General features: G+C 74.4%; 74 protein-coding genes (1 of these 74 only partly in view). 54 read left to right on the forward strand and 20 right to left on the reverse strand.

Features of this window, described 5'->3' with window-relative positions; all coding sequences use genetic code 11:
• Window positions 1–10: 10 nt before the first annotated feature.
• Window positions 11–709 carry a TetR/AcrR family transcriptional regulator gene (locus tag AC067U_RS18805; RefSeq protein WP_478830840.1) on the reverse strand — a complete coding sequence of 233 codons (699 nt, stop codon included), beginning with the start codon at window positions 707–709 and terminating at the stop codon, window positions 11–13.
• A gap of 236 nt (window positions 710–945) precedes the next feature.
• On the opposite strand from AC067U_RS18805, the gene AC067U_RS18810 reads away from it, so the two are divergent.
• Both AC067U_RS18810 and AC067U_RS18815 read left to right on the forward strand, forming a co-directional pair.
• Complete coding sequence (locus AC067U_RS18810; RefSeq protein ID WP_478830841.1) at window positions 946–2,454, forward strand: MFS transporter; 1,509 nt, start codon at window positions 946–948, stop codon at window positions 2,452–2,454.
• A gap of 116 nt (window positions 2,455–2,570) precedes the next feature.
• Window positions 2,571–4,022 (forward strand): cation:proton antiporter, encoded by a 1,452-nt coding sequence (locus AC067U_RS18815; protein ID WP_478830842.1) that lies wholly within the window; start codon window positions 2,571–2,573, stop codon window positions 4,020–4,022.
• Window positions 4,023–4,084: 62 nt separating this feature from the next.
• On the opposite strand, the gene AC067U_RS18820 is transcribed toward AC067U_RS18815, so the two are convergent.
• Together AC067U_RS18820 and AC067U_RS18825 are read right to left on the reverse strand one after the other, a co-directional pair.
• Window positions 4,085–5,251: an agmatine deiminase family protein gene (locus AC067U_RS18820; protein WP_478830843.1), complete on the reverse strand. Its 1,167-nt coding sequence runs from the start codon at window positions 5,249–5,251 to the stop codon at window positions 4,085–4,087.
• A 231-nt stretch (window positions 5,252–5,482) separates the two neighbouring features.
• On the reverse strand, window positions 5,483–6,076 hold the full coding sequence (locus AC067U_RS18825; protein ID WP_478830844.1) for a TetR/AcrR family transcriptional regulator: 594 nt from the start codon (window positions 6,074–6,076) through the stop codon (window positions 5,483–5,485).
• A 124-nt stretch (window positions 6,077–6,200) separates the two neighbouring features.
• Between AC067U_RS18825 and AC067U_RS18830 the strand changes: the two genes are divergently transcribed.
• From AC067U_RS18830 to lpdA, 21 genes are all read left to right on the forward strand, one after another.
• Complete coding sequence (locus AC067U_RS18830) at window positions 6,201–7,856, forward strand: serine/threonine-protein kinase (protein WP_478830845.1); 1,656 nt, start codon at window positions 6,201–6,203, stop codon at window positions 7,854–7,856.
• A gap of 142 nt (window positions 7,857–7,998) precedes the next feature.
• The gene (locus AC067U_RS18835; RefSeq protein WP_478830846.1) at window positions 7,999–8,571 is read left to right on the forward strand and encodes an agmatine deiminase family protein; all 573 of its coding nucleotides are present in this window, start codon (window positions 7,999–8,001) and stop codon (window positions 8,569–8,571) included.
• A 119-nt stretch (window positions 8,572–8,690) separates the two neighbouring features.
• Window positions 8,691–9,272 carry a TetR/AcrR family transcriptional regulator gene (locus AC067U_RS18840; protein WP_478830847.1) on the forward strand — a complete coding sequence of 194 codons (582 nt, stop codon included), beginning with the start codon at window positions 8,691–8,693 and terminating at the stop codon, window positions 9,270–9,272.
• A gap of 248 nt (window positions 9,273–9,520) precedes the next feature.
• A complete protein-coding gene (ureA, locus tag AC067U_RS18845; RefSeq protein ID WP_478830848.1) occupies window positions 9,521–10,225 on the forward strand; it encodes an urease subunit gamma in 705 nt (234 codons plus the stop codon).
• A complete protein-coding gene (locus AC067U_RS18850; protein WP_478830849.1) occupies window positions 10,222–11,988 on the forward strand; it encodes an urease subunit alpha in 1,767 nt (588 codons plus the stop codon). Before ureA ends, AC067U_RS18850 begins: the two co-directional genes overlap by 4 nt.
• A 101-nt stretch (window positions 11,989–12,089) precedes the next feature.
• Window positions 12,090–13,148, forward strand: coding sequence for an agmatine deiminase family protein (locus AC067U_RS18855; RefSeq protein ID WP_478830850.1), 1,059 nt, complete (start codon window positions 12,090–12,092; stop codon window positions 13,146–13,148).
• Window positions 13,149–13,233: 85 nt separating this feature from the next.
• Complete coding sequence (locus tag AC067U_RS18860) at window positions 13,234–14,952, forward strand: ABC transporter substrate-binding protein (RefSeq protein WP_478830851.1); 1,719 nt, start codon at window positions 13,234–13,236, stop codon at window positions 14,950–14,952.
• A complete protein-coding gene (locus AC067U_RS18865) occupies window positions 14,949–15,908 on the forward strand; it encodes an ABC transporter permease (protein ID WP_478830852.1) in 960 nt (319 codons plus the stop codon). The genes AC067U_RS18860 and AC067U_RS18865 overlap by 4 nt, the downstream gene beginning before the upstream one ends.
• A complete protein-coding gene (locus AC067U_RS18870; protein ID WP_478830853.1) occupies window positions 15,905–16,759 on the forward strand; it encodes an ABC transporter permease in 855 nt (284 codons plus the stop codon). The genes AC067U_RS18865 and AC067U_RS18870 overlap by 4 nt, the downstream gene beginning before the upstream one ends.
• Complete coding sequence (locus AC067U_RS18875) at window positions 16,756–17,760, forward strand: ABC transporter ATP-binding protein (protein ID WP_478830854.1); 1,005 nt, start codon at window positions 16,756–16,758, stop codon at window positions 17,758–17,760. The genes AC067U_RS18870 and AC067U_RS18875 overlap by 4 nt, the downstream gene beginning before the upstream one ends.
• Window positions 17,744–18,571, forward strand: coding sequence for an ABC transporter ATP-binding protein (locus AC067U_RS18880; RefSeq protein ID WP_478830855.1), 828 nt, complete (start codon window positions 17,744–17,746; stop codon window positions 18,569–18,571). Before AC067U_RS18875 ends, AC067U_RS18880 begins: the two co-directional genes overlap by 17 nt.
• A 109-nt stretch (window positions 18,572–18,680) precedes the next feature.
• Entirely contained in the window at window positions 18,681–19,838 is a 1,158-nt protein-coding gene (locus tag AC067U_RS18885; RefSeq protein WP_478830856.1) for an agmatine deiminase family protein, read from the forward strand.
• A gap of 388 nt (window positions 19,839–20,226) precedes the next feature.
• Entirely contained in the window at window positions 20,227–20,751 is a 525-nt protein-coding gene (locus AC067U_RS18890; RefSeq protein WP_478830857.1) for a hypothetical protein, read from the forward strand.
• A gap of 418 nt (window positions 20,752–21,169) precedes the next feature.
• Window positions 21,170–23,317: a hypothetical protein gene (locus tag AC067U_RS18895; protein WP_478830858.1), complete on the forward strand. Its 2,148-nt coding sequence runs from the start codon at window positions 21,170–21,172 to the stop codon at window positions 23,315–23,317.
• Window positions 23,318–23,402: 85 nt separating this feature from the next.
• Window positions 23,403–25,277: a GT4 family glycosyltransferase PelF gene (gene pelF / locus AC067U_RS18900; RefSeq protein WP_478830859.1), complete on the forward strand. Its 1,875-nt coding sequence runs from the start codon at window positions 23,403–23,405 to the stop codon at window positions 25,275–25,277.
• Entirely contained in the window at window positions 25,274–26,731 is a 1,458-nt protein-coding gene (locus AC067U_RS18905; protein WP_478830860.1) for a hypothetical protein, read from the forward strand. Before pelF ends, AC067U_RS18905 begins: the two co-directional genes overlap by 4 nt.
• A 100-nt stretch (window positions 26,732–26,831) precedes the next feature.
• Window positions 26,832–27,833 (forward strand): GDP-mannose 4,6-dehydratase, encoded by a 1,002-nt coding sequence (locus tag AC067U_RS18910; RefSeq protein ID WP_478830861.1) that lies wholly within the window; start codon window positions 26,832–26,834, stop codon window positions 27,831–27,833.
• Between the two features lie 31 nt (window positions 27,834–27,864).
• Window positions 27,865–28,578, forward strand: coding sequence for a nucleotidyltransferase family protein (locus tag AC067U_RS18915; RefSeq protein ID WP_478830862.1), 714 nt, complete (start codon window positions 27,865–27,867; stop codon window positions 28,576–28,578).
• 7 nt (window positions 28,579–28,585) lie between these two features.
• Window positions 28,586–29,503 (forward strand): NAD-dependent epimerase/dehydratase family protein, encoded by a 918-nt coding sequence (locus AC067U_RS18920; RefSeq protein WP_478830863.1) that lies wholly within the window; start codon window positions 28,586–28,588, stop codon window positions 29,501–29,503.
• The gene (locus AC067U_RS18925; RefSeq protein ID WP_478830864.1) at window positions 29,500–30,189 is read left to right on the forward strand and encodes a spherulation-specific family 4 protein; all 690 of its coding nucleotides are present in this window, start codon (window positions 29,500–29,502) and stop codon (window positions 30,187–30,189) included. The genes AC067U_RS18920 and AC067U_RS18925 overlap by 4 nt, the downstream gene beginning before the upstream one ends.
• Before the next feature lie 171 nt (window positions 30,190–30,360).
• Window positions 30,361–31,764, forward strand: coding sequence for a dihydrolipoyl dehydrogenase (lpdA, locus tag AC067U_RS18930; RefSeq protein ID WP_478830865.1), 1,404 nt, complete (start codon window positions 30,361–30,363; stop codon window positions 31,762–31,764).
• 143 nt (window positions 31,765–31,907) lie between these two features.
• Here lpdA and AC067U_RS18935 read toward each other — a convergent pair whose 3' ends face one another.
• Window positions 31,908–34,112, reverse strand: a complete 2,205-nt coding sequence (locus AC067U_RS18935; protein WP_478830866.1) for a LamG domain-containing protein — start codon at window positions 34,110–34,112, stop codon at window positions 31,908–31,910.
• Window positions 34,113–34,570: 458 nt separating this feature from the next.
• On the reverse strand, window positions 34,571–35,353 hold the full coding sequence (locus AC067U_RS18940) for a YqjF family protein (RefSeq protein WP_478830867.1): 783 nt from the start codon (window positions 35,351–35,353) through the stop codon (window positions 34,571–34,573).
• Between the two features lie 259 nt (window positions 35,354–35,612).
• Between AC067U_RS18940 and AC067U_RS18945 the strand changes: the two genes are divergently transcribed.
• The 7 genes from AC067U_RS18945 to AC067U_RS18975 all read left to right on the forward strand — a co-directional run bounded on the left by AC067U_RS18945 (window position 35,613) and on the right by AC067U_RS18975 (window position 46,021).
• The gene (locus tag AC067U_RS18945) at window positions 35,613–37,664 is read left to right on the forward strand and encodes an MMPL family transporter (RefSeq protein WP_478830868.1); all 2,052 of its coding nucleotides are present in this window, start codon (window positions 35,613–35,615) and stop codon (window positions 37,662–37,664) included.
• A gap of 63 nt (window positions 37,665–37,727) precedes the next feature.
• Complete coding sequence (locus AC067U_RS18950) at window positions 37,728–38,870, forward strand: sensor histidine kinase (RefSeq protein ID WP_478830869.1); 1,143 nt, start codon at window positions 37,728–37,730, stop codon at window positions 38,868–38,870.
• Window positions 38,867–39,523, forward strand: a complete 657-nt coding sequence (locus AC067U_RS18955; protein WP_478830870.1) for a response regulator — start codon at window positions 38,867–38,869, stop codon at window positions 39,521–39,523. Before AC067U_RS18950 ends, AC067U_RS18955 begins: the two co-directional genes overlap by 4 nt.
• A 351-nt stretch (window positions 39,524–39,874) precedes the next feature.
• Window positions 39,875–40,705, forward strand: coding sequence for a PP2C family protein-serine/threonine phosphatase (locus tag AC067U_RS18960; protein WP_478830871.1), 831 nt, complete (start codon window positions 39,875–39,877; stop codon window positions 40,703–40,705).
• A gap of 54 nt (window positions 40,706–40,759) precedes the next feature.
• Complete coding sequence (locus AC067U_RS18965) at window positions 40,760–41,743, forward strand: MASE1 domain-containing protein (protein ID WP_478830872.1); 984 nt, start codon at window positions 40,760–40,762, stop codon at window positions 41,741–41,743.
• A gap of 244 nt (window positions 41,744–41,987) precedes the next feature.
• Complete coding sequence (locus tag AC067U_RS18970) at window positions 41,988–42,752, forward strand: thioesterase II family protein (RefSeq protein WP_478830873.1); 765 nt, start codon at window positions 41,988–41,990, stop codon at window positions 42,750–42,752.
• A 215-nt stretch (window positions 42,753–42,967) separates the two neighbouring features.
• Window positions 42,968–46,021 (forward strand): helix-turn-helix transcriptional regulator, encoded by a 3,054-nt coding sequence (locus tag AC067U_RS18975; protein WP_478830874.1) that lies wholly within the window; start codon window positions 42,968–42,970, stop codon window positions 46,019–46,021.
• A gap of 157 nt (window positions 46,022–46,178) precedes the next feature.
• On the opposite strand, the gene AC067U_RS18980 is transcribed toward AC067U_RS18975, so the two are convergent.
• Both AC067U_RS18980 and AC067U_RS18985 read right to left on the reverse strand, forming a co-directional pair.
• Window positions 46,179–46,811 (reverse strand): response regulator, encoded by a 633-nt coding sequence (locus AC067U_RS18980; RefSeq protein WP_478830875.1) that lies wholly within the window; start codon window positions 46,809–46,811, stop codon window positions 46,179–46,181.
• Window positions 46,804–48,066 carry a sensor histidine kinase gene (locus tag AC067U_RS18985; RefSeq protein ID WP_478830876.1) on the reverse strand — a complete coding sequence of 421 codons (1,263 nt, stop codon included), beginning with the start codon at window positions 48,064–48,066 and terminating at the stop codon, window positions 46,804–46,806. The genes AC067U_RS18980 and AC067U_RS18985 overlap by 8 nt, the downstream gene beginning before the upstream one ends.
• A gap of 176 nt (window positions 48,067–48,242) precedes the next feature.
• Between AC067U_RS18985 and AC067U_RS18990 the strand changes: the two genes are divergently transcribed.
• From AC067U_RS18990 to AC067U_RS19050, 13 genes are all read left to right on the forward strand, one after another.
• On the forward strand, window positions 48,243–48,827 hold the full coding sequence (locus AC067U_RS18990; protein WP_478830877.1) for a hypothetical protein: 585 nt from the start codon (window positions 48,243–48,245) through the stop codon (window positions 48,825–48,827).
• Window positions 48,828–48,884: 57 nt separating this feature from the next.
• Complete coding sequence (locus AC067U_RS18995) at window positions 48,885–49,385, forward strand: PH domain-containing protein (protein ID WP_478830878.1); 501 nt, start codon at window positions 48,885–48,887, stop codon at window positions 49,383–49,385.
• Entirely contained in the window at window positions 49,382–50,944 is a 1,563-nt protein-coding gene (locus tag AC067U_RS19000) for a PH domain-containing protein (protein ID WP_478830879.1), read from the forward strand. Before AC067U_RS18995 ends, AC067U_RS19000 begins: the two co-directional genes overlap by 4 nt.
• Window positions 50,945–51,289: 345 nt before the next feature.
• Complete coding sequence (locus tag AC067U_RS19005; RefSeq protein WP_478830880.1) at window positions 51,290–51,607, forward strand: asparagine synthase-related protein; 318 nt, start codon at window positions 51,290–51,292, stop codon at window positions 51,605–51,607.
• Between the two features lie 330 nt (window positions 51,608–51,937).
• Complete coding sequence (locus AC067U_RS19010; RefSeq protein WP_478830881.1) at window positions 51,938–86,569, forward strand: type I polyketide synthase; 34,632 nt, start codon at window positions 51,938–51,940, stop codon at window positions 86,567–86,569.
• A 73-nt stretch (window positions 86,570–86,642) separates the two neighbouring features.
• Window positions 86,643–97,037, forward strand: a complete 10,395-nt coding sequence (locus tag AC067U_RS19015; protein WP_478830882.1) for a type I polyketide synthase — start codon at window positions 86,643–86,645, stop codon at window positions 97,035–97,037.
• Between the two features lie 21 nt (window positions 97,038–97,058).
• Window positions 97,059–117,404, forward strand: a complete 20,346-nt coding sequence (locus AC067U_RS19020; RefSeq protein ID WP_478830883.1) for a type I polyketide synthase — start codon at window positions 97,059–97,061, stop codon at window positions 117,402–117,404.
• A 167-nt stretch (window positions 117,405–117,571) separates the two neighbouring features.
• Window positions 117,572–122,578: a type I polyketide synthase gene (locus tag AC067U_RS19025; RefSeq protein WP_478830884.1), complete on the forward strand. Its 5,007-nt coding sequence runs from the start codon at window positions 117,572–117,574 to the stop codon at window positions 122,576–122,578.
• A gap of 295 nt (window positions 122,579–122,873) precedes the next feature.
• The gene (locus AC067U_RS19030; RefSeq protein WP_478830885.1) at window positions 122,874–138,545 is read left to right on the forward strand and encodes a type I polyketide synthase; all 15,672 of its coding nucleotides are present in this window, start codon (window positions 122,874–122,876) and stop codon (window positions 138,543–138,545) included.
• 94 nt (window positions 138,546–138,639) lie between these two features.
• Window positions 138,640–154,938 carry a type I polyketide synthase gene (locus tag AC067U_RS19035; RefSeq protein ID WP_478830886.1) on the forward strand — a complete coding sequence of 5,433 codons (16,299 nt, stop codon included), beginning with the start codon at window positions 138,640–138,642 and terminating at the stop codon, window positions 154,936–154,938.
• Window positions 154,939–155,054: 116 nt separating this feature from the next.
• Entirely contained in the window at window positions 155,055–164,768 is a 9,714-nt protein-coding gene (locus AC067U_RS19040) for a type I polyketide synthase (RefSeq protein WP_478830920.1), read from the forward strand.
• Between the two features lie 36 nt (window positions 164,769–164,804).
• Window positions 164,805–187,424: an SDR family NAD(P)-dependent oxidoreductase gene (locus AC067U_RS19045; RefSeq protein WP_478830887.1), complete on the forward strand. Its 22,620-nt coding sequence runs from the start codon at window positions 164,805–164,807 to the stop codon at window positions 187,422–187,424.
• A 76-nt stretch (window positions 187,425–187,500) separates the two neighbouring features.
• Complete coding sequence (locus AC067U_RS19050; RefSeq protein ID WP_478830888.1) at window positions 187,501–204,639, forward strand: SDR family NAD(P)-dependent oxidoreductase; 17,139 nt, start codon at window positions 187,501–187,503, stop codon at window positions 204,637–204,639.
• Window positions 204,640–204,779: 140 nt separating this feature from the next.
• Here the strand turns inward: AC067U_RS19050 and AC067U_RS19055 are convergent, their stop codons facing one another.
• The 3 genes from AC067U_RS19055 to AC067U_RS19065 all read right to left on the reverse strand — a co-directional run bounded on the left by AC067U_RS19055 (window position 204,780) and on the right by AC067U_RS19065 (window position 207,930).
• A complete protein-coding gene (locus AC067U_RS19055; RefSeq protein ID WP_478830889.1) occupies window positions 204,780–205,841 on the reverse strand; it encodes an ACP S-malonyltransferase in 1,062 nt (353 codons plus the stop codon).
• A 191-nt stretch (window positions 205,842–206,032) separates the two neighbouring features.
• Window positions 206,033–206,884: an ABC transporter permease gene (locus AC067U_RS19060; protein ID WP_478830890.1), complete on the reverse strand. Its 852-nt coding sequence runs from the start codon at window positions 206,882–206,884 to the stop codon at window positions 206,033–206,035.
• The gene (locus AC067U_RS19065) at window positions 206,881–207,930 is read right to left on the reverse strand and encodes an ABC transporter ATP-binding protein (protein ID WP_478830891.1); all 1,050 of its coding nucleotides are present in this window, start codon (window positions 207,928–207,930) and stop codon (window positions 206,881–206,883) included. Before AC067U_RS19065 ends, AC067U_RS19060 begins: the two co-directional genes overlap by 4 nt.
• Before the next feature lie 530 nt (window positions 207,931–208,460).
• Between AC067U_RS19065 and AC067U_RS19070 the strand changes: the two genes are divergently transcribed.
• The gene (locus AC067U_RS19070; protein ID WP_478830892.1) at window positions 208,461–209,105 is read left to right on the forward strand and encodes a thioesterase II family protein; all 645 of its coding nucleotides are present in this window, start codon (window positions 208,461–208,463) and stop codon (window positions 209,103–209,105) included.
• Window positions 209,106–209,186: 81 nt separating this feature from the next.
• Window positions 209,187–210,596: a class I adenylate-forming enzyme family protein gene (locus AC067U_RS19075; protein ID WP_478830893.1), complete on the forward strand. Its 1,410-nt coding sequence runs from the start codon at window positions 209,187–209,189 to the stop codon at window positions 210,594–210,596.
• 138 nt (window positions 210,597–210,734) lie between these two features.
• Here the strand turns inward: AC067U_RS19075 and AC067U_RS19080 are convergent, their stop codons facing one another.
• The 4 genes from AC067U_RS19080 to AC067U_RS19095 all read right to left on the reverse strand — a co-directional run bounded on the left by AC067U_RS19080 (window position 210,735) and on the right by AC067U_RS19095 (window position 217,228).
• A complete protein-coding gene (locus AC067U_RS19080; protein WP_478830894.1) occupies window positions 210,735–212,396 on the reverse strand; it encodes a flavin monoamine oxidase family protein in 1,662 nt (553 codons plus the stop codon).
• A 302-nt stretch (window positions 212,397–212,698) separates the two neighbouring features.
• Window positions 212,699–213,463, reverse strand: coding sequence for a 4'-phosphopantetheinyl transferase family protein (locus tag AC067U_RS19085; protein ID WP_478830895.1), 765 nt, complete (start codon window positions 213,461–213,463; stop codon window positions 212,699–212,701).
• Window positions 213,460–214,422, reverse strand: coding sequence for a metallophosphoesterase family protein (locus AC067U_RS19090; protein WP_478830896.1), 963 nt, complete (start codon window positions 214,420–214,422; stop codon window positions 213,460–213,462). Before AC067U_RS19090 ends, AC067U_RS19085 begins: the two co-directional genes overlap by 4 nt.
• Window positions 214,403–217,228 (reverse strand): helix-turn-helix transcriptional regulator, encoded by a 2,826-nt coding sequence (locus AC067U_RS19095; RefSeq protein WP_478830897.1) that lies wholly within the window; start codon window positions 217,226–217,228, stop codon window positions 214,403–214,405. Before AC067U_RS19095 ends, AC067U_RS19090 begins: the two co-directional genes overlap by 20 nt.
• Before the next feature lie 415 nt (window positions 217,229–217,643).
• Here AC067U_RS19095 and AC067U_RS19100 point away from each other — a divergent pair, with 415 nt between their 5' ends.
• Complete coding sequence (locus tag AC067U_RS19100) at window positions 217,644–219,200, forward strand: acyl-CoA carboxylase subunit beta (RefSeq protein ID WP_478830898.1); 1,557 nt, start codon at window positions 217,644–217,646, stop codon at window positions 219,198–219,200.
• A gap of 25 nt (window positions 219,201–219,225) precedes the next feature.
• Window positions 219,226–220,215, forward strand: a complete 990-nt coding sequence (gene speB, locus AC067U_RS19105; protein ID WP_478830899.1) for an agmatinase — start codon at window positions 219,226–219,228, stop codon at window positions 220,213–220,215.
• An 896-nt stretch (window positions 220,216–221,111) separates the two neighbouring features.
• On the opposite strand, the gene AC067U_RS19110 is transcribed toward speB, so the two are convergent.
• Entirely contained in the window at window positions 221,112–221,516 is a 405-nt protein-coding gene (locus AC067U_RS19110; RefSeq protein WP_478830900.1) for a hypothetical protein, read from the reverse strand.
• Between the two features lie 143 nt (window positions 221,517–221,659).
• Window positions 221,660–222,217 carry an SDR family NAD(P)-dependent oxidoreductase gene (locus AC067U_RS19115; protein WP_478830901.1) on the reverse strand — a complete coding sequence of 186 codons (558 nt, stop codon included), beginning with the start codon at window positions 222,215–222,217 and terminating at the stop codon, window positions 221,660–221,662.
• Window positions 222,218–222,303: 86 nt separating this feature from the next.
• On the opposite strand from AC067U_RS19115, the gene AC067U_RS19120 reads away from it, so the two are divergent.
• The gene (locus AC067U_RS19120; protein ID WP_478830921.1) at window positions 222,304–222,468 is read left to right on the forward strand and encodes a helix-turn-helix domain-containing protein; all 165 of its coding nucleotides are present in this window, start codon (window positions 222,304–222,306) and stop codon (window positions 222,466–222,468) included.
• An 89-nt stretch (window positions 222,469–222,557) separates the two neighbouring features.
• Here the strand turns inward: AC067U_RS19120 and AC067U_RS19125 are convergent, their stop codons facing one another.
• Window positions 222,558–223,019, reverse strand: coding sequence for a MarR family winged helix-turn-helix transcriptional regulator (locus tag AC067U_RS19125; RefSeq protein ID WP_478830902.1), 462 nt, complete (start codon window positions 223,017–223,019; stop codon window positions 222,558–222,560).
• A 63-nt stretch (window positions 223,020–223,082) separates the two neighbouring features.
• Between AC067U_RS19125 and AC067U_RS19130 the strand changes: the two genes are divergently transcribed.
• Window positions 223,083–223,619, forward strand: coding sequence for a carbonic anhydrase (locus tag AC067U_RS19130; protein WP_478830903.1), 537 nt, complete (start codon window positions 223,083–223,085; stop codon window positions 223,617–223,619).
• 103 nt (window positions 223,620–223,722) lie between these two features.
• Here AC067U_RS19130 and AC067U_RS19135 read toward each other — a convergent pair whose 3' ends face one another.
• Complete coding sequence (locus AC067U_RS19135; protein WP_478830904.1) at window positions 223,723–224,574, reverse strand: alpha/beta fold hydrolase; 852 nt, start codon at window positions 224,572–224,574, stop codon at window positions 223,723–223,725.
• Between the two features lie 404 nt (window positions 224,575–224,978).
• Window positions 224,979–225,704 (reverse strand): alpha/beta hydrolase, encoded by a 726-nt coding sequence (locus AC067U_RS19140; protein WP_478830905.1) that lies wholly within the window; start codon window positions 225,702–225,704, stop codon window positions 224,979–224,981.
• A gap of 318 nt (window positions 225,705–226,022) precedes the next feature.
• Between AC067U_RS19140 and AC067U_RS19145 the strand changes: the two genes are divergently transcribed.
• The 4 genes from AC067U_RS19145 to AC067U_RS19160 all read left to right on the forward strand — a co-directional run bounded on the left by AC067U_RS19145 (window position 226,023) and on the right by AC067U_RS19160 (window position 228,941).
• On the forward strand, window positions 226,023–226,910 hold the full coding sequence (locus AC067U_RS19145; protein ID WP_478830906.1) for an MBL fold metallo-hydrolase: 888 nt from the start codon (window positions 226,023–226,025) through the stop codon (window positions 226,908–226,910).
• A 224-nt stretch (window positions 226,911–227,134) separates the two neighbouring features.
• Entirely contained in the window at window positions 227,135–227,662 is a 528-nt protein-coding gene (locus AC067U_RS19150; RefSeq protein WP_478830907.1) for a cupin domain-containing protein, read from the forward strand.
• Window positions 227,659–228,021, forward strand: coding sequence for a DoxX family protein (locus AC067U_RS19155; RefSeq protein ID WP_478830908.1), 363 nt, complete (start codon window positions 227,659–227,661; stop codon window positions 228,019–228,021). Before AC067U_RS19150 ends, AC067U_RS19155 begins: the two co-directional genes overlap by 4 nt.
• Before the next feature lie 68 nt (window positions 228,022–228,089).
• Complete coding sequence (locus tag AC067U_RS19160; RefSeq protein WP_478830909.1) at window positions 228,090–228,941, forward strand: LysR family transcriptional regulator; 852 nt, start codon at window positions 228,090–228,092, stop codon at window positions 228,939–228,941.
• A gap of 463 nt (window positions 228,942–229,404) precedes the next feature.
• Here AC067U_RS19160 and AC067U_RS19165 read toward each other — a convergent pair whose 3' ends face one another.
• A complete protein-coding gene (locus tag AC067U_RS19165) occupies window positions 229,405–230,031 on the reverse strand; it encodes a TetR/AcrR family transcriptional regulator (protein ID WP_478830910.1) in 627 nt (208 codons plus the stop codon).
• 194 nt (window positions 230,032–230,225) lie between these two features.
• Here AC067U_RS19165 and AC067U_RS19170 point away from each other — a divergent pair, with 194 nt between their 5' ends.
• Window positions 230,226–230,686: the beginning of an FAD-dependent oxidoreductase gene (locus AC067U_RS19170; protein ID WP_478830911.1), read on the forward strand. 673 nt of this gene lie beyond the right edge of the window; only the first 461 of its 1,134 coding nucleotides appear in the window; its start codon is at window positions 230,226–230,228; its stop codon lies beyond the right edge, outside the window.

A 230,686-nucleotide genomic window follows, 5' to 3' on the forward strand; every position in this document is an offset into this window, starting at 1 on the left:
GTCCGGCGTGTCAGCCGGCCTGCGGCTGCGGCGCGGCCGACCGGGACTGGGCCAGGAGGCCGTCCACGAAGGCGCGCAGGGCCGGGGCGTAGGTGTCCTGTGCGGCCAGTTCGATCCACCGGTCGCTGACAGCGGCCAGGTGCGGCAGCCGTGACGTGTCGCCGAGGTGCGCGAAGTCCGCGGCGGTGGGCAGTTCGGCGGCCGCCCGCGCACGGGCGGAGTGCGCGCGGACGAGGATCTCGCCGACCGTGTAGTACCAGATGCTGCGGAACACGTAGACGGACTGTGCGGGCGTACAGCCGTGCTCGACGGCTCCGGACAGGATCGCTTCGACCAGCCACAGGGACGGGTCGCCGAGGCGGGCGATGAACCCGTCGGTGGTGAGGACCTCCGCCGCCCACGGCCAGGCCGTGAGGGAGTCGTGGATCACCGTGGCGGCCGCGACGATGCGCTCCCGCGGCTCCTCGGGCAGCTCGGGCCGCGGGATCTGCTCGGCGTATTCGCGCATCAGCAGGAGGAGCAGGTCCTCCTTGTCGCGGACGTGGTGGTACAGCGTCGTCGCCCCGATGCCGATCTCGGCCGCCAGCCGCCGGATCGTCAGTTTGTCCCAGCCGTCACGGTCGATGAGCCGCCGGGCCGCCGCCAGGATCTGCGCCCGGGATGTGACGGGGGGTCGGCCGACGCGGCCGTGGGGGGTGTTCGCAGGCATCGTCCCATCATGCCCCAGCCGAACGGGACGGTCGGCCCCCGCCCGAACCGCCGGAACCGCTCGTGCCGCCCGAACCCGCTCGGACTCCCGGCCGGCGGTCGGCCGCTCGACACCGTGACGTCCCGGTGTTAATTTCAGAACTCGTTCCGAAATTGCCGTTCGAGGCCTCCGTTCGGGGACTCCCGTTCGAGAACTCCGTTCTGGGACTGCGTTCGGACAGGCCACGGAGCACGAGAGTGCAGACGACCGGAGAGGACTGGCTCGTTGTGAAGAAGAACACGGACTTAACCGGGGGATCGGCCGTCACCGGCAGGGACGCCCGCCCAGGGCTCACCCTCGCCGCGGTGGCCGTCGTCCAGTTCATGGTGTCCCTCGACCTTTCGGTGGTGAACGTCGCACTGCCGGAGATCAGGACCAGCCTCGGTTTCGGCGAAGTCGGCCTGACCTGGGTGATCCACGCCTACGCCCTCACCTTCGGCGGACTGCTGCTGCTCGGCGGCAAGATCGCCGACCTCTTCGGCCGCAAACGCCTGGTGATGCTCGGGCTCCCGCTGTTCGGCCTCGCCTCCCTGGCCGGCGGCTTCGCCACCGAACCCGGCCACCTGGTGGCCGCCCGCGCCGTGCAGGGGATCGGCGCGGCGGCCCTGGCGCCGGCCGCGCTGGCCCTGCTGACCGCGGCGTTCCCCGCCGGGCGGGAACGCGTCAAGGCGTTCGGCGTGTGGAGCGCGATGAACGCCGCCGGAGGTGCCTTCGGGGTCCTCGTCGGAGGCCTGCTCACCGAGTACGCCGGCTGGGAATGGGTCATGTTCGTCAACGTCCCGATGGCCGTCGTCGCCCTGGCCCTGGCCTGGCGCGTCGCCCCCGACGGCCCCTCCGTACGCCGCGGACGCCCGGACGTGGCGGGCGCCGTCCTCGCCACCGCCGGCACGGGCCTGCTCGTGTTCGGTGTGATCCGCACCGACCGGCACCCGTGGACCTCCGTGCAGACCCTGACCACCCTGACCGTCGCCGTCCTGCTGCTGGCTGCGTTCGTCCGCGTGGAGAGGACCACCTCCCGCGATCCGCTGATCCGGCTCGGGCTGTTCGCCAACCGCTCGGTCGCCGGCGCCAACGCCTTCGTCCTGTTCCTCGGCGGCGGCATGGCCTCCGCCTTCTACTTCGTCTCCCTCTACCTGCAGCGCGTGCTGGGGACGGGCCCGGCCAAGTCCGGTGTGGAGTTCCTGCCGTTCGCGATCGGGGTGGTCGTCGGCTCGGTCCTCGCCGTCAAGTTCGGCCTCAAGGTCGCCCCCCGGACCATCCTGGTCGCCGGCGGCCTGCTGACCGCGGCCGGGTTCGCCTGGTTCGGACTGATCAGCGCCGACGGCTCGTTCACCGCAGACGTCCTGGGCCCGTCGGTCCTCGCGAGCACCGGGATCGGTCTCTGCCTCGCACCGGCCGTCTCCCTCGCGACCGCCGGTGTCGAGCCGCACGAGTCGGGTGCTGCATCGGGCCTGCTCAACAGCACGCGCCAGATCGGCGCCGCACTCGGACTGGCCGCCCTCGGCACGGCCGCGAACGAGCGCACCGGCGACCGTGCCACGCTCGCCGCCCTGAACGACGGGTACGCGCTCGCCATGACCATCGGTGCCGTGATCGTGCTCGGCGCCGTCCTCGTCGCCCTCGTCGTCCTGCCCCGTTCCGTACCGGCGGCCACGGAGGAAGGGGAAGCCCGCGACGACAGAACACCGGAACCCTCGATCAACTGAGTGACGCACAGGGTCAGGGCCCCCGAAGGCTGCGACCATGTACGGCAGTTGACGGCAGTCGACGGCAGGGACTGGGCAGTCCCACCCCCGCTCCCCGGGCTGAGGAGACACGCGTCATGGCCGAGGACCTGAAGCCGGCGTACGACGAGGACACGGAGCCGGCCCCCGGGACGCGCTCCCGCCCCCGGCACGTCTACGTGCTCCTGGCACTGCTCCCGGCCGTCCTCGTGCCGGTCGTGCTGCAGTACGGCAGCAGGATCACCGGCACCGGCACCGGCACGGGCACGGGTTCGGCCATGGGCACGGGAGCGGGGGCGGGCGGTGGAGCCGAGGGGGCGTCCGCCGCCTCCGGAAGCTTCGCCGCGCTGCTGCTCGCCCTGCCGGTGCTCCTCCTCGTCTGCCGGCTGATGGCGGGCCTCTTCCGGCGGATGGGCCAGCCCGCCGTCATCGGCGAGATCTTCGCCGGGGTCGTCCTCGGCCCCTCGCTGCTGGGGCTGTTCTGGCCCGGCGGGTACCACCGGCTGTTCCCCGCCGAACTGTCGGGGACCGTCAACGTCCTCGCCCAACTCGGCCTGGTCTGCTTCATGTTCGTCGTGGGCTACGAGCTCGACCTCGGCGCGGTCCGCGGCCGCGGGCAGGCCGTCCTGGCCATCAGCCACGTCGGCGTGGCCGTGCCCGCGCTCGCCGGCTCGCTCCTGGCCCTCGGCATGTACGACACGTACGCCCCGGACGGCCCGGGCTTCACCGCCTTCGGGCTGTTCATCGCGGTCGCCATGAGCATCACGGCCTTCCCGGTCCTGGCCCGCATCATCGCCGAACGCCGCCCCGGCGAGCTGCGCGTCGGATCCGTCGCGCTCTCCTGCGCCGCCGTGGGCGACGTCACCGCCTGGTGCCTCCTCGCCGTGGTCGTCGCCACGGCCGCGGGCTCCTCACTGACCGGCGTGGGCTGGATCCTGCTCCTCACCGTCCTGTTCGGCGCGCTGCTGCACTTCGTCGTCCGCCCCCTGCTGCGGCACCTGCTCAGCGGCCCCGCCGAGGCCCGGGAGTCCTCCGTGCTGCCGGTCCTCTTCTCGGGCATCCTGCTGTGCGCCCTGGCCACCGAGGAGATCGGCATCCACGCCATCTTCGGGCCCTTCCTGCTCGGCGTGGTCACGCCCCGGGGCTCGGCCCCCCTGGAACGGGCTCTGGACCGGCTGCGGACGGTCACCGAGACCCTGCTGCTGCCGCTGTTCTTCGTCTTCTCCGGGATGCGGACCTCGCTGGGGCTGCTCGGCGACCGGCAGGCCTGGCTCTGGTGCCTGGCCGTCGTGGCGGTCGCGACGGCCGCGAAATGGGGCAGCACCACCCTCGCCGCCCGGGGCTGCGGCATGGGGCGGGAGGACGCCATGGCCATGGGTGCCCTGATGAACTGCCGCGGACTGACCGAGTTGGTCGTCCTCAACGTCGGCCTGGACCTCGGGGTCATCACCCCAACGGTGTTCACGATGTTCGTCCTCATGGCCCTGGTCTCGACCGCCCTCACCGCCCCCGCCCTGACACTGGTCAAGCGGCGCTACGCCGGGAGGTGAGCCGCCCGGCCCCGCCCGGCCTCGCCCGGCCCCGCCGGGGCGCGCCCCCGCATGGGGCGTGGTCAGGCGGCCGGCTTGCCGGGCTGGTCGTGGGTCGAGCAGTGGATGCCGCCGCCGCCCGAGGCGATCGTGTCGATCGTGACCGGGACGACGTCCCGCTCGGGGAAGTGCTCCTGCAGGATGCCGCGGGCGCGGTCGTCTGCCTTGCGGTCGCCGAACCGGGGCATGAACACGGCGTCGTTGGCGATGTAGAAGTTGGCGTAGGTGGAGACGAACTCCTCGCCCTCACCCGTGATCCGGTTCAGGTCGGGCTGCGGCAGGTCGATGACCTCGAAACGCCGGCCGCGGGCGTCGGTCGCCTTCGACAGGACGGACTTCGCCTGGTCGGCGGAGCGGGACCAGGAGTCCGGCGGGGTGCTCGGGTGCGCCCGGTCCAGCAGGACCACGCCCGGTTCGGTGAACCGTACGAGGCTGTCCACGTGGGCGTCGGTGATGTCCTCGCCGCGGACACCGGCCAGCCAGATCACCTTCTCCACGCCCAGGGTCCGCTTGAGCTCGGCCTCGATCGTGTCCCGCGACTTCCCCCGGTTTCGGTTGTCGTTGACGATCGAGCTCTCGGTGATGAGCAGGGTGCCCTCGCCGTCGGGCTCGAAGGAACCGCCCTCCGCGACCAGCGGCGCCTGCACCCGGGGGATCCCGTACTTCTTGAGCAGCGTCCGCCCGACCAGGGCGTCGTTCCCGTGCTGCTGTTTGTTGCCCCAGCCGTTGAAGTTGAAGTCGACGCCGATGACCTTGCCGGCCTCCTCGACGAACACCGGGACGGTGTCCCGGGCCCAGAGGTCGTCCGCGGCCATCGGGATCACCTCCACCTGGTTGCCGCAGGCCCGCTGGGCGGCGGCCACCTGCTCGGGGCGGGCCATCATGACGACCGCCTCGTACTCGCCGATGGCCCGGGCGATGCGTGCGATGTCCTCGCGGACGTCGGGGAGGTCCTCCTCCCACACTCCCGCGGCCAGGGCCGGCCAGGACATGAACGTACGGGTGTGGCTCTCCCACTCGGCACCGAGGCGCCGCTTCGGGCCGGCCGAAGGTGACTGGGCGGAGCCGGCCGGAGTGCCGGACCGCAGCGCCGTCTCGGCGGGGCCACAGGCCGCGGCGCCGAAAGCGAGGGCACCGAGCCCGGCGAGGGCGCGGAGGGTGGTCCGGCGGGTGGGAGGCAGGTGCGACACGGGAGGACTCCGATCGTGGACCGGCGGGACGGGGCCGTCCGGCCGGGGCGGGCGCAGGGGCGCGACGAGGCGGCGTGACGAGGCGGCGTGACGAGGGGCGCGGGCCCCGGGCTCCTGTGACAAGGGTGCGCGTCGACCCCGCGATCGGCCGTCCAGCGGGAAAGCGGAACGGCCGCGTGTCGCCCACTGTGACACTGACTGGATTTTCAGTCAAACCCGCCGGCCGGGGTGTCAGGGGTCCGGCGTCAGCCGGCCGACCTCCACCCGAACGGCCTCCCGCAGCAGGTTCCGGGCGTGCTCCAGGGGGAGCAGCCCGCTGAGCCAGCGCGCGCTCAGCCCCTCCAGCAGGGCGGTCAACCGCTCGGCGGCGGCCGTCACCGAGCCGCCGGGTGCGGCCGGGTGGATCGCGCCCAGCAGTTCCGCCACCTCGGCCACCCAGGCGGCCCCGGCCGCGGCGAGTTCCTCCCGCAGCTCAGGGTCGAAGACCGAGTGGGCCCGCAGCTCCCCCCAGGCCGTGCTGTTCTCGCGGACCTCGTGCAGGTCCTGGAATTCGAGCAGCAGCATCCGCTCCAGCAGTTCCCGGGGGTCGGCCGGGCCGGAGACCGGGGGAGTGTCCTGGAGCGTCCGGGTGTAGCGGTCCGCCCGGTCCCCGATGAAGGCGAGGGCGTGCCGCAGGATGCCCGGCCGGTCCCGGAAGTGGTAGTAGACCAGGGCGGTGGACACGCCCGCCTCCGCCGCCAGCTCCGTCACCCGCAGCCCCCGGACGCCCCGCCGTGCGATGACCCGGGCGGCGCTTTCGAGGATGTCCCGCCTGCGGTCCGTCACTGTGTGATCCCTCCTGCCGATCCCTCCCGGTGAGGTCGCATCTCGCATTGTCACACATTGACTGAAAATCCAGTTAGGGCGACGATGCGATCAGGTCATTGCCGCGACGTCGAAAGAGCCACCCATGTCCGCCCACCACATGTCCCGCCGGCTGTCCGGTCCGCAGCCGGCCCCCGCGGCACTGTCCGCCGACGACCCGCACGAGATCGGCGGCTACCGCCTCCACGCCCGGCTCGGCTCCGGCGGCATGGGCGTGGTCTACCTGGCCTACACGCCCGGTGGCCGCCCGATCGCCCTGAAGGCCGTCCGCGGGGAGTTCGCGGCCGACCCCGTGTTCCGGGAGCGGTTCGCCCGGGAGGTGGCCGGCGCCCGCCGGATCCACGGCCTCTTCACGGCCCAGGTGGTCGACTTCGGGGTGGACGAACGCACGCCCTGGCTGGCCACCGCCTACGTGCCGGGCCCTTCGCTGCACGAGGTGGTGCGGCGGCACGGCCCGCTGCCGGCCCGCACGGTCCTGCTGCTGGTCGCGGGCATCGCCGAGGCGCTCCAGGCCATCCACGGCGCGGGCATCGTCCACCGCGACCTCAAACCGGCCAACGTGCTGCTCGCGGGCGACGGCCCGCGGGTGATCGACTTCGGCATCGCCCACGCGGCCGGCTCCTCCTCCCTGACCGGAACCGGACTGCGGATCGGTACCGCCGCCTTCATGGCCCCCGAGCAGGCACTGGGGCACCCGGTGACACCGGCCACCGACGTCTTCGCCCTCGGGGCGCTCGCCGCGTACGTGGCGGGCGGCGAGCCGCCGTTCGGCGGCGGGCCGGAGTCCACCGCCCTGTACCGGGTGGTCCACGAGCAGCCCGATCTCACGCGGCTCCCCGGCGACCTGGAGGCACTGGTCCGCTGGTGCCTGGCCAAGCAGCCGGCGGACCGCCCCACCACCGCCGAACTGATCGCGTACGTCCACGCCCACCCGGGCGTCGGACCGCGGCCGGAATTCACCGAAGGCTGGCTGCCCGGACCGGTCGGGGAGGAGGTCGGGGCGGAGCGCGACAGCGGGTGGCCCGCCCCGGCCGCGTCATCCCACGCGCCGACGGCCCTCGCCGCGCCGACGGCCCTCGCCGCGCCGACGGCCCTCGCCGCACCGGCGTCCTCGTCCGCCGTCCCCGGCCCCGTGTCCGCGCCCGTCGTCCCCCTGCCCGCCGTTCCCGGCGCCGGCCCCTCCCCGGGCGGGCCGCCGCCCGCCGCCGGGCCGGGCCCGGCGGCGCGGGACGGCCGCCGCCCGCAGCGGCGCGCCCGCCGGCGCCTGCCGGCTGTGGCCGTGGCGGTCGCCGCGACCCTGTCGGTCTGCGCCGCCGCCGTGTACTGGTTCGACGTCCCGGATGCGGGCGCGGACGGCGGGGAGGCCGCCTTCCGGCCCGGCTACACCCGGACGACGCTCACCGCCCCCGACTCCGGCTACGAGTTCGACCTGGAGGAGGGGAAGGTGGTGCCCGCCGACACCGCCGACTGGTACCTCGCCCGGGAAGGGGACGCGTTCGTGCCCTCCGAGGCCTCGGACGTGCACCTGGCCGACGCCGCGGAGGGCACGCCGACGGCCGCCGCGTGCGAGCGGGGCATCGGGACGAGGCCGACGACCGTCCTGCCCTTCTCCGCGCCGGCCGACCGGCGCCCGTTCTGCGTCCGAAGCCCCGACGGGAACCGGATCGCCGTCGTCCGGCTGGAGCGGGCGGCGGCCGACGGGTCCGTCACGGTCCTGGTCGACCAGTACATCCGCGGGTGAGTGCCGGAGGCGGGGACGGCCGGCGGCCCGGGCGGCGGCATTGCCGCGGCCTTTGCCCATCCGCACGCCCGACAGCTTGACTGAATTTTCAGTAAACGCAAAGATGCCGGTCATCCCCGCCCCTTCCGCATCAGGGAGCACCATGGATACGCCTCGCACCACCCGCCGCACCCTCCTCCGGTTCGGCGCCGCAGCCCTGCCGCTGACCGCCCTCGGGCCGGTCCTCCCGCCCTCCACCGCGCGGGCGGCCACCGGCCCGTACGCCGCCAAGTCCGCACTGACCGTCCCGGCGGAGACCGACCCGCACCTCCGTACGTACATGGCATGGCCCGCGCTCTCCTCGGTGTGGGGGAGCTCGCTCGACCGGGTGCGGAGCGACATCGCCGAGGTCGCGCACGCGATATCGCGGTTCGAGCCGGTGGTGGTACTGGCCCGCCCGGGCCAGGCCGCCGACGCCCGGTACCTCTGCGGGCGCGGTGCCCGGTACGCCGTCGACGTGATCGAGATCCCCGTGGACGACCTGTGGATCCGGGACTTCGGCCCCACCTTCGTGGTCGGTCCGGGCGCCGTCGCCGGTGTGGACACCAATTTCAACGGCTGGGGCAAGACGGGCACGAAGTACGCCCAGCCCTTCGCCATCGACGGCATCGCCGGCGGGGGCGGCGGCATCCACTGCGCCACGCAGTCGCATCCGGCAGCGCCCCCGGCGCTCTGATGCCGACCGCGGCTCCCCGGCGGCCGGGGAGCGTCCCGGCCGCCGGGCCGGCCCCCGCCCGGACTCCCGGTAACGGGCCGCTTACCGCTGCCCGCGAGCGCCCCGGTAAGGTTCGGACCATGGCGTCTCGCAGCACTCAGATCCTCGAAGCGGCCGCCCGGGTCATCGCCCGGCGCGGGGTGCGCGGGCTGCGCGTGGAGGAACTGGCGGCGGAGGCCGGGGTGTCCACCGCCCTGATCTACTACCACTTCAAGGACCGCACCGGGGTCCTTCGCCACACCCTCGAATTCATCAACGACCGCGCCGAGCGCTACACCACCGACCGCGATCCTTCCGACCCCCCGCTCAGCCCCCGTGAGGAGCTGGAGGAGACCCTCCTGCTGGAGCTGCAGGACACCGTGGAAGTGCGGGAGAACAGCTCGGCCTGGGGCGAACTGCGGGCGAGCGCCGTCTTCGACGAGGTGCTGCGCGAGGACCTGGCCCGGGCCACCCTGGTGTGGGTCCAGGAGGTCGCCGCCCTGCTGGGCCAGGTCCAGCCGATGGCGCCGGCTTCTTCCCTGGCCGCCGCCGCCGAACGGCTCACCGCCCTGTTGGAGGGGCTCAGCATGCGCTGGCTCAGCGGTGGCATCCGGATCGACCACGCCCGTGAGCTGATGCGCGGCGCGATCGACGCCGAGCTGGCCGGCCTCCGCCAGGGCTGATTCCCGCCCGCCCGCCCGGTCGGGTGGGCACTCCTTTCCCCTGCCCGTTTCCCGGGCTTCTCCTGTCCGTGCCGGGGCGGGGACCTTTCGCCGTCCTATCCATTGACTGAATTTTCAGTCAGTGCCAGAGTGGGGCTGAGAGCGGGTGCTCGGCCGCCGGAGAGCCCGTTCGGGCGTGCGCCGCACCCGGCTTCCTGAAGACAGAACGAAGGAACCACCTTGAAGATCCCCGACTCCAGGTGGGCGTCATGCCCCTGACCCCCACCGAACGCGACCGGCTCCTGCTGTTCAGCGCCGCCGAGCTGGCCCGGGCCCGGTACGCGCGCGGCCTGCGCCTCAACGTTCCGGAGGCGACCGCGCTGATCGCGGACACGGTCTGCGAGGCGGCCCGCGACGGCCTCCGCCTTGCCGAGGCCCTCGAACGAGGCCGGTCCGTCCTCGGCCCGGACGACCTGCTGCCGGGCGTGGCCGACATCGTCACCGAGGTCATGGTGGAGGCGGTGTTCGAGGACGGGACCCGGCTGGCGGCGATCAGCGATCCCTTCGGGACCCACTCCCGGGACGCCGAAGCGCCGGGAGCCGTCCTGCCCGGCTCGGACACCGTCGACGCGCCGGTCCCCGCGGTGCTCCTCACCGTCCGCAACACCGCGACCGTCCCGGTGAGCGTGACCTCGCACTTCCACTTCTTCGAGGCGAACCCGCGGCTGGACTTCGACCGGGCCGCCGCCTACGGCATGCGCCTGGCCGTCGCGGCCGGCTCGTCCACCCGGTTCGACGCCGGGGCCACCGTCGAGGTCGGTCTCCTCCCCATCGGGGGCGATCGCATCGCCATCGGCTTCGCCGGACTGGTCGACGGCCCCCTGGACGCGCCCGGCGCGAAGGAGGAAGCCCTGCGCAGGGCGGCCGCCTGCGGATACCTCGGCGCGGCAGTCCCGGAAGGGGTCCCCGCATGAGCAGGCCCACCAGGCACAGTGACCACTGCGCCCCCGGCAGCCGGCACATCGACCCGCACGAGTACGCCGCAGTGCACGGCCCGCGGGCCGGCGACCGGGTCCGGCTGGGCGACTCGGGGCTCGTCGTGCGGGTGGAGTCCGACGCCCAGAAGCCGGGGGAGGAGTTCCTGGCCGGCTTCGGCAAGACCGCCCGCGACGGACTGCACCTGAAGGCCGCGGCGGTCCGGGACACCTGCGACGTGGTGATCAGCAACGTGCTGGTGATCGACGCGGTGCTGGGCATCCGCAAGGTGTCCATCGGCATCCGTGAGGGCCGGATCCACGCCATCGGCCGGGCCGGGAACCCCGACACCCTCGACGGTGTCGACGTGGTCGTCGGCACCGGTACGACCATGATCTCGGGCGAGGGCCTGATCGCGACGGCCGGAGCCGTGGACACCCACGTGCACCTGCTCTCCCCGCGGATCATGGAAGCCTCGCTCGCGAGCGGCGTGACCACGGTCATCGGGCAGGAGATCGGGCCGAGCTGGGGCGTGGGCGTGAACTCGCCCTGGGCCCTCAGGCACGGGTTCTCCGCCTTCGACGCCTGGCCGGTCAACATCGGCTTCCTGGCCCGGGGTTCCTCCTCGGACCGGGCGCCCCTGGTGGAGGCGCTGGCCGAGGGCGGCGCCTGCGGCTTCAAGGTGCACGAGGACATGGGTGCCCACACCCGCGCCCTGGACACCGCGCTGCGGGTGGCCGAGGAGCACGACGTCCAGGTCGCCCTGCACAGCGACGGGTTGAACGAGTGCCTGTCGGTGGAGGACACGCTGCGCGTGCTGGAGGGCCGGACGATCCACGCCTTCCACATCGAGGGCTGCGGCGGCGGGCACGTCCCGAACGTGTTGAAGATGGCGGGCGTGCCGAACGTGATCGGCTCCTCCACCAACCCCACCCTGCCCTTCGGCCGGGACGCGGTCGCCGAGCACTACGGCATGATCGTCTCCGTCCACGCCCTGAAGACCGACCTGCCCGGCGACGCCGCCATGGCCCGCGACCGCATCCGTGCCGGGACGATGGGAGCCGAGGACGTCCTGCACGATCTGGGCGCCATCGCGATCACCTCATCCGATGCCCAGGGCATGGGCCGGGCGGGGGAGACGGTCCGTCGTACCTTCGCTATGGCGGGGAAGATGAAGGCCGAGCTCGGGCCCCTTCGTCCCGGTGACGGTCAGGCCGGTGACGGGGAGGGCGACGACAACGCCCGTGTGCTGCGGTACGTGGCCAAGTTGACCATCAACCCGGCCGTCGCCCACGGCCTGGCCCACGAGATCGGCTCCATCGAGGTCGGCAAGCTCGCCGACATCGTCCTGTGGCGCCCCCAGTTCTTCGGCGCCAAGCCCCAGCTGGTCCTCAAGTCCGGCTTCCCCGCCTACGGCGTCACCGGCGACCCCAACGCCGCCACCGACACCTGCGAACCCCTCGTCCTCGGCCCGCTCTTCGGCGCCCACGGGGCGGCCCCCGCGGACCTCTCCGTGGCGTTCGTCAGCCGCGCCGCCGCCGAGTCGGGCTCCGCCGGTGCCCCGTACGACGCCCTGACCACCCGGCGCCGCCGGGTCGCCGTCCGCAGCACCCGCGGGATCGGGCCGGCGGACATGGTCGGCAACGCCCGCCTGGGGGAGGTCCACGTGGACCCCCGGACCGGCCTGGTCAGGCTCGACGGGGAGCCCCTGCGCTCCGAACCCGCGCAGCAGGTCTCCCTCAACCGCCTCTACTTCCTCTGACCCTCTCCTCGCCGAGCTCTCCCGGCTTCCGTTCGCCCTCGCTCTTGACTGAATTTTCAGTCGAATGCGAGACTCCGCCCACCCGAGAAATGAGACACCTGATGGCCGAATACCGTATGCCCGCCGAATGGACCGAGCACGAGGGCTGCCTGATGGCCTGGCCCACCCGCCCGGACCTCTGGGGCAGCGTGCTGGCCGACGTCAAGCACGAGTACGCCGATGTCGCCCGTGCCATCGCCGCCTTCGAACCCGTCACGATGGTCGCCCCGCCCGGCCACGGCGAGGACGCCCGCGCCCACTGCGGCGACTCCGTCACCGTCATCGAGCTGCCGCTGGACGACTCCTGGTTCCGCGACTCCGCCCCCCTCTTCGTCCTCGACGGGGAGGGCCGGCGGGCCGGCGTGGACTTCCGCTTCAACGCCTGGGGCGGCAAGCACCACCCCTACGACGCCGACGACCGGGTCAGCGCCCTGCTGCTGGAACACCTCGGGACCGACCGCATCCCCTCCGGGATGATCCTCGAAGGCGGCGCGATCACCGTCGACGGCGAGGGCACGCTGATCACCACCGAGCAGTGCCTGCTGCACCCCAACCGCAACCCGGGCATGAGCCGTGACGAGATCGAGGCCGAGCTCAAGTCCAGGCTCGGGGTCACCAAGGTGATCTGGCTGCCGTACGGCGGCCTGCTCGACACCGAGACCGACGGCCATGTGGACGGCGTCTGCGCCTTCGCCGCACCCGGCACGGTCGTCGTCTCCCTCCCCTCCGACCCGGCCCACCCCGACCACGCCCGGATGCGCGCCAACCGGGCCGTACTGGAGGCCGTCACCGACGCCCGCGGCCGCCGCCTGGAGATCATCGAGGTGCCGCAGACGGCCTTCACCGACCTCGCCGACGGCATGGTCGAGGTGTCGTACCTCAACTACTACGTCGCCAACGGCGGCGTCGTCGTCCCGGTGGCCGGCGTGCCCCAGGACGAGCAGGCCCTGGCCGTCATCGCCTCCGCCCACCCCGGCCGCAAGGTCGTCGGCGTCCGGGCGCTCGCCATCGCCTTCGGCGGCGGCGGAGTCCACTGCATCACCCAGCAGATCCCCGTCGCGCGCACCACCGACACCGATGCCACCCCGGGCACCGCCCCCGTCCCCGCCGCCACTGGCTGACCCGGCCCGGCAGCTCACGGCGGACCGCCCCGGCGGTCCGCCCGCTCCTCCCCACCGCATCCGCCACGGAAAAGAGAGCGCGACGATGACCACCTCCCCACCGCGTACGAGCAGACGCCCCAGCCCCAGCCCCAGCCCCAGCCCCGACGCCGGTCCCGCCCGCGGCCGCCGCCCCGGCCGCATCCGCACCACCACCACCGCCGCCGTCACCGCGGTCCTGACCTCCTTCGCCCTGCTCGCGGCCTGCGCCGGACCACCGAAGGACGGCCCCGGCGGCGTCAGCGACGTCAAGCTGGCCGCCTCCACCCCGGAGGCCAAGGGCGAGATCGACTCCTTCAGCTGGGCGGTCTACGCCGAACCGCCCACCCTCGACTACACGGTGGCCTTCGACTACCCGCAGAACACCGTCCTGTCCAACGTGTGCGAGAGCCTGATGCGCTGGACCCCGGGCCTCACCACCGAGCCCGGCCTCGCCCGCCAGGCCACCAACCCCGACCCCACCACCTGGGTCTACGACCTCCGCCCCGGGGTGCGCTTCCACGACGGCGGGGAAATGACCGCCGACGACGTGGTCTTCAGCCTCGGCCGGCAGATGGACCCCGAGAACGCCGCCGCCTGGGCCCAGGTGTTCCAGAACGTCGCCTCCGTCGCCAAGACCGGCCCGCTCCAGGTCACCGTCAAACTCAAGAAGCCCGACTCCCAGTTCCCGCAGTACATGGCCACCGCCGCCGGGGTCGTCGCCTCCAAGGCCGGGATCGAGGCCGCGGGCAAGGACTACGGAACCGCCGGCGGCCTCTCCTGCACCGGCCCCTTCGCGCTCGGCACCTGGACCAAGGGCCAGTCCATCGAGCTCAACCGGTTCGACGGCTACTGGGGCACCAGGGCCAAGGCCAAGAAGGCCGTCTTCCGCGTCCTGACCGACCCCTCCGCCCGCACCAACGCCCTGCTCAGCGGGGAGGTCGACGGCGGATACCTGATCCCCACCGAGAGCTACGCCCGGCTGCGCGACAGCGGCACCGGAACCCTCTGGTTCGGCGAGGGCCTCAGCACCGTCAACGTCAACGTCACCAACATCAAGGGCCCGCTCGGCGACGTCCGCGTCCGCCGTGCCCTGTCCCTGGCCCTGGACCGCACCGGCTTCGTCAAGGCCGGACTCGGCGGCGCCGGAACCGTCACCCACTCCCTCACCACCCGCGCCGCCTGGGCCGCCGCACCCGAGCAGACCCTCAAGACCGCCTTCGACGGCCTGCCGCCCACCGGCCAGGACATCGAGAAGGCCAAGGCCCTGGTGAAGGAAGCCGGCGCCTCCGGCAAGACCCTGACCGTGGCCACCAGCTCGATCGGCCAGGACGTCTCCCTCCTCGCCACCGCCGTCCAGGCCGCCGGGACGCAGATCGGCCTGGACATCCGCCTGAAGACCATCGCGCCCAATGCCTTCACCGCGCTGTTCACCGATCCCCAGGCACGCGAGGGCATCGACATGTTCCCGCTCACGTACTACGACTCGATCACCGACCCGCTCGACCTGCTGACGAACTTCAGGACCGGCGCGTACATGAACTTCGCCGGTTACAGCGACCCCGCATACGACCGGCTCGTCGACCGGGCCACCGCCGCCTACCAGCCCGGGCCGCGGATGGAGATCACCGCCGAACTCCAGCGCCACGCCGCGGAACGGCTGCTGTGGATCCCCGTCGCCGAGTGGCCCACCTCGCTGTTCATGAACAAGCGGATCACCGGCGCCCCCACCACGATCTCGTACATGTACCACCCGTGGGCCGCCGCCGTGGGGGCCGCGCAGTGAGCTTCGTCCGATTCGCCGCACGACGCCTGGCGGAGATGGCCGCCACCCTCCTCGTCGCCTCGTTCGTCGTCTACGGAGCCATGGACCTGGCACCCGGCAACCCCGCGAGCTTCCTGCTCTCCGGCCGGTCCGCCTCACCCGAGGCGCTCGCCGCGATCAACGCGCAGTACCACCTCGACGACCCGTTCCTCGTCCGGTACGCCCACTGGCTCGGCGACGTGCTCCAGGGCGACTTCGGGCGGTCCCTCACCTACCGCACCGACGTGTCCCGGCTGCTGGCCGACCGACTCCCCACCACCCTGCTGCTCGTCACCATGGCGCTCGCCGTGGTGGTGGCCGTCGGCCTGTTCCTCGGCCGCCTCGCGGCGGTCCGCGGCGGGGCCGCCGACTCCGCCGTGCTCTTCACCACGACCCTCGCCGTCGGGACCCCGTCCTTCGTGGCGGCCGTCCTGCTCCAGGGCCTGTTCGCCGTGGAACTGGGCTGGTTCCCCAGCAGCGGCGCCGGCGAGGGCTTCCCGGACCGGCTGTGGCACCTCGCGCTCCCCGCCACCGCCCTCGCCCTCTACCTGATCGGCATGCTCGCCCGGGTCACCCGGTCCGCGATGCTCGAAGCGCTCGACAGCGAGCACGTCACCGTCGCCCGCAGCCGCGGAGTCCCCGAGCGACAGGTCATCCGCCGCCACGTCTTCCGCAACTCCCTGGGCACCGTGCTGACCACCGGCGGTCTGATCGTCTCCACCCTGCTGGTGTGCACCATCCTGGTGGAGACCGCGTTCAGCGTCGGCGGCATCGGCCAGCTCCTCGAACTGTCCACCACCACCAAGGACTTCCCGACGGTCCAGGCCATCTCGCTGATCATCGTCGCCCTCTTCATGGCCGTGAACCTGGTGGTGGACCTGCTGCTGCCCCTCGTCGACCCCCGGGTCACCCTCGGCACGAGAGGGGCCGCCGTATGACCGCCGTCCTCACCCGGCGTCCCGGCCTCGCCCGGATCCGCACCGCACGTTCCCCGCTCCACCTCCTCTGTCTGGCGGCCGTGGCCCTGGTCGTCCTGGCCGCGCTGCTCGCGCCCTGGCTCCTCCCCCACGACCCCAACGCCGTGGACCTGGGCAACGCCCTCGCCGGACCCTCCGCCGAACACCCCCTCGGCGTGGACGCCGCGGGCCGGGACACCTTCTCCCGGCTGCTGCTCGGCGCCCGGACCTCCCTGCTCGGCCCGCTCGGCGTGGTCGTCTTCTCCACCCTCGCCGGAGTGGCCGTCGGCACCGCCGCGGCCTGGCGGGGCGGCTGGCTCGACTCGGTCCTCTCCCGTGGCACCGAGCTGGTCTTCGCCTTCCCCGGCATGCTCCTCGCGATCCTGATCATCTCGGTGTACGGGGAGGGACTGCTCGCCCCGGTGGTCGCCCTCGCCGTCGCCTACCTGCCCTACGTCAGCCGCCTCACCCGCTCGCTGGTCCTCACCGAGCGGTCCCGCCCCTACGTCAGCGCCTACCGGGTCCAGGGCCACTCCGCCCTGCAGATCTGCCTGCGCCACGTCCTGCCCAACATCGCGCCCGTCGTCCTCGCCCAATCCACCATCAACTTCGGCTACGCCCTGATGGACCTCGCCGGACTGTCGTTCCTCGGGCTCGGCGTCCCCGCGCTCACCCCCGACTGGGGCCGCATGGTCTTCGACGGGCAGACCGCGATCCAGCACGGGTACCCCCTGTCCGCGGTCCTGCCCTGCGCCTCCATCGTGCTGACCGTGGTCGCCTTCAACGTGGCCGGCGAACGCTGGGCCGACCGGGTCGCCAGGAGGGACCGATGAGCACAGCCGCACTCGACATCCGGGGGCTGACGGTCACCCTGCCCCCCGGAACCGCCCGCCCCGTGCGCCCCGTCATCGACGGGGTCGACCTCACCGTCGCCGCCGGTGAGACCGTCGCCCTCGTCGGCGAGTCAGGTTCCGGCAAGAGCATCACCTCCCGCAGCGCGCTCGGCCTGCTGCCGCCCGGCGCGGCCGCCGAGGGCACGGTCCGGGTAGGCGGCGGAGACGTCCTGGCGATGGACGCCGCCGCCCTGCGCGCCGTACGGGCCGGCACCGCGGCCATGGTCTTCCAGGACCCGCGCGCCGCCGTCAACCCGCTCCGCCGCATCGGCGACTTCCTCACCGAGAGCGTCACCCTGACCGGGGCCATGAGGCCGGCCGACGCCCGCTCCCGGGCCCTGGACCTGCTCGGGGCCGTAGGCCTGGACGCCTCCGTCCTGGGCAAGTACCCCGGCCAGGTCTCCGGCGGAATGCTGCAACGGGTGGTGATCGCCGCCGCCCTCATGGGGGACCCCGCGCTGCTGCTGGCCGACGAGCCCACCACGGCCCTGGACGTCACCAGCCAGGCCGAGGTTATCGCCCTGCTGGCCGGACTCCGCCGGCGCTTCGGCACCGGCCTGCTGTTCGTCACCCACGACCTCGACCTCGCCGCCGCCATCGCCGACCGGGTCTACGTCATGTACGCCGGACGGATCGCCGAAACCGGCCCCGCCGAGGCCCTGTTCGCGCGCCCCCGGCACCCGTACACGGCTGCGCTCCTGGCCGCCACCCCGCGGATGGACGGTCCCCGCGGCAGGCTCGCCGCCATCGACGGGCAGCCGCCGGAGCTGCGGGAACCCCTCCCCGGCTGCGCCTTCGCCGTCCGCTGCCCCCTCGCCACGGAGGTCTGCGACCGCACCGCGCCGCTGCCGTCGGAGGTCCCGGAACGGCCCGGCCACGCGGCCGCCTGCCACCACAGCGACCGGCTCGAAGGGAGCCCCGCCGATGCCCGACAGCACTGACCGGACCGGGCGGGCCACGCCCCATGTCCTGGAGGTCCGGGGACTGCGCCGCGCCTACGGGGACGTCCGCGCGGTGGACCAGGTGTCCTTCGCCCTCCCCGAAGGCGGATCGCTGGGCATCGTCGGCGGGTCCGGCTCCGGCAAGACGACCACCGCCCGCATCGTCGTCGGCCTGGAACGGGCCGACGCGGGCGAGGTACTGGTCCGCGGCCGGCCCCGGGACGGGCGCAGCCGCGGGCGGGCCGCGCGGCTGGCCCGCGCCCGGGAGGTCCAGATGGTCTTCCAGGACCCCTACCTCTCCCTCGACCCGCGCACCGGGGTCGGGGCGGCCCTGCGCGAGACCCTCGGCCTGCACTTCCCGGGGCGCGACCACGCGCGGCGGGTACGGGAACTGCTCGACCAGGTGGGCCTGGGGACCCGGGCGGCCGAAGCCCTGCCCCGGCACCTCTCGGGCGGCCAGCGCCAGCGGGTCGCCATCGCACGGGCGCTGGCCGTCGAACCGGCCGTCCTCGTCCTGGACGAGGCGGTCGCCGCCCTCGACGTCTCCGTCCAGGCCCAGATCCTCAACCTGCTGGCCGACATCAGGGAGCAGACCGGGATCGGCTACCTGTTCATCACCCACGACCTCGGGGTCGTCCGGTGCGTCACCGACGAGATCGTGGTGATGCGCCACGGCGCCGTGGTCGAACAGGGCGCCACGGAGGAAGTGCTGGCGGCACCCCGGCACCCGTACACCCGGCTGCTGCTGGAATCCGTACCCCGCCCCGGATGGGACCCCGAGGCGATCGCCGCGGCCCGCCGGGCCCTGTGAGCCGGGCACCCCACGGCCCGGCCGGGCGGGACCGCCCCGCCCGTTCTCCCCTTCCAGCCAACTCCCCTTATGCGTGAGCGGAGTTGTACCAGATCGAAGGAGACCCCTCATGAACGACCACGACCACGCAGTGAACCCGCCGCGCGCGGGCATGGACAGACGCGGATTCCTGGCGGCGGCCGGGCTCACCGCCGTGGCCGCCGCCCTCGCCACGGCCGAAGGCCGGGCCGGGGCCGCGACCCGACCCGCCCCGGCCGCCGGTGCCTTCCGTGTCCCGATCGAGGACGTCCGCCACACCCGCACCTGGATGGCCTGGCCGGACAGCACCTCCATCTGGGGCGGCAAGCTCTCCGGCGTCCAGGCGGACATCGCCCTGATCGCCCGCACCATCGCCAGGTACGAGCCGGTCTACCTGTGCGCCAACTCCGGCAGCGCCGCCCGCGCCCGCTCCCTGTGCGGTCCGGCCGTCACCGTCCTCACCTCCATCCCCGTAGACGACTGCTGGATGCGGGACTCCGGTCCGGTCTTCCGCACCGACGGGGCGGGCGGCCTGGACGCGGTCGGCCTGAACTTCAACGGCTGGGGCAACCGCCAGACCCACACCAGGGACGCCCTGGTCGCCGGCCGCGTCGCCGCCTACGCGGGTGTCCCGTTCACCTCCGCCGCCCTCGTGGGCGAGGGCGGCGCCGTCGAACAGGACGGCGCGGGCACCCTCATGGCCACCCGCAGCAGCCTGGTCAACGGCAACCGCAACCCCGGCATGTCACAGGCGCAGATCGAGGCGGCCCTGCGCACCGCCTACGGCGCCTCCAAGGTCATCTGGTTCGACGGCGTCCGGGGCCATGACATCACCGACGACCACGTGGACGCCACCTCCCGGTTCCTCGCCCCCGGCCGGGCCCTCGTCCAGATGCCGTTGGCCACGGACAACGACGTCTACGCCAAGGACGCCCGGCAGCAGTACCAGATCCTGTCCTCCGCGACCGCCGCGAACGGCACCCGCATGACGGTCGACCAGCTCCAGGGCCCCGACTACTACCGGATCCGTTCCTCCAACCCGGACTTCCTCGCCTCCTACGCCAACTACTACGTCTGCAACGGCGCCGTGATCTCCGCCCACTTCGGCGACACCCGCGCGGACACCGCCGCCAAGGCCACCCTCACCCGTCTCTTCCCCGGCCGCGTCGTCGAACAGCTGAACATCGACCGCCTCGGCACCGGCGGCGGCGGAATCCACTGCGTCACCCAGCAGCAGCCGGTCCCGTAACGGGGCACGGCGCACCGGTGTCTGCGCACCGGTGCCTTCACCCGGCACCACCGCAGCGGCCGCCCGGCACGATCCGTGCCGGGCGGCCGTGCCCAGGGCGGAATGCGCCACGATGACCGGGAATCCACGGCGCGTGCCGGGGCGGGACGGCCCGTTCCCCCGGGTCGTACGTCGGGTGTGCGCCAAAGCGTCCCGAGGGGTGCGCGGGGCCGGACGTTCCGGCGGCGCACGGCCCGCACGCCCCGTATGCTGGCGCGTACGTTCCGTGATCTTCCTTCACACCTTCATCACGGGACCTTCACACGGGGACCACTTCCGGCCGATCCGCCGTCGCGCCCTTCCCGGCGGGGCAGACGGCGCGCTCGTGTTCTGCCTAGCCTCCCGGGCCATGAGATCACCTCTGACGGGCCGTCTCGGCCTCGCCGCCGCCCTCGCCTTCGTCCTCGCCCTCTTCGGCTTCGCCCCCGCCGCGAGCGCCGACCCCGCGCCGGCCGCGCTCTCATTTAGCACCAGCAGCGCCACCACCACCCCCGGTGGCACGGTGAACCTGTCGATGACGATCACCAACAACAAGACCTACGACATCTGGTTCGTCTACCAGACCATCGACCCGACGTGGCTCACCACCCAGCGCCCCGACCTGAAGTACAGCTTCACCGGGTGCAGTCTGGCCACCGCCTCCGGCAGCACCCCCTGTTCCGGCACCGGACCGGCCAACCTCGGGGGGAACTACGGCGCCACCATCCCGCCCGGCCAGAGTCGCACCGTCACGCTGACCCTCCAGGTGGCCGCCGACTCCGGCTGCAACGGAAACATCGGCTTCTACAGCTACTACTACGCAGAGTTCAGCGACTCCACCAGCACCACCGGTGGCCCGGTGTTCACTCCCGAAACGCGCGTCGCCTGCGCCTGACGTACCGTCAAGCCGCCACGCCGAGATGGCCGGAAATGGGCGAAGGCCCGGCGCCCCGCGTGGTCTCTACAACGGAATCCCGCCCCGGTGGACCGCTGCGGTCCACCGGGGCGCGTCGTGGGGCCCGGACCAGCGCGCACTGCCCCCCGCGCGCTCCCGGGTCCCCGCGGGCGAACCGGCCCCGGTTGTACGCAGCCGCCAACTATGCCTGGTGGCAGGCGAGTTGTGCGCCTCCTGTGCGCCTGCTCTTTTCCGCCGGTTTTCGCAACATCACCACAAAGGCTACACAGAGACACCACCATGTGACGCGACGGATGCGTCGACGACTGGCTTCTGAGGGGGTGCCGGCGTCGCGCAAGGGGGGACGTCCGCTCCGCGCGAGCTGTGCTCACCCCTGTCTGGGAGGGGACTACACCGCATGAAGCGGACCATACGCACCGCCATGCTCACGGCGGGCGCACTCATCGCCGCGCTGGGCCTGCCCGCCGGAACGGCGCAGGCCGACACCCCGGCACCCCGCACCGACCTGAGGGTGCTGGTCGTGAGCGACGGAGGGCCGGCCACCGCGGCCATCGCGGCCGAACTGGCCTCGACCGGCACCCCGTACACCGAGATCGACCTGACCGGATCGGGCCGCCCCACCATCGACGCGGCCTTCCTCGCCGACACCGTGGACGGCCGGCCGCGCGCCAAGTACCAGGCCGTCGTCCTGCCCAACGACAACCCCTTCCCGGCCGGCTCCGCCGAGATGGCGGCGCTCGCCGCCTACGAGCGGACCTACGGCATCCCGCAGGTCGACGCGTACACCTACTCCCGGCCCCAGGTCGGTCTCCAGTACTTCGCCGTCGGCGGCTACGCGGGCAGCCTCGACGGGGTGTCCGCCTCGGTCACCCAGGCAGGCCGCGGCGGCCCGTTCGGCTACCTCGACGGCTCCGTGCCCTTCGAGAACAATTCGCCGACGGTCAACGAGAGTTACGCCTATCTCGCGCAGCCGGCGCCGGGCGCCGACTTCACCACCTACGTCGACGCGCCCATCCCCGGTACGCCGCGACGGGGCTCGCTGGTGGGCGAGTACCGGCACGACGGCCGTCGCGAACTCGTCGTCACCTTCGTCTACAGCCAGTACCAGCAGCAGTTCCGGCTGCTGGCCCGCGGCATCGTCGAGTGGATGACCGGAGGGGTGCACCTGGGCGCCTCCCGCAACCACTTCTCCGTGCACGTCGACGACGTGTTCGCCGCCGACGCCCGCTGGAACACCGAACTCGACTGCACGCCGGGCGCCATGGACTGCGAGGACGGCGCGGGCAGCACCAGTGTGATCCGCATGACGGCCGCCGACGCCGAACACGCCGCGGACTGGCAGGCCCGCCGGGGCTTCACCCTCGACCTGGCCTACAACGCTGAGGGCACGCTCGACCACCGGGAGGGCGGCGACGGCGTCGACCACCTCGCCGCCAAGCTGGTCGCCGACCGAGACCGCTTCCGCTGGATCAACCACACCTACACGCACGCCTACCTCGGCTGCGAGCAGGAGACCAGCGTCGTGCCGTGGAAATGCGCCACGAACCCGGACGGCTCCACCAAGTGGGTCAGCCGGCAGGACATCAGCGACGAGATCGCCCTCAACCGCGTCTGGGGCCAGACCAACGGACTGCCCCTGCACAACGACGAACTGATCACCGGCGAGCACTCGGGAATGAAGATCCTGCCGCAGCAGCCCGAGGACAACCCGAACCTGGCGCCCGCCCTGGCCGACAACGGCGTCACCTGGCTGGGCTCGGACAACTCCCGCGACCCCGAGCAGCGCCGCATCGGCCAGGCCGCAACGGTCGCCCGCTACCCCATGAACATCTACTACAACGTGGGCCGCGCCGCCGAACTGGTCGACGAATACAACTGGATCTACACCAGCCGGTCCCAGGGCGGCAGCGGTATCTGTGAGGACCACCCCGACACCACCACCTGCCTGACCACGCCCCTGAACACGGCCACCGGGTACGCCGAGAAGATCGTGCCGCAGGAGATCGGCATGGCCCTCCGCCACGTCCTCGCGGGCGACCCGAAGCCGCACTACATCCACCAGGCCAACCTCGCCGAGGAACGCATCGCCTACCCGGTGCTCGACGGGGTCCTGGACACGTACGCCGGCCTCTTCGCGGACAACACCCCGCTGGAGAACCCGCGGATGAGCGATGTCGGAGCCGAACTCCGGCGCCGCGCCGCCTGGAAGAACGCCGTCCGGTCCGGTCAGGTCACCGCGTACCGGATCGGCGCCACCGTCACGGTCGAGGCTCCGGACGGCCTCGCGGTCCCCGCCACCCTGCAGCCCGGCAGCCGCCAGGGTGCCGCGGCCTTCGGCAGCCCTTACGCCGGCCGGGTCTCCGGCTGGGCGGACTCGACGGGGACACCGCTCGCCTTCACCCTTCCCGCGGATGCCCCGGCAGCGGCCGATGGCGTGGACGACGCGGCCATGCTCACCGGGCCGGCCCCGGCCACCGCTCCCGCCCCGCGCACCCACGTCCCCGCCGCCGTGCGCGAACGCAGCTCCGACGCTCCTCTGGGCTGACCGGCGTACGCGAGTCCCGGCCGCCCCTGCGGCCGGGACGGCCGACCGGCCCGACCACCCCACATCCCGGCTGTGGAGCCCACCCATGCACGTTCACCACGGCACGCGACGCCCTGCGGCCACGCGTGTCACCCTGCTCACCGAAGGCACCTACCCGCACAGTCACGGCGGGGTCAGCGTCTGGTGCGACCAGCTCGTCCAGGGCATGCCCGACCTCGACTTCGACGTCATCGCGGTCACCGGCACGGGCCGGGAAGCCGTGGCCTGGGACCTGCCCGGCCACGTCCAGAGCGTGCGTTCGGTGCCGATGTGGGGGGCCCCGCCCGAGGGGCGGCAGCCCCGCGGGCGCGCCCTGCGCCGGCTGACCGAGGCGTACGACCAGTTCCTCACCGCACTCCTCGACCCGTGCGCCGAGACCGGGTTCCCGCCCGCCCTCTACACGATGGCGCGCGCCGCGGCGGACGGAGCCCTGAGCCCCTACCTGCGCGGCGACCACGCGATCACCGTCCTCGCCTCGGTCTGGAACCGGCCCGGACTCGCCGTCCGGGAGGCCCGGCCGACCCTCCGCGACGCACTCACCGCCACCACCCTGCTGGAACACGCGCTGCGCCCGCTCGCCACACCGCCCCCGCAGCACGGTGTCGCGCACGCGGTCAGCGGCGGTGTCGCCGTCCTCCCGGGGCTCGCCGGACTCGAACGGCACGACGTCCCGCTGCTGCTCACTGAGCACGGGGTCTACCTGCGCGAGCGCTACATCGGCTACCGCACCGCGCCCTACCGGTGGCCGGTGAAGGCCCTCGTCCTGGGCTTCTTCCGGCTGCTGGCGGAGGAGAGCTACCGCCGGGCGGCCCTGATCACCCCCGGCAACCGCTACAACCGGCTGTGGGAGGAACAGGGCGGCGCCGACCCGGGAGCCATCCGCACCGTCTACAACGGCGTCGACCCGGCCGCGTTCCCGCCCGCCGGGCCCGAACCGGAGGTGCCCACGCTCAGCTGGGCCGGCCGGGTCGACCCCATCAAGGACCTGGAGACCCTCATACGCGCCTTCGACCTGGTCAGACGCGAGGTGCCGGAGGCCCGGCTACGCCTGTTCGGCGGCACCCCGCGGGGCGGCGAGGCCTACCGGGAACGCTGCGAGGCCCTGGCCGCGGAGCTCGGGCACGCGGACGCCGTCGCCTTCGAGGGCCGGGTCGAGGACATCAAGGACGCCTACGCGGCGGGCAACCTCGTGATGCTGTCCAGCATCAGCGAAGGCTTCCCGTTCACCCTCATCGAGGCCATGTCCTGCGGACGGGCCACCGTCTCCACCGACGTGGGCGGCGTACGCGAGGCCGTCGGCGAGGCGGGTCTCGTCGTACCGCCGCGGGACCCGGCCGCCATGGCCGCCGCCGCCGTGGAACTGCTGGGTGACGCCCCCCGCCGCGCCGCGATGGGCGAGGCGGCCCGGCTGCGCGTCATCGAGCAGTTCACCCTGCGCCAGACCATCGACACCTTCCGCTCCATCTACCTGGAACTGGGCTCGCCCGCCCGCGAGCGGGCCGACGGATCCCGCCCGGCCGCGCAGGCGGCGGCCGCACCGGCCGCAGCGGCGGCACCCGCCCTCATCCCCGGACCGGGCATGGCCGCGCGGCGCGCCGCCGCGGCGTCGACACCGCCCGCGGCGCGCGCCGCCGTACCGGCCGCCGGGCCCGCGGCACCGCCGGCCGTCGCCGTCGCCCTCGCCACGGCCGAGCGCCCGGCGGGCGACGCGTCCGGTAACGCCGGTTCGCGGAGCCGCCGGCACGTTCCCTCCTGGGCACTGCCGGACGACGGGGACGACCCGGTCGGCCCGGGCACCCCGCAGGACCGGAGCGGCCGGGGCACCGGCACCGCGGTCGCGCCCCTCGCCCCCGGGGAGCCGGACTCCCCGGCCGTGAGCGGGAGTTCCTCCTCCGTCGGCGCAGAGAGCCTGGCCGGATGAGCGGGCCCATGGACCTCGAACCGCGCGGCCGTCAGGAGGACACCCTGATGCTGCGGCTGGCCGTGCCCAAGCGTCCCGCCCACACCGCCGGGACGCACACCCGTGCCGGCGAGGGCGAGACCCTGGCGCTGCGGCTGCCCGACCCGGTGACCCTCGGGCTGCGGCTGCCCGGACCCGTCCGGGACGAGGAGGCCGTCGACCGGCTCGCCGCGGAGATGGCCGACCGGGTCGGCCCCGCCGTCCACCCCTACGAGGTGGCCGCCCTGCTGGAGGCGGACGGCCTGTCCGCCGACACCATCCGGCAGCGCTACGGGCACCCCGACATCTTCTCCCTCGCCGCCGCCCTCTACGCACGGGTGCCCCGGGTCTTCACCGAGCCCGACCCGGTCCCCGATCCCTGGAAGCCGGACACCCTGCGCTGCCTGCTGCGCGGCGTGCTGTTCGCCCTGCCCGCCCTCGCCTACCCGCTCACCGCCCCGCTGTGGCACCCCGGCGAGCACGCCGCCGCCCTCGTCGTCGCGGGGATCCTGTCCTGGGCCTGGGGACAGGCGCTCGGCCACCGGGCCTACGCCTGGATGGCGGTGGGCCGGCGCGAAGCGGGCCGCAGCCTGCTCCGCGGCGCCCCGCTCGGCGCCCTCCTCGCCACCGCGGCCGCCGCCGTACCCGCCCAGGGCTCGCCGGTGACCTGGGCGGCGGCCGCGCAGTCGCTGTACCTGGCCGCCGCGGGCGTGCTCCTCGTCCTCGGCAAGGAGTTCCTGCTGCTCGCCGCGCTGTCACCGCTCCTCGCGGGCGCCGCCGTGCTGCCCTGGTGGGAGCCCGGGCCGCTGTTCCGTGCCGGACTCCCCGCGCTCGCCCTGGCCGCCACGGTGGCCGTGGCGGGCCGGTCCCTGCGCGCCCGTCTCGGCCTCCCGGCCGCCGCCGGCGAGGCCGCCGGCCCGCCGCCGCTGCGCTCCCTGCCCTACGGGCTGTTCGGCCTGGCCGCCGGCGTACTGGTGCTGCTGGAGGGCGTACGGGAGCCGTACGCGGTGATCGTCCTGACGGTGAGCATGGGACCCGCCGAATGGCTGCTGTACCGCTACCGGAGCCTGTCGGGCGCCGCGCTCGCCGCCTCCGCGACCCCCCGTGGCTTCCTTTTGCGGTCGACCGGAGTGCTCGCCCTGTGCCTGCTCGCCTACACCGTTCCCCTGGTGCCCGCCGCCCTGCTCACCGGGGCCGCCCCCGCCACGCTGCCGCTGCTCGCGGCCACGCTGTGGACGGCCCTGCTGCTCCAGGCCTTCGGGGCGGCCTGGCCCCCGGCCCTCGTCTGCCTGGCGGCAGCGGGAACCGCCGGGGCGGTCACCCTGGCCGGGCCCGCCCCGCAGCCCTACGTCCTGGCGGTGTGCAGCGGCGCCGCCGCACTCTGCCTGACCGGGTGCGTGCTGTGGCTCCTCGGCCGCCCCGCCCCGCACGCCTGACCTCCCGGCCGGACCCGCCACCCCGCCGGTCCGGCCCGCCCTGCGGAACCCGCACTCCGCACCGCACGCGTCACCCACCGAAAAGGAAAGGAGAGGTCGGTTGACCTCCACCCCGCTCGCCGCCGTCACCGGAGCCGAAGGCTTCATCGGCTCGCACCTCACCGAGGCCCTGGTCGCCTCCGGCCACCGGGTCAGGGCCATGGCCCAGTACAACTCCTTCTCCTCGTACGGCTGGCTGGAGACACTGGCCCCCGAGGTCCTCGACCAGGTGGAGATCGTCCTGGGCGACGTCCGCGACCCCGGTTCCGTCCGGGGCCTGCTCGAAGGCGCCGACTGCGCCTACCACCTGGCCGCCCTCATCGCGATCCCGTACTCCTACCGGGCGCCGCACAGCTACGTGGACACCAACGTCACCGGCACCCTCAACGTGCTGGAGGCCGTCCGCGCCCTCGGCACCCCCCGCCTGGTGCACACCTCCACCAGCGAGACCTACGGCACCGCGCAGACGGTCCCCATCACCGAGGACCACCCGATCAACACCCAGTCCCCGTACGCCGCTTCGAAGGCGGGCGGCGATCGGCTCGCCGACAGCTACCACGCCAGCTTCGGCACCCCCGTGGTGACCCTGCGGCCCTTCAACACCTTCGGCCCCCGCCAGTCGATGCGCGCGGTGATCCCCACCGTCATCGGGCAGGTGGCGGCCGGGGAACGGACCATCACCCTCGGCGACCTGCGGCCCACCCGCGACTTCAGCTACGTCAAGGACACCGCCGCCGCCTTCCTGGCCGTCGGCACCGCGCCCGCCGAGCAGGTGGTCGGCCGCACCTTCAACTCCGGTACCGGCACCGAGATCTCCGTCGGCGACCTGGTCGCCCTCATCGGCAAGGTCATGGACGCCCCGCTCGACGTGCGCGAGGACACCCAACGGCTGCGGCCGGCCGCCTCCGAGGTCATGCGGCTCGTCGCGGACGCGGCCAGGCTCACCGCCGCCACCGGCTGGGAGCCCGCCCACACCCTGGAGCGGGGACTCGCGCACACCGCGGACTTCTTCCGCGACCCGGCCAACCTGGCCCGCTACAAGACCGGCATCTACAACGTCTGACCCCGGCCGCACGACATCAGGAGGAACCACCGTGTACGCAGTGATCCTGGCGGGCGGCAAGGGTGTGCGCCTGCGCCCCTACACCACCGCCCTGCCCAAGCCCCTCGTCCCGATCGGCGACCAGCACGCCATCCTGGAGATCGTGCTGCGCCAGCTGTCGGCGGCCGGCTTCACCCGCTGCACCATCGCCATCGGCCACCTGGGCGAGATCATCCGCGCCTACGTCGGCGACGGCTCCCAGTGGGGCATGCACATCGACTACGCCACCGAGGAGAGCCCGCTGGGCACCATGGGCCCCCTGCTCAACCTCAAGGACCGGCTCCCGGAAAGATTCCTGGTGATGAACGGCGACGTCCTCACCGACCTCGACTACGCGGACGTGCTGCACCGCCACGAGGCATCGGGAGCGCCGCTGACCATAGCCACGTACCCGCGCAAGGTGCACATCGACTTCGGCGTGCTCACCACCGACGCCAGCAGGGTCGTCGGCTTCACCGAGAAGCCCAGCATGGACTACCGGGTCTCCATGGGCGTGTACGGGCTGAGCCGGGCGACCCTGGAGGGCTACACCGCCGGGCTGCCGCTCGGTTTCGACGAGCTCGTCCTGGACCTGCTGAAGGACGGGAACCCGCCGCACGCCTACGAGTTCGACGGCTACTGGCTGGACATCGGCCGGCCCGACGACTACGACCGCGCCAACGCCGAGTTCACCAGCCGCAAGTCGCTGTTGCTGAAGGGGGCCTGAGCACGTCATGCGCATCCTCGTCCTGGGCAGCACCGGCTACCTGGGCGCCCACGTCGCGGACCGGCTCGGCGCCCTGCCCGGCGCCCGGATCCTCGACGGCGGCCGGTCGCCGGGCGCCGAGTTCGCCATCGACCTCGCCGCCGACCCCCCCGATCGGCTGGCGAAGACCCTGGCTGCGGCGGCGCCCGACGCCGTGGTGAACTGCGCGGGCGCGACCGGCGGCGACCCGGTCACGCTCGCCGAGGTCAACGCCCGCGGCCCCGCCGCCCTGTGCGCGGCACTGCGGGAGGCGGCCCCGGCGGCGCGGCTGGTCCACCTGGGCTCGGCCGCCGAGTACGGCCCGGGCGTCCCCGGAACCCGGGTGGCGGAGACGGACCCCGCCTGCCCGGTGACCCCGTACGGCGCGACGAAACTGGCCGGGACCGTCGCGGTCACGGCCTCCGGCCTGGACGCGGTGGTGCTGAGGGTGGGCAATCCGGTGGGGCCCGGTGCACCGGCCACCGGGCTGCCCGGCCGGCTCACCGCCCTGCTGCGCGGGACCGCCGCGGACCCGGCCGCGGTGCTGCGGCTGGGCGACCTGTCCGCGTACCGCGACTTCGTGGACGTCCGCGACCTGGCCCACGCGGCCGAGCTCGCCGTCACCGCCCGGGGGCCGCTGCCGCCGGTGCTGAACGTCTCCTCCGGCGAGGCCGTGCCGGTCCGGGAGCTGGTGCGCGCCCTGGTCCTCCGGGCCGGCTTCCGGGGCGGGATCGAGGAGAACGCCGGCGGCGGGGCCGGTTCGGCCCGCTCGGCCGACGTGTCGTGGCAGTGCTCCGACGTCACCGCCGCGGCACGGGCGCTGGGCTGGCGTCCGGAACACCGGCTGGACGACATGGCCGGCTCACTGTGGGAGGCGTCGGCCCGCGACGACGGCGCGGCCGCGTGAGCCTCCTGGTGCCGTTGTACGTGCACCCGGCCGAGGATCCCGGAGCCTGGGCCCGGCTGATCGGGGCCGCGGCCCGGACCCACGCGGTGGTGCTCAACCCCGCGAACGGTCCGGGCCCGCGGCCCGATCCCGCGTACCGGGCGGCGGCCGAGGCCCTGCACGCGGCCGGCGCCCGGCTGCTGGGCTACGTCGACAGTGCCTACGGTGCCAGGTCGGCGGCGGAGAACACCGCCGAGTTCCTCCGGCACCGCGACTGGTACGGCGTCGACGGCTGCTTCCTGGACCGGACTTCGCCGACGGGGGAGGGGCTGCGGTCCTGCCGCCGGCTGGTCCGCTCGATGCGGCGCCTGGGTGCGGGGACCGTGGTCCTCAACCCGGGCGTCCACCCGGCGCCCGGCTATCTCAAGATCGCCGACCTGGTCGTCACCTTCGAGGGCCACTGGTCCACGTACGTCTCCTCGTTCAGCAGACCCGAGTGGACCCGTCGGCACCCGCCCGAGCGGTTCTGCCACCTGGTCTACGGCGTCCCCGAACCCCTCGCCAGCCTCGCCGTACGGACCGCCCGCGACCGCGGCGCGGCCGTCGCGGGCCCGGTCACCGGCGACCTCCCCAACCCCTGGACCGCGCCGACCCCGGCCCTCCGGCTGCCGGCCGACGCCTCCGGCCCGGACCGGAAGGAGGCGTGAGGCGGCTGCCGGAGAGCGGCTACCGGCCGGTGACACGCGCATGTCCGCAGGTGCGGCCTCGTCACACTTTCACGTCCCGGGGTCCCCGCCGGTCCAAGAGGACGTACGGTACGGCCACGGCCCACAACGGACCTTTTTGCTCACACTCGTTCACCGGATTGAGGAACTCGCGTGTCCAAGCATTTCGACGTCGTCGTACTCGGAGCCGGCCCCGGCGGCTATGTCGCCGCCATCCGCGCGGCCCAGCTGGGCAAGCAGGTCGCGGTCGTCGAGGAGAAGTACTGGGGCGGCGTCTGTCTGAACGTCGGCTGCATCCCGACCAAGGCCCTGCTGCGCAACGCCGAGCTCGCCCACATCTTCCACCACGAGGCGAAGACCTTCGGCATCCAGGTCGACGGCACCGTCACCTTCGACTACGGCCAGGCCTTCCGCCGCAGCCGCACGGTCGCGGACGGCCGCGTCAAGGGCGTCCACTACCTGATGAAGAAGAACGGGATCACCGAGTTCGACGGCCGGGGCACCTTCCTCGACGCGCACACCCTCCAGGTCGCCCACGCCGACGGCACCGCGCAGACGGTCACCTTCGACCACTGCATCATCGCCACCGGCGCCACGCCCCGGCTGCTGCCCGGCACCGCCCGCAGCGAGCGCGTCGTGACGTTCGAGGAGCAGATCCTCGCCGAGGACCTCCCGGGGTCGGTCGTCATCGCCGGCGCCGGCGCGATCGGCATCGAGTTCGCGTACGTGCTGCACAACTACGGCGTGAAGGTCACCATCGTCGAGTTCCTGGACCGCATCGCCCCGCTGGAGGACGAGGAGGTCTCCAAGGAGCTGGCCAAGCAGTACCGCCGGCTCGGCATCGACGTGCTCACCTCGACCCGCGTCGAGTCCATCGACGAGTCCGGCCCGCAGGTCCGGGTGACCGTCACCGGCAAGGACGGCGGCCCGCGGGTGCTGGAGGCGGACAAGGTCCTGCAGGCCATCGGCTTCGCGCCGAACGTCGCCGGCTACGGTCTGGAGAAAACCGGCGTCGCCCTCACCGAGCGCGGCGCGATCGAGGTCGACGGCCGCTGCCGCACCTCCGTTCCGCACATCCACGCCATCGGCGACGTCACGGCGAAGCTGATGCTCGCGCACACCGCCGAGGCCATGGGCGTCGTCGCCGCCGAGACCATCGCGAACGCGGAGACGATGGAGCTCGACTACCCGATGATCCCGCGCGCCACCTACTGCCAGCCGCAGATCGCCAGCTTCGGCTGGACCGAGAGCCAGGCCCGCGAGAAGGGCTACGACGTCAAGGTCGCCAAGTTCCCGTTCACCGCGAACGGCAAGGCGCACGGCCTCGGCGACTCCACCGGCTTCGTGAAGATCATCGCCGACGCCGAGCACGGCGAGATCATCGGCGCCCACCTGATCGGCCCGGACGTCACCGAGCTGCTGCCCGAGCTGACCCTGGCCCAGCAGTGGGACCTCACGGTCCACGAGGTGGCGCGCAACATCCACGCGCACCCGACGCTGGGGGAGGCCGTGAAGGAAGCGGTCCACGGCATCGCCGGACACATGATCAATTTCTGACGATCCTCGACCGCGCCGGACACCTCCACGCATCCGTCCGCGCCGTCACGCCCGCCGGCACCGTCGCGCACCCGGTACGGGAGTCTCCCGTACCGGGTGTACGGGAGACTCCCGCCAGCGGGTGTCCGCGAGGGACGCCCGGATCACTGCGAGGGTGTCGTCGCCGCCTCGAAGTGGTTCTTGACCTGGGCGGGGGTGAGCACCTTCGGGTAGACGGCCGTCTCGTCCACCTGACCCGCGAACCGGTCACTCGTCGGACGGCCCGGCCACCCGGCGAGGTTGTCGCCGCCGACGTGCCAGTAGCCCGTGTAGTCCCCGTGACCGGCGACGTTCAGCGTGCCCTTGCTCTGCCCGTCGACGTAGAGCGTCATTCCGGCCGGTCCCTGGGTCGCGACCACGTGGTGCCACCGGTTGTCGTTGTACGTGTCGAACCACTGCGTGGCGAGGGTGTAGGGCGATCCGGCGTACACGCCGAACACCAGGCGACCGGTGTCGGTCATGTAGAGCTGTGCGTCGTACTGGCTGCTGAGCCATGTGGTGTGGCTGCCGAACCCGATCAGCTTGCCGCCGCGCGTGGTGCCGGTCCTGAACCACGTCTCGAGGGTGTAGGAGCTGCCCACGGTCTGGCGGTGGTCGCTGTGGACCTGCTGGCTCGTGCCGTTGAAGCCCATGGCCGTGCTGCTGCCGGTGACCGCGCCGGGGGTCTGCCGCAGGGCGGGCGCGCCCACCTGGACGCCGCTGGTGTTGCCGCCGCTGGAGGAGTCCGCCACGTACGGGCTGACGGTGTCGTCGTAGCGCCAGTACAGGGTGGCGCCGTCCGCTCGGACCTGGTTCGGGTACGTCTGCACCGAGGACGGGACCGTCACGGAGACGGTGGCCGACCGGGCGCTCGTGTTGCCCGCGGCGTCGGTGGCCGTGAGCCGGTAGGTGTAGGTCTGGCCCGCCGTGACCGCGGTGTCGGTCCAGGAAGCCTGCCGCCGCTCGAACTCCACGGAGTCGGCGGTCACCGTGCGGACGGGCGTGGCCGCGCCGTTGCGGTAGATCCGGTAGGTCAGCCTGCTGTCGTCGGCGTCGAAGCTGGTGCGCCAGCGGACCTGCACCTCGCCGGGTTTGACGCTGCTCGCGCTCGCGACCGGGGTGGTCGGCACGCCGACGTCGCCGGTGGACGCGAAACGGGTCAGGCCCTGCTGGGGCCCGCTGTTGACGGTGGTGAACTCACCGCCGACCCACATGTACGCCGTGTCGCCCTTCGTCGCGACGGCCATGACGCGCGGGCCGACACCCTCGCCGATACCGCCGTTGACAGCGGGGAACCAGCCGAGCTTGCGGGTGCCGGGGACGAACCCGTCCACCGGAGCCGGCGTGACCTTGTGGTGGGTGGGCTGCGCCATCAGGTAGCGGCGCTTCCCGTCGTCCGGGAACTCGCCTTCGGTGGCGCAGTTGTGCGCGTGGGACGAGATGTAGAGCACCCCGTCGTACGGCAGCACGTTCTGGGTCGCCCCCAGGCAGCGGTCGCGCCACCGCTCGCTGAAGTCGCCCAGGTCGAAGGCGGTGCGCCCGTCGAACACGCCTCCGGCGTTCCCCTGGTTGCCCGTGTAGAAGCTGGTCCCGTCGGTGGCGATGTCCATGACGACCGAGAGGGGGTGGAAGGTGTTGTACGTCTTCTTCACCGCACCGGACGCCGCGTCCGCCACCGCGAGCGCATGGCTGTTCGAACCGTTGACCGTGAAGAAGTCGCCGCCGAGCAGCACGCTCTTGCCGTCCGGGGTGAGCTCGATGGCCCGGCCCGACTCGTCGGCGTTCGCGGTGAAGGGCCGCAGGGCCCCCGTGGAGGCGTCGACCGCGGCGAACTTCTGGCGGGACTGGCCCTGGACGGTGCCGAAGTCGCCTGCCGCGTACAGCGTGTTGTCCGATACGGCCAGGGCCCGCACGGTGGCGGAGAAGCCCGGGTGGAAGGCCGCCTTCGGGGTGCAGCCCGCTATGTCGATCGCGGCGACGTTGGAGACCTTGACGCCGTTGACGGCGCCGAACCGTCCACCCGCGTAGAGGGTCTTCTTGTCCTTCGAGACGACGAGGGAGCGCACGGTCGCGGTACTGCTGGTGGCGGTGAAGGACAGCTTGCACGAGGTGGGGTTCCCCGTGGCGGCGTCCAGCGCGGCGAAGTTCACGGCCTGCTGCGGAGTGCCGGCCGCGCCGGCGGGCGGCCGGAGCTCGGAGAAGGTTCCGCCGGTGAACACGGTTCCGTTCGCCTGGGCCATCGCCCATACGATCCCGTTGGTCTGCCAGGTGGGCAGGTTGTCGGCGGTGAAGGACACCGGCGGCGTGACGGCCGAGGCGTGCGGCGTCACGACCACGGCGATCCCGGCGCCGGCACCCGCCAGCGACAGGACGAGGGCAGCCGTCAGCCCCCTGGATCTGCGCCGGGTGCGCCCTGCGGAATCACCCGGCCGGCGGCGCTGTGCACGCCTCTCGCGACGTCTTTCGGTCACCATCAGCACCTCGGGATCAAGGGTTGGAGGAGGGGATGGCGAAAGGGTGCCAGAGGGAACCGCAGGAAAATTCGGGCAAATGGAAACCGGCGCGGCGATATCTGACTGTTACATCCTGACTACACTTGATGATCAGTCAACTTGCTTGTAGACCAAGCGAGTTGCCCGGCCGGGCGGGCGGCGGGCCGGGCTTCGCCGCAGGGTCTGTTATCGAATCGAAATGAAATCTCGGCGCGTGATGGTGTATTGACGAAAAGTCAGCCGGGCGGCCCTTTCCGTTCATTGCGGTGATCATCAGGCCGCCGAGTGACCCCTCCTCACCCGAGAGCATCCTCGGCGGACCCGCCGGGCGGACGGGGCGGGCGCCCGAACCGGACGGGGACTCCCGGGGAGTACAGCACGCTGACAGGCGCCCCGACCGGGGCCGGCAGGCCCGCCGCGGCGATGAGGTTCTCCTCGCAGTGGAGCAGCTCGGCACGGTGCAGGGGCCAGCGGGGGTGGGAGTTCGGGAGGTAGAGCGGGCGCTCCCGGAGCGCGGTGTGCATGCCCCAACGGGCGGTCAGGAAGTGCTCGAGCTCCGACGGCTCCGCAGCCTGCTCGCCGACCCTTATCGCGATCCTGCTGTACGCGCCGCGCGGTCCGGGCCCGCGTCGGCTGCTCGTGTAGGCGACCGTGTCGCCCTCCCTGCGGACCTCCATCCGGGACCAGACGTACGGGAGGCGGAAGGCCGCTCGTCCGACGGCCACGGGAATCAGGCGGGACGCGTCGAGGGAACGGAAGACCACACCGCGCCGGCCATGGGCGTCCACGGAGTACAGGCGGACGTTGGTCTCGGGGAAGGAGCCGAGATAGGGCACGCCCGGGAGACGGAACCATCCCACGCGGTGCATCCGGAAGGCGACGAGACCTATGTACGTCACCCCGTCCAGCGTGTCCGGCCGGGTGCCGGCCGGCAGCAGCGGGGCTACGGCGTCGGGTTCCGCAGCCCAGTGCAGGAAGGCCAGATCCAGCCAGGACTGTGTGAGCAGGGGGCGGTCCGGGGTGTGGGGCGGGTCGGCCGTTATGGGTTCGGGATTCCGGGCGAGCGGTGGCTGCGGCATCGCGCCAGTATTCCGGAGCGCCCCCGAGCGGCTCGCGCCGACCGCGCCGACCGGCCGCTGCCGGCGACGTACGCCGCAGCGGCACCCACAGCCCTGCTCCCCTCGCCCGCAGGGTCCGCTCCCGTACTCCCCCGGGAGTAGTCCCCGCGGTCCGCCGCCCCCGGCAGTAGCTCCCGACTCGGCCGCCAGAGCGACGAACCGGCCTCCCGGTGGGGAGAGTCTGGAACCGACCCGATCAGGACCGACGAAGGGAAGGCCGATGGAGGGCCGTAAGAGGATCTTCGGCTGGGGGGTGCTGGCCCTGTGGGTGATCGTGATCGCCCTCGCCGCGCCCCTCGCCGGAAAGCTCGGCGACGTACAGCGTGACCGCGCGGTCGACTACCTGCCCGCGAGCGCCGACTCGACCCGGGTCGCGAAGATCACCGAGCAGATGCCGGGCGGCGACTCGACCGACCTCGTGCTGGTCTACCACCGCGAGGGCGGCCTGACCCCGCAGGACAGGGCGACCGCCGCCCGGGAGGTGGGCCGGGTCGCCGCCGACCACCCGCTCACCTCGCCGCCGCAGGCCGTGCCCTCCGAGGACGGCACCACGCTCCTGTACGCCGTGTCCAGCACGGAGCCCGGTACGGACGAGGAGGCCAGGGACGCCTTCGTCCACGACATCCGCGAGACCGTGAGCGGCGAGGTGGGCGGCCCCGGCGCGCTCGCCACGGACGCGAGCGAGGTCTACGAGTCCCTCGACGGGCCGCTCCTCTACACCACCGTCGCCGTGGTCGCCGTCCTGCTGATCGTCATCTACCGCAGCCCCTTCCTCTGGCTCGTCCCGCTGGCCGTCGCCGGCATCGCCGACTACCTCTCCATGGCCGTGACCTACGCCCTCCACCAGGGCTTCGACATCAGCGTCTCCGGCCAGAGCACAGGCGTCATGACCATCCTGGTCTTCGGTGCGGGCACCGACTACGCACTCCTCCTCGTCTCCCGCTACCGCGAGGAACTGCGCCGCACCCCGCGCCCCCACGACGCGATGGCGGCCGCCCTGCGCGGCTGCGGTCCCGCCGTCCTCGCCTCCTCCGGGACCGTCGCCCTCGGCATGCTCTGCCTGCTCGCCGCCGACATGAACAGCAGCCGGGGGATGGGGCCCACGGCCGCCGTCGGTGTGCTGTGCGCACTCCTCGCGATGATGACCCTCCTCCCCGCTCTGCTCGTCGTCCTCGGCCGGCGGGTGTTCTGGCCCCTGATCCCGGCGTACGGAAGCGAGCCGAAGACCGCGCGCCGTTCCCTCTTCGCCGCCATGGGCTCCTCGGCCGGCCGACGGCCCCTCGCCGTCCTCGTCGCCGGCGCCGCCGCCCTGGCCGCCCTCGCCCTCGGCGTGCTGAACCTGCCCGGCGCCCTCAAGCAGGAGGATTCCTTCAGCTCCACCCCGGAGGCGGTCGCCGCGATGAAGACCCTGGCCGCCGCGTACCCGGAGATGGGGACCCAGCCCATCACCGTCGTCGCCCCGACAGCCACCTCCTCCCGCGCGCTGGAGACGGCGCGCGCCACGGACGGGGTCGCGAAGGCCGAGCCGGGCCGCAGCGGGGACGGGTGGACGGAGATCTCGGTCACCGCGGCGCACCCGCCGCAGTCACCGGCCGAGACCGCGACCATCGACGGGCTGCGCTCCGCGCTCGGTGACGGCGTGTACGTCGGCGGGCCCAGCGCCGAGCAGCTCGACCTGACGGACACCAACGCCCGCGACCGGAACATCGTCGTCCCGCTCGTCATCGCCGTCGTCCTGCTCGTCCTGATCGTGCTGCTGCGGAGCCTCGTCGCCCCCCTGATCCTGGTCGCCGCGGTCGTCGCCGTCTGGGGCGCGGCCCTCGGTATCGGCGGTCTCGTCTTCGAGTCCCTCTTCGGCTTCGAGGGAACCGACCCGGGTCTGGCTCTGCTCTCGTTCGTCTTCCTCGTCGCCCTCGGCGTCGACTACGGCATCTTCCTGATGCACCGGATGCGCGAGGAGTGCCTGGACGGTGCGGAGCCGGCCGCCGCCGCCCTGACCGCCCTGCGCACGACCGGCGCGGTGATCGCCTCGGCGGGGCTCGTCCTCGCCGCCACCTTCGCCGTCCTGGTCAACATGCCCATGGTGCAGCTGGCCGAACTCGGCTTCGTGATCGCGGTCGGCGTCCTGCTCGACACCTTCCTGGTCCGCACGTACCTCGTCACCAGCGCGAGCGTGCTGCTCGGCCGGAAGGTGTGGTGGCCGGGCCCGTTGGCCAAGAAGCCCGTACCGAGGGCCGGTTCGGGCGCCGAGCGCGAGCCCGTACGGATCTGAACGGGGCCGGACGGGGGCTCCCCGGACTGTCAGGAGCCCCCGCCCTCAGGGAGGATGGACACCATGGACTTCGCCGCGGCCTTCACCCGCGACCCGCAGGCCGCACCGTACCCGGTGCGCTGTGACGCCTCGGTCGCGGCCGTCTTCGCGGTCCTCGCGGCGGTGCTCGCGCTGACCGTCGACGACGGCCGTCGTCCGGACGCCCTCGGCTGGGCGCTGCTGTTCGCCGCGCACGTCCCGCTGGCATGGCGGCGCAAGGCGCCCATGCCGGTGCTGCTCGCCGTGGTGGCCTGTGTCGCCCCGTACCACGCGCTCGACTACATGCACCTGGCGCCGATCCCGGCCTCGATGACCGCGCTGTACACCGTCGCGTCCACCGGCCGGCCGAGGCGCACGATGATCGTGGGGCTCTCGGTCACGTCCGTCACCCTCACCATCCAGCTCCTCGTCAACCCCCACGAGACGGTGGAGCTGCTGAGGGTCTCCGGCTGGGTGATCGCCATGCTCGTCTTCGGCGCCAGCATCCGGCTCTACCGGCAGCTGGTCGCGGGAGTGCTGGAGCGCGCGGAGCGCGAGGCGGAGCGCAAGGTCGCCGAAGAGCGGCTGCGGATAGCCAGGGACCTGCACGACCTCCTCGCGCACTCGATCACCCTCATCGGTGTGCAGACCTCGGTCGCCGCGCACGTCCTGGTCGCCGACCCCGACCGGCTCGACCGGGAGGCCCTCGCCCGGGCGCTCGACGGCATCGCCGAGACCTGCCGCGAAGCCCGCTCCGAGGTGCGCACGACGTTGGACGTACTGCGGGCCTCACCGGAGGGCCCGCTGCCGGACCTGGCCTCGCTGCCCGATCTCGTACGGCCCTCGGGCGCGGACCTGACGGTACGGACGGGAGCGGCGAAGGTCCCGGCGGCGGTGGGCGCGGCGGCGTACCGGATCGTGCAGGAGTCCCTGACCAACGCCGTGCGGCACGGGGCACCCGGTGCGGAGGTGCGGGTCGACGTCGGGCTGGAGGAGGAGGTGCTGACGGTACGGGTGACCAACGGCGGTACCACGCCCGGCGGAACGGCCGGCTCCGGGTACGGGATCCTCGGGATGCGGGAGCGGGCCAGGAGCGTGGGCGGCACACTGAGCGCGGGGCCGCGCGACGGCGGGGGTTTCGAGGTCACGGCGGCGCTGCCGCTCGTGGCGGGAGAGGTGACGGTGTGATCCGGGTTCTGCTCGCGGACGACCAGACGCTCGTCCGGGCGTCGTTCGCCATGCTCGTCGAATCGGCGCCGGACATGGAGGTCGTGGGTCAGGCGGCCAACGGCAGGGAGGCCGTGGAGCTGGCCCGTTCGGCCAGGGCGGACCTGGTGGTCATGGACGTCCGGATGCCCGAGCTCGACGGCATCGGAGCCACCCGGCTGATCGCCGCCGACGAGGACCTGGCCGGGGTGAAGGTGCTGGTCCTCACCACCTACGACACCGACGAACACGTGATGCAGGCGCTACGGGCGGGTGCGTCGGGCTTCGTCGTCAAGGACATCCATCCGGCGGAACTCCTCGCCGCGATCCGCACGGTCGCGGCCGGGGAGGCCCTGCTGTCGCCCGGTCCGACGTCCCGGCTGATAGCCCGTGCCCTGGCGCTCCCCGAAGCCCCGGCGACGGGCGGCCCGGACGGTCTCTCGGACCGCGAACGCGAGGTCCTCGTCCTGGTGGGCCGGGGGCTGAACAACAGCGAGATCGCGGAGGCACTGGGCCTCTCGCCCCTCACGGCGAAGACTCACGTCAGCCGGATCATGGGAAAGCTGGCCGCCCGGGACCGGGCCCAACTGGTCATCATCGCCTACGAGTCGGGACTGGTCCGACCGGGCGGCTGACCGCCTTCCCGCCGCGCCGGCCGAGTCCGGCGGGCAGCGGCAGCCCCGCCGGGCCGCCGACGACCGGGTGGACCGGCCCGTGGCGCGTCGCCCCGTGGCCGACACTCCTCGGGTGCGCTCGGCCGGATCAGCCTCCCGCCCGTGGCGCTTCCGCCGTCCACGGTGATCGACGAACGGCGCCCTGCGGCCGTACCGCGCGCCCCGGACCGGGTCGGTCCCGACCCCGGCGCCCTGATCACGCCCGGGGCCGCTTCCGGCAGCGGCCCCGGCCCCGTTCGACCTCTGTGGAGGCGTGCGGCAGCGGAGCGGCTAGGGTGAGGTGAGGAGGCTGCGGGAGAGCCAGGAGCCGTCATGCCCGGACCCCGTCCTGAGCCGCCCGACAGTGTCGAGGAACTCCTGGGCGCACTCGGACAGCTCGTCGACCAGGCCCTGGAACGGATCGAGTACCAGCGGGCCAGGGTCGAGCTGGCCGTGGCCCTGCAGCGGCACATGCTGCCGCCCCGGCTGCCGAGGCTGCCCGGGCTGCATCTGGCAGCCAGGTACGCGCCGTCCCGGGGCGGTCTGGACGTGGGCGGCGACTGGTACGACGCCTTCGTCATGCACGACGGGTCACTGGGGCTCACCGTCGGCGATGTGCAGGGCCACGATGTGGAGGCGATCGCCTTCATGGGGCAGGTGCGTACCAGCCTGCGCGCCCTCGCACAGGCGACGAGCGACACCCGTCAGGTGCTGGGCCGCGCCAACGATCTGCTGATCGCCATGGGGTGCGGCCGCTTCGCGACGTGCTCCTTCCTGCGCTTCGACCTGGTCAGTCGCGATCTGACGGACTCCAGGGCCGGCCATGTCCCGATGGTCTGGGCCACCGCCGGAGGCCGCTACGGCATAGCACTCGACCGCGGCGGGCCGCCGCTCGGCATCGTGCCGGGTGAGCGGTATCCGGTGACCCACCGGCGGCTGACGGAGGCAGGGGTTCTCGTGCTGCTCACCGACGGAGTGGTGGAAGGCCCGCAGTACCCGATGGATTCGGGTCTGGCCGAGGTGGTCAAACTGGTGCGCGCCGGCTTCGACGCCGATCCCGACGTACTGGCCTCCGCCGTCGTCAAAGTGGCCGACCTGACGGGACACCGCGACGATGCCGCAGTCCTCGTCCTCCGTTGGGACGGCCCGCAGGAGCCGGCCTGACCGGTGAGCCCCGCTGCGGTCGCCGGTGGCCGGATCCGAGCGCACACTGCTGTCGTGCGCAGCACGGAAGCGGGTCGTTACGGGTCCACCGTTCTGTGCCTTCTCGCCCTCGCAGCCGCCTACTACGGGGCCGCCCGGATCGGCCTTCAGCTGCAGCTGGTGCGTGACCAGGTCACCCCCCTGTGGCCGCCGACCGGCGTTGCGCTGGCCGGTCTGCTCGTGCTGGGGCTGCGCGTCTGGCCGGGCATCGCGCTGGGTGCGTTCCTGGTCAACGTGTTCCTCGGGCCGTCGTTGATCTCCGTACTGGCCATCACCGCGAGCAACACCCTGGCGCCGGTCTGCGCCTGTCTGATGCTGCGCGGAGCCGCCTTCAGAACCGAGCTGGACCGCCTGCGGGACGTCCTGGCACTGGTCTTCCTCGGCGCGCTCGCCGGGATGTTGATCAGTTCAACCATCGGAAGCGGCGTACTGGTCCTCTCCGGAGCACTGGATACCAGCGACTTCTGGCCGACCTGGTCGGTGTGGTGGACCGGTGACGCGATGGGAATCCTCGTCGTCACCCCCTTCCTGCTCGTGCTGCGCAAGGCCCGGTGGCCGTCGTCGGCCGGACCCGGCCGATGGTTCGAGGCGGCGGTGCTGGCGCTCGGTACGGTTCTCGTCACGCTCTGGGTGACGCGCACGCCCGATTCGAACCTGCTCTTCCTCGTCTCGCCGTTCTTGATCTGGGCGGCCTTCCGTTTCCGGCTGCCCGGCGCTGCGCCGTGCGCGCTCGCGGTGTCGACGCTGGCGATCCTGGCGGCCGCCGGCGACAGGGGCCCGTTCGTCGGCGAGGACGTCTTCGCCACCATGGTCACGCTCCAGGCCTTCAACGGCACGACGGCGCTGACGGCCCTCCTCCTCGCGGCCGTCATCACCGAACGCGACAGAACGTACGAGGAGATCAAACTGGTCTGTGCGCGGCTCGCGGAGATGGTGGCCCGGATGGAGCCGCGGCCCGAGTCCTACGACGACCCGCCCGAGGACCGTCCCCCGCCCTGACACCCCGGTGGGGCACTTCCGGCGGTCGCGGAAACGAGCCGGGTGCATCCGGCCGTCATCCAGTGATTTCCGGCCGTCAAGAGGTGGTCAAGGGTTTGTCATAGGGGTTCAACGTAGGGGTACTGGCCGCCTGATCACTCTGCTAGACATGGGGCAACGGAACGCGCGTGCGGAAGCAGCGAATGGGTCCGGATTCCCGAACCCGTCGGCTGCGTCCGGACCGGAACACGGAGTTTTCATCCCCTTGATCGACAAGCAGAATGCCGATGGCTGGATCCGCCGCTATCACGCCGCGGACGAAAGCCCGATACGACTGGTCTGCCTGCCGCACGCCGGCGGATCCGCCTCCTTCTACTTCCCGGTGTCCCGGGCCCTGGCGCCGGAGGTGGACGTCCTCGCCGTGCAGTACCCGGGGCGGCAGGACCGCCGGCACGAACCCGGGATCACCGACATCCATGTCTACGCCGACGCCCTCACCAGCGCACTCGTGCCCTGGCTGGACCGGCCGACCGCGCTTTTCGGCCACAGCATGGGCGCCGTCCTCGCCTTCGAGGTGACGCGTCGTCTCGAACGCGACCACGGCATCACCCCCGTCCGTGTCTTCGCGTCCGGGCGGCGTTCACCGTCGAGCTTCCGCCCCGAAACCGTGCACCTGCGCGACGACGACGGCATCGTGGCCGAAATGCGCGAGCTCAGTGGAACGGACGCGGCGATTCTCGGCGACGAGGAGATCCTCCGCATGGTGCTCCCCGCCATCCGGAGCGACTACACCGCGATCGAGAATTACCGTGCCGCGGCCGACGACACCGTGAATGCCCCGATCACCGTGCTCACGGGTGAGTCGGACCCGCGAACCAGCCGGGAAGAAGCGGAAGCCTGGGAAGGACACACCCTGGGCGAGTTCGACATCCGCGGTTTCCCTGGTGGTCATTTCTTCCTCGCCCAGCAACAGGCGCAGATCCTGAAGATCATTTCCGAGAAGCTCGCGGCGGCAGCCCACCGGGGCTGAGCCGCGCGCCTGGCCCGCCGCATGACCGACGGCGGGCCCGGCGGCGAACGGACACCAGGGTTTTCCGGGGCCGGGCCGGCCACCTTCCCGCACGGAGGGGCCGGCCCCGCCCGGACCGCCCCAGAACCACCCCGCCCGCCCGGCGGAGCGCGAGGAGGCACGACGCAGTGCAGTGCAGGGCAAGCTCAGGCAGCCAGGGGGAAGGAAACGCCGCAGTGGCAACACTGGTCGAGCGTGAGAAGGAGTGGGACACGCTGGGCGGACTGCTCGGCAGCGCCCACCGGGGCCGCGGACGCGTCGCCGTCATCAGCGGGCCCATCGCCGGCGGGAAGACGACCCTGCTGGCACGCTTCACCGAACACGCGCTCTCCGAAGGGACGCTGGTCCTGGAAGCGGCGGGATCCCGCGCCGAACGCCGACTCCCCTTCGGCATCCTGCGCCGGATCCTGGACAGCGCCGCACCCCTGGACCCCGCCGTCCACGCCGAGGCCACCGCACTGCTCGACGCCGTGAGTGCCCCCGCCCTCACCCCCGACCCGGCCGCGGGCCACCAGGCCGGATTCCGGCCCCCCGGACATCCGGCCACCGGCTACGAGCTCCCCGGATACCCGGCACCCGGATACCAGCCCCCCGGACACCCGGCCGCCGGACACCCCGGCAGCCACCCGTACACCGGTGGCGACACGGTGGACGCGGACACCGCGGCCGGCCTCGAGGCGGGCATGCGGGTGCTGCCGCACGTCTGCGCCTCGCTGCTGCGCATAGCCCGCGACCGCACCCTCGTCATCGCGGTCGACGACGTCCACCTCGGCGACGAACTCTCCCGCGCCTTCCTGCTCTGCCTCGCCCGGCGGGTCCGCCAGGCCGGCGTCCTGATCGTGCTCACCGAGGCGGTACGCCTGCAGCCGGCCCAGCTCGCCTTCCACGCCGAGCTGCAGCGCCAGCCCAACTGCACCAGCATCCGGCTCCCCCTGCTCAGCGCCGACGGCACCGGCCGGATCCTCGCCGAACGCTTCTCCACCGCAGCCGCCCAGCGGCTGTCCGCCGACTGCCAGGCGGCCACCGGCGGAAACCCGCTGCTGGTCAAGGCCCTGCTGGAGGACGGCGTGACCGCCCTCGGCGACAGCGAGCCGTTCCAGCCGCTGGTCCCCGCCGAGACCTTCGAACGCGCCGCGCTGGACTGCCTCCACCGGGGCGACCCCGAGACGGTGGCCGTCGCCCGGGGCATCGCCGTCCTCGGTGACGCCTCCGTGCCCGCCCTGCTCAGCCGGGTGAGCGGCATCCACGTCAAGACCGTCGAACTGGCCGTCCAGGACCTGAACCGGTGCGGCCTCCTGCAGGACGGCGCCTTCCGGCAGACCGCCACCCGCGACGCCGTCCTGGCCGCCACCCCGCCCGGCGAGCTCTCCGCCCTCCACCGGCGTGCCGCCGGTCTGCTGCACCAGGAGGGGGCGGCCGCGCTCGACGTGGCCCGGCACCTGCTCGCCACCCGTACTTCCGCGGAGGACTGGGCGATCCCCGTCCTGCAGGACGCCGCCGAGTACGCCCTCGTCGACGACGACCCCGAACTCGCCCTGCGCTGCGGGGAACTGGCCGTCGACTCCTGCCCCGACGGCTCCCGCCGCACGGCGCTCAAATCCCGCCTGGTGAGCATCGTCTGGCGCAGCAGCCCGGTCGCCGCGGAGAGCCATCTGCGCCAGCTGTCCCGGGAGTTCCGCGCCGGCCGGCTCACCGACCGCGACCTCCTCCACGCCGTGACCTGCCTGGCCTGGATGGGAGAGGCACGGCAGGCCGCCGAGGCGGTGCGCGGCCTGCAGACCGCAGCCCGCCAGGCCCGCGCCGCCGACCAGCCGTTCGCCTACGACACCGGCACCCTCGCCGCCGCACAGAACTGGTTGTCGGCGGTGAGCCCCCCGGTCGCGGCCGTGTTCACCACTTCCGGACGACCCGAACACCTCCGGGACGGTGACCCGCACCCGCCGGCCGCCGGCGCGCCCGCCCACGGCACCGGTGCCGCAGCCCCCTACGACCTGCCCGACGACGCGCACGTACCCGCCGCCGAGGCGGTACGGACCGCGCTGCGCGGAGGCCAGGGCGAGGCGGCCGTCGCCGAAGCCACCCGGGTGCTGCAGCGCTACCACCTCAGCGACCGCACCCTCACCCCCCTCGTCATGGCCGTGCTCGCCCTCGTCTACGCCGGCCGCCTCGACCTCGCCCTGACCTGGACCGACCGGCTGCTCGGCGAGTGCGCCACCCGCAACGCGCCGACCTGGCAGGCCGTCCTCGGCGCGGTCCGGGCCGAGACGGCCCTCCGGCAGGGCGATCTGCCGGGCGCGGCCGCCCAGGCGCGCCGGGCCATGTCACTGATCTCCGTCCCGTGCTGGGGCGTGGGGATCGCCCTGCCGCTGGCCGTCCTGATCGAGGCCGAGACCCGGATGGGCAACCTCGACGAGGCGATGAGCCTGCTCGAACAGCCGGTTCCCGAGACGATGCTGGAATCGCAGATAGGGCTGCACTACCTCCGGGCCCGCGGCCGCGCCCACCTCGCCACCGGGCGCTTCCACGCCGCCCTGCGCGATTTCCTCACCTGCGGGGAGCTGATGCAGGCCTGGGGCATGGACGGAGTGGAGCTGGTGCCGTGGCGGCTGGACGCCGCCGAGGCCTGGCTGGCCCTGGGCAACGTGCCCCGCGCCCGGGAGTACGTCGAGCAGCAGCGGCAGCGCGAGGCGGGCCCGGCCGGCAGCCGGCCGCGGGGGTCGCTGCTGTACGCGCTGGCCCGCACCAGCGGTGACCTCGCCTACCGGATGAAGCGGCTCACCGAGGCCGTGGAGATCCTGGAACAGGGCGATGACCGCCTGCAACTGGCCAGGGCGCTGGGGGAGCTGGGCAGCGCACACCGTGCCGCCGGCGACTTCAACCGGGCCCGGATGCTCGTGCGCAAGGCCTGGCACGTCGCCAAGTCCTGCGGGGCGCAGCCGTTGTGCCAGGAGTTCACCCCCGGCCAGGGCGACGGCGAGCCGGTCGCGGTCGCCGTGCCCGGCCGTGAGACGGAAGCGCCCCGCGAGGCCGAGGTGCTGTCCGAGGCGGAAGCCCGGGTCGCCCTGCTCGCCGCACGCGGCCACACCAACCGGGAGATCGCCACCAAGCTGTACGTCACCGTCTCCACGGTCGAGCAGCACCTGACCCGGATCTACCGCAAGCTCCAGGTCAAGCGGCGCCGCGACCTGCCCGCCCGGCTGTGGGACCTGAGCCTGCCGGGCATCGCGTAGGGGTGCGCAGGGGGTGCGGCCGGGGTCCGGGCCGGCCCGGCCGGGGCAGGGTGGGGCGGGCCGGGGTCCGTCCCGGACGGGCCTGCTCCTTCGTGCCGGCCCCGGCCCGCCGCCCCCGTCCGCCGCCCCTGCCCGCGGCCCCGCCGCCCCGCCGGCCTCAGGACAGCAGCCCGCGCTCCAGAGCCGCCATCACGGCGGCGGTCCGGTCCGACACCGACAGCTTCTTGAACGACCGCAGCAGGTGCGTCTTCACCGTGGCCTCGCCGATGAACAGCCGGCGCCCGATGTCCGCGTTGGTCAGGCCCTGCCGTACGAGCTGGAGCACCTCCCGCTCCCGCTCGGACAGCACCGGCGGTTCCGCCACCCGGGCCCGGAACAGCTTGGGCGCCAGCGACGGCGTCAGGACCGTCTCTCCGCGCGCCGCCGCCTTCACCGCGTGCACCAGTTCCTCCCGCGAACTGCCCTTGAGCAGGTAGCCCGCCGCGCCGGCCTCCACCGCGCGCAGGATGTCGGCGTCGTCCTCGTAGGTGGTGACGATGACCACCTTCGTCCGCGGCAGTTCCCGCAGGATGTGCCCGGTCGCGGCCACCCCGTCCATCGCGCCCATGCGCAGGTCCAGGAGGACGATGTCCGGCCTCAGCCGGGCGGCCTGGAGCACGGCCTCCTCGCCCGAGCCGGCCTGTCCCACGACCTCGATGTCCCGGTCCAGTTCCAGCATGGCGGACAGGCCCTCGCGGACCACCGGGTGGTCGTCGGCGAGCAGTACCCGCACCGGCACGTGCTCAGCCATCGGCCGGCTCCTGCGTCCCGGCACCCGTGCCGCCCCCGCACGGCACCATCACCTCGATGAGCGTGCCCTCTCCGGGGCCGCTGCTGACCTGCGCCATTCCGCCGATCTCCTCCACCCGGGCCCGCATTCCACGGAGCCCGAATCCGTCCCACTCGCCGTCCGTGTCGAAGCCCGCGCCGTCGTCGCGGACCACGAGCCGTACCGCGTCCGGCACGTACGCCACCAGCACCTCCACCCTACGGGCGTCCCGGGCGTGCTTGCGCACGTTGGCGAACGCCTCCTGTGCCGTCCGCAGCAGCACCACGCTCACCGCCATCGGCAGCGGCTGCTCCTCGCCCCGTGCCGTGCACCGCACCGCGAGCCCGGTCTCCTCCTGCAGCAGGTCCGCCTGCCGCCGTACGGCCTGCACCAGCGAACTCTCCCGGAGGGCGGGCGGGGTGAGGGCGGAGACGAAGCCGCGGGCCTCGGCGAGGCTGTCCTTGGCGACCCGGCCGGCCAGTCCGAGCCGGCTGCGCGCCCGTTCGGGGTTGTCCTCCACTTCCGACTCGGCGGCCTGCACCAGGCCGATGATGCTGGTGAGGCTCTGGGCCAGGGTGTCGTGGATCTCCCGGGCCAGCCGCTCCCGCTCGGCGGACACGCCCGCCTGGTGGGACAGCAGGGCCTCGCGCTCCCGGCTGCGCCGCAGTTCGGTGATCAGCTCGGCCCGGTCGGCGCTCTGCTGCACCACCCGGGTGATCCACAGCCCGAGCAGCACCGAGAGGGCGATGCCGAGCAGCGAGATCGGCAGCACCGAGAGGATGTGCGGGTCGAACTCGCCTCCGCGCAGCCACACCACCGTCACCGGCCACAGGTTGGCGACGACCACGAGGACGATCGCCGGCGGCATCGGCATGCTCATCATGAGCATGGGGACCACCGCGAACAGGGCGAAGGAACCCGCGAGGTCGAGGGTGCTGGAGACGGCGAAGAGCAGGAACAGGCCCGCGGAGAAGACGGTGTTGCGCCGGCCCTTGGTCCGCAGGACCATCGGTCTCCGGCCGACACCGGCGTACCAGGGCACGATCAGCGTCAGCGCGCCGATGGCGAAGGCCCGGTGGCCCTGGTCCTCGTCCGAGGTGAACAGCAGGATGACGGTGACGAGGTAGGAGATGGCGAAGTAGCCGTCCCACAGGCCGAACCAGCGGCTCCCCGAGTCGGGTCCGTGGTGTGCGGCCGTGCGCGGGTCCTCCACCTCCTCCTCAGTGTGTATGTGCACGGCACCAGTCCTACCACGAGGTCCGCCGGTGTCCGTCGATCGGTGGACAGCCGGTCCCACCGATCGGTCGGCACCCGCGTCCTCCCCGCGGACCTACGTTGGAGTCAGCGGAAGGAGAACCGCGAACGGAACCCGGGGAGTACCGGGAGGATGTGGAAAGGGGCAGGTCAGGGCACGTGGGTCAGTTCACGGCGGCACTCATCACCTGTGGGTCGGTCCTGGTGTCCGTCCTCGCGACGGATTCCGGCAACCGCCGCGTCACCGCGGTGAGGACGGCAACCCCCATGCTGGTGGCTGTCGCCGCCGCCCTGGGGTGCGTAGACTCCTTCCCCACGGCGGGGAACGACCCGTCGCTGCACCTCGCCGGCATCGGTGTGGGCGGCATCTGCGGACTCGTGGCGGGCTCCCTGCTCTCCGTCCACCGGGACGGAGCGGGAGAGGCCCGCAGCACCGGCGGACCCGCCCACGCGGCGGCGTGGGTCCTCCTCTCCACCGTCCAGGTCCTCTTCGCGTACGGCAGCGAGCACTGGTACGCCGCGCGCCTCGACCGGTTCACCTCCGACTACCAACTCAGCGGCGCTGACGTGCTCGTGAGCGCACTCGCCCTGATGTCGGTGTCGGCGGTGGCGGCCCGTACGGCGGTCCTGCTGTCCCGGTCGCACGGGGTGCGCGCGGCCGGCCGTACGGCCGGCGGCCCGGCCCGCGGCACGACGGACGAGACGGCCGGGGAGACGCCCCGCCGCACGGCCGGCCTGCCGTGACGCCGGGCAGGTCCGACCGAAGCCGGTCCAAGATCATCAACGAACTAGGGTGAAGCAGTGGTACACAACACAGAACTGAGGCTCCGTCCGCCTCGCAACCGGGTCGAGAAGCGTGCGATCGGCTGGTGGACCCTCCAGTCCTCCCTGTTCGCCCTGCCGCTGCCGCTCGTGTTCGGCATCCTCTACCTGTCCATCCCCCCGGCCCGGTTCGTCTTCGTCTGGCTGTTCCTCGGCACGCTCGTGCCGGGACTGCTGTACATGGGCGTCATGCCCCTCTGGCGCTACCGCGTGCACCGCTGGGAGACGACCGACGAGGCCGTCTACGCCGCCTCGGGCTGGCTCTGGCAGCGCTGGCGGGTGGTACCCCTCTCCCGCATCCAGACCGTGGACCTCCTCCGCGGCCCCCTCCAGCAGATGTTCGGCCTCTCCGGGATCACCGTCACCAGCGCATCCTCCTCCGGCGCCGTGAAGATCAAGGGCCTGGAGCACCGGACGGCCGCCGAACTCGTGGAGCAGCTCACCACGTCCACCCAGGCCGTACCGGGAGACGCCACATGACCTCGGACACCGCCGTGCCCGCCCGGACCGGCACACCGGACGACGAGTGGGGACGCCTCAACCCCCGCCTGCTCCTGGTCAACCTGAGTGTGATCGGTACGCCGCTGGCCACCTTCGGCGCGGCCCTCCTCCTCAACGGCGGCCGGATCAACCTCCAGATCCTGATCACGCTGGGCTCGCTCCTGATCACCTGCCTGGCCATCGCCGGCATCAGCCTGATGCGGCTCGCCACCACCCGCTACCGGGTCACCGCCGACCGGGTGGAGGTCCACAAGGGCCGGTTCTTCCGCAGCGAGCGCTCCGTTCCCGCCGACCGCATCCGCAGCGTCGACCTGACCGCCAAACCCCTGCACAGGATCTTCGGCCTGACCTCCCTCAAGGTCAGCACCGGCGACCAGGGCAGCTCCGACGGCGGCCTGTCCCTGGACGGCCTGAGCACGGCGGACGCGGCCGAGCTGGGCCGCCGGCTGACCGAACTCCGGCGGGCCGCACAGGGCGTGCGGCACTCCGGAGCGGACACCGACCCCACCCTCGCCGAACTCGACTGGGCCTGGCTGCGGTACGCGCCGCTGACCCTCTGGGGCGTCGGCGGCGTCTTCATCGCCGTCGGCAGCGTCTACCGCACCCTGCACGAGATGAAGATCGACCCCCTGGAACTCGGCATCGTCAAGGACCTCCAGGACCGCTTCGGCTCCGTGCCCCTGTGGTACGGCATCCTCGTCACCGTCCTCGTCATCGTCCTCGTCGGAGTCGCCGGCTCGACCGCCACCTTCATCGAGGGCTGGGGCGGCTACCGCCTGGACCGGGAGGAGCCGGGCATGCTGCGGGTCCGCCGCGGCCTGCTGATCACCCGCTCCGTCAGCATCGAGGAACAGCGGCTGCGCGGCGCCGAGGTGGCCGAGCCGATGCTGCTGCGCTGGGCCGGCGGCGCCCGCCTGAAGGCCGTCGCGAGCGGCCTCGGGGACGAGGACGAGAACAGCAGCCGCAGCAGGCTCACTCCGCCCGTACCGCTGGCGCTGGCCCGCCGGGTCGCCGCCGACGTCCTGGGCGAGACCACCGCCCCGACCACCGCCGCCGTGCTCGCCCCGCACCCCCGCGTGGCCCTGCGCCGCAGGATCAACCGCGCCCTCCTCTGGTCGGCCCTGGCCGCGGCGCCGCTCGTCGGTACCGGCCTGTGGCTCACCCCCGTGCTGGTGCACGCCGGCTGGATCACCGGGCTGCTCCTGCTCGCCGCGGGCACGGCCCTGGCGTTCGACGCCTACCGCAACCTCGGGCACGCCGTGCACGGCCGCTACCTGGTCACCCGGTCCGGCACCTTCACCCGCCGTACCGCCGCCCTCCAGCGCGACGGCATCATCGGCTGGTCGATCACCCGCTCGTTCTTCCAGCGCCGGGCCGGCCTGCTCACCCTGGGCGCAGCCACCGCCGCCGGGAACGGCGTCTACAAGGTGCGGGACGTGTCGGTCACGGACGGCCTGGCGCTCGCGGAAGAAGCGGTCCCGGACCTGCTCGCCCCGTTCCTCGAACGGCATCCCCGCACCACGGCCGGCAGCCGGTAGCCCGGCCCGCACAGTCCTGCTCCCCCCCCGGCGGAGGGGCGCTCCCACGGGACCGCCCCTCCGCTTCTTCCGTTTCCCCTTTGCTTCCCCGTACTGTCTTGACAGGCCACCGGGAGGCGAGCACACCGACGACCTGGACACCACCGTGGAGCGGATCCGGGAACTCCTCGACGACACCGTCGCCCGGCAGCTCGTCGCCGACGTCCCACCTGCGTCCTGCTGTCCGGCGGCCTCGACTCAAGCGCCATCACCGGGCTCGCCGCCCGGCACCGCGCCACCGAGGGCCTGCCCTTGTACACCTTCGCCGCACCGCCTCGTCGAGTACGTCTACAACACGCGTGGTCGATGAAGACGTACGACGGCCGGGAGAAGAGCCTCCTGCGCGGAGCCACCGCGGACCTCCTGCCGCGGTCCGTGCGGGAACGCACCAAGAGCCCCTACCCCGTCGTCCGGGACTGGCGCTACGCCGAGGCGCTCCAGGAGAGCGCCAAGCACCTGATCGGCGAGGACGGCCCCGTCTTCGGGATCGTCAGCCGGGACTGGCTGGCCGAGACCGTCACCGCCGCCCCCGAGAGCCTGACCCCGGCCGCCCGCAACGGCCTGGAACGGACCCTCGACACCGCGATCCGGCTGGACGTCTACCGGCCCGACATCCGCATGTAGCGGCACGCCCGGCCCCGTGCGGGCCGGCGGGGACGACCCCGCCGGCCCGCATCGCGCTTTCCGCGGCAGGTCGCGAAGTCCCGCGAGGTCCCGCGAAGTCCCCGCGAGTCCGGGGATGTTCCAGGAAGTTCCGGGAAGTCCCCCGGAATTCTTGCCGATTCCGCATTCCGAGGCCATTATGATGCGGTCGCACCCGCCTGTGCAGTGGATTATCGGGTGTTATCGGAATAGGGGCTCCTAGGGGGCCGATAGGGGTTTCTGCCGGGACATCTCCGTGCCAGGGTCATGACCGATCCCCGGTTTTCTCTGCACGGATTGATGGAGCGCGCGATGTTGAACGAGTCCCCGGATTTCGCAGCCGAGACCGACGGCGCCTCTCCGGCCGGCGGAACCCGGGACGTTCGCGGCGAGGACACCCCGGACGGATGGCGCGGGCTCCTCGCCGGCCTGACCGACGGCGAGCAGCACGCCGTACTGCTCGACCGGATCTCCGCACTGGTCACCGCCTCCCTGCGCGACGCCGCCCCCGAGGTCCTCGACCCGCACCGCTCCTTCCTCGACCTGGGGTTCGACTCCCTCGCGGCCGTCGACCTGCACGCCCGTCTCGTCGCCGCCACCGGCCTGCGCCTGCCCGTCACCCTGGCTTTCGACCACCCCAGCCCGGCCCGCCTCGCCGCACACGTCCACACCCTGCTGCTGGGCGGGACGGCCCCCGCCGAGGCCCCCGTCGCCGCCGCCGTCGGAAGCGACGAGCCCATTGCCATCGTCGGTATCGGCTGCCGGTTCCCCGGCGGCGTGCATTCCCCCGAATCCCTCTGGGACCTCGTCGCCGCAGGCACCGACGCGATCACCGAATTCCCCACCGGCCGCGGCTGGAACCTCGACGCGCTCTACGACCCGGACCCCGACCGGGCGGGCACCACCTACACCCGTGAAGGCGGATTCCTCCACGACGCCGACGAATTCGACGCGGCGTTCTTCGGTATTTCGCCGCGCGAGGCCCTGGCGATGGACCCGCAGCAGCGCCTCCTGCTGGAAACCTCCTGGGAGGCCTTCGACCGGGCCGGTGTCGACCCGAACGCGCTCCGCGGCGGCCGGATAGGCGTCTTCGTCGGTGCCGAGACCCAGGAGTACGGCCCCCGGCTCGAGGACGCCGCCGACGGGTTCGAGGGCTACCTCGTCACCGGCAACGCCGCCAGCGTCGCCTCCGGCCGCATCGCCTACACCTTCGGCTTCGAAGGCCCCACGGTCACCGTCGACACGGCCTGCTCCTCCTCCCTGGCCGCCCTGCACCTGGCCGTCCAGGCCCTGCGCGCGGGGGAGTGCTCCCTGGCCCTCGCCGGCGGCGTCGCGATCATGGCGAGCCCCGGTTCCTTCGTCTCCTTCAGCCGCCAGCGCGGCCTCGCCCCCGACGGCCGCTGCAAGCCCTTCGCCGCCGCCGCCGACGGCACCGCCTGGGGTGAAGGTGCCGGCATGCTGCTCGTCGAGCGGCTGTCCGACGCGCGCGCCAACGGCCACCGGGTGCTGGCCGTCGTACGCGGCACCGCCATCAACCAGGACGGCGCCAGCAACGGCCTGACCGCCCCCAGCGGCCCCGCCCAGCAGCGGGTCATCCGGCAGGCGCTGGCCAACGCCGGGCTGACCGTCGCGGACGTGGACGCGGTCGAGGCCCACGGCACCGGCACCCGGCTCGGCGACCCGATCGAGGCGCAGGCGCTGCTGGCCACGTACGGCCAGGACCGGCCGGAGGGCCGGCCGCTGTGGCTGGGCTCGCTGAAGTCGAACCTCGGGCACACCCAGGCCGCCGCCGGCGTCGCCGGCGTCATCAAGATGGTCATGGCCATGCGGCACGGGCTCCTGCCGCAGACCCTCCACGTCGACGCGCCGACCCCGCACGTCGACTGGGAGGCCGGAGCCGTCTCCCTGCTCACCGAGCCCGTTGACTGGCCCGCCGCGGACGCCCCGCGCCGGGCGGGCGTCTCCTCCTTCGGAATGAGCGGCACCAACGCCCACGCCATCATCGAGGAGCCGCCCGCCGAGGACCGCGCCGAGGACCGCGCCGAGGACCGCGCCGAGGACCGCGCCGACGGCGGCACCGGAGAGGGCACCGGAGAGGGAGCCGAAGGCGACGCCGCGGACCTGCAGACCGGCCGGGCCGACGGTACGGTCCCGGGCAGCCTCCCCGCACCGCTGCCCTGGGCCCTGTCCGCCAAGACCCCCGAAGCCCTGCGCGCCACCGCCCGGCGCCTCGGCGACTGGCTCGACGCCCGCCCGGACGCCACCGCACACGACATCGGCCACTCCCTCGCCACCACCCGCAGCCGCTTCGATCACCGGGCCGTCGCCCTGGGCGACGACCGCACCGCCCTCCGCCGGGCCCTGCACGCCCTCGCCGACGGCACCGACACCCCCGCAGTCGTCCACGGCGAACCCACCGCGGGACGCACCGCCTTCCTGTTCACCGGCCAGGGCAGCCAGCGCCCCGGTATGGGCCGCGAACTGTACGACGCCTTCCCCGTGTTCGCCGACGCCCTCGACGACGCCTGCTGGTACCTCGACGAGCAGCTCGAACACCCCCTGCTCGACGTCCTCTTCGCCGACGAGGGCACCCCCGCGGCCGCACTCCTCCACCAGACCGCCTACACGCAGCCGGCGCTGTTCGCGTTCGAGGTGGCGCTGTTCCGGCTGGTGGAGTCGTGGGGTGTGCGGCCGGACTTCGTCGCCGGTCACTCCGTCGGTGAGATCGCTGCCGCGCATGTGGCGGGTGTGCTGTCGCTGGATGACGCGTGTGCGCTGGTCGCGGCCCGTGGCCGGCTGATGCAGGCGCTGCCGGCGGGTGGCGTGATGCTCGCGGTGCAGGCGTCGGAGGGCGAGGTCCTGCCGCTGGTCGGCGAAGGCGACCGGGTGAGCATCGCGGCGGTCAACGGTCCGGAGTCGGTGGTCGTCGCCGGTGACGAGGACGCCGCGGTCGCGGTCGCCGAGCACTTCCGGGCGCTGGGCCGGAAGACCAAGCGGCTGACGGTGAGCCACGCGTTCCACTCGCCGCACATGGACGGCATGCTGGACGACTTCCGCCGGGTGGCCCAGGTCCTCGACTACCGCACCCCCACCCTGCCCCTCGTCTCCCTCCTCACCGGAACCACCGCCACCGCCGCCGAACTCGCCTCCCCCGAACACTGGGTCCGGCACGTCCGTGACGGCGTCCGCTTCCTCGACGGCGTACGCACCCTCCACGCGCGCGGCGCCGACTCCTTCCTCGAACTCGGTCCTGACCCCGTCCTCACGGCCATGGCCCAGGACTGCCTCGCCGCCGCCCCGCAGGACACCGCGACCGCGGCCGCGCCCCCCGCCTTCGCCGCCGTGCTGCGCGCGGGCCGCCCGGAGACCGGCACCCTCCTCGACGCCGTAGCCCGCATGTTCGTCCGCGGCACGGACGTGGACTGGGCCGCCTGCTACGCCGGAACGGGTGCCGCGCGCGTCGAGCTGCCGACGTACGCCTTCCAGCGGCAGCGCTTCTGGATGGACGCGCGCACCCCCGCCTCCGCCGGCCCGTCCACGGCTGCCGGCCACCGGACCGACCCGGCCGACAGCGACTTCTGGGACGCGGTCGAGCACCAGGACGTGGCCGCGCTCGCCGCCGCCCTCGAACTCGACGCCCACGGCGAACAGCCGCTGAGCGAGGTCGTCCCGGCCCTCTCGGCCTGGCGCCGCCGCGTACGCACGCGGTCCGAGGTGGACGGCTGGCGTTACCGGGCCGCATGGCAGCCGCTGTCGGATGCGGCGGCCGGCGGTGCCCGGCTGTCGGGCACGTGGCTCGTCGTGACCCCCGCCGCTGCCGCGGACGTGGACGACACGGACCTGGTGGGCGGACTGGCCGGGCGCGGTGCCGAGGTGCGCCGTGTCGTGGTCGGGGCCGGTGCCGATCGTGGTGCCGTGGCCGCTCTGCTGTCCGGGGCCGGTTCGGTTGCCGGTGTGGTGTCGCTGCTCGCGCTGGACGAGGCTGCGGGTGTCGTCGCGACCGCCGTACTGGTGCAGGCGCTGGGTGATGCCGGGGTGGAGGCGCCGTTGTGGTGCCTGACCCGTGGTGCGGTGAGCGTGGGCCGCTCGGACCGGCTCGTCTCCGCCGTTCAGGCCCAGGTGTGGGGTCTGGGCCGGGTGGCCGCCCTGGAGCTGCCCGGGCGCTGGGGCGGTCTGGTGGACCTGCCCGAGGTGTGGGACGAGCGGGCCGTGGGTCGGCTGGTGGGCGTGCTGGCCGGTGGTGGTGTGGCCGGTGAGGACCAGGTGGCGGTCCGGTCGTCCGGGGTCTTCGGGCGTCGGCTCGTGCGTGCTGCGGCTGGTGCCTCCGAGTCCTGGGCGCCGTCCGGGACGGTGCTGGTGACCGGGGGTACGGGTGCCCTGGGTGGCCGCGTGGCCCGGTGGCTGGCCGGCGCGGGTGCGGAGCGGCTGGTGCTGACCAGCCGCCGGGGGCCGGATGCTCCGGGTGCCGCCGAGCTGGCGGCCGAGCTGGTGGAGCTGGGTGTCGAGGCGTCGGTGGTGGCGTGTGACGCCGCCGACCGGGACGCCCTCCGTACGCTGCTGGCCGCCGAGGCCGAGGGCCTCACCGGGGTCGTGCACACCGCCGGTGTCCTCGACGACGGCGTCCTGGACGCCCTGACGCCCGACCGTTTCGACGGAGTCCTCCGGGCGAAGGCCACCTCCGCGCTCAACCTGCACGAGCTGACGGGCGAACTCGGCATCGAGCTCTCCGCCTTCGTGCTGTTCTCCTCCATGAGCGGCACCATCGGTGCGGCCGGGCAGGCCAACTACGCCGCCGCCAACGCCTGCCTGGACGCGCTCGCCGAGCAGCGCCGGGCCGCCGGGCTGGCCGCGACGTCGATCGCGTGGGGTCCGTGGGCGGAGAGCGGCATGGCCGCCGACGAGGCGATGGACGCCCGCATGCGCCGCGAGGGCGTGCCCCCCATGGCCCCCGACGCGGCCCTCGCGGCGCTCGCCCAGGCCGTCGGCGCCGGCGAGGCCGCCCTCACCGTCGCCGACCTCGCCTGGGACCGCTACGCGTCCGTCGTGGCGGCCGTCCGCCCCAACCCGTCGGTCGCCGGGTTCATCACCCGTACGTCGGCGGCCGACGCGGCGGCCACCGGCCACGGAACCGTCGTGACGGGCGCCGACGTCGCCGGCGCCGGATTCGCGAAGCTGGCCGGGCTGCCCCGCGCCGAGCAGGAGCGGGAGCTGCTCGGCCTCGTCCGGACGCACGTCGCCGCCGTCCTCGGACACGACGGAGCGGACGCGGTGGGCGCGGAGCGTGCCTTCAAGGACCTCGGGTTCGACTCGCTGGCCGCCGTCGACCTCCGCAACCGTCTCGGCGCGGCCACCGCGCTGAAGCTGCCCACCACCCTCGTCTACGACCACCCGACCTCGGCCGCGCTCGCCGAGTACCTGCGCGGGGAGCTGGTCGGCGGCGAGCAGGCCGCGGACACCGCCGCGCCGGCCGCCGCCGTCGCCGTGGCCGCCGACGAGGACCCGATCGCCATCGTGGCGATGAGCTGCCGATTCCCCGGCGGCGTCCGGACCCCGGAGGACCTCTGGCGACTGCTCGTGGAGGGCTCGGACGCGGTCGCCGGATTCCCGGCCGACCGCGGCTGGGACCTGGAGCGCCTCTACAGTGCCGACCCGGACCGGCCCGGAACCTCGTACACCCGTGAGGGCGGCTTCCTCTACGACGTCGCCGACTTCGACGCCGACTTCTTCGGTATCTCGCCGCGCGAGGCCCTGGCCATGGACCCGCAGCAGCGGCTGCTGCTGGAGACGACCTGGGAGGCCTTCGAACGCGCCGGAATCGACCCGACCGCCCTGCGCGGAAACCGGGCCGGTGTGTTCGTCGGCACCAACGGCCAGGACTACCTCTCCCTGGTCGCCGGGGCCGCCGACGGCCTTGAAGGCCACGTCGGCACCGGCAACGCGGCGAGCGTCGTCTCCGGCCGCCTCTCCTACGTGTTCGGGCTCGAAGGCCCCGCGATCACCGTGGACACGGCCTGTTCCTCGTCGCTGGTCGCCCTCCACCTGGCCGTTCAGGCACTGCGCCAGGGCGAGTGCGAGATGGCCCTCGCCGGCGGCGTCACCGTCATGTCCACCCCCGACGCCTTCATCGACTTCAGTCGTCAGCGGGGGCTGGCGGAGGACGGCCGGATCAAGGCGTTCGCTGCTGCGGCGGATGGCACCGGGTGGGGTGAGGGTGTCGGCATGCTGCTGGTGGAGCGGCTCTCGGACGCCCGCCGGAACGGGCACCCGGTGCTGGCGGTGGTGCGCGGCTCGGCGATCAACCAGGACGGTGCGAGCAATGGTCTGACGGCGCCGAACGGGCCCTCGCAGCAGCGGGTGATCCGTCAGGCCCTGGCGAGCGCCGGCCTGTCGGCCGCTGACGTGGATGCGGTGGAGGCGCACGGTACGGGTACCCGGCTGGGTGACCCGATCGAGGCGCAGGCGCTGCTGGCGACGTACGGGCAGGAGCGGGCGGCCGACCGTCCGCTGCTGCTGGGTTCGGTGAAGTCGAACATCGGGCACACGCAGGCCGCGGCCGGTGTGGCCGGTGTGATCAAGATGGTGCTGGCCATGCAGCACGGGGTGCTGCCGCAGACCCTGCACGTGGACGCGCCGACCCCGCACGTCGACTGGTCGGCCGGAGACGTGGAACTGCTCACCGAGCAGCGGGCATGGCCGCAGGGCGACCGCCCGCGCCGGGCCGGCATCTCCTCCTTCGGCCTGAGCGGCACCAACGCCCACACGATCATCGAGGAAGCACCGGCCGAGGACGGCGACGGCACCGCGCCCGAGCCCCTGGCCGCCGACGCCGCGCCCGTCGTGCCGTTCGTCGTCTCGGGCAGGAACGCGGCCGGGCTGCGCGCCCAGGCCGAGCAACTCGTGAGCTGGCTGACCGCGAACCTGCACGTCGCCACCGCCGACACCGCCCACTCACTCTCCGCCGGGCGCCCGGCCTTCGAGTCGCGCGCGGTCCTCGTCGCCGACGCGGCGAACCGGGACGCGGTCGTCGGTGGTCTCCGCGGACTCGCGGCCGGCGAGCCGCTGCCCGGCCTGGTGCAGGGCACCGTTTCCGAGGGCGGGCCGGCCTTCCTCTTCACGGGGCAGGGCAGCCAGCGCCTCGGCATGGGCCGTGAACTGTACGACGCCTTCCCGGTGTTCGCGGACGCACTCGACGGGGCGTGCGCACGGTTCGACGCCCAGCTCGAACTCCCGCTGAAGGACGTCCTGTTCGGGGCGGACACTGCTCTTCTGGACCGGACCGAGTACACGCAGCCCGCGCTGTTCGCCGTCGAGGTGGCGCTGTTCCGGCTCGTGGCGAGCTGGGGCGTGAAGCCGGACTTCGTCTCCGGTCACTCCATCGGCGAGATCGCCGCCGCGCACGTCGCGGGCGTCCTGTCGCTGGACGACGCGTGCACGCTGGTCGCCGCCCGTGGCCGCCTGATGCAGGCGCTCCCGACGGGTGGCGTGATGATCGCCGTGCAGGCGTCGGAGGACGAGGTCCTGCCGCTGCTCGGCGAAGGCGACCGGGTGGGCATCGCCGCCGTCAACGGCCCGCAGTCGGTCGTGGTCGCCGGTGACGAGGACGCGGCCGTCGCGGTCGCCGAGCACTTCCGGGCGCAGGGCCGGAAGACCAAGCGGCTGACGGTGAGCCATGCGTTCCACTCGCCGCACATGGACGGCATGCTGGACGATTTCCGTGAGGTGGTGTCCGGACTTTCCTTCGCCGCCCCGCAGATTCCGGTCGTCTCCAACCTGACCGGTGCTCTCGTCTCGGACGAGATGGGGTCGGCGGACTTCTGGGTGCGGCACGTCCGGGAGGCCGTGCGATTCCTCGACGGCATCCGGGCCCTGGAGGCCGCGGGCGTCACGACGTACGTCGAGCTCGGGCCGGACGGCGTGCTGTCCGCCCTCGCCCAGGACTGCCTGACGGGCACCGCCGACGTCGCCTTCGTGCCCGCGCTGCGCGCCGGGCGGGTCGAGGCGGAGACCGCCGTCACCGCTGTGGCCCAGGCGTTCGTACGGGGTGTGGCGGTGGACTGGTCCGCCTTCTTCCCCGGCACCGGCACCCGGCGGGTCGCGCTGCCGACGTACGCCTTCCAGCGGCAGCGGTTCTGGCCGGAGACGGCCCCGTCGGACGGCGGCACCGCCCCGGCCCGGGCCGCCGACGCGGTCGACGTCCGGTTCTGGGACGCGGTGGAGCGCGGCGACCTGGCCGCACTGCTGGCCGAGCTGGAGGTGGACGACGAGGCGAGCTTCGGCGAGTTCGTCCCCGCCCTGTCGGCCTGGCGCCGGCAGAACCAGGAGCAGGCACAGGTCGACGCCTGGCGCTACCGGGTGCAGTGGAAGCCGCTCACGGCCGCAGTGCCGGCCGAGCTGCCGGCCGGCGAGTGGATCGTCGTCGTCCCCGGCGCCGGCGCTGACGACGCCATGGTCGACTCCGTGGCGGGTGCGCTGGCCGGGCGTGACACAGAGGTCCGCCGGGTCGTCGTCGAGGCGGGTACGGACCGGGCCGCGCTGGCCGGGATGCTGTCCGGCACGGCGTCCGTCGCGGGTGTCGTCTCGCTGCTCGCGCTGGACGAGGCTGCCGGTGTGGTGGCGGCGGCTGTGTTGGTGCAGGCGTTGGGTGATGCCGGGGTGGGGGCGCCGTTGTGGTGCCTGACCCGTGGTGCGGTGAGTGTGGGCCGCTCGGACCGGCTCGTCTCGGCGGTGCAGGCCCAGACGTGGGGTCTGGGCCGGGTGGCCGCGCTGGAGCTGCCCGGGCGCTGGGGCGGTCTGGTGGACCTGCCGGAGGTGTGGGACGAGCGGGCGATGGGCCGGCTGGCCGGCGTACTGGCCGGTGGTACGGCGGGTGAGGACCAGGTCGCGGTCCGGTCGTCGGGTGTCTTCGGGCGACGGCTCGTACGGGCGGCCCGGGGTGACGGCGCCGCGTCCTGGGCGCCGTCCGGCACGGTGCTCGTGACCGGTGGCACCGGTGCTCTGGGCGGTCGGGTGGCGCGTTGGCTGGCCGGTGCGGGTGCCGGGCGGCTGCTGCTGACCAGTCGCCGGGGCGCTGACGCTCCGGGTGCCGCCGAGCTGGTGGCCGAGCTGTCGGAGCTGGGCGCCGAAGTGTCGGTCGTGGCGTGCGACGCCGCCGACCGCGAAGCCCTCCGTGGCCTGCTGGCGGCCGAGGCCGAGACCCTCACCGCGGTCGTCCACACCGCAGGCGTCCTCGACGACGGCACGATCGACGCCCTCACGTCCGAGCGGTTCGAGAGCGTGCTGCGGGCGAAGGCGACGTCGGCGCTCCACCTGCACGAGCTGACCGTCGAGCTCGGCATCGAGCTGTCGGCGTTCGTGCTGTTCTCCTCCATGACCGGCACGATCGGCACCGCCGGGCAGGCCAACTACGCCGCCGCCAACGCCTACCTCGACGCGCTCGCCGAGCAGCGCCGGGCCGCCGGCCTGGCCGCGACCTCCCTCGCCTGGGGTCCGTGGGCCGAGGGCGGTATGGCCGCCGACGAGGCCCTCGAAGCCCGCATGCGCCGGGACGGCGTGCCCCCGATGAAGGCGCAGCCGGCGATCCGCGCCCTCCGCCAGTCCGTCGGCGCCGATGCCGCCGCCCTGACCGTGGCCGACATCGAATGGGACCGGTACCTCGCCGGCCACACCGCCGTACGCCGCACCGAACTGTTCAGTGAGATCGCCGAGGTACGTGCGACCCGCACGGCGACCGAAGCCCGCGCCGACCAGACCGCCGGGCACGCGGACAGCCCCGCCACCCTTGCCGGACGGCTCGCCGGGCTCGCGCCCGCAGAGCAGGAGCGGGAGCTCCTCGACCTCGTTCGTACGCACGTCGCCGCCGTGCTCGGGCACGGCACCAGGGACGCGGTCGGCGCGGACCGCGCCTTCAAGGAGCTCGGGTTCGACTCGCTGACGGCCGTCGAGCTCCGCAACCGCCTGAGCGCGGCCACCGAACTGCGGCTGCCCGCCACCCTCGTCTACGACTACCCGACCTCCGCCGCACTGGCCGACCACCTCCGCGAGGAGCTCGTCGGCAGCGTCCCCGTCTCCGTCTCCGGCACCCTGCTGCCCGTCGCCGCGGCCGTCGACGGCGACCCGATCGCCATCGTCGCCATGAGCTGCCGCTTCCCCGGCGGCGTCCGCACCCCCGAGGACCTGTGGCAGCTGCTCACGGACGGCACGGACGCGGTCGCCGCGTTCCCCGCCGACCGCGGCTGGAACCTCGACCGCCTCTACAGCCCCGACCCGGACCGGTCGGGAACCTCGTACACCCGCGAGGGCGGATTCGTCACCGGAGCAGCCGACTTCGACGCCGACTTCTTCGGTATCTCGCCGCGCGAGGCCCTGGCCATGGACCCGCAGCAGCGGCTGCTGCTGGAGACCTCCTGGGAGGCCTTCGAACGGGCCGGAATCGACCCGACCGCCCTGCGCGGAAACCGGGCCGGTGTGTTCGTCGGCACCAACGGCCAGGACTACCTCTCCCTGGTCGCCGGGGCCGCCGACGGTCTGGAAGGCCACGTCGGCACGGGCAACGCCGGCAGCGTCATGTCCGGCCGCGTCTCGTACGTCTTCGGGCTGGAGGGTCCGGCGGTCACCGTCGACACGGCCTGCTCGTCGTCGTTGGTGGCGCTGCACTGGGCGATCCAGGCGCTGCGCAACGGCGAGTGCGAGATGGCCCTCGCCGGCGGTGTCACGGTCATGTCGACGCCCGAGAACTTCATCGACTTCAGTCGTCAGCGGGGGTTGGCGGAGGACGGCCGGATCAAGGCGTTCGCGGCTGCGGCGGATGGTACCGGGTGGGGTGAGGGTGTCGGCATGCTGCTGGTGGAGCGGCTGTCGGACGCCCGCCGGAACGGGCATCCGGTGCTGGCGGTGGTGCGTGGTTCGGCGATCAACCAGGACGGTGCGAGCAATGGTCTGACGGCGCCTAACGGTCCTTCGCAGCAGCGGGTGATCCGTCAGGCCCTGGCGAGCGCCGGCCTGTCGGCTGCCGATGTGGATGCGGTGGAGGCGCACGGTACGGGTACCCGGCTGGGTGACCCGATCGAGGCGCAGGCGCTGCTGGCGACGTACGGGCAGGAGCGGGCGGCCGACCGTCCGCTGTTCCTGGGTTCGGTGAAGTCGAACATCGGGCACACGCAGGCCGCCGCCGGTGTGGCCGGTGTGATCAAGATGGTGCTGGCGATGCAGCACGGGGTGCTGCCGCGGACCCTGCACGTGGACCAGCCCACGCCGCACGTCGACTGGACGGCAGGCGAGGTGGAACTGCTCACCGAGTCCGTGGACTGGCCGGAGACCGGCCGTCCGCGCCGGGCCGGCGTCTCCTCCTTCGGTATCAGCGGCACCAACGCGCACACCATCATCGAGCAGGCGCCCGACGCCGAGCCGCCGGTGGACGCCGACGCGCGCCCGGCCGACCGGCCCGCCGCCGCCCGCGTCCTCCCGTACCTCCTCTCCGGCAAGACCAAGGAAGCCCTCCAGGCGCAGGCGGCGGCCCTGGCCGCCCACCTCGACACCGCCGGCATCAACGCCGCGGACGCGGCCGACGTGGCCTACTCCCTCGCCACGAGCCGCGCCCACCTCGACCACCGCGCCGCCACCGTCCTGACCGTAGGCAACGGCGAGGATCTGCGGGACGTGCTGACCCGGCTCGCCGCCGGCGAGTCCGCCTCCCGGACGGTCACGGGCTCGGTCGGTGACGGCCGTACCGCCTTCCTGTTCACCGGGCAGGGCAGCCAGCGCCTCGGCGCGGGCCGCGAGCTGTACGAGGTCTTCCCGGTGTTCGCGGACGCGCTGGACGCGGTCTGCGCCCACCTGGACGCCGTGCTCGACAGGCCGCTGAAGGACGTGCTGTTCGGTTCCGATGCGGCCGTTCTGGACCGGACGGAGTTCACGCAGCCGGCGCTGTTCGCGATCGAGGTGGCGCTGTTCCGGCTGGTGGAGAGCTGGGGCGTCCGCCCGGACTTCGTGGCCGGCCACTCGATCGGTGAGATCGCGGCCGCGCACGTGGCGGGCGTGCTGTCGCTGGACGACGCGTGTGCGCTGGTCGCGGCACGCGGCCGGTTGATGCAGGCGCTCCCGACCGGCGGCGTGATGATCGCGCTGCAGGCGGCGGAGGCCGAGGTCCTGCCGCTGATCGGCGAGGGCGTGAGCATCGCCGCGGTCAACGGCCCGCAGTCGGTGGTCGTCGCCGGTGACCAGGACGCGGCCGTCGCCATCGCCGAGCACTTCCGGGCTCAGGGCCGGAAGACGAAGCGGCTGACGGTGAGCCACGCGTTCCACTCCCCGCACATGGACGGCATGGTGGACGACTTCCACCAGGTGGTGGCCGGGCTGTCCTTCGCCGCCCCGAGGATCCCGATCGTGTCGTGCCTCACCGGCGCCGTCATCACCGACGAGATGGCCTCGGCCGAATTCTGGGTGCGGCACGTCCGCGAGGCCGTCCGCTTCCTCGACGGCATCCGCGCCCTCGAAGCCGCCGGCGTGACCACGTTCGTCGAGCTCGGGCCGGACGGCGTGCTGTCCGCGCTCGCCCAGGACTGCCTCACCGACACCCCGCACGCCGTCTTCGCCGCCGTGCTCCGTTCCGGCCGCCCCGAGGCCGAGACCCTCGTCACCGCCCTCGCGCAGGCCCATGTCCACGGTGTCGCCGTCGACTGGGAGGCGTTCTTCGCGGGCACGGGTGCGCGCCGGGTCGATCTGCCGACGTACGCGTTCCAGCGGCAGCGGTTCTGGCCGAGTGCGGCGGCGTTCGTCGCCGGAGACCCGGAGTCGATCGGTCTGGGCGATGCCGCGCACCCGCTGCTCGGCGCCGCCGTGGCTCTCGCCGACTCGGAGGGTGTGCTGCTCGCCGGCCGGCTGTCGCTGGACACCCACCCCTGGCTCGCCGATCACACCATCCACGGTTCCGCCCTGCTGCCGGGAACGGCCTTCGTCGACCTGGCGATCCGTGCCGGTGACCAGGTCGGGTGCGACGTGGTGGAGGAGCTGACGCTGGAGGCGCCGCTCGTCCTTCCCGAGCGCGGCGGCGTACAGCTCCAGCTGGTGGTCGAGGCGCCGGACGGTGCCGGACGGCGGTCGTTCGCGGTGTACTCGCGCCGCCAGGACGCGGTCGCGGAGGAGCCGTGGACCCGCCACGGGTCCGGTGCCCTCGCGGCGGGTGCCCGCGCCGAGTCCGAGCAGGGCTTCGGCGAGCTGGCCGCCTGGCCCCCGGCCGACGCCGAGCCGGTCGACGTGCGCGGGCTCTACGCGGAGCTGGCCCAGGAGGGCGTCTCCTACGGGCCGCTGTTCCAGGGCTTGAAGGCGGCCTGGCGCCGCGGCAACGAGCTGTTCACCGAAGTGGCGCTGCCGGAGGACGGCCGTCGTGACGCGGCCCGGTTCGGGCTCCACCCGGCCCTGCTCGACGCCGGTCTGCACGCCATCGGACACGGTGACCCCGCCGGACAGGCGGACGCAGGTGCCCTGCTGCCGTTCTTCTGGTCGGGTGTCTCGCTCCACGCGGTGGGCGCCTCCGCCCTCCGGATGCGCCTGACCCCGGCGTCGTCGGAAGACCCGCACACGCTGGCCCTGCTGGTCGCCGACGAGACCGGACGCCCGGTGGCGGCCGTCGAGTCGCTGACCCTGCGCCCGGCCTCCGCCGACCAGGTCCAGGCGGCCGGCGGCAACCTGGAGTCGCTGTTCCGGGTGGAGTGGCTGCCCGTGTCCGCGGCCCCCGCCACGGCCTCCACCGGCGAACTCCGCTGGGCCGTACTGGGGCGGGACGAGATCGGGCTGGGCGGGCCGGCGGGCTCCGGCGCCCGGGTCACCGAGTACGCCGACCTCGCCGAGCTCGGTGTCGCGCTCGCGGCCGGCGAACCGGCCCCGGACGCCGTCTTCCTTCTCCCGGCGGCCGCCGAGCGGCCCGAGGAGATGGTCGGCCGCGTCCACGGCACCGTGACCGAGGCGCTGACGGTCGTACAGGAGTGGCTGGCGGACGAGCGGTACGCGGCCACGCCCCTGGTGTGGCTCACGTCCGGCGCCGCGGCCGTCGAGCGCGGTGCGGGGGTGCAGGACCTGCCGGGCAGCGCGGTGCGCGGCCTGGTGCGCTCGGCCCAGTCGGAGAACCCGGGCCAGCTCGTCATGCTGGACCTCGGTTCGGAGGCCGACGGGGCGTCGCTGGCGGCGGTTCCCGCCGCGCTGGCGGCCGGGGAGCCGGAACTCGCCATCCGCCGCGGTGTCGTCACCGCCCCGCGCCTGGTCCGCGTGGCGTCATCCGAGAGCGTGGCCGCCGAGTCCTCGGCCGTGGTGCTGGGGGACCCGTCCGGGACGGTGCTGGTCACGGGTGCGACGGGTGGTCTGGGCCGGCTGTTCGCCCGGCATCTGGTGACGGCTTACGGGGTGCGGCGGCTGCTGCTCACCAGCCGGCGCGGTACGGCCGCGGCGGGTGCGGTCGAACTGGTCGCGGAGCTGGAGGAGTTGGGCGCTCACGTCGACCTCGTCGCTTGCGACGTCGCGGATCGGGAGGCGCTGGCCGGGCTGCTGGCGTCCGTTCCGGCCGAGCACCCGCTGACCGCCGTGGTCCATACGGCGGGAGTGCTGGACGACGGCGTTCTGGCGTCGCTGACCCCGGAGCGGGTGGCGGCCGTGCTGCGTCCGAAGGTGGACGCGGCATGGAACCTCCACGAGCTCACGCGGGATCTCGACCTCTCGGCCTTCGTCCTGTTCTCGGGCGCGGCTGCCGCGTTCGGTGCGGGCGGGCAGGCGAACTACGCCGCCGCGAACGCGTTCCTGGAGGCGCTCGCCGAGCAGCGGCGCGCCGAGGGCCTGGCTGCGACCGCGCTCGCCTGGGGCCTGTGGGCCCCGCAGGAGGGCGTCGACGGAGGCATGGCGGGGCAGCTCGACGAAGTCGACCTGCGCCGTATCGCCAGGGACGGTGTCGCCGCTCTCGTCGCGAGCGAAGGCCTCGCGCTCTTCGACACGGCGATGACGGTGGATGCGGCGGTGCTGCTGCCGATGCACCTCGACGTCGCCGTGCTGCGCGCCCAGGCCGCGTCCGCGGGCTCGACGCCGGCGCTGCTGCGGGCCCTGGTACGGGTGCCCGCGCGCCGCACGGTGGAGCGGCGTGACGGCGGCGCTGCGGACGCCGGTTCGCCGCTGGTGGCGCGTCTGTCGGCCCTGCCGGCGGCGGAGCAGGAGGGTGTGCTGTTGGACCTGGTGTGCGGCCGGGTCGCGGCCGTTCTCGGCCACTCCGGTGCCGACGCGGTCGACGCCGAGCGTGCTTTCCGTGACCTCGGATTCGATTCCCTCACCGCCGTCGAACTGCGCAACGTTCTGAAGTCGGAGACGGGCCTGCGCCTGCCCCCGACCCTGATCTTCGACTACCCGACCCCGACCGCGCTGGCCCGGCACCTGCTGGCCGAGCTCACGCTGACCGCCGGCCTCGCCGGCCTCGACGGCCGGGACGGCGCACGCGGGCAGCTGACGGCGCCCGTACGGCCGACCACCACCGCCCTCACCGACGACCCGATCGTGATCGTCGGCATGGGCTGCCGCTTCCCCGGCGGCATCCGGACTCCCGAGGACCTGTGGCAGCTCGTCGCCACCGGCGGCGACGGCATCACCACCTTCCCGACCGACCGCGGCTGGAACGCGGAGGCCCTCTACCACCCCGACCCGGACCACGCGGGCACGTCCTACACGCGTGAGGGCGGATTCCTGCTCGACGCCGCCGAGTTCGACCCGGGGTTCTTCGGGATCTCCCCGCGCGAGGCCCTGGCCATGGACCCGCAGCAGCGGCTCCTGCTGGAGACCTCCTGGGAGGCCTTCGAGCGCGCGGGCATCGACCCGACGGGCGTGCGGGGCACCCGGACCGGCGTCTTCGCCGGCGTCATGTACCACGACTACGTGTCGGGCATCGGCATCGGCGAGGGTGCAGGATCCGGCGAGGAGCTGCCCGAGGGCGTCGAGGGCTACCTCGGCACCGGCAACGCGGGCAGCATCGCCTCCGGCCGGATCGCCTACACGTTTGGTCTGGAAGGCCCGGCGGTCACGGTCGACACGGCGTGCTCGTCGTCGCTCGTCGCGCTGCACTGGGCGATCCAGGCGCTGCGCAACGGCGAGTGCGACATGGCGCTCGCCGGCGGTGTCGCGATCATGGCGACCCCGGAGACCTTCATCGACTTCAGCCGCCAGCGCGGGCTCGCCGTGGACGGCCGCTGCAAGTCCTTCGCCGAGGGCGCGGACGGTACGGGTTGGGCCGAGGGCGCGGGCATGCTGCTCGTGGAGCGGCAGTCGGACGCCGTGCGCAACGGCCACCCGATCCTCGCCGTCGTGCGCGGTTCGGCGGTCAACCAGGACGGCGCGAGCAACGGGCTCACCGCCCCCAACGGCCCGTCGCAGCAGCGGGTGATCCGCGAGGCCCTGGCGACCGCGGGTCTGTCGACGGCCGATGTGGACGCGGTGGAGGCGCACGGCACGGGTACCCGTCTCGGTGACCCGATCGAGGCGCAGGCGCTGCTGGCCACCTACGGCCAGGACCGCCCCGAGGGCCGGCCGCTGCTGCTGGGTTCGATCAAGTCGAACATCGGTCACACGCAGGCCGCGGCCGGTGTGGCCGGCGTGATCAAGATGATCATGGCGATGCGGCACGGAGTACTGCCGCAGACCCTGCACGTCGACGCGCCGTCGAGCCACATCGACTGGGAGGCCGGCGACGTCAGCCTCCTGACGAAGGCCGTGGAGTGGCCGGAGACCGGCCGTCCGCGCCGGGCCGGTGTCTCCTCGTTCGGTATCAGCGGCACCAACGCGCACACGATCATCGAGCAGCCGCCGGCCGCAGCACCGGTGGAGCTGCCCGAGACGGACGCGGCGCTGCCGGTCCTCCCGTGGGTGCTCTCGGCGAAGGGCGAGGAAGCCCTTCGTGCGCAGGCCCGTCAGCTCCAGGACTTCGTGCTCTCCGCCCCGGACGCGCTGCACCCGGTCGACGTCGCCTGGTCCCTGACGGCGGGCCGCGCGCAGTTCGAGGACCGCGCAGCGGTCGTCGCCGCCGACCGTGCGGGTCTGCTGGCCGGTCTGGCGGCGCTGGCCGAGGGCGGCTCGGCGGCGGGCCTGGTCACGGGCTCGCCGGTGGGCGGGAAGGTCGCCTTCCTGTTCACCGGGCAGGGCAGCCAGCGCCTCGGCATGGGCCGGGAGCTGTACGACTCCTTCCCCGTGTACGCGGACGCGCTGGGCGCGGTGTGCGAGCGTCTCGATGCGCTCCTAGAACTGCCCCTGAAAGACGTCCTGTTCGGGGCGGACGCCGCTCTGTTGGACCGGACGGAGTACACCCAGCCGGCGCTGTTCGCTGTCGAGGTGGCCCTGTTCCGGCTCGTGGAGAGCTGGGGTCTGCGGCCCGACTTCCTGGCGGGCCACTCGATCGGCGAGATCGCTGCCGCCCATGTGGCGGGTGTGCTGTCGCTGGACGACGCGTGTGCGCTGGTCGCGGCACGCGGCCGGCTGATGCAGGCCCTGCCGGCCGGTGGCGTGATGATTGCCGTGCAGGCGTCGGAGGACGAGGTCCTGCCGCTGATCGGCGAGGGTGTGAGCATCGCCGCGGTCAACGGGCCGCAGTCGGTCGTCGTCGCGGGTGACGAGGACGCGGCCCTCGCGGTCGCGGAGGCCTTCGAGGCCCAGGGCCGGAAGACCAAGCGGCTGACGGTGAGCCACGCGTTCCACTCGCCGCACATGGACGGAATGCTGGATGACTTCCGTCAGGTGGTGGCCGGGCTGTCCTTCGCCTCCCCGCGGATCCCGGTCGTATCGAACCTGACCGGTGCCCTCGTCACCGACGAGATGGCCTCCGCCGAGTTCTGGGTGCGGCACGTCCGGGAAGCCGTCCGCTTCCTCGACGGCATGCGGGCCCTGGAGGACGCGGGCGTCACGACGTACCTCGAACTCGGCCCGGGCGGTGTGCTCTCGGCCATGGGCCAGGAGTGCGTCACCGGCGAGGGTGCCGCCTTCCTGCCGGTGCTGCGGAGCGGGCGCTCCGAGGCAGAGACGGCGGTCGCTTCGCTGGCACAGGCCCATCTGCGCGGCCTGGACGTGAACTGGCAGGCGTTCTACGCCGGTTCCGGGGCCCGGCGGATCGAGCTGCCCACGTACGCCTTCCAGCGGCAGCGCTACTGGCTGCAGTTGACGGGCGCGGCTAGGAACGGTGCCGGCCATGACGTCGACGCCCGCTTCTGGGACGCGGTCGAGCGCGAGGACCTGGAGTCGCTCGCCGGCACCCTGGACGTGGCCGACGAGAACGCCTGGGGCCAGGTGCTCCCTGCCCTGTCGGCCTGGCGCCGTGGCCTGCGCACGCAGTCCGAGGTGGACCGCCGGCGCTACCGGGTGTCGTGGAAGCCGCTGACGGACGTGGCCTCCGGCCATCGTGTGTCCGGATCCTGGCTGGTCGTGACGCCTGCCGCCGCGGGCGTGGACGACACCGCCGTCGTAGGCGCCCTGGCCGTGCGTGGGGCCGAGGTCCGTCGGGTGGTCGTCGAGGCCGGTGCCGATCGTGAGGTTGTGGCCGGTCTGCTGGCCGGGGTCGAGGTCGGTTCGGTGGCGGGTGTGGTGTCGCTGCTGGCGCTGGACGAGGCCGCTGGTGTGGTGGCCACGGCTGTGTTGGTGCAGGCGTTGGGTGATGCCGGGGTGGGGGCGCCGTTGTGGTGCCTGACCCGTGGTGCGGTGAGCGTGGGCCGTTCGGACCGCCTCGTCTCGGCGGTGCAGGCCCAGACGTGGGGCCTGGGCCGGGTGGCGGCTCTGGAGCTGCCCGGGCGCTGGGGCGGTCTGGTGGACCTGCCGGAGGTGTGGGACGAGCGGGCCATGGGCCGGCTGGTCGGCCTCCTGGCGGGCGGTGCGGCTGGTGAGGACCAAGTCGCCGTTCGCTCCTCGGGGGTCTTCGGACGCCGCCTGGTCCGCGCCGCCGGTGGCAACACGGGCTCGTGGGAGCCGTCCGGGACGGTGCTGGTGACCGGTGGTACGGGCGCCCTCGGCCGGCGGATGGCGCACTGGCTGGCCGGTGCGGGTGCCGAGCACCTCGTCCTGACCAGCCGCCGGGGGCCGGATGCTCCGGGCGCCGCCGAGCTGGCGGCCGAGCTGGCGGAGATGGGTGTGGAGGTGTCGGTCGTGGCGTGTGACGCCGCCGACCGGGACGCCCTGCGTGCGCTGCTGGCGGCCGAAGCCGAGACCCTGACGGCGGTCGTCCACACCGCCGGTGTGCTGGACGACGGTGTCCTGGACGCCCTGACGCCGGAGCGGTTCGAGACCGTACTGCGGGCCAAGGTCGACTCGGCCCGCAACCTGCACGAGCTGACCGTCGAGCTCGGCATCGAGCTCTCCGCCTTCGTGCTCTTCTCCTCGATGAGCGGCATGATCGGTGCACCGGGGCAGGCCAACTACGCCGCCGCCAACGCCTGTCTCGATGCGCTCGCCGAGCAGCGACGCGCCGCCGGCCTCGCCGCGTCCTCGCTGGCGTGGGGTCCGTGGGCCGAGGGCGGCATGGCCGCCGACGAGGCGCTGGAAGCGCGCCTGCGGCGCGAGGGCCTGCCGCCCATGGCGCCGGACACCGCGCTGGCGGTCCTCCGGCAGAGCGCCGCGGCATCGTCCGATGCGGCGCTGCTGGTCGCCGACGTGGACTGGCAGCGCTTCGCCCCCGCGTTCACCGCCGTCCGTCCCAGCGCCCTCATCGGCGAGCTGACGGCCACGCCGGACGCCGGACCTGCTGACCGTGCCGGGGCCGGCGCCGGTACCGGGGTCGAGGGGTTCGCCGGTCTCGGTGCGGCCGAGCTGGAGCGGGAGCTGCTCGCCCTGGTCCGGGCGCAGGTCGCCGCCGTCCTCGGCCACGACGGCATCGACGCCGTCGGTGCGGACCGTGCGTTCAAGGAGCTCGGGTTCGATTCGCTGACCGCGGTCGAACTCCGCAACCGGCTCGGTGCGGCGACCGGTGTGACGCTGCCGGCGACGCTGATCTTCGACTACCCGTCGGCATCGGCCCTGACGGCGTTCCTGCGGGACGAGCTGCTGGGCACCCAGGCGGAGATCGCCGGTCCGGTGGCGGTGGCCGCGGCCGTCGATGACGATCCGATCGCGATCGTGGCGATGAGCTGCCGTTTCCCGGGCGGTGTCCGGACTCCGGAGGATCTGTGGCAGCTGCTCGCGTCCGGTGGTGACGCCATCGGTGAGTTCCCGGCCGACCGCGGCTGGGACCTGGAGCGGCTCTACAGCCCGGATCCGGACCAGCAGGGCACGTTCTACGCCCGTGAGGGCGGCTTCCTCTACGACGTCGCGGACTTCGACGCCGACTTCTTCGGTATCTCGCCGCGTGAGGCCCTGGCCATGGACCCGCAGCAGCGTCTGCTGCTGGAGACGACGTGGGAGGCGTTCGAGCGGGCCGGTATCGACCCGGCGAGCGTCCGCGGCACCCAGGCAGGCGTGTTCGTCGGCACCAACGGCCAGGACTACGACTCGTCCTTCCAGGTCATCCCGGACGGCATCGAGGGCTTCCTCGGCACCGGCAACGCGGCCAGCGTCGTCTCCGGCCGACTCTCCTACGCCTTCGGGCTGGAGGGCCCGGCCGTGACCGTCGACACCGCGTGCTCGGCGTCCCTGGTCGCCCTGCACTGGGCGATCCAGGCGCTCCGCAACGGTGAGTGTTCGATCGCGCTGGCCGGTGGTGTGACGGTGATGTCCTCGCCGGGTGCGTACATCGACTTCAGCCGTCAGCGCGGTCTCGCCGCGGACGGCCGTATCAAGGCCTTCGCCGCGGACGCCGACGGCACCGGCTGGGGCGAGGGCGTGGGCATGCTGCTCGTCGAGCGCCTGTCCGACGCCCGGCGCAACGGCCACCCCGTACTGGCGGTGATCCGAGGCTCCGCGATCAACCAGGACGGTGCCAGCAACGGCCTCACCGCCCCGAACGGCCCCTCCCAGCAGCGCGTCATCCGCGCCGCCCTCGCGAACGCCGGCCTGTCGGCCACGGACGTCGACGCCGTCGAGGCGCACGGCACGGGTACGCGACTGGGCGACCCGATCGAGGCGCAGGCCCTGCTGGCCACGTACGGCCAGGACCGCCCGGCGGACCAGCCGCTGCTGCTCGGCTCCATCAAGTCCAACATCGGGCACACGCAGGCGGCTGCAGGTGTCGCCGGCGTGATCAAGATGGTCCTGGCCATGGAGCACGGGGTGCTGCCGCAGACCCTCCACGTGGACCAGCCCACCCCGCACGTCGACTGGACCGCCGGCGACATCGAGCTGCTGACCGAGCAGCGGGCGTGGCCGGAGACCGGCCGCCCGCGCCGGGCCGGCATCTCCTCGTTCGGCTTCAGCGGCACCAACGCCCACACGATCATCGAGCAGGCCCCGGCAGCGGACGACGCCACGCCGGCCGAGCTGCCGCAGCAGCGGCCCGGCGCCCTGCCCTGGGTGCTGTCCGCCAAGACCGACACCGCCCTGCAGGTCCAGGCCGAGCGCCTCGCGGCCCGGATCGCCGCGGACGAGACCCTCGAACCCGCGGACGTGGCCTACTCCCTGGCCACCTCCCGGTCGGCCCTCGACCGCCGCGCCGTCGTCGTCGCGGGGGAGCGGGACGAGTTCCTGGCTGCCCTCACCGCCGTCGCTGCCGGTGAGCAGGCGGCCGGCGTGGTGCGTGGAACCGTGGCCGCCGATGGCGCCTCGGCCTTCCTCTTCACGGGCCAGGGCAGCCAGCGCCTCGGCATGGGCCGCGAGTTGTACGACGCCTTCCCGGTGTTCGCCGATGCCCTCGACGCCACCTGCGCCCGCATGGACGCCCACCTCGAACTGCCGCTGCGCGAGGTTCTGTTCGGTACCGATGCGGAGGTGCTGGACCGGACGGAGTACACGCAGCCGGCGCTGTTCGCGATCGAGGTGGCCTTGTTCCGCCTCGTGGAGAGCTGGGGTCTGCGGCCGGACTTCCTCGCCGGTCACTCGATCGGTGAGATCGCTGCCGCGCACGTCGCGGGCGTGCTGTCGCTGGACGACGCGTGCACGCTGGTCGCGGCCCGCGGCCGGCTGATGCAGGCCCTTCCGGCCGGTGGCGTGATGATCGCCGTGCAGGCAGCGGAGGACGAGGTCCTGCCGCTGCTGGCCGATGCCGACCGGGTGAGCATCGCCGCGGTGAACGGCCCGCAGTCGGTCGTCATCGCCGGTGACGAGGACGCCGCGGTCGCCATCGCGGAGGCCTTCGAGGCGCAGGGCCGCAAGACCAAGCGGCTCACCGTCAGCCACGCTTTCCACTCGCCGCACATGGACGGCATGCTCGACGACTTCCGTCAGGTGGTGGCCGGGCTGACGTTCGCGGCTCCCACCCTCCCGATCGTGTCGTGCCTCACCGGCGCCGTCATCACCGACGAGATGGCCTCGGCCGACTTCTGGGTGCGGCACGTCCGCGAGGCCGTGCGGTTCCTCGACGGCGTCCGAGCCCTGGAAGCCGCCGGTGTGACGGCCTACATCGAGCTCGGCCCGGACGGGACCCTGTCCGCGCTGGCCCAGGGCTGCACGACCGGTGACACCGACGGCACGCTCTTCGTGCCCGTCCTCCGCAAGGACCGCGACGAGAACGAGACGATCACCACCGCCCTCGCGCAGGCCCATGTCCACGGTGTCGCCGTCGACTGGGAGGCGTTCTTCGCGGGCACGGGTGCGCGCCGGGTCGATCTGCCGACGTACGCGTTCCAGCGGCAGCGGTTCTGGCCGAGTGTGGCGGCGTTCGTCGCCGGTGACCCGGAGTCGATCGGTCTGGGCGATGCCGGGCACCCGCTGCTCGGCGCCGCCGTGGCTCTCGCCGACTCGGAGGGTGTGCTGCTCGCCGGCCGGCTGTCGCTCGACACGCACCGCTGGCTCGTCGACCACACCATCCACGGCAGCGTCCTGCTGCCCGGCACCGCCTTCGTGGACCTCGCCGTGCGCGCCGGTGACCAGGTCGGCTGCGACGTGGTGGAGGAGCTGACGCTGGAGGCGCCGCTCGTCCTTCCCGAGCGTGGCGGCGTGCAGCTCCAGCTGGTGGTCGAGGCGCCGGACGGTGCCGGACGGCGGTCGTTCGCGGTGTACTCGCGCCCTCAGGGCGCGGTCGCGGAGGAGCCGTGGGCCCGCCACGGGTCCGGTGTCCTCGCTGTCGGCGCGCGGCCCGAGTCCGAGCAGGGCTTCGGCGAGCCGGCCGCCTGGCCGCCGGCCGACGCCATACCCGTCGACGTCGACGGGCTCTACGCGGAGCTGGCCGGCGACGGCATGGCCTACGGGCCGCTGTTCCAGGGCCTGAAGGCGGCCTGGCGCCGCGGGGATGAGCTGTTCACCGAGGTCGTGCTCCCGGAGGACGGTCGCGGTGACGCGGCCCGGTTCGGGCTGCACCCGGCCCTGCTCGACGCCGGCCTGCACGCCATCGGACACGGCGAGCACACGGACCAGGACGGTCCGGGCGCCCTGCTGCCCTTCTCCTGGGCCGGCGTCTCCCTCTACGCGGTGGGCGCCTCCGCCCTCCGGATGCGCCTGACCCCGGCGTCGTCGGAAGACCCGCACACGCTGGCCCTGCTGGTCGCCGACGAGACCGGACGCCCGGTGGCGGCCGTCGAGTCGCTGACGCTGCGCCCGGCCTCTGCGGCCCAGGTCCAGGGGACCGGTGCCGGCCACCTCGACTCGCTGTTCCGCGTGGAGTGGGCGGCCCTGCCCGCCGCGGCCGCCCCTGCGGCTGCCGACCTCCGGTGGGCCGTGCTCGGCCGCGACGAGATCGGCCTGGCCGGTACGGGTGCCCAGGTAACCGAGTACGAGGACGCCGACGCCCTCGGCGCGGCACTCACCGACGGCGAACGGACTCCGGACGCGGTGTTCGTCCTTCCGGCCGCCGCCGACGCGCGGACGGGCGACACCGTGGAAGCCGTCCACGCCGCGGTGAACGCGACGCTGGCGGCGGTTCAGGAATGGCTGGCCGACGAGCGGTTCGCGGCCACCCGTCTGGTGTGGCTGACGTCGGGTGCGGTGGCCGTCGAGACCGGCGCGGGCGTGCCGGATCTGGCGGGCAGTGCGGTGCGCGGCCTGCTGCGCTCCGCCCAGTCGGAGAACCCCGGCCAGCTGGTCATGATCGACCTGGACCCGGAGCAGGCGTCGCCGGGGACGCTTCCCGCCGCGCTGGCGACCGGGGAGCCGGAGCTCGCCATCCGGGGTGGCGTGCTGAGCGCCGCACGCCTGGTGCGCGTGCCGTCCTCGGAGAGCGCGGCCGAGTCCTCGGCCGTGGTGCTGGGCGATCCGTCCGGGACTGTGCTGGTCACGGGTGCGACGGGTGGTCTGGGCCGGCTGTTCGCCCGGCATCTGGTGACGGCTTACGGGGTGCGGCGGCTGCTGCTCACCAGCCGGCGCGGTACGGCCGCGGCGGGTGCGGTCGAACTGGTCGCGGAGCTTGAGCAGTTGGGTGCACACGTCGGCCTCGTCGCGTGTGACGTGTCGGACCGGAATGCGCTGGCCGGGCTGCTGGCGTCCGTGCCGGCCGAGCACCCGCTGACCGCCGTGGTCCACACGGCGGGTGTCCTGGACGACGGCGTTCTGGCGTCGCTGACTCCGGAGCGGGTGGCGGCCGTGCTGCGTCCGAAGGTGGACGCCGCCTGGAACCTCCACGAACTGACCCGTGAGCTCGACCTGTCGGCGTTCGTCCTCTTCTCCGGAGCCGCCGCCACCTTCGGCGCCGCCGGCCAGGCGAACTACGCCGCCGCGAACGCGTTCCTGGAGGGCCTGGCCGAACTGCGCCGCGCCGAGGGCTTGCCGGCGACCTCGCTCGCCTGGGGCCTGTGGGCCCCGCAGGCCGGCCATGCTGCCGACGGCGGCGGCATGGCCGCGACCCTCGACGACGCCAACCTGCGCCGCCTCGCCCGGGAGGGCGTGGCCGCCCTCACCGCCGACGAGGGCCTCGCGCTCTTCGACACGGCGATGACGGTGGACGCGGCGGTGCTGCTGCCGATGCACCTCGACGTCGCCGTGCTGCGCGCCCAGGCCGTGTCCGCGGGCTCCACCCCGGCGCTGCTGCGGGCCCTGGTACGCGTCCCGGCGCGCCGCACCGTCGAGCGGCGCAGCGGTGGCGGCACGGATACGGGCTCGCCGCTGGTGGCCCGCCTCACGGGTCTGCCGGTCGCCGAGCAGGAGGGTGTGCTGCTGGACCTGGTGTGCGGCCGGGTCGCGGCCGTCCTGGGCCACTCCGGTGCCGACGCGGTCGACGCCGAGCGTGCCTTCCGGGACCTCGGCTTCGACTCCCTCACCGCCGTCGAACTGCGCAACGTTCTGAAGTCGGAGACGGGCCTGCGCCTGCCCCCGACCCTGATCTTCGACTACCCGACCCCTGCCGCCCTGGCCCGGCACCTGCTGGCCGAGCTCGGCGTGGACGGGGGGTCCGGTGACCACGAGGGCTCGGCGCAGGGTGCGCGTACACCGGTACGGACCGCCGCGGCGGTCATGGACGACCCGATCGTGATCGTCGGCATGGGCTGCCGCTTCCCCGGTGGGGTTCGTACGCCCGAGGACCTGTGGCAGCTCGTTGCCGCCGGAGGCGACGGCATCACCGCCTTCCCGGCCGACCGCGGCTGGGACGTGGAGGCCTTGTACCACCCGGACCCGGACCACGTGGGGACCTCGTACACCCGCGAGGGCGGCTTCCTGCTCGACGCGGCCGAGTTCGATGCGTCGTTCTTCGGGATCTCGCCGCGCGAGGCCCTCGCGATGGACCCGCAGCAGCGGCTGCTGCTGGAGACCTCCTGGGAGGCGTTCGAGCGGGCCGGCATCGACCCGGCGACCATGCGGGGCAGCCGTACCGGTGTCTTCGCGGGCGTCATGTACCACGACTACGCGACCGGCTACGGGAACGGCGAGGAACTCCCCGAGGGCGTCGAGGGCTACCTCGGCACCGGCAATTCCGGCAGCATCGCCTCCGGCCGCGTCTCTTACGCCTTCGGTCTGGAAGGCCCGGCGGTCACGGTCGACACGGCGTGCTCGTCGTCGCTCGTCGCCCTGCACTGGGCGATCCAGGCGCTGCGCAACGGCGAGTGCGACATGGCGCTCGCCGGCGGCGTGGCCATCATGGCCACGCCCGAGACCTTCGTCGACTTCAGCCGTCAGCGCGGCCTCTCGGCCGACGGCCGCTGCAAGTCGTTCGCGGAGGGTGCGGACGGCACCGGTTGGGCCGAGGGTGCCGGCATGCTGCTCGTGGAGCGGCAGTCGGACGCCGTACGCAACGGGCACCCCATCCTGGCCGTGGTCCGCGGTTCGGCGGTCAACCAGGACGGTGCGAGCAACGGGCTCACCGCCCCCAACGGGCCGTCGCAGCAGCGGGTGATCCGCGAGGCCCTGGCCGTGGCCGGTCTGGGGTCGGCGGACGTGGATGCGGTGGAGGCGCACGGTACGGGTACCCGGCTGGGTGACCCGATCGAGGCGCAGGCGCTGTTGGCCACCTACGGTCAGGACCGGCCGGATGGCCGGCCGCTGCTGCTGGGTTCGATCAAGTCGAACATCGGGCACACGCAGGCCGCGGCCGGTGTGGCCGGCGTGATCAAGATGATCATGGCGATGCGGCACGGAGTACTGCCGCAGACCCTGCACGTCGATGCCCCGTCGAGCCGGATCGAGTGGGAGGCGGGCGATGTCGAGCTGCTGACGGAGTCGGTGGACTGGCCGGAGACGGGCCGTCCGCGCCGGGCGGGTGTCTCGTCCTTCGGCATCAGCGGCACGAACGCGCACGCGATCATCGAGCAGCCGCCGGCCCTGGAACCGGCAACGGCGCCCCGGGCGGACTCGGCGCTGCCGGTCGTCCCCTGGGTGCTCACGGGCAAGGGCGAGCAGGCGCTCCAGGCGCAGGCACGGCGGCTCCAGGACTTCGTCCTCTCCGCGCCGGACGCCCGTCCGGTCGACATCGCCTGGTCGCTGACGGCGGGCCGGGCCCGGTTCGAGGACCGTGCAGCGGTCGTGGCCGCGGACCGTGCGGGTCTGCTGGCCGGTCTCGCCGCTCTGGCGGAGGGCCACTCGGCGGCGGGTGTGGTGACGGGCTCGCCGGCCGGCGGGAAGGTCGCCTTCCTGTTCACCGGGCAGGGCAGCCAGCGCCTCGGTATGGGGCGTGAGCTGTACGACTTCTTCCCGGTGTTCGCGGACGCGCTGGACGCGGTGTGCGAGCGTCTCGAACCCCTCCTCGAACTGCCGCTGAAGGACGTCCTGTTCGGGGCGGACAAGGAACTCCTGGACCGCACCGCGTACACCCAGCCCGCACTGTTCGCTGTCGAGGTGGCGCTGTTCCGGCTCGTGGAGAGCTGGGGTCTGCGGCCCGACTTCCTGGCGGGCCACTCCATCGGCGAGATCGCTGCCGCCCATGTGGCGGGCGTGCTGTCGCTGGACGACGCGTGCACGCTGGTCGCGGCGCGCGGGCGGCTGATGCAGGCGCTCCCGGCCGGCGGCGCCATGATCGCGGTGCAGGCGTCGGAGGACGAGGTCCTGCCGCTGCTCACCGACGGCGTGAGCATCGCCGCGGTCAACGGCCCGCAGTCGGTGGTCGTCGCCGGCGACGAGGACGCCGCCGTCGCGATCGCCGAGTCGTTCGCCGGTCGCAAGACCAAGCGGCTGACGGTCAGCCACGCGTTCCACTCGCCGCACATGGACGGCATGCTCGACGACTTCCGCCAGGTGGTGGCCGGGCTGTCCTTCGCCGCCCCGCGGATCCCGGTCGTATCGAACCTGACCGGTGCCCTCGTCACCGACGAGATGGCCTCCGCCGAGTTCTGGGTGCGGCACGTCCGCGAGGCCGTCCGCTTCCTCGACGGCATGCGGGTCCTGGAGGACGCGGGGGTCACCACGTACCTGGAACTCGGCCCGGGCGGTGTGCTCTCGGCCATCGGCCAGGAGTGCGTCACCCGCGAGGACGCCGCCTTCGCACCTGCCCTGCGCAACGGCCGCCCCGAGGCCGACACCGTCGTGGCCTCGCTGGCCCAGCTCCACGCGCGCGGCGTCGAGGTGAACTGGACGGCGTTCTACGCCGGTTCGGGCGCACGGCAGGTGGAGCTGCCGACGTACGCCTTCCAGCGGCAGCGCTACTGGCTGCCGATGGCGGGCGGCGGCACGCGGATCGGCACCGCCGACGAGCTGGACTCCCGGTTCTGGGACGCCGTCGAGCGCGAGGACCTGGAGTCGCTCGCCGCCACCCTGGACATGGCCGACGAGAACACCTGGAGCACGGTCCTGCCGGCGCTCCCGGCCCTGTCCGCCTGGCGCCGTGGCCTGCGGACCCGGTCCGAGGTGGACCGCTGGCGCTACCGGGTGTCGTGGAAGCCACTGGCCGACAGCACCTCCGGGGTGCGGCCGTCCGGTTCCTGGCTGGTCGTGACGCCCGCCGCCGCGGGCGTGGACGGCAGCGCCGTCGCGGGCGCCCTGGCCGGGCGCGGTGCCGAGGTCCGGCAGCTGGTCGTCGAGGCCGGTGCGGACCGCGCCGCGCTGGCCGGGCTGCTGGCCGAGGGCGGGGCCGAGGGCGTCGCCGGTGTGGTCTCCCTCCTCGCCCTGGACGAGGCCGCCGGAGTCCTTCCGACCGCCGGCCTGGTCCAGGCGTTGGGTGATGCCGGGGTCGAGGCGCCGCTGTGGTGCCTGACCCGCGGTGCGGTCAGCGTGGGCCGTTCGGACCGCCTCGTCTCGGCGGTGCAGGCCCAGACGTGGGGCCTGGGCCGGGTGGCAGCCCTGGAACTGCCCGGACGCTGGGGCGGTCTGGTCGACCTGCCCGAGACCTGGGACGAGCGCACCATGGCCCGCCTGGCGGGCGTACTGGGCGGCAGCACCGGCGAGGACCAGGTCGCCGTACGGTCCTCCGGTGTCTTCGGACGCCGACTGGTCCGTGCCTCCGGCGGCCGGGCCGACCGGGCCTGGGCCCCGTCCGGGACGGTCCTGGTCACCGGTGGTACGGGTGCCCTCGGTGGGCGCGTGGCCCGCTGGCTGGCCGGTGCGGGTGCCGAGCACCTCGTCCTGACCAGCCGCCGGGGGCCGGATGCTCCGGGCGCCGCCGAGCTGGCGGCCGAGCTGGCGGAGATGGGTGTGGAGGTGTCGGTCGTGGCGTGTGACGCCGCCGACCGGGACGCCCTGCGTGCGCTGCTGGCGGCCGAAGCCGAGACCCTGACGGCGGTCGTCCACACCGCCGGTGTGCTGGACGACGGTGTCCTGGACGCCCTGACGCCGGAGCGGTTCGAGACCGTACTGCGGGCCAAGGTCGACTCGGCCCGCAACCTGCACGAGCTGACCGTCGAGCTGGGCATCGAGCTCTCCGCCTTCGTGCTCTTCTCCTCGATGAGCGGTATGACTGGCGCGGCCGGCCAGGCCAACTACGCCGCCGCCAACGCGCACCTGGACGCCCTCGCCGAGCAGCGCCGGGCCGCCGGGCTCGCCGCGACCTCCCTGGCGTGGGGTCCGTGGGCCGAGGGCGGCATGGCCGCCGACGAGGCGCTGGACGCGCGGATGCGGCGCGAGGGGCTGCCGCCCATGGCGCCGGAGACGGCCATGGCCGTGCTGCGGCAGAGCGTCGCATCGCCCGCCGACGCGGCTCTGCTGGTCGCCGACGTGGACTGGGAGCGCTTCGGCCCCGCGTTCACCGTCGTCCGTCCCAGCGCACTCTTCGCCGAACTGGTGGAAACCCGGCCCGCCGGGCCCGCCGGTCCTGCCGAGGCCGTCGGCGGTTCGCCGGTCGAGCGGTTCGCCGGTCTCGGTGCGGCCGAGCTGGAGCGGGAGCTGCTCGGTCTGGTCCGGGCGCAGGTCGCCGCGGTGCTGGGCCATGACGGTTCGGAGGCGGTCGGTGCGGACCGTGCGTTCAAGGAGCTCGGGTTCGACTCGCTGACCGCGGTCGAGCTGCGCAACCGGCTCGGTGCGGCGACCGGTGTGAGCCTGCCGGCGACGCTGATCTTCGACTACCCGTCGGCATCGGCCCTGACGGCGTTCCTGCGGGACGAGCTGCTGGGCACGCAGGCGGAGATCGCCGGTCCGGTGGCGGTGGCCGCGGCCGCGGCCGTCGATGACGATCCGATCGCGATCGTGGCGATGAGCTGCCGTTTCCCGGGCGGTGTCCGGACTCCGGAGGATCTGTGGCAGCTGCTCGCGTCCGGTGGTGACGCCATCGGTGAGTTCCCGGCCGACCGTGGCTGGGACCTGGAGCGGCTCTACAGCCCGGACCCGGACCAGCAGGGCACGTTCTACGCCCGTGAGGGCGGCTTCCTCTACGACGTCGCGGACTTCGACGCCGACTTCTTCGGTATCTCGCCGCGTGAGGCCCTGGCCATGGACCCGCAGCAGCGTCTGCTGCTGGAGACGACGTGGGAGGCGTTCGAGCGGGCCGGTATCGACCCGGCGAGCGTCCGCGGCACCCAGGCAGGCGTGTTCGTCGGCACCAACGGCCAGGACTACGGGACCATGCTCGACTCCGTCCCGGACGGCATCGAGGGCTTCCTCGGCACCGGCAACGCGGCCAGCGTGGTCTCCGGCCGACTCTCCTACGCCTTCGGGCTGGAAGGCCCGGCCGTCACCGTCGACACCGCCTGCTCGGCCTCGCTGGTCGCCCTGCACTGGGCGATCCAGGCCCTGCGCAACGGCGAATGCTCCCTGGCCCTGGCCGGCGGTGTGACGGTGATGTCCTCGCCGGGCGCGTACATCGACTTCAGCCGTCAGCGCGGTCTCGCCGCGGACGGTCGCATCAAGGCCTTCGCCGCGGACGCCGACGGCACCGGCTGGGGCGAGGGCGTGGGCATGCTGCTCGTCGAGCGGCTGTCGGACGCCCGGCGCAACGGCCACCCGGTCCTCGCACTCGTCCGCGGCTCGGCGATCAACCAGGACGGTGCCAGCAACGGCCTTACCGCCCCGAACGGCCCCTCGCAGCAGCGTGTGATCCGCGCGGCCCTCGCGAACGCCGGGCTGTCGGCCACTGAGGTCGACGCCGTCGAGGCCCATGGCACGGGTACCCGTCTCGGCGACCCGATCGAGGCGCAGGCCCTGCTGGCGACGTACGGCCAGGCCCGCCCGGCGGACCAGCCGCTCCACCTCGGCTCGATCAAGTCCAACATCGGGCACACGCAGGCCGCGGCCGGTGTCGCCGGTGTCATGAAGATGGTCCTGGCCATGGAGCACGGGGTGCTGCCGCAGACCCTGCACGTGGACGAGCCCACCCCGCACGTCGACTGGGCGGCGGGCGACATCGAGCTGCTGACCGAGCAGCGGGCGTGGCCGGAGACCGGCCGCCCGCGCCGGGCCGGCATCTCCTCGTTCGGCTTCAGCGGCACCAACGCCCACACCATCATCGAGCAGGCACCGGCAGCCGACGACGTCACACCGGCCGAGCTTCCGCAGCAGCGGCACGGCGCCCTGCCCTGGGTGCTGTCCGCCAAGACCGACACCGCCCTGCAGGTCCAGGCCGAGCGCCTCGCGGCCCGGATCGCCGCGGACGAGACCCTCGAACCCGCGGACGTGGCCTACTCCCTGGCCACCTCCCGGTCGGCCCTCGAACACCGGGCCGTCGTCGTCGCGGAGGAGCGCGCGGAGTTCCTGGCCGCCCTCAAGGCCCTGGCGGCCGGCGAGCAGACGGCCGGGCTCGTGACCGGCCGGGTGTCCGCAGGCGCCTCGGCGTTCCTGTTCACCGGGCAGGGCAGCCAGCGCCTCGGCATGGGCCGCGAGCTGTACGACGCCCACCCGGCGTTCGCCGACGCGCTGGACGCGGTCTGCGCCCGCATGGACGCCCACCTCGAACTGTCCCTGAAGGGCGTCCTGTTCGGGGCCGACGCCGGCCTGCTGGACCGGACGGAGTACACGCAGCCGGCGCTCTTCGCGATCGAGGTGGCGCTGTTCCGGCTCGTCGAGAGCCGGGGCCTGCGCCCCGACTACCTCGCCGGTCACTCGATCGGTGAGATCGCCGCCGCGCACGTCGCCGGGGTCCTGTCCCTGGACGACGCCTGCACCCTGGTCGCGGCCCGCGGCCGCCTGATGCAGGCCCTGCCCGCCGGCGGCGCGATGATCGCCGTCCAGGCCTCGGAGGACGAGGTCCTGCCGCTGCTGACCGACGCCGACCGGGTGAGCATCGCCGCGGTCAACGGCCCGCAGGCCGTCGTCATCGCCGGCGACGAGGACGCGGCCGTCGCCATCGCGGAGGCCTTCGAGGCGCAGGGCCGCAAGACCAAGCGGCTCACCGTCAGCCACGCCTTCCACTCGCCGCACATGGACGGCATGCTGGCCGGCTTCCGCAAGGTCGTCGAGGCGCTGTCCTTCGACGCGCCGCGCATCCCGGTCGTGTCCAACGTGACCGGCGCCCTCGTCACCGACGAGATGGCCTCGGCCGACTTCTGGGTCCGGCACGTCCGGGACGCCGTCCGCTTCCTCGACGGCATCCGCGCCCTGGAAGCCGCCGGCGTCACCACGTACGTCGAACTCGGCCCCGACGGGACCCTGTCCGCGCTCGCCCAGGACTGCGTCACGGAGCAGGCCGTCTTCGTGCCCGTGCTCCGCAAGGGCCGCGACGAGACCGGCACCCTGGTCACCGCGCTCGCCCGGGCGCACGTCCAGGGCGTGGCCGTCGACTGGTCGGCGCACTTCTCCGGCACCGGCGCCCGCCGCGTCGACCTGCCCACCTACGCCTTCCAGCGCAGGCGGTACTGGCTGGAGGAAGCCCCCCGCACCTCGGCGGCAACGCCCGCGGCCACGGCCGGCGGTGCGGCGGACGCGGCCTTCTGGGAGGCCGTCGACAACGCCGACCCCGCCGCCCTCACCGCCACCCTCGACATCGACACCGAGCAGCCGCTGAGCGCCCTGCTGCCCGCCCTGTCCGCCTGGCGGCGGCAGCGCACCGAGCAGTCGGTCGTCGACGGCTGGCGCTACGAGGTGACCTGGAAGCCGCTCGGCGACCCGGACGCGGCCGTCCGGCCCGCCGGTACCTGGCTGCTCGTCACCGCCACCGCCACCGTCACCGGAGCAGAGCCTGCGGCCCTGCCCGGGATCGCGGAAGCGCTGCGGGCCCAGGGCGTGGACGTACGTGAGGTCGTCCTCGACACCGCCACGACCGACCGGGCCGACGTCGCCGACCGGATCCGCACGGCACTCGCCGGGAACCGGGCCGACGGCGTGCTCTCCCTGCTGGCGCTCGCCGAGGCCCCGCACCCGGCCCACCCCGCGGCGCCCGCCGGACTGCTGCTGACCGGGGCGCTCGTCCATGCCCTCGGCGACGCGGACGTCGACGCACCCCTGTGGTGCGTCACCTCCGGTGCCGTGGCGACCGGACCCGCCGACCGGGTCCGCAGCGCCGCACAGGCCGGGCTCTGGGGCTTCGGCCGGGTGGTCGCCCTGGAGCACCCCGAGCGCTGGGGCGGCCTGGTGGACCTGCCCGCCGGGGTGGACGGACGCGCCCTCGACCGGCTGCTCGCCGTACTCGGCGGCGCCGGGCAGGGGCAGGCCCACGGTCACGGGTACGAGGACCAGCTCGCCGTACGCTCCGCCGGGCTCCTCGCCCGCCGCATCGGCCACGCCGCCGCCCCGGCGGCAGCCGGCAGCGGCGCCGGCGCGGACCGTGCTCCCTGGCGGCCCCGCGGCACCGTCCTCATCACCGGCGGCACGGGCGCGCTCGGCGCGCACGTCGCCCGCTGGCTCGCGGCCCACGGCGCCGAGCACCTGGTGCTCGCCGGCCGGCGCGGGCCGCAGGCACCGGGCGCGGAGGCCCTGGTCGCGGAACTGTCGCAGCTCGGCGCCCGGGCCACGGCCGTCGCCTGCGACGTGACCGACCGGCAGGCCGTCGGCGACCTGCTCACCGCTCTCCGCGACGACACCGGCGCCCCCGCCCTCACGGCGGTCTTCCACACCGCGGGCGTCGGCCGGCTCGCGCCGCTCGCCGAGACCGGACCGGAGGAGACCGCCGCGGTCCTCGCCGCCAAGGTCGCCGGCGCCGAACTCCTCGACGTACTGCTCGGCGACACGGAGCTGGACGCCTTCGTCCTCTTCTCCTCCATCGCCGGCATCTGGGGCAGCGGTGGGCAGGCCGCCTACGCGGCGGCCAACGCCCACCTCGACGCCCTGGCGCAGCAGCGCCGGGACCGAGGGCTGGCGGCCACCGCCGTGGCCTGGGGGCCCTGGGGCGGAGGCGGTCTCGTCGCCGACGACGAGGCGGTCGGGCAGTTGCGCCGCCGCGGCCTGCCGGTGATGGCCCCCGAACTGGCCGTCACCGCCCTCCAGCAGGCGCTCGACGCGGGCGACACCACCGTCACCGTCGCCGACGTCGACTGGGACCTGTTCGTCCCGGCGTTCACCGCGTCCCGGCCGCGCCCGCTGATCGCCGAACTCCCCGAGGTACGCCGCGTCCTCGACGCGGAGCAGCACACCGGCTCCGGCACCGCCGGCGGTGGCGACGGTGCGGCCGGGGACGCGGACCGGCTGGCGGCCGAGCTGCGCGGCATGAGCACCGACGAGGCCGAACGGACCCTGCTCGGCCTGGTCCGTACGCACGTCGCCGCGGTCCTCGGGCACGACGGGGCCGCCGCGGTCGAGGCGGGCCGGGCCTTCAAGGACCTCGGCTTCGACTCCCTCACCGCGGTCGAACTGCGCACCCGCCTCGGCTCCGCCACCGGACTGCGGCTGCCCGCCGGCCTCGTCTTCGACCACCCCACGCCCGCCGCCCTGGCAGCGCACATCCGAGCCGAACTCCTCGGCGAGGACACGGCGCCCGCACTGCCGGCGCTCGCGGAGATCGACAAGCTGGAGTTCGCCCTCGCCTCGGTCCCCGAGGACGACGCCGCCGAACGCGCCCGCGTCACGGCCCGGCTCGAAGCGCTCCTGGCCAACTGGAACAAGGCCGAACGCGCCGCCCGGGCCGCCCTGGAGGACGAGGAAACAGCCATCGAATCGGCGTCCGCCGAGGACCTCTTCGACATCATCAACAACGAATTCGGAAAATCCTGACCTTTGATGCCCGATCCGATGCCCCACGCCAATCCCGCATGCATTCCGCATTTCTCCAGGAGGTGACGTTCCAGTGGCCGGCGCGAACGAAGAAAAGCTTCTCGAAAACCTGAAGTGGATGACCACGGAGCTCCGGCGGGCCCGCCGCCGCCTCCAGGAGGTCGAGCAGGACGCCCACGAGCCCATCGCCATCGTCTCGATGAGCTGCCGCTTCCCCGGCGGCGTACGGTCCCCCGAGGACCTGTGGCGGCTGGTGTCCGAGGGCGGTGACGCCATCACCGGATTCCCCGAGGACCGCGGCTGGGACATCGCGTCCCTCGCCGACCCCGACCCCGACCGCAAGGGCACCTTCTACAACACCGGCGGCGGATTCCTCGACGACGCCACCCTGTTCGACCCCGGATTCTTCGGCATATCGCCGCGCGAGGCCCTCGCCATGGACCCGCAGCAGCGCCAGATCCTCGAAACCTCCTGGGAGGTGTTCGAGCGCGCCGGAATCGACCCGGCGTCCGTGCGCGGCAGCCGCACCGGCGTCTACGTCGGCGCGGGAGCCATGGGATACGGCGCCGACCTCAGGGAGGTCCCGGAGGGCCTCGAAGGGCTGCTCCTGACCGGTGGCGCCACCAGCGTGCTGTCCGGCCGGGTCAGCTACGTCCTCGGCCTGGAGGGCCCCGCCGCCACCATCGACACGGCCTGCTCCTCCTCCCTGGTCGCCCTGCACCTGGCCACCCAGGCCCTGCGCGGCCGCGAGTGCTCGCTCGCCCTGGTCGGCGGCGTGTGCGTGATGCCCGGCCCCGACGTGTTCGTCGAGTTCAGCCGCCAGCGCGGCCTCGCCGCCGACGGCCGCTGCAAGTCCTTCGCCGCCGCCGCCGACGGCACCGGCTGGTCCGAGGGCGTCGGCGTCCTGCTCGTGGAGCGGCTCTCGGACGCCCGCCGCAACGGGCACCCCGTGCTGGCCGTGGTCCGCGGTTCCGCCGTCAACCAGGACGGCGCCTCCAACGGCCTCACCGCGCCCAACGGCCCCTCCCAGCAGCGCGTCATCCGGCAGGCCCTGGAGAACGCCCGCCTGTCGGCCGCCGAGGTCGACGCGGTCGAGGCCCACGGCACCGGCACCCGGCTCGGCGACCCCATCGAGGCGGAGGCCCTGCTCGCCACCTACGGCCAGGACCGCCCCGCCGACCGGCCGCTCCGCCTCGGCTCCCTCAAGTCGAACCTCGGGCACACCCAGGCGGCCGCCGGTGTCGCCGGCATCATCAAGACGGTCATGGCGATCCGCCACGGAGTCCTCCCGCAGACCCTGCACATCGACGAGCCCACCCCCGACGTCGACTGGTCGGCCGGAGCGGTGTCGCTCCTCACCGAGCCCATGGCCTGGCCCGAGACCGGGGCCCCGCGCCGCGCGGCCGTGTCCGCCTTCGGCGTCAGCGGCACCAACGCGCACACCGTCATCGAACAGGCCCCCGAGGAGGAACCGCCGGGGGAGGGGCAGGAACCCGCCCCGGCACCGGCCCGGCCCGCCGTCCTGCCCTGGACCCTCTCAGGCCGGACCGCCGCCGCGCTGCGCGCCCAGGCGACCCGGCTGATCGCCGCCCGCACCCGCGGCGCCGTCGGAACCCCGGCCCTCGACCTCGGGTACACGCTCGCCACCGGCCGTGCCGCGCTGGAGCACCGCGCGGTGCTCCTGGGCCGTACGGACGAGGAGCTCGACACCGCGCTCGCCGCCCTCGCCGCCGGCGAGGACGCCGCGGGCCTGGTCACGGACACCGCGGCCGAGGGCAGGACCGCGTTCCTGTTCACCGGGCAGGGCAGCCAGCGCCTCGGCATGGGGCGTGAGCTGTACGACACCCACCCGGCGTTCGCGGACGCCCTCGACGCGGTGTCCGGCCGCCTCGACCCGCTCCTCGAACTGCCCCTGAAGGACGTCCTGTTCGGAACGGACGCGGACCTCCTCGACCGGACCCGGTACACCCAGCCGGCCCTGTTCGCCGTCGAGGTCGCACTGTTCCGCCTCATGGAGAACCGGGGCCTGCGCCCGGATGCGGTCGCCGGGCACTCCATCGGCGAGATCGCCGCCGCCCACGTGGCGGGCGTGCTCTCCCTGGACGACGCCTGCACCCTGGTCGCCGCCCGCGCCCGGCTGATGCAGGAACTCCCCGCGGGCGGCGCCATGATCGCCGTCCAGGCCGCGGAGGACGAGGTCCTGCCGCTGCTCACCGAGCGGGTGGGCATCGCCGCCGTCAACGGACCCCGGTCGGTCGTGGTCGCCGGCGACGAGGACGCGGCCGCCGCCATCGCCGCGCACTTCGAGGCGCAGGGCCGCAAGACCAGGCGTCTCACCGTCAGCCACGCCTTCCACTCCCCGCACATGGACGGCATGCTCGACGCCTTCCGCAAGGTGGCCGAGGGGCTCACGTACCGCGCCCCGCAGATCCCGGTCGTCTCCTGCCTGACCGGCGCCCCCGTCACCGGCGAGACGGTCTCGGCCGAGTTCTGGGTGCGGCACGTCCGCGACGCTGTCCGCTTCCTCGACGCCGTCCGCGCCCTGGAGGCGGCCGGAGTGACCACGTACGTCGAACTCGGGCCCGACGGGGTGCTGTCCGCACTCGCCCAGGAATGCGTCACCGGCGACGGCGCCGCCTTCGTCCCCGCGCTGCGCGCCGGACGGCCCGAGCCCGAGACGGCCCTCGAAGCCCTCGCCCGCGCCCACGCCCACGGCGCCGCCGTCGACTGGCAGGCGTTCTTCGCCGGAACCGGCGCCCGGCGCGCCGACCTGCCCACCTACGCCTTCCAGCACGAGCGCTACTGGCTGGAGCCCGGCGCCGCCGCGGCCGGCGACGTGACCGTGGCCGGCCTCGACCCGGCCACGCACCCGCTGCTGGGCGCCGCCGTCACCCTCGCCGGCTCCGACAGCCTGCTCTGCACCGGCCGGCTCTCCCTGCGCGCCCAGCCCTGGCTCGCCGAGCACACCCTCGCCGGTGCGGCCGTGCTGCCGGCCGCCGCGTTCGTCGAACTCGCCGTGCACGCGGGCGACCAGGCCGACTGCGGCCACGTCGCCGAGCTGGCGCTCGACAGCCCGCTCGTGCTGCCCGCCGACGGCGCCGGCGTACGGGTCCAGGTGCTCGTCGAGAGCGCCGACGCGCAGGGCCGCCGCGCCTTCACCGTCTCCGGGCGGCCGGAGGGCGGCGACCTCGGCGAGGACAGCGGCTGGACCCGCCACGCCCGGGGCGTCCTCACCCCCGGTGCACCGGACCCGGCGTCCCCCGACCCGTCCGGCCTCACCGCGTGGCCGCCCGCCGGAGCCGAACCCCTCGACATCGGCACCCTGTACGCCGACGCCGACGCCGACGACGCCCTGCGGCGCGGCCCGCTGTTCCGGGCCGTGGAGGCGGCCTGGCACCTGGACGGCGCCTACTTCGTCCAGGTCCGCCTGCCCGAAGGCGGGCCGGAGGCCGCCGCGTTCGGCCTGCACCCGGTGCTGCTGGACGCCGCCGCGCACGCCGCGGCCGCCCTGGCGGCCGGCGATGCCGATGCCGATGCCGACGGCCGTGGCGCGGGCACCGGACCCGGCAGCGTCTGGTCCGACGTGACCCTGCACGCGGTCGGCGCCGGCGCCCTGCGCGTCCGCATCCGGCCGACCGCCGACGGCTCCGCCGGCCCGGCGTTCGCCCTGGACCTCGCCGACGACCACGGCGACCTGGTGGCCACCGTCGGCCGCCTGACCCCGCAGCCCTTCACGGCCGCCGAGGCCACCGGCACCCCGCAGCCCGTACCGGCCGTCGTGCGCGAGGCACTGTTCCAGCTCGACTGGACCCCCCTGCCGCAGCCGAGCACCCACGGTGCGGCGGCCGGGCCGGCCGGCGGCTGGGCCGTCCTCGGCCCGGCCGGGGTCGGCCCGGCCACCCGCCACGCCGACCTGGCGGAGCTGGCCGCGGCGGTCGACGCCGGCGCCCCCGTACCGGCGTACGTCCTGGCCCCCTTCCCCCGGCAGTCCGCCGGGACCGGCCCGGACGCCCTGCGCGAGGCCACGCACCGGGCGCTCGCCCTGGTCCGCGCCTGGCTCGCGGACGACCGGTTCGCGGCCTCCCGGCTCGTCGTGCTGACCAGCGGCACGGTGACCGGCCCCGGCGCGGACGGCGAGGACCTGGCGCACGCCGCCGTTCGCGGTCTGCTGCGCTCCGCGGAGACCGAGAACCCCGGCCGCTTCGTCCTCGCCGACGTCCCCGACCTCGCCGACCCGGCCGCCCCGGCCGGCCTCGCCGCGGCCCTGGCCTCCGGGGAGCCGGAGCTGCTGCTGCGCGACGGCGCCGTCCACGTCCCGCGGCTGCGCCACACCCGGATGACCGGCCCGGCCGGCGGCACCGCCGTCGACCCGGACGGCACCGCCCTGATCACCGGTGGCTCCGGCACCCTCGCCGGGATCGTCGCCCGCCACCTCGTCACCGCCCACGGCGTACGCCGGCTGCTGCTGCTCAGCCGCCGCGGCGCGGACGCGCCCGGCGCAGCCGAACGCACCGCGGAACTCACCGCCCTGGGCGCCGAGGTCACCTGGGCCGCCTGCGACGCCGCCGACCGCGACGGCCTGGCCGCCGTACTGTCCGCGATACCCGCCGAACACCCCCTCACCACCGTGGTCCACACGGCGGGCGTCCTCGACGACGGCACGATCGGCTCCCTCACCTCCGAACGCCTGGACACCGTCCTGCGGCCGAAGGCCGTCGCCGCCCTCCACCTGCACGAGCTGACCCGCGACCTGCCGGTCACGGCGTTCGTCCTCTACTCCGCCGTCGCCGGCACCCTCGGCAGCGCCGGCCAGGCCAACTACGCCTGCGCCAACGTCCTGCTGGACGCCCTGGCCGAGCACCGCCACCACCAGGGCCTGCCCGCCACGGCCCTGGCCTGGGGACTGTGGGCCGACGCCAGCGGCATGACCGGCGCACTCGACGAGGCCCAGCTGCGCCGCATGGAGCAGCAGGGCATGGGCGCCCTCACCGCCGCCGACGGCATGGCCCTGCTCGACGCCGCCCTGGCCTCCGGCCGGCCCGCCCTGGTCCCGGCCCGCCTGAACCCGGCCGCCCTCCGCGACGCCGCCGCCCCCGGCCCGGTCGCCCCCGTCCTCCGGGAACTCCTGGGCCCGGCGGGCCGCCGCACCGCACGCACCCGGTCCGACGGAGGCACCCCGCTCGCCGAACGCCTCGCCGGCCTCACCCGCCCCGAACAGGACCGCGCCCTGCTGGACCTCGTACGGGCGCAGGTCGCGGCCGTACTGGGCCACGCCTCGGCCGAACACATCGAGCCCGCCAAGGCGTTCAAGGACCTCGGCTTCGACTCGCTGACCGCCGTCGAGCTCCGCAACCGGCTCGGCGCGGCCACCGGCCTGCGCCTGCCCAGCACACTCGTCTTCGACCACCCGACGCCCACGGCCCTCGCCCGCCAGGTGCGCGCCGAACTCCTCGGCGAGGAGGACGAGTCCGGCCGGGTCGCGGCACCGGGCACGGCCGCCGCCGACGACCCCATCGCGATCGTCGCCATGAGCTGCCGCTACCCCGGAGGCGTCCGCACCCCCGAGGAGCTGTGGCGGCTCGTCGAGACCGGCGGCGACGCGATCGCCGGGCTCCCCGGCAACCGCGGCTGGGACACCGCCGAGCTGAGTGCCGCCGAGGCCGGCCACGGCCAGGCCTTCCAGGGCGGGTTCCTCCACGACGCCGACTCCTTCGACGCCGACTTCTTCGGGATCTCGCCGCGCGAGGCCCTGGCCATGGACCCGCAGCAACGGCTCCTGCTGGAAACCGCCTGGGAGACGGTCGAGCGGGCCGGCATCGACCCCTCGACGCTGCGCGGCAGCCGGGCCGGCGTGTTCGTCGGCGCCTCCTACACCGGCTACGACGCCCAGCTGGAGCGGTCCGCCGACGCGGACGGCGTCCTCGGCCACGTGATGACCGGCAACGCGGGCAGCATCATGTCCGGCCGCGTCGCCTACGCCCTGGGCCTGGAGGGCCCGGCCGTCACCGTCGACACCGCCTGCTCCTCCTCGCTGGTCGCCCTGCACTGGGCCATCCAGGCGCTGCGGGCCGGTGAGTGCAGCCTGGCGCTCGCGGGCGGCGTGACGGTGATGTCGACGCCGGGCACCTTCAGCGAGTTCAGCCACCAGGGCGGACTCGCCCCCGACGGCCGCTGCAAGGCCTTCGCGGCCGGCGCGGACGGCACCGGCTGGGGCGAGGGCGTCGGCATGCTGCTCGTCGAGCGGCTCTCGGACGCCCGCCGCAACGGCCACCCGGTGCTCGCGGTCGTCCGTGGCTCGGCCGTGAACCAGGACGGCGCGAGCAACGGTCTGACGGCGCCCAACGGGCCCTCGCAGCAGCGCGTGATCCGCGCGGCCCTGGCGAGCGCCGGCCTGGCGCCCGCCGAGGTCGACGCCGTCGAGGCGCACGGCACCGGAACCCGGCTGGGCGACCCGATCGAGGCCCAGGCGCTGCTGGCCACCTACGGCCAGGACCGACCCGACGGGCAGCCGCTGCTGCTCGGCTCGATCAAGTCGAACATCGGTCACACGCAGGCCGCGGCCGGTGTGGCGGGCGTGATCAAGATGGTCATGGCCATGCGCCACCGGGTGCTGCCGCAGACCCTGCACGTGGACGAGCCCACCCCGCAGGTCGACTGGACCGCGGGCGACATCGCCCTGCTGACCGAGACCACGGCCTGGCCCGAGACCAGTCGGCCGCGGCGCGCCGCGGTGTCCTCGTTCGGCATCAGCGGCACCAACGCCCACACCATCATCGAGCAGGCACCGGTCCCGGCCCCGGAGTCCGCGGACCGGCCCGCGCCGGCCCCCACGGCACCGGCCGCCGGCCCGTTCCCGTACGTCCTGTCGGCCCGGAACCCGCAGGCGCTCCGCGCCCAGGCCGCCCGGCTGCTGCCCGCGGCCGAAGCCCTCACCGGCGCCGGTGACGAGGACGGCTCCGGTCTCCTGGACCTGGCGTACTCCCTGGCCACCGGCCGGGCGGGCCTCGAACACCGGGCGGCGGTCACCGCCGCCGACCGCGCCGGCCTGCTGGGCGCGCTCGCGGCCCTCGCGGCCGACGAGCCGACCCCGGGGCTGACCCGCGGGACGGCCTCCGGCGGTCGGCTGGCCTTCCTGTTCACCGGGCAGGGCAGCCAGCGGCCGGGCATGGGCCGGGAGCTGTACGCGGCCCAGCCCGCGTTCGCCGCCGCCCTGGACGCGGTGTGCGAGCGGCTCGACGCGCACCTCGAACTGCCTCTGAACGAGGTGCTGTTCGGCACCGACGCCGAGCTCCTGGACCGGACCGAGTACACCCAGCCGGCCCTGTTCGCCGTCGAGGTGGCCCTGTTCCGCCTCGTGGAGAGCCGGGGCCTGCGCCCGGACTTCCTGTCCGGCCACTCGATCGGCGAGATCGCCGCCGCGCACGTCGCCGGGGTGCTCTCGCTGGACGATGCGTGCACCCTGGTCGCGGCCCGCGGCCGGCTGATGCAGGCGCTCCCGGCCGGCGGGGTGATGATCGCCGTCCAGGCCTCGGAGGACGAGGTCGCCCCGCTGCTCACCGACCGGGTGGGCATCGCCGCGGTCAACGGCCCGCAGTCGGTCGTCGTGGCCGGTGACGAGGACGCGGCGGCCGCCGTCGCCGAGGCGTTGGCCGACCGGAAGACCAAGCGGCTCACGGTCAGCCACGCCTTCCACTCGCCGCACATGGACGGCATGCTCGCCGACTTCCGCGAGGTCGCCGAGGGGATCACGTACGCCGCCCCCCGGATCCCGGTCGTCTCCAACCTGACCGGCGCCCTGGTCACCGACGAGATGGGCTCGGCCGACTTCTGGGTCCGGCACGTCCGCGAGGCGGTCCGCTTCCTCGACGGCATGCGGGCCCTGGAGGCCGCGGGCGTCACCACGTACCTCGAACTCGGGCCCGACGGAGTGCTCTCCGCCCTTGCCCAGGACTGCGTGACCGAGGACGCCGTGTTCGCGCCGGCCCTGCGCGCGGGCCGCCCCGAGGCCGAGACCCTCGTCTCCGCCCTCGGCCTGGCCCACGTCCACGGCGCCGCCGTCGACTGGACGGCGTTCTACGCCGGCACCGGCGCCCGCCGCGTCGACCTGCCCACCTACCCCTTCCAGCCCCGGCGCCACTGGCCCGAGCCCGCCGCCGCGCCCGCGGACGCGCGGACGCAGGGCGGCTCGGCCGTGAGCGAGGCCGACGCCCGGTTCTGGGACCTCGTGGAGCGGGCCGACCTGGCCGCGCTCGCCGCCGAGTTCGACATCGACGGCGACCAGCCGCTCGGCACCGCCCTGCCCGCCCTGTCCGCCTGGCGGCGCGGCCGGCAGGAACAGGCCCGGGCCGACTCCCTCCTCTACCGCGTCACCTGGCAGCCGTGGACCGGCGGTCAGGCCACCGGAACAGCAGCCCCCGCCGGCACCTGGCTGGTCGCCGTACCGGCCGCGCAGGCCGAGGACCCGTGGGTCCGCGCCGTCACCGACCACCTGGCCGACGGCGGTGCCCGGATCCTGCCGCTCCCGCTCGACACCGCCGACGGCGACCCGGTCGTTCTGCGGGCCCGCCTGGCCGAGCGGCTGCGCGAGACGGCGGCCGGGGGAGCGGTCACCGGCGTCCTGTCACTGCTCGCGCTCGACGAGCGGCCGCACCCCGAGCACCCCTCGGTGCCCGTCGGACTCGCCCTCACCCACGCCCTCGCCGCCGCGCTCACCGGACCCGGCGCCGTCCCCGGCCTCGGCGACGCACCCCTGTGGTGCACCACCCGTGAGGCCGTGGCCGCCGCCCCCGGCGACACCCTCGGCGGGGCCGCCCAGTCCCAGGTCTGGGGCCTGGGCCGGGTCCTCGCCCTGGAGCACCCCGACCGCTGGGGCGGCCTCGTCGACCTGCCCGAGGCGTACGACGAGCGCACCCTCATCCGGCTCACCGACGTCCTCACCGGGGCCGGCGACGAGGACCAGCTCGCGATCCGCCCCGCCGGCACCCTCGTCCGACGCCTCGTCCGAGCCACCCCGGCCGACACCCGCTCCACCGCCCCGTGGACCCCGCGCGGCACCGTGCTCGTCACCGGCGGCACGGGCGCCCTCGGCCGCCACGTGGCCCGGCGCCTCGCCGAACGGGGCGCGCAGCGGCTGGTCCTCGTCAGCCGCAGCGGAGCCGACGCGCCCGGCGCCGCCGGGATCCGTACGGAACTCGAAGCGCTCGGCACGGCCGTGACCCTCGCGGCCTGCGACGTCACCGACCGGGACGCGCTCGCAGCGCTCGTCGCGGGCCTCGCGGCCGACGGCACCCCGGTCCGCGCCGTGGTGCACGCCGCCGGCGTCTCCCAGCCGCCCGGCACCGGCACCGACCTGCCCGGCTTCGCCCGGGTCGTCACCGCCAAGACGGCCGGCGCCGTCCACCTCGACGCCCTGTTCGACGCGCCGGACTCCCTCGACGCGTTCGTCCTCTTCTCGTCCATCGCCGGCACCTGGGGCAGCGGCGGCCAGGGGGCGTACGCGGCCGCGAACACCTTCCTCGACGCGCTCGCCGAACGCCGCGCGGCCCGCGGGCTCGCCGCCACCGCGATCGCCTGGGGACCCTGGGCCGACGGCGGGATGGCCGCCGAGGGCGACGCCGAGGAGCAGCTCACCCGGCGCGGACTGCCGCCCGTCGCCCCGCCGGTGAACCTCCTCGCCCTGGAACGCGCCCTCGCCGGCCAGGACCCGGCGGTGACCGCCGCCGACGTCGACTGGGCGCGGTTCGCGCCCGTGTTCGCCGCTGCCCGGCTCCGTCCGCTGATCGAGGAGCTGCCCGAGGTACGCGCCGCCCTGCGCCAGGACCCGGCCGCCGGCGGCGGGACCGCGGCCACCGGCGACCCGTCCGCGGACCTGCTCCGCCGGCTGGCCGAACTGTCCGGGGACGACCGGGACACGGCCCTCCTGGACCTGGTGCGCGAGCACGCGGCCGCGGCCCTCGGCCACCCGTCCGCGGACGCCGTCGCACCCGACCGGGCGTTCAAGGACCTCGGCTTCGACTCGCTGACCGCCGTCGACCTGCGCAACCGCCTCGGCACCGCGTGCGGGCTGCGGCTCCCGTCCAGCCTCGTCTTCGACTACCCCAACCCGCAGGCCCTCACCCGCCACCTGCTGCACACCCTCTTCGCCGGGGAGACCGGCGGCGGTGCGGCGGCCGGCGCGACCGGCGGGGCGGACCCGGACACCGACCCGCAGGACGCGGAGCTGCGCCGGACCCTGGCGACCATCCCGCTGGGCCGCATCCGCGCCGCAGGACTCCTCGACACCCTCCTGCAGCTCGCCGGACCCGACACCCCGGCCGCCGCCGACGAGGCCGGCCCGGACCCCGCCGACCCGGCCGCGTCCATCGACGAGATGGACCTCCAGGACCTCCTGGACCTCGCCCTCGACGGCGGGAGCGGCCCCGAGGACGACGACACCCCCGGCAACACCACCAGCAACAGCAACTTCTGACGTGCCCGAAGTGCGGAGCAAATGATGACCACCCAGAACGAAAAAGTCGTTGAAGCGCTGCGGGCCTCCCTCAAGGAAACCGAGCGGCTGCGCCGCCGGAACCAGGAGCTCACCGACGCCTCCCGGGAACCCGTCGCGATCGTCGGCATGAGCTGCCGCTTCCCCGGCGGCGTCGGCTCGCCCGAGGACCTGTGGAAGCTCGTCGAGAGCGGCGGCGACGCCATCTCCGGCTTCCCCACCGACCGCGGCTGGGACGTCGAGTCGCTGTACGACCCCGACCCCGACCACCCCGGCACCACCTACGCCCGCCACGGCGGATTCCTCTACGGGGCACCCGAGTTCGACCCGGCCTTCTTCGGGATCTCCCCGCGCGAGGCCCTCGCCATGGACCCGCAGCAGCGCCTGCTGCTGGAAACCACCTGGGAGGTCTTCGAACGGGCCGGCATCGACCCGGCGACCCTGCGCGGCAGCCGGGCCGGCGTGTTCGTCGGCGCGTCCGCCAACGCGTACGGCGCCGGTTCGGGGGACCTGCCGGACGGGGTGGAGGGACACCTCCTCACCGGCACCGCCTCCAGCGTGGTCTCCGGCCGCCTCGCCTACACCTTCGGCCTGGAGGGCCCCGCCGCCACCGTCGACACGGCCTGCTCGTCCTCCTCCGTCGCCCTGCACATGGCCGTCCAGGCCCTCCGGCAGGGCGAATGCTCCCTGGCCGTGGCCGCCGGCGTCACCGTCCTCGCCGGCCCGGACGTCTTCGTCGAGTTCAGCCGCCAGCGCGGACTGTCGCCCGACGGCCGCTGCAAGTCCTTCGCCGAGGCGGCGGACGGCACCGGCTGGTCCGAGGGCGTCGGCGTCCTGCTGGTGGAACGCCTGTCCGACGCCCGCCGCAACGGACACCGGGTCCTGGCCCTCGTCCGCGGCTCCGCCGTCAACCAGGACGGCGCCAGCAACGGCCTCACCGCCCCCAACGGGCCCGCCCAGCAGCGCGTCATCCGCCAGGCCCTCGAAAGCGCCCGCCTCACCCCCGCCGACATCGACGCCGTCGAGGCCCACGGCACCGGCACCACCCTCGGCGACCCCATCGAGGCGCAGGCGCTGCTCGCCACCTACGGCCAGGACCGGCCGGCGGACCGTCCGCTGTGGCTGGGCTCCCTGAAGTCGAACATCGGGCACACCCAGAACACCGCCGGCATCGCCGGCATCATCAAGATGGTCATGGCGATGCGGCACGGGGTCCTGCCCCGGACCCTGCACGTCGACGCGCCGACCTCGCACGTCGACTGGGAGGCCGGTGCCGTCTCGCTGCTCACCGAGCAGCGGCCGTGGCCGCAGACCGGACGCCCCTACCGGGCCGGGGTCTCCGCCTTCGGCGTCAGCGGCACCAACGTCCACACCATCATCGAGCAGGCCCCGGAGGCCGACCGCGCCCCCGCTCAGCTGCCCGAGGACACCGCGCCGCGGGCGCCGCAGGTCCTGCCGTGGCTGCTCTCGGCGAAGAGCCGGGACGCCCTGCGCGAGCAGGCGGCACGGCTCCTCGGGTACGCCCGCGAGCACGACGGGACCGCCCCGCTCGACATCGCGTGGTCGCTGGCGGCGGGCCGGGCGCAGTTCGAGGACCGGGCGGCCGTCGTGGCCGCGGACCGCGAGGGGCTGCTGGCCGGCCTCGCCGCGCTGGCCGAGGGCGGTACGGCGGCCGGCGTGGTCACGGGCTCCCCGGCCGGCGGGAAGGTCGCCTTCCTGTTCACCGGGCAGGGCAGCCAGCGGCTCGGCATGGGCCGTGAGCTGTACGCGGCCCACCCCGTGTTCGCCCGGGCCCTCGACGCCGTCTGCGAGCGGCTGCAACTCCCGTTGAAGGAAGCCCTGTTCGGGTCGGACCCGGAGCTGCTGGACCGGACCGAGTACACCCAGCCCGCCCTGTTCGCGATCGAGGTGGCGCTGTTCCGCCTCGTCGAGTCCTGGGGCCTGAAGCCGGACTTCGTGGCCGGCCACTCGATCGGCGAGATCGCTGCCGCCCATGTGGCGGGCGTGCTGTCGCTGGACGACGCGTGCACGCTGGTCGCGGCGCGCGGCCGGCTGATGCAGGCGCTCCCGGCCGGCGGCGCCATGATCGCCGTGCAGGCCGCGGAGGACGAGGTCCTGCCGCTGCTCACCGACGGCGTCAGCATCGCCGCGGTCAACGGCCCGCAGTCGGTGGTCGTCGCCGGCGACGAGGACGCCGCCACCGCCGTCGCGGCCGGTTTCGAGGCCCAGGGCCGCAAGACCAAGCGCCTCACCGTCAGCCACGCCTTCCACTCGCCGCACATGGACGGCATGCTGGACGACTTCCGCGCGGTGGTGGCCGGGCTGACCTTCGGGACCCCCCGCATCCCGGTCGTCTCCAACCTCACCGGCGCCCTCGTCACCGACGAGATGGCCGCAGCCGACTTCTGGGTCCGGCACGTCCGCGAAGCCGTCCGCTTCCTCGACGGCGTCCGCGCCCTGGAAGCCGCCGGCGTGAGGGCGTACGTCGAACTCGGCCCCGACGGCGTGCTGTCCTCCCTCGCCCAGGACTGCGTCACCGAGGACGCCGTCTTCGTACCGGTCCTCCGCAAGGGCCGCGACGAGACCGAGGCCCTGGTCACCGCCCTCGCCCGGGCCCACGCCCACGGCCTCCGGGTCGACTGGCGGGCCTTCTACGCCGGCACCGGCGCCCGCCCGGCCGACGACCTGCCCACCTACGCCTTCCAGCGGCAGCGCTACTGGATCGAGCCGGGCAGCCGGATCGGTGACCTCACCGCGGCCGGTCTGCACGAGGCCGCGCACCCGCTGCTCGGCGCCATGGTCGCCCTCGCCGACTCCGACGGCCTCGCCTTCACCAGCCTGCTGTCCGCGGCCACCCACCCCTGGCTGGCCGACCACCGGGTCATGGGCAGCATCCTGCTCCCCGGCACGGCCTTCGTCGAACTGGCGGTCTGGGCCGGCGACCAGGCCGGCTGCGGCACCCTCGAGGAACTGACCCTCGAAGCGCCGTTCGTCCTGCCCGAACGCGGCGGCGTACAGCTCCAGATCAACGTGAGCGCACCCGACGCCGACGGCTCCGGCCGACGCTCCTTCAGCCTCTCCTCCCGCCCCGCGGACAGCGCCGCCAACGAGCCCTGGACCCGGCACGCCGGCGGTGTCCTCGCCCGCACCGCCGTCCCGGCCCGGTCGGTGTTCGCGGCCGGGCAGTGGCCCCCGGCCGGCGCCGAACCCCTCGCCACCGACGGCCTCTACGCCGACCTGGCCGAGGTCGGCATGGGCTACGGCCCGGCCTTCCGCGGTCTCACCGCCGCCTGGCGGCATGGCGACGGAGTCTGCGCCGAGGTCGCCCTCCCCGAGGAGACCGCCGCCACGGCAAGGGACTTCGGCCTCCACCCGGCGCTGCTGGACGCGGTGCTGCACACCCTCGGCCTCGGGGTGCTCGGCGGCACCGAGGGCGAGGGCCGGCTCCCGTTCGCCTGGAGCGGCGTGACCCTCCACGCGAGCGGCGCCGACGCCCTGCGTGTCCACCTCGCCCCGACCGGCGCGGGCGACGGCGTACGCCTGGAGATCGCGGACGTGACGGGCGCACCCGTCGCGACCGTGGACTCGCTCGTCCTGCGGGCCGTGTCGGCCGAGCAGGTCCGGGCGGCCCGCACCGCCCACCACGAGTCGGTGTTCCGCACCGAGTGGACGCCACTGCCCGCCACCACCGCGACCGGCACCGACACGGCCGCCGACACCGACGCCGACACCGACGCGGACGCGGACGGGGACGCGGACCTGCACGGCCGCTGGGCGGTCCTGGGGACCGAAGTCCCCACCGCCCTGCTCGGCGCGGGCCCCGGCCCGGACGCCGATGACATCGCCGTCTACGCGGACCCCGCCGAGCTGGCCGCCGCGGTCGACGCCGGAGCACCCGTCCCGCAGGCCCTGTTCGCCATCTGCGCCCCGGCCGGCTCCGCCGTGCCGGAGCTGTCCGCCGAGGCCGTGCACCGGGCCACGCACCACGCCCTCGCCCTCGCCCGGACCTGGCTGGGGGAGGAGCCGTTCACCGGCGACCGGTTCGCCGCCACCCGCCTCGTCGTCCTCACCTCGGGCGCGGTCGCGGCCGCCACCACCAGCACCGGCCCCGACGCCCTCACCGACCCCGTCCACGCGGCCGTACGCGGCCTGCTGCGCTCCGCACAGGCCGAGAACCCCGACCGGCTGCTGCTCCTCGACAGCGACGGCACCGAGGACTCCGCTCGCGCCCTGCCCGCCGCCCTCGCCGCAGCCCGGGCCGCCGGCGAGCCGGAACTCGCCCTGCGGGCCGGCACCGCCCTCGTACCGCGCCTCGCCCGGGTGCCCCGGCAGTCCGAGGAAGCGGAGCAGACGGAGGAGCAGCCGGCCCCGGAGGGCATCCGCTACGCGCCGGAGTCGACCGTCCTGATCACCGGCGCCGGCGGTCTCCTCGGCGGGCTGATCGCCCACCGACTCGTCGCCGAGCACGGCGTACGCCACCTGCTGCTCGTCGGCCGCCGCGGCGGCGCCACCCCCGAGGCCCGGCAGCTCGCCGACGAACTCACCGCCGCGGGCGCCTCGGTGACCTGGGCCGCCTGCGACGTCGCCGACCGCGACGCGCTGGCCGCCGTACTGGAGGCCGTCCCCGCCGAGCACCCGCTCGGAGCGGTCGTCCACACCGCCGGCGTCCTCGACGACGGCGTGATCACCTCCCTCACCCCCGAGCGCCTGTCGGCCGTCCTGCGCCCCAAGGCCGACGCGGCCGTCCACCTGCACGAGCTGACCCGCGACCTCGACCTGTCCGCCTTCCTCCTCTTCTCCTCCATCGGCGGCACCTTTGGCGGCGCCGGCCAGGGCAACTACGCCGCCGCCAACGTCTTCCTCGACGCCCTCGCCCACCACCGCCGATCCCTCGGGCTCCCCGCCACCTCCCTGGCCTGGGCCCTGTGGGCCGACGGCTCGGGCATGGCCGGCAGCCTCACCGAAGCCGACATCAGCCGTATGACCCGCGGCGGACTGCCCCCGCTGACCTCGGCCGAGGGCCTCGACCTGTTCGACCTCGCGCACCGCCTCGACGAGGCCGTCCCCGTCCTGATGCGCATCGACCCCACCGGGCTCCGCCCCCAGGCCCGGGCCGGCACCCTCTCCCCGCTGCTCCGCGGACTCGTCCGGGTCCCCGCCCGCCGGTCCGCGGGCACCGCGGCCGCTCTGGCCGCAGGCGCCTCCGGCCTGCGGCAGCGACTCGCCGGCCTCCCGGCCGCCGAGCAGGAGCGCACCCTCCTCGACCTCGTACGCAAGCAGGTCGCCACGGCCCTGGGCTACCCGAACGCCGCCGCCGTCGAACCGGGCCGCTCCTTCAAAGAGCTCGGCTTCGACTCGCTGACCGCCGTCGAGCTGCGCAACCTGCTCGGCGAGGCCACCGGCCGCCGCCTGCCCGCCACCCTCGTCTTCGACTACCCGACGGCCACCGCCCTCGCCCAGTACCTCCGCGAGGAGCTCGTCGGCGACCTCGCCGACGACGCCGGCACCGCAACCGGCACCGCCGGCGCCGACCGCCTCCCGGCCCGTCGGCGGGCCGCCGCCTCGGCAGGCGCCACCGCCACCGCCTCCACAACCGGCGACGACCCGATCGCCATCGTCGCGATGAACTGCCGCTTCCCCGGCGGCATCACCTCCCCCGAAGACCTGTGGCGGATGCTCGCCGAGGGCCGCGACGGCATCACCGCCTTCCCCGCCGACCGGGGCTGGGACCTCGACACCCTCTACAGCGACGACCCCGACCGCGAGGGCACCAGCTACGTCCGCGAGGGCGGCTTCCTGCACGAGGCCGCCGAGTTCGACGCCGCCTTCTTCGGGATCTCCCCGCGCGAGGCCCTCGCCATGGACCCGCAACAGCGCCTGCTGCTGGAAACCACCTGGGAGACCTTCGAACGCGCGGGCATCGACCCGACCGGCCTGCGCGGCAGCCGCACCGGCGTGTTCGTCGGCTCCAACGCCCAGGACTACCTCCAGCTCTGGCTCGACGACGCGGGCGCCGCCGACCTCGAAGGCCACCTCGGCACCGGCAACGCGGCCAGCGTGGTCTCCGGCCGCATCTCCTACACCTTCGGCCTGGAGGGCCCGGCCGTCACCATCGACACGGCCTGCTCCTCGTCGCTCGTCACCCTGCACCTCGCCGCCCAGGCCCTGCGCCGCGGCGAATGCACGATGGCCCTCGCGGGCGCCGTGACCATCATGTCCACGCCCGGCGCCTTCACCGAGTTCAGCCGCCAGCGCGGCCTGGCCGGCGACGGCCGCATCAAGGCGTTCGCGGCGGCCGCCGACGGCACGATCTGGTCCGAAGGCGTCGGCCTGCTCCTCCTGGAGCGGCTCTCCGACGCCCGCCGCAACGGCCACCCCGTCCTCGCCGTCGTCCGCGGCACCGCCGTCAACCAGGACGGCGCCTCCAACGGCCTCACCGCCCCCAACGGCCCCTCGCAGCAACGGGTCATCCGCGAGGCCCTCGCCGACGCCGGCCTCAGCGCCGCCGAGGTCGACGCCGTGGAGGCCCACGGCACGGGCACCCGGCTCGGCGACCCGATCGAGGCGCAGGCCCTGCTCGCCACCTACGGGCAGGACCGGCCGGAAGACCGGCCGCTGTTCCTGGGCTCGGTGAAGTCGAACATCGGCCACACCCAGGCCGTCGCCGGAGCCGCCGGCGTCATCAAGATGGTCATGGCCATGCGGCACGGGCTGCTCCCGCAGACCCTCCACATCGACGAGCCGACCCCCTACGTCGACTGGTCCGCCGGCGACATCGAGCTGCTGACCGAGCAGCGGACCTGGCCCGAGACCGGCCGCCCCCGCCGGGCCGGCATCTCCTCGTTCGGCTACAGCGGCACCAACGCCCACGCCGTCCTCGAACAGGCACCGCAGGAAGGCGAGTCGGCCCCGCAGATCCTGCCGGTCAACCCGGTCCTGCCGGTCCTGCCGTGGACGGTCTCCGGCCGCACCGCGGCCGCCCTGCGCGCCCAGGCCGCGCGCCTGCGTCCGGCCGCGGCCGAGGTGCTGGCGGAGTCCGGCGCCCGGGGCGCGGCCGCCCTCGGCCACTCCCTGGCCGTGCACCGGGCCGCCCTGGAGCACCGCGCGGTGGTGTTCGGCGAGCCGTCGGACGGCGAGGCACTCGTCGCCCGCCTGGACGCCCTCGCAGCCGGCGAGCAGGTTCCGGGGCTGGTGCAGGGCTCGGTGTCGGGCGGCGGGCTGGCCTTCCTGTTCACCGGGCAGGGCAGCCAGCGCCTCGGCATGGGCCGCGAGCTGTACGACGCCTTTCCCGTGTTCGCCCAGGCCCTCGACGCCGTCTGCGGGAAGCTCGCACTCCCGCTGAAGGACGTGCTCTTCGGGACCGACGCGGGCCTGCTGGACCGGACCGAGTGGACCCAGCCGGCACTGTTCGCGGTCGAGGTGGCGCTGTTCCGCCTCGTCGAATCGTGGGGTGTGCGACCGGACTTCGTGGCCGGCCACTCGATCGGCGAGATCGCCGCCGCGCACGTGGCCGGGGTCTTCTCGCTGGACGACGCGTGCACGCTGGTCGCGGCCCGCGGCCGGTTGATGCAGTCGCTCCCGGCCGGCGGCGCCATGATCGCCGTTCAGGCCTCGGAGGACGAGGTCCTGCCGCTGCTCACCGACGCCGACCGGGTGGGCATCGCCGCGGTCAACGGCCCGCAGTCGGTGGTCATCGCCGGCGACGAGGACGCGGCCGCCGCCATCGCCCAGCACTTCCGGGCCCAGGGCCGGAAGTGCAAGCGGCTGACGGTGAGCCACGCGTTCCACTCGCCGCACATGGACGGAATGCTGGACGACTTCCGCCAGGTGGTGACCGGGCTGACCTTCGAAGCCCCCCGCATCCCGGTCGTGTCCTGCCTGACCGGCGCACTCGTCACCGACGAGATGGCCTCCGCCGAGTTCTGGGTGCGGCACGTCCGGGACGCCGTGCGCTTCCTCGACGGCGTCCGCGCCCTCGAAGCCGCCGGTGCGACCACCTTCGTCGAGCTGGGTCCGGACGGCGTGCTGTCCGCCCTCGCCCAGGAATGCCTCACGGGCTCGGCCGACGTCGCCTTCGTGCCCCTTCTGCGTGCGGGCCGCCCGGAGGCGGAGACGGCGGTCGCCGCCGTCGCCCGCGCGTACGTGCGGGGCGTGGAGGTGGACTGGTCCGCGTTCTTCGCCGGTACCGGCGAAGAACGCGTCGAACTGCCGACGTACGCCTTCCAGCGGCAGCGCTACTGGCCGGAGAAGTCCCTGTCGAGCGGCAGTACGGTGCCCGACGCGGCACCCGGCGCGGTGGACGCCCGGTTCTGGGCGGCGGTGGAACACGGCGACCTCACGTCCCTCGCCGCCGAGCTGGAGGTGGACGCCGACGCACCGTTCAACGAGCTCGTCCCCGCCCTGTCCGCATGGCGCCGCCAGGGCCAGGAGCAGTCCGAGGTGGACCGCTGGCGCTACCGCGTCTCGTGGAAGCCGCTGACGGATGCCGCGGCCGCCGTCCGGCTGTCCGGTACCTGGCTGGTGGTGACGCCTGCCGCCGGTGTCGACGGTGCCGCGGCCGTGGTGGACGCCCTGGCCGTGCGTGGGGCCGAGGTCGGTCGGGTGGCCGTCGAGGCCGGTGCCGATCGTGAGGTTGTGGCCGGTCTGCTGGCCGGGGTCGAGGTCGGTTCGGTGGCGGGTGTGGTGTCGCTGCTGGCGCTGGACGAGGCCGCTGGTGTGGTGGCCACGGCTGTGTTGGTGCAGGCGTTGGGTGATGCCGGGGTGGAGGCGCCGTTGTGGTGCCTGACCCGTGGTGCGGTGAGCGTGGGCCGTTCGGACCGGCTGGTGTCCGCCGTTCAGGCCCAGACGTGGGGTCTGGGTCGGGTGGCGGCTCTGGAGCTGCCCGGGCGCTGGGGCGGTCTGGTGGACCTGCCGGAGGTGTGGGACGAGCGGGCCATGGGCCGGCTGGCCGGCCTCCTGGCGGGCGGTGTCGCAGGTGAGGACCAGGTCGCGGTCCGCTCCTCCGGGGTCTTCGGACGCCGCCTGGTCCGGGCGGCCCGGTCGGAGGGCTCCGCGACCTGGGCGCCGTCCGGGACGGTGCTGGTGACCGGGGGTACGGGTGCCCTGGGTGGCCGCGTGGCCCGCCGGCTGGCGGGTGCGGGTGCGGAGCGGCTGGTGCTGACCAGCCGCCGGGGCCCCGATGCTCCGGGCGCCGCCGAACTGGCTGCCGAGCTGGCGGAACTCGGCGTGGAGGTGTCGGTCGTGGCGTGTGACGCCGCCGACCGGGACGCCCTCCGCACGTTGCTGGCGGCCGAGGCCGGGACCCTGACGGCGGTCGTCCACACCGCCGGCGTCCTGGACGACGGTGTCCTGGACGCCCTGACCCCGGACCGCTTCGAGAGCGTGCTGCGGGCGAAGGCGACCTCCGCGCTCAACCTGCACGAGCTGACGGGCGAGCTCGGCATCGAGCTCTCCGCCTTCGTGCTGTTCTCCTCCATGAGCGGCACGATCGGTGCGGCCGGGCAGGGCAACTACGCCGCCGCCAACGCCTACCTCGACGCGCTCGCCGAGCAGCGCCGGGCCGCAGGCCTGGCCGCGACCTCGATCGCCTGGGGCCCGTGGGCCGAAGGCGGCATGGCCGCCGACGAGGCCCTCGAAGCCCGGATGCGCCGGGGCGGAGTACCGCCCATGAACGCAGACCTCGCCCTCATGGCGCTCCGGCAGGCCGTCGGCTCCGACGACGCCGCCCTGACGATCGTCGACTTCGACTGGGCGACGTTCGCGCCGGGCTTCACGGCGGTACGCGCGGGCCGGCTGCTCGGGGACCTGCCCGAGGCCGAGGCCGCCACCGGCGGCGCCCGGGCCGCGGGCGACCGTACCGACCGCTCGGGCGCCTCGCTCGCCGCGCACCTCGGGAGCCTGGCCGAGAGCGACCGGGAGCCGTTCCTGCTCGACCTGGTCCGCAAGGAGGTCGCCGAGGTCCTCGGCCACTCCGGCGCCGAGGACATCGAGGCCGGCCGGGCCTTCCGCGAGATCGGCTTCGACTCGCTCACCGCTGTCGAGCTGCGCAACCGGCTCGTCGCCGCCACCGGACTCCGGCTGCCGGCCACGCTCGTCTACGACTACCCGACGCCGGCCGCGCTCGCCGCCAACCTGCTCTCCGAACTCCTCGGCACGCAGGCCGTGGTGACCGGCCCGGTGGCCGCGGCCGCCGACGACGACCCGATCGCGATCGTCGCGATGAGCTGCCGCTTCCCCGGCGGCGTACGCACCCCCGAGGACCTCTGGCAGCTGCTGGCCTCCGGCACCGACGCGATCGCGGACCTCCCCCTGGACCGCGGCTGGGACCTCGACGCCCTGTACGACGCCGATCCGGGCGCAGAGGGCACCTCGTACACCCGACAGGGCGGCTTCCTCTACGACGCCGCCGACTTCGACGCCGACTTCTTCGGCATCTCCCCGCGCGAGGCTCTCGCCATGGACCCGCAGCAGCGCCTGCTGCTGGAGACCTCCTGGGAGGCGTTCGAACGGGCCGGTATCGACCCCGAGACCCTGCGCGGCAGCCAGGCCGGCGTGTTCGTCGGCACCAACGGCCAGGACTACCTGTCCGTGCTCCTGGAGGACCCGTCCGGCCTGGAGGGCCACCTCGGTACGGGCAACGCCGCCAGCGTGGTTTCCGGCCGTCTGTCGTACGTGTTCGGCCTCGAAGGCCCGGCCGTGACCGTCGACACCGCCTGCTCCTCCTCGCTGGTCGCCCTGCACTGGGCGATCCAGGCGCTCCGCGCCGGCGAATGCGACCTCGCCCTGGCAGGTGGCGTCACCGTGATGGCGACGCCCGGCACCTTCATCGAGTTCAGCCGGCAGCGCGGCCTGGCCGCCGACGGCCGGATCAAGGCCTTCGCGGCTGCTGCCGACGGCACCGGCTGGGGCGAGGGCGTCGGCATGCTGCTCGTGGAGCGGCTGTCGGACGCGCAGCGCAACGGCCACCCGGTCCTCGCCGTCGTGCGGGGCTCGGCGGTCAACCAGGACGGTGCCAGCAACGGCCTGACCGCCCCCAACGGCCCGTCCCAGCAGCGCGTCATCCGCGCCGCCCTGGCGAGCGCGAGCCTGACGGCCGCCGACGTGGACGCGGTCGAGGCCCACGGAACGGGCACGACCCTGGGCGACCCGATCGAGGCGCAGGCGCTGCTCGCCACGTACGGCCGGGACCGCACGGACGGTGAGCCGCTGTTCCTGGGCTCGGTGAAGTCGAACATCGGGCACACTCAGGCCGCCGCCGGTGTCGCGGGCGTCATCAAGATGGTGCTGGCCATGCAGCACGGAGAGCTGCCGCAGAGCCTCCACATCGACGCGCCCTCGCACCGGGTGGACTGGGAGGCGGGCGAGATCGAGCTGCTCACCGAGCGACGCGCGTGGCCCGAGACGGGTCGTCCGCGCCGGGCCGGCATCTCCTCGTTCGGCTTCAGCGGCACCAACGCCCACACGATCATCGAGCAGGCCCCGTCGGTGCGGGCTGCGGTCGAGGCGGAGGAGAACCCCCTGCCGCTGCCGCTGCTGGTCTCCGCGAAGAGCGAGCCGGCACTCCGCGCCCAGGCCGAGGGCCTGCGGGCACGGCTGCTCGCCGACCCCGCACTCCGCCCGGCCGACGTCGGCGTGACCCTCGCGACCGGCCGCTCCGCGTTCGAAGAGCGCGCGGCCGTGGTCGCCGACGACCGTGCGGGCCTGCTCGCCGGCCTCACCGCGCTGGCGGCGGGCGACCCGGCGGCAGGTGTGGTGACGGGCTCGCCGGCGGGGGGCAAGGTCGCCTTCCTGTTCACGGGACAGGGCAGCCAGCGCCTCGGCATGGGCCGCGAACTGTACGACGCCTTCCCCGTGTTCGCTGACGCGCTGGACGAGGTGTGCGCCCGGTTCGACCTCGACGTGCCGCTGAAGGACGTCCTGTTCGGAACGGACGCGGCTGTGCCGGACCGAACCGATGTGCTGGACCGGACGGAGTACACCCAGCCGGCGCTGTTCGCGATCGAGGTGGCGCTGTTCCGGCTCGTGGCGAGCTGGGGCCTCAAGCCGGACTTCGTTTCCGGCCACTCCATCGGTGAGATCGCGGCCGCGCACGTCGCCGGGGTCCTTTCGCTGGACGACGCGTGCACGCTGGTCGCGGCCCGCGGCCGGCTGATGCAGGCGCTCCCGGCCGGCGGCGCCATGATCGCGCTGCAGGCCTCGGAGGACGAGGTCCTGCCGCTGCTGACCGACGCCGACCGGGTGGGCATCGCCGCCGTCAACGGCCCGCAGTCGGTGGTCATCGCCGGCGACGCGGACGCGGCCGCCGCGATCGCCGAGCACTTCCGGGCCCAGGACCGGAAGACCAAGCAGCTCACCGTCAGCCACGCGTTCCACTCGCCGCACATGGACGGCATGCTGGACGACTTCCGCCACGTAGTGGCGGGTCTGTCCTTCGCCGCCCCCCGCATCCCGGTCGTCTCCAATCTGACCGGAGCCCTCGTCTCGGACGAGATGGGCACGGCGGACTTCTGGGTGCGGCATGTCCGCGAGGCCGTCCGCTTCCTCGACGGCATCCGGGCCCTGGAGGCCGCGGGCGTGACGACGTACGTCGAGCTCGGGCCGGACGGCGTACTGTCCGCCCTCGGCCAGGAGTGCGTCCGCGAGACAGGAGCCGCCTTCGTGCCCGCCGTGCGCAAGGGCCGCCCGGAGGCCGAGATGGTGATGGCCGCCCTGGCCCGGAGCCATGTCCGCGGGATCTCCGTCGACTGGCAGGCCGTCTACGGGGCCGGAGCCGTACGGGTCGACCTGCCGACGTACGCCTTCCAGCGCCGCCGGTACTGGCCGGAAGCCGCACTGGTGCAGCGCCGCGTGGCCGCGGGCGGCGGATCGGGCGCGGACGGATGGCGCTACCGGGTGTCGTGGAAGCCGCTGGCGGACGTGGCCTCCGGCCATCGTGTGTCCGGATCCTGGCTGGTCGTGACGCCTGCCGCCGCGGGCGTGGACGACACCGCCGTCGTAGGCGCCCTCGCCGTGCGTGGGGCCGAGGTCCGTCGGGTGGTCGTCGAGTCCGGTGCCGATCGTGAGGTTGTGGCCGGTCTGCTGGCCGGGGTCGAGGTCGGTTCGGTGGCGGGTGTGGTGTCGCTGCTGGCGATGGACGAGGCGGCCGGTGTCGTCGCCACTGCCGTGCTGGTGCAGGCGTTGGGTGATGCCGGGGTGGGGGCGCCGTTGTGGTGCCTGACCCGTGGTGCGGTGAGCGTGGGCCGTTCGGACCGCCTCGTCTCGGCGGTGCAGGCCCAGACGTGGGGTCTGGGCCGGGTGGCGGCTCTGGAGCTGCCCGGGCGCTGGGGTGGTCTGGTGGACCTGCCCGAGGTGTGGGACGAGCGGGCCATGGGCCGGCTGGTCGGCCTCCTGGCGGGCGGTGCGGCTGGTGAGGACCAGGTCGCGGTCCGCTCCTCCGGGGTCTTCGGACGCCGCCTCGTCCGCGCCGCCGCAGGCACCTCCGAGTCGTGGGTGCCGTCCGGGACGGTGCTGGTGACCGGGGGTACGGGTGCTCTCGGTGGGCATGTGGCCCGGTGGCTGGCGGGTGCGGGTGCGGAGCGGCTGGTGCTGACCAGCCGCCGGGGCCCCGATGCCCCGGGCGCCGCCGAACTGGCTGCCGAGCTGGCGGAACTCGGCGTTGAGGTCTCGGTCGTGGCGTGTGACGCCGCCGACCGGGACGCCCTCCGTACGCTGCTGGCGGCCGAGGCCGACACCCTGACGGCGGTCGTCCACACCGCCGGAATCCTGGACGACGGTGTTCTGGACGCGCTGACGCCGGACCGCTTCGAGAGCGTGCTGCGGGCGAAGGTGACATCCGCGCTGCACCTCCACGAGCTGACGGGCGAACTCGGTATCGAGCTCTCCGCCTTCGTGCTGTTCTCCTCCGTCACCGGGACCTGGGGAACCGCGGGTCAGGCCAACTACGCCGCCGCCAACGCCCACCTCGACGCGCTCGCCGAGCAGCGCCGGGCCGCAGGCCTGGCCGCGACCTCGATCGCCTGGGGCCCGTGGGCCGAGGGCGGCATGGCCGCCGACCAGGCCCTCGAAGCCCGGATGCGCAAGGGCGGCGTACCGCCCATGAACGCCGAAGCGGCCGTCGACGCCCTCCAGCGCGCCCTCGACGCGAACGACACCGTCGTCGCCGTCGCGGACGTCGACTGGGAGCGCTTCGCCCCCGGCTTCACCGCGGTCCGCCCCAGCCGCCTCCTCGCCGAACTGCCCGAGGCCCGCGGCGCCTTCGCCGCCCTGGCCGCCGGCGAAACCCCGGGCGACACGCCCGCTGGCGGCCGGGACTCCCTCGCGCAGCGGCTGGCGGGCCTCTCCGCCGCCGAACGCGACCGGCTGCTGCTCGACCTCGTCCGCAAGGAGGTCGCCGCGGTCCTCGGCCACGCCGGAGCGGAGAGCATCGCCGCGGGACGGGCGTTCAAGGAGCTCGGCTTCGACTCGCTGACCGCCGTCGAACTCCGCAACCGGCTCGGCGCGGCCACCGGGCTGCGCCTCCCCGCCACCCTGATCTACGACTACCCGACCTCCGCCGACCTGGCGGACCACCTGCGCCGCGAACTCCTCGGCGCCGGGGCCGAACCGGCCGCTCCCGTCCTCGCGGCCCGGGCCGCCGACGACGACCCGATCGCGATCGTCGCGATGAGCTGCCGCTTCCCCGGCGGGGTGCGCACCCCCGAGGAGCTCTGGCAGCTGCTGGCCGCCGGCGGCGACGCCATCGGCGAGTTCCCGGCCGACCGCGGCTGGGACGCCGAGGAACTGTTCGGGTCGCGGTTCGGGCAGGAGGCCTCGTACGCCCGCGAAGGCGGATTCCTCTACGACGTCGCGGAGTTCGACCCCGGCTTCTTCGGGATCTCCCCGCGCGAGGCCCTGGCCATGGACCCGCAGCAGCGGCTCCTGCTGGAGACCTCCTGGGAGGCCTTCGAGCGGGCCGGCATCGACCCGTCGTCGGTGCGCGGCAGCCAGACCGGCGTGTTCGTCGGCACCAACGGCCAGGACTACCTGTCGCTCGTGCTGAACTCCGCCCACGGCGGCGACGGCTTCATGAGCACCGGCAACTCCGCCAGTGTCGTCTCCGGCCGACTCTCCTACGTGTTCGGGCTGGAAGGCCCGGCCGTGACCGTCGACACCGCCTGCTCGGCGTCCCTCGTTTCGCTGCACCTGGCGGTGCAGGCGCTCCGCAGCGGCGAGTGCTCGATGGCCCTGGCCGGCGGTGTCACCGTGATGTCGACTCCGGGCGCCTTCGTCGAGTTCAGCCGGCAGGGCGGGCTCGCCCCGGACGGCCGGATCAAGGCGTTCGCGGCGGGTGCGGACGGTACGGGCTGGGGTGAGGGTGTCGGCATGCTGCTCGTGGAGCGGCTGTCGGACGCGCGGGCCAACGGGCACCCGGTGCTGGCTGTGGTGCGTGGTTCGGCCATGAACCAGGACGGTGCGAGCAATGGTCTGACGGCGCCGAACGGGCCCTCGCAGCAGCGGGTGATCCGTGCCGCGCTGGCGAGTGCCGGGCTGTCGGCCGCCGAGGTCGACGCGGTCGAGGCGCACGGCACCGGCACCAAGCTCGGCGACCCGATCGAGGCGCAGGCTCTGCTGGCCACGTACGGGCAGGACCGTCCGGAGGACCGGCCGCTGCTGCTGGGTTCGATCAAGTCGAACATCGGTCACACACAGGCCGCGGCCGGTGTGGCCGGTGTGATCAAGATGGTGCTGGCGATGCGTCACGGGGTGCTGCCGCAGACCCTGCACGTGGACGAGCCCACCCCGCACGTCGACTGGACCGCGGGCGACCTCGAGCTCCTCACCGAGCGGCGGGCCTGGCCCGAGACCGGGCGGCCGCGCCGGGCCGGCGTGTCCTCGTTCGGTGTGAGCGGTACGAACGCCCACACCATCCTCGAACAGGCACCGGCGGCAGAAGCCCCCGAGCCGGCCGGACCGGAGAACCCCGGCCCGTGGCCGTGGATCCTCTCGGGCCGCACCGGGACCGCCCTGCGCGAGCAGGCCGCCCGCCTCCTCGCCCACCTCGACGGGCAGGCCGGGAGCGGCGCGCACGGCGGGCCGCGGCCGGTGGACATCGGCCACTCGCTCGCGGCCGGCCGGGCGGTCCTCGACCACCGCGCCGTGATCGTCGCCGGAGCGGGGGAGGAGCACCGCGAGGCGCTGACCGCGCTGGCGGCGGGCGACTCCGCCGCCCCGCTCACCCAGGGCGTGGCCCGGGCGGAACGGCAGGTGGCCTTCCTGTTCACCGGCCAGGGCAGCCAGCGGCTCGGCATGGGCCGCGAACTGTACGACACCCACCCGGTGTTCGCGGACGCGCTCGACGCGATCTGCGCCCGCATGGACGTCCACCTCGAACTGCCCCTGAAGGACGTGCTGTTCGGATCCGATCCGACCCTGCTCGACCGGACCGGGTTCACCCAGCCGGGGCTGTTCGCCTTCGAAGTGGCGCTGTACCGGCTGGTCGAGAGCCTGGGCCTGCACCCGGACTACCTGTCCGGCCACTCCATCGGCGAGATCGCCGCCGCGCACGTGGCGGACGTCCTGTCGCTGGACGACGCGTGCACGCTGGTCGCCGCCCGCGGCCGGCTGATGCAGGCCCTCCCGGCCGGCGGCGCCATGATCGCCGTCCAGGCCTCGGAGGACGAGGTCCTCCCGCTGCTCGCCGACACCGACCGGGTGGGCGTCGCGGCCGTCAACGGCCCCCGGTCCGTGGTCATCGCCGGTGACGAGGACGTCGCGGCGGCGATCGCCGGGCGCTTCGAGGCGGACGGCCGGAAGACCAAGCGGCTCACCGTCAGCCACGCCTTCCACTCGCCCCACATGGACGGCATGCTGGCCGACTTCCGCAAGGTCGCCGAGCGGCTCACGTACGGGGCCCCGCGCATCCCCGTCGTGTCCAACCTGACCGGTGCCCTCGCCGGCGACGAGATGGCCACGGCCGACTTCTGGGTGCGGCACGTCCGGGAGGCCGTCCGCTTCCTCGACAGCGTCCGCGCCCTGGAGGCCGCCGGAGTCACGGCGTACGTCGAGATCGGGCCCGACGGCGTGCTGTCCGCGCTCGCCCAGGACTGCCTGACCGGCGACGGCGACGGCGACGGCGACACCGCGGGCACCGGCAGTGCCGACCGTGCGGTCTTCGTGCCCGTGCTCCGCAAGGGCCGGCCCGAGGCCGGGACCCTCGTCTCCGCCCTCGGCCGGGCCCACGTCCACGGCGTCGGCGTCGACTGGACGGCGTACTACTCCGGCGCCGGCGCCCGGCGCGTCGACCTGCCCACCTACGCCTTCCAGCGCGAGCGCTACTGGGTCGACTCCTTCGCCGCCGCCGAGGACGCCACCTCGCTCGGCCTCGAACCGGCCGGGCACCCGCTGCTCGGCGCCGCGGTCGAACTGCCCGGCACCGGCGGGTTCCTGTTCACCGGCCGGCTCTCCCGCCGCACGCACCCGTGGCTGGCCGACCACGTCGTCGCCGACTCCGCGGTCGTGCCGGGCGCGGCCCTCGTCGAGCTCGCGCTGCGGGCCGGGGACGAGGTCGGCTGCGGCCACCTGGCGGAGCTGACCGCCGAGGAGCCGCTCGTCCTCCCGGAGGACGGGGCCGTACAGATCCGGCTCACCGTGGGCGGAGCCGACGACACCGGCCGCCGCCAGGTCGAGATCCACGGCCGCACCGGGGCGGGCGACGGCGACGGGCCGTCCGGCGGGGCCTGGTCCCGGCACGCCACCGGGTTCCTCACCGCGGACGCGGCCGAGGACACCGGCGCGACTGCGGGCACCGGCGCGACCGCGGGCACCGGCGAAACCGGCGACACGGCGTCCTGGCCGCCCGCCGGAGCCGACGAGGTCTCCGTCGACGCGGTCCGCGACCGGCTCGCCGCCGCAGGCCTCTACCACGGACCCGCCCTGCGGACCCTGACCCGGATCTGGGTACGGGGCGAGGAGGTCTTCGCGCAGGCCCGGCTGTCCGGCGAACAGGGCTCCTCCGCGGGCGGATTCGGCCTGCACCCGGCCCTGCTCGACGCCGCGGTCCAGGCGCTCGCGGCGACCACCGCCGCCGGCGCTGGCACCGCCGCACGCGAGCCCCTCGCCTGGCGCGGGGTGGCCCTGCACGCGGTCGGCGCCGACGCGCTGCGCCTGCGGATCACCGCCCCCGACGGCACCGGTACGGTGTCCGTCGAACTGGCCGACGAACAGGGCGCACCCGTCGCGTCCGTCCGGGCGCTGGTGACCCGGGAGCTCGACGCCGAGCGGTTCGCGGCGGCCCCGGACGCGGCATCGCAGGACGGGCTGTTCCGCCTCGACTGGGTGCGCACGGCGGCGCCGGCCCGCCCTGCCGCCGCGACCTTCGCGGTCATCGGCGACGCCGCGGGCGACGCCGACGGAGCCCACGCCCGCCTGGCCGCCGCGCTGGGCCGGGCCGGAGTGCCCGCCGCCCGGTACGCCGACCCGGCAGCACTGGACGAGGCCGTCACGGCCGGCCGGCAGCCGATGCCCGACACCGTGGTCGTGCCGTTCATGACGGCCGCCGCCACCGGCACCACGGCAGCGGACGCCGACCGCCTCGGGCAGGACGTCCGGGAGGTCACGCACCGCGTGCTCGCGACCGTGCAGGGCTGGCTGGACGACGGCCGCTTCGCCGGCACCCGCCTGGCCGTCATCACCCGGGGCGCCGTGGCGGCCCACGAGGACACCGAGGCCGCCGACCTCGCCCACACCCCGGTGTGGGGCTTGCTGAGGGCCGCGCAGACCGAGCACCCGGACCGCTTCGTCCTCGTCGACCTCGACGACGCCGAAGCCTCCGGCCGGGCCCTGCCCGGTGCCCTCGCGTCCGACGAACCCGAACTGGCCGTACGCGGCGGTGCCCTGTACGCACCCCGCCTGGCCCGGGTGGACGCCCGGATGGCGCAGACCGGCGAACCGGCCGGCCGCATCGACACCAGCGGCACGGTCCTCGTCACCGGGGCCGGCGGCGGACTCGCCGGCCTCCTCGCCCGCCACCTGGTCACCGAGCACGGCGTACGCCACCTGCTGCTCACCGGCCGCAGGGGCGCCGACACCGAGACCGCGCCCGAACTGACCGCGCAGCTCACCGCGTTGGGCGCCGAGGTCACCTGGGCGGCCTGCGACGTCGCCGACCGGGGGGCGCTCGCCGCGCTCCTGGAATCCGTACCGGCCGAGCACCCGCTGACGGCGGTCGTACACACCGCGGCCGTGCTCGACGACGGCGTCGTGGACCTGCTCACCCCCGAGCGCGTCGACCGGGTCCTGCGGCCCAAGGTGGACGGGGCGCTGCACCTGCACGAACTGACCCGCCACCTCGACCTCTCGGCGTTCGTCCTGTTCTCCGCCGCCGCGGGCACCCTCGGCGCCGCCGGCCAGGCCAACTACGCCGCGGCGAACGTGTTCCTCGACGCCCTCGCCCGGCACCGGCGGGCCCACGGCCTGCCCGGACTGTCCCTGGTGTGGGGCATGTGGGCAGAGGAACGCGGCATGGCGGGCAGGCTCACCGCGGCGGAGCGGGAACGCGCCGCACGCGGCGGAGTCGCCCCCCTGTCCGCGGCGGAGGGCCTGGCCCTGTTCGACGCCGCGCTGGCAGCCGACGGCGAGCCGGTCCTGCTGCCGATCCGCCTCGACCTGCCCGTCCTGCGGGCCCGGGCCGCGGACGGCGGACTCCTGCCCGTGTTCCGCGGGCTGGTCCGGACACCGGTGCGGCAGCGCCGGGCGGCGGCGCTGCCGCCCGGCGCCAACCGGGCGGAGGAGACGGCAGCGGCCGCGTCCCCCGGGGCCGGCGGCAGGACGCTCACCGAGCGGCTCGCCGCCCTGCCGGCGGCCGAGCGGGAGCGGACCGTGGTGGACCTGGTGCGCGGCCAGGTGGCCGCCGTACTCGGGTACAGGTCGGCCGAAGTCATCGGCGAGGAGCAGGCGTTCAAGGAGCTCGGCTTCGACTCGCTGACCGCCGTCGAACTCCGCAACCGGCTCGGGGCGGCTGCCGGCCTCCGGCTGCCCGCCACGATGGTCTACGACTACCCGACCCCGGCCGCCCTCGCCCGGCACCTGCTGGACGAGGTCGCGCCGGACGGCACCGCGGAGCGCAAGCTCTCCGTGCTGGAGGAACTCGACCGCCTGGAGAGCACCTTCTCCTCCCTGGATCCGGCGGACCTGGCCGCAGCGGCCGGCGACGACGCGGCGCACGCACGCGTCGCCGTACGCCTCCAGACGCTGCTGGCCCAGTGGAACGACGCCCGCCGCACCGACGGCGAGGCGACCACCGCGGACGAGATCGAGGACGCCAGCGACGACGAGCTGTTCGCGCTCATCGACAAGAAGTTCGGCCAGGGCTGAACCCCACCCACCCCCAGGCCGTACCGCCGGACCCCCTGTTCCGGCGGTACGGCCACCGCCTTCCCGAATTTCCTCACATACCCTCGGGTCCCTCCGACTTCCTTGAATTCCCTTGCATTCCCCTGAGTCCCTCCGCGGTCTCGACCACGTGAATAGGTGAAGCGCCAGTGGCGAACGAAGCAAAGCTCCGCGAATACCTCAAGAAGGTCACGACGGATCTCGACGAGGCGTACGGACGCCTGCGGGACATCGAAAGCCAGGCCCATGAGCCCATCGCCATCACGGCCATGAGCTGCCGCTTTCCCGGAGGCGTACGGACCCCCGAGGAACTGTGGGACCTGCTCGCCGCCGGCGGCGACGCCCTCACCGAATTCCCCGCGGACCGGGGCTGGGACCTGGACCACCTGTTCTCGGACGACCCCGACGAGCCGGGCACCTCGACCACCCGCGAGGGCGGCTTCCTCACCGGCGCCTCCGCCTTCGACGCCGACCTCTTCGGGATCTCCCCGCGCGAGGCCATGGCCATGGACCCGCAGCAGCGACTGCTGCTGGAGACCTCCTGGGAGGCGTTCGAGCGGGCCGGCATCGATCCGGGCCGCCTGCGCGGCAGCCAGTGCGGCGTGTTCGTCGGCATGAACGGCTCGGACTACCTGACTCCGCTCCTGGAAGCCGCCGAGGACTACGCGGGCCACCTCGGCACCGGCAACGCCTCCAGCGTCCTCTCCGGCCGGCTCTCGTACTCCTTCGGCCTCGAAGGCCCCGCCGTCACCGTCGACACCGCCTGCTCCGCCTCGCTCGTCGCCCTCCACCTCGCCGTGCAGGCACTGCGGGCGGGGGAGTGCACCCTGGCCGTCGCCGGCGGCGTGCACGTGATGTCCACCCCCGGCCTCTTCGTCGAGTTCAGCAAGCAGCGCGGGCTGTCCGCGGACGGCCGGTGCAAGGCGTTCGCCGCGGGAGCCGACGGCTTCGGTCCCGCCGAAGGCGTGGGCGTGCTGCTGCTGGAGCGGCTCTCCGACGCACGGAGGAACGGCCGCCCCGTGCTGGCCGTGGTCCGGGGCTCGGCCGTCAACCAGGACGGCGCCAGCAACGGCCTCACCGCCCCGAACGGGCCCTCGCAGCAGCGGGTCATCCGGCAGGCCCTCGCCAACGCCCGGCTCTCCACCGACCAGGTCGACGCCGTCGAGGCCCACGGCACGGGCACCTCGCTCGGCGACCCGATCGAGGCGCAGGCCCTGCTCGCGACGTACGGGCAGGACCGCCCGGCGGACCGGCCGCTACTGCTGGGGTCGGTCAAGTCCAACATCGGGCACACCCAGGCCGCCGCCGGTGTGGCCGGCGTCATGAAGATGGTCCTGGCCATGCAGCACGGAGTTCTGCCGCAGAGCCTCCACATCGACGAGCCCTCCCCGCACGTGGACTGGGAGGCCGGCGCCGTCGCCCTGCTCACCGAGCACACGCCGTGGCCCGAAACGACCCGTCCGCGCCGTGCGGGCGTGTCCTCGTTCGGGTTCAGCGGCACCAACGCGCACGTGATCGTGGAGCAGGCGCCGGAGGCGGAGGCCCAGGAGGCGGAGTCTTCGCAGGAGGAGCCCGGCTCGGTGATGCCGGTGGTGCCGTGGGTGCTGTCGGGCAGGAGTGCGACGGCGCTGCGTGCGCAGGCGGAACGCCTGTCGGGGCTGCTCGCCGGTGCGGCCGGGACCGCGGCCGATCCGGTCGACGTGGGCTGGTCGCTGGCGTCCACGCGGGCGGCGCTGGAGCACCGGGCCGTGGTGCTGGGCGACCATGCTGCGGGTGTCGGCGCCGTGGCGTCGGGTGCGATGGCCGCGGGCGTGGTGACCGGGTCCGTGGTCGGCGGCAAGACGGCGTTCGTGTTCCCGGGGCAGGGCTCGCAGTGGGTGGGCATGGCGGAGACTCTGCTGGAGTCCTCGCCGGTGTTCGCTGCCCGGGTGGAGGAGTGTGCGAAGGCGCTGGAGCCCTTCACCGACTGGTCGCTGACGGACGTCCTCCGCGGCGTCGACGGCGCGCCCCCCCTGGACCGGGTCGACGTGGTCCAGCCCGCTCTCTTCGCGGTGATGGTGTCGCTGGCAGAGGTCTGGCGGTCCTTCGGGGTGCGCCCCGGGGCCGTGATCGGCCATTCGCAGGGTGAGATCGCGGCCGCGTGCGTGGCGGGGATCCTGTCGCTCGAGGATGCGGCCCGGGTGGTGGCCTTGCGCAGCCAGGCGATCGGTCGGGTGCTGGCGGGTCTGGGCGGGATGGTGTCCGTGCCGTTGCCGGCGGCGGAGGTCCGGGAGCGGATCGCCCCGTGGGGCGAGGAGCGGATCTCCGTCGCCGCCGCCAATGGCCCGTCCTCGGTGGTGATTTCCGGCGAGGTCCAGGCCCTGGAGGAGTTCCTTGCCGCCTGTGAGGCGGACGGGGTGCGGGCGAAGCGGATCGCGGTGGACTACGCCTCCCACTCCGCGCAGGTGGAACTGCTGAGGGAGGAGCTGGCCGGGCTGCTGGCGCCGATCACGCCCCGCGAGGCTGAGGTGCCGTTCCTGTCGACCGTCACCGGTGAGTGGGTCACCGGGCCCGAGCTGGACGCCGGTTACTGGTTCCGCAACCTGCGGCAGACGGTGGAGCTGGAGCAGGCCACCCGGACGTTGCTGGAGCAGGGCTTCGGTGTCTTCGTCGAGTCCAGCCCGCACCCCGTCCTGACCGTCGGCCTGCAGGAGACCGCCGAGGACGCCGGCCGCAAGGCGGCAGTCCTGGGATCCCTGCGCCGCAACGACGGCGGGCTGGAACGGTTCTGGCTCTCCCTCGGCGAGGCCTACGCACACGGTGTGGCCGTGGACTGGGACGCCGTCTTCGCCGGGACCGGCGCCCGGCGCGTGGACCTGCCCACCTACGCCTTCCAGCCGCAGCGGTTCTGGCCGGAGCCGGCGCCCGTCGAGCCGGCGGCGGGCCCTGCCGAGAGCGCGCTCGACGCCCGGTTCTGGGACGCCGTCGAGCGCGAGGACGTGACGGCGCTGGCCGAGGCCCTGGCCTTCGACACCCCCGACGCGATCCAGTCGCTGGGCACCGTCCTGCCCGGCCTCTCCTCCTGGCGGCGGCAGAGCCGCGAGGAGTCCACCGTCGACGGCTGGCGCTACCGCGTCACGTGGAAGCCGCAGGCCGACGGCCCGGCGAAGCCGCAGTTGTCGGCCACCTGGCTGATCGTCGTGCCCGAGGCCCCGGCCGGTCCGGCCGGGGACACGGTCGCCGGTGTGCTGCGCACGCTCGCCGAACACGGCGCCGAGGTGCGGACCGTGACCGTCCCGGCCGACGGGGCCCACCGGAACGCCCTCGCCACCGCCTTCAAGGCCGCCGTCGGCGACGGCGCCGAACCAGCCGGCGTGCTCTCCCTCCTCGCTCTCGGCGGCGAGCGGCCGTTCGCCGCCGGGCTGGCGCTCTCGCAGGCGCTCGGTGACGTCGGTGTGGCCTCGCCCCTGTGGTGTGCCACCCGGGGCGCGGTCGCCACCGGGCGGGCGGACCGGATCGAGGACCCGGAGCAGGCGCTGCTCTGGGGCTTCGGCCGGGTCGCCTCCATGGAGCAGGGAGGCCGTTGGGGCGGCCTGGTCGACCTGCCCCCGCAGGTCGACGACCGCGCCCTCGAACGGCTGGTCGCGGTCCTGGCCGGCGACGGCACCGAGGACCAGGTCGCCGTACGGTCCTCCGGGCTCCTCGTACGCCGCCTCGTCCGGGCCCGGCTGGCCGACACCCCGGCGGTACGGGACTGGCGGCCGAGCGGGACGACCCTGGTCACCGGCGGTACGGGCGCGCTCGGCGCGCACGTGGCCGGTTGGCTGGCGGCGAACGGCGCCGAGCACATCGTCCTGGCCGGCCGGCGCGGTCCCGACGCGCCCGGCGCCGCCGAGCTCCGCGAGGACCTCGTGGCGCTCGGCGCCGAGGTGACGATCGCCGCCTGTGACGTCAGCGACCGTGACGCCCTCGCCGCGCTCCTCGCGACCATCCCCGCCGAGCGGCCGCTGACCGCCGTCGTGCACACGGCGGCCGTCCTCGACGACGGGGTCATCGAGACGCTCACGCCCGAGCAGGTCGAGCGGGTGCTGCGGGTCAAGGTCGACGCGACCCGGCACCTGCACGAGCTGACCCGCAACCTCGACCTCACCGCCTTCGTCCTCTTCTCCTCCTCGTCCGCCACCTTCGGCGGCCCCGGCCACGGCAACTACGCGCCCGGCAACGCCTTCCTGGACGCGTTCGCCGAGTACCGGCGGACCCTCGGGCTGCCCGCCACCTCCGTCGCCTGGGGCCCGTGGGGCGACGGCGGCATGGCCGAAGGCGCCGTCGAGGACCGGATGCGCCGGCACGGCATCCTGGCGATGGACCCCGAGCGGAGCCTGGTCGCGCTGGGCCACGCCCTGGACCGGGACGAGACCACCCTGACCGTGGCCGACATGGACTGGAAGCGGTTCACCCTCGCCTTCACCGCCGACCGGGCGCGGCCGCTGCTGCTGGAACTCCCCGAGGCCCGACGGGTCATCGAGAGCGCCGAGCGGGAGTCCGCCGAGGACCTGGCCGGGGGAGTGCCGATCGGCCGGCAGCTCGCCGGGCTGCCCGAGGTCGAAGTGGAACGGCTGCTGCTCGACCTGGTGCGCACGGCCGTCGCGGCCGTCCTCGGGCACGCCGACCTCACCGCCGTCGAGGCCGGCCGCGCCTTCAAGGAACTCGGCTTCGACTCCCTCACCTCCGTCGAGCTGCGCAACCGCCTCGGCGCGGTCAGCGGCCTGAAGCTGCCGGCCAGCCTGGTCTTCGACCACCCCACACCGGCAGCGGTGGCCGCCTTCCTGAGGGCCGGGATCGTGCCCGACGCGGCGGCGGGCGGCGCCCCGCTGCTGGAAGAGCTTGACAAGCTGGAGGCCGTACTGGAACGAGGGACCCCCGACGGCGTCGTACGGGCCCGGGTGACGATGCGGCTGCAGGCGCTGCTGGCGAAGTGGAACGACAGCGAGGAGCCCGCGGCCGCCGCCCGGAGCACCGGTCCGGGCGCCGGGGACGGGACCGTGCAGGCCGGTCACGGCGGCACGGCGGACACCCTCGCCGACGGCGTGCCGGACGACGTCGACGTCGAACAGCTCCAGGACGCCAGCGACGAGGAGCTGTTCGCGTTTATCAACAAGGGCCTCGGACGTTATTGACGATTCGGTGTTCCATTGGTGAATATGGCCGGCCTCCCTGCTCATCGAAACGGGGAGGCCGACCGTATTCCCGAGATTCCCGGGATCAATGCAGGGGTGCCTAGGGGGCGGCTAGGGGTTGTAGCCCGGATTGTGCCGTCAATAGCCTGCCCCCGAGCAGTCATTCCGTCCAACCCCTCCGGCGAATCGCTTCGATCGGCCGGGCCGGGCGGCGGGGCGGCCGCATTTTCCGATTCGTTCTCGGCTCTGCACGGTTTTTCCGGTGCCGTCTGCTGTAAATGGGTGGTTGCGTTACATGGCGAATGAAGAGACGCTGCGGGACTACCTGAAGCTGGTCACCGCGGACCTGCACAAGACGCGTCAGCGGCTGCGGGACGCAGAGGCGAAGAACCAGGACCCCATCGCCATCGTCGGCATGGGCTGCCGCTACCCCGGCGGGGCCGCCTCGCCGGAGGAGCTGTGGCAGCTGGTGGTCGACGAGACCGACGCCATCACGGGCTTCCCCGCCGAACGCGGCTGGGACATGGACACCGTCTACCACCCCGACCCCGAGAACCCCGGCACCAGTTACGCCGACCAGGGCGGCTTCGTACGGGACTTCGCGCGCTTCGACCCGTCGCTCTTCGGGATCTCGCCGCGCGAGGCCCTCGCCATGGACCCGCAGCAGCGGCTCCTGCTGGAAACCTCCTGGGAGGCCTTCGAGCGCGCGGGCATCGACCCGACCTCGATGCGCGGCAAGCAGGTCGGCGTGTTCGTCGGCACCAGCAGCCACGACTACCTGACGGCGCTGCTGAGCTCCTCCGAGAACGTGGAGGGCTACCTCGGCACCGGCAACGCGGCGAGCGTCGCCTCGGGCCGCCTGTCGTACACCTTCGGGCTGGAGGGCCCGGCCGTCACCGTCGACACGGCCTGCTCCTCCTCGCTCGTCGCCCTGCACCTGGCCGTGCAGGCCCTGCGCAACGGCGAGTGCTCGCTCGCCCTCGCCGGCGGCGCCACCCTGATGGCGGCACCCGGCACGTTCATCGACTACAGCAAGCAGCGCGGCCTCGCCGTCGACGGCCGCTGCAAGGCGTTCTCGCCGGACGCCGACGGCTTCAGCCTCGCCGAAGGCGTGGGCATCCTCCTCGTGGAGCGGCTCTCCGACGCCCGCCGCAAGGGACACCACGTCCTCGCCGTCATCCGTGGCACCGCCGTCAACCAGGACGGCGCCTCCAACGGCCTCACCGCCCCCAACGGGCCCTCCCAGCAGCGCGTCATCCTCCAGGCGCTGTCCAACGCCCGGCTCACCCCCGGCCAGGTCGACGCGGTCGAGGCGCACGGCACCGGAACCGGCCTCGGCGACCCCATCGAAGCGCAGGCGATCATCGCCACGTACGGCCAGGACCGGCCCGACGGCCGCCCCCTCTGGCTGGGCTCGCTCAAGACCAACATCGGCCACGCCCAGGCCGCGGCCGGCGTCGCCGGCGTCATCAAGAGCGTCATGGCCATGCGTCACGGGCTGCTGCCGCGCACCCTGCACGTGACCGAGCCCACCCCGCACGTCGACTGGTCGGCGGGCGAGGTGTCCCTGCTCACCGAGGCCCGCCCCTGGCCGCGGCACGACGGCACCCGCCGGATCGGCGTCTCCTCCTTCGGCATGAGCGGCACCAACGCCCACGTCATCCTGGAGAGCGGCGACGAGCCCGCCGCGGACGAGCCCGCCGCGGACGAGCCCGCCGCGGACGAGCCCGCCGCCCCGGCGGTCCTGCCGGTCGTCCTGTCCGGCAAGACCGAGACCGCGCTGCGCGCCCAGGCGGCCGCCCTCCACGCCCACCTCACCGACCGCCCCGCCCTCCGCATCGAGGACGTCGCCGCCGCGCAGGCCCTCACCCGGGCCGCCCTCGACCGCCGCGCCGCGGTCGTCGCCGAGGACCGCGACGGGCTCCTCGCCGGGCTCGCCGCGCTCGCCGAGGGCCGCCCGTCGGCCGACGTGGTCGAAGGGGCCGCCACCGAAGGCAAGCTGGCGTTCCTGTTCACCGGACAGGGCAGCCAGCGCCTCGGCATGGGCCGCGAACTGTACGACGCCCACCCGGTGTTCGCCGCCGCCTTCGAGGAGGTCTGCGAGCGCCTCGACCCGCTCCTCGAACTCCCCCTGAAGGACGTGCTGTTCGGCGCGGACGCGGACCTGCTCGACCGCACCGGACACACCCAGCCCGCCCTCTTCGCCGTCGAGGTCGCACTCTTCCGCCTGGTCGAGTCGTGGGGCCTGAAGCCGGACTTCCTGGCCGGCCACTCCATCGGCGAGATCGCCGCCGCCCATGTGGCCGGGGTGTTCTCCCTCGACGACGCCTGCACGCTGGTCGCGGCCCGCGGCCGGCTCATGCAGGAACTGCCCGCCGGCGGTGCGATGATCGCCGTGCAGGCATCGGAGGACGAGGTCCTGCCGCTGCTCGCCGGCACCGACCGCGTCGGCATCGCCGCCGTCAACGGCCCGCAGGCCCTCGTCATCGCCGGCGACGAGGACGCGGCGGCCGCCATCGCCGCGCAGTTCGAGACGCGGGGCCGCAAGACCAAGCGGCTCACCGTCAGCCACGCCTTCCACTCCCCGCTGATGGACGGCATGCTCGACGCCTTCCGCCGGGTGGCCGAGGGGCTCACGTACGAAGCCCCGCGCATCCCCGTCGTGTCCTGCCTGACCGGCGACCTCGCCGGCGCGGACATGGCCTCGGCCGGCTTCTGGGTGCGGCACGTCCGCGAAGCCGTCCGCTTCCTCGACGCCGTCCGCTGGCTGGAGAGCCGCGGCGTCACCGCCTACGTCGAACTCGGCCCCGGCGGCGTCCTCTCCGCCCTCGGCCAGGACTGCCAGACCGCCACCGGACCCCGCGCCGCCGCGTTCCTGCCGGCCCTGCGCGCCGACCGCCCCGAGGCCCGCTCCCTCGCCGCCGCCGTGGCCGGCGCCCACGTCCGCGGGCTCTCCCCCGACTGGGCCGCTCGCTTCGCCGGCACCGGCACCCGCCGCGCCGAGCTGCCGACGTACGCCTTCCAGCGCGAGCTGTACTGGCCCCGCGACCCGTTCACCGACTTCACCGAGCCCGCCGACGGCCGCGAACTCGGCGCCACCGACGCCCGCTTCTGGGAGGTCGTCGACAGCGAGGACCTGGCCGCTCTCGCCGACACCCTCGGCGTCGCCGGCGACGAGCCGCTCAGCAGCGTGCTGCCCGCCCTCTCCGCCTGGCACCGCCGCCACCGCGACCGCGACACCGTCGGCGGCTGGCGCTACCGGATCACCTGGAAGCCGCTCACCGGCACCGAGCCCGCGCCCCTGGCCGGCCACTGGCTCCTCGCCGTGCCCGCCGGCCACACCGGGGCCCCCTGGGCGGTCGCCGCCGCCGAGGCGCTGACCGCCCGGGGCACCACCGTCAGCACGCTGACCGTCGACACGACGGCCGACGACCGGGCCGCCCTCGCCCACCGCATCGGCGAGACCCTGGCCGCCGGGCCGGACACGCCCGCCGGAGTGCTGTCCCTGCTGGCCCTGGACGAGCAGCCGCACCCCGAGGACCCGGCCCTGACCGCCGGCCTCGCCGCCACCCTCGCCCTCGTCCAGGCCCTCGGCGACGCCGACGTCGACGCACCCCTGTGGGCAGCCACCCGGGGTGCGGTGTCCACCGGCCGCTCCGACCGGCTCACCGGGGTCGCCCAGGCCGCCGTCTGGGGCTTCGGCCGCACCGCCGCCCTCGAACTCCCCGCCCGCTGGGGCGGCCTCGTCGACCTGCCGCCCACCCCCGACGAGCGGTCCGCCGCCCGCCTCACCGACGTCCTGGCCGGCCTGGGCACCGAGGACCACCTCGCCGTCCGCTCCACCGGCATCTTCGTCCGCCGGCTGGTCCGCGCCCACCGGGAGCAGGCCCCCGCCGCAGAGTGGACCGCATCCGGCACCGCCCTGGTCACCGGCGGCACCGGCGCCCTCGGCGGCCACGTGGCCCGCTGGCTCGCCCGCAACGGCGCCGAGCACCTGCTGCTCGTCGGCCGGCGCGGGCCCGAGGCCGACGGAGCGGCCGAACTCGCCGCCGAACTCCGCGGCCTGGGCGCCCGCGTCACCGTCGCGGCCTGCGACGTCGCCGACCGCGACGCCGTCACCGAACTGCTCGCCGGCATCCCGGCCGAGCTGCCGCTGACCACCGTCGTCCACGCCGCCGGAGTCCTCGACGACGGCGTCCTGGACGCGCAGACCCCGCGCCGCCTGGCCGCCGTCCTGCGCCCCAAGGCCCACGCGGCCGGCGTCCTGCACGAGCTGACCCGCGACCTGGACCTCTCCGCGTTCGTCCTGTTCTCCTCCGTCGCCGCCGCCTTCGGCGCCGCCGGACAGGCCAACTACGCCGCCGCCAACGCCTCCCTGGACGCCCTCGCCGAGCAGCGCCGCGCCGACGGCCTGCCCGCCACCGTCGTCTCCTGGGGTGCCTGGGCCGAGGGCGGCATGGCCACCGACGAGCTCGTCGCCGACCGCCTGCGGGCCGCCGGGCTCCCCGCGCTCGCCCCCGAACTCGCCCTGTCGGCCCTGCACACGTCCCTCACCCTCGACGAGACGGCGTCCATCGTCGCCGACATCGACTGGGACCGGCTGGCGCCCGGCCTCACCGCCGTACGCGCCTGCCCGCTGATCGCCGACCTTCCCGAAGCCGTACGGGCCCTCGCCGCGGCCGGCAGCACCGACGCCGGCAGCACCGACGCCGGGACCGCCGACCCGGCCGTGGACTCCCTCGCCCGGCAGCTGGACCGCGCCCCGGCCGGGGAACGCGACGCCCTCGCCCTGGAGTTCGTCCGCACCCAGATCGCCGCCGTCCTCGGCTACCCGGGCCCGGCCTCCGTCGACCCCGCCATCGCCTTCCGCGACCTGGGCTTCGACTCCCTCACCGCGGTCGAGATCCGCAACCTGCTGACCGCCCGGACCGGTCTGCGGCTGCCCGCCACCCTGATCTTCGACTACCCCAACTCCCTCGCCCTGGCCGCCTTCCTGCAGGGCGAACTCCTCGGGGACACCGGACCGGCAGCACAGCAGCCGAACCCCGCCGCGCCCCACGGGTCCCCCGCCGCCACCGACGACGACCCCATCGCCATCGTCGCCATGAGCTGCCGCTTCCCCGGCGGGGTGGACACCCCGGAACAGCTGTGGGAGCTGCTCGTCAACGGCCGTGACGCGATCTCCGGCTTCCCCGCCGACCGCGGCTGGGACCTGGAGGGCCTGTACGACCCGGAGTCGCTGGCCGAGAACACCACCTACGTCCGCGAGGGCGGCTTCCTCGCCGACGCCACCGCGTTCGACCCGGCGTTCTTCGGGATCTCCCCGCGCGAGGCCCTGGCCATGGACCCGCAGCAGCGCCTGCTGCTGGAAACCTCGTGGGAGGTCTTCGAACGGGCCGGCATCGACCCCGCCACCGTGCGCGGCGAGCGGATCGGCGTCTTCACCGGCACGAACGGCCAGGACTACCTCGACGTCATCCTCGCCGCCCCCGACGGCACCGAGGGCTTCCTCGGCACCGGCAACGCGGCGAGCGTCGTCTCCGGACGCGTCAGCTACGTCCTCGGCCTGGAGGGCCCGGCCGTCACCGTCGACACGGCCTGCTCCTCCTCCCTGGTCGCACTGCACTGGGCGATCCAGGCCCTGCGCGCCGGCGAGTGCACCATGGCCCTGGCCGGCGGTGTGACCGTCATGTCCACGCCCGCCTCCTTCATCGACTTCAGCCGCCAGCGCGGCCTCGCCGCCGACGGCCGCATCAAGGCCTTCGCGGCCGCCGCCGACGGCACCGGCTGGGGCGAGGGCCTCGGCATGCTGCTCGTCGAGCGCCTGTCCGACGCCCGCCGCCACGGCCACCCGGTCCTCGCCCTGGTCCGCGGCTCGGCCGTCAACCAGGACGGCGCCAGCAACGGCCTCACCGCCCCCAACGGCCCCTCCCAGCAGCGCGTCATCCGGCAGGCACTGGCCGGTGCCGGCCTGTCCGCCACCGAGGTGGACGCCGTCGAGGCACACGGCACCGGCACCCGGCTCGGCGACCCCATCGAGGCCCAGGCCCTGCTCGCCACCTACGGCCAGGACCGCCCCGGGGGACAGCCCCTGCTGCTCGGTTCCATCAAGTCCAACCTCGGCCACACCCAGGCCGCGGCCGGCGTCGCCGGCGTGATCAAGATGGTCCTCGCCATGCAGCACGGGATGCTCCCGCCGACCCTGCACGTGGACGAGCCCACCCCGCACGTCGACTGGACCGCCGGCGACATCGCCCTGCTGACCGAGGCCACCGCATGGCCCGAGACCGGACGCCCGCGCCGGGCCGGCATCTCCTCCTTCGGCATCAGCGGCACCAACGCCCACACCATCGTCGAGCAGGCCCCCGAGGCCGCGCCGGCGGACGGGACCCCGGCCGAGCCCGCCGCCCGCCCGGACGCACCCCTGCCGTGGATCCTGTCGGCCCGGACCCGGGACGCCCTGCGCGACCAGGCCCGCGGCCTGCACACCCACGCCGTCCGGCACCCCGAACTGCACCCCGCCGACCTCGGTTTCTCCCTGGCCACCGGCCGTTCCGCCTTCGAGCACCGGGCCGCCGTGGTGGCCGCGGACCGGGCCTCGCTGCTCACCGCCCTCCAGACCCTGGCGGAGGGCGGCTCGGCCGCCGCCCTCGTCGAGGGCACGCCGGCCACGGGCAGGACCGCCTTCCTGTTCACCGGGCAGGGCAGCCAGCGCCCCGGCACGGGGCGTGAGCTGTACGACGCCCACCCGGTGTTCGCGGACGCCCTCGACGCGATCTGCGCCCGGATGGACACCCATCTCGAACTGCCCCTGAAGGACGTCCTGTTCGGGGCGGACGCGGCCCTGCTGGACCGCACGGAATACACCCAGCCGGCGCTCTTCGCCGTCGAGGTGGCCCTGTTCCGGCTGGTCGAATCCTGGGGCGTGAAGCCGGACTTCCTGTCCGGCCACTCCATCGGCGAGATCGCCGCCGCGCACGTCGCGGGCGTGTTCTCCCTGGACGACGCGTGCGCCCTGGTCGCGGCCCGCGGCCGGCTGATGCAGGCGTTGCCCGCCGGCGGCGTGATGATCGCCGTGCAGGCGTCGGAGGACGAGGTCCTGCCGCTGCTCGGCGGAGGCGACCGGGTGGGCATCGCCGCCGTCAACGGCACGCAGTCGGTCGTCATCGCCGGTGATGAGGACGCCGCCGTCGCCGTCGCGGAGGCCTTCGAGGCCGAGGGCCGGAAGACCAAGCGGCTGGCGGTCAGCCACGCGTTCCACTCGCCGCACATGGACGGCATGCTCGACGATTTCCGCGGGGTGGTGTCCGGGCTTTCCTTCGCCGCCCCGCAGATCCCGGTCGTCTCCAACCTGACCGGCGCCCTCGTCACCGACGAGATGGGCACGGCGGACTTCTGGGTGCGGCACGTCCGCGAGGCCGTCCGCTTCCTCGACGGAGTCCACACGCTCGAAGCGGCCGGCGTGAGGGCGTACGTCGAACTCGGCCCCGACGGCGTGCTGTCCGCCCTCGCCCAGGACTGCGTCACCCAGGACGCCGTCTTCGTACCCGTCCTCCGCAAGGGCCGCGACGAGACCGAGGCCCTGGTCACCGCCCTCGCCCGGGCCCACGCCCACGGCGTCCGGGTCGACTGGCCGGCCTACTTCGCCGCCACCGGCACCGGCGCCCGGCGCGTCGACCTGCCCACCTACCCCTTCCAGCGGCAGCGCTACTGGCCCGCGATCTCCGCCGCCCGCTACCTCGGCGACGTCGAGGCGATCGGCCTCGACGACACCGGCCACCCGCTGCTCACCGCCGGTGTCGCCCTGCCCGAGTCCGACGGCATGGTCTTCGCGGGCCGCCTCGCCCTCGCCACCCACCCCTGGCTGGCCGACCACGCCATCCTCGGCAGCGTGCTGCTGCCCGGCACCGCCTTCGTCGAGCTCGCCACCCGGGCCGGCGACCAGCTCGGCTGCGATCACCTCGAAGAACTCACCCTCGAAGCGCCCCTGGTGCTGCCCGAGCGCGGCGGCGTCCAGCTGCGCGTCCGGGTCGGCGCCGCCGACGAGGCGGGCCGCCGGCCGTTCGCCCTGCACTCGCGGGCCGAGGGCCTGGCCCCCGAGGAGCCCTGGACCCGGCACGCCGCCGGCGTCCTCGCCGAGGCCGCCCGCCCGGCCGCCGCCTTCGACCTGACCGCCTGGCCCCCGCCCGGCGCCACCGAACTGCCGCTCGACGGCCGCTACGAGGCGCTCGACGCCATCGGTTTCGCCTACGGCCCCGTCTTCCGCGGCCTGCGCGCCGCCTGGCAGCACGACGGCGCCGTGTACGCCGAGGTCCGGCTGCCCGAGGGCACCGAGGACCGGGCCGGGCGGTTCGGCCTGCACCCCGCGCTGCTCGACGCGGCCCTGCACGCCATCGGCCTCGACGGCATCGGCGCCGACGACGGCCGGGGCCGGCTGCCCTTCGCCTGGAGCGGGGTATCGCTCTACGCGGGCGGGGCCGGCGCGCTGCGCGTCCGCCTCACCCCGGCCGGCGCCGAAGGCGTCCGGCTGGAGATCGCCGACGCCGCCGGCGTCCCCGTCGCCCTCGTCGAGTCGCTCGGCCTGCGCCCGGTCTCCGCCGACCAGCTGCGCGCCGCCCGCGCCACCCACCACGAGTCCGTGTTCCGCCAGCAGTGGACCGGACTCACCGGTCTCGCCGCCCCGGACCCGGCCACCGCCGCCCGGTACGCCGTCCTCGGCGCAGCGGACCCGGTCTGCCCCGCGGACGCCGGACGGTACGCCGACCTGGCGGCCCTGGCGGCCGCGGTCGACGCCGGAGCACCCGTACCGGACGAGGTCGTCCACGTCCTCGCGCCGACGCCCGCACCCCTCACCGCCGCGGCCGTGCACGCAGCCGCCCACGAGGCCCTGGCACTCGCCCAGGCGTGGCTGGCCGACGAGCGGTTCGCCGCCGCCCGCCTGGTGTGCCTCACCCGCGGCGCGGTCGCCGCCGCACCCGGCGAGGACGTGACCGACCTCGCCGCCGCCACCGTCTGGGGCCTGCTGCGCTCGGCGCAGACCGAGAACCCCGGCCGGATCGCCCTCGTCGACGTCGATGCCCATTCCGGTGCCGGGACCGGTGGAGCGGACGCCCTGCGGGCCGCGCTCGGCTCCGCGGAGGAGGAGCGGTTCGCGCTGCGCTCCGGCACCGTGCTCGTCCCGCGCCTCGCCCGCGTCGAAGCGACGGAGGACGAAGGCACCGGCACCGACCGCACCCCGGCCTTCGGCCCGGACGGCACGGTCCTGATCACCGGCGCCACCGGTGCCCTGGGCGGGCTGATCGCCCGGCACCTGGCCACCGCCCACGGAGTACGCCGCCTGCTGCTGGCCGGCCGGCGCGGTGCCGACGCCCCCGGTGCGGCCGAACTGGCCGCCGAGCTCGCCGAGTCGGGTGTCACCGCCACCTGGGCGGCCTGCGACGTGGCCGACCGGGACGCCCTCGCCGCCCTGCTCGCCGGCATCCCGGCCGAGCACCCCCTCACCGGGGTCGTCCACACCGCCGGTGTCCTCGACGACGGCATCGTCTCCTCGCTGACCCCCGAGCGGCTGTCGGCGGTGCTGCGCCCCAAGGTGGACGCGGCCTGGAACCTGCACGAACTGACCCGGGACCTCGACCTCTCCGCCTTCGTCCTGTTCTCCTCCACCTCCGGCCTGTTCGGCGGCCCCGGCCAGGCCAACTACGCCGCCGCCAACTCCTTCCTCGACTCCCTCGCCCAGCACCGCCGGGCGAGGGGCCTTCCGGCCGCCGCGCTCGCCTGGGGCCTGTGGTCCGTCGCCGACGGCATGGCCGGCTCCCTGGACGCCGCCGACGTCAACCGGATGCGCCGGGCCGGACTGCCCCCGCTGACGGCCGCCGACGGCCTGGAGCTGTTCGACACCGCCGTCTCCCTCGACGACGCGGCCGTGGCCCTGATGCGCGTCGACACCGAGGCGCTGCGCCCGCAGGCCACCGCGGGCACCATCGCCCCGCTGCTGCGCGGTCTCGTCCGGGGCGTGGCGCGCCGGTCCGCGGCCGCCGCGGCCATCGCCGCCGGCGGCGAGCCGGAGCTGCGGGCCCGGCTGGCCGGGATGACCGCCACCGAGCAGGACCGGGCCCTGCTGGACCTGGTGCGTACGCAGGTCGCCGCAGTGCTCGGCCACGCCGGGCCGGCCGCCGTCGAGTCGGGGCGGGCGTTCAAGGAGCTGGGCTTCGACTCGCTCACCGCCGTGGAGCTCCGCAACCGGCTGAACGCGGCCACCGCCCTGCGGCTGCCCGCCACCCTCATCTTCGACTACCCGGACCCGACCGTCCTGGCCCGCCACCTGCGCACCGAGCTCATCGGCGACGCGGACCCCGGCACGGCCACGGGCACGGGTACGGCCGCCGGTTCCGCGGCCCCGTCGGCGGCGCAGGCACCCGCCGACGACGAGCCCATCGCCATCGTCGCGATGAGCTGCCGCTACCCCGGAGACGTCCGCACCCCCGAGGACCTGTGGGAGCTGCTGGCCGCCGGCGAGGACGGCATCACCCGCCTCCCCGAGAACCGGGGCTGGGACACCTCCGCCCTCTACCATCCCGACCCCGAGCACCCGGGTACCTCGTACGCCCGCGAGGGCGGATTCCTGCACGACGCCGCCGAGTTCGACGCCGCCTTCTTCGGGATCTCCCCGCGCGAGGCCCTCGCCATGGACCCGCAGCAGCGGCTCCTCCTGGAGACCACCTGGGAGGTCTTCGAACGGGCCGGGATCGCCCCGTCCTCGGTACGCGGGACCCGTACCGGCGTGTTCGCCGGTGTCATGTACCACGACTACGGCGCCCGCCTGCACGCGGTGCCCGACGGAGTCGAGGGCTACCTCGGCACCGGCAGCTCCAGCAGCATCGTCTCCGGCCGCGTCGCCTACACCTTCGGCCTGGAGGGCCCGGCCGTCACCGTCGACACCGCCTGCTCCTCCTCGCTGGTGGCCCTGCACCTGGCCGCGCAGGCCCTGCGCAACGGCGAGTGCTCGCTGGCCCTGGCCGGCGGTGTCACCGTGATGTTCACGCCGGGCACCTTCATCGAGTTCAGCCGGCAGCGCGGCCTGGCCGCCGACGGCCGATGCAAGTCCTTCGCGGCCGCCGCCGACGGCACCGGCTGGGGCGAGGGCGCCGGCATGCTCCTGCTGGAGCGGCTCTCCGACGCCCGCCGCAACGGCCACCAGGTCCTGGCCGTGCTCCGCGGCTCCGCCGTCAACCAGGACGGCGCCTCCAACGGGCTGACCGCCCCCAACGGGCCCTCCCAGCAGCGCGTCATCCGGCAGGCCCTCGCCAACGCCCGCCTCACGGCCGCCGACGTGGACGTGGTCGAGGCGCACGGCACCGGCACCACCCTCGGCGACCCCATCGAGGCCCAGGCCCTGCTGGCCACCTACGGGCGCGAGCACGCCGCCGACCGGCCGCTGCTGCTCGGCTCGGTGAAGTCCAACCTCGGACACACCCAGGCCGCCGCCGGTGTCGCCGGCGTCATCAAGATGGTCATGGCGATGCGTCACGGGGTGGTCCCCAAGACCCTGCACGTGGACGAGCCGACCCCGCACGTCGACTGGTCGGCGGGCGCGGTCACCCTGCTCACCGAGCAGGTGGCCTGGCCCGAGACGGGCCGCCCGCGCCGGGCCGGCGTCTCCTCCTTCGGCATCAGCGGCACCAACGCCCACGCCATCATCGAGGAGGCTCCGCAGCCGGCCGGGGAGCCGGAGCCGGAGCAGGGTGGGGAGACCACCCCCTCGCCGTTCCTGCCCGTGGTCCTGTCCGCCCGCGGCGAGGACGCCCTGCGCGCCCAGGCCCGCCGCCTCCACACCCGCGTGCACGGCGACACCGGCCTGCGCACCGCCGACCTCGCCCTGTCCCTGGCCGCCGGCCGCTCCGCCCTGGAGCAGCGCGCCGCACTGGTCGCCGGCGACCGCGACGGGCTGCTCCGCGGCCTGGACGCACTGGCCCGCGGCGAGGACGCCCCCGGACTGCTCCGGGGGACCGCCCGCGAGAACCAGGTGGCCTTCCTGTTCACCGGACAGGGCAGCCAGCGCCTCGGCATGGGCCGTGAGCTGTACGACACCCACCCCGCCTTCGCGGACGCCCTGGACGAGGCGTGCGCCGAACTCGACCGGCACCTCGAACTCCCCCTGAAGCAGGTGCTGTTCGGGACCGACGCCGTCCTGCTGGAGCGGACCGAGTACACCCAGCCCGCCCTGTTCGCCGTCGAGGTGGCGCTGTTCCGGCTGCTGGACGCCTGGGGCCTGCGGCCCGACGTCCTCGCCGGCCACTCCATCGGCGAGCTCGCCGCCGCGCACGTCGCCGGGGTCCTCTCGCTCCAGGACGCCGCCGAACTGGTCGCCGCCCGCGGCCGGCTGATGCAGGCCCTCCCGGCCGGCGGGGTGATGATCGCGGTCCAGGCGGCCGAGGACGAGGTCGCACCGCTGCTGACCGGCACCGACCGGGTGGGCATCGCCGCGGTCAACGGGCCGCAGTCGGTGGTCGTCTCCGGCGACGAGGACGCGGCCGCCGCCATCGCCGCGCACTTCGAGGCGGAGGGCCGCAAGACCAGGCGGCTCACCGTCAGCCACGCCTTCCACTCGCCGCACATGGACGGCATGCTCGCCGACTTCCGCAAGATCGCCGAGGGCCTGGTCTACCAGGCCCCGCGCATCCCCGTCGTCTCCCTCCTCACCGGCGCCCTCGTCACCGACGAGATGGCCGCCGCCGACTTCTGGGTCCGGCACGTCCGCGAGGCGGTCCGCTTCCTCGACGGCATCCGCGCCCTGGACGCGGCCGGAGTGACCGCGTACGTCGAACTCGGCCCCGACGGCACCCTGTCCGCGCTCGCCCAGGACTGCCTGGCCGACACCGCCGAGCCCGCCCCCTGCGTGCCCCTGCTGCGCAAGGACCGCCCCGAGACCGAGGCCCTCGCCTCGGCGCTGGCCCGGGCCCACGTCCACGGCCTGGCCCCCGACTGGACGGCGTACTTCGCCGGCACCGGCGCCCGGCCCGCCGACCTGCCCACCTACCCCTTCCAGCGCCGGCGCTACTGGCTCGACGTGGGCGTCTCCGTCGAGGACGTGCTCGCCGCCGGCCTCGACGCCCCCGACCACCCGCTGCTCGGCGCCACCCTCCCGCTGCCCGCCTCCGACGGCCTGGTCCTCACCGGACGCCTGGCCCTGACCACCCACCCCTGGCTGGCCGACCACACGGTCATGGACACCGTCCTGCTGCCCGGCACCGCCTTCGTCGAACTGGCCCTGCGCGCCGGCGCCGAAGTCGGCTGCGACACCCTCGAAGAGCTGGCCATCGAGGCCCCGCTCACCCTCGCCGACCAGGGCGCCGTCCAGCTCCAGCTGGCCGTCGAGGCCGCCGACGACACGGGCCGCCGCACCCTGGCCCTGCACTCGCGGCCGGCCGGGGCCCCGGCGGAGGAGCCGTGGACCCGGCACGCCACCGGCGTGCTCGCGCCCACCGGACCGCAGCGCACCGCCGAGCTGGCCGAGTGGCCGCCGGCCGGCGCCGAACCGGTCCCCACCGACGGCTTCTACCCGGCCGCGGCCGCCGCCGGCCTCGGCTACGGGCCGGTGTTCCAGGGGCTGCGCGCCGCCTGGCGGCGCGACGACGAACTCTTCGCCGAGGTCGCGCTCGACGAGGCGTACGAGAACGAGGCCGCCGGCTACGGCCTGCACCCGGCGCTCCTCGACGCCGCCCTCCAGGCCATCGGCCTCGGCGTCCCCGGCACCACCGACGGCGAGCCCGCCGACGGGGCCCGGCTGCCGTTCGCCTGGACCGGCGTACGGCTCCACGCGGCCGGCGCGGCCGGCCTGCGGGTCCGGATCACCGCCGGCGCGTCCGGCGGCCTGGCCCTGGACGTCGCCGACACCACCGGCGCCCCGGTGGCCTCGGTCGACTCGCTGGTCCTGCGCCCCGTCTCCGCGGACGCGCTGCGCGGCGCCGACCGGACCGCCCACCACGAGTCCCTGTTCGGCCTGGAGTGGACCAGGCTGCCGCTGGCGGCCGGCACGGTCCCGGCCGGCGAACGCTGGGCCGTCCTGGGCGAGGACCGGGCGGAATTCCGCATCGGCGGCGCACCGCTGGACGGCCACCCGCACCTCGCCGCACTGCGCGAGCGGCTCGCCGCGGGCGCCCCCGCACCGGACGTCGTGATCGTCCCGCTGTCCGGCACCGCCGGCACCGACGGCCGGGCCACCACCGCCCGCACCGCCGCGCACCACGCCCTCGCCCTGGTCCGGGAATGGCTGGCCGAGGAACGGCTCGACGCCTCCCGGCTGGTCCTGCTCACCCGGGGCACCGTGGCCGCCGTACCGGGCGACCACGTCACCGACCTGGCGCACGCCCCCGTGTGGGGCCTGGTGCGGTCGGCGCAGTCCGAGAACCCCGGCCGGTTCGTCCTCGCCGACACCGACGGTTCGGAGGCCTCCCTCGGCGTCCTGCCCGCCGCGCTCGCCGGCGACGAACCGCAGTTCGCCCTGCGGGCGGGCGAGGCGTACGCCTTCCGCCTGCGCCGCACCACCCGCACCGACGCCGACACCGCGACGGACACCGCCCGCCCGGCCCACCCCGCGCTCGACCCCGCCGGCACCGTCCTCCTCACCGGCGCCACCGGCACCCTCGGCAGGCTCTTCGCCCGCCACCTCGCCGAAGCCCACGGCGTACGCCACCTGCTGCTGCTCAGCCGCCGCGGTGACACGGCACCCGGCGCGGCCGACCTGACCGGCGAGCTGACCGGGCTCGGCGCCGAGGTGACCTGGGCGGCGTGCGACGCCGCCGACCGGGACGCACTGGCCGCCGTCCTGGCAGCCGTACCGGCCGACCGGCCGCTGACCGCGGTCGTCCACACGGCCGGTGTCCTGGACGACGGCATCATCCAGTCCCTCACCCCGGAACGCCTCGACACGGTCCTGCGGCCGAAGGTCGACGCGGCCTGGAACCTGCACGAGCTGACCGAGGGCCACCAGCTCTCCGCGTTCGTGCTGTTCTCCTCGGTCGCCGGCTCCTTCGGCGCCCCCGGACAGGCCAACTACGCCGCCGCCAACGCCTTCCTGGACGCCCTCGCCCAGCACCGGGCGGCCCGCGGCCTGGCCGCGAGCTCCCTCGCCTGGGGCCTGTGGGCCACCGCGGACGGCATGGCCGGCGCCCTCGACGAGGCCGACCTGACGCGGATGGCCCGCGCCGGTGTCACCGGCCTCGCCCCCGCGGAGGGCCTGGCCCTCTTCGACACCTCCCGCACCCTGGACGAGGCCGTCCTGGTCCCGATGCGCGTCGAACCGGCGGTGCTGCGCGCCCAGGCCGCCGACGGCACCCTGCCGCCGCTGTTGCGCGGACTCGTCCGTACCCCGGCCCGCCGGGCCGCCGCCCCCGCGACCCGGGCCGCGTCCCGGACCACGGCCGAACCGGCAGGCTCCCTGACGGACCGGCTGGCGGGCCTGCCGGCCGCCGAACGGCAGCAGGCGCTGGACGAGCTGGTCCGCGGGCAGGTCGCCGCGGTCCTCGGGCACGGCACGGCCGACGACGTCGACGCCGGCCGGGGCTTCCTCGACCTGGGCTTCGACTCGCTGACCGCGGTGGACCTCCGCAACCGGCTCACCGCCGCCTCCGGGCTCCGGCTGCCCGTCACGCTGATCTTCGACTACCCGTCACCGGCGGCGCTCGCCGCGTACATCGGGGAGCGGATCGGCCGCGACGGCCGGCTCGGCGGCAACGTCCCCGGCCGCCCCTCCGTCCACACCGAACTCGACACGCTCGAGTCCCTCCTCTCGGCGGTCGCCCCCGACGACGCCGACCGCGCGGGCATCACCGCCCGGCTGCGAGACCTCCTGGCGAAGTGGAATGACACGCACAGTGCACCGGACACCGCCGCCGAAGAGCGGGACATCCAGGCCGCCACGGCCGACGAGCTCTTCGACCTCCTCGACGACGAACTCGGCCTGTCCTGACCACGACCACCAGCACGACCGGCACGGGGCGGCCGTGACCGCTCCGACGACCTTGACGACTCTGACCACTTCGAGCACGGGGATGGCGTAAGACATGGTGAACGAGGAGAAGTACCTCGATTACCTCAAGCGGGCGACGGCCGATCTCCGCGAGGCGCGCCGCAGGCTGCGCGAGGTGGAGGAGCGCGAGCAGGAGCCGATCGCGATCGTCGCGATGAGCTGCCGGTACCCCGGGGGAGCCGACACCCCCGAGGCACTGTGGGAGCTCGTCGCCCGCGGCGGGGACGCCGTCACCCCGTACCCCGCCGACCGCGGCTGGCCGGACGAGGTCCTCTTCGACCCCGACCCGGACAGCGGCATCGAGGCGTACGAGCGGGTCGGCGGATTCCTGCACGACGCCCACCATTTCGACCCGGGCTTCTTCGGAATCTCCCCGCGCGAAGCCCTGGCCATGGACCCCCAGCAGCGGCTCCTGCTGGAAACCTCCTGGGAGGCCTTCGAACGGGCCGGCATCGATCCGGCCTCCCTGCGCGGCAGCCGCACCGGCGTCTTCGCGGGCCTGATGTACCACGACTACGCCGCACGGCTGTTCAGCGTCCCCGAGGAGATCGAGGGATTCCTCGGCAACGGCAGCTCCGGCAGCATCGCCTCCGGCCGGATCGCCTACACCCTCGGCCTCGAGGGCCCGGCCGTCACCGTCGACACGGCGTGCTCGTCCTCGCTCGTCGCCGTGCACCTCGCCGCCCGGGCGCTGCGCAGCGGCGAGTGCACCCTCGCCCTGGCCGGCGGTGTCACCGTCATGGCGACCCCCGGCACCTTCACCGAGTTCAGCCGCCACCGCGGGCTGGCCGGCGACGGCCGCTGCAAGTCCTTCGCGGCCGCCGCCGACGGCACCGGCTGGGGCGAGGGAGCCGGCATGCTCCTCCTGGAGCGGCTGTCGGACGCCCGCCGCAACGGGCATCCGGTGCTGGCCGTCGTCCGCGGCACCGCCGTCAACCAGGACGGCGCCAGCAGCGGCCTGACCGCCCCCAACGGCCCCTCCCAGCAGCGTGTCATCCGTGACGCGCTCTCCGGGGCCCGCCTCTCGCCCGCCCAGATCGACGCCGTGGAGGCCCACGGCACCGGCACCACCCTCGGCGACCCGATCGAGGCGCAGGCCCTGCTGGCCACGTACGGCCAGGACCGGCCCGAGGACCGGCCGCTGCTGCTCGGCTCCATCAAGTCCAACATCGGGCACACCCAGGCCGCCGCCGGAGTCGCCGGCATCATCAAGATGGTCATGGCTATGCGCCACGGGGTGCTGCCGCAGACCCTGCACGTCGACGAGCCCACCCCGAACGTCGACTGGACCGAGGGTGCCGTCCGGCTGCTGACCGAGGCCGTGCCGTGGCCCGAGACCGGAGCCCCGCGGCGCGCCGGCGTCTCCTCGTTCGGCATCAGCGGCACCAACGCCCACACCGTCATCGAGCAGGCGCCTGCCGCTCCGGAAGCGGCGGAGCCTGCGGAGCCGTCCACCGAGGCGTCCACCGAGCCGTCTCCTGCGCCGTACGCCGAGTCGTCCGCAGCCCCCGGGGTCCCGGCAGCCCCCGTACCGCCGCTGTGGAACCTCTCGGCCAAGTCGGCGTCCGCCCTGCGCGCCCAGGCCGGGAAGCTGGCGGCGCACCTGGCGGCCCACCCGGGCCTGCCCGCCGCCGACGTCGCCCACTCGCTCGCGAGCGGACGCACCGACTTCGAGCACCGGGCGGTCCTCACGGCCCCCGACGGGCCCGGACTCCTCCGCGCGCTGGAGGCTCTTGCCGCCCTCGGCCCGGAGGGATCCGCCCCCGGCGTCACCCGCGGCCGCCCGGTCGCCGGGAAGCTGGCCTTCCTGTTCACCGGGCAGGGCAGCCAGCGCCCGGGCGCGGGCCGCGAGTTGTACGCGGCCCACCCGGTGTTCGCCGCTGCGCTGGACGCGGTGTGTGCGGAGCTGGATGCCCATCTCGAACGGCCTTTGAAGGAGGTGCTGTTCGGGTCGGATGCGGCGGTGCTGGACCGGACGGAGTACACGCAGCCCGCGCTGTTCGCCATCGAGGTGGCGCTCTTCCGGCTCCTCGAATCGTGGGGTGTGAAGCCGGACTTCCTGTCCGGTCATTCGATCGGTGAGATCGCGGCCGCGCATGTGGCGGGTGTCTTCTCGCTGGCGGACGCGTGCCGGCTGGTTGCGGCGCGCGGCCGGCTGATGCAGGCGCTACCGGCGGGCGGTGTGATGATCGCCGTCCAGGCCTCCGAGGAGGAAGTCCTGCCGCTGCTGGCCGGGGCCGACCGGGTGAGCATCGCCGCGGTCAACGGTCCGCAGTCGGTGGTCGTGGCCGGTGACGAGGACGCGGCGGCTGCCATCGCCGAGTCCTTCGAGGCGCAGGGCCGCAAGACCAAGCGGCTCAGCGTGAGCCACGCCTTCCACTCCCCGCACATGGACGGCATGCTCGACGCCTTCCGGAAGGTCGCGGAGGGGATCACGTACGCGGCCCCGCGGATCCCGGTCGTCTCCAACCTGACCGGTGCCGTGGCGGGCGAGGAGATGGCCTCGGCCGACTTCTGGGTCCGGCACGTCCGCGAGACGGTCCGCTTCCTCGACGGCATGCGCGCCCTCGCCGCCCGCAACACCGTGCACTTCCTCGAACTCGGCCCGGACGCCGTCCTCTCCGCCCTCGCCCAGGACTGCCTGCCCGAGCACACCGACCCGGCGGCCTTCGTCCCCGTCCTGCGCACCGGCCGCCCGGAGACCGAGACCCTGACCGGCGCCCTCGCGCGACTGCACGTCCGCGGGACGGCCGTCGACTGGGACGCCTACTACGCCGGCACCGGGGTACGGCGCGTCGACCTGCCCACGTACGCCTTCCAGCGCGAGCCCTACTGGCTCGACGCCGGACGCCCGCCCGCCGACGTCTCCGCCGCGGGCCTGGGCGCGGCCGGACACCCCCTGCTCGGCGCCGCCGTCGCCCTCGCCGACCTCGACGGCTACCTCTACACCGGCCGGCTCTCGCTCGACACCCACCCCTGGCTCGCGGACCACGCCGTCATGGGTTCCGCCGTGCTGCCCGGCAGCGCCTTCGTGGAGCTGGCGATCCGGGCAGGCGACCAGGTCGGCTGCGACCTGCTGGAGGAACTCACCCTCCACGCACCGCTCGTACTGCCCGCGACCGGAGGCGTCCAGGTACAGCTGTGGGTCGGCGCGCCCGACGCGAGCGGCCGCCGCTCCCTCGGCGTGCACTCCCGTCCCGAACCCGCCGACGGCGCCGCAGCCGGCCCGGACGCGGCCGAGCTGCCGTGGACCCGGCATGCCGACGGCGTCCTCGCGTCCGGCGCGCCGCAACCCTCCTTCGCCCCCGCCACCTGGCCGCCCGCCGGAGCCACCCCGCTGCCCGTCGACGAGCTGTACGCCGGGCTCGCCGCGGCCGGGCTGCACTACGGCCCCGCCTTCCGGGGCGTCCGCGCGGCCTGGACCAGCGGCGACGCAGCCTACGTCGAGATCGAACCGGCCGCGGAACCGCAGCCGGAGACCGACCGGTTCGGCCTGCACCCCGCCCTGCTCGACGCCGCCCTGCACACGATCGGCCTCGCCGGACTCGTCGAGGACACCGGCAGCGGCCGGCTGCCCTTCTCCTGGACCGGGGTGACCCTGCACGCCGTGGGCGCCTCCACCCTCCGCGTCCGCCTGTCCAAGGCCGGCCCGGACACGGTGTCGCTGGCCCTCGCCGACGGCACCGGACAGCCCGTCGCCGACATCGCCGCACTCACCCTGCGCACCGTCTCCGCCGAGCACCTGGACACCGGGACGGGCGGCCCCCACGACCGGCTGTTCCACGTGGCATGGCCCCCGCTCACCCTCCCCGACCCGGCCGGCGGCACCCCCGGTGCCGCCGAGGAGCCCGTGCTCGTGCTCGACGCGCCGGCCGCCGTGGAGGCCCTGGCCGCGACGCTGGACACCGGCGCCCCCGCCCCGGGCACCGTCCTCGTACGCCTCGCCGCCGCGCCGGAGCTCACCCCCGAGGCCGTGCGCACGGCCACGCACGACACGCTCCGCCTGCTGCACCACTGGCTCGCCGACGACCGGCTCGCCGACAGCCGCCTCGTCCTCGTCACGCGGGGCGCGGTCCCCGTCCACACCGGCGACGGCCCGGCCGACCCCGTGCACGCCGCCGTCCGGGGCCTGGTGAGCTCCGCGCAGGCCGAGCACCCGGGCCGCTTCGTGCTCGTCGACACCGACGCCCCGCAGGCCCAGCTGCCCGGATCCGTCCTGGACGCCGTCCTCGCCTCCCAGGAGCCGCAGCTCGCCCTGCGCGCGGGCACGGCACACGCACCCCGCCTGGCCAGGACGCCCGCAGCCACCGACGCCGCCACGACGGCGCAGGCACCCGCGTACGACGCCGAAGGCACCGTCCTGGTCACCGGGGCGGCCGGCACGCTCGGCCGACTCGTCGCCCGGCACCTCGTGGCCGAGCGCGGTGTACGCCACCTGCTGCTGCTGAGCCGCCGCGGGGACGCGGCACCCGGGGCGGCGGACCTGACGCGCGAACTGGCCGACCTGGGCGCCGAGGTCACCTGGGCCGGCTGCGACGCCGCCGACCGGGAGGCGCTCGCCGCCGCCCTGGCCGGCATCCCGGCGGAGCACCCGCTGACGGGCGTGATCCACACGGCCGGCGTCCTCGACGACGGCGTCATCGACTCCCTCACCCCCGAACGCCTCGACACCGTCCTGCGGCCCAAGGCCGACGCCGCCCTCCACCTCCACGAGCTGACCCGCGCCGCCGACCTGACGGCCTTCGTGCTGTTCTCCTCGGCCGCAGGCGTGTTCGGCGCCCCCGGCCAGGGCAACTACGCCGCCGCCAACTCCTTCCTGGACGCCCTCGCCCAGCACCGCCGCGCCCACGGCCTCCCGGCCCTCTCCCTGGCCTGGGGCCTGTGGGAGGACGCCGACGGCATGGCCGGCGCCCTCGACCGGGCCGACCTGGAACGCATGAAGCGCGGCGGCGTGCAGGGTCTCACCGCCGCCGACGGCCTCGCCCTCCTCGACCTCGCCGACACCCTCGCCGCGGGCCACACCGAAGCCGCTGCCGAGGGCGGGGACGCCGGGCGGGCCCTGCTCGTACCGATGCGGCTGACCCTGCCCGCCGCCGGGACGGGCGTGCCCCCGCTGCTGCGCGGCCTGGTCCGCACCCCCGTACGGCGCACCGCCGCCGGGGCAGCTGCCCCAGGCCGCACCCGCACCGAGCCGTCCGCCCTGGAGGGGAGCCTGCGCGGCCTCGACGCCGCCGGGCGGGAGCGGCTGCTCCTCGACCTCGTCCGCAGCCACGTCGCCGACGTCCTCGGCCACGGCAGCCCCGACGCCGTCGAACCCGAACAGGCCTTCAGCGAGCTGGGCTTCGACTCCCTCACCGCCGTCGAACTCCGCAACCGGCTCGGCGCGGCCGCCGGCCGCCGCCTGCCCGCCACACTGATCTTCGACTACCCGACCTCGCTGGTACTCGCCCGCCACCTGGCCGCCGGACTCGGCGCGGAAGACGACCGGGTCTCCCACGCGGCGCCTGCCGCCACCACGGGGCACGCCGGTGCGGCCGGTGCCGACGACCCGATCGCGATCGTGGCGATGAGCTGCCGCTACCCCGGCGGTGTCACCACCCCCGAGGAGCTGTGGCGGCTGCTGGAGAGCGGCGGCGACGCCATCACCGGCTTCCCCGCCGACCGCGGCTGGGACGTCGAAGCGCTGTACCACCCCGACCCCGACCACCCCGGCACCTCCTACACCCGCCACGGCGGCTTCCTGCACGACGTCGCCGGCTTCGACCCCACGTTCTTCGGGATCAGCCCGCGCGAAGCCATAGGCACCGACCCCCAGCAGCGGCTGCTGCTGGAGACCACCTGGGAGGCCTTCGAACGGGCCGGCCTCGACCCGGCCGACGTGCGGGGCAGCCGCACCGGCGTGTTCGCGGGCGTCATGTACCACGACTACGCCACGCTCCTGGAGCGTTCCGCCGACGGTGCGGACGGCTCGCTGGGCTCCGGCAGCACCGGCAGCATCGCCTCCGGGCGCATCTCGTACACCTTCGGCCTCGAAGGCCCCGCCGTCACCATCGACACCGCCTGCTCGTCCTCGCTCGTCGCCCTCCACATGGCCGTCCAGGCCCTGCGCAGCGGCGAATGCGACCTGGCCCTCGCGGGCGGCGTCACCGTCATGGCCACCCCGGGCACCTTCGTCGGTTTCAGCCGCCAGCGCGGCCTCTCCGCCGACGGCCGCTGCCGCGGCTTCTCGGCCGACGCCGACGGCACCGGCTGGGGCGAGGGCGTCGGCATGCTGCTCGTGGAGCGCCTGTCCGACGCCCGCCGCAACGGCCACCCCGTACTGGCGGTGGTCCGCGGCTCCGCGATCAACCAGGACGGCGCCAGCAACGGCCTCACCGCCCCCAACGGCCCGTCCCAGCAGCGCGTCATCCGCGCCGCCCTCGCGAGCGCCGGCCTGACGGTCGCCGACGTGGACGCCGTCGAGGCGCACGGCACCGGCACCACGCTGGGCGACCCGATCGAGGCACAGGCCCTGCTCGCCACGTACGGCCAGGACCGCCCGACCGACCGGCCGCTGCTCCTCGGCTCCATCAAGTCCAACCTCGGACACACCCAGGCCGCCGCCGGTGTCGCCGGCATCATCAAGATGGTGCTGGCCATGCAGCACGGCGTGCTGCCGCAGACGCTCCACGCGGAGCAGCCGTCGCCGCACGTCGACTGGTCGGAAGGCGCCGTCAGCCTGCTCACCGAGCCCGCGCCGTGGCCGGAGACGGGCCGGCCGCGCCGGGCCGGTGTCTCCTCGTTCGGCATCAGCGGCACCAACGCCCACACCATCATCGAACAGGCCCCCGACCCGGAGGCCGCCCTGTCCGCGCCGGAGTCCGCGCCGGTGCCGGCCGTGCTGCCCCTGCGGCTCTCCGGCCGCACGGCGGACGCCCTCGCCGCCCAGGCCGGAGCCCTGCGCGCCCACCTGGCCGACCGGCCCGACCTCGCACTCGCGGACCTCGCCCGCTCCCTGGCCACGACCCGCGCCGCCTTCGACCACCGCGCCGTGGTCGTCGCACAGGACCGGGACACGGCCGCCACCATCCTCGGCGCACTCGCCGCCGGACGGACCGCCCCCGGGCTGGTCCGGGGCACGGCCGCCAGGAACGGCAGGACCGCCTTCCTGTTCACCGGGCAGGGCAGTCAGCGCCCGGGCGCGGGCCGTGAACTGTACGCGGCCCACCCGGTGTTCGCCGCTGCGCTGGACGCGGTGTGCGCGGAGTTCGCCCGGCACCTCGAACTGCCTTTGAAGGAGGTGCTGTTCGGGTCGGATGCTGCTCTGCTGGACCGGACGGAGTACACCCAGCCGGTGCTGTTCGCGGTCGAGGTGGCGTTGTTCCGGCTCCTCGAATCGTGGGGGGTGCGGCCGGACTTCCTGTCCGGTCACTCGATCGGTGAGATCGTGGCCGCGCATGTGGCGGGTGTTTTCTCGCTGGCGGACGCGTGCACGCTGGTCGCGGCCCGCGGCCGGTTGATGCAGGTGCTTCCGGCCGGTGGCGTGATGATTGCTGTCCAGGCTTCGGAGGATGAGGTTGCCCCGCTGTTGACCGAGCGGGTGAGCGTGGCCGCGGTCAACGGGCCGCAGTCGGTGGTCATCGCCGGTGACGAGGACGCGGCGGTCGCGATCGCCGGGTCGTTCGCCGGCCGGAAGACCAAACGGCTCACGGTCAGCCACGCGTTCCACTCGCCGCACATGGACGGCATGCTCGACGCCTTCCGGAAGGTCGCCGAGGGGATCACGTACGCCGCCCCCCGGATCCCGGTCGTCTCCAACCTGACCGGTGCCGTCGTCACCGACGAGATGGGCTCCGCAGACTTCTGGGTCCGGCACGTCCGCGAGGCCGTCCGCTTCCTCGACGGCATCCGCGCCCTGGAGGCCGCCGACGTCACCACCTACCTGGAGCTGGGCCCCGACGGCATCCTTTCCGCCCTCGCGCAGGACTGCCTCACCGACGGCACCGCCGCCGCCTTCGCCCCGACGCTGCGCGCGGGACACCCCGAGGCGGAGACGCTCACCACCGCGCTCGCCCAGGCCCACTGCCGGGGCGCCGAAGCCGACTGGAGCGCCTACTTCGCCGGTACGGGCGCGCAGCGCGCCGACCTGCCCACGTACGCCTTCCAGCGGGAGCGCTACTGGCCGGAGACCGGCACCCCGCTGCCCGGTGACGCCACCGGGCTCGGCCTCGCCACCGCCGGGCACCCGCTCCTGGGTGCGGCGGTGTCCCTCGCGGACGCCGACGGCTGCGTCCTCACCGGCCGGCTCTCGCTGCGCACGCACCCCTGGCTCGCGGACCACGCGGTCATGGGCTCCGTCCTCGTTCCGGGCACGGCGTTCGTGGAGCTGGCGCTGCACGCCGGCGAACGCGTCGGCGCCCCGGCCCTGGACGAACTGACCCTCCATGCACCGCTCGTCCTGCCCGACGCGGGCGAAGCGGTGCAGGTCCAGGTCACGGTCGGGGCCCCGGTCGCCACCGGCGGCCGCCCGGTCGCCGTGTACTCCCGCCCGGCCGACGCCGAGGACGAGCCGTGGCTCCGGCACGCCGCCGGTCTGCTCACCGACGAGGTCCGCGCGGCCACCGCCGACCTGGGGGCATGGCCGCCGGCCGGCGCCACCCCCGTCCCGGTGGACGAGGCGTACGAGCAGCTCGACGCCTCCGGGCTCCGCTACGGGCCCCTGTTCCAGGGACTGCGGGCGGCCTGGCGCAGCGACGACGTCCTGTTCGCCGAACTCGCCCTGGACGGACGCGCGCAGACGGACGCGGACGCGTTCGGGCTGCACCCGGCCCTGCTCGACTCCGCCCTGCACACCCTGGCGCTGGACGGCGGCATCCTGTCCTCCCCGGCCGGTGACCCCGACACCGATCCGGGCGCCGCGCGACTGCCGTTCGCCTGGAGTGGCGTACGGCTGCACGCCACCGGCGCGGCGGCTGCACGCGTCCGCCTGGCTCCGGCCGGCCCCGGCGCCGTCTCCCTGGACCTGGCCGATCCGGCCGGCCGGCCCGTCGCCTCCGTGGACGCGCTGGCCCTGCGCGCGGTCTCGGCCGAGCAGATCGGAGCCGCGGCCCGCGACGGCCGCCCGGAATCCCTGTACCGGGTGGAGTGGACCCGGCTCCCCGCCGGTCCGGCGGCCCCGGGCCCGGTCGATGACACCGGCGTCGTCGTCACCGACCTGCGTACGGACGGCCTGAACGCGGTGCCCGAAGCGGTGCACGCGGCGACGGCCCGGGTACTGGGGCTGCTGCAGCAGCGGCTGTCCGAGGACCGGTCCGAGGACGGGCGCCTGGTGTTCGTGACGCGGGGTGCGGTGGAAGCCGTACCCGGCGAGGGCCTGCCGGATCCGGTGCACGCCGCCGTGTGGGGCCTGGTGCGTTCGGCGCACTCCGAGAACCCGGGCCGCTTCGTCCTCGTCGACGTCGACGACACCGGTGACGTGCAGGACGCCCTGGCGGTCGCCCTGGCCTCGGGCGAGTCCGAGGTGGCCGTCCGCGGAGGCTCGGTGCTGGTGCCGAGGCTGGCCCGCGCCACGGCGCCCACCGGGCAGGCCGCTGCCGCCTGGGACGCCGAGGGCACGGTGCTGCTCACCGGGGCGAGCGGTTCGCTCGGTGCGCTGTTCGCCCGCCACCTCGTCACCGAGCGCGGCGTACGGCACCTGCTGCTCGTCAGCCGTCGCGGCGCGGCGGCCGAGGGCGCGGCCGACTTTACGGCCGAACTCGCCGCACTGGGCGCCGAGGCCACCTGGGCGGCCTGCGACGTGGCCGACCGGGAGGCGCTGGCGGCCGTACTGGCCGGCGTCCCGGCCGAGCACCCGCTGACCGCGGTCGTGCACACCGCCGGTGTCCTGGACGATGGCGTGATCGGCTCCCTGACCGCCGAACGGGTCTCCGCGGTCCTCCGCCCGAAGGTGGACGCGGCGTGGAACCTCCACGAGCTGACCCGCGACCTGGACCTGTACGCGTTCGTCCTGTTCTCCTCCGCGGCCGGCGTCTTCGGCAACGCCGGCCAGGCCAACTACGCGGCCGGCAACGCCTTCCTCGACGCCCTGGCCGCCCACCGCCGGGCCGCCGGTCTCGCCGGCACCTCGCTGGCCTGGGGTCTGTGGGCCGAGTCCGGCGGCGGTGGCATGGGCGCCGGCCTGGCCGCCGAGGACGTCTCACGGCTGGGCCGCGGCGGGGCGGACGCCCTGTCCGCCGCCGAGGGCGTGGCCCTGTTCGACGCCGCGACGGCCGCCGGACAGCCGTCGCTCCTCGTCCCGGTGAAGCTGGACCTGCCGGCCCTGCGCGCCCGGGCGGGCAGCGGGACGCTCCCGCCGCTGCTGACCGGCCTGGTGCGTACGCCCGTACGCCGGGCCGTCGCCGGCGGCACCACAGGCCACACGAGCGGACCCGCCGCCCGGCTCGCCGGGATGGCGACCGCCGAGCAGGAGGCGTTCGTCCTGGACCTGGTGCGCACCCAGGTCGCCTCCGTCCTCGGCTACGCCGGACCGGACGCGGTCGAAGCCGACCGTTCCTTCCGCGAGCTCGGCTTCGACTCCCTCACCGCCGTCGAACTGCGCAACCTGATCGGAGCCGCGACCGGGCTGCGCCTGCCGGCCACCCTCGTGTTCGACTACCCGACCTCCACGGTCCTGGCCGGCCACCTGCGGTCCGAGCTGCTCGGCGCGGCCCCCACAGCCCAGCAGGCCCCGGCCGCCGCCGCGGTCCGCGACGACGAGCCCATCGCCATCGTCGGCCTGGGCTGCCGCTACCCCGGAGGCGTGCAGTCACCCGAGGACCTGTGGCGGCTCGTCCTCGACGGCCGGGACGTCATCTCCGGCTTCCCCGACGACCGCGGCTGGGACGTCGACGGCCTGTTCGCCGACGACCCCGGCCAGGAGGGCACCAGCTACGCCCGCGAGGGCGGCTTCCTCTCCGACGCGGCCGCCTTCGACCCGGCGTTCTTCGGGATCTCCCCGCGCGAGGCCGTGGCGATGGACCCGCAGCAGCGGCTCCTGCTGGAAACCTCGTGGGAGGCGTTCGAACGCGCCGGCATCGACCCGCGCACCCTGCGCGGCACCCGGACCGGCGTCTTCGCCGGCGTCATGTACCACGACTACGCCTCCCGCCTCGCGGCCCTGCCCGAGGGCGTTGAGGGCTTCCTCGGCACCGGCAACGCGGCCAGCGTCATCTCCGGCCGCCTCTCGTACACCTTCGGCCTGGAGGGCCCGGCCGTCACCGTCGACACCGCCTGCTCCTCCTCCCTGGTGGCCCTGCACCTGGCCGTGCAGGCGCTGCGCAACGGCGAGTGCACGCTCGCCCTCGCGGGCGGCGTCACGGTGATGGCGACCCCCGCGGCCTTCGTGGAGTTCAGCCGGCAGCGGGGCCTCGCCGCCGACGGCCGCTGCAAGGCGTTCTCCGCAGACGCCGACGGCACGGGCTGGTCCGAGGGAGCCGGTGTCCTGCTCGTGGAGCGCCTCTCCGATGCCCGCCGCAACGGCCACCCGGTACTCGCCGTCGTCCGCGGCACCGCCATCAACCAGGACGGCGCCTCCAACGGCCTGACCGCCCCGAACGGCCCCTCCCAGCAGCGCGTCATCCGGCAGGCCCTCGCCAACGCAGGCCTGACCGCCGCCGACGTGGACGCCGTGGAGGCCCACGGCACCGGCACGACGCTCGGCGACCCGATCGAGGCGCAGGCGCTGCTGGCCACGTACGGCCAGGACCGCCCGGCCGACCGGCCGCTGCTGCTCGGCTCGATCAAGTCCAACATGGGGCACACCCAGGCCGCCGCGGGTGTCGCGGGCATCATCAAGATGGTCATGGCGATGAGCCACGGCACGCTGCCCAAGACCCTGCACGTCGACGAGCCCACTCCGCACGTCGACTGGGCGGCCGGAGCCGTGACGCTCCTGGACACGGCCACGGCCTGGCCGGAGACGGGACGTCCGCGCCGCGCCGCGGTCTCCTCCTTCGGCTTCAGCGGCACCAACGCCCACGCGGTCATCGAGCAGGCCCCCGAGCCCGCCGAGCCCGGGACGCGGCAGCCCGAGCCCACGCGTACGCCCGGCAGCCTGCCGTGGCTCCTGTCGGCGAAGGACCCGCAGGCCCTGCGTGAGCAGGCCGCACGCCTGGCGGCGCACGCGGCCGACCACCCCGAACTGTCCCTCACGGAGATCGGCTACTCCCTGGCCACGAGCCGGACCGCCCTTGACCGGCGGGCCGCGGTCGTCGCCGAGGACCGCGATGGTTTCCTGGCCGGCCTTGCCGCACTCGCCGAAGGCAGCCGGCCCACCGGAGTGCTCGAAGGCGCACCCACCGCCGGGAAGCTGGCCTTCCTGTTCACCGGGCAGGGCAGTCAGCGCCCGGGCGCGGGCCGTGAACTGTACGCGGCCCACCCGGTGTTCGCCGCTGCGCTGGACGCGGTGTGCGCGGAGCTGGACTCGCACCTTGAACTGCCTTTGAAGGAGGTGCTGTTCGGGTCGGATGCTGCTCTGCTGGACCGGACGGAGTACACCCAGCCGGTGCTGTTCGCGGTCGAGGTGGCGTTGTTCCGGCTCCTCGAATCGTGGGGTGTGCGGCCGGACTTCCTGTCCGGTCACTCGATCGGTGAGATCGCGGCCGCGCATGTGGCGGGTGTCTTCTCGCTGGCCGACGCGTGCACGCTGGTCGCGGCTCGCGGCCGGTTGATGCAGGCGCTCCCGGCCGGTGGCGTGATGATTGCTGTCCAGGCTTCGGAGGACGAGGTTGCCCCGCTGTTGACCGAGCGGGTGAGCGTGGCCGCGGTCAACGGGCCGCAGTCGGTCGTCGTGGCCGGTGACGAGGACGCGGCGGCCGCCGTCGCCGGGTCGTTCGCCGGCCGGAAGACCAAGCGCCTCACCGTCAGCCACGCGTTCCACTCGCCGCACATGGACGGCATGCTCGACGCCTTCCGTCAGGTCGCCGAGGGGATCACGTACGCCGCCCCCCGGATCCCGGTCGTCTCCAACCTGACCGGTGCCGTCGTCACCGACGAGATGGGCTCCGCAGACTTCTGGGTCCGGCACGTCCGCGAGGCCGTCCGCTTCCTCGACGGGATCCGCGCCCTGGAGGCCGCCGGCGTCACCACGTACCTCGAACTCGGGCCCGAAGGCGTCCTCTCCGCGCTCGCGCAGGACTGCGTCACCCGGGACGACGCCGGTTTCGCCCCGGTGCTGCGCGCGGACCGGCCCGAGGACGCCGCCCTCGCCTCCGCCCTCGCCCAGGCCCACCTGCGGGGGATCCCCGTCGACTGGGCCGCGTACTACGCCGGTACCGGCGCCCGCCGGGTCGACCTGCCCACCTATGCCTTCCAGCGGCAGCGGTACTGGCTGGAGGCGCCCGCCCACGCCCTCGCCGGCGACGTCGCCTCCGCCGGGCTCGGCGCGACCGCCCACCCGCTCCTCGGGGCCGCGGTCGACCTGCCCGACTCGGACGGGTTCCTCTTCACCGGGCGGCTCTCCCTGCGCACCCAGCCCTGGCTGGCCGACCACCGGGTCGCCGGCACCGTCCTGGTGCCGGGCGCCGCACTGGTGGAACTGGCCGTCCGGGCCGGCGACCACGCGGGCTGCGGCCGCCTGGACGAGCTCACCCTCGAGGCACCGCTGGTGCTGCCCGAGACCGGCGGCATCCAGCTGCGGCTGGCCGTCGCCGAGCCGGACGCGGACGGGCGGCGGGCCTTCGACGTCTACTCGCGCCCCGAACAGGCCGCGCCCCACGCGCCGTGGACCCGGCACGCCGACGGCGTCCTGGCGCCCGACGCCGCTGACACCGACGGCCAGGCCCTGGAGGAGTGGCCGCCGGCCGGCGCCGTCGAATGCCCCGTGGACGACCTGTACCCGGGCTTCGACGCCATCGGGCTCGGCTACGGCCCCGCGTTCCGCAACCTGCGCCGGGCCCACCGGCTCGGGGACGAGGTGTTCGCCGAGGTCGCCCTCGACGAGGACCGCCTCCCGGAGGCGGCCCCGTACGGACTGCACCCGGCGCTCCTCGACGCCGCCCTGCACGCCGTCGGGCTCGGGGAGTTCTTCCCCGACGGCCCCGAGGGCGCGCGGCTGCCCTTCTCCTGGGACGGCGTGCGCCTCCACGCCGCCGGTGCCGCCGCACTGCGCGTACGGACGGCACCGGCCGGCCGGGACGCGGTCGCGCTCACCCTGTGGGACGGCGCGGGCCGGCCGGTCCTCACCGTCGACTCGCTCGTCCTGCGCCCCTTCTCCACCGACGCCGTCGCAGCCGCCGCCGGCCTCGGCAACACCGGCCCGGTCCGTGACGCGCTCTTCCAGGTCGACTGGACCGCGCTCGCGCTGCCCGAGGCCCGTCCGGAGACCGGCAGCCGCTGGGCGCTGCTCGGCGGCGACCCGCTCAAGGCGGGCGCGGGCCTGGAACGGACCGGCGTCCTCGACGCCGCCGCCGACCGCACCCACCCCGACCTGGGCGCCCTCGCCGAGGCGTTCGACCTGGCGGAGGCCCTCGGCGAGCCGGCGCCGGAGACGGTCCTCGTCTCCATGGCCCCCGACCTCGCCACGGCCGGCCGCGGTCCGGCGGTGCCCGCGGCCGCGCACGCCGCGACCGGGCAGGCCCTGGAGCTGGTGCAGGGGTGGCTGGCGGACGAGCGGTTCGCCGCGTCCCGGCTCGCGGTCCTCACCCGCGGCGCCGTCGCCGCCGACCCCGACGAGGACGTGACGGACCCCGCGCACGCGGCGGTGTGGGGCCTGGTGCGTTCCGCGCAGGCCGAGCACCCGGACCGGTTCGTCCTGGTCGACCTCGACGGCGAGGACGCCTCCCACCGGGCCCTGCCCGCAGCCCTCGCCACCGACGAGACCCAGCTCGCCCTGCGCGACGGAGCGGTACGGGCGCCCCGCCTGGCCCGCGCGGTCCTCGCCGACCCCGCGGAACCGACCGCCGACGGCCACACCGCCGGCCCGGCCCTCGATCCCGGGGGCACGGTCCTGATCACCGGCGCCACCGGCACCCTGGGCGGGCTGCTCGCACGGCACCTCGTGACCGAGCACGGCGTACGGCACCTGCTGCTCACCAGCCGCCGCGGCGCGGCCGCGGCCGGCGCCGGCGAACTCGCGGCCGGGCTGCGGGAGCTGGGCGCCGAGGTCACCTGGGCGGCCTGCGACGCGGCCGACCGGGACGCCCTGGCCGCGCTGCTGGCCGACGTACCGGCCGGGCAGCCGCTGACGGCCGTCGTGCACACCGCCGGCGTCCTCGACGACGGCACCGTCACCGCGCTCACCCCCGAGCGGATCGCGAAGGTGCTCCGGCCCAAGGCCGACGCGGCCTGGAACCTGCACGAGCTGACCCGGGACCTCGACCTGGCGGCGTTCGTCCTGTTCTCCTCCGCGGCCGGCGTGTTCGGCAACGCCGGACAGGCCAACTACGCGGCGGGCAACACCTTCCTCGACGCGCTCGCCCAGCACCGCCGGGCCGAGGGCCTGCCGGGCGTCTCGCTCGCCTGGGGCCTGTGGGACGACGAGGCCGGCATGGCCGCGACCCTCGACGAACAGGACCGGCAGCGCCTGAGCCGCGGCAGCATGGACGCCCTGTCCGAAGCGGACGGGCTGGCCCTGTTCGACGCGGCCCTGCGGGCCTCCACGGCCCACCGGGACGGCACCGGGCCCGCGGCCTGGCCGGCGACCGCGAGCCTGCTCGTGCCCGCCCGGCTCGACCTGGCCGCACTCCAGGCCCGGGCCGGCGACAGTGTGGCACCCCTGCTGCGCGGCCTGCTCCGTACGCCCGTACGGCGCCGGACGAGCGCGGGCGCGGCCGCGGACGCCCCGGGATCGCTCGCGGAGCGGCTGGCCCAGCTGCCGCCCGCCGAACGGGACCGGGTGCTCCTCGACACCGTCTGCACCCACGTCGCCCAGGTACTGGGCCACAGCGGCGCCGCGGCCATCGAACCGGGCAGTGCGTTCAAGGAGCTCGGCTTCGACTCGCTGACGGCGGTCGAACTGCGCAACCGGCTCGGCGCGGCCACCGGCCTCCGCCTCCCGGCCACGCTCATCTTCGACCACCCGACCCCCGAGCAGCTGGCCGGCTACCTGCGCTCCGCCCTGCCGCTCGGCGCCGACGGACCCACCGTCTTCGGCGAACTCGACCGGCTGGAAGCCGCGTTGGCGTCCACCGAAGCCGCGGACACGGACAGCGTCACCCGCTCGCGGATCACGATGCGCCTCCAGGCCCTCATGGCCAAGTGGAGCGCCCGTCAGGAGCCCGGCCGGGCCACCGGCACGGACGAGGACACCGACGAGGACCTCGACTCGGTCACCGACGACGAGCTGTTCGACCTGCTCGACGACGAACTCGGCGTCTGAGCCTCCCGAGACCGCCGGGCGGGGCCGCCCCCGCCCCGCCCGGCCCCCGACCACACCACCACCACGGTCAGAACGACCCGTACGACCGCCTCTCTGGCATGGAGCCCACGCACATGGTGAACGAGGACAAGCTTCGCGACTACCTCAAGCGGGCGACCGCCGATCTGCGCCAGGCCCGCAGGCGGTTGCGCGAGGTCGAGGAACAGAACCAGGAACCCATCGCGATCGTAGCGATGAGCTGCCGCTACCCGGGCGGTGTCCGCACCCCCGAGGACCTGTGGCGGCTCGTCGCCGACGGCACCGACGCGATCTCCGCGTTCCCCGTCGACCGCGGCTGGGACGTGGAGACGCTCTACGACGCCGACCCCGACAGCGCCGGCTCCAGCTACGTCAGCGAGGGCGGCTTCCTCTACGACGCCGCCCGCTTCGACCCGGCCCCCTTCGGGATCTCCCCGCGCGAGGCCCTCGCGATGGACCCGCAGCAGCGGCTGCTGCTGGAGTCCTCCTGGGAGGCGTTCGAGCGGGCCGGCATCGACCCGACCTCCCTGCGCGGCAGCCGGACCGGCGTCTTCGCCGGCGTCATGTACCACGACTACACCGCCCGCCTGGACACCGTCCCCGAGGGCGTCGAGGGCTTCCTCGGCACCGGCAGCTCCGGCAGCATCGCCTCCGGCCGGGTGGCGTACACCTTCGGCCTGGAGGGGCCGGCGGTCACCATCGACACCGCCTGCTCGTCCTCCCTGATCGCCCTGCACCTGGCCGTGCAGGCGCTGCGGGCGGGTGAGTGTTCCATGGCCCTCGCCGGCGGTGTCACCGTCATGGCGACCCCCGCCACCTTCACCGAGTTCAGCCGCCAGCGCGGGCTGGCCCCCGACGGCCGCTGCAAGCCCTTCGCGGCCGCCGCCGACGGCACCGGCTGGGGCGAGGGCGTCGGCATGCTCCTCGTCGAGAAGCTGTCCGACGCCCAGCGCAACGGGCACCCGGTGCTCGCCGTGATCCGCGGCTCCGCCGTCAACCAGGACGGCGCCTCCAACGGCCTGACCGCCCCCAACGGGCCCTCGCAGCAGCGCGTCATCCACCAGGCGCTCACCAACGCCCGCCTGGCCGCCGCCGACGTCGACGTCGTCGAGGCCCACGGCACGGGAACGACGCTGGGCGACCCGATCGAAGCGCAGGCCCTGCTGGCCGCGTACGGCCAGGACCGCCCCGCCGAACGGCCGCTGCTGCTCGGCTCCATCAAGTCCAACATCGGGCACACCCAGGCCGCCGCCGGCGTCGCGAGCATCATCAAGATGGTCGAGGCGATGCGCCACGGCATCGTGCCCAAGACCCTCCACCTGGACGAGCCGACCCCGCACGTCGACTGGGAGGCGGGCGCCGTCTCGCTGATCGGCGAGAGCGTCCCCTGGCCGCAGACGGGAGCCCCGCGGCGTGCGGGCGTGTCGTCGTTCGGGTTCAGCGGCACGAACGCGCACGTGATCGTCGAGCAGGCCCCCGAGGCGGAGCCCGCGGACGCGGCGCAGACGCCCGAGGCGCAGACGCCCGAGGCGGAGCCGCGCTCGGTGATGCCGGTGGTGCCGTGGCTGCTGTCGGGCAAGAGCGCGGCCGCGCTGCGGGCGCAGGCGGAACGCCTGGCGGGCTGGCTCGCCGGGGAGGCCGGCATCGCGGCCGACCCGGTCGACGTCGCCTGGTCGCTGGCGTCGACCCGGGCCGGCCTGGAGCACCGGGCCGTGGTCCTCGCCGACCACGCCGCCGCGGTCGGCGCGGTCGCGTCGGGCGCGATGGCCGCGGGTGTGGTGACCGGCTCCGTGGTCGGCGGGAAGACGGCGTTCGTGTTCCCGGGCCAGGGCTCGCAGTGGGTCGGTATGGCGGCGGGGCTGCTGGACGCTTCGCCGGAGTTCGCGGCCCGGGTGGATGAGTGTGCGAAGGCGCTGGAGCCCTTCACCGACTGGTCGTTGGTGGATGTGCTCCGGGGCGCCGACGGCGCGCCCTCGTTCGACCGTGTGGACGTGGTGCAGCCCGCGCTGTTCGCGGTGATGGTGTCGTTGGCGGAGGTCTGGCGGGCGGCGGGTGTGCGGCCCGGCGCTGTGATCGGGCATTCGCAGGGCGAGATTGCTGCCGCCTGTGTGGCGGGGATCCTGTCGCTGGAGGATGCGGCCCGGGTGGTGGCGCTGCGGAGCCAGGCCATCGGGCGGGTGCTGGCGGGGTTGGGCGGCATGGTGTCCGTGCCGCTGCCGGCGGCGGCGGTCCGGGAGCGGATCGGGCCGTGGGGTGAGGAGCGGATCTCCGTCGCCGCCGCCAACGGGCCGTCGTCCGTGGTGGTGTCGGGCGAGGCGCAGGCGCTGGACGAGTTTCTGGCCGCCTGCGAGGCGGACGGTGTGCGGGCGAAGCGGATCGCTGTGGACTACGCCTCCCACTCCGCGCAGGTCGACCTGCTGAAGGAGGAGCTGGCCGAGCTGCTGGCTCCGATCACCCCGCAGGACGCCGAGGTCCCGTTCCTCTCCACCGTGACCGGCGCATGGGTCAAGGGCCCGGAGCTCGATGCCGGTTACTGGTTCCGCAACCTTCGGCAGACCGTCGAGCTGGAGCAGGCCACCCGCACCCTCCTGGAGCAGGGCTTCGGCGTGTTCGTCGAGTCCAGCCCGCACCCCGTCCTGACCGTCGGTATGCAGGAGACCATCGACGACGCGGGCCGCGAGGCCGCCGTCCTCGGCTCCCTGCGCCGGGGCGAAGGCGGCCCGGAGCGGTTCTGGCAGTCCCTGGCCGAGGCGTTCGTCCGCGGTGTGGGCGTGGACTGGAAGGCCGTCTTCGCCGGCACCGGCGCCCGCCGCGTGGACCTGCCCACCTACGCCTTCCAGCAGGAGCACTTCTGGCTGGAGAGCGGCACCGCCCAGGCCGCCGAGGCCGCCGCCGTGCACCCGGCCGACACCGCCGACGCCCGCTTCTGGGAGGCCGTCGAGGCCAACGACGTGGCCGCTCTCACCGCCGAGCTGGACATCGACGGGAACGAGGCGCTGACGGCGCTGCTCCCCGCGCTGTCCTCCTGGCGCCGGCAGAACCAGGAGCGGTCCACCGTCGACGGCTGGCGCTACCGGATCACCTGGAAGCCCGCCCCCGAGCCGGCCACCGGCCGCCTCTCCGGCACCTGGCTGGTCGCCGTCCCCGAGACCCCGACCGGGTCCGCCGACGACGTCGTCGCCGAGGCCGTCCTGCGCACCCTCGCCGAACACGGCGCCGACGTACGGCGCACGGCCGTCCCCGGCACCCCCGACGCACGGGCCGAGCTGGCCGGGCGGATCGGCGAGGCGCTCGCGGACGGCCCCGCCGTATCGGGCGTGCTCTCCCTGCTGACCTCCGCCGGGACCGACGCGGCCGCCGGTGTCATCGCCACGCTCACCCTCCTCCAGGCCCTCGGCGACAGCGACGTGACCGCCCCACTGTGGTGCGTCACCCGCGGCGCCGTCGCCGCGGCCCGCTCCGAGCAGCACCCCGACCCCGCGCAGGCGCCGATCTGGGGCCTGGGCCGGGTGGCCGCACTGGAGCACGGAGAGCGCTGGGGCGGTCTGATCGACCTGCCCGGCACGGACGCCGTCGACGAGCGGGCGCTGGCCCGCCTGGCGGGCGTACTCGCCGGGGACGCCGCCGAGGACCAGGTCGCCGTCCGCCCCGCCGGGACCTTCGTACGGCGCCTCGTCCGCGCCCGCCTGGCCGACACACCGCCGGTACGCGCCTGGCGGCCGAGCGGCACGACCCTGGTCACCGGCGGTACGGGCGCGCTCGGCGCGCACGTCGCCCGCTGGCTCGCCGAGAACGGCGCCGAGCACCTGATCCTCACCAGCCGCCGCGGCCCCGAAGCCCCCGGCTCCGCCGCACTGCACGAGGAACTCACCGCGCTCGGCGCCGAGGTCACCCTCGCCGCCTGCGACGTCAGCGACCGCGACGCCCTCGCCGCGCTCATCGCGGCCGTCCCCGCGGACCGGCCGCTCACCGCCGTCGTGCACACCGCGGCCGTCCTCGACGACGGGGTCATCGAAGCGCTGACGCCCGCGCAGATCGAGCGGGTCTTCCAGGTCAAGGTCGACGCGACCCGGCACCTGCACGAGCTGACCCGGGACCTCGACCTGTCCGCGTTCGTCCTCTTCTCCTCCTTCGCCGCCACCTTCGGCGCCCCCGGCCAGGGCAACTACGCGCCGGGCAACGCCTTCCTCGACGCCTTCGCCGAGTACCGGCGCGCCGCAGGCCTGCCCGCCACCTCCCTCGCCTGGGGCCCGTGGGGCGACGGGGGCATGGCGGAAGGCGCCGTCGGCGACCGCATGCGCCGACACGGCGTCATCGAGATGGCCCCCGAACGGGCCGTCACCGCGCTCCGGCACGCCCTCGACCGCGACGAGACCACCCTGACCGTCGCCGACATGGAGTGGAAGCGCTTCGTCCTCGCCTTCACCTCCGGCCGCCCCCGGCCGCTGCTGAACGACCTGCCCGAGGCGCGCCAGGTCATGGAGAGCGCCCGCACCGAGGCGGCCGAGGACGGCGGCAGCGCCGCCCTGCTCGTCCGGCAGCTCGCCGGGCAGCCGGAGGCCGAGCAGGAGCGGCTGCTGCTGGAACTGGTCCGCACCGCCGTCGCCGGTGTCCTCGGCTACGCCGGCCCCGACGCCGTCGAAGCCGGCCGCGCCTTCAAGGAGCTCGGCTTCGACTCCCTCACCTCCGTCGAGCTGCGCAACCGCCTGAACGCCGCCGCCGGCCTGAAGCTGCCGCCCACCCTCGTCTTCGACCACCCGACGCCCACCGTCCTCGCCCGCCACCTGCGCGCCGAACTCGCCGGCCAGAGCGCCGCGGCCGCCGGCCCCGCCCCGACGGCCGCCGCCACCGGAGCAGACGCCGAACCGATCGCCGTCGTCGCCATGAGCTGCCGATTCCCCGGTGGCGTCCGCACCCCCGAGGAGCTGTGGCAGCTGCTCGCCTCCGGCGGTGACGCCCTCTCCGGGTTCCCCGCCGACCGCGGCTGGGACACCGAGGCGCTCTACAACCCCGACCCCGACGCCCAGGGCACCTCCTACACCCGCGAGGGCGGCTTCCTCACCGACGCGGCTGCCTTCGACCCGGCGTTCTTCGGGATCTCCCCGCGCGAGGCCCTGGCCATGGACCCGCAGCAGCGGCTCCTGCTGGAAACCTCCTGGGAGGCGTTCGAGCGGGCCGGTATCGCCCCGGAGACCCTCCACGGCAGCCAGGCCGGCGTCTTCGTCGGCACCAACGGCTCCGACTACTCCCACCTCGTCCGCGGCTCCGCCGACGGCCTGGAGGGACACCTGGCCACCGGCAGCGCGGGCAGCGTCGTCTCCGGCCGGCTCTCCTACACCTTCGGCCTCGAAGGCCCCGCCGTCACCGTCGACACCGCCTGCTCCGCCTCGCTCGTCGCCCTCCACCTGGCCGTGCAGGCGCTGCGGGCGGGGGAGTGCTCCATGGCCCTGGCCGGCGGTGTCACGGTCATGTCCACGCCCGGCACCTTCATCGAGTTCAGCCGCCAGCGCGGCCTGTCCACCGACGGCCGCTGCAAGGCGTTCTCCGCCGACGCCGACGGCTTCAGCCCGGCCGAGGGCGTCGGCATGCTGCTGGTGGAGCGGCTCTCGGACGCCCGGCGCAACGGGCACCCGGTCCTCGCCGTGATCCGCGGTACGGCCATCAACCAGGACGGCGCCTCCAACGGCCTCACCGCGCCCAACGGCCCCTCCCAGCAGCGGGTCATCCGGCAGGCCCTCGCCAACGCCCGGCTGTCCGCGGCCGAGGTGGACGCCGTGGAGGCCCACGGCACCGGCACCACCCTCGGCGACCCCATCGAGGCGCAGGCCCTGCTCGCCACGTACGGGCAGGACCGCCCGGCCGACCGGCCGCTGCTGCTCGGCTCCATCAAGTCGAACATCGGCCACGCGCAGGCCGCCGCCGGTGTCGCCGGCGTGATGAAGATGGTCCTGGCCATGCAGCACGGCGTGCTGCCGCAGAGCCTCCACATCACGGAGCCCACCCCGCACGTGGACTGGACCGCGGGCGAGGTGGCCCTGCTCACCGAGCAGCGGGCCTGGCCCGAGACCGGTGGCCGCCCCCGGCGCGCGGGCGTGTCCTCCTTCGGGTTCAGCGGCACCAACGCCCATGCCATCATCGAGCAGGCCCCCGTGGCACAGGGGTCCGACGGGCAGGGGACCGGCGGACAGGGAACCGGCGAGCAGGGGTCCGACGGGCTGGGGACCCCTGCACCCCGGCACCCCCACCCCCTACTGACCGCGACGACCCCTGACGGCTCCGGCGCCGACCCGCGGATTCCGCTGCCCTGGCCGCTGACCGCCAAGACCGAAAAGGCCCTGCACGGCCAGGCCGAACGCCTGCTGAACCATCTCGCCACCCGCCCTGACCTGCGGCGCACCGATGTCGGCCACTCCCTGGCCACCACCCGCACGGCACACGGCCGACGCGCCGTCCTGCTCGGCCGGGACCGGGAGGAACACCTCGCCGGCCTGGCCACCCTGGCCGCCGGAGGCACGGCACCCCTGCTCGTGCAGGGGTCGGTCATCGGGGGCAGGACGGCGTTCGTGTTCCCCGGACAGGGGTCGCAATGGGTGGGCATGGCCGAGGCGCTGTTGGACGCTTCACCTGTGTTTGCTGCCCGGGTTGATGAGTGTGCGAAGGCGCTGGAGCCCTTCACCGACTGGTCGTTGGTGGACGTGCTCCGGGGCGCCGAGGGCGCGCCCTCGCTCGACCGGGTGGACGTGGTGCAGCCGGCGCTGTTCGCGGTGATGGTGTCGCTCGCGGAGGTCTGGCGCGCGGCGGGTGTGCGGCCCGGGGCCGTGATCGGCCACTCGCAGGGGGAGATCGCCGCCGCGTGTGTGGCGGGGATCCTGTCGCTGGAGGACGCGGCCCGGGTGGTGGCCCTGCGGAGCCAGGCCATCGGGCGGGTGCTGGCGGGGCTGGGCGGCATGGTGTCCGTGCCGCTGCCGGCCACGCAGGTCCGGGAGCGGATCGCCCCGTGGGGTGAGCAGCGGATCTCCGTCGCCGCCGCCAACGGGCCTTCCTCCGTGGTGGTGTCGGGCGAGGTGGAGGCGCTGGACGAGTTCCTGGCCGCGTGCGAGGCCGATGGCGTGCGGGCCAGGCGGATCGCCGTGGACTACGCCTCCCACTCCGCGCAGGTCGACCTGCTGCGCGAGGAGCTCGCCGAGCTCCTGGCGCCGATCGAGCCCCGGGCCGCCGAGGTGCCCTTCCTGTCCACCGTCACCGGGGACTGGGTCGAGGGCACGGAGCTGGACGCCGGCTACTGGTTCCGGAACCTGCGCCGGACGGTGGAACTGGAGGAAGCCACCCGCGTTCTGCTGGAGCAGGGCTTCGGCGTCTTCATCGAGTCCAGCCCGCACCCGGTGCTGACCGTCGGCATCCAGGAGACCGTGGAGGACGCGGGCCGCGAGGCCGCCGTCCTCGGTTCCCTGCGCCGCAACGAGGGCGGCATGGAGCGGTTCTGGCTCTCGCTCGGCGAGGCCTGGGTCCGCGGCGTCGCAGTGGACTGGGACGCGGTGTTCGCGGGCACCGGCGCCGAACGCGCGGAGCTGCCCACCTACGCCTTCCAGTCCCAGCGGTACTGGCCCGAGGCGGCCCCCGTGGAGGCGGCGGCGCCGCAGGCGGAGAGCGCGACCGACGCCCGGTTCTGGGACGCCGTCGAACGCGAGGACCTCGCCGCCCTCACGGCCGAACTGCACGTCGAGGGCGACCAGCCGCTGACCGCCCTGCTGCCCGCGCTGTCCTCGTGGCGGCGCCGGAGCCGCGAGGAGTCGACGGTCGACGGCTGGCGCTACCGCGTCACCTGGAGACCCCTCGCCGACACCACCACCCCCCGGCTGTCCGGTACCTGGCTGGTCGTCGTGCCCGAGGCGCTGACCGGCCCGGCCGGGGACACGGCCGCCGCCGTGCTGCGTACCCTCGCCGACCGCGGCGCCGAGGTGCGTACCGTCACCGTGGCATCGGGCCCGGCCGACCGGGACACGCTCACCGCCACCCTGAAGACCGCCGCCCACGGGGCGGCCGCCCCGGCCGGGGTCCTCTCCCTCCTCGCGCTCGGCGACGCCACCGAAGAGGACGGCTCGCTGCGCGCCCACGCAGGGCTGCTCAGCACCGCCGCGCTCGTCCAGGCCCTCGGCGACGCCGACGTGACCGCCCCGCTGTGGTGCGTCACCCGCGGCGCCGTCGCCGTGGCCCGCAGCGAGCGGATCCAGGACCCGGCGCAGGCCCTCCTGTGGGGCTTCGGGCGGACCGCCGCGCTGGAGTACCCCGACCGCTGGGGCGGTCTGCTCGACCTGCCCCCGCAGGCCGACGCCAGGACCCTCGAACGGCTCGTCTCCGTCCTGGCCGGCGACGGCGCCGAGGACCAGGTCGCCGTACGCCCCTCCGGGCTCCACGGCCGCCGACTCGCGCACGCCCCGCTCGCCGACGCACCGACCGCCCCCGCCTGGAAGCCGAGCGGGACGGCCCTCGTGACCGGCGGCACGGGCGCGCTCGGCGCGCACGTCGCCCGCTGGCTCGCCGAGAACGGCGCCGAGCACCTGATCCTCGCCGGCCGCCGCGGCCCCGACGCCCCCGGCGCCGCTGCACTGCGCGAGGAACTCACGGCGCTCGGTGCCGAGGTCACCCTCGCCGCCTGCGACGTCAGCGAACCCGACGCCCTCGCCGCGCTCCTCGCGGCCGTCCCCGCCGACCGGCCGCTCACCGCCGTGTTCCACACCGCAGGCGTCCTGGACGACGGGGTCATCGACGGGCTGACCCCCGAGCGGTTCGCGACCGTGCTCGCTCCCAAGGCGGACGCGGCGCTCACCCTGCACGAGCTCACCCGCGACCTCGACCTGTCGGCGTTCGTCCTGTTCTCCGGAGTCGCCGGCACCCTCGGCGACGCCGGCCAGGCCAATTACGCCGCCGCCAACTCCTACCTCGACGCCCTGGCCGAGCAGCGGCACGCCGACGGCCTGCCCGCCACCTCGGTGGCCTGGGGCCGCTGGGGCGAGACCGGACTGGCCGCGGGCGGCGCCATCGGGGAACGCCTGGACCGCGGCGGCGTCCCCGCCATGGCCCCCGGCGCGGCGATCCGCGCCCTCCAGCAGGCCCTCGACCAGGCCGAGCCGGCCGTCGCCGTCGCCGACATCCGGTGGGAGCAGTTCACCCCCGGCTACACGGCGGTACGGCCCAGCCCGTTCCTCGGCGACCTGCCCGAAGTACGGCGGCTCGCGCAGAGCGCCCGCGCCGACGGTGCCGCGCACGGCGCCGACGCGCAGGGAGCCCCCGGCGAGGCGCTGCGGCGGAGGCTTTCGGTGATGCCGCAGGCCGAACAGGCCCTGGCAGTCCTGGAGCTGGTCCGCACCCACGCGGCGACCGCACTCGGGCACCCCACCACCGACGAGGTGGGCGCGGGCCGCGCCTTCAAGGAGCTCGGCTTCGACTCCCTGATCGCGCTGGAACTCCGCAACCGCCTGAACGCCGCGACCGGGCTGAAGCTCCCGGCGACGCTGGTCTTCGACCACCCGACGCCGGCCGTCCTCGCCGAGTTCCTGCGCGCCGAGATCGTCCAGGACGGCAGCACCACTGCCGCCCCCGGCATCGCGGAACTCGAAAAGCTCGAATCCGCGCTGTCCGTCCTCGCCCCCGACGACGGAACGCGCGCCGACATCGCCTCGCGCCTGCAGGCCCTCCTGGCGAAGTGGGGTGAACCGCAAGCCCCTTCGAACGGCGGAGCCGTGGCCGAGAAGCTCCAGGAAGCCACGCCCGACGAGCTCTTCGACTTCATCGAGAACGAGCTCGGGATCTAGCGCAGCGGACAGCAGGCAGTAGCAGCACAAGGGTTTGTGACGAACATGGGTGAGGTTCCAATGGCGGGTCAGGCGTCGGATCAGGACAAGATCCTCGGCTACTTGAAGCGGGTGACGGCCGATCTGCACCAGACGCGGCAGCGCCTTCGCGAGGTCGAGGCCCAGGAGCCCGAGCCCATCGCGATCGTCGGCATGGCCTGCAGGTTCCCCGGCGGCATCGAGTCGCCGGAGGACCTGTGGGACCTGGTCGCGGGCGGCCGGGACGCCATCACCGACTTCCCCACCGACCGCGGCTGGGACCTGGAGTCCCTGTACGACGCCGATCCCGGGCGGAGCGGCACCTCGTACACCCGCGAGGGCGGATTCCTCGACCGGGTCGGCGCGTTCGACGCGGCCTTCTTCGGGATCAGCCCGCGCGAGACCCTCGGCATGGACCCGCAGCAGCGCCTGCTGCTGGAAACCTCCTGGGAGACCTTCGAACGCGCCGGGATCGACCCGACCGTCCTGCGCGGCAGCAAGGCCGGCGTGTTCATCGGCACCAACGGCCAGGACTACCCCGACCTGCTGCGCGACGGGGTCCCCGAGGGCGTCGAGCAGTACCTCCTCACCGGCAACGCCGCGAGCGTCGTCTCCGGCCGCCTCTCCTACACCTTCGGTCTGGAGGGCCCGGCGGTCACCGTCGACACCGCCTGCTCCGCCTCGCTCGTCGCCCTGCACCTCGCGGTACAGGCCCTGCGCAACGGCGAGTGCTCCCTGGCCCTCGCCGGCGGTGTCACCGTCATGTCCAGCCCGCGCGCCTTCGTACAGTTCAGCCGGCAGCGCGGACTGGCCCCCGACGGCCGGTGCAAGCCGTTCGCCGACGGCGCCGACGGCACCGGCTGGGGCGAGGGCGTCGGCATGCTCCTCGTCGAGAAGCTGTCCGACGCCCGCCGCAACGGGCACCCCGTCCTCGCCGTGGTCCGCGGCAGCGCCATCAACCAGGACGGTGCCTCCAACGGCCTCACCGCCCCCAACGGGCCCTCCCAGCAGCGCGTCATCCGGCAGGCCCTCACCAACGCCGGACTCACCCCGGCGCAGGTCGACGTGGTCGAGGCGCACGGCACCGGCACCACCCTCGGCGACCCGATCGAGGCCCAGGCGATCCTCGCCACCTACGGCCAGAACCGCGCCGAGGGCCGGCCGCTGTGGCTCGGCTCCGTCAAGTCCAACCTCGGGCACACCCAGGCCGCCGCCGGCGTCGCGGGCATCATCAAGATGGTCCTCGCGATGCAGCACGGCGTCCTGCCCGAGTCCCTCCACATCGACCGGCCGTCCACCGCCGTCGACTGGACCACCGGCGACGTCGAACTCCTCACCCGGTCCGTGCCGTGGCCCGAGACCGGTCAGCCGCGCCGCGCCGGCATCTCCTCCTTCGGCGTCAGCGGCACCAACGCCCACACCGTCATCGAGCAGGCCCCGCCCGCCGACACCCCGGCGGCGCCGGGGGAGACCGGCACCACGGACACCGGCTCGGACACCGCCACCGGCTCGGACACCGCCACCGCCTCCGACGCCGCCTTGGTGGACGGCGCCACCGGCCCGGTTCCGCTGCCCGTCTCCGGCCACGGCGACGAGGGACTGCGCGCCCAGGCCGGCCGCCTCGCCGCCCACCTGCGCGCCCACCCCGAACTGGCCGCGGACCCGGCGGGCCTGGCCGACCTCGGCTTCTCCCTCGCCACCGGCCGCGCCGCACTGGACCGCCGCGCCGTCCTCTTCGCCGACGGCCGCGAGCAGCTCCTCGCCGACCTCGACGCGCTCGCCGCCGGCGAGCAGCCCGCCACCGCCGTCCTCGGCGCCGTCGGCGAGGGCAACACCGCCTTCCTCTTCACCGGCCAGGGCAGCCAGCGCCCCGGTATGGCCCGCGAGCTGTACGCCACCCACCCGGTGTTCGCCCGCGCCCTGGACGCCGTACGCGACGAACTCGACCGGCACCTCGAACGCCCCCTGTACGACGTCCTGTTCGCCGCCGAGGGCACCCCCGGGGCGGCGCTGCTCGACGAGACCGCCCACACCCAGGCCGCCCTGTTCGCCGTCGAGGTCGCCCTCTACCGGCAGCTCGAACACTGGGGCGTCACCGCCGACTTCCTCATCGGGCACTCCATCGGCGAACTCGCCGCCGCCCACGTCTCCGGCGTCCTCACCCTCCCCGACGCCGCCGCCCTGGTCGCCGCCCGTGGCCGGCTGATGCAGGCCCTGCCCGCCGGCGGCGCGATGATCGCCGTCGAGGCCACCGAGGACGAGGTCACCCCGCTCCTCACCGACCGGGTGTCCATCGCCGCCGTCAACGGCCCCCGCTCCGTCGTCGTCTCCGGCGACGAGGACGCCGCCACCGCGGTCGCCGAGGCGCTGCGCGCCCGCGGCCGCCGCACCAAGCGGCTCACCGTCAGCCACGCCTTCCACTCGCCGCTCATGGACGACATGCTCGGCGCCTTCCGCGAGGCCGCCGAAGCCGTCTCCTACGCGCCGCCGGTCATCCCGATCGTCTCCAACCTCACCGGTGCCTCCGTCACCGCCGAGGAGATCTGCACCGCCGACTACTGGGTGCGGCACGTCCGCGAAGCCGTCCGCTTCCACGACGGCGTACGCGCCCTGGCCGCGCTCGGCGTCACCACCTTCCTGGAGGTGGGCCCCGGCGGCGTCCTCACCGCCCTCGCCCAGGACTGCCTCGCCGGAGAGGACGGCGAGAACGGCGGCGACGGCCGGGACCGCCTGCGGGACGCCGTGTTCGTGCCCGCCCTGCGCGCCGACCGCCCCGAACCGGCCGCGTTCGCCGCCGCCGTCGCCCGGGCCCACGCCCACGGCGCCGCGGTGGACTGGTCCGCCGTCTTCGCCGGCCGCGGCGCCACCCGCGTCGACCTGCCCACCTACGCCTTCCAGCGCCGCCTGTACTGGCCCGAGCAGCCCACCGCCTGGACCGGCGACGTCACCGCCGCCGGCATCGGCTCCGCCGACCACCCGCTGCTCGGCGCCGCCATCGCCCTGGCCGACGGCGACGGCTACCTGTTCACCGGCCGGCTGTCCCTGGCCACCCACCCGTGGCTCGCCGACCACACGGTGATGGACACCGTGCTGCTGCCCGGCACCGCGTTCGTCGAACTCGCCCTCCGGGCCGGCGAGCACACCGGCTGCGAACTCCTCGACGAACTCACCCTCCAGGCACCGCTGGTCCTGCCCCCGCACGGCGGCATCCAGATCCAGCTCGCCGTCGGCGCGCCCGACACCGACGGCCGGCGCTCGCTGACCCTGCACTCCCGGCCCGAGGACGCCGCCGACGACACCTGGGGCGAAGGCGCCTGGACCCGGCACGCCACCGGCTTCCTCGCCCCCGCCGCCGCCCGGGCCGACCGGGCGACCGGCACCGAGCCGGTGACCTGGCCGCCGCAGGGCGCCACCGAGATCCCCGTCGACGGCCTCTACGAGTACCTCGCCGGCACCGGCTTCGCCTACGGGCCCGTCTTCCAGGGCCTGACCGGCGCCTGGCAGCGCGCCGACGAGGTCTTCGCCGAGGTCCGCCTGCCCGAACAGGCCCACGCCGAGGCCGCCCTGTTCGGCCTGCACCCGGCCCTGCTCGACGCCGCCCTGCACGCCGTCGGCATGGGCTCCCTGCTGGAGGACACCGAGCACGGCCGGCTGCCGTTCTCCTGGAGCGGCGTCGCCCTGCACGCCGTCGGCGCCCGCTCCCTGCGCGTTCGCCTGGCCCCCGCCGGGCAGGACACCGTCTCCGTCGACCTCGCCGACGAGACCGGCGCGCCCGTCGCCTCCGTCGCCGCCCTGCTGCTCCGTCCCGTCAGTCCCGACCAGGTCCGGGCCGCCCGCACCGCCTTCCACGACTCGCTGTTCCGCGTCGACTGGACCGGGCTGGCCCTCCCGGCCGCCACCACCGTCGCCCCCGGCCAGTGGGCCCTGCTCGGCGGGGCCGACGCCGGCGCCCGCTTCACCACCGTCCTGCCCACGGCCGCCGCGTACGCGGACCTCGACGCCCTCGCCGCGGCCGTCGAGGCCGGCGGCCCGGTCCCGCAGGCCGTCGTCGTCCCGCTCGTGCTCCCCGTCCCCGCCGCCGGCGGCACCCAGGCGTCCCCGGTCGACGCCGCGCTGCCCGCCGCCGTCGCGGACGCGCTGCACCGCGCCCTGGAACTGGCCCAGGCCTGGCTCGCCGACGACCGCTTCGCCGGATCCCGGCTGGTGTTCACCACCCACGGCGCCGTCGCCACCACCGCCGGCTCCGACGTGCCCGACCTGGTGCACGCCCCGCTGTGGGGCCTGCTGCGCGCGGCCCAGTCCGAGCACCCCGACCGGTTCGTCCTGCTCGACCTGGACGACCGCGAGGAGTCCCTGCGCGCCCTGCCCGCGGCGCTGGCCACCGGCGAGGCGCAGCTCGCGCTCCGCGAGGGCCGCGCCGTCGTGCCCCGGCTCGCCCGCGTCCCGGCCGTGCCCGCGGCCGAGGGCCGCGAGGCCCGCCCGCTCGACACCGACGGCACCGCCCTGGTCACCGGCGCCACCGGCACCCTCGGCGGGCTCGTCGCCCGCCACCTGGTCACCGCGCACGGCGTCCGTCGGCTGCTGCTGACCAGCCGCCGCGGCGAGGCCGGCGCCGGCGCCCCCGAACTCCTCGCGGAGCTGCGCGCGCTGGGCGCCGAGGTCACCCTCGCCGCCTGCGACGCCGCCGACCGCGAGGCGCTCGCCGCGCTGCTGGCCGCCGTACCGGCCGCGCACCCGCTGACCGCCGTCGTGCACACGGCGGGGGTCCTCGACGACGGCATCCTCGAAGCTCTCACTCCCGGGCGGATCGACCACGTCCTGCCCGCCAAGGTCGATGCGGCCGTCCACCTGCACGAGCTGACCCGCGGCCTCGACCTCGCCGCGTTCGTGCTGTTCTCCGCCGCCGCCGGCACCCTAGGCGCGGCCGGACAGGCCAACTACGCCGCCGCCAACACCTTCCTCGACGCCCTCGCCCAGCGCCGCCGCGCCGAAGGCCTGCCCGCCACCGCGCTCGCCTGGGGCCTGTGGGCCGAACGCAGCGGCATGACCGGCGACCTCGCCGACACCGACCTGGAGCGGATCTCCCGCGCCGGCGTCGCCGCCCTGTCCTCCGCCGAGGGCCTCGCCCTCATGGACACCGCCCGGGAGACCGGCGAGGCCACCGCCGTCCCCATGCACCTCGACCTGGCCGGGCTGCGCCAGGCCGACGCGAGCATGGTCCCGCCGCTGCTGCGCGGCCTGGTCCGGCCCGCCGCCCGGCGCACCGCGGCCGCGCAGGGCGCCGCGCCCGCCGACGGTCTCGCCGAGCGGCTGCTGCCGCTGACGGCCGCCGAACGCGACCGGCTGCTGCTGGCCACCGTCCGCGTCCAGGTCGCCGCCGTCCTCGGCTTCCCCGGCCCCGACGCGGTCGACCCCGGCCGCGCCTTCAAGGAGCTCGGCTTCGACTCGCTCACCGCCGTCGAACTGCGCAACCGCCTCGGCTCCGCCACCGGCGTCCGGCTGCCCGCCACCCTCGTGTTCGACTACCCCACCCCGAACGCCCTCGCCGCGTTCCTGCGCACCGAACTCCTCGGCGACCAGGCCGCGCCCGCCGCCGGCAGCACCGGCACCACCGTCCGTGGCCCGGCCGTCGCCGACGAGCCCATCGCCATCGTCGCCATGGCCTGCCGCTACCCCGGCGGGGTCACCACCCCCGAGGAGCTGTGGCGGCTCGTCGCCGGGTCCGTCGACGCGATCACCCCGTTCCCCACCGACCGCGGCTGGAACCTCGACGCGCTGTACGACTCCGACCCCGGCCGCGCCGGGACCTCGTACACCCGCGAGGGCGGCTTCCTGCACGACGCCGCCGACTTCGACCCCGACGTCTTCGGCATCAACCCGCGCGAGGCCCTCGCCATGGACCCGCACCAGCGGCTCCTGCTCGAAACCTCCTGGGAGGCGTTCGAACGCGCCGGCATCGACCCGGCCGCCCTGCGCGGCAGCCGCACCGGCGTCTTCGCCGGCGTCATGTACCACGACTACCTGACCCGGCTCCCCGCCGTCCCCGAGGGTCTGGAGGGCTACCTCGGCACCGGCACCGCCGGCAGCGTCGCCTCCGGCCGCATCTCCTACACCTTCGGCCTCGAAGGCCCCGCCGTCACCATCGACACGGCCTGCTCCTCCTCCCTGGTCGCCCTGCACCTCGCCGCGCAGGCCCTGCGCAGCGGCGAGTGCGACATGGCGCTCGCCGGCGGTGTCACCGTCATGTCCACCCCGGACACCTTCATCGACTTCAGCCGCCAGCGCGGCCTGTCCGACGACGGCCGCTGCAAGTCCTTCTCCGCCGACGCCGCCGGCACCGGCTGGGCCGAGGGCGCCGGCATGATCCTGGTCGAGCGGCTCTCCGACGCCCGCCGCAACGGCCACCCCGTGCTCGCCGTGGTCCGCGGCACCGCCGTCAACCAGGACGGCGCCTCCAACGGCCTCACCGCCCCCAACGGGCCCTCCCAGCAGCGCGTCATCCGCGCCGCCCTCGCGAGCGCCGGCCTGACGGTCGCCGACGTCGACGCCGTCGAGGCGCACGGCACCGGCACGACCCTGGGCGACCCGATCGAGGCCCAGGCCCTGATCGCCACCTACGGCCAGGACCGGCCCGCGGACCAGCCCCTGCGGCTGGGCTCCATCAAGTCCAACATCGGCCACACCCAGGCCGCCGCCGGCGCCGCCGGCATCATCAAGATGGTCCTCGCCATGCGCCACGGCATCCTGCCGCAGTCGCTGCACATCGGCGAGCCGTCCCCGCACATCGACTGGACCGCTGGCGCGGTCTCCCTCCTCACCGAGCGGACGGAGTGGCCCGAGACGGGCCGCCCGCGCCGCGCGGGCATCTCCTCCTTCGGCGTCAGCGGCACCAACGCGCACGTCATCATCGAGCAGCCGCCCGCCGACGAGGACACCGACACCGGCACGGCCGGCAGCGCCCCCGCCGCCGCGGCCACCCTCCCGGCCGGCACCCCGCTGCCGTTCGTCCTCTCCGGCCGCACCCCCGACGCACTGCGCGCCCAGGCCGCCCGGCTCGCCGCCCACCTCGCCGAACGGCCCGGCGCGGCACTCGCCGACGTGGCGTACTCCCTGGCCACCAGCCGCACCGCCCTGGACCGCCGGGCCGCCGTCGTCGCCGCCGACCACGAGGAGCTGCTCACCGGGCTCGCCGCGCTCGCCGAGGGCCGCGACCACGCCCGGACCGTCCGGCACGACGCAGGCGACGGCCGGCTCGCCGTCCTCTTCACCGGCCAGGGCAGCCAGCGCCCCGGCATGGGCCGCGAACTGTACGCCGCCCACCCGGTGTTCGCCGCCGCCCTGGACGAGGCCTGCGCCGCCCTGGACCCGCACCTCGAACGGCCCCTCAGGGACGTCCTGTTCGCGGAGGACGGCGCACTCCTCAACCGGACCGGGTACACCCAGCCCGCCCTGTTCGCGCTGGAGACCGCCCTCTTCCGGCTCGTCGAATCCTGGGGCGTGCGCCCCGACTTCGTCGCCGGCCACTCCATCGGCGAGATCACCGCGGCACACGTCGCCGGCGTCCTCACCCTGCCCGACGCGGCCGCCCTGGTCGCCGCCCGCGGCCGACTCATGGAGCAGCTGCCCGAGGGCGGGGCGATGATCGCGCTCCCCGCCACCGAGGACGAGGTCCGGCCGCTGCTGGCCGGCCGCGAGGACCGGATCGGCATCGCCGCCGTCAACTCCGCCTCCTCCGTGGTCGTCTCCGGGGACGAGGACCTCGCGCTGGAGATCGCCGCCGAGTTCGAGTCCCGCGCCCGGCAGACCAAACGGCTGACCGTCAGCCACGCCTTCCACTCCCCGCTGATGGACGGCATGCTCGACGAGTTCCGCGAGGTCGCCGCCTCCCTCACCTACCACGCGCCCGCCATCCCCGTCGTCACGAACCTCACCGGCGAGCTCGCGGGCGACGCGCTGCGCACCCCCGAGCACTGGGTCGCCCACGTCCGCGAGGCCGTCCGCTTCCTCGACGGCATCCGCACCCTGGACGCCGAGCGCGTCACCACCTACCTCGAACTCGGCCCGCAGGGCGTGCTGTCCGGACTCGGCCGTGACTGCCTCACCGACACGGACGGCCGGACCGACGCCGTGTTCGTACCCGCCCTGCGCCGCGACCGCGGCGAGGCCGAGGCGCTGGCCGCCGCGATCGCCGCCGTCCACACCCGTACCGTCCCGGTCGACTGGGCCGCGTACTTCGCCGCGACCGGTGCCCGCCGCACCGACCTGCCCACGTACGCCTTCCAGCGCCGCCGGTTCTGGCTGGAGGCCCCCGCCGGATTCATCGGGGACGTCGAGTCGGCCGGTCTGGGCGCCGCCCACCACCCGCTGCTCGGCGCGGCCGTGCCGCTCGCCGACGGCGAGGGCTTCCTGTTCACCGGCCGGCTCTCCCTCGACACCCACCCCTGGCTGGCCGACCACGCCGTCATGGGCACCGTCCTGCTGCCGGGCACCGCCTTCGTCGAGCTCGCCATCCGGGCCGGCGACCAGGCCGGCTGCGACCTGCTGGAGGAGCTCACCCTCGAAGCCCCGCTGGTCCTGGCCCCGCACGCCGCGGTCCGCCTGCAGATCGTGGTCGGGGCCCCCGACCGCGACGGCCGCCGCACCCTGGACCTGTACTCCGGTGACCCGGACGCCGCCGACGACGAGCCGTGGACCCGCCACGCCACGGGCATCCTCGCCACCGGCGGCCCGCGGCCCGCGTTCGACCTCACCGCCTGGCCGCCGGCCGGCGCCGAGGCCGTCACCGTGGACGGCCTGTACGAGCACCTCGGCCAGGGCGGCTTCGCCTACGGCCCGGTATTCCAAGGCCTGCGGGCCGCCTGGACCCTCGGCGACGACGTCTACGCCGAGGTCGCCCTGCCCGAGGACCGGCAGGCCGACGCCGCCCGGTTCGGCCTGCACCCGGCGCTCCTCGACGCCGCCCTGCACGCCACCTTCGTCCAGCCGTCCACCGAAGGCGACCGCCAGGCCGGGCTGCCGTTCTCCTGGCGCGGCGTGTCCCTGCACGCGGTCGGCGCGTCCGCGCTGCGCGTCCGCCTCACCCCGGGCGGCGAGGACGCCCTCTCCCTCCAGGTCGCCGACACCACCGGTGCGCCGGTCGCCGCCGTCGAGCGCCTGATGGTGCGGCCCGTCTCCGCCGACCGGCTGGCCGGCGCCGCCCGCACCGCGCACCACGAGTCGCTGTTCCGCGTCGACTGGGCCACCCTGCCGCTGCCGTCCGGCACCCCGGACGGGCAGCCAGGCGACACCTGGGCCGTGCTCGGTACGGGCACCGGGCTGCCCGGCCGTACCCACGCCGACCTGGCGGCCCTGGCCGCCGCCGTCGACGCGGGCGCCCCGGCCCCCGCCTATGTCCTGGCCCCCTGCCCGGCCGCCGACCGTGACGGCGGGCTCGGCCCGGACGCCGTCCGTGCCGCCACCCACCGGGCACTCGCCCTGGTCCAGGGCTGGCTCGCCGACGACCGGTTCGCCGACTCCCGCCTGGTGTTCGTCACCCGCGGCGCCGTCGCCACCCCGGGCGACTGGGACCTCGCCGACCTCGTCCACGCCCCCGTCTGGGGCCTGGTCCGCACCGCGCAGGCGGAGAACCCCGACCGGTTCGTCCTCGCCGACCTCGACACCCCCGGCAGCGACGAGACCCTGCCCGGCCTGCTCGCCGCCGCCCTCGCCACCGGCGAGCCGCAGTTCGCGGTCCGCCGCGGCACCGTCCACGCCCCCCGCCTCGCCCGGGTCCCGGCGGCCACCCCGCTGACCCCGCCCGCCGACGGCTCCGCCTGGCGCATGGACATCGAGGACAAGGGCACCCTCGACCACCTCACCCTGCTCCCCAGCCCCGAGTCCGAGGCCCCGCTGGAGCCCGGCCAGGTCCGCGTCGCCGTCCGCGCCGCCGGCCTCAACTTCCGCGACGTCCTCAACGCCCTCGGCATGTACCCCGGCGACCCCGGCCTGATGGGCTCCGAAGGCGCCGGCATCGTCCTGGAGACCGGCCCCGGCGTCACCGACCTCGCCCCCGGCGACCGCGTCATGGGCATGCTCCCCGGCGCCTTCGGCCCGCTCGCCGTCGTCGACCGCCGCATGATCGCCCCGATGCCCGAGGGCTGGACCTTCGCCGAGGCCGCCGCCGTACCGATCGTCTTCATGACCGCGTACTACGCCCTCCACGACCTCGCCGGCCTGCAGGGCGGCGAGACCCTCCTGGTGCACGCCGCCGCCGGCGGCGTCGGCATGGCCGCCGTCCAACTGGCCCGCCACTGGGGCGCCGAGGTCTACGCCACCGCCAGCCCCGCCAAGTGGGACACCCTGCGCGGACTCGGCCTGACCGACGACCGGATCGCCTCCTCCCGCACCCTCGACTTCGAGGACACCTTCCGCACCGCCACCGGCGGCGAGGGCGCCGACGTCGTCCTGGACTCCCTCGCCCGCGAGTTCGTCGACGCCTCGCTGCGGCTGCTGCCGCGCGGCGGACGCTTCGTCGAGATGGGCAAGACCGACGTCCGCGACCCGCAGGACGTGGCCGCCGCCCACCCCGGCGTCACGTATCAGGCCTTCGACCTCACCGAGGCCGGTCTCGACCGCATCCAGGAGATGCTCACCGCCCTCCTCGGCCTCTTCGAGTCCGGAGCCCTGCGCCCGATCCCGGTCTCCTCCTGGGACCTGCGCCAGGCCCCCGAGGCCTTCCGCTACCTCAGCCAGGCCCGCCACACCGGCAAGATCGTCCTCACCGTGCCCGCCGAGTGGAACCCCGACGGCACCGTCCTCATCACCGGCGGCACCGGCACCCTGGGCGCCCTCGTCGCCCGGCACGCGGTCACCGTCCGCGGCGCCCGCCGCCTGGTCCTGACCAGCCGCCGCGGCGAGGCCGCCGCCGGCGCCGCCGAACTCGCCGCCGAACTCCGCGACCTGGGCGCCGAGGTCACCGTCGCCGCCTGCGACGCCGCCGACCGCGACGCACTCGCCGCCCTGCTGGCAGGCATCCCGGCCGAACACCCGCTGACCGCCGTCATCCACACCGCCGGAGTCCTCGACGACGGCATCACCACGGCCCTCACCCCCGAGCGGGTCGACCGCGTCCTGCGGCCCAAGGCCGACGCCGCGCTCCACCTGCACGAGCTGACCCGCCGGCTCGACCTGGCCGACTTCGTCCTGTTCTCCTCCGCCGCCGGCACCTTCGGCGGCGCCGGCCAGGCCAACTACGCCGCCGCGAACGTCTTCCTCGACGCCCTCGCCCGCCACCGCCAGGCCCGCGGCCTGCCCGGCACCTCCCTCGGCTGGGGCCTGTGGGCCGAGGCCAGCGGCATGACCGGCGAGCTGGACACCGCCGACAAGGACCGCATGACCCGGTCCGGCGTCCTCGGCCTCTCCTCCGAGGAGGGCCTGGGCCTCCTCGACACCGCCCACCGCACCGGCGACGCCCACCTCGTCCCCATGCAGCTCGACCTGGTGCCGCTGCGCCAGGCCGACGCGAGCATGGTCCCCGCCCTGCTGCGCGGCCTCGTGCGCACCCCGGCCCGCCGGGCCGTCGAGGCCACCGCCGCCGGCGGCGGAACCCCGCTGGTGGAGCAGCTCGTCCGGCTCCCCGAGAGCGAGCGCGACGCACTGCTCCTCGACCTGGTCCGCGACCAGGTGGCCGCCGTCCTCGGCCACGCCACCCCGGACGCCGTCGAACCCGGCCGCGCCTTCAAGGACCTCGGCTTCGACTCCCTCACCGCCGTCGAGTTCCGCAACCGGCTCGGCGCCGCCGCCGGCATCCGCCTGCCCGCCACCCTCGTCTTCGACTACCCCACGCCCACCGCCCTCGCCGGCTTCCTCAAGGACGAGCTCCTCGGCTCCGAGGCCGCCGCGGCCGCCGCCGCCCTCCCGCGCCACCCGGCCGGCGCCGGCGAAACCGACGACCCCATCGCCATCGTCGCCATGAGCTGCCGCTTCCCCGGCGGCGTCCGCAGCCCCGAGGACCTGTGGGAGCTGCTCGCCGAAGGCCGCGACGGCATCGCCCAGCTCCCGGACGACCGCGGCTGGGACACCGACGCGCTCTACGACCCCGACCCGGACAACCCCGGCACCTCCTACGCCCGGGAAGGCGGGTTCGTCCACGACGCCCACCACTTCGACCCCGCGTTCTTCGGGATCAACCCGCGCGAGGCCCTCGCCATGGACCCGCAGCAGCGCCTGCTGCTGGAGACCTCCTGGGAGGCGTTCGAGCGGGCCGGGATCGACCCGACGGGCCTGCGCGGACAGCAGGTCGGCGTGTTCGTCGGCCAGATGCACAACGACTACGTGTCCCGGCTGAACACCGTCCCCGAGGGCGTCGAGGGCTACCTCGGCACCGGCGGCTCCAGCAGCATCGCCTCCGGCCGCGTCTCCTACACCTTCGGCTTCGAGGGCCCGGCCGTCACCGTCGACACCGCCTGCTCCTCCTCGCTGGTCGCCCTGCATCTGGCCGCGCAGGCCCTGCGCACCGGCGAGTGCTCCCTCGCCCTCGCGGGCGGCGTCACCATCATCACCACCCCCGACGTGTTCACCGAGTTCAGCCGCCAGCGCGGCCTCGCCGCCGACGGCCGCTGCAAGCCGTTCGCGGCGGCCGCCGACGGCACCGCGTGGGGAGAGGGCGTCGGCATGCTGCTCGTGGAGCGGCTCTCCGACGCCCGCCGCAACGGCCACCAGGTCCTCGCGGTGGTCCGCGGTACGGCGATCAACCAGGACGGCGCCTCCAACGGCCTCACCGCCCCCAACGGGCCCTCCCAGCAGCGAGTCATCCGCCAGGCCCTCGCCAATGCGGGCCTGACCGCCGCCGAGGTCGACGCGGTCGAGGCGCACGGCACGGGCACCCGCCTCGGCGACCCGATCGAGGCGCAGGCGCTGCTCGCCACGTACGGCCAGGACCGGCCCGCGGACAGTCCGCTCTGGCTCGGCTCGATCAAGTCCAACTTCGGCCACACGCAGGCCGCCGCAGGCGTCGCCGGCATCATCAAGATGGTGCAGGCCATGCGCCACGGCGTGCTGCCGCAGACCCTGCACGTCGACGAGCCCTCCCCGCACGTCGACTGGTCCGCGGGCGCGGTCAGCCTGCTCACCGAGCGGCGCGCCTGGCCGGAGACCGGCCGCCCGCGCCGGGCCGGCGTCTCCTCCTTCGGCATGAGCGGCACCAACGCCCACGCCATCGTGGAACTCCCGGCCGCCGAGGAGGCCGCGGAGACCGCGGAAACCGCGAACGCCCCGGCCGCGGCCCCGGCCGCACTCCCGTGGCTCCTGACCGCCCGCACCTCCGAGGCCCTGCGCGCCCAGGCCGAGCGGCTCCTCGCCCACCTCGACGCGGACCCGGCGGCCGAGCCCGCCGACATCGGCCTCACGCTGGCCACCACCCGGGCCGTCTTCGAGCAGCGCGCGGCCGTGGTCGCGGCGGACCGCGACGGCTTCCGCGCCGGCCTGACCGCCCTCGCTGAGGGCCGCTCGGCGGCCGGACTGGTCCGGGGCACCCCCGCGACCGGCGAGAAGCTCGCCTTCCTGTTCACCGGGCAGGGCAGCCAGCGCCTCGGCGTGGGCCGCGAACTGTACGACAGCCACCCGGTGTTCGCTGCCGCCCTCGACGCGGTGTGCGACCGCATGGACCTGGAACAGCCCCTGAAGGACGTGCTGTTCGGGTCGGACGAGGAGCTCCTGAACGAGACGGCGTACACCCAGCCCGCGCTGTTCGCGGTCGAAGTGGCCCTGTTCCGGTTGCTGGAGTCCTGGGGCGTGAAGCCGGACTTCGTGTCCGGCCACTCCATCGGTGAGATCGCCGCCGCGCACGCGGCCGGGGTCCTCTCGCTGGACGACGCGTGCACCCTGGTGGCCGCCCGCGGCCGGCTGATGCAGGCCCTGCCGGCCGGCGGCGTGATGATCGCCGTGGAAGCGGCGGAGGACGAGGTCCTGCCGCTGCTGACCGACCGGGTGGGCATCGCCGCGGTCAACGGCCCCCGGTCGGTGGTCGTGGCCGGCGACGAGGACGCGGCGGCCGCCGTCGCGGAGGCCCTCGAGGCGCAGGGCCGCAAAACCAAGCGGCTCACCGTCAGCCACGCCTTCCACTCGCCGCACATGGACGTCATGCTGGACGACTTCCGCCGGGTGGCCGAGAGGATCTCGTACGCCGCCCCGCGCATCCCGGTCGTCTCCAACCTGACCGGTTCCGTCGTCGCCGACGAGATGGGCTCGGCCGACTTCTGGGTCCGGCACGTCCGCGAGGCCGTCCGCTTCCTCGACGGCGTCCGCGCCTTGGAGGCCGCCGGCGTCACCACGTACGTCGAACTCGGCCCCGACGGCGTCCTCTCCGCGATGGCCCAGGCCTGCCTGACCGACGACACCGGCACCGCCGCGTTCGCCGCCGCCCTGCGCGCCGGACGTCCCGAGTCCGAGACCCTGCTCACCGCCCTCTCCACGGCCCACGTCCGCGGCACCGCCGTCGACTGGCAGGCCTTCTACGCCCCGCTCGGGGCCCGGCGCGTCGACCTGCCGACGTACCCCTTCCAGCGGACCCGCTACTGGCTGGACGCCGGCCGCGCCGACGGCGACGTCACCGCCGCCGGACTCGGCACCGCCGACCACCCGCTGCTCGGCGCCGAGGTCCAACTCCCCGACTCCGACGGCCACCTGTTCACCGGACGGCTGTCGCTCACCACCCACCCCTGGCTCGGCGACCACCGGGTCATGGGCGCGGCCCTGCTGCCCGGCACGGCCTTCGTCGAGCTCGCGCTCCGCGCCGGCGAGCACCTCGGCTGCGACCTGGTCGACGAACTCACCCTGGAGGCCCCGCTGGTGCTGCCCGAACAGGGCGGCGTCCAGCTGCGGCTCTCCGTCGGCGCCGCCGACCCGGCGGGCCGGCGTACCCTCGCCCTGCACTCCCGCACCGAGGACGCGGACCCGCACGCCCCGTGGACGCGGCACGCCGTCGGTGCGCTCACGGCCGCGCCCCACCCGGCCCCGCAGGGCCTCACCGAATGGCCGCCGGCCGGCGCGCAGCCGGTCCCGCTGGACGGCCTGTACGAGGGCCTCGCGGACTCCGGCTTCGGCTACGGGCCGGTGTTCCAGGGCCTGCGCGCCGCCTGGCGGCGCGAGGACGCGTACTACGCCGAGGTCGCCCTGCCCGCCGGCGCGGCCGACGAGGCCGCACGGTTCGGCCTGCACCCGGCCCTGCTCGACGCGGCCCTGCACGCGCTCGGACTGGGCGCCGCGGACACCGGCGCCGGTGAAGGACGCCTGCCGTTCTCCTGGTCCGGGGTGTCCCTGCACGCGGTCGGGGCCGCCGAGCTCCGGGTCCGCCTGACCACGGCCCGCACCGGCGAGGTGGCCCTGACGATCGCCGACGCCACGGGCGCCCCCGTGGCCTCGGTGGCCGGACTGGCCCTGCGCGCGGTGAACCGCGACCAGCTGGGCACGGCACCGGACGCCACCCGCGACGCCCTGTTCCGGGTGGAGTGGACGGAGCTCGCCGCCGGCGGGTCCTTCGAGGACTGGCGGATGCTGGACGGGTCCGACGGGTCCGACGGGTCCGCGGCCGCGCTGGTCGTGCCCTGCACGACGCCGGCCGGCACGGACCCGGCCGCCGCGGTGCACGCGGAGACCGCCCGGGTGCTCCGGCTGCTCCAGGACTGGTCGGCGGACGAGCGGTCCGCCGACGCCCGCCTGGTCTTCCTGACCCACGGCGCGGTGGAGGCCGTACCCGGCGAAGGCGTGGCGGACCCGGCGGCCGCAGGCGTGCGGGGTCTGGTGCGTTCGGCGCAGTCCGAGAACCCGGGCCGCCTGGTGCTGGTGGACGTCGACGCCGACGCGACCGACGCCGACGTGGCCGGGGCGCTCTCGGCGGCGCTGGCCTCGGGCGAGTCCGAGGTGGCGGTACGCGAGGGCGCGGTGCTGGTGCCGAGGCTGGCCCGCACCACGGTCGCGGCCGCTGACGCGGCTGCCGCGTGGGATGCCGAGGGCACGGTGCTGGTGACGGGTGCGAGCGGTTCGCTGGGCGGGCTGTTCGCCCGTCACCTGGTGGCCGAGCAGGGTGTCCGGCGCCTGCTGCTGGTGTCCCGTCGCGGTGGAGCGGCCGAGGGTGCCGCGGAGCTGTCGGCGGAGCTGGCGGAACTGGGTGCCGAGGTGTCCTGGGCTGCCTGTGACGTGGCCGACCGGGAGGCGTTGGCGACGGTCCTGGCCGGAATCCCGGCGGAGCACCCGCTGACCGCGGTCGTGCACACCGCCGGTGTCCTGGACGACGGCGTGATCGGCTCGCTGACGGCCGAGCGCCTGTCGGCGGTGCTGCGCCCGAAGGTGGACGCGGCCTGGAACCTCCACGAGCTGACGGCCGACCTGGACCTCTCCGCGTTCGTCCTGTTCTCCTCCGCCGCAGGAGTCTTCGGCGGCGCCGGACAGGCCAACTACGCGGCCGCCAACACCTTCCTGGACGCCCTGGCCGCCCACCGCCGCGCGAGCGGCCTCGCGGCCACCTCGCTGGCCTGGGGCCTGTGGACCGGTGTCGGCGGCATGGGCGGCGAGCTCACCGACGTCGACCGCGAGCGCATCAACCGCGGCGGCATCGGCGCCCTCACCCCCGAGACCGGCCTCGCCCTCTTCGACGCGGCCCGCCGCACCGCCGACCCGCTGCTCGTCCCGCTCCCGCTCGACCTGCCCGCGCTGCGCGCCCAGGCCCGCACCGGCACGGTGCCCGACCTGTTGCGCGGCCTGGTCCGGGTACCGGCCCGCCGGGCCGCCGCGGGACAGGCCGCCACTGGTGACGGTTCCGCGTTCCGTACGCGGCTGGCCGGGCTGCCCGCCGAGGAGCGGGAGACCTCCCTGCTGGACATGGTCCGGGCCGAGGTGGCCGCCGTACTCGGCCACGCCTCCACCGACGAGGTGCCGGCCGACCGGGCGTTCAAGGAGCTCGGCTTCGACTCCCTGACCTCCGTCGAGCTGCGCAACCGGCTCGGCGCCGCCACCGGCGAGCGGCTGCCCGCCACGCTCGTCTTCGACTACCCGACCCCGAGCGCGCTCGCCGGGTACCTGAGGGCCGAGGTCCTGGGCCTGGCCGCGGACGAGCACACGACCGCCGGTGCGACGGCGCCGGCCGTCTCCGCGGGCGCCCCGCTGCACGAGGACCCGATCGCGATCGTCGGCATGGGCTGCCGCTACCCCGGCGGGGTCGAGACCCCCGAGGACCTGTGGCGCCTGGTGGCCGGCGGCATCGACGCCATCTCGGAGTTCCCGCAGGGCCGCGGCTGGGACCTGGAGTCGCTCTACGACCCGGACCCGGACGGCAAGGGCACCAGCTACACCCGCTCCGGCGGCTTCCTGCACGACGCGGGCCGCTTCGACCCGGCGTTCTTCGGGATCTCCCCGCGCGAGGCCGTGGCGATGGACCCGCAGCAGCGCCTGCTGTTGGAGACCTCCTGGGAGGCCTTCGAGCGGGCCGGCATCGACCCGGCGAGCATGCGCGGCAGCCGGACCGGCGTGTTCGCGGGCATCATGTACCACGACTACGCCACCCGGATCACCTCCGTGCCGGACGGCGTCGAGGGCTACCTCGGCACCGGCAACTCCGGCAGCATTGCCTCCGGCCGCGTCTCCTACGCCTTCGGGCTGGAGGGGCCGGCGGTCACCGTCGACACGGCCTGCTCCTCCTCCCTGGTCGCCCTGCACTGGGCGATCCAGGCGCTCCGCAACGGCGAGTGCACCATGGCACTGGCCGGCGGTGTGACGGTCATGTCGACCCCCGGCACCTTCACCGAGTTCAGCCGCCAGCGCGGTCTGGCCGCCGACGGCCGGATCAAGTCCTTCGCGGCGGCCGCCGACGGCACCAGCTGGGCCGAGGGCGCGGGCATGCTGCTCGTCGAGCGGCTGTCGGACGCCCGCCGCAACGGCCACCCCGTGCTCGCCGTGGTCCGCGGCTCTGCGATCAACCAGGACGGCGCGAGCAACGGCCTGACCGCGCCCAACGGCCCGTCCCAGCAGCGCGTCATCCGGCAGGCCCTCGACTCCGCCGGGCTGAGCAGCGACCGGATCGACGTGGTCGAGGCGCACGGCACGGGCACCACCCTCGGCGACCCGATCGAGGCGCAGGCCCTGCTGGCCACCTACGGCCGGGAGCGCGATGCCGACGAGCCGCTGTGGCTTGGCTCCATCAAGTCCAACATGGGCCACACGCAGGCCGCCGCCGGTGTCGCCGGCATCATCAAGATGATCATGGCGATGCGGCACGGGGTGCTGCCGAAGACCCTGCACGTGGACGAGCCGACCCCGCACGTCGACTGGGAGGACGGCGCCGTCTCCCTGCTGACCGAGTCCGTGCCGTGGCCCGAGACCGGCCGCCCGCGCCGCGCCGGTGTGTCGTCCTTCGGCATCAGCGGCACCAACGCCCACACGATCATCGAGCAGGCCCCGGAGGAGCCCACCCCGGCCGCACCGGCCGCCGCGGCCGACCGTCCGGCGCCCGTGCTGCCGTACGTGCTGTCCGCGAAGTCGGCGGACGCGCTGCGCGGCCAGGCGGCCCGCCTCCGCGCCCACCTGGAGGACGCGCCCGAGGCCGGAACCGCGGACGCGGCCTACTCGCTGGCCACCCGCCGCGCCGCCTTCGACCACCGCGCGGTGGTCGTGGCCGCCGGCCGGGACGAGCTGCTGCGCGGCCTCACCGCCCTCGCGGAGGGCGCCCCGGCCCCGGCCGGGGTCACACGGGACACCGTGGGCGCCGCCGGCGCCGGAAGGCTCGCCTTCCTGTTCACCGGCCAGGGCAGCCAGCGCCTCGGCACCGGCCGGGAGCTGTACGCCGCCCACCCGGTGTTCGCGGCCGCCCTCGACGCGGTGTGCGCCGAGCTCGACCCGAGGCTCGAACTCCCCCTGAAGGACGTGCTGTTCGGCGAGGACGCGACCCTCCTCGACCGCACGGAGTACACCCAGCCGGCGCTGTTCGCCGTCGAGGTGGCCCTCTTCCGGCTGCTGGAGTCCTGGGGCGTGAAGCCGGACTTCCTGTCCGGCCACTCCATCGGCGAGATCGCCGCCGCCCATGTGGCGGGCGTGTTCCCCCTGTCCGACGCCTGCGAACTGGTCGCCGCCCGAGGCCGGCTGATGCAGGCCCTCCCGGCGGGCGGCGCGATGGTCGCCGTCCAGGCCGCGGAGGACGAGGTCGCGCCGCTGCTGACCGGCACCGACCGGGTGGGCATCGCCGCGGTCAACGGCCCGCAGTCGGTGGTCGTCGCCGGCGACGAGGACGCGGCCCTCGCCATCGCGGAGGCCTTCGAGGCGCAGGGCCGCAAGACCAAGCGGCTCACCGTCAGCCACGCGTTCCACTCGCCGCACATGGACGGCATGCTGGCCGACTTCCGGAAGGTCGCGGAGGGGATCACGTACGGGGCCCCGCGCATCCCGGTCGTCTCCAACCTGACCGGCGCCCTGGTCACGGACGAGATGGGCTCGGCCGACTTCTGGGTGCGGCACGTCCGCGAGGCGGTCCGCTTCCTCGACGGCATTCGCGCCCTGGAAGCCGCCGGCGTCACCACGTACCTCGAACTCGGCCCCGACGGGACCCTGTCCGCGCTCGCCCAGGACTGCCTCACCGAGGACGGCACGGCCCGCTTCGCGCCCGCCCTCCGCGCCGGCCGCCCCGAACCGGAGACCCTCGCCACGGCCCTGGCCCGGGCCCACACCCGCGGCACCGCCGTGGACTGGGAGGCGTACTTCGCCCCGACCGGCGCCCGTCAGGCCGAACTGCCCACCTACGCCTTCCAGCGCGACTGGTACTGGCTCGACTCCGCCGTCGGCGCGCAGCACGCCCCGGGCGACGCCGCCGGCCTCGGCCTCGGTACCACCGACCACCCGCTGCTCGGCGCCGCCGTCGAACTGCCCGACTCCGACGGCTTCCTCTTCACCGGCCGGCTGTCCACGGCCACCCAGCCCTGGCTCGCGGACCACGCCGTCCTCGGCTCGGTCCTCCTGCCCGGCACGGCCTTCGTGGAGCTCGCGGTCCGCGCCGGCGACCAGGTCGGCTGCGCGGTCCTGGAGGAGCTGACCCTTCAGGCCCCGCTGGTCCTGCCCGACCGCGGCGGCGTCCAGCTGCGGCTCTCCGTCGCCGCCGCCGACGACTCCGGGCGGCGCGCCCTGTCCCTGCACTCCCGTGACGAGGACAGCGACGCCGACCGGCCGTGGACGCGGCACGCCACTGGCGTCCTCGCCCCCGGCGCCGCCGACCCCGCCGCCCCGGCGGCCGACCTCACGGCCTGGCCGCCGGCCGGAGCCGACCCGGTGGACCTCGACGGCCTCTACGAGGGCCTCGCCGCCGCCGGCTTCGACTACGGACCCGCCTTCCAGGGCCTGCGCTCCGCCTGGCTGCACGGCGACGCCGTGTACGCCGAGGTGGGCCTGGACGAGGAGACCGCCGGCACGGCCGACTGGTTCGGCCTCCACCCGGCCCTGCTCGACGCCACCCTCCACGCGGCCGGCCTCGGCTCCCTCGTCGAGAACACCGGCCAGGGGCGGCTGCCCTTCGCCTGGAGCGGAGTCCGGCTGCACGCCGCCGGCGCCGCCGCGGTACGGGTCCGCCTGGCCCCGGCCGGCCGCGACGCGGTCGCCCTGGAACTCGCCGACCCGGCGGGCGCCCCCGTCGCCTCGGTCGCCTCGCTGGCGCTGCGCGCGGTCTCGCCCGAGCAGATCGGCGCGGCCCGCGGCGGCCGCCAGGAGTCGCTGTTCCGGGTGGAGTGGACGGCCGTGCCGGTGACCCCGGTCTCCGCGGCCGAGCAGCGCCCCTGGGGCCTGCTCGGGGACGGCCACCAGGGCCTGGACGCCGTCGGCGTCCGCCACGAGGCCCACGACTCCCTCGCCACCCTCACGGACCCTGCCGTGGTGTGCGTCCCGCTCGCCCCGGTGACTGACCCGCAGGACGTCGCGGGTGTGGTGCACGCCGAGACCGGACGGGTGCTGGCGCTGCTCCAGGAATGGCTGTCGGACGAGCGGTTCGCGGACTCCCGCCTGCTGTTCCTGACGCAGGGCGCGGTGGCCGCCGCATCCGGCGAGGACCCGTCGGACCTGGTGCACGCCGCGGTGTGGGGTCTGGTGCGGTCGGCGCAGTCGGAGAACCCGGGCCGGATCGTCCTGGCCGACACCGACGGCAGCGACGCGTCCCACCGTGCACTGCCCGCCGTACTGGCCTCGGGCGAGTCCGAGGTCGCGGTGCGGGGCGGTGCGGTCCTGGCGCCGAGGCTGGCGCGGACCGCGGCGGCTGCCGGATCCGGCACGGAGTGGGACGCCGACGGCACGGTGCTGGTGACGGGCGCGAGCGGTTCGCTCGGCAGCCTGTTCGCGCGGCACCTGGTCACGGAGCACGGCGTGCGGCACCTGCTGCTGGTGTCGCGCCGCGGCGGAGCGGCCGTGGGCGCACAGGAGTTGACGGCCGAGCTGGCCGGCCTGGGCGCCGAGGTCGCCTGGGCGGCCTGCGATGTGGCCGACCGGGACGCGCTGGCAGCCGTACTGGCCGGTATCCCGGCGGAACACCCGCTGACGGCCGTGGTCCACACGGCGGGTGTCCTGGACGACGGCGTGATCGGCTCCCTCACGGGGGAGCGGCTGTCGGCGGTCCTCCGCCCGAAGGTGGACGCGGCCTGGAACCTGCACGAGCTGACCCGCGGCCTGGAGCTCTCCGCGTTCGTGCTGTTCTCCTCCGCCGCCGGTGTGTTCGGCGGCGCCGGACAGGCCAACTACGCGGCCGCCAACACCTTCCTCGACGCCCTGGCCGAACACCGCCGGGCGCAGGGCCTGCCCGCCACCTCGCTGGCCTGGGGCCTCTGGTCCGAGACCGGCGGCGGCATGGGGGCCACCCTGGACGCCGAGGAGGTCTCACGCCTGGGCCGCGGCGGCGTCCACCCCCTCACCGCCACCGAGGGCGTCGCCCTGTTCGACACCGCCGGTGCCACCGGGCAGGCGCTCCTCGTCCCGGTCAAGCTGGACCTGGCGGCCCTCCGCGCCCAGGCCGGCAGCGGCATGCTCCCGCCGCTCCTGTCCGGGCTGGTCCGTACGCCCGTACGCCGAGCCGCAGGCGGCACCGCCCCCGGTGCCGACGGCGGAGCCGAGCTGCGCGAGCGCCTCACCGGCCTCTCGCCGGCCGCGCGGGACGAGGCCCTGCTGGAGCTGGTGTGCGGGTACGTCGCCGGGGTCCTCGGCTTCGCCGGACCCGAAGCGGTCGACCCGGCACGCTCGTTCAACGAGGTCGGCTTCGACTCGCTGACCGCCGTCGAACTGCGCAACCGGCTCGGTGCCGCCACCGGCGTCCGCCTGCCCGCCACCCTCGTCTTCGACTACCCGACCCCGACGGCGCTCGTCGAGTACCTGCGGGACGAGCTCTGGCAGGACGGCGCCGCGGCGGTACCCCCGCTGCTCGCCGAACTGGACCGGCTGGAGAAGACACTCGTCACCTCCGCACCCGACGACGCCGGCCGCGACCGCATCACCGAGCGGCTCCAGGCCCTGCTGGCGGCCTGGAGCGAGGCCGGGGCGCAGGCCGCCGGGGCCACCGCCGACGACGGCGCCGATGTCGCCGGGGCACTGGAGAGCGCGACCGACGACGACCTCTTCGACTTCATCGGCAAGGAGTTCGGCATCTCATGACGCGGCCGCTCCGCTCCACCTCTCCCCACCACTCTGACTCTTCCGACTCTCTGGCTTCTGTACGAGGGATGCACGCATGAACGAGGAAAAGCTCCGGTACTTCCTGAAGCGGGTGACGGCCGATCTCCACGAGACGCGCCGCCGGCTCCAGGAGGTCGAGTCGGAGGAGCAGGAGCCGATCGCGATCATCGGGATGAGCTGCCGCTACCCGGGCGACGTCGAGTCCCCCGAGGACCTGTGGCGGCTCGTGGCAGGGGAGACCGACGCCATCTCGCCGTTCCCCACCGACCGCGGCTGGGACACGGGCGCGCTCTTCGACGAGGACCCCGACGGACGCGGCACCAGCTACGTGCAGGAGGGCGGCTTCCTGCACTCCGCCAACCGGTTCGACCCGGCGTTCTTCGGGATCTCGCCCCGCGAGGCCACGGCGATGGACCCGCAGCAGCGCCTGCTCCTGGAGATCTCCTGGGAGGCGTTCGAACGGGCCGGCATCGACCCGACCTCGGTGCGCGGAAGCCGCACCGGCGTGTTCACCGGGGTCATGTACCACGACTACGCCTCCCGGCTGCGGGCCGTCCCGCCGGAGGTCGAGGGCTACCTCGGCACCGGCGCCTCCAGCAGCATCGCCTCCGGCCGCGTCTCGTACACGTTCGGCCTGGAAGGGCCGGCGCTCACCGTCGACACGGCCTGCTCCTCCTCCCTCGTCACCCTGCACCTCGCCATGCAGGCGCTCCGCAAGGGCGAGTGCTCGCTCGCCCTCGCGGGCGGTGTCACCGTCATGCCGACGCCGGGCACCTTCACCGAGTTCAGCAAGCAGCGCGGCCTGTCCTTCGACGGACGCTGCAAGTCCTTCGCGGACGCCGCCGACGGCACCGGCTGGGGCGAGGGCGCGGGCATGCTGCTGGTGGAGCGGCTGTCCAACGCCCGCCGCAACGGCCACCGCGTGCTGGCCGTCGTCCGGGGCTCCGCCGTCAACCAGGACGGCGCCAGCAACGGCCTGACCGCCCCCAACGGCCCGTCCCAGCAGCGCGTCATCCGCCAGGCCCTCGCCGACGCCCGGCTGACGGCGGCCGACATCGACGTCGTCGAGGCGCACGGCACCGGCACCACCCTCGGCGACCCGATCGAGGCCCAGGCGCTGCTCGCCACCTACGGCCGGGAGCACACGGACGACCTCCCCCTGTGGCTGGGCTCCGTCAAGTCCAACATCGGGCACACCCAGGCCGCGGCGGGTGTCGCCGGCGTCATCAAGATGGTCATGGCGATCCGCCACGGCCGGATCCCGAAGACCCTCCACGTGGACGAGCCGTCGACCAAGGTCGACTGGTCCGCGGGCGCGGTGTCGCTGCTGCGCGAGACCGTGGACTGGCCGGAGACCGGCCGCCCGCGCCGCGCCGCCGTGTCCTCGTTCGGCATCAGCGGCACCAACGCGCACACCATCATCGAGCAGGCGCCGCCCGCGGCGGCAGCCGGACCCGCCCCCGCCGCCCACCCCGCCGACGCCGACGGCGATGCCGGCGGCGACGCCGACGCCGCGGCTGCCGCCGCAGGCACCGGGCCCGCCGACGCCGCCGAGTCCGGCCCGCAGGCCCGTCCGGTCGTCGTGCCCCCGGCCCTGCCGTGGCCGGTGTCGGCCCGTACCGAAGAGGCCCTGCGCGCTCAGGCCGGGCGCCTGCTCGACCACCTGCGCGCCCACCCCGACCAGACGGCACAGGACATCAGCCTGACCCTGGCCACCGGCCGTGCCGCCCTCGAACACCGCGCCGTCGTCGTGGCCGGCGACCGGGAGGAAGCCCTAGCCGACCTCGCCGCGCTCGCCTCGGGCGGCACCACCTCCCAGCGGGTGGTCCTGGGCGAGGCCGCAGCCCGCGGCAAACTGGCCTTCCTCTTCACCGGTCAGGGCAGCCAGCGCCCCGGCACGGGCCGCGAACTGTACGCCGCCCACCCGCTGTTCGCAGACGCCCTCGACGAGGTCTGCGCCGCCCTGGACCCGCACCTCGCCACCCCGCTGAAGCAGGTGGTCTTCGGCGCCGACGCGGCGGTGCTGGACCGCACCGAGTACGCGCAGCCGGCACTGTTCGCGGTCGAGGTGGCCCTCTTCCGGCTCCTGGAGTCCTGGGGTGTGAAGCCGGACTTCCTGTCCGGGCACTCGGTCGGCGAGATCGCCGCCGCACACGTGGCCGGGGTCCTGTCCCTGGAGGACGCGTGCGCCCTGGTGGCGGCTCGCGGCCGGCTGATGCAGGCGCTGCCCGCCGGCGGTGTGATGATCGCGCTGGAGGCGACCGAGGCCGAGGTCCTGCCGCTGCTGACGGCCGGTGTGAGCATCGCGGCCGTCAACGGCCCGCGGTCGGTCGTGGTCGCCGGTGACGAGGACGCCGCCGTTGCCGTCACGGACGCCTTCCCGGGCCGCAAGACCAAGCGGCTGACGGTCAGTCACGCGTTCCACTCGCCGCACATGGACGGCATGCTCGACGACTTCCGTGAGGTGGTGTCCGGGCTTTCCTTCGCCGCCCCGCAGATTCCGGTCGTCTCCAACCTGACCGGCGCGCTCGTCACCGACGAGATGGGCTCGGCCGACTTCTGGGTCCGGCACGTCCGCGAGGCCGTCCGCTTCCTGGACGGCGTACGCGCCCTGGAGTCCGCGGGCGTGACGACGTACGTCGAACTCGGCCCGGACGGCGTGCTGTCCGCGCTCGCCCAGGGCTGCCTGACCGGCGACACCGGCGCGGCCGAGTTCACCCCCACCCTCCGCAAGGGCGGCTCCGAGGCCGCGACGGTCACCGCCGCCCTCGCCCGGGTCCACGTCCGCGGCACCGCCGTCGACTGGCACGCGTTCCACTCCGCCACCGGAGCCGAGCACGTGGACCTGCCCACCTACGCCTTCCAGCGCGAGCACTACTGGCTGGACGCCGGCACCCTCGGCGGCGACGTCACCACCGCGGGCCTCCGCTCCGCCGACCACCCCCTCCTCGGTGCCTCCGTCACCCTGGCCGACGCCGACGGCCTCCTCCTCACCGGCCGGCTGTCCCTCGCCGCCCACCCCTGGCTCGCCGACCACCGAGTCGCCGGCACCGCCCTGCTCCCGGGCACGGCCTTCGTCGAGCTGGCGCTCCAGGCGGGCGAGAAGGCCGGCTGCGCCCTGGTCGACGACCTCACCCTCGCCGCACCGCTCGTCCTCCCCGAAGAGGGCGGCGTCGAGCTGCAGATCACGGTCGCGGCACCGGACGAGTCGGGCCGCCGGTCCGTCGTCTTCCACTCCCGCGACGGCTTCGCGGCCGACGACGAGCCGTGGGTGCGCAACGCCACCGCCGTCCTGGCCGCGGCGGGCGAGGAGCCCCCGGCGTACGACCTGACCGCCTGGCCGCCGGCGGGAGCCGAAGCCGTCGACGTCGAGGCGCTGTACGACGCCCTCGCCGACGCCGGCTTCGGGTACGGGCCGGTGTTCCAGGGGCTGCGGGCCGCCTGGCGGCAGGGCCAGGACGTGTACGCCGAGGTGAGCCTCGGCTCCGAAACCCAGCCCGGTGCGGAGCAGTTCACCCTCCACCCGGCCCTCCTCGACTCGGTCCTGCACGCCATCAACCTCGGCTCGCTGGTGGAGGACACCGGCCAGGGACGGCTGCCCTTCTCCTGGTCCGGAATCTCGGTACATTCGGCAGGGGCGGACGCGCTGCGCGTACGGCTCTCCCCGGCCGGCCGGGACACGGTCCGGCTGGAGATCGCCGACGCGGCGGGCGCGCCCGTCGCATCGGTCGACGGCCTCGCGCTGAGGGCCTTCTCGCCCGAGCAGCTCGGCAGGCAGGCCCACGGCCTCGGCAACGCCCTGCACCGCGTGGAGTGGGCCGAGGCCGCCGCGGCGGGCGGGCCGGCCGAGGACTGGATGCTGCTCGGCGAGGGCACGCAGGCGTTCGCGGACCTGGCCGGTCTGGGCATCGCGGTCGTCGAAGGCGGCGAGATCCCCCCGGTGCTCGTCGTGCCCTGCACGGAGGCCGCGGGTGAGGGCGTGGCCGCTGCCGTGCACGCCGAGACGGGCCGGGTCCTGTCCCTGGTGAAGGAGTGGCTGGCCGACCGCCGCTTCGCGGACGGCCGCCTCGTCGTCCTGACCCGCGGTGCCGTGGCCGCCCTGCCGGGCGAGGTCCCGGCGGACCTCGCACGCGCTGCCGTACGGGGTCTGGTGCGGTCGGCGCAGTCGGAGAACCCGGGCCGGATCGTCCTCGTCGACCTCGACAGCGACCGCGTCACCGACGGAGCTGGCGACATCGCCGAGGGGCTTTCGGCCGCGCTCGCCACCGGCGAGCCCGAGGTCGCCGTACGGGCGGGCAAGGTCCTGGCGCCGCGGCTCGCGCGTGCCGGGGTGCCGGCCGGGGAGGCCGCCGCGTGGGATGCCGAGGGCACGGTGCTGGTGACGGGTGCGAGCGGTTCGCTGGGCGGGCTGTTCGCCCGTCACCTGGTGGCCGAGCAGGGTGTCCGGCGCCTGCTGCTGGTGTCCCGTCGCGGTGGAGCGGCCGAGGGTGCCGCGGAGCTGTCGGCGGAGCTGGCCGGTCTGGGTGCCGAGGTGTCGTGGGCGGCCTGTGACGTGGCCGACCGGGACGCGCTCGCGGCGGTCCTGGCCGGTATCCCGGCGGAGCACCCGCTGACCGCGGTCGTGCACACCGCGGGTGTGCTGGACGACGGCGTGATCGGCTCGCTGACGGCGGACCGACTGTCGGCGGTGCTGCGTCCGAAGGTGGACGCGGCCTGGAACCTCCACGAGCTGACGGCCGGCCTGGAGCTCTCCGCGTTCGTGCTGTTCTCCTCCGCCGCCGGTGTGTTCGGCGGCGCCGGACAGGCCAACTACGCGGCCGGCAACACCTTCCTCGACGCCCTGGCCGAACACCGCCGGGCGCAGGGTCTGCCCGCCACCTCGCTGGCGTGGGGTCTCTGGGCCGAGGTCGGCGGCATGGGCGATGCGCTGGATGCCGAGGACGTCTCACGCCTGGGCCGTGGCGGTGTCCACGCCATCGGCGCGGCGGAGGGCGTGGCACTGTTCGACGCCGCTTGCGCCGCCGACCAGGCGCTGCTGGTGCCGGTGAAGCTGGACCTGGCGGCACTGCGGGCCCAGGCCGGCAGCGGCATGCTCCCGCCGCTGCTCTCCGGCCTCGTGCGGGTGCCCGTACGCCGTGCCGCCCGGGGTGCCGGGGGCGCGTTCGCCCGGCAGCTGGCAGCGCTCCCGCAGGAGCAGCAGCACGGTGCCGTGGTCGAGCTGGTCCGCGGCCAGGTCGCCGCCGTCCTCGGCTTCGCCGGACCCGAAGCGGTCGACCCGGCACGCTCGTTCAACGAGGTCGGCTTCGACTCGCTGACCGCCGTCGAACTGCGCAACCGGCTCGGTGCCGCCACCGGCGTCCGCCTGCCCGCCACGCTCGTCTTCGACTACCCGACCCCTGCCGTCCTGGCGGACTACCTCCACGCCGAACTGCTCGGCAGCCAGGAGGCGGCCACGGCCACCTCCCCGGCCGCCGCCACCCGCCACGACGACGAGCCGATCGCCATCGTGGCCATGGCCTGCCGCTTCCCCGGTGGCGTCCGCTCGCCCGAGGACCTGTGGCAGCTCGTCCTGGACGGCCGCGACGCCGTCTCGGACATGCCGGACGACCGCGGCTGGGACCTCGCCGGCCTGTTCAGCGCGGACCCCGACCAGGCCGGCACGAGCTACAGCACCGCCGGCGGCTTCCTCCACGACGCCCACCACTTCGACCCGGTGTTCTTCGGCATGTCGCCGCGCGAGGCCCTCGCCACCGACCCGCAGCAGCGCCTGCTGCTGGAGACCTCCTGGGAGGCGTTCGAGCGGGCCGGCATCGACCCCGCGTCCGTGCGAGGCAGCCGTACCGGCGTCTTCGCCGGCGTCATGTACAACGACTACGGCACCCTGCTCCACCGCGCCCCCGCAGGGCTTGAGGGCTACATGGGGACGTCCAGCTCGGGTAGCGTCGCCTCGGGCCGCGTCTCCTACACCTTCGGTCTCGAAGGCCCCGCGGTCACCGTCGACACCGCCTGTTCGTCCTCCCTCGTGACCCTGCACCTGGCCGCACAGGCGCTGCGCAACGGCGAGTGCGACCTGGCGCTGGCCGGCGGCGTGACCGTGATGGCCACACCCGGTACGTTCATCGCGTTCAGCCGCCAGCGCGGTCTGGCCACGGACGGCCGCTGCAAGCCGTTCGCGGCCGCCGCCGACGGCACCGCGTGGGGTGAAGGCGTCGGCATGCTGCTCGTGGAGCGGCTCTCCGACGCCCGTCGCAACGGCCACCAGGTCCTCGCGGTGGTCCGCGGCACTGCCATCAACCAGGACGGCGCCTCCAACGGGCTGACCGCCCCGAACGGCCCCTCCCAGCAGCGCGTCATCCGCCAGGCCCTCGCCAACGCCGGCCTGACCGCCGCGGACGTGGACGCCGTGGAGGCGCACGGCACCGGCACCACCCTCGGCGACCCGATCGAAGCGCAGGCCCTCCTCGCCACCTACGGTCGCGAGCACGAGGCCGGTGCGCCGCTGTGGCTCGGCTCGATCAAGTCCAACATGGGCCACACACAGGCCGCGGCGGGTGTCGCCGGCATCATCAAGATGGTGCAGGCGATGCGCCACGGGGTGCTGCCGAAGACCCTGCACGTGGACGAGCCCACCCCGCACGTCGACTGGGCCGAGGGCGCCGTCTCGCTCCTCACCGAGACCGTGGACTGGCCGGAGACCGGCCGCCCGCGCCGCGCCGCCGTGTCGTCCTTCGGCATCAGCGGCACCAACGCGCACACCATCATCGAGCAGGCCCCGGACGAGACGGACGGGCCCGCCACGCCGGCCGGTCACGCCTCCCCGGCTGGTCACGCCTCCCCGGCCGCGGAGGGCGCAACGCCGGTGGCGTCCGTGCTGCCGTACCTGCTGTCCGCGAAGTCGGACGGGGCGCTGCGCGCCCAGGCGGCCCGCCTCCGGGCCCACCTCCAGGACGCGCCCGAGGCCGGTGCGGTCGACGTCGCCTGGTCGCTGGCCACCCGTCGCGCCGCGTTCGACCACCGCGCGGTGGTCGTGGCCGGTGACCGGGACGAGCTCCTGCGCGGCCTGGCCGCGCTGGCGGACGGCGACCCGGTCGCTCCCGGCGTCACCACCGGCACCGTCGGCGCCGCAGGGGCCGGGAAGCTGGCCTTCCTGTTCACCGGCCAGGGCAGCCAGCGCCTGGGTATGGGCCGTGAACTGTACGGCGCCCACCCGGTGTTCGCTGCCGCCCTCGATGCGGTGTGCGACCGCATGCATCTCGAACGGCCGCTGAAGGAAGTGCTGTTCGGGTCGGACGAAGAGCTCCTGGACGAGACGGCGTACACCCAGCCCGCGCTGTTCGCGGTCGAAGTGGCCCTGTTCCGGTTGCTGGAGTCCTGGGGCGTGAAGCCGGACTTCCTGTCCGGCCACTCGATCGGTGAGATCGCCGCAGCGCACGTGGCCGGGGTCCTGTCCCTGGAGGACGCGTGCACCCTGGTGGCCGCCCGCGGCCGGTTGATGCAGGCCCTGCCGGCCGGCGGTGTGATGATCGCCGTGGAGGCCGCCGAGGACGAGGTCCTGCCGCTGCTCGCCGACACCGACCGGGTGAGCATCGCCGCGGTCAACGGCCCGCGGTCGGTCGTGGTCGCGGGTGACGAGGACCCGGCGGCCGTCATCGCGGCGCACTTCGAGGCTCAGGGCCGCAAGACCAAGCGGCTGACGGTCAGTCACGCGTTCCACTCGCCGCACATGGACGGCATGCTGGAGGACTTCCGGCGCGTGGCCGAGGGGCTCACGTACGCCGCCCCGCGCATCCCGGTCGTCTCCAACCTGATCGGCGCGCTCGTCACCGACGAGATGGGCTCGGCCGACTTCTGGGTCCGGCACGTCCGCGAGGCCGTCCGCTTCCTCGACGGCGTCCGCGCCTTGGAGGCCGCCGGCGTCACCACGTACGTCGAACTCGGCCCGGACGGCGTCCTGTCGGCCATGGCCCAGGCCTGCCTGACCGACGACACCGGCTCCGCCGCCCTCGCCCCCGCCCTGCGCGCCGGACGCCCCGAGGCCGAGACCCTCACCACGGCCCTCGCCCACGCCCACGCGCGGGGAAGCTCCGTCGACTGGGAGACCTGGTTCGCGGGCACCGGTGCGCGCAGCACCGACCTGCCGACGTACGCCTTCCAGCACGAGCGGTACTGGATCGACATCGCTCCGGGCGCCTTCGCCGACGCGGCGGCGGCCGGCCTGCGGTCCGCCGGCCATCCGCTGCTCGGCGCCTCGGTGACCCTCGCCGACGGCGACGGCCTGCTGCTCACCGGCCGCCTGTCGCTCGCCACCCACCCATGGCTCGCGGACCACCGGGTGATGGGCTCGGCGCTCCTGCCCGGCACGGCCTTCGTCGAACTGGCCCTGCGGGCGGGGGAGCAGGCCGGTTGCGACCTGGTGGACGAGCTGACGCTCGCCGCACCCCTGGTGCTGCCCGAGGAGGGCGGCGTCGAGCTGCAGATCTCCGTCGGCGCGGCCGACGACTCGGGCCGCCGGTCCGTCGTCTTCCACTCCCGGGACGCCCTGGCGGCCGACGAGGACCCGTGGACCCTGAACGCGACCGCGACACTGGGCGGAACCGGGGCCCCCGCCCCGGCGTTCGACCTCTCCGCCTGGCCGCCGGCCGGGGCGGAACCGGTCCCCGTGGACGGGCTGTACGAGGGCCTGGCGGACGCCGGCTTCGGGTACGGGCCGGTGTTCCAGGGCCTGCGGGCCGCCTGGCGGCAGGGCGAGGACGTGTTCGCCGAGGTCGCGCTGGAGGCCGAAGCCGACCCCGGCGCCGAGCAGTTCACCCTCCATCCCGCGCTGCTGGACGCCGTCCTGCACGCCATCGGACTCGGCCCGCTCGTGGCGGACACCGGCGAGGGCCGCCTCCCGTTCTCCTGGTCCGGTGTGGCCGTGCACTCGACCGGGGCGGACGCCCTGCGCGTCCGGCTGTCGAGGGCCGGCCGGGACGCGGTGCGGCTGGAGATCGCCGATGCCACCGGCGAGCCCGTCGCGTTCGTGGACAGCCTCGCCCTGCGGGCCTTCTCGCCCGACCGGCTCGGCACGGGCACGGGGGGCCGGCGTGACTCCCTCTTCCGCGTGGAGTGGGTGGAGGCCGCCAGGCCCGCCCGGGACGCCTCGCACGGGTCCGTCGCGGACTGGCCCGTGCTGGGCGGGGGCGACGCCGCGGTGCGTGAGCTCGCCGAGCTGGACGCGGTCCCGCCGGTGCTCGTCGTGCCGTGCGCCGGGCCCGCCGAGGCCGATGCGGCCCGGGCGGTGCACACGGCGACCGGCCGGGTGCTGGCGCTGGTCCGGCAGTGGCTGTCCGACGACCGGTTCGCGGACGCGCGTCTGGCGTTCGTGACGCGGGGCGCGGTGGCCGCCGCACCGGACGAGCCCGTCCCGGACCTCGCCCACGCCGCGGTGTGGGGCCTGGTGCGGTCGGCGCAGTCCGAGAACCCGGGCCGCTTCGTCCTCGTCGACGTGGATGACGCGAGCCACTTTGAGGCAGGCGTCTCCGCCGCCCTCGCCTCCGGCGAGTCCGAGGTGGCGGTCCGGCGCGGAACGGCCCTGGTGCCGAGGCTGGCGCGGGCCGACGCGGCAGCCGACACCACGGCCCGACCGGATGCCGAGGGCACGGTGCTGGTGACGGGTGCGAGCGGTTCGCTGGGCGGGCTGTTCGCGCGGCACCTGGTGGCCGAGTACGGCGTCCGGCGCCTGCTGCTGGTGTCGCGTCGTGGTGAGGCGGCCGAGGGCGCGCAGGGGCTGTCGGCGGAGCTGGCCGGTCTGGGTGCCGAGGTGTCCTGGGCGGCCTGTGACGTGGCCGACCGGGAGGCGTTGGCCGGCGTACTGGCCGGCATTCCGGCGGAGCACCCGCTGACGGCGGTCGTGCACACCGCGGGTGTGCTGGATGACGGCGTGATCGGCTCGCTGACGGCCGAGCGGCTGTCGGCGGTGCTGCGTCCGAAGGTGGACGCGGCCTGGAACCTGCACGAGCTGACGGCTGGCCTGGACCTCTCCGCGTTCGTGCTGTTCTCCTCCGCCGCCGGTGTGTTCGGCGGCGCCGGACAGGCCAACTACGCGGCCGGCAACACCTTCCTCGACGCCCTGGCCGCACACCGGCGGGCACAGGGCCTGCCCGGAACGTCCCTCGCCTGGGGCCTGTGGGCCGAAGAAGGCGGCGGCATGGGCGCCGCGCTGGACGCCGAGGACGTGGCGCGGATGAACCGGAGCGGCGTGCACGCCCTGACCGCCCCCGAGGGCCTGGCCCTGTTCGACGCCGCCTCCGGCGCCGGACAGCCCTCCCTGCTCGTCCCCGTCAGGCTGGACCTGCCCGCGCTCCGTGCCGCGGCGGGCAGCGGGATGCTCCCGCCGCTGCTCTCCGGCCTCGTGCGGATGCCCGCCCGCCGTGCCGCCCGGGGCGGCACGGCCGCCGGCGGCGCGTTCGCCCGGCAGCTGGCGGCGCTGGCCGTGGAGGAACAAGCGGGTGCCGTGCTGGAGCTGGTCCGCGGTCAGGTGGCCGCGGTGCTCGGCTTCGCCGCACCCGAGGCGGTCGACCCGGCGCGGTCCTTCAGCGAGGTCGGCTTCGACTCGCTGACCGCGGTCGAGCTGCGCAACCGGCTCGGTGCCGCCACAGGCGTCCGCCTGCCCGCCACGCTCGTCTTCGACTACCCCCACCCCGCCGTCCTGGCCGAGTACCTCCACACCGAACTCCTCGGCAGCCACGAAACGGCAGGCCCGGCGACGCCGGCCGCCGCCGGCGCGCACGACGACGACCCGATCGCCATCGTGGCCATGGCCTGCCGCTTCCCCGGCGGGGTCCGCTCGCCCGAGGACCTCTGGCAGCTCGTCCGCGAAGGCCGCGACGCCATCTCCGGCATGCCCGACGACCGCGGCTGGGACCTCTCCGGAGTACTCGACCCGGCCCGTCCGGACACCGGATTCAGCCCGACCGGCGGCTTCCTCCACGACGCCCACCACTTCGACCCGGTGTTCTTCGGCATCTCGCCCCGCGAGGCCCTCGCCACAGACCCCCAGCAGCGCCTCCTTCTGGAGACCACCTGGGAGGCGTTCGAGCGGGCCGGCATCGACCCCGCGTCCGTGCGCGGCAGCCGTACCGGCGTGTTCGCCGGCGTCATGTACAACGACTACGGCACCCTGCTCCACCGCGCCCCTGAGGGCCTCGAGGGCTACATGGGCACCGCCAGCTCGGGCAGCGTGGTCTCCGGCCGGGTCTCGTACACCTTCGGCCTGGAGGGCCCGGCGGTCACCGTCGACACCGCCTGCTCCTCCTCCCTCGTGACCCTGCACCTGGCCGTGCAGGCCCTCCGCAACGGCGAATGCGACCTGGCGCTCGCGGGCGGGGTGACGGTGATGGCCACACCGGGCACCTTCATCGCCTTCGGTGTCCAGCGCGGTCTGGCGACCGACGGCCGCTGCAAGCCGTTCGCGGCCGCCGCCGACGGCACCGCGTGGGGCGAGGGCGTCGGCATGCTGCTCGTGGAGCGGCTCTCCGACGCCCGCCGCAACGGGCACCCCGTGCTCGCCGTGGTCCGCGGCTCCGCCGTCAACCAGGACGGCGCCTCCAACGGCCTCACCGCCCCCAACGGGCCCTCCCAGCAGCGCGTCATCCGGCAGGCCCTGGCCAACGCCGGGCTGACGGCGTCCGAGGTGGACGCGGTCGAGGCGCACGGCACCGGCACCACCCTCGGTGACCCGATCGAGGCGCAGGCCCTGCTGGCCACCTACGGCCGGGAGCACACGGACGAGCAGCCGCTCTGGCTCGGCTCGATCAAGTCCAACGTGGGCCACACACAGGCCGCCGCCGGTGTGGCGGGCATCATCAAGATGGTCCAGGCGATCCGGCACGGGATGCTTCCGCAGACCCTGCACGTGGACGAGCCCACCCCGCACGTCGACTGGTCCGAGGGGGCCGTGTCCCTCCTCGAATCGGCCACCCCCTGGCCGGAGACCGGCCGCCCGCGACGCGCCGCCGTGTCCTCGTTCGGCATCAGCGGCACCAACGCGCACACCATCATCGAGCAGGCCCCCGAGCCGGTGGAGCCCGTCACCGGGGACACCGGGGACACCGGGGACGCCGGTGCCGCCGCCGCCCCGCTGCCCTATGTCCTGTCGGCGAAGACGGCGGACGCCCTCCGCGACCAGGCCGCCCGGCTGCGGGCCCACCTGGAGGAGTCGACCGGACTCGCACCCGCCGACGTGGCCTTCTCGCTCGCCACCACCAGGGCCGCGTTCGACCACCGTGCGGTGGTCGTCGCCGACGGCCGGGACGAGCTGCTGCGCGGCCTGACCGCCCTCGACGACGGGGCCGCCGCGGCCGGCGTGGCCCGCGGCACGGCCGGCGCCGGGAAGACGGCGTTCGTCTTCCCGGGCCAGGGCTCACAGTGGGTGGGCATGGCAGCGGCCCTGCTCGACGCGTCGCCGGTGTTCGCCTCCCGCATCGACGCGTGCGCCAAGGCACTGGAGCCCTTCACCGACTGGTCGTTGACGGACGTCCTCCGGGGCGTGGACGGTGCGCCGTCCCTGGACCGGGTGGACGTGGTCCAGCCGTCCTTGTTCGCCGTGATGGTGTCGCTGGCGGAGGCTTGGCGGGCCGCGGGCGTGCGGCCCGGTGCCGTGATCGGCCATTCGCAGGGGGAGATCGCGGCCGCGTGTGTGGCGGGGATCCTGTCGCTGGAGGACGCGGCCCGGGTGGTGGCTCTGCGGAGCCAGGCGATCGGTCGGGTGCTGGCGGGGTTGGGCGGCATGGTGTCCGTGCCGCTGCCGGCCGCGGAGGTCCGGGAGCGGATCGCCCCGTGGGGTGAGCAGCGGATCTCCGTCGCCGCCGCCAACGGCCCCTCCTCGGTGGTGATTTCCGGTGAGGTGCAGGCGCTGGAGGAGTTCCTGGCCGCCTGCGAGGCCGATGGCGTGCGGGCGAAGCGGATCGCGGTGGACTACGCCTCCCATTCCGCGCAGGTCGACCTGCTGAAGGACGAGCTGGCCGAGTTGCTGGCGCCGATCGAACCCCGTGCCGCCGAAGTGCCGTTCCTGTCCACCGTCACCGGTGAGTGGGTCAAGGGTCCCGAGCTGGACGCCGGTTACTGGTTCCGCAACCTGCGGCAGACCGTCGAGCTGGAGGACGCCACCCGCACCCTCCTCGACCAGGGCTTCGGTGTCTTCATCGAGTCCAGCCCGCACCCGGTGCTGACCGTCGGCATGCAGGAGACCATCGAGGAAGCGGGCCGCGAGGCAGCCGCCGTCCTGGGCTCGCTGCGCCGCAACGAGGGCGGCCTGGACCGCTTCCGGCTGTCCCTGGCCGAGGCGTACGTCCGGGGCGTGCAGGTCGACTGGGACGCCCTGTTCGCCGGAACCGGCGCGCAGCGCGTGGACCTGCCCACCTACGCCTTCCAGCGCGAGCGCTACTGGATCGAGGTGCCGGCCGGCCGGGCCGGTGACGTGGCCTCCGCCGGACTCGGCGCGGCCCGGCACCCGCTGCTCGGCGCGGCCGTGGAACTGCCCGACTCGGAAGGCTTCCTGTTCACCGGTCGCCTGTCGCTGCGGACCCACCCCTGGCTGGCCGACCACCGGGCCGCGGACTCCGTCCTGCTGCCGGGCACCGCGTTCGTGGAACTCGCCCTGCACGCCGGCCGGCGCGTCGGCAGCGTCCTCCTCGAAGAGCTGACCCTGGAGGCGCCGCTGGTGCTGCCCGAGCACGGTGCGCTCCAGCTCCGCGTGTCGGTGGCCGCGCCCGACGGGACGGGCAGGCGGTCCCTCCAGGTCCACTCGCGGCCGGAGGGCACCGACGGCGACGACGGCCCGGCCGGGGACGAGCCCTGGACGCGGCACGCCGGCGGTGTGCTCGGTGCGGCCGACGGTCCGGCCGTGCCCCGGCCCGCCGCACCGGAGGTCTGGCCCCCCGCGGGAGCCGAACAGCTCGACGTGGCGGATCTGTACGAGCTGTTCGCCGCGGGCGGGTACGCCTACGGCCCCGCGTTCAGCAACCTGACGGCCGCCTGGCGGCGCGGGGACGAACTGTTCACCGAACTGTCCCTCCCCGAGGACTCCCGGGCCGAGGCAGCGGACTTCGCGGTGCACCCGGCGCTTCTGGACGCGGGGCTGCACGGTCTCGCGCTGGGCTCCTTCTTCGCCGAGGACGGGGAACCCGGCGCGGCAGTCCGGATGCGGCTGCCCTTCTCCTTCACCGGCGTCGGACTGCACGCCGTCGGAGCCGGTGCGCTGAGGGTGCGGCTGGCCCCCGCCGGGCCGGACGCGGTGTCCCTCGCGGCGTTCGACGAGCAGGGCGAGGCGGTGGTGTCGGTGGAGTCGCTGCTGCTGCGCGAGCTCGACCCGGCGCGGCTCCGGGCGTCCCGGTCCGCGTACCACGATTCGCTGTTCCGCCTCGACTGGCCCGCCGTCGCGGGTACGTCCGTGCCGGGTGGCGGACGCTGGGCCGTCGTCGGCACCGACACCCTCGGGCTGGAGGCCGCACTGGGCGCGGCGGGCCTCACCGCCGAGGCGTACGCCGACCTGGACGCCCTCTTCGGGGTGGTGGCCGCCGGAAAGCCGCGGCCAGACACCGTCCTGGTCCCGTTCGCCTCACCCGACGCGGACGGCCCGGCGGAGACCACCGGAGCCGGTGCCGGAGCCGGAGCTGGATCCGGAGCCGCGGGGACCGCGGAGGCCGTCCGGCGGGCGGCCCGGGACGCCCTCGGGCTCGTCCAGGACTGGCAGGCCGGGGAACCGCTCGCCGGGACCCGCCTGGTCGTGGTCACGCGTGGCGCCGTCGAGGCGAGGCCCGGCGAGGGGGTGGCGGACCTGGCGCACGCGCCCGTGTGGGGTCTGCTGCGGTCCGCGCAGTCGGAGAACCCGGACCGGTTCCTGCTGCTCGACCTCGACGCCGCCCACCCGGGCGCAGCGGCCGGGGACACAGCGGCGGACCTCGGCGCCCTGCTGGCCGCCGCCGTGGCCACCGGTGAACCCCAGCTCGCCGTCCGCGGCGGGGCCCTGCACGCCCCCAGGCTGGCCAGGGTGCCCGCAGCCCTCCCCGACACTCCCGGATCAGGCGAGGGCGCCGGGACGGCCGGTGCCACCGAGGTCACCGGTGCCACCGAGGTCACCGAGGCCACCGAGGTCGCCGATGCCGCCGCGGGGACTGCGGCCGGCAACGCACGGGACGCCGCCCCCGCCGGGGCCGCGGCGCTCGATCCGGAGGGCACGGTCCTCATCACCGGCGGCACCGGTGTGCTCGGTGGACTGCTGGCCCGCCACCTCGTGACGGAACACGGAGTCCGGCGCCTGCTGCTGACCAGCCGTCGCGGCCCCGCCGCCCCCGGCGCCGCCGGACTCCTCGCGGAACTGGCCGTACTGGGCGCCGAAGCGGAGGCCGTCGCCTGCGACGCGTCCGACCGCGAAGCGCTGGCCGCGCTGCTGGCGTCCGTCCCGGCCGAGCACCCGCTCACCGCCGTCGTCCACACCGCGGGCCACCTCGACGACGGGCTCGTACCGTCCCTGACCCCGGAGAGGCTGGACGCGGTCCTGCGCCCGAAGACGGACGCGGCCCTGCACCTGCACGAGCTCACCCGGGATCTGGACCTCGCCGCGTTCGTGCTGTTCTCCTCGGCGGCCGGCACGCTCGGCAGCCCCGGCCAGGCCAACTACGCCGCGGCCAACGCCTTCCTCGACGCACTGGCGCAGCACCGGCGGGCGGCCGGGCTGCCCGCCGTGTCGCTGGCCTGGGGCCTGTGGGAGCAGCGCAGCGAGATGACCGGCGACCTGTCCGACGCCGACGTCCAGCGGATGGCACGGGCCGGACTGGCCCCCCTGTCGTCCGCCGAGGGCCTCGCCCTCTACGACACGGCGTCCGGCCTGGCCGAGGGCGGCAGCGTGTTCGTCGCCATGCACCTGGACGCGGCACCGCTGCGGGTCCAGGCTGACGCGGGAGCCCTCCCGGCCGTCTTCCGCGGGCTGGTGCGCGGCGGGCTCCGCAGGGTGGCGGCCCACGGGGCCGCCGACGCGGCCGCGTCCGCCGCCGCACGACGGCTCCAGGGCCTGTCCGCGCTGCCGGAGGAGGAGCAGGAGCGGGTCCTGCTGGAGGTGGTCCGGGCCACGGCCGCCGCCGTGCTCGCCTACCCGTCGCCCGAGGCGGTGGGGGAGTCCCAGCCCTTCCTGGAGCTCGGCCTGGACTCGCTGACCGCGGTCGAGCTGCGCAACCAGCTGAACGCGGTGACGGGACTGCGGCTGCCCGCCACCCTGCTCTTCGACCACCCGACCCCGCTGCTGGTCGCGGAGCGGCTGCGTACCGAGCTCGCCGGGCCCGCCGGCACCGACGGAGCCCGGGGCGGGCAAGCGCAGGGCGGGTCCGGGACCGGTGGCGTGTTCGGGGCGATGCTCCACGAGGCCGGGGCGCAGGGCGCGTCCGGCCCGTTCATGGAGCTGCTGATGCAGGCCTCCCGGTTCCGGCCGTCCTTCGCCTCGCCGGCCGAGCTCCGCAAGGCGCCCGCCCTCGTACGGCTCTCCCGCGGGGAGGACGCCGCCCCCGGCCTGGTCTGCTTCTCCTCGATCCTGTCGATCTCCGGGCCGCACCAGTACGCCCGGTTCGCGTCCGCGTTCCGCGGGCGGCGGGACGTCCACGCGATGGCAGCCCCCGGGTTCGTACGGGGCGAGCAACTGCCCGCGAGCACCGAGGCGGTGATCGAGGCGAAGGCCGAAGCCGTCCTGCGGCACGCGGACGGAGCGCCGTTCGTCCTGCTCGGGCACTCCTCGGGCGGCATCTTCGCCCACGCCGTGGCCGGGAAGCTGGAACGGGCCGGGATCTTCCCGGAGGCCGTGGTCCTGATCGACATCTACTCCCACGACGACGACGCGATCCTCGGCATCCAGCCGGGGCTGGCGAAGGGCGTCGACGAGCGGCAGGACACGCACGTCCCGGTCGACGACGACCGGCTGCTGGCGATGGGCGCCTACTTCCGGCTGTTCGGCGGCTGGAAGCCGGAGGAGATCAAGACGCCCACGCTGCTGGTACGGGCCGAGGAGCGGTTCTTCGACTGGAGCCGCCGGCAGGACGGCGACTGGCGGTCCTACTGGGACCTGGAGCACAGCGTCCTGGACGTGCCCGGCAACCACTTCACCATGATGGAGGGCCACGCCGGGACGACCGCGCAGGCCGTCGAGAGCTGGCTGGAGTCCCACCGCTGAGGACGCGGCGGCCGGTGGGACGAAGGCCGGGCCCCCGCCCCGCAAGGGGTGGGGGCCCGGCCCGTCGCGGCCCTGCGGTGATCCGTCCGGCGGTGGTCCGCCGGCCGTCCGCCGTCCCGTCCGCGGTCCCGCCCGCCGGCTCAGGCGCCGCGGCGGGGGCGTTCCGCCCGCGACCGGTCCAGCGCGCGCTGCCGGTCCCGTTCACGGTCCCGCTTCTTCGGCAGGCCCACGGCGACGACCTCGAAGGCGTCCTTGGTGATGTCCAGCCGGTGGAAGAGGTTGTCGGGGCCGGTGACGTACAGCGTGCCCACCCCGAGCCCGCGGAGCGCGTCCACCATGCCCGGCCAGTGGATGGGCCGGTCGAAGGTGTCCAGCATCATCGTCCGGACCCCGGCGGCGTCCCGGACGACCGATCCGTCGTGGTCGACGACCACGGGGAGGGAGGGATCGGCGAACGCGTAGGAGGGGAAGACCTCCTCCTCCGCCTTGCGGCGCAGCGCGGAGAAGGCCGCCGCGTGCACGGGCGGCCGCATCGAGTACATGGAGTAGCCGCCCGCGGCGCTGATGCCGGCCTTCAGGCCGTCGAGGTCCTTCTCCCGTACGGAGAGCATGTGGAACCCGGCGTCGAGCCGGCCGGAGAGGTCGTACCAGGCGCCGCGGTCGTCGAACCCGGCGAGGATCTCGTCCAGCCGGTCCTGCGGGGTGCGGACGAAGCAGTGCGTGACCACGTCCTGGTAGGCGCCGGCGAAGTACTCCTCCTCGCACGCGGCCAGTTCGGCGGTCAGCCGGACGACCTCCGGGAAGGACAGCGACCCGACGAAGGCGGCGGTGGCCTTCTGGCCGAAGCTGGGCCCCGCGCACACGTCGGGCGTGATGCCGAGGGTGTCGACGGCACGGTCGGCCAGCGCCATCGAATTCACGAGGAAGGCGATCTGGAAATCGACCGAGTAGTCCTCGGCGGCGTTCCGGAACCGGTCGAAGACGGAATGGCCGAGCACGTCGTCGGCCTCCGCAAGACGGGCTCGGGCATAGGGGTCGAGGAGCAGGAACTTGCCGACCTCCGCGAACGAGGCCGGGCCCATTCCGGGGAAGACGATGGCGTTTCCGGTGCGGGTAGCGGTGGAATCCGCGGAGTTCTCTGCGGGAGTGTCTGCGGGAGTTCCGGTGGGAGTTTCGGCGGGGGCCTCGGCGGAACGGGTCATGGTCCGTGAATACCTTTGCTTTCGGGACGGCCAGGTGCGGGAGAGGACTGCCTGGAAGGATTTCGCGCAAGGGCGCGGGGAAAGGGAATGGGGAAAGGGCACGGGGAAAGGGCACGGGGAAAGGCCCCGTCCCCGGCCGGCGCGGGGTGCGCCGGTCCGGGCACGGGGCCGGAGGGGGAGGAGGAACGGGGTCAGTCCTGGGCCCTGCGGTGGAAGCCCTTGATGCCGATCGTCCCGAAGAGCAGGATCGCGGCGGTCAGCGCGGACAGGCACACCCACAGCGGGATCGAGCCGGGTCCGCCGGGCGGCAGGAGCAGGGCCCGGATGCCCTCGCTGACGTAGGTCAGCGGGTTGAGGGTGCACAGCACCTGGAACCAGCGGACGTCGGCCAGGCCGTGCCACGGGAACTGGGTGCAGCCGGTGAACATCAGCGGGGTCAGCGTCACCGCGAAGACGATGCTGATGTGCCGCGGCGGGGCCAGGGTGCCGATGGTCAGGCCCACCGTGCTGCCGGCCAGCGCGCCCATCAGCAGCACGCCCACCGTGGCCGGGAAGCTGTCCATGGGCCAGGACGCGTGGTCCAGGACCAGGAAGCCCATCGGGATCATCAGCAGCGAGGCCACGATGCCGCGCAGCATGCCGAACACCAGCTTCTCCACGGCCACCAGCGTGGTGGGGATGGGAGCGAGCAGCCGGTCCTCGATCTCCTTGCTCCAGGAGAAGTCGATGATCAGCGGCAGGGCCGTGTTCTGCAGGCTCACCAGGAAGCTGTTGAGCGCCACCACGCCGGGCAGCAGGACCTGCTGGAAGCCGCCGCCGGTGTAGCCGAGTTCGCCGAGGACCTTGCCGAAGACGAACAGGATGAAGAACGGCTCCACCAGCACCTGGGCGAGGAAGGTGCCCAGTTCGCGGCCGGTGACGAAGACGTCCCGCCAGAGGATGGAGAAGAACGTGCGGGTCACCGAGCGGACGCCGGCCGGGGCCGGCCGCAGCTCCTCCGGGAATCCGGCGACGGCGCCGGGGACGGTGGCGGCGGAGTTCATCGCAGCTCCCGGCCGGTCAGCCCGATGAACACGTCCTCCAGGGTCGCGGTGCCCACTTTGATGTCCTTGATGTCGTAGCTCGCCGCCGTCAGGGTGGTGACGGCGGCCTGGAGCAGCGCGCCGGACGGCGCGTCGCTGTACAGACGGAGGCGTACGGGCGCGTCCGGGGCCGCCGCGGCCGGCACCGGGCCGGAGGCCGCCCCGGAGGCCGCCCCGGAGGCCGGGCCGTCCGCGGTGCCCGCCGGGTCGGCGGGCCCGACCGTTTCGACCCGGGTCACCGCGTCGAGCTTCTCCAGCAGGCGGACGGCGTCCACCGCGCCCCCTTCCCCCGGCCGCACCGTGAGCGTGCAGGCGGTGCCTCCGAGGTTCTCCATGAGCGCCTGCGGGGTGTCCAGGGCGAGCAGCCGCCCGTGGTCCACGATGCCCACGCGGTCGCAGAGCCGGGCGGCCTCCTCCATGTCATGGGTGGTGATCACGGTGGTCACACCACGCCCGCTCAGCTCGGCCACCCGTTCGTGGATGAACAGCCGGGCCTGCGGGTCGAGTCCGTTGGCCGGCTCGTCCAGGAACAGCACGTCGGGCCGGTGCATCAGGGCCCGGGCGATCATCACGCGCTGGGCCTGGCCGCCGGAGAGCCGGTCCCCGCGGTCCTTGCCGCGGTCGCCGAGCCCCACCCAGTCGAGGCACTCGTCGGCGAGTCGGCGCCGTTCGGCCCGGCCCATGCCGTGGTAGGCGGCATGGAAGGTCAGGTTCTGCCGCAGGGTGAGCGACTGGTCGAGGTTGTTGCGCTGCGGTACGACGGCGAAGGCCCGGCGCGCCCGCGCGGGATGGGCCACGACGTCCACGCCCTGGACGAACGCGCGTCCCGCGGTCGGGGCGACGCGGGTGGTCAGGACCCCGATCGTCGTCGTCTTGCCGGCGCCGTTCGGGCCCAGGAACCCGAAGACCTCGCCCTGCCGGACCGAGAAACTCAAGCCGTCCACCGCCGGGCGGTCACGGTCCCGGTACTTCTTGACCAGTCCGTCGACCACGACAGCGGAATGCACGGGTCGTTCAGATTTCATTTATGCCTGCGAATCACGCGGGACGCCTTGACGGCCGTCCGGCAGTCCGTGCGGGGAGTTCCGCAGGGCCGGCCGTACGTCGGGCGCCGACTGAATGGGACACGGAAGTGATCTGTGCCATGTCTAGCACGCGCGAACGCGCGAGGGGCCGCCGGCGCCCGCGCTTAGGGGGGAATGGGGAAACACCTAGGGGGGAATAGGGGTGATCGCCTATTGCCTCTCCGGAATATGCTCGCAGCATCGCCGTGTGACCGTGCCGGACCGACCCGACCGCCTCACCGTTCCGCGAGGAGACCCGTGAAAAGACACGTCCTTGCGGGGGATTCCGGCACCCGTCCGCACCCCCTGCCCGCCGGCTCCGCCGGGTTGCCTCCCGCAGGCGTGCTCCCCGGCGACGGGTCAGGCGTCCACGGCACAGCACAGACCCGACCATGAGGCACCTCCGCACGGGAGGCGCCGGCCGTACGCCCGACCGCGAGCCGGGCACCACCCGAGGCGGAGTTCCAGGGAGCATGACCCTTGCGCACAGCCGGCCCCCGGTCGAGGGCTACACCCCCGACGAGGTCGGCCTGATCCAGGTCCGGCAGCCCGCGCTCCCGAGCAGCTACCGCATGATCTGCTTCCCGAGCTCGCAGAACTCCCCGCTCTGCTACCTCGCCATGGCCGATCTGCTGCTGCCCACGGTGGAACTGCTCATCGTGCAGTACCCCGCCGTGCCCGCGGCCGAGGAACTCGAACCGGAGTCGGGCGCCCTGCTCGCCGACCGGGTCTTCGAGTCGGTACGGGGCTGGGCCGACCGCCCGTTCGCCCTGTTCGGGCACCGGCTCGGCGCCGACCTGGCCTACTCGGTGGCCTGCCGCTTCGAACGGGAGACGTACGCGGCACCCCTGACCCTCTTCGTCTCGGGTCAGAACGCCCCCGGCCACCGGCGCAGCCTCGGACCGCCCGAACTCGACTGCCGTGTCGTCGCCCTGACGGCACACCACGACCCGCGCGCCACACTGCACGGGGTCCGCTCCTGGCGGCGGGCCACCTCCGGCCGGTTCGACCTGGAGGTCTTCCCCGGCGCCCAGGGATACCTCAGGTCCTACCGCCGGGAGGTGGTCAACATCGTCCACGACCAGCTGATCTCCCTCGGCGAACCCGACCCCGACTGAAGGCGCCCCCGACCCACCGCCGGCCGGCGCACGTACGTCGCCGGCCGTGTCACGTCCCAGAGGAAGGACATTGTGCGACCGATGACCGCGAAGATACTGGCACCCGATGCCGTACGGACCGTCGAGGACTTCGAACAGGACGCCCTGCGGGTGGCCGAGGCCATCCGCGAACGGGGCGTGGGCCTCGGCGACCGCGTGATGCTCAAGGCCGGGAACTCGGCCGGCTACGTGTGCGTGCTGTACGCGCTGATGCACGTCGGCGCCTCGATCGTCCTCGTCGACCAGCAGGAACACCCGGAGGAGACGCGCCGCATCGCCGTGCGCACCGGCGTGAAGGTCACCTTCGTCGACGACGACACCCCCGTCTACGCAGACGCCGACGCCGTCCACCTCTACGAGCTGATGGTCGCCGTCGCCGACCACGAACCGACCGCGTCCGCCCTGGACTTCAGCGCCTGGGCCGAGCTGCCCGATGGCCTGGTCATGTGGACCTCCGGGTCCACCGGATCCCCCAAGGGCGTGGTGAAGTCCGGCGCCGCGTTCCTCCGCAACCTGCAGCGGAACGCGGACCAGGTCGGGCACCGGGCCGACGACGTGCTGATGCCGCTGCTGCCCTTCGCCCACCAGTACGGCCTGTCGATGGTGCTCATCGCCTGGCTGACCCGCTGCTCCCTGGTGATCGCCCCCTACCGGCGGCTCGACCGCGCCCTGCGCATGGCCCGCGACGCCGGGGTCACCGTCATCGACGCCACCCCGTCCAGCTACCGCAGCATCCTCGGCCTGATCGGCCGCAAGCCGTCCCTGCGCGACCACCTGGCCGGCACCCGCATGTTCTGCGTCGGCGCGGCCCCGCTCGACGCCCCGCTGGTCGACCGGTACGTGGCCGAGTTCGGGCTGCCCCTGCTCGACAGCTACGGCTCCACCGAGCTCGGCAACATCTCCTTCGCCACCCTCGACAATCCGGTCGCCACCGGCAGGGCCATGGAGGGCATCCGGCTGCGGATCGTGGACGAGGAGGGCCGGGAGCTGCCTGCGGGCGAGACCGGCGAGATCCAGGTCGAGACCCCGGACGCCCTCCTCGGCCAGATCGCCGAGGACGGCACCGTCGTCCCGGCCCACGCCACCGGCTGGCAGGCCACCGGAGACCTCGGCCACCTCGACGCCGGGGGCAACCTGCACGTCCTGGGCCGCAAGTTCGCCGTGCACCGCATGGGCTACACCCTCTACCCCGAGCTCATCGAGCGGAAGGCCGCCGCCCACGGCTGCTCCACCCGCATCGTGCCGCTGCCCGACGAACTGCGCGGCTCCCAGCTGGTGTTCTTCGTCGAGGACGAGGAGATGCGGGACTCCGGCCACTGGCGGGAGCGGCTCTGCGCCGTGCTACCCGCCTTCGAACAGCCCAACAGGGTCGTGGTGCTGGAGCAGTTCCCGCTCAACCGCAACGGCAAGCCCGACAAGAAGGCCCTCGCCGTGCTCGCCGCCGAGTCCTGAAGACCGGTCCGTAAGCACGCCGAAGGCGCCCCCGCCCCGTAGGCGGGGGCGCCTTCGTGCCCCGTGCGGCTCCGGACGACGCCCGGTCCGCAGCCCGTCCGCCAGTACGTCCGCCGGTACGTCCGGGTCGCCGTACGCTCAGCCGTCGTAGGGCAGTTCGACGGGCGCCAGGGAGTCGAAGAGGTCCCCGGGACCCGGGTTGTCCGGGTGGGTCGCCCCGCCCAGCCGGTCCACCACGCCCCACACGGCGTTCAGCGCCGTGGTGACGGCGCCCTCCGCGAAGCCGCCCGTCCACGACACGTCGTCCCCGCACAGGAAGAAACCGCGCTCGCCGTCCGGCAGTCCGCGCTGCATGAACTGCGTGAACAGCCTCCGCTGGTAGCGGTACTGGCCCGGCAGGTTCGCCTTGAAGGCGCCCATGAAGTGCGGCTCGTTCTCCCACGTGACGGTGAGCGGACCACCGATCACGTGAGACCGGATGTCCAGTCCCGGATAGATCCCGGCGAGCTTCCCCAGCAGCACGTCGAGCCGTTCCCGCGGGCTCAGCGTGGACAGCTTCAGCGAGTCGTCGTTCCAGGTGTACGACAGGCACATCACGCCCGGCCGGTCCGGTCCCTCGTCGAACAGGTAGACCCCGCGCGGCATCCGGTCGGTGAGCGTCATGCTCATCACCGGCAGCCCCGTCGCGGGGTCCACGTCGTGCCAGAACGGCCGGTCCGTCAGCACGAACAGCTTGGACGAGCCCATGTAGTGGGTGCGTTCCACCGCCGTCCACAACGGTGCGCTCAGCAGCGCCGGATCGGCCTCCACCCGGTTCAGCAGCGTCCACACGTGCGGGGTGTACACCACGGCCGGGTACCACTCCCGCCGGCCGTCGGCGTCGGTGACGGTGAACCCCGCGCCGTCCCGGGCGACGGCGCGCACCTCGGGCCGGGGCGCCCCGTCGTGCAGGGAGGCCAGCGAGGTCCCCGCGGGCCAGTGCGCGCAGTCCCGCGGCCGGTGCTCCCACAGCCCGCGCGGCACCTGCTGGGAACCGCCGTGGATGGCCACCTGGTGGTCGTCGGCCTCGGTGTAGACCACCCGCAGGATCTCCAGCAGCGAGTTCGGGAAGTCGGTGTCCCAGCCGCCGGTGCCGAAGCCCACCTGACCGAAGACCTCCCGGTGGCGGAACGACCGGAACGCCGAACTGGTGGCGAGGAAGCCGTGGAAGGACTGGTCGTCGAACTCCCGGACCAGCCGGTCCCAGACGTGCTTCAGCGTTCCGACGTCGCGCCGCCGGACGGCGTCCCGCATCGTCGCCAGCTCCGCCCGCTCCTGCAGCGCCTTCTCCCAGGCCGCGGCCACCTCCTGGTACACGTCCGGCAACTGCTCCGCGGTGCGCACGGCGTGCCGTACGCCGCCCAGGTCGATGAGGGTGCTCGGGGTCTGCGGGGCCAGCGGGTTGGGGAACGGGCCGGTGCGCAGCCCCAGCAGGTCGATGTAGTGGAACAGGGCGCGGGCCGACAGCGGGAAGCGCATCGCGCCCATCTCCGCCACACAGCCGGAATCCCCCGGGAAGGGCACGGAGCGCATCCGGCCGCCCAGCTGGTCGGCCTCGTGGACGACCGGGCGCAGGCCCAGCCGCATCAGCTCGTACGCGGCGGTCAGGCCCGCCATGCCGCCGCCGACCACGGCCACCGGTGTCCCGGCCCGCCCGGGCGGCAGCGAGCCGAGGCCGGCCGGGTGGCGCAGCCAGCCGTCGTAGGAGAACGGGAAGTCCGGCACGAGCATGGAGGTGCGGGCCGGGCTTGCTGATGTCATCTGAGTACCTCTCGGGCCGGTGCGACATCGCTTCCAGGGAACCGGGACGCGCCGGACACAGCAGGGAACGCGGAACCGCTGCCGGTGCCGTCCGGGTGGGCCGGACCGCCCCGGACCGGTTCGCGGTGCAGGAGGCCGCGGGCCCGGCGCGAACCGGCGGACCCGTCGGCGGACACGTCCGAGCCGGTGGACACGGGAGGGCGCGGACGGCGGGAGGCCGCGCGCCGTCCGGCGTACGCCGTGCACGGCCGGTCCGGTCCGGTCCCCGCACGCTATGCAGCGGCCCGGGAGCCGGACAACCCCTACCGACCCGGGCGACCGACCCCGCCCTCCGCGACGGCCGCCGCGGGCAGGCGCACGGGCACGCTGATCGCGGTGACCACCAGGCCGCGGTGCACGATCCAGCGGCCGTTGAAAGCCGACACCGGGTGCCCGTCGGGAGCGGTCCCGGGGCGCAGCACGCGGGCCCGGAACGTGCCGGTGCGCGCACCGGCGGCGGCCCGTCCGGCGGGGCCGCCGCCCTCGGTGCCGACGGGGCCGTCCTCGCGGAAGGAGATGGCCGCGTCCTCGAAGTCCAGCTCGGTCCCCACCAGGGGGTACCAGGTCTTGTACACGGCTTCCTTGGTGCTGAACAGCAGCCGGTCCCGGTGCAGCGGGGCCGCCCCGGCCGGCGGGGTGCGCACCCAGGCGAGCTCCGCGGGGAGGGCCGTGGCCTCCAGCACCCCGCGGGGCAGCGGCCGGTGCACCTCGGCGTCGATGCCGACCGCCATCAGATCGGTGTCCCGTGCGAGCACCGCGGCCCGGTACCCGGCGCAGTGGGTCATGCTGCCCACGACCCCGGCGGGCCAGCGCGGCGCGTTGCGCTTCCCGGGGAGGACGGGGGCGGGCGGGAGCCCGAGGGCCGCCAGCGCGCGCCGGGCGCAGCCCCGTACGGTGGTGAACTCCTCGCGCCGCTCGTTCGGTGCGGCGGCGACCAGGGCCGCCTCCTCGGGGTACAGCACCGCGGCCCCGTCCGGTCCGAAGGCCTCGCTCGCGCCCGCCTCCCGGGGTACCAGCGTCTCGATCACGTCCGGGCTCCCTCGCCGGTGCCGGCGGCCGTACGCGCCGGAGTGCCCGCGGACGGCGGGCCGTCCCCGGGACCGTCGGGGTGCGGCAGGATCTGCCGCAGCAGGCCCTTGGGGTGTCCGCGGCGGCGCCACTCGCGCGGGTAGCCGATCGACACCTCCTCGAAGCGCACGCCGTCGTACCGGGTGGTCCGCGGGATGTGCAGGTGCCCGTAGACCACGGCGGCGGTCGGGAACCTGCGGTGCCAGTCGGCGGTGAGCACGGTGCCGCACCACTGGGCGAACTCCGGGTGCCACAGCACGTCCGTGGGCTCGCGCACCAGCGGGTAGTGATTGACCAGGACCAGGGGCAGTGCCGGGTCGTGCGCCTCCAGCCGGCCCAGGGTGTGCGCCACCCGGGCCCGGCACCAGGAGTCCCGGTCCGGGTACGGGTCGGGGTGCAGCAGGTACTCGTCGGTGCAGACCACGCCCGCCTCGTGGGCGCGGGCCAGCGACTCCTCCTTGGTGGCGGTGCCCGCCACCCGGAACGTGTAGTCGTACAGCAGGAACAGCGGCGCCACGGCGGCCGGACCGCCGGGTCCCCGCCACACCGGCCACGGGTCCTCGGGGGTGACCACCCCCAGCCCGCGGCACATCTCCACCAGGTACCGGTAGCGTTCCTCGCCCCGCGCCTGGACCGGGTCCTCGCGCGGTGTCCACAGTTCGTGGTTGCCCGGAGCCCACACCACCTTGGCGAACCGGCCGGCCAGCAGGCGCAGTGCCCAGGCGATGTCCTCGGTCAGCTCGCCGACGTCGCCGGCGACGAGCAGCCAGTCGTCCGGGTGGCCCGGCCGCAGCGACTCCAGGATGGGCCGGTTGTCGGCCATTCCGATGTGCAGGTCGCTGACCGCGAGCAGCTGCGGCCCGGACGGGACGGCGGCGGCACCGGCCGCGGCGGCGGGTTCAGGCAGTATGTGCGACATCTGGGTCCCAACTCACCGGCAGGTCCTGACGGCGTGTGATGTTGATCTTCCGGTAGACGCGGGTCAAGTGCTGTTCCACGGTACTCACCGTGATGAACAGTTTTGCGCTGATCTCCCGGTTCGTGTGGCCGTGCGCGGCCAGCGCCGCCACCCGCCGTTCGGCGTCCGTCAGCGAGGACACCGCGTCGGCCGCCGCGGGCCGGGCGGGGCCCGGACCGTCCGTGTCCACCGGGACGGGCGGCTCGTTCTGCGGGGCCTGATCGGCCTGGAGGCTGCGGGTGAGCTCCCGGGCACCGCAGGCCTCGGCGATCCGCCACGCCCGGCGGGCGCAGCTCTTGCCCTGCGCCGCGTCGCCTAGCTGCTCGTACGCCGCTCCCAGGTCCGTCAGCGCCAGTGCCAGCCCGTGCGCATCGCCCTCCCGCTGGAGCAGCGCCACCGCCTGCTCCAGCAGCGCGGGCCGGTCGGGCAGCGGCCGGGCGCCGGCCAGCACCCGCAGGGCCAGGCCGCGCACCCGGGGCCCGGCCCCCGTGGCGAGCTGTTCCCTGGCGAGCCGTTCGGCCTGCCCGTGGTTGCCGAGGGCCAGCGAGGCCTCCGCGACCCCGACCCGCCAGGGCGCGAGGCCCTCCCGGTCCAGGTTCCAGTCGCGCATCAGGTTCCCGCAGGCCGTGAAGTCGGTCAGCGCCGCGTGGTGCCGCCCCGTGGCGAGCCGGTGACGCCCCCGCGCGTACAGGTAGTGCAGGCCGTAGCGGGTCAGCAGCAGTTGCTCCGGCACCGGGTGGTCCACCAGCGCCGCCGCCGCCTCGTGGTCGCCCATCGCCGTCCGTGCCTCGATGAGGGCGGACAGGGGGAGGCCGATGCCCACCCCCCAGCCGTGCGGCGGCAGGTGTTCCAGGGCCTCCTCCGCCAGGGCCCGGGCCCGGGCCAGTTCACCGCGGCGCAGCGCCATGTGCGCCCGGATCGCCTGCATCACGGCCGTCCAGCCGGGGGCACCGCGATCGGCGGCCTCCTCCAGCATCCGGTCCGTCCACGCCGTCGCCGAGCCGAGCCGTTCCGCGTACAGCAGGGCCAGCAGGCACGCCCGCACGGTGACGTGGGTGTCCTCGTCGAGCCGGGTGCCGGCCAGGATCTGCTCGGCCTGCGCGGTGAACTCCGCGTCCGTCGCGGCCCGGTCCCGTCGTCCGGCCGCCGCGCCCGGCCCGGCGCCCGCGCCGAGCACGCCGTGCAGCGCCTCCAGGCCGGCCGTCGCCGCGTCCTGCGGCCCCGGAGCCCCCCCGAGGGGCTCCGCGCGTTCGAACGCCGGGTGCAGTGCACCGTCCAGCCGGTCCGTCAGCGTCGGGTAGGTGGAGGCCAGCATCAGCCGTACGCACCGGAGTTCGTCGGCCGGGGGTGCCTCGGGAGATCCCGGGATCGCGTCGAGGGCGTACCGGATGGCGACCGCCGCGTCCTTGATCCAGCCGTTCCACAGCAGGTTGCCGACGAGCTGGAGGGATTCGCTGACCGGCAGCGTGCCCTGGTGCAATGCCGCGTTCAGCGGCGCGAGCTCGTGCACCCAGGCGGACGGCTTGACCCGCCAGATGAACTTGGCGGTGCTCGCCCGGAGCTGGAGCCGCTCCCGTTCGTCCCGCGAGCACTCCTCCGCCAGGCGCAGGCAGCGCACCGCGAACCCGACCCGCTGCGACGCGAGCGCCGTGTGCGCTGCGGCGCTGAGCACCCCCGGCACCCACTCCTCGTCCAGCCCGTCCGGCCCGTGCCCCAGCAGGTGAGCGGCGACGGCCGTCGGTGCGGCCCCCGCCTCGTACAGCAGCCGCGCCGCCCGTCTGCGCAGATGGACCACGGCGTCGTCGGTCAGGCTCTCCAGCACCGCGGTCCGCACCGCGCCGTGCCGGAACCGCTCCCCCTGGAGGATGCCCGCCTCGGCCAGGGCGTCCACCACCTGCTGCACCGTCCGCTCGTCGGCCTTCACCAGCCGGGACAGCAGCGGCGGCCGGCCGGCGCTGCCCAGCAGCGCGACGCCCTGCGCGACCCGCAGGCCGTCGCCGCCCGTGCGGTGGATGCATATCAGCGCGTTCTGCAGGAACTGCTCGCCCGCCGGCACCCCGGAGGCCGTGTCCGTGCCCTGCTGCCGGGATGCGTGGTCGTCGAGGAGGCTGCGCACCAGCAGCGGGTTGCCGCCGCTGGCGGCGTGCAGGGAGGCGGCCAGGCGGGCGGTGTCCCCCGAGCGGCCGGTCAGCATCCGCTCCACCCCGGGCGCGCTGAGCGGGCCCAGCCGCAGGCGCAACCCTTCGATGCCGCCCAGGAGTTCCTCCAGGACCCGCGGTCGTACCGTGCCCGCGTCCGGGCCGTGGGTCACCATCACCGAGAGGCGCACCGCAGCCGATCCGGCCCGGTCCAGTGCGTACCGGAGGCAGTGCAGCGACTGGGGGTCGGCGTACTGCACGTCGTCGACGGCGATGAGGAGGGGCCCGCGCGCCGCGAGCCCGGCGAGCCTGGCGTGGAACGCGACGAGGGTCTGCACGGGCACGGGGTCCCCGGGACCGGCCGGCCCGTGGAGGGGGAGCGGGCCGCCGGCGTCCAGGGTGTCGCGGAGCAGTTCCTCCACCACGCCGAAGGGGATGTGCCGTTCGGCGGCGGAGGTGACCGCGCTGAGGACCCGGACACCCGAGTCGGCGGTCCGCTCCAGCACGCGGTGGAGCAGGGCCGTCTTGCCGGACGCGACCGGGCCGCCGATCGAGGCGATCCGGCCGCGGGACCCGTCCGCGCCGGTCACCCAGGAGGTCAGTTCGGCGATCTGTTCATCCCGCTCCACCAACAAGGCTGTCGCCCTCCCCGATGAGATTCAAAACGACGCACGTCGGTTGCCAGTCATGACGTGGCTATTCCTTCGAGTTACCGTGCCGCAGGCAGAAGGGTGCCCGTGAGAGTGCATGGAAATTCAGCGCTCACCGCTGGTCAAACGGCGGGCTGGTTCCTCCCGTTCGGCAGGTTGGATTGCACTGTACCAACTATCGGACAGTCGGCCGCCTGCTTGCCTTTGTCATCACACGGAGCCAAGTCGCCTTCGGTTCAACCGAATCGGAAAATGGTCCGTTCCGCCCGTTTGAGAAACCTCAAGGAAACCTCAAGCGGCGGGTGTTCGGCCTTTGCCGTTCTAGGGGTGGGTGGCCCGAGAATAGGGGTCGGCGGCGGTGGAGGGCCGCGCCGGCCGCTCGTTTAATGGCAGCGTGACGACGAACCTCACCGGGAAAGTGGCCGAGTTGCACGACCTGCGTGAGCGGGCGCGGCGTGGCCCCAGTGACCGCGCGACCGAGGCCCAGCACGCCAAGGGCAAGCTGACCGCCCGCGAGCGCATCGCGCTCCTCCTCGACGAGGGCTCCTTCAAGGAGGTCGAGCAGCTGCGCCGGCACCGGGCGACCGGTTTCGGTCTGGAGGCCCGCAAGCCCTACACCGACGGTGTCATCACCGGCTGGGGCACGGTCGAGGGCCGTACGGTCTTCGTCTACGCCCACGACTTCCGGATCTTCGGCGGTGCGCTGGGCGAGGCCCACGCGGCGAAGATCCACAAGATCATGGACATGGCCATCGCGGCCGGTGCCCCGCTGGTCTCCCTCAACGACGGCGCGGGCGCCCGTATCCAGGAGGGCGTCTCCGCCCTGGCCGGTTACGGCGGCATCTTCCAGCGCAACACCCGTGCCTCGGGTGTCATCCCGCAGATCTCGGTGATGCTGGGCCCGTGCGCGGGCGGCGCCGCGTACTCCCCGGCCCTGACGGACTTCGTGTTCATGGTCCGGGACACCTCGCAGATGTTCATCACCGGCCCGGACGTGGTCCGCGCGGTGACCGGCGAGGAGATCACCCAGAACGGCCTGGGCGGCGCGGACGTGCACGCCGAGACCTCGGGCGTGGCGCACTTCGCCTACGACGACGAGGAGACCTGCATCGCCGAGGTCCGGTACCTCATCTCGATGCTGCCCTCCAACAACCGCGAGAACCCCCCGCACTACCCGGGCAGCGATCCGGCGGACCGCCGTTCCGAGGCCCTTCTCACGCTCGTCCCGGTCGACGGCAACCGCCCGTACGACATGCTCGAGGTCATCGAGGAGCTCGTCGACGACGGGGAGGTGCTGGAGATCCACGAGCGCTGGGCCCGCAACCTGATCTGCGCGCTGGCGCGGATGGACGGCCAGGTCGTCGGCATCGTCGCCAACCAGCCCGGCCACCTCGCCGGCGTCCTGGACATCGAGGCCTCCGAAAAGGGCGCGCGCTTCGTCCAGATGTGCGACGCCTTCAACATCCCGATCCTGACCTTCCTGGACGTCCCGGGCTTCCTGCCCGGCGTCTCCCAGGAGCACGGCGGCATCATCCGCCACGGCGCGAAGCTGCTGTACGCGTACTGCAACGCCACCGTGCCCCGGATCTCCCTGATCCTGCGCAAGGCCTACGGCGGGGCGTACATCGTCATGGACTCCCAGTCCATCGGCGCCGACCTGACCTACGCCTGGCCCACCAACGAGATCGCGGTGATGGGCGCGGAGGGCGCCGCCAACGTCATCTTCCGCAAGCAGATCGCCGATGCCGAGGACCCCGAAGCCATGCGCGCCCGCATGGTCAAGGAGTACAAGGCCGAGCTGATGCACCCGTACTACGCGGCCGAACGCGGCCTCGTCGACGACGTCATCGACCCCGCCGAGACCCGCGAGACGCTGATCAGCGCCCTCGCGATGCTCCGCAACAAGCACGCCGACCTGCCGTCCCGCAAGCACGGCAACCCGCCGCAGTGACCCCCTGGAAAGGCTCAGACGCACCATGACCGCCCAGCCCAACGGAGTGACCCCGCCGCTGCCGCCGACCGAGACCGATCGGACGCTGCACTTCGCCGGCCCGGCCACGTTCGGCCGCATCCCGCGCATCGACCAGGTGGAGAAGGCCGACATCGCGGTGGTCGGGGTCCCGTTCGACGGCGGTGTCACCTACCGTCCCGGAGCCCGCTTCGGCGGCAACGCGATCCGCGAGGCGTCCCGCACCCTGCGCCCCTACAACCCGGCCCAGGACGTGTACCCGTACCACTTCAGCCAGGTGGCGGACGCCGGTGACATCAGCGCCAATCCGTTCGACGCGGCGGAGGCGGTCGAGACCATCGAGGCCGCGGCCGACGAGCTCCTCGCCACCGGGGCGCGGCTGATGACCCTGGGAGGCGACCACACCGTCGCGCTGCCGCTGCTGCGTTCCGTCGCCAAGAAGCACGGGCCGGTGGCGGTCCTGCACTTCGACGCCCACCTGGACACCTGGGACGACTACTTCGGGCAGCAGTACACCCACGGGATGCCCTTCCGGCGTGCCGTGGAGGAAGGCGTCGTCGACACCTCCGCCCTGTGCCACGTGGGGACCCGCGGCCCGATCTACGGCAAGCAGGACCTCGACGAGGACGCAAAGCTCGGCTTCGGCATCGTGACCTCCGCGGACGTCATGCGGCGCGGGGTGGACGAGATCGCCCAGCAGCTGCGCGAGCGGGTCGGCGACCGCCCCCTCTACGTCTCCATCGACATCGACGTCCTGGACCCGGCGCACGCCCCCGGCACCGGAACACCGGAGGCCGGCGGCATGACCTCCCGCGAACTGCTGGAGATCCTGCGGGGCCTGTCCGACTGCCACCTCGTTTCCGCCGACATCGTGGAGGTCGCACCGGCCTACGACCACGCGAACATCACCTCGATCGCCGCCTCGCACGCGGCCTACGAGCTGATCACGATCATGTCCAAGCAGATCGCCCCGGTTCGCTGGGGCATGGCGGAGTGACGGCCGCGGGCACGGCCGGCGCAACCTCCGCCGGCAGTGCCCGCATACGTGAATTCTCCGTCCCGAAACCGGATCGCAACATGCTCCACACGGTGGGTCCATACGGGCCGCGAGTCTTCGGCGGCACGCCGGCTTCGCCCGCCCACTGCCCCATTTCCCTTGGGTGGGGACACCGTTCGTCTTTCCTCGGCTAACCGGTTCACCGGCACGTCGATAAAACCCGGATAAACCCGCGGCGATGCAATATCGAACGCGATCAGTAATTGCATCCGCGAGTGGCGTGGGCTACCAGTACGCCCCAGCGGGACCGCCCGCGTCACCCTTTCGTTCATTGAGTTCACGCCCCGGCGCCGGGAACGGCCGCCGCGGCCCGGCGTACGCGTCGGCAGAGGTGAGGTCGCGCGGAGGAGCACCCCGACGCCCGAGGCGGTTGCGATCTCGTTGTCCGGCTTCGGTTCCCAGGTGCCGTCGGGGAGAACATGTCGCCGCCGCCCGAGGGGACGACGTCGATGGCCAGGGTGGGGCGCAGACCGGCGGCCAGGGCGCGGCCGGTCAGCGGGACTCCGAAGCCCGTCTTCGGTGCGACGCCGGGACTGACGGAGAGCGAGCGGGCAGCGTCGGCGGGCATGCGCGCCACCCTGACCGGCCTTGCTCGGACTTACGCAAATGCCCGACTCGGACGTCGAGTTGACGAGCGGCGTGCCGGATGCTGCAGCGTGGCACCGTGCCCGTCCGGTCTCTCCACGCGCTCCACCCGGCGGAACTCGTACGGTACGGGCCGGCCCTGATGGTCGTGGACGACGCCCACGCGCCCCGAGCCCAGCCGCCCTGTTCGGGGCCGCCATGTGCGGTGGGGAGAGGGCCGAGCCGGGCCCGTGGCGGGCCGTGAGGGGTGGTCAGGTGATGGCCAGGGCCTGGGTGAGGATGGCGTCGCTGAGCGCGTAGCCGAGGTCCATGCGGGGCAGCAGGGCGTGAACGTGGTCGGCGAGGCCGGGCGGCAGGGTCTCGCGGCGGGCTCCGAGGATGTCGGTGCCGATGCCCGTCTGGGCGAGGGCGACCTCGGTGGCCTTCCGTGAGGCGATGCCGTCCGACGTATGCAGGGCGATGGCGTCCCAGACGAGGGCGATGCGCCCTTCGTCGACGCCGCGCTCGCGGAGGAAGGCGGCAGCGGTGTCGGCGCCGTCGACTTCGAAGCGCTGGTCGCCGTTGCCTTCCTCGCTCAGGCCGATGTCGTCCCGGGTGAGGCTCGTGTCGGGGAGGTCGAGCTGATCGAAGGCGGACAGGGGAGTTTCTGTGGTCACGATGCGTCCCTTTCGTCTGGTGCCTCGGGGGTAGGTCGGGCCGGTCGGTCGTCGCGGTGTGGGAGGTGGCCGGCCGTGGGGTGGTCCTGCCGGCCTCGGCATGCAGGTGAGGCGGCCGTTCCCGGTGTCGCGGAGGGGCCGGGTCACACCGTCCGGGTCCAGGCTGCGACCTGGACGCGCTTGATGAGTTCCTCGGTCTGTGGCGGCCAGACGTTCCGGTGGGTGCCGTGTTCGGCGCCGATGATCTCGACCATCTTGTCGATCATGTCCTTCGGGTCGAACTGGTCGGCCAGGATCTCCGCGAAGCGGGTCCTCACGTCATCGGTACGGTTGAAGTGGACCGTGTCGTCCAGCCAGCGGAAGGTGGTGTCCGCGATGCGGTCGTTGAATCCGGTCAGGTAGGCCCCCGGGTTGATGGTCTGCACGGTGATCCCGGTCGGCGCGAGTTCGTCGCGCAGGGTCGCGGCGATTCCTTCGAGGGCGTGTTTGCTCGCGCAGTACGGGCCGAGGCCGAAGGCGGTCAGCATGCCGCCCATCGAGCTGATGAAGACGGCGCGGCCCGCGGTGCCGGCGTCCACCCAGGTGCGGATCACCCGCTGGGTGAGTTCCAGGTTCGCGAAGACGTTCACCTCGAACGTACGGCGGACCAGCTCGACGGGGATCTCCGCCAGCGGCCCGCAGTCGCCGAGCTCGCCGGCCACGCCGGTGTCTCCACGCGCACCCTGACCCCCGCCTCTGGCGCCAGGAGACCGGTGTCAGCCCGCACCAGTGGCTCCTGACCGCCCGGATCAGCCGTACGCGCGAACTCCCGGAGACCTCGGACCTCCAGGTGGAGCACATCGCCCTACGGTGCGGTCTCGGCAGCGGTGCCAACATGCGCGCCCGTTTCCGTGACACGGTGGGCGTCACGCCCACGGCGTATCGTCGCGCCTTCCACCACCGGGCCGTCTGACCTCGGCCCCCTGCCCGATGACGCCGCCGCGAACGGGACCCGGCGTGCCTTGCCGGACGGGCCCGTCCGAAGGAGGGCGCCTTTCCGCATCACTGGTCGGAGTCCAGCGCGGCGAGCCACCGGTCGAGAGTCTCGCGGGCGTCTGCGCCGATTGCCGCGCTGATCCATGCCTGGCTTCGACGCCAGGCCGGTTCGGCATCGGCCAGCGCCTGGAACCCGGCTTCGGTGACGGTCACCTGCGTGGTCCGGCCCGTCGATGACGTCGAAGCCACCTGAACGAACCCTCGCTGCACCAGGACGTCGAGGTTGCGGCTGACGGTGGAACGCTCGAGTCCGAGCCATCCGGCGATCTCCGACGGTCGCGCCGGAGCACCGGCGGACGCCATTTCGGACAGCACCTCAAGCTGCGGCAGCGTCAGTCCGAAGGGACGCAACTCCGCTTCGACCCTTCGCCCCACCAGGCGCTGCAATCGTGCGATCCGCCTGCCGATGCACTGTTCCGCCATCAGTGCTGCCTGCGAACGCGACTCCGCCCCGGTCTCCTGTTGCATCTACACCTCCGCTCTGTAGAGTACCTTGCGGTGCATGTTGCATATACATCACATGGAGGAGCCGTGTCGCAGTTCCAGGGGTTGCTCGCACGCAATCGCGAGTTCGCCGCGTCCATCGATCCCAGCAGGCTGGCCATGCCGGACGGGGCGGAGATGCCCGAGAGGGTGCTCCTCGTGCTGACCTGTGTCGACCCGAGGGTCGAGCCGGCTGGATTCCTCGGACTCAGAACCGGGGAGGCCGCAGTGCTGCGCAACGCCGGAGGCCGCGTCGACGACCGCATCGCGGAGGACATCGCCTATCTCGCCGTACGCCTGGGCGTGCGGATGGACGTCGCCGTGGTCCACCACACGCAATGCGGGACCGGCAAGCTGTCCGAGCCCGCCTTCCGCCGTGCCTTCGCCGGCCGCACCGGGCTCGACGACGGGGCGCTCGAGGCCAAGGCCGTGACCGATCCGACCGAGACCGTGCGCAGGGACGTCGCGCAACTGCTCGGCCATCCACTGCTGGGTGGTGACATCGCCGCTTCGGTGTCCGGCCATGTGCTTCGGCTCGAAACGGGACTCGTCGAGACGGTCGTCGAAGCAACCGGTCGGCGCTGACCCCCGCCGCGCGGACAGACTCGTCCAGGACGTCCTGGGAGGGGCTGACGAACCGCCCGCAGGTGGTCGACGGGAACCTGGGGTACTCGGTCATGCGCCCTCCTCACGCGTCCAGGAACGTGTGCGCATCGGCCGCGACCTCCTGCGCGTACTGGAACAGGAAGCCATGGGCGGAGTCCGGGTACAGCTTCACGCTCGCGTCGGGGATCAGGCCGGCGGTGAGGTGCGAGTACCACGGGGGGATCATGCGGTCGCCGTCGCCGTTCAGGATGAGGACCGGCTGCTTGATCGCCGTGAGCCGCTGGAGCAGCGCGAGGTTCGGCGTTCCCCACTTCAGGACCGCGTCGTACTGGGCGTTGCGGGTCCGCCAGCTGGTCGGCTCGTCGCGGCCCTCGGTCCGTGCGAAGATCCGGCCCAGGAATTGTTGGCCGGCGGACCTGCTCGCGGCCGAGTCGGTGAAGAACGCGTGGAGCATTCCCTCGGCGTCGGTCGTCGGCTCCCCGATCGCGGCGATGATGTCGGGCGCCCAGCCGTGCATGCCCGGCGCGCCCTGGGGTGCGGTCGAGGCGAGTACCGCCTTCGCCATCAGCGACGGCCTCGTGAGCAGCATCTCCTGGGCGACGAAGCTGCCGATGGAGAACCCGAACAGGTCGACGCTCTCCAGCCCGAGGGCCTCGACGAACAGGAGCGCGTCGTCGGCCATCTGCGCGATCGTGCCGGGAGTGGATCCGGTGGTCGCCCCCACGCCCACGTTGTCGAAGGCGATGACCTCGCGCGAGGCCGCCAGCGCGTCGACGAGCTCGGGGTCCCAGTTGTCGAGGTTGCCGCGGAAGTGCTGCAGGAGGAGCAGTGGGCGGCCTCCCGAGGGGCCCAATCGGCGGTAGGCGTACATGACTCCGTTGGATCCCTCGGCCGTCGCCGTGCTGACGTCAACGTAGTTCGTGGTCTGTGCCATGGTTCTGCTCCCATCCTTCGGTCAGTCGATGAAGACGCTCCACGCGACGGTGTTGAGGTGGTCGGCGTGGAAGAAGTCATGGCCGCCCAGGCGTTGTCTCCATGACGCCGGCATCCGGCATGGCCTCGGCCGCACGGGTGACCACCGCGTCGGGGAGCCCTGCCGCGCGGGCGGCCTCCTTGAGGTCCACTTCGGCGAGCGCCCGGGTGGCGGATGTGCGCAATGCGCAAGTCCCGGATGTATTCGCCCTTGGTCCGCACGTCGCTCGGAGTGCCGAAGAGGGCCATGTGAGGCGCCGCCGCCCAGCTCGGTGAGGCGGTAGCCGGAGTCGGGATGACGGGGCCTCGGGCGAACTCCGGAACCGGCGCGAACTCCGACATGGACAGGTGCCCCTTGCGTCGAGGTCAGGACGGTGCCGAAGGCCGTTCCATGGTCCCTTGCAGCCCCCGCATCTCCGGCAGAGGTACCTGTTCGGCGAGCCAGGACGCCGCCGACCTCGTCCAGTCGGCGGCGTCGCCGGCGCCCGGGGCCAGCCCGAGACTGTGCGGACCGTGCGCGAAGACATGGACGGCGTGGGGTACGCCGTAGGACGCGAGGGCCGAAGCGAGCCGGTAGGTGTGTTCCGGTGGGACGTAGACGTCTTCGGCGGTGTGCCAGAGGAAGAACGGCGGTGACGCCGCGCTGACCAGTGTGTCGAGTGACGTCGAACGGCGCAGTTCCGGCGGGGCGTCCTCACCGAGCAGGATCACGCGAGCCGGCCGGTAGGTCTCCGTCTCCATCGAGGTGATCGCGTAGCCGAGGAGGGCGAACTGGACCGACTGCCGGGGATCGTCACCCGGCGCGAGGGCAGCCAGCCCCGCGAGGTGGCCGCCGGCCGAGAAACCCACCACTCCGATCCGCTCGGCCCCCAGCTCGCGCCGACGTCGGATCTCCGCCCGCAGTGCCAGGAGAGGCTCCGGGTACCGCACGTTCAGCGGGTAACGGAAGACGCTCGCCGACACGCCCAGTCCGGTGAGCCAAGCGGCGACCGGCTCCGCCTCGTGTTCGGCGTGTACGGCGTAACCCCCGCCGGGCAGCACGACCACGTGAGTCGTCGCGGGCGAGGCCTCCTGGGCAAGCCCGAGCGACACTGGTCCTGGTCCTGGTCCTGGTCCTGATTCGAGTCGATCGCTCACGGGCAACCTCCGCGCCTGCCCGCGGACGCCGTGACCGGCCCTCACCCGCGAGCGTCCACCCAGGTCATCACCACGGCACGCTTCCCGCCACCACGCAAACGGGTGAGGCGCAGCCGAGCACGCCCGCGCGGCCCGCGACGGCGATCGCCCCGGACGACGCCGTGCCTGGTCCCACCGCGCGCAGCTCACATGTTTGGGTGATGGCGCGGCGCCCCGCCTCCGCGAACGATGAGGTCGACAGTCCCGACAGCCGACACGATCGGACGGAAAGTCATGCCTGCGGAGACCTCCCTCGACTACGACGTATTCGTCGCCGACCCGACCCCGCTGAGTGCCGGCCCCCTGCCCAACGGGGAAAGGCGTACCTACCAGCCGATCGCGGTCACCCTCGTCCGCGGCCGGCGCGACGCGGTACTCGTCGATCCGCCCCTGACCACCCAGCAGGCGCGAGAGGTCGGCGACCGGGTCCAGGCCAGCGGGAAGCGACTGACCCACATCGTCGCGACGCACGGCCATGGCGACCACTGGTTCACCGCGGACCTGCTCGCCCGTCGCTTCGGCGCACAGGTGGTGGCCTCTGCCGCCACCATCGAGCACATGCACGCCAACGTCTCCGCCCGGGAGGCCCTCTGGGACGCGATGTGGCCCGGCCAGATCCCGCCGTCCCCCGTCACGGCCGTCCCACTGCCCGGCAACCGCATCACCCTCGAAGGGCACGACCTCACCCTCGTGGACGTGGGGCACGCGGACAGCGACGACTGCACCGTGCTGCACGTGCCGGACCTCGACCTGGTGGTGGCCGGTGACGCGATCTACAACGGCGTCCACCTGTACCTCGGCGAGGCCGGAGGCGAGTTCGGCCCGTGGCGGAAGGCCATCGACGCCCTCGCCGCACTGGAGCCGCGCCACATCGTCGCCGGCCATCAGAACAAGGACCTCGACGACGACGCCGGACGCCTCATCGCCGAGACCCGTCGGTACCTCGACGTCGCCGAGGCAGCCTTCGCGGCGCACGAGGGCCCCGCCGAGTTCTTCAACGCGATGATCGAGCACTACCCCGACCATCTCGGCAGGACCCTCCTCTGGGTGAGCTCGCGAGCGCTGTACCTGGCACGGGAGAACGGCGACCCGTGGCAGAACCTCCTCGCGGCGTGGCTGTGAGCAGCGGGCGAACAGCCCTCCGGGCAGGACCGAGAAGTTCCGGCAGCGGATCGAACAGGTCGCCCGCCTGAGCGGCCTCGGCAGCCCCGCGGCCTTCCGCGCCGCATGCATGCCCGCTCGGTCCGCGGTGGTCGCCGCCTCATGGTGCGGTGATACCCGCGGGGTATCAACGCTTGCGGAACGGGACTTGGACAGCGATACCGACCCGGCAGTGGAATCGGTACATGACAGACGAACCGCGGAACAGCGAGCCGGACGGCGACCCCACCGTATCGGTGGTCGGTCCGAATGACGGGGAACACATCCTCCTGGGCACCACCCGCATGCGCGTCCTCGAAAGCGGCAGCAACACCGGTCACCGCCTTGGCATCGCCGAGTCCGTCCTCGCGCCGCACACGCCCGGGCCACCGCAGCACCGTCACGCCCGGCATGACGAGGGCTTCTACATCATCTCGGGCTCGGTGCGGTTCACGGTGGGCACGGCGGACCATGACGCGAGGGCGGGCACGCTCGTGATGGCTCCGCCCGGTGCCCCGCACACCTTCGCCAACGTGACCGACGAACCGGCCGTCATGCTCAGCACCTTCACGCCGGACCTGTACGTGCAGTACTTCCGGGACCTCCAGGACATGTTCGCCACCGGCCGGCCGTTGAACCCGCAGTCGAGCGCCCAGGTCATGGGCCGCTACGCCACCACGCCCGCCCTCGAGTTCGCCCCGCAGGAGCCGGACAGCGCGGACGGGCGCACGTGAACAGCGCCTACTGGATCCTCGCCGGCCTCCTCGCCCTCTTCTACCTCTACAGCGGCGCGGTGAAAGCGGTCCGGAGCCGTGACCAGCTCCGGCCGATGATGGCCTGGGTGGACGGCACCCCGATGCCGGCCGTGCGGGCCATCGGGGTGATCGAGCTACTCGGCGCGATCGGGCTGCTCGCCCCTCCGCTGACCGGTGTCGCGCCCTGGCTGGCCCTCGCCGCGGCCGTCGGCTTCGTGGCCCTGCAGATCGGCGCGATCGTGGTCCATCTGCGGCTCGGAGACCGCCGGCTCGCTCTCAACGTGTCGCTCTTGGCGACGGCTGCCGTGACCGGTGCGCTGACGGCGACCTGGCTCTGACGGCGAGGGTCCGACGGCCGGAGGCAGCGCGAGAAAGGGGGGAACCTCCGTACGGGTACCGTTGCGGAATGGAGCTACGCACGCTTCGCTACTTCACGGCCGTCGCCGAGGAACTCCACTTCGGTCGGGCCGCCGCCCGGCTGCACATGAGTCAGCCGCCGCTGAGCCGGGCGATCAAGCAGCTGGAGGCCGACCTCGGTACCGCCCTGTTCCACCGGTCCACCGCAGGTGTCACCCTCACCCCCGCGGGGGCGGCACTGCTGGACGAGGAGGGCAAGCTGCTGGGCCAGGCCGAGCGGGTGCGCGCCCGCGTCGCCGCAGCAGCCGGCCCCGCGACCCTCACCATCGGCATTCTCGGCGACAGCACCGACGAGGCGGTGTCGCGGCTGGCCGCCGCGTACCGGGGGCAGCACCCGGGAGTCCAGGTCCACATCCGTGAGGCCGATCTGACCGACCCGACCTGCGGTCTGCGCGCCGGACGGGTCGACGTGGCCCTGACCCGCGCGCCGTTCGAGGAGACCGGCCTGACGGTCCGCGGACTGCGCGCCGACCCGGTGGGCGCGGTGCTGCGCGCCGATGACCCGCTGGCCCGCCGCGAGCACCTGAGGCTGGCCGAGCTGGCCGACCGGTGCTGGTTCCAGTTCCCGGACGGCACCGACCCGCTCTGGCGGTCGTACTGGAACGGCGGCGAGCACCGCGAGGGACCGGTCGTGCGGGCCGTCCAGGAGTGCCGGCAGGCCGTGTTGTGGAACGGTACGGTCGGGCTGACCCCGCTCGGGCACCAGCCTCCCGAGCAGCTGGCCGTGGTGCCCATTGTCGACATGGAGCCGAGCCGTGTGGTGGCCGTGTGGAACACGGGTGACGCGAACCCGCTGCTCCGGTCGTTCGTCCGGCTCGCGACGGCCGTCTACCGCGACTGAGCCCGCCCGGCTCTTGGGGCCGCGCTTGGACCCCGCACCGCTTCACCCCGGCCCCACCCTTGCCTCGGTACACGACCGGTAGCCCCCCCGTTACCGTTTTCATGGCTTCGCAATGGGGCCTCCGGCCTTCGGGTCCGGCATGACTTCCCCCCTTGTTGTTCATGATCCGGGGGGGGTGGTGTCACCGGGTCCGGAGGCATCGACGGACCGCTGATGAGGGGCTTGAGCACCGGCTTCACCCAAGGCCGGAAGAGCTCTCCGTAACGTGGATGTGGCAGCTCGGTGCCCTGGCAAGGCCGGACGAGAACGTGATGGAGGGGCCTGCACGTGATCGACACCGGCGACATCGACGTCTTCCTCGGCATGGCGGTCGGCGCCGCCATCGCGGGCCAGGACGCATGCGGACGGCCCGGAGCGATGAGCGCCGCTCGGATCACGAGCCGCTTCTCGGCGAGGTGCTCGCTCACGCTTCGATCTGGGCGAGTGCGCTCCAGCCGTGTTCCAGGAGGCCGAAGGCCCGGGTGATGGCCTGGCGGGGGTTGTCGTGGGCGTAGGCCGCGCGGGGGGCTTCGAGGGCGAAGTGGGCCAGTGCGGTGCAGGCGGGGTCGCCCGCGGCGACGCCGCTCTCCTCGGCGATGACCTGGGCGAGTGAAGTGGTGTGACGCAGCCACATGTTCTGGGCGTAGTCGCGCAGCGCGGGGGTGCCGGCCACCAGGTTGCTGAAGGCGATGAAACGGGCGTCGCTGTCCATGGCCGCCAGCCGGGTGGTCAGGGCGTGTTCCCGCAGTGCGGCGGGGATGGACTGGCCCTTGGGCCGCTCGCGGACGGCGGCGAGCAGGCGGGTCTCCTGGTCGGCGTCCTCGTCGAAGACGAGGGCCTCCTTGACCGGGAAGTGCTTGAACAGCGTGGTGGTGGACACGTCGGCGGCGTCCGCGATCTCGCGAATGCCGACCCCGTCGTAGCCGCGCTCCAGGAACAGGTGCAGCGCGGCGTCGGCGATGGCCTGACGGGTGGCGGCCTTCTTGCGCTCACGGCGCCCCATCGGCGCAGGAGAGGGGCCTGCTGCGGTGTCGGTCGTAGTGCCGGTCATACGGACACTCTACCCGGTCGGTTGACCGGCTAAAAAAGTTTAGCTGTTGCACTTATTGGGTTGGTGTGTTTTTGTCGTGTGGGCTTCGAGGCACCGCCCGGCTCTGTCGTTTCGGAGAGACCCCACCAACCCGCACCCACCTATCAGTCGCAGACAGTCGCTGCACTGCCGGACAGAACGGACGGAACACCGCCATGAACACCACCCCCGTACCCCGCATCGCCATCGTCGGCGCCGGTCCCGGCGGCTTGACCTGCGCCCGCATCCTCCAGCAGCACGGCATCACCGCCGCCGTGTACGACCGCGACGCCGGCCCCCGCTCCCGCGATCAGGGCGGCACCCTTGACCTGCATGCCGACAACGGCCAGATCGCCCTGCGCGAAGCCGGTCTCCTGGATGAGTTCTTCCAACTGGCCCGCCCCGAGGGACAGGAGATGCGCCAGATGGACCCGGCCGGCGCGATTCTCTTCCACCACGTCCCCGAGGAGGGCGACCGGTTCAAGCCGGAAGTCGACCGCGGCCAGTTGCGCGACCTGCTGCTCAACTCGCTTCAGCCCGGCACCGTGCGTTGGGGCCATACCCTGCAGACCATCAGCGGCCCCGCCGAAGGACCCCGGCAGTTGCACTTCACCGACGGCTCCACCCTTGAAGCGGA

This window comes from Streptomyces sp. NPDC043853 (assembly GCF_056436025.1).

Bases quoted from the DNA above. Each gene is read 5' to 3' on its own strand.
- AC067U_RS19010 (WP_478830881.1), top strand. From the start codon at position 51,938: ATGTTGAACGAGTCCCCGGATTTCGCAGCCGAGACCGACGGCGCCTCT.
- AC067U_RS18840 (WP_478830847.1), top strand. From the start codon at position 8,691: ATGGCGTCTCGCAGCACTCAGATCCTCGAAGCGGCCGCCCGGGTCATC.
- AC067U_RS18960 (WP_478830871.1), top strand. From the start codon at position 39,875: ATGCCCGGACCCCGTCCTGAGCCGCCCGACAGTGTCGAGGAACTCCTG.
- AC067U_RS18920 (WP_478830863.1), top strand. From the start codon at position 28,586: ATGCGCATCCTCGTCCTGGGCAGCACCGGCTACCTGGGCGCCCACGTC.
- AC067U_RS19030 (WP_478830885.1), top strand. From the start codon at position 122,874: ATGGCGAATGAAGAGACGCTGCGGGACTACCTGAAGCTGGTCACCGCG.
- AC067U_RS19055 (WP_478830889.1), bottom strand. From the start codon at position 205,841: ATGACCCGTTCCGCCGAGGCCCCCGCCGAAACTCCCACCGGAACTCCC.
- AC067U_RS18895 (WP_478830858.1), top strand. From the start codon at position 21,170: ATGAAGCGGACCATACGCACCGCCATGCTCACGGCGGGCGCACTCATC.
- AC067U_RS18945 (WP_478830868.1), top strand. From the start codon at position 35,613: ATGGAGGGCCGTAAGAGGATCTTCGGCTGGGGGGTGCTGGCCCTGTGG.
- AC067U_RS19125 (WP_478830902.1), bottom strand. From the start codon at position 223,019: ATGCAACAGGAGACCGGGGCGGAGTCGCGTTCGCAGGCAGCACTGATG.
- AC067U_RS19075 (WP_478830893.1), top strand. From the start codon at position 209,187: ATGACCGCGAAGATACTGGCACCCGATGCCGTACGGACCGTCGAGGAC.
- AC067U_RS19150 (WP_478830907.1), top strand. From the start codon at position 227,135: ATGACAGACGAACCGCGGAACAGCGAGCCGGACGGCGACCCCACCGTA.
- AC067U_RS19050 (WP_478830888.1), top strand. From the start codon at position 187,501: ATGAACGAGGAAAAGCTCCGGTACTTCCTGAAGCGGGTGACGGCCGAT.
- pelF (WP_478830859.1), top strand. From the start codon at position 23,403: ATGCACGTTCACCACGGCACGCGACGCCCTGCGGCCACGCGTGTCACC.
- AC067U_RS19145 (WP_478830906.1), top strand. From the start codon at position 226,023: ATGCCTGCGGAGACCTCCCTCGACTACGACGTATTCGTCGCCGACCCG.
- AC067U_RS18860 (WP_478830851.1), top strand. From the start codon at position 13,234: ATGACCACCTCCCCACCGCGTACGAGCAGACGCCCCAGCCCCAGCCCC.
- AC067U_RS18805 (WP_478830840.1), bottom strand. From the start codon at position 709: ATGCCTGCGAACACCCCCCACGGCCGCGTCGGCCGACCCCCCGTCACA.
- AC067U_RS18885 (WP_478830856.1), top strand. From the start codon at position 18,681: ATGAACGACCACGACCACGCAGTGAACCCGCCGCGCGCGGGCATGGAC.
- AC067U_RS19060 (WP_478830890.1), bottom strand. From the start codon at position 206,884: ATGAACTCCGCCGCCACCGTCCCCGGCGCCGTCGCCGGATTCCCGGAG.
- AC067U_RS18880 (WP_478830855.1), top strand. From the start codon at position 17,744: ATGCCCGACAGCACTGACCGGACCGGGCGGGCCACGCCCCATGTCCTG.
- AC067U_RS19090 (WP_478830896.1), bottom strand. From the start codon at position 214,422: ATGTCGCACATACTGCCTGAACCCGCCGCCGCGGCCGGTGCCGCCGCC.
- speB (WP_478830899.1), top strand. From the start codon at position 219,226: ATGACCGCCCAGCCCAACGGAGTGACCCCGCCGCTGCCGCCGACCGAG.
- AC067U_RS19035 (WP_478830886.1), top strand. From the start codon at position 138,640: ATGGTGAACGAGGAGAAGTACCTCGATTACCTCAAGCGGGCGACGGCC.
- AC067U_RS18875 (WP_478830854.1), top strand. From the start codon at position 16,756: ATGAGCACAGCCGCACTCGACATCCGGGGGCTGACGGTCACCCTGCCC.
- AC067U_RS19165 (WP_478830910.1), bottom strand. From the start codon at position 230,031: ATGACCGGCACTACGACCGACACCGCAGCAGGCCCCTCTCCTGCGCCG.
- AC067U_RS18850 (WP_478830849.1), top strand. From the start codon at position 10,222: ATGAGCAGGCCCACCAGGCACAGTGACCACTGCGCCCCCGGCAGCCGG.
- AC067U_RS18940 (WP_478830867.1), bottom strand. From the start codon at position 35,353: ATGCCGCAGCCACCGCTCGCCCGGAATCCCGAACCCATAACGGCCGAC.
- AC067U_RS19020 (WP_478830883.1), top strand. From the start codon at position 97,059: ATGATGACCACCCAGAACGAAAAAGTCGTTGAAGCGCTGCGGGCCTCC.
- AC067U_RS18980 (WP_478830875.1), bottom strand. From the start codon at position 46,811: ATGGCTGAGCACGTGCCGGTGCGGGTACTGCTCGCCGACGACCACCCG.
- AC067U_RS19070 (WP_478830892.1), top strand. From the start codon at position 208,461: ATGACCCTTGCGCACAGCCGGCCCCCGGTCGAGGGCTACACCCCCGAC.
- AC067U_RS18830 (WP_478830845.1), top strand. From the start codon at position 6,201: ATGTCCGCCCACCACATGTCCCGCCGGCTGTCCGGTCCGCAGCCGGCC.
- AC067U_RS18905 (WP_478830860.1), top strand. From the start codon at position 25,274: ATGAGCGGGCCCATGGACCTCGAACCGCGCGGCCGTCAGGAGGACACC.
- AC067U_RS18870 (WP_478830853.1), top strand. From the start codon at position 15,905: ATGACCGCCGTCCTCACCCGGCGTCCCGGCCTCGCCCGGATCCGCACC.
- AC067U_RS18855 (WP_478830850.1), top strand. From the start codon at position 12,090: ATGGCCGAATACCGTATGCCCGCCGAATGGACCGAGCACGAGGGCTGC.
- AC067U_RS18815 (WP_478830842.1), top strand. From the start codon at position 2,571: ATGGCCGAGGACCTGAAGCCGGCGTACGACGAGGACACGGAGCCGGCC.
- AC067U_RS18835 (WP_478830846.1), top strand. From the start codon at position 7,999: ATGGATACGCCTCGCACCACCCGCCGCACCCTCCTCCGGTTCGGCGCC.
- AC067U_RS19160 (WP_478830909.1), top strand. From the start codon at position 228,090: ATGGAGCTACGCACGCTTCGCTACTTCACGGCCGTCGCCGAGGAACTC.
- AC067U_RS18890 (WP_478830857.1), top strand. From the start codon at position 20,227: ATGAGATCACCTCTGACGGGCCGTCTCGGCCTCGCCGCCGCCCTCGCC.
- AC067U_RS19135 (WP_478830904.1), bottom strand. From the start codon at position 224,574: ATGGCACAGACCACGAACTACGTTGACGTCAGCACGGCGACGGCCGAG.
- ureA (WP_478830848.1), top strand. From the start codon at position 9,521: ATGCCCCTGACCCCCACCGAACGCGACCGGCTCCTGCTGTTCAGCGCC.
- AC067U_RS19005 (WP_478830880.1), top strand. From the start codon at position 51,290: ATGAAGACGTACGACGGCCGGGAGAAGAGCCTCCTGCGCGGAGCCACC.
- AC067U_RS18950 (WP_478830869.1), top strand. From the start codon at position 37,728: ATGGACTTCGCCGCGGCCTTCACCCGCGACCCGCAGGCCGCACCGTAC.
- AC067U_RS19080 (WP_478830894.1), bottom strand. From the start codon at position 212,396: ATGACATCAGCAAGCCCGGCCCGCACCTCCATGCTCGTGCCGGACTTC.
- AC067U_RS19000 (WP_478830879.1), top strand. From the start codon at position 49,382: ATGACCTCGGACACCGCCGTGCCCGCCCGGACCGGCACACCGGACGAC.